The organism is Pseudomonas sp. FG6, from assembly GCF_057809015.1.
On the sequence record NZ_JBMDJD010000002.1, the window covers coordinates 1 to 226,888 of the forward strand.

202 protein-coding genes, 2 tRNA genes and 3 pseudogenes (1 of these 207 cut by a window edge) are annotated in these 226,888 nt (G+C 61.7%); 110 read left to right on the forward strand and 97 right to left on the reverse strand.

Annotated features, from left to right (window positions below; translation table 11 throughout):
- Positions 1-139 precede the first annotated feature (139 nt).
- From hemE to ACODSJ_RS01330, 11 genes are all read right to left on the reverse strand, one after another.
- Positions 140-1,207: a uroporphyrinogen decarboxylase gene (gene hemE, locus ACODSJ_RS01280; protein ID WP_489100006.1), complete on the reverse strand. Its 1,068-nt coding sequence runs from the start codon at positions 1,205-1,207 to the stop codon at positions 140-142.
- Between the two features lie 268 nt (positions 1,208-1,475).
- Positions 1,476-2,894 (reverse strand): FAD-dependent oxidoreductase, encoded by a 1,419-nt coding sequence (locus ACODSJ_RS01285; RefSeq protein ID WP_260959555.1) that lies wholly within the window; start codon positions 2,892-2,894, stop codon positions 1,476-1,478.
- A gap of 33 nt (positions 2,895-2,927) precedes the next feature.
- On the reverse strand, positions 2,928-7,376 hold the full coding sequence (gene gltB / locus ACODSJ_RS01290) for a glutamate synthase large subunit (protein ID WP_489100007.1): 4,449 nt from the start codon (positions 7,374-7,376) through the stop codon (positions 2,928-2,930).
- A 349-nt stretch (positions 7,377-7,725) separates the two neighbouring features.
- A complete protein-coding gene (locus ACODSJ_RS01295; protein WP_489100008.1) occupies positions 7,726-9,330 on the reverse strand; it encodes an AAA family ATPase in 1,605 nt (534 codons plus the stop codon).
- Between the two features lie 10 nt (positions 9,331-9,340).
- Complete coding sequence (gene aroB / locus ACODSJ_RS01300; protein ID WP_489100009.1) at positions 9,341-10,441, reverse strand: 3-dehydroquinate synthase; 1,101 nt, start codon at positions 10,439-10,441, stop codon at positions 9,341-9,343.
- A gap of 148 nt (positions 10,442-10,589) precedes the next feature.
- Positions 10,590-11,108 carry a shikimate kinase AroK gene (gene aroK / locus ACODSJ_RS01305; RefSeq protein WP_489100010.1) on the reverse strand — a complete coding sequence of 173 codons (519 nt, stop codon included), beginning with the start codon at positions 11,106-11,108 and terminating at the stop codon, positions 10,590-10,592.
- Between the two features lie 4 nt (positions 11,109-11,112).
- On the reverse strand, positions 11,113-13,191 hold the full coding sequence (locus ACODSJ_RS01310) for a type IV pilus secretin PilQ (RefSeq protein WP_489100011.1): 2,079 nt from the start codon (positions 13,189-13,191) through the stop codon (positions 11,113-11,115).
- Between the two features lie 13 nt (positions 13,192-13,204).
- Positions 13,205-13,732 (reverse strand): pilus assembly protein PilP, encoded by a 528-nt coding sequence (locus ACODSJ_RS01315; protein ID WP_489100012.1) that lies wholly within the window; start codon positions 13,730-13,732, stop codon positions 13,205-13,207.
- A complete protein-coding gene (gene pilO / locus ACODSJ_RS01320) occupies positions 13,729-14,352 on the reverse strand; it encodes a type 4a pilus biogenesis protein PilO (RefSeq protein WP_489100013.1) in 624 nt (207 codons plus the stop codon). Before pilO ends, ACODSJ_RS01315 begins: the two co-directional genes overlap by 4 nt.
- Positions 14,349-14,915: a PilN domain-containing protein gene (locus ACODSJ_RS01325; protein ID WP_489100014.1), complete on the reverse strand. Its 567-nt coding sequence runs from the start codon at positions 14,913-14,915 to the stop codon at positions 14,349-14,351. The genes pilO and ACODSJ_RS01325 overlap by 4 nt, the downstream gene beginning before the upstream one ends.
- A complete protein-coding gene (locus ACODSJ_RS01330; protein WP_489100015.1) occupies positions 14,915-15,979 on the reverse strand; it encodes a pilus assembly protein PilM in 1,065 nt (354 codons plus the stop codon). The genes ACODSJ_RS01325 and ACODSJ_RS01330 overlap by 1 nt, the downstream gene beginning before the upstream one ends.
- A gap of 204 nt (positions 15,980-16,183) precedes the next feature.
- Here ACODSJ_RS01330 and ACODSJ_RS01335 point away from each other — a divergent pair, with 204 nt between their 5' ends.
- Positions 16,184-18,628, forward strand: a complete 2,445-nt coding sequence (locus ACODSJ_RS01335; protein WP_489100216.1) for a penicillin-binding protein 1A — start codon at positions 16,184-16,186, stop codon at positions 18,626-18,628.
- A gap of 196 nt (positions 18,629-18,824) precedes the next feature.
- Here the strand turns inward: ACODSJ_RS01335 and ACODSJ_RS01340 are convergent, their stop codons facing one another.
- The 3 genes from ACODSJ_RS01340 to rpmE all read right to left on the reverse strand — a co-directional run bounded on the left by ACODSJ_RS01340 (position 18,825) and on the right by rpmE (position 21,318).
- Positions 18,825-20,093 (reverse strand): malic enzyme-like NAD(P)-binding protein, encoded by a 1,269-nt coding sequence (locus ACODSJ_RS01340; protein WP_489100016.1) that lies wholly within the window; start codon positions 20,091-20,093, stop codon positions 18,825-18,827.
- A 179-nt stretch (positions 20,094-20,272) separates the two neighbouring features.
- Positions 20,273-21,025, reverse strand: a complete 753-nt coding sequence (locus ACODSJ_RS01345) for a thermonuclease family protein (protein ID WP_489100017.1) — start codon at positions 21,023-21,025, stop codon at positions 20,273-20,275.
- Between the two features lie 74 nt (positions 21,026-21,099).
- Positions 21,100-21,318: a 50S ribosomal protein L31 gene (gene rpmE / locus ACODSJ_RS01350; protein WP_489100018.1), complete on the reverse strand. Its 219-nt coding sequence runs from the start codon at positions 21,316-21,318 to the stop codon at positions 21,100-21,102.
- Positions 21,319-21,517: 199 nt separating this feature from the next.
- On the opposite strand from rpmE, the gene ACODSJ_RS01355 reads away from it, so the two are divergent.
- The 10 genes from ACODSJ_RS01355 to ACODSJ_RS01400 all read left to right on the forward strand — a co-directional run bounded on the left by ACODSJ_RS01355 (position 21,518) and on the right by ACODSJ_RS01400 (position 34,455).
- Complete coding sequence (locus tag ACODSJ_RS01355; protein WP_489100019.1) at positions 21,518-23,737, forward strand: primosomal protein N'; 2,220 nt, start codon at positions 21,518-21,520, stop codon at positions 23,735-23,737.
- Positions 23,738-23,889: 152 nt separating this feature from the next.
- Positions 23,890-25,626 carry an arginine--tRNA ligase gene (argS, locus tag ACODSJ_RS01360; RefSeq protein ID WP_489100020.1) on the forward strand — a complete coding sequence of 579 codons (1,737 nt, stop codon included), beginning with the start codon at positions 23,890-23,892 and terminating at the stop codon, positions 25,624-25,626.
- Position 25,627: 1 nt separating this feature from the next.
- A complete protein-coding gene (locus tag ACODSJ_RS01365) occupies positions 25,628-26,323 on the forward strand; it encodes an SPOR domain-containing protein (protein ID WP_489100021.1) in 696 nt (231 codons plus the stop codon).
- A 262-nt stretch (positions 26,324-26,585) separates the two neighbouring features.
- Positions 26,586-27,116 (forward strand): ATP-dependent protease subunit HslV, encoded by a 531-nt coding sequence (gene hslV, locus ACODSJ_RS01370; RefSeq protein WP_003196958.1) that lies wholly within the window; start codon positions 26,586-26,588, stop codon positions 27,114-27,116.
- A gap of 50 nt (positions 27,117-27,166) precedes the next feature.
- Positions 27,167-28,504: an ATP-dependent protease ATPase subunit HslU gene (gene hslU / locus ACODSJ_RS01375; protein WP_489100022.1), complete on the forward strand. Its 1,338-nt coding sequence runs from the start codon at positions 27,167-27,169 to the stop codon at positions 28,502-28,504.
- A gap of 195 nt (positions 28,505-28,699) precedes the next feature.
- Complete coding sequence (locus ACODSJ_RS01380) at positions 28,700-29,077, forward strand: gamma-butyrobetaine hydroxylase family protein (RefSeq protein ID WP_489100023.1); 378 nt, start codon at positions 28,700-28,702, stop codon at positions 29,075-29,077.
- A 273-nt stretch (positions 29,078-29,350) separates the two neighbouring features.
- Positions 29,351-31,030, forward strand: a complete 1,680-nt coding sequence (gene phaC / locus ACODSJ_RS01385) for a class II poly(R)-hydroxyalkanoic acid synthase (RefSeq protein WP_489100024.1) — start codon at positions 29,351-29,353, stop codon at positions 31,028-31,030.
- Positions 31,031-31,122: 92 nt separating this feature from the next.
- Positions 31,123-31,980: a poly(3-hydroxyalkanoate) depolymerase gene (phaZ, locus tag ACODSJ_RS01390; RefSeq protein ID WP_489100025.1), complete on the forward strand. Its 858-nt coding sequence runs from the start codon at positions 31,123-31,125 to the stop codon at positions 31,978-31,980.
- Between the two features lie 111 nt (positions 31,981-32,091).
- Positions 32,092-33,774: a class II poly(R)-hydroxyalkanoic acid synthase gene (gene phaC / locus ACODSJ_RS01395; protein ID WP_489100026.1), complete on the forward strand. Its 1,683-nt coding sequence runs from the start codon at positions 32,092-32,094 to the stop codon at positions 33,772-33,774.
- Positions 33,775-33,834: 60 nt separating this feature from the next.
- Positions 33,835-34,455: a TetR/AcrR family transcriptional regulator gene (locus ACODSJ_RS01400; protein ID WP_489100027.1), complete on the forward strand. Its 621-nt coding sequence runs from the start codon at positions 33,835-33,837 to the stop codon at positions 34,453-34,455.
- Between the two features lie 150 nt (positions 34,456-34,605).
- Here ACODSJ_RS01400 and ACODSJ_RS01405 read toward each other — a convergent pair whose 3' ends face one another.
- The 3 genes from ACODSJ_RS01405 to ACODSJ_RS01415 all read right to left on the reverse strand — a co-directional run bounded on the left by ACODSJ_RS01405 (position 34,606) and on the right by ACODSJ_RS01415 (position 36,376).
- Positions 34,606-35,472: a phasin family protein gene (locus ACODSJ_RS01405; RefSeq protein WP_489100028.1), complete on the reverse strand. Its 867-nt coding sequence runs from the start codon at positions 35,470-35,472 to the stop codon at positions 34,606-34,608.
- Positions 35,473-35,482: 10 nt separating this feature from the next.
- Positions 35,483-35,905 (reverse strand): phasin family protein, encoded by a 423-nt coding sequence (locus tag ACODSJ_RS01410; RefSeq protein ID WP_489100029.1) that lies wholly within the window; start codon positions 35,903-35,905, stop codon positions 35,483-35,485.
- 195 nt (positions 35,906-36,100) lie between these two features.
- On the reverse strand, positions 36,101-36,376 hold the full coding sequence (locus tag ACODSJ_RS01415) for a polyhydroxyalkanoic acid system family protein (RefSeq protein ID WP_489100030.1): 276 nt from the start codon (positions 36,374-36,376) through the stop codon (positions 36,101-36,103).
- Between the two features lie 155 nt (positions 36,377-36,531).
- On the opposite strand from ACODSJ_RS01415, the gene ubiE reads away from it, so the two are divergent.
- The 12 genes and pseudogenes from ubiE to ACODSJ_RS01475 all read left to right on the forward strand — a co-directional run bounded on the left by ubiE (position 36,532) and on the right by ACODSJ_RS01475 (position 46,684).
- Positions 36,532-37,302, forward strand: a complete 771-nt coding sequence (ubiE, locus tag ACODSJ_RS01420) for a bifunctional demethylmenaquinone methyltransferase/2-methoxy-6-polyprenyl-1,4-benzoquinol methylase UbiE (RefSeq protein WP_260959636.1) — start codon at positions 36,532-36,534, stop codon at positions 37,300-37,302.
- Positions 37,302-37,926 (forward strand): annotated as a pseudogene (locus ACODSJ_RS01425) (ubiquinone biosynthesis accessory factor UbiJ). Before ubiE ends, ACODSJ_RS01425 begins: the two are co-directional and overlap by 1 nt.
- Entirely contained in the window at positions 37,923-39,527 is a 1,605-nt protein-coding gene (gene ubiB / locus ACODSJ_RS01430) for a ubiquinone biosynthesis regulatory protein kinase UbiB (RefSeq protein WP_489100031.1), read from the forward strand. Before ACODSJ_RS01425 ends, ubiB begins: the two are co-directional and overlap by 4 nt.
- 104 nt (positions 39,528-39,631) lie before the next feature.
- A complete protein-coding gene (gene hisI / locus ACODSJ_RS01435; protein WP_063323322.1) occupies positions 39,632-40,030 on the forward strand; it encodes a phosphoribosyl-AMP cyclohydrolase in 399 nt (132 codons plus the stop codon).
- A complete protein-coding gene (locus tag ACODSJ_RS01440; protein WP_260959650.1) occupies positions 40,023-40,355 on the forward strand; it encodes a phosphoribosyl-ATP diphosphatase in 333 nt (110 codons plus the stop codon). Before hisI ends, ACODSJ_RS01440 begins: the two co-directional genes overlap by 8 nt.
- 24 nt (positions 40,356-40,379) lie before the next feature.
- Complete coding sequence (locus ACODSJ_RS01445) at positions 40,380-40,649, forward strand: twin-arginine translocase TatA/TatE family subunit (protein ID WP_489100032.1); 270 nt, start codon at positions 40,380-40,382, stop codon at positions 40,647-40,649.
- A 10-nt stretch (positions 40,650-40,659) separates the two neighbouring features.
- On the forward strand, positions 40,660-41,076 hold the full coding sequence (gene tatB / locus ACODSJ_RS01450; RefSeq protein ID WP_489100033.1) for a Sec-independent protein translocase protein TatB: 417 nt from the start codon (positions 40,660-40,662) through the stop codon (positions 41,074-41,076).
- Positions 41,073-41,867 carry a twin-arginine translocase subunit TatC gene (gene tatC / locus ACODSJ_RS01455; protein WP_489100034.1) on the forward strand — a complete coding sequence of 265 codons (795 nt, stop codon included), beginning with the start codon at positions 41,073-41,075 and terminating at the stop codon, positions 41,865-41,867. Before tatB ends, tatC begins: the two co-directional genes overlap by 4 nt.
- A complete protein-coding gene (locus ACODSJ_RS01460) occupies positions 41,864-42,571 on the forward strand; it encodes a 16S rRNA (uracil(1498)-N(3))-methyltransferase (protein ID WP_489100035.1) in 708 nt (235 codons plus the stop codon). The genes tatC and ACODSJ_RS01460 overlap by 4 nt, the downstream gene beginning before the upstream one ends.
- A gap of 155 nt (positions 42,572-42,726) precedes the next feature.
- A complete protein-coding gene (locus tag ACODSJ_RS01465; RefSeq protein ID WP_489100036.1) occupies positions 42,727-44,643 on the forward strand; it encodes a methyl-accepting chemotaxis protein in 1,917 nt (638 codons plus the stop codon).
- Positions 44,644-44,848: 205 nt separating this feature from the next.
- Positions 44,849-45,829: pseudogene (locus ACODSJ_RS01470) on the forward strand (methyl-accepting chemotaxis protein); the annotation flags it as partial.
- Between the two features lie 141 nt (positions 45,830-45,970).
- Positions 45,971-46,684, forward strand: coding sequence for a methyl-accepting chemotaxis protein (locus ACODSJ_RS01475; RefSeq protein WP_489100217.1), 714 nt, complete (start codon positions 45,971-45,973; stop codon positions 46,682-46,684).
- Between the two features lie 269 nt (positions 46,685-46,953).
- Here the strand turns inward: ACODSJ_RS01475 and mdoH are convergent, their stop codons facing one another.
- The 15 genes from mdoH to hutC form a co-directional block, all read right to left on the reverse strand.
- On the reverse strand, positions 46,954-49,524 hold the full coding sequence (mdoH, locus tag ACODSJ_RS01480; protein WP_489100037.1) for a glucans biosynthesis glucosyltransferase MdoH: 2,571 nt from the start codon (positions 49,522-49,524) through the stop codon (positions 46,954-46,956).
- On the reverse strand, positions 49,517-51,253 hold the full coding sequence (locus ACODSJ_RS01485) for a glucan biosynthesis protein G (RefSeq protein WP_489100038.1): 1,737 nt from the start codon (positions 51,251-51,253) through the stop codon (positions 49,517-49,519). Before ACODSJ_RS01485 ends, mdoH begins: the two co-directional genes overlap by 8 nt.
- 350 nt (positions 51,254-51,603) lie before the next feature.
- Positions 51,604-52,041 carry a D-aminoacyl-tRNA deacylase gene (dtd, locus tag ACODSJ_RS01490; RefSeq protein ID WP_489100039.1) on the reverse strand — a complete coding sequence of 146 codons (438 nt, stop codon included), beginning with the start codon at positions 52,039-52,041 and terminating at the stop codon, positions 51,604-51,606.
- Positions 52,038-53,009, reverse strand: coding sequence for a prolyl aminopeptidase (pip, locus tag ACODSJ_RS01495; RefSeq protein WP_489100040.1), 972 nt, complete (start codon positions 53,007-53,009; stop codon positions 52,038-52,040). Before pip ends, dtd begins: the two co-directional genes overlap by 4 nt.
- Before the next feature lie 268 nt (positions 53,010-53,277).
- Complete coding sequence (gene hutG / locus ACODSJ_RS01500; RefSeq protein ID WP_489100041.1) at positions 53,278-54,081, reverse strand: N-formylglutamate deformylase; 804 nt, start codon at positions 54,079-54,081, stop codon at positions 53,278-53,280.
- Positions 54,082-54,092: 11 nt separating this feature from the next.
- Complete coding sequence (hutI, locus tag ACODSJ_RS01505; protein WP_489100042.1) at positions 54,093-55,295, reverse strand: imidazolonepropionase; 1,203 nt, start codon at positions 55,293-55,295, stop codon at positions 54,093-54,095.
- A 99-nt stretch (positions 55,296-55,394) separates the two neighbouring features.
- On the reverse strand, positions 55,395-56,927 hold the full coding sequence (hutH, locus tag ACODSJ_RS01510) for a histidine ammonia-lyase (protein ID WP_489100043.1): 1,533 nt from the start codon (positions 56,925-56,927) through the stop codon (positions 55,395-55,397).
- Between the two features lie 115 nt (positions 56,928-57,042).
- On the reverse strand, positions 57,043-58,566 hold the full coding sequence (gene hutH, locus ACODSJ_RS01515) for a histidine ammonia-lyase (RefSeq protein WP_489100044.1): 1,524 nt from the start codon (positions 58,564-58,566) through the stop codon (positions 57,043-57,045).
- Between the two features lie 164 nt (positions 58,567-58,730).
- Positions 58,731-59,561, reverse strand: a complete 831-nt coding sequence (locus ACODSJ_RS01520) for a quaternary amine ABC transporter ATP-binding protein (protein ID WP_489100045.1) — start codon at positions 59,559-59,561, stop codon at positions 58,731-58,733.
- Positions 59,558-60,409, reverse strand: coding sequence for an ABC transporter permease (locus tag ACODSJ_RS01525; protein WP_489100046.1), 852 nt, complete (start codon positions 60,407-60,409; stop codon positions 59,558-59,560). The genes ACODSJ_RS01520 and ACODSJ_RS01525 overlap by 4 nt, the downstream gene beginning before the upstream one ends.
- A 71-nt stretch (positions 60,410-60,480) precedes the next feature.
- Positions 60,481-61,449, reverse strand: a complete 969-nt coding sequence (locus ACODSJ_RS01530; protein ID WP_489100047.1) for an ABC transporter substrate-binding protein — start codon at positions 61,447-61,449, stop codon at positions 60,481-60,483.
- Between the two features lie 70 nt (positions 61,450-61,519).
- The gene (locus tag ACODSJ_RS01535; RefSeq protein ID WP_489100048.1) at positions 61,520-62,992 is read right to left on the reverse strand and encodes a purine-cytosine permease family protein; all 1,473 of its coding nucleotides are present in this window, start codon (positions 62,990-62,992) and stop codon (positions 61,520-61,522) included.
- Between the two features lie 150 nt (positions 62,993-63,142).
- Positions 63,143-64,831: a urocanate hydratase gene (gene hutU, locus ACODSJ_RS01540; protein ID WP_489100049.1), complete on the reverse strand. Its 1,689-nt coding sequence runs from the start codon at positions 64,829-64,831 to the stop codon at positions 63,143-63,145.
- A gap of 460 nt (positions 64,832-65,291) precedes the next feature.
- The gene (locus ACODSJ_RS01545) at positions 65,292-65,861 is read right to left on the reverse strand and encodes a HutD/Ves family protein (RefSeq protein WP_489100050.1); all 570 of its coding nucleotides are present in this window, start codon (positions 65,859-65,861) and stop codon (positions 65,292-65,294) included.
- Complete coding sequence (hutC, locus tag ACODSJ_RS01550; protein ID WP_489100051.1) at positions 65,858-66,607, reverse strand: histidine utilization transcriptional repressor HutC; 750 nt, start codon at positions 66,605-66,607, stop codon at positions 65,858-65,860. The genes ACODSJ_RS01545 and hutC overlap by 4 nt, the downstream gene beginning before the upstream one ends.
- Before the next feature lie 104 nt (positions 66,608-66,711).
- Here hutC and ACODSJ_RS01555 point away from each other — a divergent pair, with 104 nt between their 5' ends.
- The gene (locus ACODSJ_RS01555; protein WP_489100052.1) at positions 66,712-68,076 is read left to right on the forward strand and encodes a formimidoylglutamate deiminase; all 1,365 of its coding nucleotides are present in this window, start codon (positions 66,712-66,714) and stop codon (positions 68,074-68,076) included.
- Between the two features lie 132 nt (positions 68,077-68,208).
- Here ACODSJ_RS01555 and ACODSJ_RS01560 read toward each other — a convergent pair whose 3' ends face one another.
- Both ACODSJ_RS01560 and ACODSJ_RS01565 read right to left on the reverse strand, forming a co-directional pair.
- Positions 68,209-68,778 (reverse strand): lipocalin family protein, encoded by a 570-nt coding sequence (locus ACODSJ_RS01560; protein WP_489100053.1) that lies wholly within the window; start codon positions 68,776-68,778, stop codon positions 68,209-68,211.
- A gap of 31 nt (positions 68,779-68,809) precedes the next feature.
- On the reverse strand, positions 68,810-69,064 hold the full coding sequence (locus ACODSJ_RS01565) for a hypothetical protein (protein ID WP_489100054.1): 255 nt from the start codon (positions 69,062-69,064) through the stop codon (positions 68,810-68,812).
- 283 nt (positions 69,065-69,347) lie between these two features.
- On the opposite strand from ACODSJ_RS01565, the gene ACODSJ_RS01570 reads away from it, so the two are divergent.
- Positions 69,348-71,240: a methyl-accepting chemotaxis protein gene (locus tag ACODSJ_RS01570; protein WP_489100055.1), complete on the forward strand. Its 1,893-nt coding sequence runs from the start codon at positions 69,348-69,350 to the stop codon at positions 71,238-71,240.
- A 224-nt stretch (positions 71,241-71,464) separates the two neighbouring features.
- On the opposite strand, the gene ACODSJ_RS01575 is transcribed toward ACODSJ_RS01570, so the two are convergent.
- The 5 genes from ACODSJ_RS01575 to ACODSJ_RS01595 form a co-directional block, all read right to left on the reverse strand.
- Positions 71,465-72,061, reverse strand: a complete 597-nt coding sequence (locus tag ACODSJ_RS01575; RefSeq protein WP_489100056.1) for a DUF924 family protein — start codon at positions 72,059-72,061, stop codon at positions 71,465-71,467.
- A gap of 3 nt (positions 72,062-72,064) precedes the next feature.
- A complete protein-coding gene (locus tag ACODSJ_RS01580) occupies positions 72,065-73,075 on the reverse strand; it encodes a class 1 fructose-bisphosphatase (RefSeq protein WP_489100057.1) in 1,011 nt (336 codons plus the stop codon).
- Between the two features lie 257 nt (positions 73,076-73,332).
- Positions 73,333-74,709, reverse strand: a complete 1,377-nt coding sequence (locus tag ACODSJ_RS01585; protein WP_489100058.1) for a DUF3999 domain-containing protein — start codon at positions 74,707-74,709, stop codon at positions 73,333-73,335.
- Positions 74,706-78,311, reverse strand: a complete 3,606-nt coding sequence (locus ACODSJ_RS01590; protein ID WP_489100059.1) for a DUF2339 domain-containing protein — start codon at positions 78,309-78,311, stop codon at positions 74,706-74,708. The genes ACODSJ_RS01585 and ACODSJ_RS01590 overlap by 4 nt, the downstream gene beginning before the upstream one ends.
- 342 nt (positions 78,312-78,653) lie before the next feature.
- A complete protein-coding gene (locus ACODSJ_RS01595) occupies positions 78,654-81,104 on the reverse strand; it encodes a glycogen/starch/alpha-glucan phosphorylase (protein ID WP_489100060.1) in 2,451 nt (816 codons plus the stop codon).
- Positions 81,105-81,359: 255 nt separating this feature from the next.
- On the opposite strand from ACODSJ_RS01595, the gene ACODSJ_RS01600 reads away from it, so the two are divergent.
- Entirely contained in the window at positions 81,360-81,797 is a 438-nt protein-coding gene (locus ACODSJ_RS01600; RefSeq protein WP_489100061.1) for a YkgJ family cysteine cluster protein, read from the forward strand.
- Between the two features lie 194 nt (positions 81,798-81,991).
- On the opposite strand, the gene typA is transcribed toward ACODSJ_RS01600, so the two are convergent.
- Together typA and thiI are read right to left on the reverse strand one after the other, a co-directional pair.
- Positions 81,992-83,812 (reverse strand): translational GTPase TypA, encoded by a 1,821-nt coding sequence (typA, locus tag ACODSJ_RS01605; RefSeq protein ID WP_489100062.1) that lies wholly within the window; start codon positions 83,810-83,812, stop codon positions 81,992-81,994.
- 137 nt (positions 83,813-83,949) lie between these two features.
- Positions 83,950-85,404, reverse strand: coding sequence for a tRNA uracil 4-sulfurtransferase ThiI (thiI, locus tag ACODSJ_RS01610; RefSeq protein WP_489100063.1), 1,455 nt, complete (start codon positions 85,402-85,404; stop codon positions 83,950-83,952).
- A 327-nt stretch (positions 85,405-85,731) separates the two neighbouring features.
- Here thiI and glnA point away from each other — a divergent pair, with 327 nt between their 5' ends.
- From glnA to ntrC, 6 genes are all read left to right on the forward strand, one after another.
- A complete protein-coding gene (gene glnA / locus ACODSJ_RS01615) occupies positions 85,732-87,138 on the forward strand; it encodes a type I glutamate--ammonia ligase (protein WP_489100064.1) in 1,407 nt (468 codons plus the stop codon).
- A 119-nt stretch (positions 87,139-87,257) separates the two neighbouring features.
- Positions 87,258-87,812, forward strand: coding sequence for a chorismate mutase (locus ACODSJ_RS01620; RefSeq protein WP_489100065.1), 555 nt, complete (start codon positions 87,258-87,260; stop codon positions 87,810-87,812).
- A 127-nt stretch (positions 87,813-87,939) separates the two neighbouring features.
- On the forward strand, positions 87,940-88,458 hold the full coding sequence (locus tag ACODSJ_RS01625; protein ID WP_489100066.1) for a DUF4124 domain-containing protein: 519 nt from the start codon (positions 87,940-87,942) through the stop codon (positions 88,456-88,458).
- A complete protein-coding gene (locus tag ACODSJ_RS01630) occupies positions 88,455-89,078 on the forward strand; it encodes a DUF4124 domain-containing protein (RefSeq protein WP_489100067.1) in 624 nt (207 codons plus the stop codon). Before ACODSJ_RS01625 ends, ACODSJ_RS01630 begins: the two co-directional genes overlap by 4 nt.
- A gap of 231 nt (positions 89,079-89,309) precedes the next feature.
- Complete coding sequence (gene glnL, locus ACODSJ_RS01635) at positions 89,310-90,395, forward strand: nitrogen regulation protein NR(II) (RefSeq protein WP_489100068.1); 1,086 nt, start codon at positions 89,310-89,312, stop codon at positions 90,393-90,395.
- Positions 90,392-91,828, forward strand: a complete 1,437-nt coding sequence (gene ntrC / locus ACODSJ_RS01640; RefSeq protein ID WP_489100069.1) for a nitrogen regulation protein NR(I) — start codon at positions 90,392-90,394, stop codon at positions 91,826-91,828. Before glnL ends, ntrC begins: the two co-directional genes overlap by 4 nt.
- A gap of 468 nt (positions 91,829-92,296) precedes the next feature.
- Here ntrC and ACODSJ_RS01645 read toward each other — a convergent pair whose 3' ends face one another.
- Positions 92,297-92,737: a hypothetical protein gene (locus ACODSJ_RS01645; protein WP_489100070.1), complete on the reverse strand. Its 441-nt coding sequence runs from the start codon at positions 92,735-92,737 to the stop codon at positions 92,297-92,299.
- Between ACODSJ_RS01645 and trmL the strand changes: the two genes are divergently transcribed.
- On the forward strand, positions 92,736-93,191 hold the full coding sequence (trmL, locus tag ACODSJ_RS01650) for a tRNA (uridine(34)/cytosine(34)/5-carboxymethylaminomethyluridine(34)-2'-O)-methyltransferase TrmL (RefSeq protein WP_046064092.1): 456 nt from the start codon (positions 92,736-92,738) through the stop codon (positions 93,189-93,191). The genes ACODSJ_RS01645 and trmL overlap by 2 nt on opposite strands.
- A gap of 201 nt (positions 93,192-93,392) precedes the next feature.
- Here trmL and secB read toward each other — a convergent pair whose 3' ends face one another.
- Genes secB through ACODSJ_RS01665 form a run of 3 tightly spaced genes read right to left on the reverse strand, consistent with a single transcriptional unit; the run spans position 93,393 to position 94,585 of the window.
- On the reverse strand, positions 93,393-93,875 hold the full coding sequence (gene secB, locus ACODSJ_RS01655; protein WP_489100071.1) for a protein-export chaperone SecB: 483 nt from the start codon (positions 93,873-93,875) through the stop codon (positions 93,393-93,395).
- A gap of 40 nt (positions 93,876-93,915) precedes the next feature.
- The gene (gene grxC, locus ACODSJ_RS01660) at positions 93,916-94,170 is read right to left on the reverse strand and encodes a glutaredoxin 3 (protein WP_489100072.1); all 255 of its coding nucleotides are present in this window, start codon (positions 94,168-94,170) and stop codon (positions 93,916-93,918) included.
- Position 94,171: 1 nt separating this feature from the next.
- The gene (locus ACODSJ_RS01665) at positions 94,172-94,585 is read right to left on the reverse strand and encodes a rhodanese-like domain-containing protein (protein WP_489100073.1); all 414 of its coding nucleotides are present in this window, start codon (positions 94,583-94,585) and stop codon (positions 94,172-94,174) included.
- Positions 94,586-94,739: 154 nt separating this feature from the next.
- Between ACODSJ_RS01665 and gpmI the strand changes: the two genes are divergently transcribed.
- From gpmI to ACODSJ_RS01685, 4 genes are all read left to right on the forward strand, one after another.
- Positions 94,740-96,269, forward strand: a complete 1,530-nt coding sequence (gene gpmI / locus ACODSJ_RS01670; RefSeq protein WP_489100074.1) for a 2,3-bisphosphoglycerate-independent phosphoglycerate mutase — start codon at positions 94,740-94,742, stop codon at positions 96,267-96,269.
- A 272-nt stretch (positions 96,270-96,541) separates the two neighbouring features.
- Positions 96,542-97,834, forward strand: a complete 1,293-nt coding sequence (locus ACODSJ_RS01675) for a murein hydrolase activator EnvC family protein (protein ID WP_489100075.1) — start codon at positions 96,542-96,544, stop codon at positions 97,832-97,834.
- 32 nt (positions 97,835-97,866) lie between these two features.
- Positions 97,867-99,183, forward strand: a complete 1,317-nt coding sequence (locus ACODSJ_RS01680; protein WP_489100076.1) for a S41 family peptidase — start codon at positions 97,867-97,869, stop codon at positions 99,181-99,183.
- Position 99,184: 1 nt separating this feature from the next.
- Complete coding sequence (locus tag ACODSJ_RS01685) at positions 99,185-99,967, forward strand: divergent polysaccharide deacetylase family protein (protein WP_489100077.1); 783 nt, start codon at positions 99,185-99,187, stop codon at positions 99,965-99,967.
- A 49-nt stretch (positions 99,968-100,016) separates the two neighbouring features.
- Here the strand turns inward: ACODSJ_RS01685 and ACODSJ_RS01690 are convergent, their stop codons facing one another.
- From ACODSJ_RS01690 to ACODSJ_RS01720, 7 genes are all read right to left on the reverse strand, one after another.
- Positions 100,017-100,763, reverse strand: a complete 747-nt coding sequence (locus ACODSJ_RS01690) for a substrate-binding periplasmic protein (RefSeq protein WP_489100078.1) — start codon at positions 100,761-100,763, stop codon at positions 100,017-100,019.
- A 63-nt stretch (positions 100,764-100,826) separates the two neighbouring features.
- A complete protein-coding gene (hisF, locus tag ACODSJ_RS01695) occupies positions 100,827-101,597 on the reverse strand; it encodes an imidazole glycerol phosphate synthase subunit HisF (protein WP_489100079.1) in 771 nt (256 codons plus the stop codon).
- 9 nt (positions 101,598-101,606) lie between these two features.
- A complete protein-coding gene (gene hisA, locus ACODSJ_RS01700; RefSeq protein ID WP_128323312.1) occupies positions 101,607-102,344 on the reverse strand; it encodes a 1-(5-phosphoribosyl)-5-[(5-phosphoribosylamino)methylideneamino]imidazole-4-carboxamide isomerase in 738 nt (245 codons plus the stop codon).
- A 42-nt stretch (positions 102,345-102,386) separates the two neighbouring features.
- Positions 102,387-102,641 carry a DUF2164 domain-containing protein gene (locus ACODSJ_RS01705; protein ID WP_042728153.1) on the reverse strand — a complete coding sequence of 85 codons (255 nt, stop codon included), beginning with the start codon at positions 102,639-102,641 and terminating at the stop codon, positions 102,387-102,389.
- Positions 102,641-103,279, reverse strand: coding sequence for an imidazole glycerol phosphate synthase subunit HisH (hisH, locus tag ACODSJ_RS01710; protein WP_489100080.1), 639 nt, complete (start codon positions 103,277-103,279; stop codon positions 102,641-102,643). The genes ACODSJ_RS01705 and hisH overlap by 1 nt, the downstream gene beginning before the upstream one ends.
- Positions 103,279-103,872 carry an imidazoleglycerol-phosphate dehydratase HisB gene (hisB, locus tag ACODSJ_RS01715; RefSeq protein ID WP_024778052.1) on the reverse strand — a complete coding sequence of 198 codons (594 nt, stop codon included), beginning with the start codon at positions 103,870-103,872 and terminating at the stop codon, positions 103,279-103,281. Before hisB ends, hisH begins: the two co-directional genes overlap by 1 nt.
- Before the next feature lie 302 nt (positions 103,873-104,174).
- Complete coding sequence (locus tag ACODSJ_RS01720) at positions 104,175-105,836, reverse strand: OFA family MFS transporter (protein WP_489100081.1); 1,662 nt, start codon at positions 105,834-105,836, stop codon at positions 104,175-104,177.
- A 395-nt stretch (positions 105,837-106,231) separates the two neighbouring features.
- Between ACODSJ_RS01720 and ACODSJ_RS01725 the strand changes: the two genes are divergently transcribed.
- From ACODSJ_RS01725 to ACODSJ_RS01765, 9 genes and pseudogenes are all read left to right on the forward strand, one after another.
- Positions 106,232-108,457 carry an AsmA family protein gene (locus ACODSJ_RS01725; protein WP_489100082.1) on the forward strand — a complete coding sequence of 742 codons (2,226 nt, stop codon included), beginning with the start codon at positions 106,232-106,234 and terminating at the stop codon, positions 108,455-108,457.
- Positions 108,454-109,521, forward strand: a complete 1,068-nt coding sequence (mutY, locus tag ACODSJ_RS01730) for an A/G-specific adenine glycosylase (protein WP_489100083.1) — start codon at positions 108,454-108,456, stop codon at positions 109,519-109,521. The genes ACODSJ_RS01725 and mutY overlap by 4 nt, the downstream gene beginning before the upstream one ends.
- Positions 109,518-109,790, forward strand: a complete 273-nt coding sequence (locus tag ACODSJ_RS01735; RefSeq protein ID WP_260962072.1) for an oxidative damage protection protein — start codon at positions 109,518-109,520, stop codon at positions 109,788-109,790. The genes mutY and ACODSJ_RS01735 overlap by 4 nt, the downstream gene beginning before the upstream one ends.
- A gap of 102 nt (positions 109,791-109,892) precedes the next feature.
- Positions 109,893-109,968 (forward strand) — tRNA-Phe (locus ACODSJ_RS01740).
- A 337-nt stretch (positions 109,969-110,305) separates the two neighbouring features.
- Positions 110,306-111,253, forward strand: coding sequence for an antitoxin Xre/MbcA/ParS toxin-binding domain-containing protein (locus ACODSJ_RS01745; protein ID WP_489100084.1), 948 nt, complete (start codon positions 110,306-110,308; stop codon positions 111,251-111,253).
- Positions 111,254-111,333: 80 nt separating this feature from the next.
- Positions 111,334-111,663, forward strand: a complete 330-nt coding sequence (locus ACODSJ_RS01750) for a DHCW motif cupin fold protein (RefSeq protein ID WP_489100085.1) — start codon at positions 111,334-111,336, stop codon at positions 111,661-111,663.
- A 64-nt stretch (positions 111,664-111,727) separates the two neighbouring features.
- Positions 111,728-112,135: a hypothetical protein gene (locus ACODSJ_RS01755; protein WP_489100086.1), complete on the forward strand. Its 408-nt coding sequence runs from the start codon at positions 111,728-111,730 to the stop codon at positions 112,133-112,135.
- Positions 112,136-112,355: 220 nt separating this feature from the next.
- Positions 112,356-112,973, forward strand: a pseudogene (locus ACODSJ_RS01760) (DUF1016 N-terminal domain-containing protein); the annotation flags it as partial.
- A gap of 62 nt (positions 112,974-113,035) precedes the next feature.
- Positions 113,036-113,482 carry a hypothetical protein gene (locus ACODSJ_RS01765; RefSeq protein ID WP_489100087.1) on the forward strand — a complete coding sequence of 149 codons (447 nt, stop codon included), beginning with the start codon at positions 113,036-113,038 and terminating at the stop codon, positions 113,480-113,482.
- Between the two features lie 9 nt (positions 113,483-113,491).
- Here ACODSJ_RS01765 and ACODSJ_RS01770 read toward each other — a convergent pair whose 3' ends face one another.
- A complete protein-coding gene (locus tag ACODSJ_RS01770) occupies positions 113,492-113,947 on the reverse strand; it encodes a carboxypeptidase-like regulatory domain-containing protein (RefSeq protein WP_489100088.1) in 456 nt (151 codons plus the stop codon).
- Positions 113,948-114,553: 606 nt separating this feature from the next.
- On the opposite strand from ACODSJ_RS01770, the gene ACODSJ_RS01775 reads away from it, so the two are divergent.
- From ACODSJ_RS01775 to ACODSJ_RS01810, 8 genes are all read left to right on the forward strand, one after another.
- Positions 114,554-115,327 carry an ABC transporter ATP-binding protein gene (locus ACODSJ_RS01775; RefSeq protein WP_489100089.1) on the forward strand — a complete coding sequence of 258 codons (774 nt, stop codon included), beginning with the start codon at positions 114,554-114,556 and terminating at the stop codon, positions 115,325-115,327.
- Positions 115,328-115,340: 13 nt separating this feature from the next.
- A complete protein-coding gene (locus tag ACODSJ_RS01780; RefSeq protein ID WP_489100090.1) occupies positions 115,341-116,093 on the forward strand; it encodes an ABC transporter substrate-binding protein in 753 nt (250 codons plus the stop codon).
- Positions 116,094-116,165: 72 nt separating this feature from the next.
- Positions 116,166-116,861, forward strand: a complete 696-nt coding sequence (locus tag ACODSJ_RS01785) for an ABC transporter permease (protein WP_489100091.1) — start codon at positions 116,166-116,168, stop codon at positions 116,859-116,861.
- The gene (locus ACODSJ_RS01790; RefSeq protein ID WP_489100092.1) at positions 116,858-117,547 is read left to right on the forward strand and encodes an ABC transporter permease; all 690 of its coding nucleotides are present in this window, start codon (positions 116,858-116,860) and stop codon (positions 117,545-117,547) included. The genes ACODSJ_RS01785 and ACODSJ_RS01790 overlap by 4 nt, the downstream gene beginning before the upstream one ends.
- Complete coding sequence (locus tag ACODSJ_RS01795; RefSeq protein WP_489100093.1) at positions 117,528-118,781, forward strand: methyltransferase; 1,254 nt, start codon at positions 117,528-117,530, stop codon at positions 118,779-118,781. Before ACODSJ_RS01790 ends, ACODSJ_RS01795 begins: the two co-directional genes overlap by 20 nt.
- 365 nt (positions 118,782-119,146) lie before the next feature.
- Positions 119,147-119,222 (forward strand) — tRNA-Thr (locus tag ACODSJ_RS01800).
- 804 nt (positions 119,223-120,026) lie between these two features.
- Complete coding sequence (locus ACODSJ_RS01805) at positions 120,027-121,058, forward strand: hypothetical protein (protein WP_489100094.1); 1,032 nt, start codon at positions 120,027-120,029, stop codon at positions 121,056-121,058.
- A gap of 335 nt (positions 121,059-121,393) precedes the next feature.
- Positions 121,394-122,290 (forward strand): alpha/beta fold hydrolase, encoded by an 897-nt coding sequence (locus ACODSJ_RS01810; RefSeq protein WP_489100095.1) that lies wholly within the window; start codon positions 121,394-121,396, stop codon positions 122,288-122,290.
- Positions 122,291-123,019: 729 nt separating this feature from the next.
- Here ACODSJ_RS01810 and ACODSJ_RS01815 read toward each other — a convergent pair.
- Both ACODSJ_RS01815 and ACODSJ_RS01820 read right to left on the reverse strand, forming a co-directional pair.
- A complete protein-coding gene (locus tag ACODSJ_RS01815) occupies positions 123,020-123,304 on the reverse strand; it encodes a type II toxin-antitoxin system RelE/ParE family toxin (protein ID WP_489100096.1) in 285 nt (94 codons plus the stop codon).
- Entirely contained in the window at positions 123,294-123,536 is a 243-nt protein-coding gene (locus tag ACODSJ_RS01820) for a CopG family ribbon-helix-helix protein (protein ID WP_489100097.1), read from the reverse strand. Before ACODSJ_RS01820 ends, ACODSJ_RS01815 begins: the two co-directional genes overlap by 11 nt.
- Positions 123,537-124,212: 676 nt before the next feature.
- Here ACODSJ_RS01820 and ACODSJ_RS01825 point away from each other — a divergent pair.
- A complete protein-coding gene (locus tag ACODSJ_RS01825; RefSeq protein ID WP_489100098.1) occupies positions 124,213-124,491 on the forward strand; it encodes a DUF3077 domain-containing protein in 279 nt (92 codons plus the stop codon).
- Positions 124,492-124,642: 151 nt separating this feature from the next.
- On the opposite strand, the gene ACODSJ_RS01830 is transcribed toward ACODSJ_RS01825, so the two are convergent.
- Positions 124,643-127,033, reverse strand: coding sequence for a penicillin acylase family protein (locus ACODSJ_RS01830; protein WP_489100218.1), 2,391 nt, complete (start codon positions 127,031-127,033; stop codon positions 124,643-124,645).
- Between the two features lie 4 nt (positions 127,034-127,037).
- Complete coding sequence (locus ACODSJ_RS01835) at positions 127,038-128,291, reverse strand: cation:proton antiporter domain-containing protein (RefSeq protein WP_489100099.1); 1,254 nt, start codon at positions 128,289-128,291, stop codon at positions 127,038-127,040.
- A 199-nt stretch (positions 128,292-128,490) separates the two neighbouring features.
- Here ACODSJ_RS01835 and ACODSJ_RS01840 point away from each other — a divergent pair, with 199 nt between their 5' ends.
- The 10 genes from ACODSJ_RS01840 to ACODSJ_RS01885 are packed head-to-tail and all read left to right on the forward strand — an operon-like array spanning position 128,491 to position 137,206.
- Positions 128,491-128,799, forward strand: a complete 309-nt coding sequence (locus tag ACODSJ_RS01840; protein ID WP_489100100.1) for a hypothetical protein — start codon at positions 128,491-128,493, stop codon at positions 128,797-128,799.
- Positions 128,800-128,825: 26 nt separating this feature from the next.
- Positions 128,826-129,713: a GNAT family N-acetyltransferase gene (locus ACODSJ_RS01845; protein WP_489100101.1), complete on the forward strand. Its 888-nt coding sequence runs from the start codon at positions 128,826-128,828 to the stop codon at positions 129,711-129,713.
- Position 129,714: 1 nt separating this feature from the next.
- Positions 129,715-130,410 (forward strand): SDR family NAD(P)-dependent oxidoreductase, encoded by a 696-nt coding sequence (locus ACODSJ_RS01850; protein WP_489100102.1) that lies wholly within the window; start codon positions 129,715-129,717, stop codon positions 130,408-130,410.
- On the forward strand, positions 130,407-131,768 hold the full coding sequence (locus ACODSJ_RS01855) for an ANL family adenylate-forming protein (protein WP_489100103.1): 1,362 nt from the start codon (positions 130,407-130,409) through the stop codon (positions 131,766-131,768). Before ACODSJ_RS01850 ends, ACODSJ_RS01855 begins: the two co-directional genes overlap by 4 nt.
- Complete coding sequence (locus tag ACODSJ_RS01860; protein ID WP_489100104.1) at positions 131,768-132,361, forward strand: LbetaH domain-containing protein; 594 nt, start codon at positions 131,768-131,770, stop codon at positions 132,359-132,361. Before ACODSJ_RS01855 ends, ACODSJ_RS01860 begins: the two co-directional genes overlap by 1 nt.
- Before the next feature lie 15 nt (positions 132,362-132,376).
- Positions 132,377-134,089 carry a chloramphenicol-biosynthetic FADH2-dependent halogenase CmlS gene (gene cmlS / locus ACODSJ_RS01865; protein ID WP_489100105.1) on the forward strand — a complete coding sequence of 571 codons (1,713 nt, stop codon included), beginning with the start codon at positions 132,377-132,379 and terminating at the stop codon, positions 134,087-134,089.
- Entirely contained in the window at positions 134,079-134,636 is a 558-nt protein-coding gene (locus ACODSJ_RS01870; protein WP_489100106.1) for an RBBP9/YdeN family alpha/beta hydrolase, read from the forward strand. Before cmlS ends, ACODSJ_RS01870 begins: the two co-directional genes overlap by 11 nt.
- A gap of 59 nt (positions 134,637-134,695) precedes the next feature.
- Positions 134,696-136,102 carry a GNAT family N-acetyltransferase gene (locus ACODSJ_RS01875; RefSeq protein WP_489100107.1) on the forward strand — a complete coding sequence of 469 codons (1,407 nt, stop codon included), beginning with the start codon at positions 134,696-134,698 and terminating at the stop codon, positions 136,100-136,102.
- Complete coding sequence (locus tag ACODSJ_RS01880; protein WP_489100108.1) at positions 136,077-136,484, forward strand: hypothetical protein; 408 nt, start codon at positions 136,077-136,079, stop codon at positions 136,482-136,484. The genes ACODSJ_RS01875 and ACODSJ_RS01880 overlap by 26 nt, the downstream gene beginning before the upstream one ends.
- Before the next feature lie 41 nt (positions 136,485-136,525).
- On the forward strand, positions 136,526-137,206 hold the full coding sequence (locus ACODSJ_RS01885; RefSeq protein ID WP_489100109.1) for a 4'-phosphopantetheinyl transferase family protein: 681 nt from the start codon (positions 136,526-136,528) through the stop codon (positions 137,204-137,206).
- On the opposite strand, the gene ACODSJ_RS01890 is transcribed toward ACODSJ_RS01885, so the two are convergent.
- The 3 genes from ACODSJ_RS01890 to ACODSJ_RS01900 are packed head-to-tail and all read right to left on the reverse strand — an operon-like array spanning position 137,197 to position 139,338.
- The gene (locus tag ACODSJ_RS01890) at positions 137,197-137,925 is read right to left on the reverse strand and encodes a helix-turn-helix transcriptional regulator (RefSeq protein ID WP_489100110.1); all 729 of its coding nucleotides are present in this window, start codon (positions 137,923-137,925) and stop codon (positions 137,197-137,199) included. The two genes, ACODSJ_RS01885 and ACODSJ_RS01890, sit on opposite strands and share 10 nt — an antisense overlap.
- A 46-nt stretch (positions 137,926-137,971) precedes the next feature.
- Positions 137,972-138,886 carry a DMT family transporter gene (locus tag ACODSJ_RS01895; RefSeq protein ID WP_489100111.1) on the reverse strand — a complete coding sequence of 305 codons (915 nt, stop codon included), beginning with the start codon at positions 138,884-138,886 and terminating at the stop codon, positions 137,972-137,974.
- A gap of 47 nt (positions 138,887-138,933) precedes the next feature.
- Positions 138,934-139,338: a hypothetical protein gene (locus tag ACODSJ_RS01900; RefSeq protein WP_489100112.1), complete on the reverse strand. Its 405-nt coding sequence runs from the start codon at positions 139,336-139,338 to the stop codon at positions 138,934-138,936.
- 81 nt (positions 139,339-139,419) lie between these two features.
- Here ACODSJ_RS01900 and ACODSJ_RS01905 point away from each other — a divergent pair, with 81 nt between their 5' ends.
- Complete coding sequence (locus ACODSJ_RS01905) at positions 139,420-140,328, forward strand: LysR substrate-binding domain-containing protein (RefSeq protein ID WP_489100113.1); 909 nt, start codon at positions 139,420-139,422, stop codon at positions 140,326-140,328.
- Between the two features lie 43 nt (positions 140,329-140,371).
- Here ACODSJ_RS01905 and ACODSJ_RS01910 read toward each other — a convergent pair whose 3' ends face one another.
- The 4 genes from ACODSJ_RS01910 to ACODSJ_RS01925 all read right to left on the reverse strand — a co-directional run bounded on the left by ACODSJ_RS01910 (position 140,372) and on the right by ACODSJ_RS01925 (position 142,125).
- Positions 140,372-141,049: an RES family NAD+ phosphorylase gene (locus ACODSJ_RS01910; RefSeq protein ID WP_489100114.1), complete on the reverse strand. Its 678-nt coding sequence runs from the start codon at positions 141,047-141,049 to the stop codon at positions 140,372-140,374.
- Positions 141,049-141,459, reverse strand: a complete 411-nt coding sequence (locus ACODSJ_RS01915; protein WP_489100115.1) for an MbcA/ParS/Xre antitoxin family protein — start codon at positions 141,457-141,459, stop codon at positions 141,049-141,051. The genes ACODSJ_RS01910 and ACODSJ_RS01915 overlap by 1 nt, the downstream gene beginning before the upstream one ends.
- 95 nt (positions 141,460-141,554) lie before the next feature.
- Entirely contained in the window at positions 141,555-141,869 is a 315-nt protein-coding gene (locus tag ACODSJ_RS01920; RefSeq protein WP_489100116.1) for a type II toxin-antitoxin system YafQ family toxin, read from the reverse strand.
- Positions 141,835-142,125: a type II toxin-antitoxin system RelB/DinJ family antitoxin gene (locus tag ACODSJ_RS01925; RefSeq protein WP_489100117.1), complete on the reverse strand. Its 291-nt coding sequence runs from the start codon at positions 142,123-142,125 to the stop codon at positions 141,835-141,837. The genes ACODSJ_RS01920 and ACODSJ_RS01925 overlap by 35 nt, the downstream gene beginning before the upstream one ends.
- A gap of 445 nt (positions 142,126-142,570) precedes the next feature.
- Between ACODSJ_RS01925 and ACODSJ_RS01930 the strand changes: the two genes are divergently transcribed.
- Positions 142,571-143,497, forward strand: coding sequence for a LysR family transcriptional regulator (locus ACODSJ_RS01930; protein ID WP_489100118.1), 927 nt, complete (start codon positions 142,571-142,573; stop codon positions 143,495-143,497).
- Here the strand turns inward: ACODSJ_RS01930 and ACODSJ_RS01935 are convergent.
- From ACODSJ_RS01935 to ACODSJ_RS01975, 9 genes are all read right to left on the reverse strand, one after another.
- Positions 143,414-143,731, reverse strand: a complete 318-nt coding sequence (locus ACODSJ_RS01935) for an AzlD domain-containing protein (protein WP_489100119.1) — start codon at positions 143,729-143,731, stop codon at positions 143,414-143,416. The genes ACODSJ_RS01930 and ACODSJ_RS01935 overlap by 84 nt on opposite strands.
- Positions 143,710-144,423 carry an AzlC family ABC transporter permease gene (locus ACODSJ_RS01940; RefSeq protein ID WP_489100120.1) on the reverse strand — a complete coding sequence of 238 codons (714 nt, stop codon included), beginning with the start codon at positions 144,421-144,423 and terminating at the stop codon, positions 143,710-143,712. Before ACODSJ_RS01940 ends, ACODSJ_RS01935 begins: the two co-directional genes overlap by 22 nt.
- Positions 144,420-144,857 carry a GNAT family N-acetyltransferase gene (locus tag ACODSJ_RS01945; RefSeq protein ID WP_489100219.1) on the reverse strand — a complete coding sequence of 146 codons (438 nt, stop codon included), beginning with the start codon at positions 144,855-144,857 and terminating at the stop codon, positions 144,420-144,422. The genes ACODSJ_RS01940 and ACODSJ_RS01945 overlap by 4 nt, the downstream gene beginning before the upstream one ends.
- Before the next feature lie 13 nt (positions 144,858-144,870).
- Positions 144,871-145,617: a 2OG-Fe dioxygenase family protein gene (locus tag ACODSJ_RS01950; protein ID WP_489100121.1), complete on the reverse strand. Its 747-nt coding sequence runs from the start codon at positions 145,615-145,617 to the stop codon at positions 144,871-144,873.
- A gap of 342 nt (positions 145,618-145,959) precedes the next feature.
- Positions 145,960-147,246, reverse strand: coding sequence for an OprD family porin (locus tag ACODSJ_RS01955; RefSeq protein ID WP_489100122.1), 1,287 nt, complete (start codon positions 147,244-147,246; stop codon positions 145,960-145,962).
- Between the two features lie 255 nt (positions 147,247-147,501).
- On the reverse strand, positions 147,502-148,167 hold the full coding sequence (locus ACODSJ_RS01960) for a DsbA family protein (RefSeq protein WP_489100123.1): 666 nt from the start codon (positions 148,165-148,167) through the stop codon (positions 147,502-147,504).
- Positions 148,168-148,425: 258 nt separating this feature from the next.
- Positions 148,426-148,620 carry a hypothetical protein gene (locus ACODSJ_RS01965; RefSeq protein ID WP_489100124.1) on the reverse strand — a complete coding sequence of 65 codons (195 nt, stop codon included), beginning with the start codon at positions 148,618-148,620 and terminating at the stop codon, positions 148,426-148,428.
- Positions 148,621-148,866: 246 nt separating this feature from the next.
- Positions 148,867-149,973 carry an agmatine deiminase gene (aguA, locus tag ACODSJ_RS01970; protein ID WP_489100125.1) on the reverse strand — a complete coding sequence of 369 codons (1,107 nt, stop codon included), beginning with the start codon at positions 149,971-149,973 and terminating at the stop codon, positions 148,867-148,869.
- Positions 149,974-150,162: 189 nt separating this feature from the next.
- On the reverse strand, positions 150,163-153,075 hold the full coding sequence (locus ACODSJ_RS01975) for an aminotransferase (protein WP_489100126.1): 2,913 nt from the start codon (positions 153,073-153,075) through the stop codon (positions 150,163-150,165).
- 172 nt (positions 153,076-153,247) lie between these two features.
- On the opposite strand from ACODSJ_RS01975, the gene rfbB reads away from it, so the two are divergent.
- From rfbB to ACODSJ_RS02010, 7 genes are all read left to right on the forward strand, one after another.
- Entirely contained in the window at positions 153,248-154,330 is a 1,083-nt protein-coding gene (gene rfbB, locus ACODSJ_RS01980; protein ID WP_489100127.1) for a dTDP-glucose 4,6-dehydratase, read from the forward strand.
- Complete coding sequence (gene rfbA, locus ACODSJ_RS01985) at positions 154,327-155,202, forward strand: glucose-1-phosphate thymidylyltransferase RfbA (protein WP_489100128.1); 876 nt, start codon at positions 154,327-154,329, stop codon at positions 155,200-155,202. The genes rfbB and rfbA overlap by 4 nt, the downstream gene beginning before the upstream one ends.
- Positions 155,199-155,744, forward strand: coding sequence for a dTDP-4-dehydrorhamnose 3,5-epimerase (rfbC, locus tag ACODSJ_RS01990; RefSeq protein ID WP_489100129.1), 546 nt, complete (start codon positions 155,199-155,201; stop codon positions 155,742-155,744). The genes rfbA and rfbC overlap by 4 nt, the downstream gene beginning before the upstream one ends.
- Entirely contained in the window at positions 155,741-156,622 is an 882-nt protein-coding gene (gene rfbD, locus ACODSJ_RS01995) for a dTDP-4-dehydrorhamnose reductase (protein WP_489100130.1), read from the forward strand. The genes rfbC and rfbD overlap by 4 nt, the downstream gene beginning before the upstream one ends.
- A 77-nt stretch (positions 156,623-156,699) precedes the next feature.
- Positions 156,700-158,508, forward strand: coding sequence for a sensor histidine kinase (locus ACODSJ_RS02000; protein WP_489100131.1), 1,809 nt, complete (start codon positions 156,700-156,702; stop codon positions 158,506-158,508).
- Positions 158,505-159,896 carry a sigma-54-dependent transcriptional regulator gene (locus ACODSJ_RS02005; protein WP_489100132.1) on the forward strand — a complete coding sequence of 464 codons (1,392 nt, stop codon included), beginning with the start codon at positions 158,505-158,507 and terminating at the stop codon, positions 159,894-159,896. Before ACODSJ_RS02000 ends, ACODSJ_RS02005 begins: the two co-directional genes overlap by 4 nt.
- 35 nt (positions 159,897-159,931) lie before the next feature.
- Positions 159,932-160,387 (forward strand): YiiD C-terminal domain-containing protein, encoded by a 456-nt coding sequence (locus ACODSJ_RS02010; RefSeq protein WP_489100133.1) that lies wholly within the window; start codon positions 159,932-159,934, stop codon positions 160,385-160,387.
- 133 nt (positions 160,388-160,520) lie between these two features.
- Here the strand turns inward: ACODSJ_RS02010 and cysQ are convergent, their stop codons facing one another.
- Together cysQ and nudE are read right to left on the reverse strand one after the other, a co-directional pair.
- A complete protein-coding gene (gene cysQ, locus ACODSJ_RS02015; protein ID WP_489100134.1) occupies positions 160,521-161,348 on the reverse strand; it encodes a 3'(2'),5'-bisphosphate nucleotidase CysQ in 828 nt (275 codons plus the stop codon).
- Positions 161,345-161,911, reverse strand: coding sequence for an ADP compounds hydrolase NudE (gene nudE, locus ACODSJ_RS02020; protein WP_489100135.1), 567 nt, complete (start codon positions 161,909-161,911; stop codon positions 161,345-161,347). Before nudE ends, cysQ begins: the two co-directional genes overlap by 4 nt.
- Positions 161,912-161,999: 88 nt before the next feature.
- Here nudE and yrfG point away from each other — a divergent pair, with 88 nt between their 5' ends.
- Positions 162,000-162,662 (forward strand): GMP/IMP nucleotidase, encoded by a 663-nt coding sequence (yrfG, locus tag ACODSJ_RS02025; protein WP_489100136.1) that lies wholly within the window; start codon positions 162,000-162,002, stop codon positions 162,660-162,662.
- Positions 162,663-162,708: 46 nt separating this feature from the next.
- Here yrfG and lysM read toward each other — a convergent pair whose 3' ends face one another.
- Entirely contained in the window at positions 162,709-163,149 is a 441-nt protein-coding gene (gene lysM, locus ACODSJ_RS02030; protein WP_489100137.1) for a peptidoglycan-binding protein LysM, read from the reverse strand.
- A 132-nt stretch (positions 163,150-163,281) separates the two neighbouring features.
- On the opposite strand from lysM, the gene ACODSJ_RS02035 reads away from it, so the two are divergent.
- The 5 genes from ACODSJ_RS02035 (at position 163,282) to ACODSJ_RS02055 (ending at position 168,808) form a co-directional block, all read left to right on the forward strand.
- Positions 163,282-164,169, forward strand: coding sequence for a LysR family transcriptional regulator (locus ACODSJ_RS02035; RefSeq protein ID WP_489100138.1), 888 nt, complete (start codon positions 163,282-163,284; stop codon positions 164,167-164,169).
- Positions 164,170-164,262: 93 nt separating this feature from the next.
- On the forward strand, positions 164,263-165,102 hold the full coding sequence (gene fdhD, locus ACODSJ_RS02040) for a formate dehydrogenase accessory sulfurtransferase FdhD (protein WP_489100139.1): 840 nt from the start codon (positions 164,263-164,265) through the stop codon (positions 165,100-165,102).
- Between the two features lie 29 nt (positions 165,103-165,131).
- Positions 165,132-167,447, forward strand: coding sequence for an FdhF/YdeP family oxidoreductase (locus tag ACODSJ_RS02045; RefSeq protein WP_489100220.1), 2,316 nt, complete (start codon positions 165,132-165,134; stop codon positions 167,445-167,447).
- Between the two features lie 246 nt (positions 167,448-167,693).
- Positions 167,694-168,173, forward strand: a complete 480-nt coding sequence (locus ACODSJ_RS02050; protein WP_489100140.1) for a glycine zipper domain-containing protein — start codon at positions 167,694-167,696, stop codon at positions 168,171-168,173.
- Between the two features lie 368 nt (positions 168,174-168,541).
- Positions 168,542-168,808, forward strand: coding sequence for a hypothetical protein (locus ACODSJ_RS02055; protein WP_489100141.1), 267 nt, complete (start codon positions 168,542-168,544; stop codon positions 168,806-168,808).
- Positions 168,809-168,830: 22 nt separating this feature from the next.
- Here ACODSJ_RS02055 and ACODSJ_RS02060 read toward each other — a convergent pair whose 3' ends face one another.
- The 6 genes from ACODSJ_RS02060 to ACODSJ_RS02085 form a co-directional block, all read right to left on the reverse strand.
- Complete coding sequence (locus tag ACODSJ_RS02060) at positions 168,831-169,058, reverse strand: hypothetical protein (protein WP_489100142.1); 228 nt, start codon at positions 169,056-169,058, stop codon at positions 168,831-168,833.
- A 111-nt stretch (positions 169,059-169,169) separates the two neighbouring features.
- The gene (locus ACODSJ_RS02065; protein WP_489100143.1) at positions 169,170-169,406 is read right to left on the reverse strand and encodes a DUF7683 domain-containing protein; all 237 of its coding nucleotides are present in this window, start codon (positions 169,404-169,406) and stop codon (positions 169,170-169,172) included.
- Entirely contained in the window at positions 169,403-170,617 is a 1,215-nt protein-coding gene (locus tag ACODSJ_RS02070; protein ID WP_489100144.1) for a colicin E3/pyocin S6 family cytotoxin, read from the reverse strand. The genes ACODSJ_RS02065 and ACODSJ_RS02070 overlap by 4 nt, the downstream gene beginning before the upstream one ends.
- Before the next feature lie 188 nt (positions 170,618-170,805).
- Complete coding sequence (locus ACODSJ_RS02075) at positions 170,806-172,347, reverse strand: phosphoenolpyruvate carboxykinase (RefSeq protein WP_489100145.1); 1,542 nt, start codon at positions 172,345-172,347, stop codon at positions 170,806-170,808.
- A 178-nt stretch (positions 172,348-172,525) separates the two neighbouring features.
- Positions 172,526-173,428 carry an Hsp33 family molecular chaperone HslO gene (hslO, locus tag ACODSJ_RS02080; protein ID WP_489100146.1) on the reverse strand — a complete coding sequence of 301 codons (903 nt, stop codon included), beginning with the start codon at positions 173,426-173,428 and terminating at the stop codon, positions 172,526-172,528.
- 293 nt (positions 173,429-173,721) lie between these two features.
- Positions 173,722-174,126, reverse strand: coding sequence for an RNA-binding S4 domain-containing protein (locus ACODSJ_RS02085; protein WP_489100147.1), 405 nt, complete (start codon positions 174,124-174,126; stop codon positions 173,722-173,724).
- A gap of 235 nt (positions 174,127-174,361) precedes the next feature.
- Here ACODSJ_RS02085 and rimB point away from each other — a divergent pair, with 235 nt between their 5' ends.
- A complete protein-coding gene (gene rimB, locus ACODSJ_RS02090) occupies positions 174,362-174,844 on the forward strand; it encodes a retropepsin-like aspartic endopeptidase RimB (protein ID WP_489100148.1) in 483 nt (160 codons plus the stop codon).
- Entirely contained in the window at positions 174,841-175,746 is a 906-nt protein-coding gene (gene rimK / locus ACODSJ_RS02095) for a 30S ribosomal protein S6--L-glutamate ligase (RefSeq protein ID WP_260961481.1), read from the forward strand. The genes rimB and rimK overlap by 4 nt, the downstream gene beginning before the upstream one ends.
- Before the next feature lie 83 nt (positions 175,747-175,829).
- On the opposite strand, the gene ACODSJ_RS02100 is transcribed toward rimK, so the two are convergent.
- Together ACODSJ_RS02100 and ompR are read right to left on the reverse strand one after the other, a co-directional pair.
- Entirely contained in the window at positions 175,830-177,143 is a 1,314-nt protein-coding gene (locus ACODSJ_RS02100) for an ATP-binding protein (protein WP_489100149.1), read from the reverse strand.
- A 113-nt stretch (positions 177,144-177,256) separates the two neighbouring features.
- On the reverse strand, positions 177,257-177,997 hold the full coding sequence (ompR, locus tag ACODSJ_RS02105; RefSeq protein ID WP_260961483.1) for an osmolarity response regulator transcription factor OmpR: 741 nt from the start codon (positions 177,995-177,997) through the stop codon (positions 177,257-177,259).
- Between the two features lie 358 nt (positions 177,998-178,355).
- Here ompR and ACODSJ_RS02110 point away from each other — a divergent pair, with 358 nt between their 5' ends.
- The 3 genes from ACODSJ_RS02110 (at position 178,356) to gshA (ending at position 182,834) form a co-directional block, all read left to right on the forward strand.
- Positions 178,356-180,680, forward strand: coding sequence for a Tex family protein (locus ACODSJ_RS02110; protein WP_489100150.1), 2,325 nt, complete (start codon positions 178,356-178,358; stop codon positions 180,678-180,680).
- The gene (locus ACODSJ_RS02115) at positions 180,680-181,063 is read left to right on the forward strand and encodes a PaaI family thioesterase (RefSeq protein WP_489100151.1); all 384 of its coding nucleotides are present in this window, start codon (positions 180,680-180,682) and stop codon (positions 181,061-181,063) included. The genes ACODSJ_RS02110 and ACODSJ_RS02115 overlap by 1 nt, the downstream gene beginning before the upstream one ends.
- Before the next feature lie 187 nt (positions 181,064-181,250).
- Positions 181,251-182,834: a glutamate--cysteine ligase gene (gene gshA / locus ACODSJ_RS02120; protein WP_489100152.1), complete on the forward strand. Its 1,584-nt coding sequence runs from the start codon at positions 181,251-181,253 to the stop codon at positions 182,832-182,834.
- A 266-nt stretch (positions 182,835-183,100) separates the two neighbouring features.
- Here the strand turns inward: gshA and betT are convergent, their stop codons facing one another.
- Positions 183,101-185,062 carry a choline transporter BetT gene (betT, locus tag ACODSJ_RS02125; RefSeq protein ID WP_489100221.1) on the reverse strand — a complete coding sequence of 654 codons (1,962 nt, stop codon included), beginning with the start codon at positions 185,060-185,062 and terminating at the stop codon, positions 183,101-183,103.
- 383 nt (positions 185,063-185,445) lie between these two features.
- Between betT and ACODSJ_RS02130 the strand changes: the two genes are divergently transcribed.
- From ACODSJ_RS02130 to ACODSJ_RS02185, 12 genes are all read left to right on the forward strand, one after another.
- Positions 185,446-186,438, forward strand: coding sequence for a D-cysteine desulfhydrase (locus ACODSJ_RS02130; protein WP_489100153.1), 993 nt, complete (start codon positions 185,446-185,448; stop codon positions 186,436-186,438).
- 256 nt (positions 186,439-186,694) lie between these two features.
- A complete protein-coding gene (tcyJ, locus tag ACODSJ_RS02135) occupies positions 186,695-187,489 on the forward strand; it encodes a cystine ABC transporter substrate-binding protein (RefSeq protein WP_489100154.1) in 795 nt (264 codons plus the stop codon).
- Positions 187,489-188,154: a cystine ABC transporter permease gene (gene tcyL, locus ACODSJ_RS02140; RefSeq protein WP_489100155.1), complete on the forward strand. Its 666-nt coding sequence runs from the start codon at positions 187,489-187,491 to the stop codon at positions 188,152-188,154. Before tcyJ ends, tcyL begins: the two co-directional genes overlap by 1 nt.
- A gap of 3 nt (positions 188,155-188,157) precedes the next feature.
- Positions 188,158-188,904: an L-cystine ABC transporter ATP-binding protein TcyN gene (tcyN, locus tag ACODSJ_RS02145; RefSeq protein WP_489100156.1), complete on the forward strand. Its 747-nt coding sequence runs from the start codon at positions 188,158-188,160 to the stop codon at positions 188,902-188,904.
- A gap of 499 nt (positions 188,905-189,403) precedes the next feature.
- Positions 189,404-190,174, forward strand: coding sequence for a hypothetical protein (locus tag ACODSJ_RS02150; protein ID WP_489100157.1), 771 nt, complete (start codon positions 189,404-189,406; stop codon positions 190,172-190,174).
- 394 nt (positions 190,175-190,568) lie between these two features.
- Positions 190,569-191,810: an SfnB family sulfur acquisition oxidoreductase gene (locus ACODSJ_RS02155; RefSeq protein ID WP_489100158.1), complete on the forward strand. Its 1,242-nt coding sequence runs from the start codon at positions 190,569-190,571 to the stop codon at positions 191,808-191,810.
- Between the two features lie 23 nt (positions 191,811-191,833).
- Positions 191,834-193,027 (forward strand): SfnB family sulfur acquisition oxidoreductase, encoded by a 1,194-nt coding sequence (locus ACODSJ_RS02160; RefSeq protein WP_489100159.1) that lies wholly within the window; start codon positions 191,834-191,836, stop codon positions 193,025-193,027.
- Complete coding sequence (locus ACODSJ_RS02165) at positions 193,027-194,385, forward strand: LLM class flavin-dependent oxidoreductase (protein ID WP_489100160.1); 1,359 nt, start codon at positions 193,027-193,029, stop codon at positions 194,383-194,385. Before ACODSJ_RS02160 ends, ACODSJ_RS02165 begins: the two co-directional genes overlap by 1 nt.
- Before the next feature lie 149 nt (positions 194,386-194,534).
- A complete protein-coding gene (locus tag ACODSJ_RS02170) occupies positions 194,535-195,344 on the forward strand; it encodes a MetQ/NlpA family ABC transporter substrate-binding protein (protein ID WP_489100161.1) in 810 nt (269 codons plus the stop codon).
- Between the two features lie 2 nt (positions 195,345-195,346).
- Positions 195,347-196,465, forward strand: coding sequence for a methionine ABC transporter ATP-binding protein (locus ACODSJ_RS02175; RefSeq protein WP_489100162.1), 1,119 nt, complete (start codon positions 195,347-195,349; stop codon positions 196,463-196,465).
- Complete coding sequence (locus ACODSJ_RS02180) at positions 196,455-197,099, forward strand: methionine ABC transporter permease (RefSeq protein WP_489100163.1); 645 nt, start codon at positions 196,455-196,457, stop codon at positions 197,097-197,099. The genes ACODSJ_RS02175 and ACODSJ_RS02180 overlap by 11 nt, the downstream gene beginning before the upstream one ends.
- 107 nt (positions 197,100-197,206) lie before the next feature.
- A complete protein-coding gene (locus tag ACODSJ_RS02185; protein WP_489100164.1) occupies positions 197,207-197,833 on the forward strand; it encodes a class I SAM-dependent methyltransferase in 627 nt (208 codons plus the stop codon).
- Between the two features lie 66 nt (positions 197,834-197,899).
- Here the strand turns inward: ACODSJ_RS02185 and ACODSJ_RS02190 are convergent, their stop codons facing one another.
- Positions 197,900-198,466 (reverse strand): transporter substrate-binding domain-containing protein, encoded by a 567-nt coding sequence (locus tag ACODSJ_RS02190; protein WP_489100165.1) that lies wholly within the window; start codon positions 198,464-198,466, stop codon positions 197,900-197,902.
- A gap of 134 nt (positions 198,467-198,600) precedes the next feature.
- Between ACODSJ_RS02190 and ACODSJ_RS02195 the strand changes: the two genes are divergently transcribed.
- Positions 198,601-199,026 carry a DUF4399 domain-containing protein gene (locus ACODSJ_RS02195; RefSeq protein ID WP_489100166.1) on the forward strand — a complete coding sequence of 142 codons (426 nt, stop codon included), beginning with the start codon at positions 198,601-198,603 and terminating at the stop codon, positions 199,024-199,026.
- 196 nt (positions 199,027-199,222) lie between these two features.
- Here the strand turns inward: ACODSJ_RS02195 and serA are convergent, their stop codons facing one another.
- The gene (serA, locus tag ACODSJ_RS02200) at positions 199,223-200,452 is read right to left on the reverse strand and encodes a phosphoglycerate dehydrogenase (protein WP_489100167.1); all 1,230 of its coding nucleotides are present in this window, start codon (positions 200,450-200,452) and stop codon (positions 199,223-199,225) included.
- A gap of 202 nt (positions 200,453-200,654) precedes the next feature.
- On the opposite strand from serA, the gene ACODSJ_RS02205 reads away from it, so the two are divergent.
- The 4 genes from ACODSJ_RS02205 (at position 200,655) to ACODSJ_RS02220 (ending at position 204,956) form a co-directional block, all read left to right on the forward strand.
- A complete protein-coding gene (locus ACODSJ_RS02205) occupies positions 200,655-202,049 on the forward strand; it encodes an FAD-binding oxidoreductase (protein WP_489100168.1) in 1,395 nt (464 codons plus the stop codon).
- A 41-nt stretch (positions 202,050-202,090) separates the two neighbouring features.
- Complete coding sequence (locus tag ACODSJ_RS02210; protein WP_489100169.1) at positions 202,091-202,756, forward strand: fumarylacetoacetate hydrolase family protein; 666 nt, start codon at positions 202,091-202,093, stop codon at positions 202,754-202,756.
- A gap of 233 nt (positions 202,757-202,989) precedes the next feature.
- The gene (locus tag ACODSJ_RS02215; RefSeq protein WP_489100170.1) at positions 202,990-203,922 is read left to right on the forward strand and encodes an SdiA-regulated domain-containing protein; all 933 of its coding nucleotides are present in this window, start codon (positions 202,990-202,992) and stop codon (positions 203,920-203,922) included.
- Between the two features lie 119 nt (positions 203,923-204,041).
- Positions 204,042-204,956 carry an SdiA-regulated domain-containing protein gene (locus ACODSJ_RS02220; RefSeq protein ID WP_489100171.1) on the forward strand — a complete coding sequence of 305 codons (915 nt, stop codon included), beginning with the start codon at positions 204,042-204,044 and terminating at the stop codon, positions 204,954-204,956.
- Positions 204,957-205,031: 75 nt separating this feature from the next.
- Here ACODSJ_RS02220 and rpiA read toward each other — a convergent pair whose 3' ends face one another.
- Positions 205,032-205,706 carry a ribose-5-phosphate isomerase RpiA gene (gene rpiA / locus ACODSJ_RS02225; protein WP_047226818.1) on the reverse strand — a complete coding sequence of 225 codons (675 nt, stop codon included), beginning with the start codon at positions 205,704-205,706 and terminating at the stop codon, positions 205,032-205,034.
- Between the two features lie 302 nt (positions 205,707-206,008).
- Between rpiA and ilvA the strand changes: the two genes are divergently transcribed.
- Positions 206,009-207,523 carry a threonine ammonia-lyase, biosynthetic gene (gene ilvA / locus ACODSJ_RS02230; RefSeq protein WP_489100172.1) on the forward strand — a complete coding sequence of 505 codons (1,515 nt, stop codon included), beginning with the start codon at positions 206,009-206,011 and terminating at the stop codon, positions 207,521-207,523.
- A 45-nt stretch (positions 207,524-207,568) separates the two neighbouring features.
- Complete coding sequence (locus ACODSJ_RS02235; RefSeq protein ID WP_489100173.1) at positions 207,569-207,994, forward strand: DUF2269 family protein; 426 nt, start codon at positions 207,569-207,571, stop codon at positions 207,992-207,994.
- 121 nt (positions 207,995-208,115) lie between these two features.
- Here the strand turns inward: ACODSJ_RS02235 and ACODSJ_RS02240 are convergent, their stop codons facing one another.
- Positions 208,116-208,772: a histidinol-phosphatase gene (locus ACODSJ_RS02240; protein ID WP_489100174.1), complete on the reverse strand. Its 657-nt coding sequence runs from the start codon at positions 208,770-208,772 to the stop codon at positions 208,116-208,118.
- 143 nt (positions 208,773-208,915) lie between these two features.
- On the opposite strand from ACODSJ_RS02240, the gene ACODSJ_RS02245 reads away from it, so the two are divergent.
- Both ACODSJ_RS02245 and ptsP read left to right on the forward strand, forming a co-directional pair.
- Complete coding sequence (locus ACODSJ_RS02245; RefSeq protein WP_003186867.1) at positions 208,916-209,395, forward strand: RNA pyrophosphohydrolase; 480 nt, start codon at positions 208,916-208,918, stop codon at positions 209,393-209,395.
- Between the two features lie 22 nt (positions 209,396-209,417).
- Positions 209,418-211,697 carry a phosphoenolpyruvate--protein phosphotransferase gene (ptsP, locus tag ACODSJ_RS02250; protein ID WP_489100175.1) on the forward strand — a complete coding sequence of 760 codons (2,280 nt, stop codon included), beginning with the start codon at positions 209,418-209,420 and terminating at the stop codon, positions 211,695-211,697.
- A gap of 115 nt (positions 211,698-211,812) precedes the next feature.
- On the opposite strand, the gene ACODSJ_RS02255 is transcribed toward ptsP, so the two are convergent.
- The gene (locus ACODSJ_RS02255; protein WP_489100176.1) at positions 211,813-212,559 is read right to left on the reverse strand and encodes an NRDE family protein; all 747 of its coding nucleotides are present in this window, start codon (positions 212,557-212,559) and stop codon (positions 211,813-211,815) included.
- Positions 212,560-212,884: 325 nt separating this feature from the next.
- Here ACODSJ_RS02255 and ACODSJ_RS02260 point away from each other — a divergent pair, with 325 nt between their 5' ends.
- The 3 genes from ACODSJ_RS02260 (at position 212,885) to ACODSJ_RS02270 (ending at position 215,565) form a co-directional block, all read left to right on the forward strand.
- Positions 212,885-213,667, forward strand: coding sequence for a sulfite exporter TauE/SafE family protein (locus ACODSJ_RS02260; RefSeq protein ID WP_489100177.1), 783 nt, complete (start codon positions 212,885-212,887; stop codon positions 213,665-213,667).
- 68 nt (positions 213,668-213,735) lie between these two features.
- Positions 213,736-214,545 (forward strand): prolipoprotein diacylglyceryl transferase, encoded by an 810-nt coding sequence (gene lgt, locus ACODSJ_RS02265; protein WP_489100178.1) that lies wholly within the window; start codon positions 213,736-213,738, stop codon positions 214,543-214,545.
- A gap of 48 nt (positions 214,546-214,593) precedes the next feature.
- Positions 214,594-215,565, forward strand: a complete 972-nt coding sequence (locus tag ACODSJ_RS02270; protein ID WP_489100179.1) for a thymidylate synthase — start codon at positions 214,594-214,596, stop codon at positions 215,563-215,565.
- A gap of 168 nt (positions 215,566-215,733) precedes the next feature.
- Here ACODSJ_RS02270 and cadR read toward each other — a convergent pair whose 3' ends face one another.
- Positions 215,734-216,180, reverse strand: a complete 447-nt coding sequence (gene cadR / locus ACODSJ_RS02275; protein ID WP_489100180.1) for a Cd(II)/Pb(II)-responsive transcriptional regulator — start codon at positions 216,178-216,180, stop codon at positions 215,734-215,736.
- An 85-nt stretch (positions 216,181-216,265) separates the two neighbouring features.
- Between cadR and ACODSJ_RS02280 the strand changes: the two genes are divergently transcribed.
- The gene (locus ACODSJ_RS02280; RefSeq protein ID WP_489100181.1) at positions 216,266-218,515 is read left to right on the forward strand and encodes a heavy metal translocating P-type ATPase; all 2,250 of its coding nucleotides are present in this window, start codon (positions 216,266-216,268) and stop codon (positions 218,513-218,515) included.
- A gap of 248 nt (positions 218,516-218,763) precedes the next feature.
- On the opposite strand, the gene ACODSJ_RS02285 is transcribed toward ACODSJ_RS02280, so the two are convergent.
- From ACODSJ_RS02285 to ACODSJ_RS02310, 6 genes are all read right to left on the reverse strand, one after another.
- Positions 218,764-221,811: an efflux RND transporter permease subunit gene (locus tag ACODSJ_RS02285; protein WP_489100182.1), complete on the reverse strand. Its 3,048-nt coding sequence runs from the start codon at positions 221,809-221,811 to the stop codon at positions 218,764-218,766.
- Positions 221,808-222,872: an efflux RND transporter periplasmic adaptor subunit gene (locus ACODSJ_RS02290; RefSeq protein ID WP_489100183.1), complete on the reverse strand. Its 1,065-nt coding sequence runs from the start codon at positions 222,870-222,872 to the stop codon at positions 221,808-221,810. Before ACODSJ_RS02290 ends, ACODSJ_RS02285 begins: the two co-directional genes overlap by 4 nt.
- Entirely contained in the window at positions 222,869-223,972 is a 1,104-nt protein-coding gene (locus ACODSJ_RS02295) for an efflux RND transporter periplasmic adaptor subunit (protein ID WP_489100184.1), read from the reverse strand. Before ACODSJ_RS02295 ends, ACODSJ_RS02290 begins: the two co-directional genes overlap by 4 nt.
- A gap of 434 nt (positions 223,973-224,406) precedes the next feature.
- A complete protein-coding gene (locus tag ACODSJ_RS02300) occupies positions 224,407-225,189 on the reverse strand; it encodes a MetQ/NlpA family ABC transporter substrate-binding protein (protein ID WP_489100185.1) in 783 nt (260 codons plus the stop codon).
- 302 nt (positions 225,190-225,491) lie between these two features.
- Positions 225,492-226,427: a sigma 54-interacting transcriptional regulator gene (locus ACODSJ_RS02305; protein WP_489100186.1), complete on the reverse strand. Its 936-nt coding sequence runs from the start codon at positions 226,425-226,427 to the stop codon at positions 225,492-225,494.
- Between the two features lie 49 nt (positions 226,428-226,476).
- Positions 226,477-226,888 carry the 3' portion of an alpha/beta hydrolase gene (locus ACODSJ_RS02310; protein ID WP_489100187.1) on the reverse strand. It continues 170 nt past the right edge of the window, so 412 of the gene's 582 nt are visible here — the last part of the coding sequence; its start codon lies beyond the right edge, outside the window — the gene reads right to left on this strand; its stop codon occupies positions 226,477-226,479.

Sequence of the window (226,888 nt, forward strand, 5' to 3'; positions counted from 1 at the left end):
CCTATCCCTTATCGTAAGGGGGAAACGGTGTCCTGTCTTTCATGGGGCTCGTTCAGTTACACGCAGGAAGCCTTAATACTGCGGACATTAAAAAGCCTGTCCGGCGCGAGTCCGGACAGGCTGGGTGACAAGTCTGCAATCAGACGTGGTATTGCGCCGACAATTCATGCACCGCCCGCAGGAAGGCACCGGCGTGTTCGGGATCGACCTCCGGCGTGATACCGTGGCCGAGGTTGAACACGTGGCCGCTGCCGCTGCCGTAGCTGGCGAGAATACGGGCGACTTCCGCACGGATGGCCTCGGGCTTGGCGTAGAGCACGGTCGGGTCCATGTTGCCCTGCAGGGCGACTTTATGACCGACGCGCTCGCGGGCGTTGCCAATGTCGCAGGTCCAGTCCAGGCCCAGGGCGTCGGCGCCGGCATCGGCGATGCTTTCCAGCCACAGGCCACCATTCTTGGTGAACAGGATCACCGGGACCTGGCGACCTTCGTGCTCACGAATCAGACCGCTGACGATCTTGCGCATGTAGGCCAGGGAGAACTCCTGGTACGCCGCCGCCGACAGGTTGCCACCCCAGGTGTCGAAGATCTGCACCGCTTGCGCACCGGCCAGGATCTGGCCGTTGAGGTAGGAGGTGACCGACTGGGCGAGCTTGTCCAGCAACAGGTGCATGGCTTGCGGGTTGTCGTAGAGCATGGCCTTGGTCTTGCGGAAGTCCTTCGACGAACCGCCTTCGACCATGTAGGTGGCCAGGGTCCAGGGGCTACCGGAGAAGCCGATCAGCGGCACACGACCGTTGAGTTCACGGCGAATGGTGCTGACCGCGTCCATGACGTAGCCCAGGTCCTTTTGCGGATCGGGAATCGGCAGCGCCTCGATATCGGCGAGGGTGCTGACGACTTTCTTGAAGCGTGGGCCTTCGCCGGTCTCGAAATACAGGCCCTGGCCCATCGCATCGGGGATGGTCAGGATGTCGGAGAACAGGATCGCCGCGTCCAGTTGCGGGTAGCGGTCCAGCGGTTGCAGGGTGACTTCGCAGGCGAACTGGGGGTTCATGCACAGGCTCATGAAATCACCGGCCTTGGCGCGGCTGGCGCGGTACTCCGGCAGGTAGCGACCGGCCTGGCGCATCATCCACACGGGAGTGACGTCTACGGGTTGCTTGAGCAGGGCGCGAAGGAAACGATCGTTCTTCAGGGCAGTCATGTCGGCATCCGGAAAAAAAGTGCGGGCATTTTCTCAGAGCTCGACGCAAAAGGCACGGCAAGAGCCGTGCCTTTTATCTATCGGGGCAATTTGTCGCGGTGCCACACACTATCCAGCAACGCCACAAAGCAACTGTGGGAGCAGTTTTTGTGGGAGCAAGGCTTGCCCGCGATGAAAGCACTGCGGTCTCTTGAGTACCGCGGCGCCTGGATCGCGAGCAAGCTTTGCTCCCACTAAGCTCGCTCCCACAGGGTTTAGTGTCGTTCGGTCAGACCTGCAGGTAATCCAGAATCCCCTCGGCCGCATTGCGGCCTTCGAAGATCGCCGTCACCACCAGGTCGGAACCGCGGACCATGTCGCCACCGGCGAAGATCTTCGGGTTGCTGGTCTGGTGCTTGTACTGGCCCTTTTCCGGTGCCACGACGCGGCCCTGGCTGTCGGTCTGGATGCTGAACTGCTCGAACCACGGCGCCGGGCTTGGGCGGAAACCGAAAGCGATGACCACGGCGTCGGCCGGGATGATCTCCTCGGAACCAGGGATCGGCTCGGGGCTGCGGCGGCCGCGGGCGTCCGGCTCGCCGAGACGGGTCTCGACCACCTTCACGCCTTCGACCTTGTCTTCGCCGACAATGGCGATCGGCTGGCGGTTGTAGAGGAACTTCACGCCTTCTTCCTTGGCGTTCTTCACCTCTTTGCGCGAGCCCGGCATGTTGGCTTCGTCACGACGATAGGCACAGGTCACCGACTTGGCGCCCTGGCGGATCGAGGTGCGGTTGCAGTCCATCGCCGTGTCACCACCGCCGAGCACCACCACCTTCTTGCCTTTCATGTCGACGAAATCTTCCGGCGACTTTTCAAAGCCCAGGTTGCGGTTGACGTTGGCGATCAGGAAGTCCAGCGCGTCGTAGACGCCCGGCAGGTCCTCGCCGGCAAAGCCGCCCTTCATGTAGGTGTAGGTGCCCATGCCCATGAACACGGCATCGTATTCTTCGAGCAGTTGCTCCATGGTCACGTCCTTGCCCACCTCGGTGTTCAGGCGGAACTCGATACCCATGCCGGTGAAGACTTCGCGGCGATTGCTCAGCACGGTCTTTTCCAGCTTGAACTCAGGGATGCCAAAGGTTAGCAGCCCGCCGATTTCCGGGTTCTTGTCGAACACCACCGGCGTCACGCCGCCGCGCACCAGCACGTCGGCGCAACCCAGGCCCGCCGGGCCCGCACCGATGATGGCCACGCGCTTGCCGGTCGGCTTGACCTTGGACATGTCGGGGCGCCAGCCCATGGCGAACGCGGTATCGGTGATGTATTTCTCCACCGAACCGATGGTCACCGCGCCAAAACCGTCGTTCAAGGTGCACGCACCCTCGCACAGGCGATCCTGCGGGCACACCCGGCCGCAGACTTCCGGCAGGGTGTTGGTCTGGTGGGACAGCTCGGCGGCCTGGAGGATGTTGCCCTCGGCCACCAGCTTCAGCCAGTTGGGAATGAAGTTGTGCACCGGGCACTTCCATTCGCAATACGGGTTACCGCAACCCAGGCAGCGGTGGGCCTGGTCGGCCGACTGCTGGGGTTTGAAGGGCTCGTAGATCTCCACGAACTCTTTCTTGCGTTGACGCAACAGTTTCTTCTTCGGATCCTTGCGCCCGACATCGATGAACTGGAAGTCGTTATTCAGACGTTCAGCCATTGTTAAAACCTCATCAAACTCTTCAGGCGCATATCACTGCGGGTTGGCACGGGTGCTGGAAAGCAACGACTTCAGGTTGGCCGCCTTGGGCTTGACCAGCCAGAAACGCCGCACGTAGTCATCGAGGTTTTCCGCGAGTTCACGACCCCACTCGCTGTCGGTTTCCTCGACATACTCATCCAGTACGCGTTGCAGATGGCTACGGTAGGCTTCCATCGCCTCGCCGCTGATCCGCTGGATCTCCACCAGTTCGTGGTTGACCCGGTCAACGAAGGTGTTGTCCTGGTCGAGCACGTAGGCGAAACCGCCGGTCATGCCAGAGCCGAAGTTGTAACCGGTCTTGCCCAGTACACAGACAAAACCACCGGTCATGTACTCGCAGCAGTGATCGCCGGTGCCTTCCACCACAGTGTGGGCGCCGGAGTTACGCACGGCAAAACGCTCGCCCGCGGTGCCGGCGGCGAACAGCTTGCCGCCCGTGGCGCCGTACAGGCAAGTGTTGCCGATGATGGCACTGTCCTGGGTCCGGTAGACGCTGCCCTTGGGCGGAACGATGACCAGCTTGCCGCCGGTCATGCCCTTGCCCACGTAGTCGTTGGCATCGCCTTCAAGGTACATGTTCAGGCCACCGGCGTTCCAGACGCCGAAGCTCTGACCGGCAGTGCCCTTGAAGCGGAAGGTGATCGGCGCATGGGCCATGCCCTGGTTGCCGTGCTTGCGCGCGATTTCGCCGGAGATCCGTGCACCGATGGAACGGTCGCAGTTGCAGATGTCCAGGCTGAACTCGGCGCCGCTCAGGTCGTTGATCGCCGAAGCGGCCAGGTCGACCATCTTCTCGGCCAGCTCACCCTTGTCGAACGGCGGGTTGCGGTCGACTTCGCAGAACTGTGGCTTGTCCGCCGGAATCAGGTCACTGCCCAGCAACGGGGTCAGATCCAGGTGATGCTGCTTGGCGGTCTGGCCTTCGATCACTTCGAGCAGGTCGGTACGGCCGATCAGTTCGCCAAGCGAGCGCACGCCCAGCTTCGCCAGCCACTCACGGGTTTCCTCGGCCACGTAGGTGAAGAAATTCACCACCATGTCGACGGTCCCGATGTAGTGATCCTTGCGCAGCTTCTCGTTCTGGGTCGCCACGCCGGTGGCGCAGTTGTTCAGGTGGCAGATACGCAGGTATTTGCAGCCCAGGGCGATCATCGGCGCCGTGCCGAAGCCGAAGCTCTCGGCGCCGAGAATGGCTGCCTTGATCACGTCCAGGCCGGTTTTCAGGCCGCCGTCGGTCTGCACCCGGACCTTGCCGCGCAAGTCGTTGCCGCGCAGGGTCTGGTGGGTTTCGGCCAGGCCGAGCTCCCATGGAGCGCCGGCGTATTTGATCGAGGTCAGGGGTGAAGCACCCGTGCCGCCGTCGTAGCCGGAGATGGTGATCAGGTCGGCATAGGCCTTGGCGACGCCAGCGGCGATGGTGCCAACGCCGGCTTCCGCCACCAGTTTCACCGAGACCAGCGCCTGCGGGTTGACCTGCTTGAGGTCGAAGATCAACTGCGACAAGTCTTCGATCGAATAGATGTCGTGGTGCGGCGGTGGCGAGATCAGGGTCACGCCCGGTACCGCGTAGCGCAGCTTGGCGATCAGGCCGTTGACCTTGCCACCCGGTAACTGGCCGCCCTCGCCAGGCTTGGCGCCTTGGGCCACCTTGATCTGCAGCACTTCAGCATTGACCAGGTATTCCGGCGTCACGCCGAAACGGCCGGTGGCCACTTGCTTGATTTTCGAGCTCTTGATGGTGCCGTAGCGCGCCGGGTCTTCGCCGCCTTCACCGGAGTTGGAACGCGCACCGAGGCGGTTCATGGCTTCGGCCAGGGCTTCGTGGGCCTCTGGGGACAAGGCGCCCAGGGAGATACCGGCGGAGTCGAAGCGCTTGAGCACCGATTCCAGCGGTTCCACTTCACTGATGTCCAGCGGCGTGTCGAGGGTCTTGACCTTGAGCAAGTCGCGAATCATCGACACCGGACGGTTGTCCACCAGCGCGGTGTATTCCTTGAACTTGCTGTAGTCGCCCTGCTGCACAGCTGCTTGCAAGGTGTTGACCACGTCCGGGTTGTAGGCGTGGTATTCACCACCGTGGACGAACTTCAGCAAGCCGCCTTGCTGGATCGGCTTGCGCGGGCTCCAGGCTTCGGCCGCCAAGGCTTTCTGTTCGGCTTCGATGTCGACGAAGCGCGCCCCCTTGATGCGGCTCGGCACACCACGGAAGCTCAGCTCGCAGACTTCTTCGGACAGGCCGATGGCTTCGAACAGTTGCGCACCGCGATACGAGGCGATGGTCGAGATGCCCATCTTCGACAGGATCTTGAGCAGGCCCTTGGTGATGCCCCGGCGGTAGTTCTTGAACACCTCGTAGAGGTCACCCAGCACTTCACCGGTACGGATCAGGTCACCCAGCACTTCGTAGGCCAGGAACGGATAGACCGCCGAGGCACCGAAACCGATCAGCACCGCAAAGTGATGCGGATCGCGGGCGGTGGCAGTTTCCACCAGGATGTTGGAGTCGCAGCGCAGGCCTTTTTCGGTCAGGCGATGGTGCACCGCACCGGTGGCCAGCGAGGCGTGGATCGGCAGCTTGCCCGGAGCGATATGACGGTCGCTGAGCACGATCTGGGTGCGACCGGCGCGTGCGGCTTCTTCAGCCTGATCGGCGACGTTGCGGATCGCCGCTTCGAGGCCGACGCTCTCGTCGTAGTTCAGGTCGATGACCTGGCGTGCGAAGCCCGGACGGTCGAGGTTGGTCAGCGAGCGCCACTTGGCCGGGGAAATGACCGGCGAGCTGAGGATCACGCGCGAAGCATGTTCCGGCGATTCCTGGAAAATGTTGCGCTCGGCACCCAGGCAGATTTCCAGGGACATCACGATCGCTTCGCGCAGCGGGTCGATCGGCGGGTTGGTCACCTGGGCGAACTGCTGGCGGAAATAGTCGTATGGCGTGCGCACACGCTGCGACAGCACGGCCATCGGCGTGTCGTCACCCATGGAGCCGACCGCTTCGTAGCCCTGCTCGCCCAGCGGACGCAATACCTGGTCGCGCTCCTCGAACGTCACCTGGTACATCTTCATGTACTGCTTGAGCTGGTCGACGTCGTAGAAAGCCGAGCCATGGTCGTTGTCTTCCATGGTCGCCTGGATGCGCAGGGCGTTCTTGCGCAGCCATTGCTTGTACGGATGACGGGACTTGAGCCGGTTGTCGATGGCGTCGGTGTCGAGGATCTGGCCGGTCTCGGTGTCCACGGCGAAGATCTGGCCCGGGCCGACACGGCCCTTGGCGATGACGTCCTCGGGCTGGTAGTTCCAGACGCCGATTTCCGAAGCCAGGGTGATGAAACCGTTCTTGGTGGTGACCCAACGGGCCGGGCGCAGACCATTACGGTCGAGCAGGCACACGGCATAGCGACCGTCGGTCATGACGATACCGGCCGGACCGTCCCACGGCTCCATGTGCATGGAGTTGTATTCGTAGAAGGCCCGCAGGTCCGGGTCCATGGTCTCGACGTTCTGCCATGCTGGCGGCACCAGCATGCGCACGCCACGGAACAGGTCGATGCCGCCGGTTACCATCAGTTCGAGCATGTTGTCCATGCTCGAGGAGTCCGAACCCACGCGGTTGACCAGCGGCCCGAGCTCTTCGAGGTCCGGCATCAGGTCGTTGGCAAACTTGGTGCGACGGGCCAGGGCCCAGTTGCGGTTGCCCGTGATGGTGTTGATCTCGCCGTTGTGGGCGAGGAAACGGAACGGCTGGGCCAACGGCCATTTTGGCAGGGTGTTGGTCGAGAAACGCTGGTGGAACACGCAGACAGCGGTTTTCAAGCGTTCATCGTTCAGGTCTGGATAGAAGGCGGTGAGGTCCGCCGGCATCATCAGGCCTTTATAAATGATGGTTTTGTTGGAAAAGCTGCAGATGTAGTGGTCGGTGTCGGCGGCGTTGGCCACGGACGAGCGACGACGGGAGCTGAACAGCTTGATCGACATTTCCTGGTCGCTCAGACCTTCGCCGGCGATGAACACCTGTTCGATCTGCGGCAGGCGAGCCAGGGCCAGGCTACCGAGGACACTGGTGTCGATCGGCACTTGGCGCCAGCCGACCAGTTGCAGGCCAGCGGCGAGGATCTCGCGGTTCATGTTCTCGCGAGCGGCTTGTGCCTTCACCGGGTCCTGGTTGAAAAACACCATGCCCACAGCGTACTGCTTGGGCAGGGTCACGCCGAACGTTTCCTGGGCAATGGCTCGCAGGAACTCGTCAGGCTTTTGAATCAGCAAGCCGCAACCGTCACCGGTCTTGCCGTCGGCGTTGATCCCACCGCGGTGGGTCATGCAGGTCAGGGCCTCGATGGCCGTTTGCAAAAGGGTATGACTGGGCTCGCCCTGCATATGGGCAATCAGGCCGAAACCGCAGTTATCCTTGAATTCATCGGGTTGGTACAGACCTGCTTTCATAGACACTTTCTCACCAGGCTGCCTCTTATCGAGACAAATTTCTTTTCAATTCAACCCGTTGCATTCCGCGCCGAACGTACGCCAGCTTTGCGGGAGCAAAAGGGAGGTCATTGTACACACCGACACAAAGCCCCACAAATTTGACGACGAATAGTCGTAAATCCATGTCGCATTTATGAAAGGTTTAAAGCTATATGCTGTGCTAGTCAAAACTTTTTTGGGTTCGACCGCACGACTCAAACGCTACTGTGACGCAGACACCACAAGGCGCGCGGCCTGAAAGGTCGCCCGTCCCTGCGGAAATGTTGAGGTTGCCGGGAGAGGCGGCCTGGGTAAGGCCGCCGAATCTTCAGCGAGTTGCTGCCAGTTCCTGTTGGACGCTGGCGACAGTACGAGGCCAAGGTTTACCAGCCTGAACCTTCGCTGGCAAGGCCTTGATGGCGGAAACAGCTGCATCACGGTTGGCGAAGCTGCCGTAGGTGATGACATAGAGGGGCTTGCCGTTGAGCACTTTCTTGAAATAGCGGTACTCGCCGCCCTGCTCCTTGACGAAGTTCTGCGCAGCGGTTTCGGAGCTCGTGCCCAGGATCTGCACCACGTAGTTGCCCGGTGCCTGGCCGGCGTACCAGCTGCCGCCTGTGGCCTTGGCCGGTGCAGCCGGTTTCGCCGCCGGGGCTGGCGCAGGCTTGGCCGCAGGGGCAGGCGCCGGGGCTGGCTTGGCGGTTGCGACCTGGGTGGGCGCCGGAGTCGGCTTGGCAGGCGCTGCCGGGGTCGGCCTGGCGGCCGGAACAGGGACAGGTGTTGGCGCCGGACCGGCCGGCACACCGGCAGGCGGCGCCGTCGTGGTCACGGTCGGCGGCGTGTCGCTGCTGTCATCGATCGGTGGAGCGGTCCCGTCGTCGCCTTCGGTGATACCGCCGGCCGCTTCGGCCAGTGGCCCGCGCATGACCGGCTGGGATTGACCGACCAGCGGCAGCGGCATCGGCTGGGTGTTGCCGGCAAATTCCACCGCTGGCGCACCGCCGTTGGGTTTCGGCGAGCCCTGACCGAGGGGCAGCTGGGCCTGTTCGTTGGCAGGCGTACCTGTGGCAGGCGTCTTGTTGCGACCCGGCATCAGCCAGGCGGCGGCAACCGCGACCACGACCACGGCGGATATCGCCAATACGTGTTTCTTCGGCATGTTGAACCCCATACTTGGACGCTTCACCGCTGAGCGGCTGGCAATCATGACTTCGATCAGGGCATCGCGGGCGACCTGGTTGATATTGCCAGGCCAACCACCTGCGCCTTCGTGAATCTCAGAGATCTGATCGGCGGTAAAAAGTTCGATACCCCGGCCAGCACCTTCCAGGCGCTGGGCCAGGTATTCCCGGGTTTCTTCCTCGGTGTAGGGCGCCAGTTCGATGACGTGGAAGCGCTCTTCCTCAAGCTCCAGCTGGTCCAGGTCGGCGATCAGCGACGACTCGCCAAACAGGAACACATGGGGCCGACCTTCCGGCGCACCGGCTCCCAAAGCCAGCAGGGCTTCAAGCGCCGACTCGTCGAGCTGCTCGGCATCGTCCACCAGCAGGTAGACCTCCTGTCCGGTCAGCGCCAGTTGCACGATCTGATCGAGAATCGCACCGACTTCAGCCTGGGCAACGTTCAGTGCCTGGGCGACCTGGCGCAATATGCCGGCCGAATCGCCGGCACCACGGGCCGAGACCACCACGCTCTGCACCGATTGCTTGTTGGTGCTGGCCACCAGGGCCTGGCGCAGCAGGGTCTTGCCGCTGCCCTGGGGACCGGTGACCACCAGCAGCAACTGGCTGTAGCGGGCCAGGTGATGCAGCTGGCCCAGCACCGGCTTGCGCTGGGCGGGGAAGAATTTGAAGCCGGGGACCCGTGGAGCGAAAGGGTCGTGACTCAACTGGAAATGGCCGAGGAAAGCCTCGTCGGCATGCAAACTAGTCATCGGAATCTTATTAACCTTTAAGCTGAGCCAGGGCGTGGTAGTCCGCGCCCAGCGTGGCCTGTAGAACCTCTTTCGGATAATCGTCGGTCACCACCGCTTCGCCCATGTGGCGCAGCAGCACCAGGCGCAGGCGACCGTCGATCACTTTCTTGTCGATTGCCATGTGTTCGAGAAAGTCCGCCTCGCTCATTTCGGCCGGCGGAACCACCGGCAGCCCGGCGCGCAGGAACAGGCGAATGCCGCGGTCACGCTCCTGCTCGCTGATCCAGCCCAGGCGGGTGGACATTTCGAGGGCCATGACCGTGCCGGCTGCCACGGCCTCGCCGTGCAGCCAGACACCGTAGCCCATGTGGGTTTCGATGGCGTGGCCAAACGTGTGGCCCAGGTTGAGCGTGGCGCGTACGCCCGATTCGCGCTCGTCGGCACCGACCACGGCAGCCTTGGCGGCGCAGGAGCGCTCGATGGCGTAGGTCAATGCCACCGGATCCAGCGCACGCAGGCGGTCGACGTTCTCTTCGAGCCAACCCAGGAACGGCTCGTCGCAGATCAGCCCGTACTTGATGACTTCCGCCAGCCCCGCCGACAGTTCCCGCGCCGGCAACGTCTTGAGGGTCGCGGTGTCGATCAGCACCACGTTGGGCTGGTAGAAGGCGCCGACCATGTTCTTGCCCAGCGGATGGTTGATCCCGGTCTTGCCGCCCACCGACGAATCGACCTGCGACAGCAGCGTGGTGGGAATCTGGATGAAATCGACGCCGCGCTGGTAGCAGGCGGCTGCAAAACCGGCCATGTCGCCGATCACGCCCCCGCCCAAGGCGACCACCGTCGTGCGGCGATCATGCCGTGCGGTCAGCAGCCCGTCGAAAATAAGTTGCAGGGTTTCCCAGGTTTTGAAGGCTTCGCCGTCGGGTAACACCACGGAAATCACCGAGAAGGCCGACAGGCTGCGGGCCAGGCGTTCCAGATACAGAGGTGCGACGGTTTCATTGGAGATGATCGCCACTTGCCGCCCGGCAATATGCGGCGTCAGCAGTTCGGGCTGGTCCAGCAAGCCTTCGCCAATGTGAATCGGGTAGCTGCGCTCGCCCAGGTCGACCTTAAGTGTCTGCATGTGTCCCCACAGTGAAGATGGAATCAGGCGTCCTGCCTGCAATTAACGAAAATCCACGGTGCCTGCCCTGACGCCATTCAATGGCTATTCGCCACGACCCAAGCGGGCCATGACGGGACGTCGAGGATAGCGCATTTCGCCAGGCGCATTAACGGGGAGGCAATTGCTGCAACCGTTCGAGAATATCCAGCACGACCATCCGTGGCGGCCGCTCATCGGTTTCCACCACCAGGTCGGCTATCTCCCGGTACAGCGGATCACGCAGTGCCAGCAGGTCCCGCAGGGTCTTGGCCGGATCGGCGGTACGCAGCAGCGGTCGGTTGCGATCACGTGCGGTACGGCCGACCTGCTGCTCGACGGACGCATGCAGGTAGACCACTCGTCCGCCCGCATGCAGCGCCTGACGGTTGGCTTCGCGCATCACCGCGCCGCCCCCCGTGGCCAGCACCACGCCGTCGGACGCGCAAAGCTCGGCGATCATCGCCTGCTCTCGGTCCCGAAAGCCTGGCTCGCCTTCCTTGTCGAAGATCCATGGGATATTGGCGCCCGTGCGCAATTCAATTTCCTTGTCGGAATCTTTGAACGGCAGGCGCAGCTCTTTGGCCAGCAAACGGCCGATGGTGCTTTTTCCAGCGCCCATCGGCCCAACAAGAATCAAATTTCGCACAGAATCAACGACTCACAGCAATCGCCTGGTTATTCATGATACGCGGAGTGAGGAATACCAACAGCTCGGATTTTTTCTCCGAGACCACATCACGCCGGAAAAGGCGGCCAAGATACGGCACATCGCCAAGAAATGGCACCTTATCTACGACCTTGCTCTGAGTATTTGAGAAAACCCCGCCAATCACAATGGTCTCGCCGTCGTTGACCAGCACCTTCGCGTTGACTTCGTTCTTCTTGATCGGCGGCACTTCCTGGACTTTGTTCAGGTAGTCCGGCTCATCCTTGGTGACCTTGACCTCCATGATGATGCGGTTGTCCGGGGTGATTTGCGGCGTCACCTCCAGCGACAGCGAAGCCTCCTTGAACGACACCGACGTGGCACCGCTGGAACTGGCTTCCTGATAGGGAATTTCCGTACCCTTGAGGATCTTGGCGGTCTCCTTGTCGGAGGTCACCACCTTGGGCTGCGAGACGATTTCCCCGTTGCCGGTCTTCTCCATGGCCGTCAGCTCAAGGTCGAGCAACACGTTGTCGGTGATGAACGCGATGCCGATGCCCGAGGTGTTGCCTGCGGCGCCCATGTCGACGAAGGGCTGGTTGGTGCTGGTACTGCCCGGCGTGCCAATGGTGGTGGAGCTGCCCGTGGTGACCCCGGAAGAATTCCAGTTCCCCTTGTTCTGCACCGAACCGCCCCAGCGCACCCCCAGGCTCTTGTCGTAGTCGACGTTGGCCTCGACGATCCGCGCCTCGATCATCACCTGGCGCACGGGGATATCCAGTTGCGCGACGATTCGACGCAGCTCGTCGAGCCGATCCTGGGTCTGGTAGGCGATGATGTTGTTGGTGCGCTCATCGACAGTGATCGTGCCGCGTTCGTCCGCCTTCGCCTCGGCACTGGTGACCGACTGGAACAGCTTGGCGATGTCGGCGGCCTTCGCGTAGTTGACCTGCAACAGCTCGCGACGCAAGGGCGCCAGGTCGGCTATCTGCTTCTGGGACTCCAGCTCCTGGCGCTCGCGCGCCGCGATTTCATCGGCCGGGGCCACCAGCAGCACGTTGCCGACCTTGCGCTTGTCCAGCCCCTTGGTCTTGAGCACCAGGTCCAGCGCCTGGTCCCAGGGCACGTTCTGCAAGCGCAGGGTGATGCCGCCCTGCACGGTGTCACTGGCGACCAGGTTCAGGTTGGTGAAGTCGGCGATCAGTTGCAGGACCGAACGCACCTCGATGTCCTGGAAGTTCAGGGAGAGTTTTTCACCGCTGTAGGCAGCGCGATCGGTGTTGCGCTTTTGCAGGTCCTCGACGGTCATTGGCCGGACGCTGACGGTCAGTTTGTTGTCGGTCTGGAAGGTGGAGTAATCGTAGGTGCCGCTGGGTTCGATGCTGATGGTCGCCCGATCGGCGCCGGCGCTGGCATTGACGAATTGCACCGGGGTGGCGAAATCCTTGACGTCCAGCCGTACCCGCAGCGGTTCGGGCAACTGGGTCCGGGGGAAGTTGAGGATGATCTTGCCCTCATGCTCCTGGATATCCGGGGCAATGGCGGGGTCAGACAGGTCAATCACGACATTGCCTTCACCCTGCGTCCCACGCTGGAAATCCACGCCCCGGATCGCCTTGCCCACTGACGCGCCAGCCCTCGCAGGCGCAGCGCTGGCGACCGCCTGGCGTGGCGCCGGGGTCGGCGTCGCAGCCCTCGGCGCCGCCCCCTTGCCCACTACGACAAACAGGCTGTTGCCTTCGATTCGAGTGTTATACGGCGCCAGTTGCGTGAGACCGATGATCACGCGGGTACGGTCTCCCGCCTCGACCACGGTGGCGCTGCGCGCATTGCCGCCACCCAGGTCATGGCGCTTGCTGGCCAATTGACTGGTGACCCCGGGCAGGTCCAGGGCGATCCGCGCCGGCTGCTCGGTGGTATAGCCCTTGGGCGTGGGCGGCGGTCCGTCGAAGGTGAGCTTCAACTCGACACGGTCCCCCGGCAGCGCCGCGACATCCAACGTCTTCAAACTGGCCGCAAGAACCATCGGCGACACCAGCGCTATCCATAGCGAAATACCGAGGGCAGAAAAAATCCTGTTCATTGTTCGACTTCCACTATGAGTGCTCTTTCAAAGTAATGGTCCGTGGCCGCTCCAGCCAGGCGCCTTCGCCGTCGGGCACGATTTCGACCACATCGACCTGAGTGGCGCTGATCGCGACGATCCGCCCATCGTTGCGCCCCAGGTAGTCACCCACCTTGAGCCGATGCACCCCGCCAGCACCGCGCAGCAGCGCGAAGGAGCCACTGGCATTGGAGAGCGTACCGACCATTTCAAACTGCTCGATGTTGAAGCCTTCCAGGTACTGCTTGACCCGGTTGGGGTCAGGCCGGACATTGCGCGAACCCTGCTGGTGGCCAGCCTGGTCCACCCGGACTTGCCGGGAAAACGGGCTGCGCAGGTTGGCGGCGCTGTAGGTGAAGGTTTCCTGGGGCTTGAACGTCGGCGTCGGCTCGATCTTGCCGGGCGGTCGCAAGCGCACCTCGTTCATGTAGGCGTCCAGGTCGCTGAAACCGTTGTCGTTGTTGCACCCCGCCAACGCCACCAGCCCCGCCAACAGGCAAATACGGCAGGCCGGCTTCATGGCTGCACCTCCTGCTCGTTATAGCGGTAGGTCTTGGCCTGGATGCTCATGCGCAACTTCGCCCCGGCCTCCGGCTCCATCGGCCCGATCTCGAAATCGTGCAGCGTGACGATCCGGGGCAGCCCGGCCACACCGCTGACGAACGTCGCCAGGTCGTGGTAGCCGCCGGTCACGGTGATCTGGATCGGCAGCTCGATATAGAAGGGTTGGGTGACTTCCGGCAGCAGCTTGATCTCTTCGAACTCCAGGCCGCTCCCCAGGCCTGTGCGCGTGATGTCTTCCAACAGACCTGGCACTTCGGTGTCGCTGGGCAACTGCCGCAACAGCACACCGAAGGACGTTTCCATCTGCTTCATCTGCTCGGTGTAACGCTCCAGGTTCGCCGCCATGTGGGCCTTGCCCTCGAATTGCGCCTTGAGGGTGTTTTCCTCCTCACGCACCTGCTGCAACTGGTCTTCCAGGTCACTCAAGGCAAAGTTGTAGCCCAGCCCCAGCACCAGTATTACCAGCAGGACACCGGCCAGCCATTTGACCGGCGCCGGCCAGGAGCCCAGGTTGCCGGTGTCCAGGTCGCTGAAATTGATCTTGCGCAGCGCGTCGAACCACTCTCCTGGTTTCATTGCGCCTCCTGTGCATCGACCGGGTGGGTCTGGCGCACCGTCAGCTGGAAGACGTTGGCCTGGTCAGGCTGCCCGGCCGTGGCGGCCTTGACCTCCGTCAGGCTCGGGGCGTCGAACAGGTCCGATGCGTCGAGGTTGCGCATCAGGTCGGAAACCCGGTGGTTCGATTGCGCCACGCCCTTGATGGAGAGCATCCGGTCTTCCATTTTCACTTCGGTGAAATACACACCATCGGGCAGGGTTCTCGCCAATTGATCGAAAATGCGCCCGCTGATGGGCCGGTTGCCCTGCAGATCCTGGATGATACGCATGCGCTCCACCAGTTGCTGGCGACGGGCTTTCAACTCGCTGATCTGCTTGATGCGTTCGTCCAGCACGGCAATCTGCTCGGTGACATGAGCGTTGCGCGCCATTTGATGGTCGATGGCACTGTGGAGGGACTGGACTGCAATCAGCGTCACGCCGACGGCCGCGACCACCGCCCCCGTCAATGCCAGCAGAAAGCGCTTGCGCCGCTCTTCACGCAGTTCCTCGCGCCAGGGAAGAAGGTTGATCCGTGCCATCAGTCGAAACTCCTGAGGGCCAACCCACAGGCGATCATCAGCGCTGGCGCATCACTGGCCAGCGCCCCGGCATTGACTTTGCTGCTCAGGGCCATGTTGGTGAACGGGTTCGCCACCTGCGTCGGCGTATTCAGACGTTGCTCGATCAGCCGGTCCAGGCCGGTGACCGAGGCGGTGCCGCCCGCCAACAGGATGTGGTCGACCGCGCTGTATTGGCCCGACGCGAAGAAAAACTGCAACGAGCGCGACACCTGCTGGACCAGCGCTTCGCGAAACGGTTGCAGCACTTCGGCACCGTAGTCGTCCGGCAGCCCGCCCTGCTTCTTCGCCAGCCCCGCCTGCTCCGGCGTCAGGCCATAGCGGCGCTGGATTTCCTCGGTGAGCTGGCGACCGCCGAACAATTGTTCGCGGGTGTAGATGATGCGCCCGTTGTGCAGCACGCTGAGGGTGGTCATGGTGGCGCCGATGTCGATGACCGCTACGGTCAGGCGCTCCTGGGAGGCAGCCAGTTGCCGGGCGAGCAGGCCAAAGGCGCGTTCAAGTGCATAGGCTTCCACATCGACCACCCGGGCGGTCAGCCCGGCCAGGGCCAGCGCGGCCTCGCGCACCTCGACGTTTTCCTTGCGACAGGCAGCCAGCAGCACTTCGACCCGCTCGGCGCTGCGCGGCGACACCCCCTGGACTTCAAAATCGATGGCCACCTCATCCAACGGATAGGGGATGTACTGGTCGGCCTCGATCTTGAGCTGGTTTTCCATGTCGTCGTCGGATAACCCGGCATCCATCTCGATGGTCTTGGTGATCACCGCCGAACCCGCCACGGCCACGGCCACGGCGCGCACGGTCGTCCTGGCCTTGGCCAGCACGCGCGACAAGGCCTGGCCCACCCCTTCGAGCTCGGCGATGTTCTTTTCGACCACGGCGTTAGGCGGCAACGGTTCGACCGCGTAGGACTCGACGCGATAGCGGTCGCCCTGACGGCTCAACTCGAGCAGTTTCACCGACGTCGAACTGATGTCGATCCCCAAAAGCGCATGGGCTTTTTTATTGAAGAGTCGTAGCACTACCAATTCCCTATGACTATCCGTGAGTTACGGACTCTCTAATACGCATTGCGTTCAATCGCTCCGGTCCGACGGACGGCCGGAGGGCATGCCTGACGAAAAAAAATGCTTATAATGCCCAGCGTTTTTTTTCGCGTTGCAAGCATGGGCCCTTTCCAGCACCTGGCCCTTTTTCATTCTTTACCTGGATATCCAAAAACCTTGATTCGTCTGCTGAAATTTTTCGGATGGTCCATCGTCGCCGTTTTCTGTGGACTGCTCCTGGGTCTGAGCGGTGCTTTCCTTTACCTTAGTCCGGGATTGCCATCCGTGGAGGCGCTGAGAAGTATTCAGTTGCAGATTCCTCTGCGGGTGTACAGCAGCGACAACAAGTTGATCGCCGAATTTGGCGAAATGCGCCGCACACCGATCCGGTTCGCCGACATTCCCCCCAATTTCATCAATGCGTTACTAAGTGCTGAAGACGACAATTTCGCCAACCACTATGGCGTCGACCCCAGCAGCCTGATGCGCGCTGCCAGCCAACTGGTCAAGAGCGGGCATATCCAGTCCGGCGGCAGCACCATCACCATGCAGGTGGCCAAGAACTTCTTCCTGACCAGCGAACGCAGCTTCTCGCGAAAGACCACTGAAATCCTCCTGGCCCTGCAAATCGAACGGCAGCTGACCAAGGACGAGATCCTCGAGCTGTACGTGAACAAGATCTACCTGGGTAACCGCGCCTACGGCATCGAGGCGGCGGCGCAGGTCTACTACGGCAAGTCGATCCGCGATGTGAGCCTGGCGCAGATGGCGATGATCGCCGGCCTGCCCAAGGCACCGTCGCGCTTCAACCCACTGGCCAACCCGGCGCGCAGCAAAGAGCGACGCGACTGGATCCTGGGGCGCATGTACAAGCTGGGCAAGATCAGCGAGGCCGACTACACCGCAGCGATCAACGAGCCTTTGAACGCCAGCTATCACGTACCGACCCCGGAAGTGAACGCCCCTTACATTGCCGAGATGGCCCGTGCCGAGATGGTCGGGCGCTATGGCAGCGATGCCTACACCGAAGGTTTCCGCGTCACCACCACGGTGCCGAGCAACCTGCAGGAAATGGCCAATACCGCACTGCACGAAGGCTTGATGACCTACGACCAGCGTCACGGCTACCGCGGCCCCGAGTCACGCCTGCCAGGCAAGACCAAGGAAGCCTGGGCCCTGGAGCTGACCAAGCAGCGCGCCATCAGCGGCCTGGAGCCGGCGATCGTCACATCGGTGGACAAGGACGGCGTCAAGGTCCTGACCCGCAACGGCGAGTCGCAAGAGCACGTGAGCTGGGACAGCATGAAATGGGCCCGGCCATTCCTCAACACCAACAGCATGGGTGCCGCGCCCCGGCAGCCGTCGGACGTGGCCCAGGTCGGGGATCTGATCCGGGTGCAACGCCAGGCGGATAACAGCCTCAAGTTCAGCCAGATCCCGGCCGCCCAAGGCGCGCTGGTATCCCTCGACCCACAGAACGGCGCCATCCGCTCGCTGGTGGGTGGCTTCGCCTTCGAGCAGAGCAACTACAACCGCGCGCTGCAGGCCAAGCGGCAGCCGGGCTCGAGTTTCAAGCCCTTCGTCTACAGCGCCGCCCTGGACAACGGCTATACCGCCGCCAGCCTGGTGAACGACGCGCCGATCGTGTTCGTCGACGAGTACCTGGACAAGGTCTGGCGACCGAAGAACGACACCAACACCTTCCTGGGCCCGATCCGCCTGCGCGAAGCGCTGTACAAGTCGCGCAACCTGGTGTCGATCCGCCTGCTCCAGGCGCTGGGCGTGGACCGCACCATCGACTACATCGGCAAGTTCGGCTTCAACAAGCAGGACTTGCCGCGCAACCTGTCCCTGGCCCTGGGTACCGCAACCCTGACGCCGATGGAAATCGCCACGGGTTGGAGCACCTTCGCCAACGGCGGCTACAAGATCACCCCGTACATCATCGACAAGATCGAAAGCCGTAACGGCGAGACGCTGTTCGTCGCCAACCCGCCACGGGTTCCCGCGGGCGAGCAGGCCAGCGACGGCCTCGCCGCGCCGTCCGGGGCGACGTTCACGGTGAACCCGACACCGGGCGAAGCCGCAACCGCGCCAGGCCTGCCACAAGCGCCGGCCATCGCCGAACGCATCGTCGACGGTCGCACCACCTACATTCTCAACAGCATGCTTGAGGACGTGATCAAGCTCGGCACGGGCCGCCGTGCACTGGCCCTGGGCCGCAGCGACCTGGCGGGCAAGACTGGCACCACCAACGAATCCAAGGACGCCTGGTTCTCGGGTTACAACGCCGATTACGTCACCACCGTCTGGACCGGTTTCGACCAACCCGAAAGCCTGGGGCGTCGTGAGTTCGGCGGCACCGTGGCACTGCCGATCTGGATGAGCTACATGGGTGCCGCCCTCAAGGACAAGCCACCTCATACCCAGCCAGAGCCGGAAGGCATCCTCAGCTTGCGGGTCGACCCGGTCAGCGGTCGCGCCGCCACCCCAGGCACGCCAGGCGCGTATTTCGAGCTGTTCAAGAGCGAAGACACCCCGCCATCGGCCAATGAGCTGGGCAATGGCACGGCACCGGGCAGCCCGCTGCCGGCGGACGAAGCGGCGCCGATCGATTTGTTCTGACCGGGCACTCATCCCTGTGGGAGCCCAGCTTGCTCGCGATGGCGGCGGGTCAGCTTGCCTCGATGTTGAATGCCAGACTGCAATCGCGAGCAAGCTCGGCTCCCACAGGGATTTGTGGTGGCCATACAAAATCCGCAGGCACAAAAAAGCCCCGGCTCACAGGAACCGGGGCTTTTTGTTGAAGCGCTACAACGGCTTAGCCGTTGAAGACGTCATCCACGCTCTTGAGCGGGTAGTGCTTCGGATACGGCAGGGTGGCCACGCCGGTCTCGATAGCGGCCTTGGCCACGGCATCGGAGATCAGGGTGATCAGGCGGGCATCCATCGGCTTCGGAATGATGTACTCACGACCGAATTCCAGCTTGATGCCACCGTAGGCGTCGCACACTTCCTGAGGCACCGGCAGCTTGGCCAGCTCGCGCAGGGCGTTGGCGGCGGCAACCTTCATTTCTTCGTTGATGCGCTTGGCGCGAACGTCCAGGGCACCACGGAAGATGAACGGGAAGCCCAGTACGTTGTTGACCTGGTTCGGGTAGTCCGAACGGCCGGTGGCCATGATCACGTCGTTGCGGGTGGCGTGAGCCAGTTCCGGGGCGATTTCCGGATCCGGGTTCGAGCAAGCGAACACGATCGGGTTCGGCGCCATGCGCAGCAGGTTCTCCGCGCTCAGCAGGTTTGGACCCGACAGGCCGACGAATACGTCAGCACCGTCCAGGGCGTCCGCCAGGGTGCGCTTGTCGGTCGCGTGGGCGAAGACAGCCTTGTACTGGTTCAGGTCGTCACGGCCGGAGTGGATCACGCCAGTACGGTCAACCATGAAGATGTTTTCGATCTTGGCACCCATGCTCACCAGCAATTTCATGCAGGAGATGGCCGCAGCGCCGGCACCCAGGCAGACGATCTTGGCTTCCGGCAGGGTTTTGCCAGCGATTTCCAGGGCGTTGATCATGCCGGCGGCGGTCACGATCGCGGTGCCGTGCTGGTCATCGTGGAACACTGGAATGTCGCACTGTTCGATCAGGGCGCGCTCGATCTCGAAGCACTCAGGTGCCTTGATGTCTTCCAGGTTGATGCCACCGAAGGTGATGGAGATGCGCTTGACGGTGTCGATGAAGGCTTGCGGGCTTTCGGAGTCGACTTCGATGTCGAACACGTCGATACCGGCGAAACGCTTGAACAGTACACCCTTGCCTTCCATGACCGGCTTGGAAGCCAATGGACCGAGGTTACCCAGGCCGAGGATCGCGGTGCCATCGGAAATGACTGCAACCAGGTTGCCCTTGCCGGTGTACTTGTAGGCCAGTTCAGGGTCGCGAGCGATTTCGCGTACTGGCTCGGCTACGCCGGGGCTGTAGGCCAGCGACAGATCGCGGGCAGTAGCAGTGGCCTTGGTGAGCTCGACACTCAGCTTTCCTGGACGAGGATTAGCGTGATATTCGAGAGCGGCAGTTTTCAGATCAGACATGTGGGCATTCCGCTTTTACTGTGTTGGACAGACGGACCGCCGAGGATACGCGCCTCGCAAAGTCCCCACAAGACTGACCGGTCACCGCTGTCAAGCGCCCTACCCTACGACTTTGGGCCAAGAGCCGCGAAACATAAGGGTTACATGCATACAATCACAGCCGTTAATGTCTACAATTTTTATTGCGCAACCCGGCTCAGCATCGCCGCATCAGTCAACGGCAACATCCAGCGCGCCTGTCCGGGCTTCAAGCCACCTCGTCGCGAACGATCCACGACCCAGCCACGGGCCTGAATTTGCTGACCCTGTAGCCCTTCCAGCGCGGAAACGTCGAACTGCGACAGGACATTGGGCGCAACATGCAGCACAACCACGCCTTGCAATTCGATCCAAATACCGCCGCGATTGCGCTCAACCCGGCTCACGCGACCGCTGAGCAAGGCGAAGCCAGACGTGTTTATCTGCTCCGCTTTCAGTACAGGTGATTGGCGCCACACACCCAGTCCGGCCTGTCGGGCATGCCGCTCGGCGGCTTGCAGGCAATCGACCAAATCGACGTTCGGCGCAACCGCCACTTGAAATCCAAGCCCTTCGGCGAGCATCTGCGCTTCGAGGCTGGTACCGTCGATGGCGTAGACATGGGCCAACGTGCGCCCGTAGTGATCCTTGCTGTCTTTGCCGGGCGCCAGGCCGACCCGCCCATTGCTGGCATTCACCAGCGCTTGCAGGCGGTTACGCGCCACTACGGCAAACGGTTCGTCGGAACGGCCCTGCCGGCCCAATTCAGGCGTATTCAGGCCAATCAGTCGCACACTGCGACCATCGGCCAGGCGCAAGGTATCGCCATCCACCACGCGCTGCACCGCGACCGGCGCCAGGGCGCCCGGTGACGGACAGAACGCCTGGACGCCGGGCAGCCAAATCGCAGACATAAAAAAGGCGCCCGCAAGGGACGCCTTTTTCATCAGTCTGGAGCAGTCGTAACGACCATCCAAAATGATCAGCCTCAGGCCTTTTTCGCGCCGAAAGCACCGAAACGATCGGCGAACTTCTGAACGCGGCCGCCGGTATCCAGAGTCTTTTGCTTACCGGTGTAGAACGGGTGGCACTCGTTGCAAACGTCGATCGCCAGGGCTTTGCCGTAGGTCGAACGGGTTTCGAACTTGTTGCCGCAGCTGCAGGTTACTGCAACAACTGGGTATTCTGGATGGATATCGGTTTTCATGGTGTTTTCCTCAGGCTAGCGTGCCGCCACCCAACACTATTGTTGAATACCGCACGTAATTAGGCCGCGGATTCTACCAGACATCGCCATTCGCGCAAGCTATGCCTTGCACCAACCGTCTGCTAGGCTCCCGGCCTCAAGCCCGCTCCCACATTCAGCGCCAGCCTCACCCAATGCTTGTTTATTGAGATTGCCCCGCGTGCCCGACGCCATCCTGCGCCTCGCCTTGCCCTCGCCCCTGCGCCGCCTGTTCGACTACCGCGCCCCGGCCGGTGTCCCGCGTGCCCGGCTGCAACCCGGCATGCGCCTGCGCGTGCCATTCGGCCGGCGGGAAATGATCGGGATCCTGGTGGAAGTTACCGATCACAGCGAGGTGCCGGCCGACAAGCTCAAGCCAGCCCTGGCGCTGCTCGACGCCACCGCGCCGCTGCCCGCCTCGCTGTTCAAGCTGTGCCTGTGGACGTCCCAGTATTATCAGCACAGCCTGGGCGACACCCTGAGCTGGGCCTTGCCAGTGCTGCTGCGCCAAGGCGAACCGGCCGAGGCACGTCAGGAGCGGTTCTGGTCCGTGGCACCGGGCGCCTCGCTGGATGATCCGCGCATCGCCCGCGCCCCTCGCCAGCGCGAAGCACTGGCCACCCTCGCCCAGCATCCCCACGGCGTGGCTCATCAGTTGCTGAGCAAACTGATGCTCAGCAAGGACAGCCTCGATCTGCTGCTGGCCAAGGACTTGGTCCAGGTCGAAGTCCGCCGGCATGCCATCGGCGCCCATCACGAACATTGGCTGGCCCAACCGGAATTGCCGCTCAATGCCGAGCAGCGCGCCGCTTGCGAGGCGATTCGCGCCGGCTTTGACAGTTATCACGCCTTTCTCCTGGCCGGCGTCACGGGCAGCGGCAAGACCGAGGTCTACCTGCAACTGATCCGCCAGACCCTGGAAGCCGGCAAGCAAGCCCTGGTGCTGATCCCGGAAATCAATCTCGGCCCACAGACCCTGGCGCGCTTCGAACAGCGCTTCAACGCCCGGATCGCCCTGCTGCACTCGGCGGTCAACGACCGCGAGCGCCTGGATGCCTGGCTCGCCGCCCGGGACGGCGAGGCCGATATCATCATCGGCACCCGCTCGGCGCTGTTCACACCGATGAAGAATCCCGGCCTGATCATCATCGACGAAGAGCACGACGGCTCGTATAAGCAGCAGGAAGGCCTGCGCTACCACGCCCGCGACCTGGCGCTGGTACGCGCCCGCCAGGAAAACATTCCGATCGTCCTCGGCTCGGCCACCCCGTCCCTGGAAAGCCTGCACAACGCCCACACCGGCCGCTACGGCCTGCTACGCCTCAACGAACGGGCCGGCGGCGCCAAGCAACCGCGATTCCTGCGCCTGGACGTGAAAAGCCGCCCCCTGGACAGCGGTATTTCCGGGCCGATGCAACAGGCCATCGGCCAGACACTGGCGGCCGGGCAACAGGTGCTGGTGTTCCTCAACCGGCGCGGGTTCGCCCCGACCCTGCTGTGTCACGACTGTGGCTGGATGTCCGGTTGCGAACGCTGCGACGCACGGATGACCGTGCATCAACGCCACGGCGAACTGCGCTGCCACCATTGCGGCCACGTCGAACGCGTGCCCCGGCATTGCCCGCAGTGCGGCAAGGTGGACTTGCGTCCGGTCGGCGCTGGCACCGAACGCGCCGAAGAGCGATTGGGCATCCTGTTCCCCGATTACCCGGTGTTGCGGGTCGACCGCGACAGCACGTCGCGCAAGGACGCGATGAACCAGCTGTTCGCCACGATCCAGAAGGGCCAACCGTGCATCCTGGTGGGCACACAGATGCTCGCCAAGGGGCACCACTTCCCCCGCGTCACGCTGGTGGCGATCCTGGACGCCGACGGCGGGCTGTTCTCAGGTGATTTCCGCGCCAGCGAGCGCATGGCGCAACTGATTGTCCAAGTCGCCGGCCGCGCCGGACGGGCCGAAGAACCGGGCAAGGTGATCATCCAGACCCACCTGGCCGAGCACCCCCTGCTGATTCAACTGACCGAACAAGGCTATTTCGCCTTCGCCGAGCAGGCCTTGAGCGAACGCCGCAGCGCCGGCTTGCCACCGTTCGCGCACCTGGCGCTGTTGCGGGCCGAAGCCCACAAGCCGGGGCAGGCCGAAGGCTTTCTCGATGAAGCCTGCAGCGAAGCCGAACGCTTGCTGGCGCAGCAGAACCTCACCGGTGTCGAACTGCTGGGCCCGGTACCGGCACCGATGGAGCGCCGGGCCGGACGCTACCGCGCGCAGCTTTTATTGCAGGCCAATGCCCGGGCGCCTTTGCATCGTCTATTAAGTGCCTGGCTGCTGGCGCTCGAACAAATGCCCAGCGGCCGGGCCGTTCGCTGGTCGCTGGATGTCGACCCGGTGGATTTGTATTGACACCAGGGCCCCTGTGGCAGCGGGCCCTGTGGGTACGATAAAACCCCAACCGACCCGCTACAGTTGGCAAGCCCGCCTTCGCCACGGATAATGCCCAGTTTTTCCACCAGCGCATCGAAGCGCCGCCGCGCCTGCGGTTGAAAGAGAAGACCATGAAAGACACCATTCGCCAGCTCATCCAGCAAGCCATCACCCAACTCGTCGCTGAAGGTGTGTTGCCAGAAGGCCTGTCGCCGGCGATTCAGGTCGAAAACACTCGCGACAAGACCCACGGCGACTTCGCCAGCAACATCGCGATGATGCTGGCCAAGCCGGCCGGCATGAAGCCACGTGACCTGGCCGAGAAAATCATCGCGGCGCTGCCTTCGGACGAAAACGTCAGCAAGGCCGACATTGCCGGCCCCGGCTTCATCAATTTCTTCCAGAACACCCAGGCCCTGGCTTCGCGCCTGGACGCGGCCCTGGCCGACGCACACATCGGCGTGCGCAAGGCCGGCCCGTTGCAGCGCACCGTGGTCGACCTCTCGGCCCCCAACCTCGCCAAGGAAATGCACGTCGGCCACCTGCGTTCGACCATCATCGGTGACGGCGTGGCCCGGGTGCTGGAGTTCCTCGGCGACACGGTGATCCGCCAGAACCACGTCGGCGACTGGGGCACCCAGTTCGGCATGCTGATGGCTTACCTGCAGGAAAACCCGATCACCAGCGATGAACTGTCGGACCTGGAGAACTTCTACCGCGCCGCCAAGCAGCGCTTCGACGAGTCGCCCGAGTTCGCCGACCGTGCCCGTGGCCTGGTGGTCAAGCTGCAGGCCGGCGATGCCGAGTGCCTGGCGCTGTGGACCAAGTTCAAGGACATTTCCCTGTCCCACTGCCAGAAGATCTACGAGCTGCTGAACGTCAAGTTGACCATGGCCGACGTGATGGGCGAGAGCGCCTATAACGACGACCTGATCAACGTGGTCAACGACCTCAAGGCCAAGGGCCTGCTGGTGGAAAGCAACGGCGCCCAGTGCGTGTTCCTCGACCAGTTCAAGACCGCCGACGGCGAGCCGCTGCCGGTGATCATCGTCAAGGCCGACGGCGGCTACCTCTACGCCACCACCGACCTGGCGGCCGTGCGCTACCGCAACGGCGTGCTCAAGGCCGATCGGGTCCTGTACTTCGTCGACCAGCGCCAGGCGCTGCACTTCCAGCAGGTCTTCGAAGTGGCGCGCCAGGCGGGCTTCGTGACCCGTCCGATGGACATGGAGCACATGGGCTTCGGCACCATGAACGGCGCCGACGGCCGTCCGTTCAAGACCCGCGACGGCGGCACGGTGAAGCTGATCGACCTGCTGACCGAAGCCCAGGAACGCGCCTACGCACTGGTCAAGGGCAAGAACCCCGACCTGGCCGAGGACGAACTGCGCCAGATCGCCAAGGTGGTGGGTATCGACGCGGTGAAGTACGCCGACCTGTCCAAGCACCGCACCAGCGACTACAGCTTCAACTTCGACCTGATGCTCAACTTCGAAGGCAACACCGCGCCGTACCTGCTGTACGCCTACACCCGCGTGGCGGGCGTGTTCCGCAAGCTCGGCAAGGGCCTGGACGAAGTGGACGGCCAGATCGTGCTTGAGGCCCCTCAAGAACAGGAGCTGGCCGCGAAGCTGGCGCAGTTCGGCGAAGTGCTGAACAACGTTGCCGACAAGGGCACGCCGCACACCCTGTGCGCGTACCTGTATGACGTGGCCGGCCTGTTCTCCAGTTTCTACGAGAACTGCCCGATCCTCAGCGCCGATACCCCGCTGCAGACGCAAAGCCGCCTGCGCCTCGCGGCACTGACCGCGCGTACGCTCAAGCAGGGCCTGGAGCTGCTGGGCCTGGAAACCCTGGAGCGCATGTAAGTTGGCCGCCAAGAAAAAACCTGCACCCAAACGCGGCGCCAGTCGTTACCAGCCCCCGGCCAAGAAGCCGGTTCCGGGCTGGTTGTGGATGGCCATCGGCTTGTCCGTCGGCGCTTTCATCGTGTTTCTGATGAAGCTGGAGCCGGGCCAGGGCGACGACGTCAAGCGCGTCAAGCAAGAGCAGCAGAAAGCCACGCGCATCGCCGAGGCCAACAAGACCCCGCCGAGCCCGACGCAACCGGTGAAGCCGAAATACGACTTCTATACCCTGTTGCCGGAATCGGAAGTCATCGTGCCGCCCGAAGCCGTGCCGGAGAAAACCCTGCCGACCCCGCAAGTGCCCACGGCCCCCGTGACCCCGGCCGAAGCAGCGAAAATCGACACTGCCCGGGCCCAGGCGGCACTGGCCGGCATCACGCCGCCACCGGCCCCGCCGGTGCAGAAGGCCGCGCCGGTGACCAAGTTCTTCCTGCAAGCCGGCTCGTTCCGCAAGGAAGCCGATGCCGACAAGGTGCGCGCGCAGATCATCCTGCTGGGCCAGTCCGTGTCGGTGGAGTCCGGGACGGTGAAGGACGAGACCTGGTACCGGGTACTGGTCGGCCCGTTCAGCAACCGCGAGGAGCTGACCAAGGCCCAGAAACAACTGGCGGGCAGTGGTTTTAGCAACTTGTTGTTACAACAACGCCAGAGCCGCTGATTTCCGCATCCTGCGGTACCGATGGATGGCAATAACCTACTGTGGCGAGGGAGCTTGCTCCCGCTGGAGCGCGCAGCGCTCCCAAGCTTTTTGGGGCTGCTACGCAACCCAGCGGGAGCAAGCTCCCTCGCCACAACAGCGCTGCACCAGAAAATGCCGAATGCCGCTCGTCCCCTCCCCCACCCCGCAGTTGAAAATCCCCGCACCACCCCCATATGAGTTCCATCCGGGCATTTTCGCCCCGCTGCGTGGAGACTCTCCCTTGACCACCATCGTTTCAGTCCGCCGTCATGGCAAAGTCGTCATGGGCGGCGACGGCCAGGTTTCACTGGGCAACACCGTGATGAAAGGCAACGCGAAGAAAGTCCGTCGCCTGTATCACGGCGAGGTCATCGCCGGCTTCGCCGGGGCCACTGCCGACGCCTTCACCTTGTTCGAGCGTTTCGAAGGCCAGCTGGAGAAACACCAGGGTCATCTGGTCCGCGCCGCCGTGGAGCTGGCCAAGGAATGGCGTACCGACCGCTCCCTGAGCCGCCTCGAAGCCATGCTCGCGGTCGCCAACAAGGATGCGTCCCTGATCATCACCGGCAACGGCGACGTCGTTGAGCCCGAGGATGGCCTGATTGCCATGGGTTCCGGTGGCGCCTACGCCCAGGCCGCCGCGAGCGCCCTGTTGAAAAAGACCGACCTGTCGGCCCGGGAAATCGTCGAGACTGCCCTGGGCATCGCCGGCGACATCTGCGTCTTCACCAACCACACCCAGACCATTGAGGAGCAGGACCTCGCGGAATAAGCCTGCCATTCGTGCAACGGCTCATTCTTGCTTGAGGACCGCCAATTACTATGTCCATGACTCCCCGCGAAATCGTCCACGAACTCAACCGCCATATCATCGGCCAGGACGATGCCAAGCGCGCCGTCGCCATTGCCCTGCGTAATCGCTGGCGCCGGATGCAATTGCCTGAAGAACTGCGCGTCGAAGTGACCCCCAAGAACATCCTGATGATCGGCCCGACCGGTGTCGGTAAAACCGAGATCGCCCGTCGCCTGGCCAAGCTCGCCAACGCGCCGTTCATCAAGGTCGAAGCCACCAAGTTCACCGAGGTCGGTTACGTCGGCCGCGACGTCGAGTCGATCATCCGCGATCTGGCCGACGCCGCCATCAAGCTGCTGCGCGAACAGGAAATCACCAAGGTTCGCCACCGCGCCGAAGACGCCGCCGAAGAGCGCATCCTCGACGCCCTGCTGCCACCGGCGCGCATGGGCTTCAACGCCGACGCCGCCGCGACCCAGGATTCCAACACCCGCCAGCTGTTCCGCAAGCGCCTGCGCGAAGGCCAGTTGGACGACAAGGAAATCGAGATCGAAGTGGCCGAAATGGCCGGCGTCGACATTTCCGCGCCGCCGGGCATGGAAGAAATGACCAACCAGTTGCAAAGCCTGTTCGCCAACATGGGCAAGGGCAAGAAGAAGAGCCGCAAGCTCAAGGTCAAGGAAGCGCTGAAGCTGGTGCGCGATGAAGAAGCCAGCCGCCTGGTTAACGAAGAAGAGTTGAAGGCCAAGGCCCTGGAAGCGGTCGAGCAGCACGGCATCGTGTTCATCGACGAAATCGACAAGGTGGCCAAGCGCGGCAACGTCGGTGGCGCCGATGTGTCCCGCGAAGGCGTGCAACGCGACCTGCTGCCGCTGATCGAAGGCTGCACCGTCAACACCAAGCTGGGCATGGTCAAGACCGACCACATCCTGTTCATCGCGTCCGGTGCGTTCCACCTGAGCAAACCGAGCGACCTGGTGCCGGAACTGCAAGGCCGGCTGCCGATCCGTGTCGAGCTCAAGGCGTTGTCGCCGGAAGACTTCGAACGCATCCTGAGCGAACCTCACGCCTCCCTGACCGAACAGTATTGCGCGCTGCTCAAGACCGAAGGCCTGAACATCGAGTTCGCGCCCGACGGTATCAAGCGCCTGGCGCAGATCGCCTGGCAGGTCAACGAGAAGACCGAGAACATCGGTGCGCGCCGCCTGCACACCCTGCTCGAACGCCTGCTCGAGGAAGTGTCCTTCAGCGCCGGCGACCTGGCGAGCAAACACGACGAAGCGCCGATCCGCATCGATGCCGACTACGTCAACGGGCACCTGGGTGAGTTGGCGCAGAACGAGGACCTGTCGCGGTATATCCTGTAAGCCACGCGACGTGTGAGCAGGCTCCTGTGGCGAGGGAGCTTGCTCCCGCTGGGCTGCGAAGCGGCCCCCAAAAAAACGAGGTCGCCGCTTATCATGCGGATTGTCGCGTTTTTTTTTGGGGGGCTTCGCCCCCAGCGGGAGCAAGCTCCCTCGCCACATTCCGTTCACGCAAGGCTTCTCGAGACCGACGATCCCATGACCAAACTCCCCACCGCCATCAACCTGCACAAAGCCTCCAAGACCCTGACGCTGAAATACGCGCCGGACGAGGAGTACCACCTTCGCGCCGAGTTCCTGCGGGTGCACTCGCCTTCCGCCGAGGTCCAGGGCCACGGCAAACCCATCCTGCAGTACGGCAAGCTCAACGTCGGCCTGAGCAAGATCGAACCGGCCGGCCAGTACGCACTGAAACTGACCTTCGACGACGGCCACGACAGCGGACTGTTCACCTGGGACTACCTGTACCAGTTGGCGGTGCGCCAGGAAGACTTGTGGAACGATTATCTGGCCGAGCTCAAGGCAGCCGGGAAAACCCGCGACCCAGACCAATCCGTCGTCAAGCTGATGCTCTAATTCAAGGGCTGGCGCTTTAGGGCGAATTTTCTAGACTCATCTGCTTGAATGCCCGCGCGGCAACGTCAATGACTGGCCTGCTTGCGAAAAAAATTAAACTCGGGTAACCAATGGAACTGGCAAGTTACCTGCAATGGAACCGGGAGTTCCTTGCAAACATTTCCTCATTGATCACGATGCGGAATTAACGGTCACCCGAGCAGCGTACCTGGGATTGGGTTGTGTGGCTCCATGGCACGGTCCGGGTACTCGTCTGACAATGGAGCGTCGTAGATGAGCAACAAGAACCACGATGACCTGAAATACCAGGCCTCGGAGAATACCCTGGGGTTGAATCCTGTCGTCGGCTTGCGCCGCAAAGACCTGCTGGCCTCCGCCCGAATGGTGCTGGCCCAGACCATCAAGCAACCGCTGCACAGCGTCAAGCATGTCGCCCAGTTCGGTGCCGAACTCAGGAAGGTCCTGTTCGGCAAGTCCGAGCTGCAACCTGCTGGCGATGACCGTCGCTTCAACGATCCGGCCTGGAGCCAGAACCCGCTCTACAAGCGCTACATGCAAACCTACCTGGCGTGGCGCAAGGAACTGCACGACTGGGTCGGCGACAGCAACCTGTCTCCCCAGGACATCAGCCGCGGGCACTTCGTGATCAACCTGATGACCGAGGCCTTGGCGCCGACCAACTCGATGGCCAACCCGGCGGCGGTCAAGCGCTTCTTCGAAACCGGTGGCAAGAGTCTGCTGGACGGCCTGTCCCACCTGGCGAAAGACTTGGTGAACAACGGCGGGATGCCCAGCCAGGTAGACATGGGCGCGTTCGAGGTCGGCAAGAGCCTGGGCGTGACCGAAGGTGCCGTGGTGTTTCGCAACGACGTGCTGGAGCTGATCCAGTACCGCCCGATCACCGAACAGGTCCACGAGCGTCCCCTGCTGGTGGTCCCGCCGCAGATCAACAAGTTCTACGTATTCGACCTGAGCCCGGACAAGAGCCTGGCGCGCTTCTGCCTGCGCAGCAATGTGCAGACCTTCATCATCAGCTGGCGCAACCCCACCAAGGAACAGCGCGAATGGGGCTTGTCGACCTACATCGAAGCGCTCAAGGAAGCGGTGGACGTGGTCACCGCCATCACCGGCAGCAAGGACGTGAACATGCTCGGCGCCTGCTCGGGCGGTATCACCTGCACCGCGTTGCTGGGGCATTACGCCGCCCTGGGCGAGAAAAAGGTCAACGCCCTGACCTTGCTGGTCAGCGTGCTCGACACCACCCTGGACACCGACGTGGCCTTGTTCGTCGATGAACAGACCCTGGAGGCCGCCAAGCGCCACTCCTACCAGGCCGGCGTGCTCGAAGGCCGCGACATGGCCAAGGTCTTCGCCTGGATGCGCCCCAACGACCTGATCTGGAACTACTGGGTCAACAACTACCTGCTGGGCAACGAACCACCGGTGTTCGACATCCTGTTCTGGAACAACGACACCACCCGGCTGCCGGCGGCGTTCCATGGCGATCTCATCGAGATGTTCAAGAACAACCCGCTGACACGGCCCAACGCACTGGAAGTGTGCGGCACGCCGATCGACCTCAAGCAAGTCACCGCCGATATCTTTGCGCTGGCCGGGACCAACGACCACATCACCCCGTGGAAGTCCTGCTACAAGTCCGCGCAACTGTTTGGCGGCAAGGTAGAGTTCGTGCTGTCGAGCAGCGGTCATATCCAGAGCATCCTCAATCCGCCGGGCAACCCCAAGTCACGCTACATGACCAGCGACGACCTGCCGGCCAAGGCCGAGGACTGGCAGGAGAACTCCACCAAGCACACCGATTCCTGGTGGCTGCATTGGCAGGCCTGGCAGGCCGAGCGCTCGGGCAAACTGAAAAAAGCCCCCACCGTGCTGGGCAACAAGAGCCATCCAGCCGGCGAGGCATCGCCCGGCACGTATGTGCATGAAAGATAGCGGCAAGCTCAAAGCATCTAGCTTCAAGCTGTCCACTTGAAGCTTGAAGCTTGAAGCTGCCATTCTGCTCTTTTAACCCCAGGGCTTGAAGCATGCCGCAACCGTACATCTTCCGTACCGTCGATCTGGATGGCCAGACCTTGCGCACCGCGGTACGTCCCGGCAAGCCTCACCTGACGCCTCTGCTGATTTTCAACGGCATCGGCGCCAACCTCGAATTGGTGTTCCCGTTCATCGAAGCCCTGGACCCGGACCTGGAGGTCATCGCGTTCGATGTGCCCGGTGTCGGTGGCTCGTCGACACCCAGCCGGCCGTATCGGTTTCCCGGCCTGGCCAAGCTCACCGCGCGGATGCTCGATTACCTCGATTACGGACAGGTGAACGTGATCGGCGTGTCCTGGGGCGGCGCCCTGGCCCAACAGTTCGCCTACGACTACCCGGAACGCTGCAAGAAACTGGTCCTGGCGGCCACTGCCGCCGGGGCCGTGATGGTGCCAGGCAAACCGAAAGTCCTGTGGATGATGGCAAGCCCCAGGCGCTACATTCAGCCTTCCCACGTCATGCGCATCGCGCCACTGATCTACGGCGGCTCGTTTCGCCGCAACCCAGGGCTGGCGGCGAGCCACGCGGCCAAGGTCCGTTCGGCCGGCAAGCTCGGCTATTACTGGCAACTGTTCGCAGGCCTGGGCTGGACCAGCATCCATTGGCTGCACAAGATCCACCAGCCGACGCTGATACTGGCCGGCGATGACGACCCACTGATCCCATTGATCAACATGCGCATGCTGGCCTGGCGCATCCCCAATGCCCAGTTGCACATCATCGATGACGGCCACCTGTTCCTCATCACCCGGGCCGAGGCCGTGGCGCCGATCATCATGAAATTCCTGGAGGAAGAACGCCAGCGCGCCGTGATGCATCCGCATCCTTCGCCGCTGAAGGGCGGCTGACACCGCCGATTGCGCCTGGCAGGACGCCGGATCGCGCAACGACCCGAAACAGCGACTATGTTGTCTGGTTCGGTGTGTTTGTTTTTAGCCTGATGATGAAGGAGTTGACTCATGCGCGACAAACCGGCGAAGGCTTCCATGGCCGTCCCCGCCAGCTTCATCAATGCACAGAGCGCGGTCACCGGCCTGCGGGGCCGCGACCTGTTGGCCACCTTGCGCAACGTAGCCGTCCACGGCTTGCGCAACCCGGTGCACACGGCCCGGCATGCGTTGAAGCTCGGCAGTCAGTTGGGGCGCGTGCTGCTGGGGGAAACCCTGCACCCCGCCAACCCCAACGACAAGCGCTTCGCCGACCCCACCTGGGAACTCAACCCCTTCTATCGCCGCAGCCTGCAGGCCTACCTGAGCTGGCAAAACCAGGTGAGGAGCTGGATCGACGAGTGCGGCATGAGTCCGGATGACCAGGCCCGCGCTCACTTCGCCTTCGCCTTGCTCAACGACGCCGTGTCGCCGTCCAACACCCTGCTCAACCCGCTGGCGGTCAAGGAGCTGTTCAACTCCGGCGGCACCAGCCTGATTCGCGGCATCAGCCACTTGATGGACGACCTGCTGCACAACGACGGCTTGCCGCGACAAGTGACGCCCCACGCCTTTGAAGTGGGCAAGACCCTGGCAACCACACCTGGCGCGGTGGTGTTTCGCAACGAACTGCTGGAGCTGATCCAGTACAAGCCCATGAGCGAGAAACAGTACGCCAAGCCCTTGTTGATCGTGCCGCCACAAATCAACAAGTTCTACATCTTCGACCTGAGCCCTTCCAACAGCTTCGTCCAGTACGCCCTGAAGAATGGCTTGCAGGTTTTCATCATCAGTTGGCGCAACCCCGACGTGCGCCATCGTGAGTGGGGCCTGTCCAGCTACGTCGAGGCGACCGAAGCGGCCATGAACGTCTGCCGGGCGATCACCGGCGCCCGAGAAGTCAGCCTGATGGGCGCCTGCGCCGGCGGCATCACCATCGCCGCGCTGCAGGGCCATTTGCAGGCCAAGCGCCAACAGCGCAGGGTCGCCAGCGCCACGTATCTGGTCAGCCTGCTGGACAGCCAGATCGACAGCCCGGCCACGCTGTTCATCGACGAACAAACCCTGGAAGCCGCCAAGCGCCGCTCCTACCAGAAAGGCATCCTCGACGGTCGCGACATGGCCCGGGTGTTCGCCTGGATGCGGCCGAACGACCTGATCTGGACCTACTTCATCAATAACTACCTGCTCGGCAAGGAGCCGCCGGCCTTCGACATCCTCTACTGGAACAACGACTGCACACGGCTACCGGCGGCCTACCACGGCGACCTGCTGGAGTTCTTCAAGCACAACCCCCTCGCCCATCCTGGTGGCCTGGAAGTGTGCGGCACCCCGATCGACCTGCAAAAAGTCACGGTGGACAGCTTCAGCGTGGCGGGTATCAACGACCACATCACGCCGTGGGATGCGGTGTATCGCTCGACGCTGTTGCTGGGAGGTGAACGACGCTTCGTACTGTCCAACAGTGGCCATGTACAAAGTATCCTCAACCCACCGGGCAACCCGAAAGCCAACCACATCGAAAGTCCGAAACTGAGCAGCGACCCACGCGCCTGGTACTACGACGCCAAGCACGTCGATGGCAGCTGGTGGCCACAGTGGCTGGGCTGGATCCAGGAACGCTCCGGCGCCCAGCGCGAAACCCAGATGAGCTTGGGCAACGCGAATTATCCACCCTTGGAAGCGGCACCGGGGACCTATGTCCACGTGCGCTGAGTACCCGGCCCTGCGCCCGAATTGTCGGTCGAGGCACGACTCCATCATTAAGAAGACCGGATGAAAACCCGCGACCGCATCCTTGAATGTGCCCTGCAGTTATTCAACGAGAAGGGCGAGCCGAACGTTTCCACCCTGGAAGTTGCCAACGAAATGGGCATCAGCCCGGGCAATCTCTATTACCACTTCCATGGCAAGGAACCCCTGGTCCTCGGTCTTTTCGAGCGATTCCAGGCCGAGCTGGCGCCGTTGCTGGACCCGCCCGCCGACGCGCAACTGGCCCCGGAGGACTACTGGCTCTTCCTGCACCTGATCGTCGAGCGCCTGGCCCAGTACCGGTTTCTGTTCCAGGATCTGTCGAACCTGGCCGGGCGCCTGCCGAAACTGGCCAAGGGCATCCGCCAATTGCTCAACGCCCTGAAACGAACCCTGGCTTCATTACTGGCGCAGCTCAAGGCCCAGGAACTGCTGGTCAGCGACACCCAGGCATTGGGGCAATTGGTGGAGCAGATCACCATGACGTTGCTGTTCTCGCTGGACTACCAGCGGATCCTGGACCGCGAGGGCGACGTTCGGCTGGTGGTCTACCAGGTCATGATGCTGGTGGCGCCGCACCTGCCCCCGTCGATCAAGAGCGCAACCGAGCGGTTGGCTCTGCGATACCTGGAAGAGCCCGACTGACTGTGGGAGCGGGCTTGCTCGCGATCAGGGCAGGCCAATCACATCGATGCGGCTGATCCACAGCCATCGCGAGCAGGCTCCCACATTGGATGTGTGTTGCATAAAAAAGCCCGGCCTCCACAGGCCGGGCGTTTTGGTGTGCCCTGACGATCAGGACTGGGTGGAAGGCGTCGATGGAGCCGGCACTGGCGTCGGTGTGACAACCGGGGTCGGAGCCGAGGCGGAGTTCGCCGTGCTCGTCACCGGGGTCGCCGGTTTGGCGGCTGCGGTTGGCGCCTTCGGTGCAGCGGCTTTGGGCGCGGCTGGTTTTTTCACGGCCGGTTTTTTCGCCGCAGCAGGCTTGGCGGCCGGTTTCGCCGCAGCCTTGGCGGCCGCTGGTTTGGCTGCTGCAGTCTTGGCCGCAGGTTTGGCTGCCGATTTGGCAGCTGGCTTGGCTGCTGCTTTCGCCGCGACCGGTTTGACGGCCGCCTTGGCAGCAGGTTTGGCCGCCGCGGTTTTAGCCGCGGGCTTGGCGACGGTTTTTGCCGCTGCCTTGACCAGTGGCTTGGCCACAGTCTTGGCGGCCGGCTTGGCCGCCGCGGTCTTGGTCGCCACCGGTGCAACCTTGGCCCCGGTGAGTTTTTCGATCTGTTTGGTCAGGGTGTCGACCTTGCTGTGCAGTGCCTTGACTTCATTGCGGCTCGGCACACCCAAGCGCGAGATCGCACTGTTCAGGCGCTTGTCAAAAGCCCCTTCCAGCTCATCCCATTTACCCAGCGCCCGCTCCTTCACGCCACTGATGCGCGACTTGGCGGACTCGGCAGAACCCTTGGCTGCATCGACTTGTTTGCCAACCGCCGTCTTGGTGAGTTTTTCGGCCTTCTCGCCGTCCTTAACCAGGGACTCGAAGAGCTTGCTGCCGTCAGTATCGATCTTCGAGTACACGCCTAAACCAGCCAGCCAGATTTTGCGGGAATATTTTTCAATCTTCCCGGCCCACGAGCTGCCTTCTTTTTCGGTGATTTTTTTGCCAGCCATCCCGTTCTCCTTAATGTTTACGCGCGACACGTTCAAGCAATGCTGTCAGCTCATCGAGCTTAGCAGAGAGTGCCTCAACGTCATGTTTAGACGGAATGCCGATACGATTCAAGGCACTGGCAACACGCGCATCGAATACTTTCTCGACTTTATCGAGTTGTACTTCAACCCGCGCCTTGAAAGTACTGACGTCACTCTTGGCTTCAATCAATTCACTGTTGGCCGCTTCAAGTTTCCCGGCAATCTTCTTTTTGCCTTTGGTTTCAATAACTTCGCCAGCCTTGACCAACTCCTGGAAGTACTCGCTGCCTTCCTGGCCCACCTTGGTGTAGGCGCCCAGGCCCGCCAGCCAGATCTTGCGCGCGTACGTTTTCACGTCGCTGAGCGTGGAAGATTCAACGTCGGTTTTTTTCTTCAGAATAACTTTGGCCATGGTGCACCTCACGGAAAAACAGGTTGGAGGAACTGCCCGCACAGGGACGGGCTCAGGCACAAAGTAGTGACAATAATTAGAAAGGGCACCCTAACAACGAACAAGACATTGAGAACAGTGATCCTCCTGTGGGAGCAGCCCGCTCCCACAGGGGATAGTGGGGAACTTGAGTTTTGTATTCCCCTTTCCAATCAATCAAGCCAACGCTTTATCCAGCGCCTTTTCGATTTCCGCCTTGATCGTGCCGCTCATGGCCGACATCAACATGCCCAGTTCCACATCCACGCGAATCGAGTCCTCGCCCACATGCACTTCGCCCTTGACCCCGGAACGCTTGAGTTTCAGGGTGTCACCCGACCACTGCGGCTCCAGGCCATAGCTGTCGGACAACTTCTGCGCCAACTTGTCGGCCTTCGCGCGGGCCGCTTCCTTGCCCAGGCCATGGGCACGTTCAACAGTAATACGGGCCATCGGTTGACTCCTGTTTCATCGAGACTTGCCCGGACGTTTCAAACACAGGCTGCGTCAAAACGTCCCGGCGGTTGAGCATCTTACCTTCAGCCTTGCCAAGACAAAGCCCTTCACCGGGATTAGAATGTCCCGCATTCTTTTTTGGTGACCGCGATATGACTGACCAGCGCAAAGGCAGCGATGCCGAACCCACCACCCACTTCGGCTTCAAGAACGTGCCGGAAAGCCAGAAAGCGGAAAGAGTCGCTGAGGTTTTCCACTCGGTGGCCGCCAAGTATGACTTGATGAACGACTTGCTCTCAGGCGGGATGCATCGCCTGTGGAAACGTTTCGCGATCGAACTGTCGGGCGTGCGCAGCGGCAATCGCGTGCTGGACATCGCTGGCGGTACGGGCGACCTGACGAAGAAGTTCTCCCACATCGTCGGGCCAACCGGCCAGGTGGTGCTGGCCGACATCAACGAGTCCATGCTCAAGGTCGGTCGCGACCGCCTGCTGGACCTGGGCGTGGCCGGCAACGTCGAGTTCGTCCAGGCCGACGCCGAGAAGCTGCCATTCCCCGACAATCATTTCGATTGCGTCACCATCGCCTTCGGCCTGCGCAACGTCACCCACAAGGAAGACGCCCTGCGCTCGATGCTGCGCGTACTCAAGCCCGGTGGCCGCCTGTTGGTGCTGGAGTTCTCCAAGCCGACCAACGCACTGATGTCCAAGGCCTATGACGCCTATTCGTTCGCGTTCATGCCGTTGATGGGCAAGCTGATCACCAACGACGCGGAAAGCTATCGCTACCTGGCGGAATCGATCCGTATGCACCCCGACCAGGAAACCCTGAAGTCGATGATGGTCGAGGCCGGTTTCGACCGCGTGACCTACCACAACATGACGTCGGGCATCGTCGCTCTGCACCGCGGTATCAAGCCCTGATGCTGTTCACCGGCCTGCTTGCCAGTGTCGAACTCGGTATCAACCGGGTGCTGCGCCTGGACAGTACGGCGCTCGCGCGCCTGGCGCACTTGAGCGGCAAGGTGATCGCCGTGGACTGCCGCAGCCCGGCATTGCAGTTGTTCATCCTGCCCAGTGACGAAGGTCTGATGCTCGCCGCGCACTGGGAGGCCGAGGCCGATTGCACGCTGCGCGCTCCGTCGGCGAGCCTGCTGAGCCTGGCCTTGGGCAAGGACAAGACTGCGGTGCTGCACAGCCCCGAAGTGGAACTCGACGGTGACAGCGGCGTACTGCTGGAACTGGCGGCGATTCTCCAGGACCTGGAACTGGACTGGGAATATGAAGTGTCCCGCTGGATCGGTCCGGTGGCCACCCAACTGCTCAGCGGCCACGTGCGCAGTCGCAGCCGCTGGTATCGCCAAGGCTTCGCCAGCCTGGGTCAGAACCTGAGCGAATACCTGGCCGAGGAATCGCGTACCCTTGTAGGACAACGCGAAGCCCAGGCACGCTTTAATGAACTGGACCAGGTCAAACTTGACCTGGAACGACTCGAGGCGCGTTTCGAGCGCCTTTCCCGAACCCTTGAACCCAAGCGATAACGCATGAAGCTGCTTGCCGTCCGCCGTTTGTTGCGCATCCAGCGCGTCGTGATCCGCTACCGCCTCGATGACCTGCTGTTCGCCCTGCCGTTGCCTTGGTTCCTCTTGGCATTGCGCTTCGTGCTGCCGTGGCGCTGGTTTCCCCGTCGCACGCTGGACCTGAGCCGCGGCGCACGCCTGCGCCTGGCCTTGCAGGACCTGGGGCCGATCTTCATCAAGTTCGGGCAGATCCTCTCGACCCGTCGCGACCTGTTGCCCGAAGACATCGCCGATGAACTGATGCTGCTGCAGGACCGCGTGCCACCGTTCGACTCCAAGTTGTCGGTGGCCCTGATCGAAGAGCAGCTGGGCAAGAAAGTCAGCGAAGTCTTCAGCCGTTTCGACGTTGAGCCCCTGGCCTCGGCCTCCGTGGCCCAGGTGCACGCCGCCCAGCTCAAGAGCGGCGAAGAGGTCGTGGTCAAGGTCATTCGCCCGGGCCTCAAGCCAATCATTGCCCAGGACCTGGCGTGGCTGTTCATCCTTGCGCGCGCCGCCGAGCGGTTGTCGGCCGATGCGCGCCTGCTGCACCCGGTGGACGTGGTCCAGGACTACGAGAAAACCATCTACGACGAACTCGACCTGTTGCGCGAAGCCGCCAACGCCAGCCAGTTGCGCCGCAACTTCGAAGGCTCGCCGATGCTGTACGTGCCACAAGTCTACTGGGACTGGTGCCGCCCGAAAGTGCTGGTGATGGAGCGCATCTACGGCATCCAGGTGACCGACCTGGCGACCCTGGCCGACCAGCGCACCGACATGAAGATGCTCGCCGAGCGCGGCGTGGAGATCTTCTTCACCCAGGTGTTTCGCGACAGTTTCTTCCACGCCGACATGCACCCGGGCAACATCTTCGTCAGCACCGTGCAGCCGTGGAGCCCGCAGTACATTGCCATCGACTGCGGCATCGTCGGCAGCCTGACGCCTGAAGACCAGGATTACCTGGCCCGCAACCTCTTCGCCTTCTTCAAGCGTGATTACCGCCGCGTCGCCCAGTTGCACATCGACTCCGGCTGGGTGCCGGCCGAGACCAAGCTCAACGAGTTCGAAGCGGCGATCCGCACCGTGTGCGAGCCGATCTTCGAAAAACCGTTAAAGGACATTTCCTTCGGCCAGGTGCTGATGCGCCTGTTCCAGACCGCGCGGCGCTTCAACATGGAGGTCCAGCCACAACTGGTCCTGCTGCAGAAGACCCTGCTGAACATCGAAGGCCTCGGGCGCCAGCTGTACCCGGAACTGGACCTGTGGAACACCGCCCAGCCGTTCCTCGAACGCTGGATGCGCGAACGCGTCAGCCCCAAGGCCCTGCTGGGCAACGTGCAGAGCCAGTTCGAACAGATCCCGCACTTGGCCAACATGACCCGCGACCTGCTCGAGCGCATGTCCCATCCCCACGCCCATGACCCTGCGCCCCCATGGAAACGTCGTCGCGACGACTGGTTCCTGCGCCTGCTCGGCGCGGCCCACCTGGGCGGCGGCGCGGTACTGGCCACTGGCGGGCCGCTGAGCCAGGTGGGACATTGGCCGGCCGGCATCATGGTTGCGGTCGGTTTGTATCTGGTCGTTCGTCGATAGCAGGAAACCGCTGCAAGCGATAAGCTGCAAGCCTCAAGCACACCGCAGAACCGCTTTTACTCGCAGCGTGCAGCTTAAAGTTGCCGCTGGCGTCAGGACTAACGATGAAAAACTGGCAGGACGAGATCAAATGGGACGCTGACGGCCTGGTGCCGGCCATCGCCCAGGATCACAAGACCGGGCGCGTACTGATGATGGCCTGGATGAACCGCGAGGCGCTGGCCCTGACCGCCGCCGAGAACCGCGCCATTTATTGGTCACGTTCGCGTGGCAAGTTGTGGCGCAAAGGCGAGGAATCCGGGCATGTGCAGCACCTGCACGAGATGCGCCTGGACTGCGACGGCGACGTCATTATCCTGATGGTCGAACAGGTCGGCGAAATTGCCTGCCACACGGGCCGCCAAAGCTGTTTCTATCGCGTCTTCGAGAACGGCGACTGGAAAATCGTCGACCCGGTGCTCAAGGACCCGCACGCCATCTATTCGGGACATACCCATGAGTGACACCCTGACCCGCCTGGCCCAGGTGCTGGAAGAGCGCAAAGGCGCAGCGGCCGACACCTCGTATGTCGCCAGCCTGTACCACAAGGGCTTGAACAAGATTCTGGAAAAAGTCGGCGAAGAATCGGTCGAGACCATCATCGCCGCCAAGGACGCCGCCATCAGCGGTGACTGCAGCGACGTGATCTACGAGACCGCCGACCTGTGGTTCCACAGCCTGGTCATGCTGGCCCAACTGGGACAGCACCCGCAGGCCGTACTGGATGAACTGGACCGTCGCTTCGGTCTGTCCGGGCACGTCGAGAAAGCCTCGCGCCCGTCCGCCTGATCAACTCTTGAGAGGAATAGCCACATGGGTATTTTTGACTGGAAACACTGGATCGTCATTCTGGTAGTCGTGGTACTGGTGTTCGGGACCAAGAAGCTGAAGAACCTCGGCACTGACGTCGGCGAGTCCATCAAGGGCTTTCGCAAGGCCATGAACGACGACGAAAAACCGGCCGAGCCGACAGCGGCTCCGGTCCAACCGGTACAACCCCAGGCCAGCACGCCGGTGAATGCACCGCACACCATCGATGTGCAGGCCCAGAAAGTCGAAGAGCCGACCCGCAAAGACTCGTGAGCACTGACTAATGTTTGGGATCAGCTTCACTGAACTGCTGCTCGTCGGCCTCGTGGCCCTGCTGGTACTGGGCCCCGAGCGCCTGCCGGGCGCTGCGCGCACCGCCGGTCTGTGGATCGGACGCCTGAAGCGCAGCTTCAATGCGATCAAACAGGAAGTTGAACGCGAGATCGGTGCCGACGAAATTCGTCGGCAACTGCACAACGAGCACATCCTGTCCCTGGAGCAGGAAGCGCGCAAGATCCTCACACCGACCCAGCAGGAACCGACACCGCTGCAGCCTGAAACCGCGCCAACGGTTGCGCCGCCCACTCCAGTGGAAGGCGCCGCACCGGTGACGACGGAACCGGCCAAGGTGCAGGAGCCTGCCCCGACGGTGCCGACCTCCGCCCCCCACGACACCCCACAGCCGCCGCGAGCCCCATGAGCGATATCCCCGAAAACGACCAGCCGATGCCGCTGGTATCGCACCTCACCGAGTTGCGCACCCGCCTGCTGCGCTGCGTCGCGGCGGTTTTCATCATCTTCGCCGGGCTGTTCGCCTTCACCCAGCAGATCTACACCTTCGTCTCCACACCGCTGCGCCAGTACTTGCCGGCCGGCGCAACAATGATCGCCACCGACGTGTCGTCGCCGTTCCTGACGCCGCTGAAGCTGACGATGATGGTCTCGCTGTTCCTGGCCATCCCGGTGATCCTGCACCAGGTCTGGGGCTTCATTGCGCCTGGCCTGTACAAGCATGAGAAGCGCATCGCCGCGCCGTTGCTGGTGTCCAGCATCCTGCTGTTCTACACCGGCATGGCCTTCGCCTATTTCCTGGTGTTCCCGCTGATTTTCAAGTTCTTCGCCGCCGCCACCCCGGCCGGTGTCGAGATGATGACCGACATCACCAGCTACCTGGATTTCGTCATGACGCTGTTCTTCGCCTTCGGCGTGGCGTTCGAAATTCCGGTGGCGGTGGTGCTGCTGGTGTGGATTGGCGTGGTCGACGTCGCATACCTGAAGAAGGTCCGTCCCTACGTGATCATCGGCTGCTTCGTGGTCGGCATGATCCTGACCCCACCGGACATCTTCTCCCAGACCTTGCTGGCCGTGCCGATGTGGATGCTGTTCGAGATCGGCATCCTGTTCGGCGGCCTGGTGCGCAAGCGTCGCGAGCAACCGGAAGAAAAAACGAGCGACGACCACAACGACCAGCCACCAGCGACCCAAGCGTGAACCTGCTGTTGCTCGAAGAGGCCGACTTCATCGGGCCCGACCGGGTCGTGCTGAGCGATCGCCGCCTGACCCACATGCAGGAAGTCCACCGCAGCGCTGTCGGCGACAGCCTGCGGGTCGGGCGCATTGGCGGACTGATGGGCACGGCCCAGGTAGTGCGCCTGGAAGCCCGCGAGGCGGAACTGCAAGTGACCCTCGACCAACCGCCACCGGCCAAGTTGCCGCTGACATTGGTGCTGGCCCTGCCGCGTCCGAAAATGCTCCGGCGAGTGTTCCAGACCATCGCCACCATGGGCGTGCCGCGCGTGGTGCTGGTCAACAGCTACCGCGTGGAAAAGAGCTTCTGGCAGACGCCGTTCCTGGAGCCCGAGGCCATTCGCGAACAACTGATCCTGGGGCTGGAACAGGCTCGCGACAGCGTGCTGCCAGAGATCATCATCGAAAAACGCTTCAAGCCCTTCGTTGAAGACCGGCTGCCGGCCATGGTCGATGGCACCTTGGGCCTGGTCGGTCATCCTGGCCAATACCCACCCTGCCCCCGCGCCCTTACCGAGCCGGTGACACTGGCCATCGGCCCGGAAGGCGGCTGGATACCCTACGAGATCGACCTTCTCGCCAAGGCCGGCCTGCAACCGGTGCAACTGGGCGAGCGCATCCTGCGGGTCGAGACCGCCGTCACGGCCTTGCTTGCGCGGCTGTTCTGAGCCGCTGAGGCTGAATATTCGCTGTGGCGAGGGGATTTATCCCCGCGCCACAATGTAAGCAAGCTAAATATCTTCCGTTTATCTCCTATAGATCGCTCCCTAAAGGCCGATACAGCGCCGATAAAACAAAAATCAGCGCTGCAGGGAGTATCGGCATGTTCCAGTGGTTGGCCCAGAGTCTGGGAAATGTAAGCGTCAATCGCAAACTCGGCTTCGGCTTCGGTCTCGTGCTCTGCCTGACCTTGCTGATCGCCTTCACCGGCTGGACCAGCCTGGGTAACGTGATCAGCCGTGGCGACAAGCTGGGGTTCATTTCCGAACTCAACGGATTGACCAAGGACCTGCGCCTGGCGCGCATGGACTACTACAACTCGCGGGGCGAGAACGGTCCGCAGGATATCAACGATCTGACCGCCAAGCTCGAAGCCGGCCTCAAGACCGCCCGTCAATTGATCGAGCAACCGGACGATGCGGCGCTGATCGACAAACAACTGGCCGCCGTGGCCGAGTACAAAAGCGCCTTCGGCGCGATGACCCGCGCCACCGCCAGCCGTGAGGATGCACGCAGCAAACTCGGCGCCAGTGCCGACAACGCCGTGGCGCGTATCGATGACGTGGAAAAAACCTTGCTGCAAGGCGACAGCGTCGCCCAGTTCAACAGCGTGGTGACCCTGAGCAAAGCCGTCCAACAAGCGCGTTACCAGGTTCGCGGCTACACCTACAGCGGCAAGAACGAAGCCCAGCAACCCGCCCTCGACGCCATCGACAACGTGCTCAAACTGCTCGCTCGCTTGCCGGGCCAGTTGCCCGAGGAACATGCCGCCAACCTGCAGCAGGCCAACGACTCGATGAACGCCTACCGCACAGCGGTCAGCCAGTTCCGCGACTCCCAGCTCGACACCGCTGCGGCACTCAAGCGCATGGCAGAACAAGGTGGAGTGTTGCTTGAGGCCAGCCAGAAGCTGACCGTCTCCCAGACCGCCGTGCGTGATCGCGACGCCGCCGAGGCCAAGACCTTCCTGGTGATGGCTGCCGCCCTGGCGCTCCTGTTCGGCATCATCTCTGCCCTGACCATCACCCGGCAGATCGTCGGCCCATTGAGCCAGACCCTCAAGATCGCCGAAGGCGTGGCCGCAGGTGACCTGACCCACAACCTCACCTCCTCGCGCCGCGACGAATTGGGCCAGTTGCAACGGGCCATGCAAAGCATGACCGTGGGCCTGCGCCAATTGATCGGTGGCATCAGCCAAGGCGTCACGCAGATTGCCAGTGCCGCCGACCAGCTCTCGTCCGTCACCGAGCAGACCAGCGCCGGGGTCAACAGTCAAAAAGTGGAAACCGACCAGGTCGCCACGGCCATGCATGAAATGACCGCCACCGTGCAGGAAGTGGCGCGCAACGCCGAGGAAGCCTCCGAGGCCGCCGTCGCCGCCGACCAACAGGCTCGCGAAGGCGAAAAAGTGGTCGGTGAAGCCATCGCCCAGATCGAGCGTCTGGCGCTGGAAGTCGGCAACTCCACCTCGGCGATGGGCGACCTGAAGCGCGAAAGCGACAAGATCGGCAGCGTGCTGGATGTGATCAAGTCCGTCGCCGAGCAAACCAACCTGCTGGCGCTCAACGCCGCCATCGAAGCCGCCCGCGCCGGTGAAGCCGGGCGGGGTTTCGCGGTGGTGGCCGACGAGGTCCGAAGCCTGGCCCAACGCACCCAGAAATCCACCGAGGAGATCGAAGAGCTGATCGTCGGTCTGCAATCGGGCACCGAGCAGGTCGCGGCCATTATGGACAACAGCCGCAGCCTGACCGACAACAGCGTCGAGCTGACCCGCCGCGCCGGTGGCTCGCTGGAAAACATCACCCGCACCGTCTCGGCGATCCAGTCGATGAACCAACAGATCGCCGCCGCTGCCGAGCAACAAAGTTCCGTGGCCGAGGAGATCAACCGCAGCGTGCTGAACGTGCGCGACGTCTCCGAGCAAACGGCCGCCTCCAGCGAAGAAACAGCCAGCTCCAGCGCCGAACTGGCACGACTGGGCATTCACTTGCAAACGCTGGTAGGCCGGTTCAAGGTCTGAAGCGCCCGGGCGAGAGCCTCTGCGCCTTCGCCCGGCAAATATCGCGACCTGTTGGCTACAGATCCCTACCACATGGTCGATACTCTTCTCATAAAGCCTACAAAAGGCTCGAGGGAGTATCAGCATGTTCAGTTGGTTAACCGAAAAGCTGGGAAACGTAAGCGTCAACCGCAAACTGGGCGCAGGCTTTGGCCTGGTGCTGCTGATGACCCTCCTGAGCACCTTCGCAGGCTGGGACAGCCTGAGCAGTGTGATCAGCCGCGCCGACAAACAGGCCGCCATCGCCAACCTCAACGAAACCGCCAAGGATCTGCGAGTCGCCCGTCTCGACTATGAGATGCGTCGCGGCGAACAGGGGCCAACCGCCGTAAGCGAGCTGCTGGGCAAACTTCAAGAGAGCGTACAAGCCGCCCTCAAAAGGTTTGTACGACCGGCAGACCAGGAGTTGCTCAACCAGCAACTGGCGATCCTGGACGAGTACAAACGCGCCTTTGCCGACATGACCCAGGCCACGCAGAACCGCGAATCGGCCCGCGCCAAGCTCGGCGCCAACGCCGACAACGCGGTGGCCAAGGTGACGGAAGTCGAGAATGCCCTGCGCCAGGGCGACAGTGTCCCCTCATTCAACAGCGTGGTTGAGCTGAGCAAACTGATCCAGCAAGCGCGCTATCAGGTTCGCGGCTACACCTACAGCGGCAAGGCCGAGGCCGAGCAACCGGCACTGGATGCCATCGAAAGCGTCTTGAAGAACCTTGAAGGCTTGCCGGGTAAACTGCCGGAACAGTACAGCGCCAACCTGCTGCAAGCCGGCGAGTCGATGAAGGGCTATCGCGCCGCAGTCAGTCAGTTTCGCGACTCCCAGGTGGCCAGCGCCTCTGCCCTCAAAAGAATGGTCGACCAAGACACCCGCCTGAATGATCTGAACAATCAACTCACAGCCTCGCAGGTTGAGAAGCGCGACCAGGAGACGGCGCAAGCGAAAGAAACGCTGATCATCGTCACCGTCCTGGCATTGGCGTTTGGCCTGCTGGCGGCGTGGATCATCACCCGGCAAATCGTGGCCCCCCTGCAGCAAACGCTGGTGGCCGTCGAACGTGTCGCCTCGGGCGACCTGAGCGAGAACCTGGTGGTCAGCCGCCGTGACGAAATGGGCCAACTGCAAAACAGCCTGCAACGCATGGTCATCAGCCTGCGGCAGCTGATCGGCGGCATCAGCGAAGGCGTCACACAAATCGCCAGCGCCGCCGAACAACTCTCGGCGGTGACCGAACAGACCAGCGCCGGGGTCAATAGCCAGAAAGTGGAGACCGACCAGGTCGCCACGGCCATGAACGAAATGACCGCCACCGTGCAAGAAGTGGCGCGCAACGCCGAGGAAGCCTCCGAAGCCGCGGTCGCCGCCGACCAGCAGGCCCGCGAAGGTGACCGGGTCGTCGGCGAAGCCATCGCCCAGATCGAGCGACTGGCCAAGGAAGTCGGCAACTCCACCGAAGCCATGAGCCATCTCAAGCGTGAAAGCGACAAGATCGGCAGCGTGCTGGACGTGATCAAGTCCGTGGCCCAGCAAACCAACCTGCTGGCCCTCAACGCCGCCATCGAAGCCGCCCGCGCCGGTGAGGCCGGGCGTGGTTTTGCGGTGGTGGCCGATGAAGTCCGCAGCCTGGCCCAACGCACTCAGAAATCCACCGAGGAAATCGAAGAACTGATCGTCGGCCTGCAAAGCGGCACCGAACAGGTGGCAACCATCATGGACAACAGCCGCGGCCTGACTGACAGCAGCGTCGAGCTGACCCGCCGTGCCGGTGGCTCGCTGGAGAACATCACCCGCACGGTCTCGGCGATCCAGTCGATGAACCAGCAGATCGCGGCAGCGGCCGAGCAGCAGAGCGCGGTGGCCGAGGAGATCAACCGTAGCGTGCTGAATGTGCGCGATGTGTCTGAACAGACGTCTGCGGCCAGTGAAGAGACGGCGGCGTCAAGTGCGGAGCTGGCGCGGTTAGGGGTGCATTTGCAGACGTTGGTCGGGCGGTTTCGGGTTTAACTGCGAAAGTGTGAGAGCGGGCTTGCTCGCGAAAAGGCATGCACATTCAATGTCTTCATTGGCTATGCCGACGCCATCGCGAGCAGGCTCGCTCCCACAATTGGATTGGGAACACCTGCGGAAATAGGTTGGCTGCCAGGCCGCCTCGCGAGCAAGCTTTGCTCCCACAGACCTGGGGGCCACAGGACTGACGGGGGTTACAACCGTCAGCAACAGGCCGATCATCAACAAAAAGCCCCGCTTCCTTCCAGAAGCGGGGCTTTTTGGTGTCAGGCCAGTTGAGGCTGTACACCTACCGGCTGTAGCGGCAGCAACGGCGCATGCGGATCGGCCTTGACCGATGCTCGCCAAGCCGCCAGCCACTGCGGATGCGCCTCGCTCCAGACCTGCTCATGCAGGCGGGACAAGGCGACCGGGTCGCTCAGCAATGCCAATCGCTCGGCGTTGCTCAAGCCTGCAGGACCGGCCTTCAGGGCGTGGCGAACGCGTTCGACCCGCAGCCACTCGATCGGCTCGGCCTCGCGGTGCCGCGAGGTGGCCAGGGCATAGGCCAAGGCGTTTTGTTGTGGATCGACCACCGCCCGGATGAAGCCGTCGTGCAGCGCGTGCCAACGGTTTTCATGGGTGTACTGGTCCGTCGACAACAGCGCCTGGGGCGGTGCGTATTCCTCGGGAATCAGGAACAGGCTTTCGTCGCGGGACTTCAAGCCCAGGCCCACGCGGCTGGAGATCACCGACACCGGGATCGACAGCATCAGCGAACCGACGATCGGCACCAGCCACCACAAGAAGCTCGGGTTCAGCCAGATCACCAGCAGGGCCCAGAAGAAGCCCAGCAAGGTTTGCGGACCGTGGCGCTTGACCGCCTCGCTCCACGGCGTGGAGTCGTCGTCACGTTGCGGCGAGTTCCAGGTCGCGGCCCAGCCCAGGAACGCGGCGAGCACGAAGCGGGTGTGGAAAATCATCCGCACCGGCGCCAGCAGCATGGAGAACAACATCTCCAGCAGCATCGACAAGGTCACCTTGAACTTGCCACCGAACTCCTTCGCACCCTTGGCCCAGATCAGCACGACACTCAGCAGCTTGGGCAGGAACAACAGCACGATAGTGGTGGAGAACAGCGCGATGGCCTTGTCCGGATGCCATTGCGGCCACAGCGGATAAAGCTGGCGCGGTTCGAGGAAGTATTGCGGCTCCATCAGGGTGTTCACCGCCAGCAACGCGGTGGACAGCACCAGGAAGAAGAACCACAACGGCGCCGACAGGTAGGACATCACGCCGGTGAGGAACACCGCACGGTGCACCGGGTGCATGCCCTTGACCAGGAACAGCCGGAAGTTCATCAGGTTGCCGTGGCACCAGCGCCGGTCACGCTTGAGCTCGTCGAGCAGGTTTGGCGGCAGCTCTTCGTAGCTGCCCGGCAGGTCATAGGCAATCCACACGCCCCAGCCGGCACGACGCATCAGTGCGGCTTCGACGAAGTCATGGGACAGGATGGCGCCTGCGAATGCGCCTTTACCTGGCAGCGGCGCCAGGGCGCAGTGCTCGATGAAAGGCTTCATGCGGATGATCGCGTTGTGGCCCCAGTAGTGGGACTCCCCCAACTGCCAGAAGTGCAGGCCGGCGGTAAACAGCGGGCCGTATACACGCGTGGCGAACTGCTGCATGCGCGCATACAGGGTGTCCATGCCCGAGGCTTTCGGCGCAGTCTGGATGATGCCGGCGTCCGGCGTGGCTTCCATCAGACGCACCAGGCTGGTCAGGCACTCACCACTCATTACACTGTCGGCATCGAGCACGACCATGTACTTGTAGTCGCTGCCCCAGCGACGGCAGAAGTCGTCGAGGTTACCGCTCTTGCGCTTCACGCGACGGCGACGGCGGCGATAGAAGATCCTGCCGAAGCCCCCGGCTTCACGGCAGACATCCAGCCAGGCCTGTTGCTCGGCGACACAGATATCGGTTTCGTTACTGTCGCTGAGCACAAAGAAGTCGAAACGATCGAGGTCACCGGTGGCTGCCACCGACTCGAAGGTCGCGCGCAAACCGGCGAATACCCGCGGTACGTCTTCGTTACAGATCGGCATCACCAACGCGGTGCGAGCGTCCTTGGGAATCGGCTCGTTGCCGGCACTGGCACCGGAGATACGGTACTTGTCGTGCCCGGTGAGCAATTCAAGGAACCCCATCAGCGCGGTCCAGAAACCTGCCGACACCCAGCAGAACAAGATGCCGAACATGATCAGGATGCTGGTTTGCAAGGCATACGGCAGCACCTGGGTGGCCGTCTGCATCAGCGGTTGATGCAGGACTTCGTCCAGATCCACCAGCGCCCAACCCTGGTACGGCATGATGCCCTTCATGTACCAGCCGGCGACAATGGTCTGGCCCAGCATCAGGGTCAACAGGATGTAACGGCGGATCGAACCCACGGTGCGCCAACGCGCATGCGGCAGCACGCGCTCGTCCTTGGGCGGCTTCGGCGGGTTGGTCCGGCCGGTCATGCGACGCCAGGCGCGCACCAGGATGTTGGTGCGCCATGGCTCCGGTACGACCTTGGTCCGACGAATCGGTGGGGTCGCTTTCAGGCAGACCCGACCGCTGGAGTCGAGCCCCAGCATCTCGGCGTCCTCGAGCTCCTCGGCGGTGCTCAAGGTCAGGCGCCGGCCGACCGAGGCCTGCGCCGCCTCGGCCGATGCGTCGAACGTCGGGGACGATAGACGCTGGTGCAGTTCGCTGAAGGACTTGCAGCCTGCCAGTTCGGCACGCTGCGCGTCGGTCATGGGCAAGTGGGCCAAATACTCGCTAAGTGTTTCTGGCTGTACGGGCGTATTACTCATCGGCAGGCAACTGATAGCTCCAGGTCTCGGTCAGCACTTGTTCAGTCGCTTCCGGTTCCTGCTGGGTTGGGGTTGCTTCAACAGCGGCGGATGCCGCCTTGACGGCCTTGGCTTCTTCTTTCGCTTTGTCTTTCGCTTGTTCTTTCACGCTCTGCTGCGCGACCTTGTCAGCCTTGGCCAGGGTCGTAGTGACGCTGTGGGCCGAGGCAGGCGCTTCGACAGGCACCAGCGGACGAATCAGTGCCGCGCGCATCTCAGTGGCTTGCTTGGCGTCCTTGATCTTGAGTCGCAGGGTCAGGCGCCAGCCCTTGGTTTCCGGGTTGTAGCGCACATTGTTCTCGACGATCTCGGCGTTTTCGCCGACGCTCACCTGGCTGCGCACGTCGGCGTCTTCTGGCAGGTCTTGCAGGGACGGGCCTTCGAAATCCACCAGGTAGGCGACGCTGCCGTCCGGCTGGCGAATCAGGTTGGACTGTTTCACGTCACCCGTGGAACGCAGGGTCTGCTTGACCCAGGCGCTGTCCGGCGAGTGCAGGCTGGCTTCGTCGATAGTCCAGTGCAGGCGATAGCTGAAATCCAGCGGCTGGCCTGGCTCAGGCAGTTTTTCCGGGCTCCAGAACGCAACGATGTTGTCGTTGGTTTCGTCGGCGGTCGGAATCTCCACCAGGTCTACGGTGCCCTTGCCCCAATCGCCTTTCGGCTCGATCCAGGCACTTGGACGTTTTTCGTAACGGTCGTCCAGGTCTTCGTAGTGGCTGAAGTCACGACCACGTTGCAACAGGCCGAAACCGCGCGGGTTTTCCACCGAGAAGTTGCTCACGGCCAGGTGTTTCGGGTTGTTCAGCGGACGCCAGATCCACTCGCCGTTGCCGGCATGGATCGACAGGCCACTGGAGTCGTGCAGCTCGCGACGGTAGTTCAGCACCTTGGAAGGCTGGTTGGCACCGAACAGGTACATGCTGGTCAGCGGCGCAACACCGAGCTTGGTCACGCGATCACGCAGGAACATGCGCGATTTCACGTCGACAACGGTGTCGGTGCCCGGACGCAGGGTCAGGCGATAAGCGCCGGTCGCCCGCGGCGAGTCCAGCAGCGCGAAGATCACCAGATGCTTGTCGGTGGGTTTCGGACGCTGGATCCAGAACTCGCGAAAACGCGGGAACTCTTCACCGGACGGCAACGCGGTGTCGATGGCCATGCCACGGGCGGACAAGCCGTAGACCTGACCCTTGCCGATGACGCGGAAGTAACTCGCGCCGAGCATGGTCATGATTTCGTCTTGCTTGTCGGCCTTGTTGATCGGGTACAACACGCGGAAACCCGCGTAGCCCAACTGCTCGGTCGCCTTCGGATCGAACTGGACGTCGCCGAAATCAAAGCGTTTCGGGTCGTATTTGATTTCTTCGACGGTGGTCGCGGTGACTTCGTTGATTTTCACCGGTGTGTCGAAGTGCATGCCCTGGTGATAGAACGACAGCCGGAACGGCGTCTTCTGGTCGGCCCATTCGGCTTTTTCGGTGCGGAAACGGATTTTCTGATAATCGGCGAATTTCATTTCGCGGAATTCGTTCGGCAGGTTGCTGCGCGGGGCTTCGTATTTTTGCCCGGCCAGCTCTTGCGCCTTCGCCGACACATCATCCAGGCTGAATGCCCACAGTTGGCCCGCGCCAAACAGGCACAACAGGGCCGAGCCCGCTACCAGAGCGTTTCTAAACCGTTTGGCAGACATTTTTGGTGCATTACAGGGACTAACAATCACGAGCAACCCTCGCCGAAAACTGATCAAAAAACCAACGGCCAGATAAAGGGTCTGCAAAGTATCGGCTTTGAAAAACCACCCTTGCGGACCACTCTTGCCAAGTTGGCGAGCATTGTTCCGACTCCGATGGGACAAAATGATTCCCCAAACGGTCCAGGACAAGTCTCTACCTAAGTCAAATGGACCAGCGAACGCTGATCCCCCGTAGCGCGCGATTATCTAGCAGGCCGCGTGACAACGCATCAGGCGCAGCAAAGTATTTATCGAGAAAATCCTCTGTTTTGCCTCGAAACAGGCTCGAAAAGATGTTTCAAGTACTTTCAGACCTGTAACAGGAAGGTTACCGGGCCATCATTGACCAGATGCACCTGCATGTCGGCGCCGAATCTACCTGATGCCACAGTGCCATGCACCTGTTTCGCCTGGTTTAGCAAATAGTCGAACAGTTCCTCCCCCAAAGCGGGCGGTGCGGCCGTCGAAAAGCTCGGGCGCAAACCGCTTTTGGTGTCGGCCGCCAGGGTGAACTGCGACACCAGCAGCAAGCCACCGCCCACGTCTGCCAGGGACAGGTTCATCTTGCCATCGGCATCACTGAACACCCGATAGTTAAGCAGCTTATGCAGGAGTTTGTCGGCGCTGCCCCGGGTATCCCCGGGCTCGACGGCCACCAGCACCAGCAAGCCCTGGTCGATGGACCCGACAATTTCACCGGCCACTTCGACCCGGGCGCCGCGAACCCGTTGCAACAGGCCCTTCATGCTTCTTCGGGCGGCAGGTTCAGCAGGCGCCGGGCCATTTGTCCGGCAGCACGCACCAGTGCATCGGTGATACCGGGTTCAGAGGCGGCGTGACCGGCGTCGCGAATCACTTGCAGTTCGCTGTTGGGCCAGTTCTGGTGCAGTTCCCAGGCGTTGTCCAGCGGGCAGATCACGTCATAGCGACCGTGCACGATAACGCCCGGCAGATGGGCGATCTTGCCCATGTCGCGAATCAGCTGGTTAGGCTCCAGGAAGGCGTTGTTGGTGAAGTAGTGGCATTCGATCCGGGCAATCGACAGCGCGCGCTGTGGCTCGGAGAAGCGATCCACCACCAGCGGGTTCGGGCGCAGGGTCGCAGTGCGCCCTTCCCAGATCGACCACGCCTTGGCCGCATGCATCTGGGCAATCTGGTCGTTACCGGTCAGGCGCTTGTGGAACGCGCCGAGCAGGTTGTCGCGTTCGTCCGGCGGGATCGGCGCGATGTAGTCCTGCCAGTAGTCGGGGAACAGGCGACTGGCGCCGGCCTGGTAGAACCACTCGATTTCCTGCGGCCGGCAAAGAAAGATCCCACGCAGGATAAGGCCGTGCACCCGCTCCGGATGGGTCTGGGCATAGGCCAGGGCCAGGGTCGAACCCCAGGAGCCGCCAAACAGCACCCACTTCTCGATGCCCAGGTGTTTGCGAATCCGCTCCAGGTCTTCGACCAAGTCCCAGGTGGTGTTGTTTTCGAGGCTGGCATGGGGGGTGGAGCGACCACAGCCACGCTGGTCGAAGGTGACAATGCGGTACAGGTTCGGATCGAAATAGCAGCGGCTTTGCGCATCGCAACCGGCACCCGGGCCGCCATGGATGAACACCACTGGCAAGCCTTCCGGGGAACCGCTTTCATCGACATAGAGCGTGTGGGTGTCATCGACAGCCAGATCGTGCCGGGCATAGGGTTTGATCTGCGGGTACAAAGTCTGCATTGCGCGCTCCGTAAGGGGTCGAGTCATCCCTGGGGGGACTTCTATTTAGTCTGCCGTTCGGCATCATAAACCCGAATGCCCTCGATGAGCATGTCCCCTGCGCAGTCAAAGCGTGTCCGCCATGTGCCTGCATCACCTGATAGCGAGGAGCATCCTTCTGTGGGAGCAAGGCTTGCCCGCGATACAGGCACCTCGGTTCCTGATAGACCGAGTTGTTTTTATCGCGAGCAAGCTTTGCTCCCACAGAGCAGTCACATCCCCACAAGTTCTACTTTTCGTAAGTTTGCCGTCCCCAGGCCAACAGTCCTTCCAGCAACTCCCTGAGCACCACTTGGGTCGGCGCCGCCAGATCGGGACGGTAGTTGAACGGTTCGAACTCTTCCATGTAAGTGCTCTGGCACAGCTCCAGTTGCACGGCATGGATATGCTCGGCCGGGTTGCCGTAGTGCCGTGTGATGTGTCCACCCTTGAAACGCCCGTTGAGCACGTGGGTGAATTGGCCGTGGCGGGCGCAGATGGCTTCGAGCTGGCGAGCCAGGATCGGATCGCAACTGGCGCCGTTGAAGGTACCGAGGTTGAAGTCCGGGAGCTTGCCGTCGAACAGGTGCGGGATCACCGAGCGAATCGAATGGGCGTCGAACAGCAAGGCATAGCCGAACTCGGCCTTGAGCCGCGCCAGTTCCTGTTGCAGGGTCTGGTGATACGGCATCCAGACCTGTTGCAGATACGTCGCCCGTTCCTCGGCCGACGGCTGCGCCCCTTCGCGAAACAACGGCACGCCATCGAACAGCGTCGCCGGGTACAAACCAGTGGTGGCGCCAACGTACATCGGCGCGTCATCGCTGGGACGGTTCAGGTCGATGACGAAGCGTGAGTACTCGGCGGCCAGGGTGCTGGCACCCAGCTGCGCGGCACATTCATAGAGCCTCGGGATGTGCCAGTCGGTGTCCGGCAGGCTTTGGGCCTCGGGGATCAACCCGGCCTGTACCGCCGGGGTCAGGCGCAGGCCGGCGTGGGGCATGCTGATCAACAGCGGCACGCGCCCTTGCTTGAAATTCAGGACCTTCTCCACAACCGTTCTCCTCAATCGATTTCCACGCCGTGACGCACGACGCGTTTTTCCAGTTCGCCACCAAGCCAGTAAGCAAGGTCAGCCGGGCGCTCGATGTGCCAGGCAACGAAATCCGCCACCTTGCCGACTTCCAGCGAGCCGTGGGTATTCGCCATGCCCAAGGCCTGGGCGGCATGAATCGTCACGCCGGCCAGGGCTTCTTCCGGGGTCATGCGCAAACAGGTGCAGGCCATGTTCAGCATCAAGCGCAGCGACAAGGCCGGCGAGGTGCCGGGGTTGAGGTCGCTGGCCACGGCGATCTTCACGCCGTGCTTGCGCAAGGCTTGCATGGGCGGCAGTTGGGTTTCGCGCAGGAAATAAAACGCTCCCGGCAACAGCACCGCCACGGTGCCGGACTCGGCCATGGCCCGGGCGTCGTCCTCGGTCATGAACTCCAGGTGATCGGCCGACAGCGCCTGGTAACGGGCCGCCAGGCTGGAACCGTGCAACGACGACAATTGTTCGGCGTGCAGCTTCACCGGCAGGCCCAGTCGTTGCGCGGTGACGAACACCCGCTCGACCTGCGCCGGGGAAAACGCCAGGTATTCGCAAAAGGCGTCCACCGCGTCCACCAGCCCTTCGGCCGCAAGCGCCGGGAGCATCTCGGTGCAGATGTGCTCGATGTAGTCATCGGCACGGTCTTTGTATTCGGGCGGCAGGGCGTGGGCGGCCAGGCAGGTGCTGCGCACACTGACCGGCAACTCGTTGCCGAGGCGACGAATGACCCGCAGCATCTTGCGTTCGCTGGCCAGGTCCAGGCCATAGCCGGATTTGATTTCAACGGTGGTCACACCGTCGCGTATCAGGCTTTTCAGGCGCTTGGCGGCGCTGGCGAACAGCTCGTCTTCGCTGGCCGCCCGAGTGGCGCGCACGGTGCTGGCGATGCCGCCACCGGCCGCAGCGATCTCGGCGTAGCTGACCCCTTGCAGGCGCTGCTCGAATTCGCCGCTGCGGTTGCCGCCGAACACGGTGTGAGTGTGGCAGTCGATCAGCCCTGGCGTGACCCAGGCCCCCTTGAGGTCGTTGACCGCCGGGTAATCACCCGCCGGCAGTTCGGCACGCGGGCCGATCCACCGAATGTGCTCGCCCTCGGTAACGATGGCCGCGTCTTCGACGATCGAGTAGACGCCCTGGGCCATGGTGGCGGCGTGGCAGTTTTGCCAGAGGGTTTTCATCTCGGTTTCCTCGAATTATTCAAGATCGAATCGCGAGCAGGCTCGCTCCCACAAGGACTGCTTAGACCCTGTGGGAGCGAGCCTGCTCGCGATGAGGCCTTACAGGCTCGGCAACAACTTGGCGGTCACCAGTTCATTCAGGCAACGGCTGGCCAACAACTCGCTGGCGGCATTGATGTCCGGCGCAAAGAAGCGGTCCTTTTCATAGAACGGCACTTCGGCACGCAATACGGCCCGGGCCTTTTCCAGCTTCGTGGACGTCTTCAAGCCACCGCGCAGGTCCAGCCCCTGGCACGCCGCGAGCCATTCCACCGCGAGGATTCCACGGGTGTTCTCGGCCATTTCCCACAGGCGCTTGCCAGCGGCCGGGGCCATGGAGACGTGGTCTTCCTGGTTGGCCGAGGTCGGCAGGCTGTCCACCGAATGGGGATGGGACAACGCCTTGTTTTCACTGGCCAGGGCCGCCGCAGTGACCTGGGCGATCATGAAGCCGGAGTTCACACCACCATTGCCCACCAGGAACGGCGGCAGCTGCGACATGTGCTTGTCCATCATCAGCGAGATGCGGCGCTCGCTCAGGGAGCCGATCTCGGCAATCGCCAGGGCCATGTTGTCGGCGGCCATTGCCACCGGTTCGGCGTGGAAGTTGCCACCGGAGATCACGTCGCCTTCGGCGGCAAACACCAATGGGTTGTCCGACACCGCGTTGGCCTCGATCACCAGCACCTCGGCGGCTTGGCGGAACTGGGTCAGGCAGGCGCCCATCACTTGCGGTTGGCAGCGCAGGGAATACGGGTCCTGGACCTTGTCGCAGTTCTGGTGCGACGCGGAGACTTCGCTGCTCTCACCCAACAGGTCACGGTAAGCGGCGGCGGTATCGATCTGGCCCTTCTGGCCTCGGGCCGCGTGGATGCGGGCATCGAATGGCGAGCGCGAGCCGAGCACCGCTTCCACGGTCAGGCTGCCCAGGGCCAGGGCACCGGCGAACAGGTCTTCGCCTTCGAACAGGCCACGCAGGGCAAACGCCGTGGACACCTGGGTGCCGTTGAGCAGCGCCAGGCCTTCCTTGGCAGCCAGGGTCAGCGGCGCCAGGCCGGCGACTTTCAGCGCCTCGACGGCCGGCAGCCATTCGCCTTTATAGCGAGCCTTGCCTTCGCCCAGCAGCACCAGGGACATGTGGGCCAGCGGCGCCAGGTCACCGGACGCACCGACCGAGCCCTTGAGCGGAATGTGCGGATAGACCTCGGCGTTGACCAACGCGATCAACGCATCGATCACTTGCCGACGAATGCCGGAGAAACCACGGCTCAGGCTGTTGACCTTGAGCACCATGATCAAGCGCACCAGCGCATCGCTGATCGGCTCGCCGACACCGGCGGCATGGGACAGCACCAGGGAGCGTTGCAGGTTTTCCAGGTCCTGGCTGGCGATGCGGGTCGAGGCCAGCAGGCCGAAACCGGTGTTGATGCCGTAGGCAGTGCGGTTCTCGGCGAGGATCTGTTCCACGCAGGCAACGCTGGCCTCGATCTGTGCCGACGCGCTGGCGTCGAGGGTCAGGGTCACGGGTTGCTGATAGATGTCACGCAATTGAGCCAGGCTCAATTGGCCAGGAATCAGGTTTAAGGCAGTCATGTATTGCTCCTTTTGAGAGTTTTGTTTTTACCCGCCAGTCGCTCCGGAATGTTCCGTTATCCGTCACCTTCGCTTTTTGGGCAAAAGGTGCCTTGGCACGCTGGCGTTTGTTCGATCAATCCAGATTCGGTAAAGCGTGGTGCAGCAGAGTCGGGTCTTTAAGCAGCGCCGCCGCGCTGGCAATGTCCGGCGCCAACCAGCGGTCCTGGTCATAGGCGGGTACATGCTGGCGCAGCAGCTTCCAGGCAACGTCGGTGCCGACACCGAAACGTTGCGTCTGGAGGAATTCAAAAGCCTGGGCCGCCAGCAGGTATTCGATGGCGAGGATCTGCGTGCAGTTTTCCAGGGCCCGATGCAGCTTCAGGGCCGCGTTGGTGCCCATGCTCAAGTGGTCCTCCTGCAAGCCGGAGGTGACAAAGTTGTCGAGCACCGCCGGTTGCGCCAGTTGTTTGTTCTCCGCGCACAGCGAGGCGGCAACATATTGCACGATCATCATCCCCGAGTTCACCCCGGGATTGGCCACCAGGAACGCCGGCAGCCCGCTGACGTGAGGGTTGATCAAGCGGTCGAGGCGACGTTCGGCGATGGAGCCGATCTCGGCCATGGCAATCGCCAGCAAGTCCGCCGCCAGCGCGACCGATTGGCCGTGGGGGTTGGCCTGGGACATGACCCGGAAGTGCTCCGGCGTGCCCAGCAGCAGCGGGTTGTCGGTGGCGGCGTTGAGTTCGGTCTCGATCTGTTGCCGGGCATGCGCCAACTGGTCGCGCGCCGCGCCATGCACCTGGGGAATCGAACGGATGCTCAACGCATCCTGGGTACGAATACCCTGGCTCGCGGCGATGACTTCACTGCCATCGAGCAGTGCGCGCAAGTTGGCGCCCACCTGCTGCATGCCCGGGTGCGGCTTGAGGGCGATGATCTCGGCATCGAACGCAGCGATCTGGCCGCGCTGGGCCTCGAAACTCATGGCACCGATTACATCGGCCCATTGCAGCAGGCGCGTCGCATCGGCCAGGGCCAGGCAACTGAGGCCGGTCATGCACGGGGTGCCGTTGACCAGACACAAACCGTCCTTGGCGCCCAGTTGCACCGGTTGCAGCCCTTCTGCGGCCAAAGCCTGCTGCGCCGACACGATCTGCCCGCGGTAGCTGACCTGGCCGACGCCCAACAGCGCAATGCTGATGTGGGCCATGTGGGTCAGGTAGCCCACCGATCCCTGGGACGGCACTTGTGGGGTGATGCCACGGTTGAGCAGTGCCAGCAGCGCTTCGACCACCCGACGATGAATACCGGACTTGCCCTGGCTGTAGTTGAGGATCGCAGCGCAGAGGATCGCCCGGGTCTGCTCATCGGACAGCGGCGCACCGACGCCGCAGGCATGGCTGAGCAGGGTGTTGCGCGACAGTTGGCTGAGTTGTTCGTCCTTGAGCGAGACATTGCACAAGGCCCCCAGGCCGGTGTTGACGCCATAGGCGCGTTCGCCGCTTTCGACGATGCGCTGGACGATGGCCTGGGCATTGTCGATCCGCGCCCAGGCCTGGGCCGACAGTTCGAGCACAGCGCCGAAACGAGCGACGGCGACCACGTCCTGCCAACGCAGGGGGGCCTCGGCGATGACGATTTTTTCAGCCTGGGACATCTTTAACCTCATGAAAAATTCATTTCAGCATCACATCTGGCTTAAGGCACAGTCTCTGTGGCGAGGGAGCTTGCTCCCGCTTGAGTGCGTAGCGCTCACTCGATTCCGGGGGCGGCTGCGCCACCCAGCGGGAGCAAGCTCCCTCGCCACAACTGCGCCCGGCCTTACACCACTGCCGCTCGTCGCTGCACGAACCGATCGACATATTCATCGGCCGGCGAATGTAAAATCTCCCGGGGCGTGCCGACCTGGATCAGCTTGCCGTCCTTGAGGATTGCAATGCGGTTGCCGATGCGCACGGCCTCGTCGAGGTCGTGGGTGATGAAGACGATGGTCTTGTGCAGGGTCTTTTGCAGCTCCAGCAACTGGTCCTGCATTTCGGCGCGGATCAGCGGGTCGAGGGCGCTGAAGGCTTCGTCCATCAGGATGATGTCGGTGTCCGCCGCCAAGGCACGGGCCAGGCCGACGCGCTGGCGCATGCCGCCGGAGAGCTGGTGCGGGTATTTGTTCTCGTAGCCTTTCAGGCCCACGGTGTTGATCCAGTGCAGCGCCCGCTCGGCGCACACCTGCTTGCTCTCGCCGCGCACTTTCAAGCCGTAGGCGACGTTGTCCAGCACGCTCTTGTGGGGCAGCAGGCCGAAGCTCTGGAACACCATGCTGATCTTGTGCCGGCGAAATTCGCGCAAAGCGTCCATGTCCAGTTGCAGGATGTCTTCGCCGTCCACCAGGATCGCGCCGCTGGTAGGGTCGATCAGCCGGTTGAAGTGGCGCACCAACGTGGATTTGCCGGAACCGGACAGGCCCATGATCACGAAGATCTCGCCGGTGCCGATGCTCAGCGACAGGTCGTTCACACCGACCACGCAACCGGTGGCGGCCAGTACTTGGTCCTTGGTTTTGTTCTGGCGGATCAGTTCCAGGGCTTCCTTGGGGCGATTGCCGAAAATCTTGAAGACGTTCTTGACTTCGATCTTGCTGACGGCTGCGTTGTTCATTTGCTCACCTCGTGCCGAGGACGACCATAGGCCTGGGTAATGCGGTCGATGACCACGGCGAGAATCACGATGGCCAGCCCGGCTTCGAGGCCGCGTCCGACGTTGAGGGTCTGGATGCCCACCAGCACGTCTTCACCCAAGCCACGGGCGCCGATCATCGAGGCGATGACGACCATCGACAGGGCCATCATGGTGGTCTGGTTGATCCCGGCCATGATGCTCGGCAGGGCCAGGGGCAGTTGCACGCCGAACAGCTGTTGCCAGCGGTTGGCGCCGAAGGCATTGATGGCTTCCATCACTTCGCCGTCGACCTGGCGGATGCCCAGGTCAGTGAGGCGAATCAACGGTGGCGCGGCGTAGATCACCGTGGCGAAGATCGCCGGGACCTTGCCCAGGCCGAACAGCATCAGCACCGGAATCAAGTACACGAAGCTCGGCATGGTCTGCATGATGTCCAGCAACGGCATCAGCACCGAACGCAGGCGATTGCTGCGGGCCGAGAGGATGCCCAGCGGAATGCCGATCAACACCGAGATCAGCGTCGCCACCAGCATCAGGGCGAGGGTCTGCATCAGTTTGTCCCACAGGCCCACCGCGCCCACCAGGAACAGCAGGCCGACGATCACCGCCGTCGTCACGACCTTGCGGGTGGCGTGCCAGGCGATGCCGCCGACGATGGCCAGCATCAACCACCAGGGGGCCAGGCGCAGCAGGCCTTCAAGGTTGACGATGGCCCACAGCAGGGTGTCGGAGATGTGCCGGAACACATCGCCATAGTTGGTCACCAGCGTATCGACCCAACCGTTGACCCAGTCGGCGATGGAGAAGGTAAAGCTTTCGGGAAACATAAGGGGCTCTCGATCAAAGGGATGCAGTGAATGTCCCGGCCAGCCCCGTGGGTTGGCCGGGGGTATTCGACCTACAGAGCCGCGTCGATTTTCTTGGCTGCGTCTTCACTCACCCAGGCGTGCCAGACTTCAGGATGTTCCTTCAGGAAAATCTTCGCCAGTTTCGGCGACTCGATGCGCTCCTTCGCCATGCGACCGAGGTTCTGGTTCAGGATATCGATAGGCAGGTTGACCTTTTCCAGCACCGTCACCAGCTCCGGGGCTTCGTCGTGGAAGGTCTTGGACAGGCCGACCTTGATGCTCACGCTTTTATCCACGCCCGGTTTTTCTTCCAGTTTCACCAGGTCCACCTGGCCCATCAGCGGCGTTGGCGACCAGTAGTAGAACAGGATCGGCTCGCCACGCTTGTAGCTCGACAGCACCGCCGCATCCAGCGCTGGGCCAGTGCCCGGACGGAAGTTGGTGTAGGTTTTTTCCAGGCCGTAGCTTTTCAGCATTTCGCTGTTGTCCAGCTCACAGGTCCAACCGGCGGGGCAGTTGTAGAAACGGCCCTTGGACGGTTCTTCCGGGTCCTTGAACACAGCGGCGTACTGGCCCAGGTCGGCGATGTTCTTCAGGCCTGGTGCCTTGGCTTCCAACTTGCGCTTGGCATCGCCTTCAACCACGTAGCGCGGTACGTACCAACCTTCGATGGCGCCCACCACCGGCGCGCCGACACCCACTACCTTGCCGGCCTTCTCGGCCTTGTTCCAGACCTCGCTGCGCCCGACCCACTCTTCGGCAAACACTTGGATATCGTTGCTGCTCAGGGCGTTCTCCATGGTGATGGAGTTGCCTGGCAAGCTGTCGGTCTTGCAGCCGTAGCCTTTTTCGAGCACCACTTGCAGGACGTCGGTCAGCAGCATGCCGCTTTCCCAGTTCAGGCCGGCGAACTTCACCGGTTTGCCCGACTCGCACCAACCCGCCGCTTGCGTGGCGCCGGCACTGGCCAGCAGGCCCATGGAAAGCAGGGTGGTCAGCAGGGTCTTGTTCGATTTCATTATGTGACGCTCCTAATCAGTTGGATTGGCTTACGGCAGTCAAGAGGCGTCCTGCCCTTTCCACGTCCCATCAGGCCTGCGCCGCAGCGCGACCCGCCCCGCTTGTTATAGGTTGTGCAACGTTGCTCTGCTCGACCGGCAGAATCAGGTGATCGGGCACCGCGCCGTGCCATTTCTTCGCGCACACGTAATACAGGGCGGCGGGAAGCACCAGGCCGATGATCCAGGAAATGTCCACGTCGCCCATGGCGGCCACCAGTGGACCGGTATAGAACTTGGTGGAGATGAACGGCAATTGAACCAGGACACCGAAGACATAAACGCTGATACCGAGGGCGTTCCAACGACCGTAGCGACCGTTCGGATCGGCCAGCGCCGGCACGTCATAGCGCTCGCGAGTGATGCAGTAGTAGTCCACCAGATTGATCGCACTCCAAGGCGTAAAGAACGCCAGCAGGAACAAAATGAAGGACTTGAACGCACCGAGGAACGAGTGCTGGCCGAGCAGCGCGATCAGGGTCGCGGTGCCGACGATGACCAGTACGAAGACCAGGCGCTGCAAGCGCGTTACGTTCAGGCGACCACGAAAACCGCTGATGATGGTCGCGATGCACATAAAGCTGCCGTAGGAGTTCAGCGTGGAGATGGTGACCTTGCCGAACGCGATGCTGAAGTACAGCAGCGCGGCGGTGGCACCGGTCCCGCCCAGGCCGACGATGTAGGCCACTTCGTGCCCCGCGAACTGCCCGTTGGCCGAGGCGGCGGCAAACACACCGAGGATCATTGCCACTTGCGCGCCAATGACTGAGCCTGCGCCTACGGCAAAAAAGGTTTTCACCGAAGAGGTTTTGCTCGGCAGGTAACGCGAATAGTCCGCCACGTAAGGGCCGAAGGCGATCTGCCAGGAGGCCGCGAGCGACACCGCGAGCAGGAAGCTGCTCCAGCTGAAATGGCGGATTTGCAGGAGTGCGCCAACGTCCGTCTGGCTGATCAGGCGAGCGAACAGGTAAACGAAGGCAATCACGCCAATCACGCTGGCGACACGGCCAATGAAGTGAATCACCCGATAACCGAGCACCGTGACCAGCACGATGACACTGGCGAACATGAGGATGCCGGCACTGTCGCTGATGCCGAACAACTGGCCCAGCGCCTGGCCGGAAAGCACGGTGCCGGTCGCGGTGAACCCCAGGTACATCAGGCACACCAAGACGATCGGGATGGCCGCGCCATAAATACCGAACTGCACCCGGCTGGAAATCATTTGCGGCAGGCCAAGCTTGGGCCCCTGCGCGGCATGCAGCGCCATGACGCCACCGCCGAGCAGTTGGCCGATCAGCAAACCGATCAACGACCAGAACACATCACCGCCCAGCACCACCGCCAATGCACCGGTGACAATGGCTGTGATTTGCAGGTTGGCCCCCATCCAGAGGGTGAACTGGCTCAACAATCGGCCGTGTCTCTCCGCTTCCGGGATGTAGTCGATCGAGCGTTTCTCGATCAACGGCGTGCTGCTTGCGCGCGTGCTGGTGACAGCCATGGTTCAACCTCTGTGGATTGTTTGGGTTCGGGCAGTGTCTTTTTGTGGGAGCGAGCCTGCTCGCGATAGCGGTCTGTCAGCCGATGCATGTGTCGGATGTGCCGACGCCATCGCGAGCAGGCTCGCTCCCACAGGGTTTGCGTTATTGCTTTATTTGCCGGTGATCATCGGCAGGTTAAGCCCCTGCTCCTTCGCGCAATCGATCGCGATCTGGTAGCCGGCGTCGGCATGGCGCATCACGCCAGTGCCCGGGTCGTTGTGCAGAACGCGGGCAATGCGCTCGGCGGCTTCGTCGGTACCGTCGCAGACAATCACCATGCCCGAGTGCTGGGAGAAGCCCATGCCGACGCCGCCACCGTGGTGCAGCGAGACCCAGGTCGCACCGCTGGCGGTGTTGAGCAAGGCATTGAGCAGCGGCCAGTCGGAGACGGCGTCGGAACCGTCCTGCATGGATTCGGTTTCACGGTTTGGGCTGGCTACGGAGCCGGAGTCCAGGTGGTCGCGGCCGATCACGATCGGGGCCGACAGCTCGCCGCTGCGCACCATTTCGTTGAACGCCAGGCCCAGCTTGGCGCGCTGGCCCAGGCCAACCCAGCAGATACGCGCCGGCAAGCCTTGGAAGCTGATGCGCTCGCGAGCCATGTCCAGCCAGTTGTGCAGGTGGGCGTCGTCAGGAATCAGCTCCTTGACCTTGGCGTCGGTCTTGTAGATGTCTTGCGGGTCGCCCGACAGCGCGGCCCAGCGGAACGGGCCGATGCCGCGGCAGAACAGCGGACGGATGTAGGCCGGGACGAAGCCTGGGAAATCGAAGGCATTTTCGACGCCCTCTTCCTGGGCCATCTGGCGGATGTTGTTGCCGTAGTCGAAGGTCGGCACGCCCATTTTCTGGAAGGCCAGCATGGCCTTGACGTGAACGGCCATCGATTGCTTGGCGGCTTTCACCACGGCGGCAGGTTCGGTCTTGGCGCGGGCACGGTATTCGTCCCAGGTCCAGCCGGCCGGCAGGTAGCCATTGAGCGGGTCATGGGCGCTGGTCTGGTCGGTGACCATGTCCGGGCGCACACCGCGACGGACCAGTTCCGGCAGGATTTCGGCAGCGTTGCCACACAAAGCAATGGAGATCGCCTTGCCTTCGGCGGTGTATTTCTCGATGCGGGCCAGGGCGTCGTCCAGGTCGGTGGCCTGCTCGTCGACGTAGCGGGTCTTGAGGCGGAAATCGATGCTGACCTGCTGGCATTCGATGTTCAGCGAGCAAGCACCGGCCAGGGTCGCGGCCAACGGTTGCGCACCGCCCATGCCGCCCAGGCCGGCGGTCAGGACCCAGCGGCCGGTGAGGTTGGAGTCGTAATGCTGGCGACCGGCCTCGACGAAGGTTTCATAAGTGCCCTGCACGATGCCCTGGCTGCCGATGTAGATCCAGCTGCCGGCGGTCATCTGGCCGTACATGGCCAAGCCCTTGGCATCGAGTTCGTTGAAGTGTTCCCAAGTGGCCCAGTGCGGCACCAGGTTGGAGTTGGCGATCAGCACGCGCGGAGCGTTGCTGTGCGTCTTGAACACGCCGACCGGCTTGCCGGACTGCACCAGCAGGGTTTCGTCGTCATTGAGGTTGGTCAGGCTTTCGACGATCTTGTCGTAGCACTCCCAGTTGCGCGCCGCGCGGCCGATGCCACCGTAGACCACCAGCTCCTTGGGGTTCTCGGCCACTTGCGGGTCGAGGTTGTTCATCAGCATCCGCAGCGGCGCTTCAGTCAGCCAGCTCTTGGCGGTCAGCGTGTTACCGCGAGGGGCGCGGATTTCAACGTCACGGTATTTTTCAGGTTTGCGGGTAGCGTCGGTCACAGCAAAAACTCCTCAGCGATCAATCCAGACCAGCCCGGGCAGCGGGCAGCGATTTAGTGAACGTTGCGTTGAGTACAGCGGACTCATACACATACGTCTTTACTTGTATGTACAAGCATATGCAATCAAGCGGCCAACTTGTTGCCACAGGTGTTGAGTGACGATTGGCGAATCCGCTGAGAAGCCCGTGATTCAAGGCCTGACGAGCCGCGTTAAATTTTTGCCGAGAATTTTTGAGGGAAGAATCGGAGGGACAAAAAAGCCCGGCATTGCGCCAGGCTGGGGCATTCGGTAACAAGTTGGTGCGCTGAAGAAACAGCAGGCAGGCACATTGTAGCGAGGGCGATTTATCTGTGGGAGCAAGGCTTGCCCGCGATGCAGGCGACTCGATTTTCTGGCAGACCGCATCGCCTTCATCGCGGGCAAGCCTTGCTCCCACAGGGTACTCAAGAAGCTGAAATCAGTGAGCCGTCAGCTCGATTACACAGCACTGGCCGTGGGCGGTGATGTCCACCAACCCAGTGTTACCGCTCAACTGCAAACAGTCGTAAAGGCCCAGGCCAACGGTGGATTCACCGACCTTGAGCCTCAGCCCCGGGGCCGCGCTGAACACCAGCACTATCTGCGCCTCACTGAAGAACCGCTGCTGCCCGCCCATCCACTGCAACCGTGCGCGGTAACGCTGTGGCGCGTAGATCAGGTTGAAGTCGCGAATCGGCCCGCCCAGCAGTGTGCAGTGCACATGGCTCTCGCCGCTGAACGCAAAGGGGTCCAGCGGATGCAGCGGCCGCGTGGCTTGGCCATCGACGCTCAGCGTCATGCCGTCACCCTGCAAGACGCTGATGATGCGCTCGTAACCGGTGAACGTGGAAAAACCGCCCGACTCGCCGATATCGGCAATCGACAGGCGCCAGCCAAAACCTTCCAGGCCGGTGCCGGCATCGCGGGTAATTTCCTCGGTGCTGCCACCGCCATTCTTCCACGGCATGCGCGGGTAATCGGCTGCGCGTAGTACTTTCAACTGGCTCATTTATGAAAACGCCCTTCCAGGCTGTGACGGGAACCGGGGTGGATCAGGCGTGCCGCGGTCACCGGTTGACGCCCGGACCAGGTGCGGCGGCGAATCAACAGGCACGGCTCGCCTCGCTCGATCTGCAACAGCTTGCACTCGCTGGGCTCGGCCAGGATCGCCTCGACCACATGCTCGCCTTCGGTCAGCGGTGCCACCTGGTTCAGGTAGGCGTAGGGCGTTTGCAGGGTGAAGTCTTGCTTGAGGTATTCGGGTGCCACCAAGGCGTTGACGAAACGGTCCTCGATCTGCACCGGGATATCGTTTTCGTAATGCACGATCAGCGAGTGGAAGACTTTCTGCCCTTCGCGCATGTCCAGGGCCAGGGCCCGTTCGGAACCGGCCGCTTCTTCTTCGAGGGTGACCACCTTGCAGGTGTGCCGATGGCCACGGGAGGCGATCTCGTCGGCGATGTTGTGCACTTCGAACAACGCGGACTGGCTCTTGGGCTCGGCCACGAAGGTACCGACGCCCTGCATGCGCACCAACAGGCCATCGGCGGTCATTTCCCGCAGGGCACGGTTGATGGTCATGCGGCTGAAGCCCAACTGACTGACCAACTCGCTTTCCGACGGAACGCGGTAGTGCGGCGGCCAGTTTCCACTGTCGATCTGCTGGGTAATCATTTGTTTGACGCGGGCATACAAGGGCGCCGGACTGTCACCCAGGTTGGCGGCCAGCGGCGGTTTGGCAGGCGGAGTCGGCACGGCAGTTCCCTGTTCTGCAAATAAGGTGGCTAGCTTGCCGCAGTTTACCGGCCAGGCAAACGTCTGTATATGTATATACAAATTACACAAAACGAGGTTGAACCATGTCCGCCTTCTTTGCCGAACGCGCGCTGCTGCCTAGTGGATGGGCCCATGATGTACGTCTTGAAGTCGATGCCCGGGGCGTGCTGACTCATATCCAGGCCAACGCCCAGGCAGAGGGCGCCGAACGGCTCAGCGGGCCGCTGTTGCCGGGCATGCCGAACCTGCACTCCCATGCCTTCCAGCGGGCCATGGCCGGGTTGGCGGAAGTGGCGGGCAATCCCAATGACAGCTTCTGGACCTGGCGCGACCTGATGTACCGTCTCGTCGGAAAAATCAGCCCGGAGCAACTTGGCATCATCGCCCGGCAGCTGTACATCGAAACGCTCAAGGCCGGTTACACCTCGGTCGCCGAATTCCATTATGTCCATCACGACGCCGACGGTGCGCCTTATGCCGATCCGGCCGAGCTGTCCCTGCGCATCAGCCACGCCGCCAGCGCCGCCGGCATCGGCCTGACCCTGCTGCCGGTGCTCTACAGCCATTCCGGTTTTGGCGGCCAGGCGCCCAATGACGGGCAGCGTCGGTTCATCAACAGCAGCGAGAATTACCTGAAGCTGCAGTCGCGCTTGCAGCCGATCCTGGCCGGACAACCGTCCCAGGCACTGGGCCTGTGTTTCCACTCTCTGCGCGCCGTGACACCTGGGCAGATCCAAGAAGTGCTGGCGGCGAGCGACCGCCATTGCCCGGTGCACATCCACATTGCCGAGCAGCAGAAGGAAGTCGACGACTGCCTGAGCTGGAGCGGCGCCCGCCCGCTGCAATGGCTGTATGAAAACGCCGATGTGGACCAGCGCTGGTGCCTGGTCCACGCCACCCACGCCAATGCACAGGAAGTCAGCCTGATGGCCAAGAGCCAAGCGATTGCCGGCCTGTGCCTGACCACCGAAGCCAACCTGGGGGACGGGATTTTCCCGGCCGTGGACTTCCTCGCCCAAGGCGGGCGCCTGGGCATCGGCTCCGACAGTCATGTGTCATTGAGCGTGGTGGAAGAACTGCGCTGGCTGGAATATGGCCAACGCCTGCGGGACCAACGGCGCAACCGCTTGTATCGGGCAGACCAGCCGATGGTCGGGCGCACCTTGTTCGATGCGGCGCTGGAAGGCGGCGCCCAGGCCCTGGGGCAACCGATCGGGGCCCTGGAAATCGGCAAGCGCGCCGACTGGCTGGTGCTCGACGGCAACGACCCGTACCTGGCCACGGCCCAAGGCGACGGGATCCTCAATCGCTGGCTGTTTGCCGGCGGGGACCGGCAGGTGCGGGATGTGATGGTCGGTGGACGCTGGGTGGTGCGTGATGGGCATCATGCCGGTGAAGAGGAAAGCGCCCGGGCGTTTACCCAGGTATTGCGCGAACTCTTGGGCTGACACCAAAACATCTGTGTGAAAAATACCCCCTGTGGGAACGAGCCTGCTCGCGATGACGGCCTACCAGTCAACTTAGGCGTTGACTGTGAAGCCCTCATCGCGAGCAGGCTCGCTCCCACAGGTTCTACGCAGTCAATCCGACGTCTTGGCCATCTGCCGATCCGACGCACGCCAGATCAAGCGTGTGGTGTCGTAGCCCTGCTGGCGTGCCTTGCTCAGCAGCTCTTCGCGCACGATGCTGTTGACCGTTGGCGTGCGGGACAGCAACCACATGTAGCGGCGGCTCGGGTCGCCGACGATGGCGGTCTTGTAGTCGTCGCTGACGTACAGCACCCAGTATTGCCCTTTCGACACGCCCGGCACGATCCGAGAGAACCAGGTGTCGAATTCGACCCAGAGCTTGTCGGTCTTGCCCGGTACCTGGGGCGTGGCGGTGCCCTTGGCTTCTTCCCACTTCCAGTCCGACGTCAGGCAGCGATTGAGCACGCCCATGTTGCCGTCAGGCTTGAGGGTGTAGTGGGCTTCGGATTGCGCACAGTTGCGCTGGAAGTACATGGGCAGGCGGGCCAACTCGTACCAGGTCCCCTGGTAACGCTTGAGATTGACACTGTGGACCGTCTTGGGTGCCAACGGATCTACACCGGACGAGGCACAACCGGCCAAAACCAGGCCAGCCAAAAGAACAAAAACTAACCGCATCATTATTTTTCTCCCGCGGGCCCCAGGCCCCGGTTTACTTCAGGCCTTGGCCGGAAAACATCAACACTTTATCACCGGCGTACTGCACGCTGATAAAGCTCTTCTGGTCACCCCAAGTGCAACTGGACATGCCAAGCGCGCCCGAACAATCGGCCGGTTTTCCCAGTAACGTTTCGACTTCGGCCTTGGACATGCCGGCCGACAGCTTCGAATAGTTTTCCTGGTTGACCTTGCTGCATGCCGTCAGCACGACGCACACAAACAACAAGGCGATAGATCGCAGCGACATGGTGTAACTCCTGGAACGGAAGGGTGGTGGCAGGGTGCCAACCAGAAGCTTAGAAGAGAAAACCCCTGTCTGGTTCCCCGACACCCCCAGTATTTATGGGGTGTTTTGTAGGCATTTCGTCGGCAAATCAATCAGTTTGTGACGCCGTCGCGCATTTCGTCGGATTTGACTTTCTGACGCCTGAACTCTGGCGCTTTGGGGCCGATAAAAATATGACGCGGAGCCTTGCCATATGGCAAATTGACACCCTTTCCTGACCAGCACCTGTGCGGTAGCGCTCTTAATGACCAGAAACATGAAATTCAGCCACAAAATCCTGCTGGCCGCCGCCCTCGTGGTCGCCGTCGCATTCGCCTGTTTCATCCTGTTCAACGACTATCGTCAGCGCCAGAGCCTGCACACCAGCACCGAGGCCTCCATGCAGGAGCTCGGCAGCCTGACCAGCCGTAACATCCAGACGTGGGTCGAAGGCCGCATCCAGTTGCTGCAATCGCTGGCCCAGCAGATCGCCGTGGACGGCAGCAGCGCCGACAGCCTGAAACGCGCCGTCGGCCTGCCGGCCTATACCGGCAACTTCCAGCTCAGTTATTTCGGCGGCACCGATGGCGTGATGTTCTCGGTCCCGGCCGGTAATCGCGCCGCCGACTACGACCCGCGCGCCCGTGGCTGGTACAAGGCCGCCAACAGCGCGCAGCAGACCATCGTCACCGAACCCTACATCGCCGCCTCGTCGGGCAAGCTGGTGATCACCGTCGCCACCCCTGTGCAGCATCAGAACCAGATGATCGGCGTGGCCGGTGCGGACATCGACCTGTCGAGCGTCAGCGCCATCATCAACTCGCTGAACTTCAGCGGCCACGGCCACGCGTTCATCGTCAGCGCCGACGGCAAGATCCTGATCCACCCCGACAGCAAGCGCGTGCTCAAGACCCTGGCCGAGGCCTACCCCAACGGCGCACCGACCATCAGTCCGGGCGTGAAGGAAGTCGACCTCGACGGCAAGCCCCAGTTCATCTCCTTCACCCACGTCAACGGCGTGCCGGGCGCCGACTGGTACGTGGCGCTGGTACTCGACAAGGACACTGCCCTGGCGATGCTCAGCGAATTCCGCACGTCGGCGCTGATCGCCATGGTCATCGCCGTGGTGTTCATCATCGCCCTGCTGGGCATGTTGATCCGCGTGCTGATGCAACCGCTGCTGACCATGGGCCGTGCCATGCATGACATCGCCGAAGGCGAAGGCGACCTGACCCGGCGCCTGACTATCCACGGCCAGGATGAGTTCGGCGCACTGGGTACTTCGTTCAACCGCTTTGTCGAGCGCATCCACACCTCGATCCGCGAAGTCGCCTCGGCCACCGGCCAAGTCAACGAAGTCGCCCTGCGGGTGGTCAGCGCGTCCAACTCGTCGATGTTCAACTCCGACCAGCAAGCGTCACGCACCAGCAGCGTGGCCGCCGCCATCAACCAGCTCGGCGCCGCCGCCGAGGAAATCGCCCAGAACGCCGCCCTCGCTTCGCAACATTCCAGCGAAGCCCGCAACCTGGCCGAAGACGGTCAGCAAGTGGTGGATAAGACCATCGCCGCCATGCAGCAGTTGTCGGCCAAGATCAGCGATTCGTGCGGCAACATCGAAACCCTGAACAGCAACACGGTGAACATCGGCCAGATCCTCGAAGTGATCACCAGCATTTCCCAGCAGACCAACCTGCTGGCCCTCAACGCCGCCATCGAAGCGGCCCGGGCCGGTGAAGCCGGGCGCGGCTTCGCTGTGGTCGCCGATGAAGTGCGCAACCTGGCTCACCGCACCCAGGATTCGGCGCAGCAAGTGCAGAAGATGATCGAAGAGCTGCAAGTTGGCGCACGCGAAGCGGTCCTGACCATGACCGACAGCCAACGTCAGAGCGAAGGCAGCGTCAGCATCGCCAACCAGGCCGGCGAACGACTGGGCAGTGTGACCCAACGTATTGGCGAGATCGACGGCATGAACCAGTCCGTGGCCACCGCCACCGAAGAACAGACCGCCGTGGTGGAGTCGATCAACGTCGATATCAATGAAATCAACACGCTGAACCAGGAAGGCGTGGAGAATCTGCAAGCCACGCTGCGCGCCTGCACCGACCTCGAACAGCAGGCGACGCGGCTGAAGCAGTTGGTGGGCAGTTTCCGGATCTAGCGCTTTCAACAGCCCTTTCGTCGGATCGCCGCCCGGAGCAGGCCCGCTCCCACAGGGTTTGGTGCTGTACGCAGATATTGCGTATATCTCAATCCACTGTGGGAGCGGGCTTGCTCCGGGCGGCAATCCGACGAAGGCGGTGTGTCTGTCACAGTGATATTGAATGTGCCGCCGCCATCGCGGGCAAGCCCAGCTCCCACAGGTTTGGTGCTGTGCAGCGCAATCTAGAACCTGGACCCAGGCCTGTTCAAGAACTCCACTTCCTCAGCCGTGGACTCGCGCCCCAACACCGCATTGCGATGGGGAAAGCGCCCAAACCGGGCAATGATCTTCTGGTGCCGTTCGGCATAGTCCAAATTGTCTTCGAACACCGCTCGATCCGCTTCTGGCTGCTCTCGAACCAGGTCGATGAACCGTGACACGGCTTCGTTCTGCACGACGAGGTTTTCGCAGTGCTCGAGCACCAGGTAGATGAATACGCGCTGAATCGGCTTGAGCTGTCGGTCGAAACCCGCCGCCAAACCTTGAGCCACCAGCGCACGGGCGCGCAGGTCACCGGAAAAAGCCTTGGGGGTGTCGCGAAAGATCATTCGCGGGAATTGATCGAGCAGCAGCACCAGGGCCAGCCAACCTTCGGGACGTTGCGCCCAGTCGGTCAATCCGCCGGCCAGTGCCTGCTCGACCCGATCGCCGAAGCGCTCGCGCGCCTGGCGATCATGGCCTTTGCCAAACCACAGCTTGCCCTTGTCAGCCGATATGTCGTCCGGGGTGTCGGCTGAACCGAACCACCAATCGAGCAACGGCTGCCAGGGCTCGGCCATGGTTTATTCCTTGTGGTAGGCCGTGACGCGCGCCACTTCTTCCTTCGAACCCAGGAACACCGCCACGCGCTGGTGCAGGCCTTCAGGCTTGATGTCGAGGATGCGCTGGTGGCCGTCGGTGCAAGCGCCGCCCGCCTGTTCCACCAGGAACGACATCGGGTTGGCTTCGTACATCAGGCGCAGCTTGCCTGGCTTGGAGGGTTCGCGGCTGTCGCGCGGGTACATGAACAAGCCACCACGGGTCAGGATGCGGTGCACGTCGGCAACCATCGCGGCGACCCAGCGCATGTTGTAGTTCTTCTTCAGCGGGCCTTCTTCGCCTGCCAGCAGTTCGTCGACGTAGCGCTTGACCGGAGCTTCCCAGTGACGCTGGTTGGACATGTTGATGGCGAATTCCTGGGTGGACTCAGGAATGGTGATGTCTTCGTGGGTGAGCACGAAGCTGCCCATTTCACGGTCCAGGGTGAAGCCTTTGACGCCGTCGCCCAGGGTCAGCACCAGCATGGTCTGCGGGCCGTAGATGGCGTAGCCGGCGGCGACCTGCTGGGTGCCTGGCTGCAAGAACGCCTTTTCATTCAAGGCTTCGTTCTGGCTCAGGTATTCGTTAGGGCAACGCAGCACGGAGAAGATCGTGCCGACAGGGGCGTTGATGTCGATGTTCGACGAACCGTCCAGCGGGTCGAACACCAGCAGGTAGGCGCCCTTGGGGTATTTGCCCGGGATCTGGTAGGCATTGTCCATTTCTTCGGACGCCATGCCGGCCAGGTGACCGCCCCACTCGTTGGCTTCGAGCAGGATCTCGTTGGACAGCACATCGAGCTTCTTCTGCACTTCGCCCTGCACGTTTTCAGTGCCCATGCTGCCCAGGACACCACCCAACGCGCCTTTGGAAACGGCGTGGCTGATCTCTTTGCACGCACGCGCCACCACTTCGATCAAAAAGCGCAGATCGGCAGGGGTATTGTTGCTGCGGGTCTGCTCAATCAAATAGCGACTCAAGGTAACGCGGGACATGGATGGCTCCGAAGAATAAGGGGCAGAAAACCCGCGCAGTTTAGCGCGAGTCTGGACTTAATGCCTCCTATGAGACGGGATATGGAGGATTGAGTTCACGAAGGTGGTGGTTGCTTCGACATTTCAGCTGGCCGGTTGACCGCTATCGCGAGCAGGCTCGCTCCCACACTTTGATCTTCGAAGTGATCAGGATTCGTGTCACAACACGATCCATTGTGGGAGCGAGCCTGCTCGCGATGGGTGCGCAGCACCCGCTTTCAGTTCTTGACCGGCGGCTTGCGCAACAAACTGAACGCCATCGCCCCGAGCGCCAGCACGCTGACCAGTAGCACCGCCCACAGGCCGATTTTTTTCCAGGGGGTGCCAGCCTCCGCTGCCGTGGAGGCCGTGCTGATCACTGCGCTTGAAGTAGCGCTGGCGTCCACCGTCGCCGTTCCCAACGTCGCCAGGCGCGAGGGCTTGTAGTCAGGCACCAGCGTGGTCAACGGCAGGCTCGCCGCCTTCACCGTTGCACTCCCCAGCGCCAGGCTGTAGGGGCCTTCACCCCGCGCCAGGAACACCACCTGGGTCGGGCGCACGGCAAAACGCAGGGCCGGTGCCTCGGCGCCCAGGCCGCCGCCACGCTCATCCACCGTCAGTTTCAATTGCTGCACCGTCTGGCCGGACAGTTGCAGTTGGTTCTGCAACACGTCCTGGCCATTCTGGGTCAGCCTGTAGAGCAAGCCACCGCCCAGCGGCTGCCACGGGTGACTGCTTTCGCGCCGCCCGGCCAAGGTCACCGGCGCCAGGCTATTGGCCTGGCTCAGTTCGACCTGCACCTGCTCGACGTTCAGCCCCATGGGCAACTGCCAGGTGTATTCGCCCGCCTTGGCCGAACTCCCGGCCAACGGCTGCGACCAGACCAGCGGCAACGGGACGCTTTCGCGGCTGGCGCTTTGCAGCTGGGCCGAGGTCAGCACGGGCGCGGAGGATGGGGAATCCCACAACAGGCGCAGATAACGCGCCGATTGCCCCGGCAGGTTCACCTCGTGTTGCTCGACCCGCTCATCGGCAAAGGTCAGCCGCGCCACCTGCCCTTCACCCCACGCCTGCCAATGCTGCAAGTCGTCGCTGGCTTCGATGCTGAACCGCTGGAAACCGTCGCGCTCGCTGGTCCAGTCGAGAATCAACTGCTGCAACGGCGCCTTGATCGCGCTGGCATCCAGCAGCCAGCCACGCAGCTCTTCCTCGCCCGCTTCGAGCCGGCTGGAGGGCTGGACTTCCACCAGGGTGCCGTTGGCATTCGACTGCACCCGCACGCTGGGCGCGCGCTCGTTATCGTCAGCGGCGTTGTACAGCGGAAACCACTTCACCTCGGTGAGGGTACGGTTTTCCCGGCTCTGGGCCGATTCACGCACCAACGCGTAGGCCTGGGCCTGGCCGGCGGCGTTGAAGACCCGCAGGTCGCTCAGGTCGGTCTGGCGCGCCTGCAACTGGACCTCCAGCGGCAATGGCAGGCGATACCACGGCCCGTCGCCATTCAAGACCAACGGCACCTGATGGGTGAAATCCGCCGGTTGCTCCTGGGCCACGGCCGACAATGCCGCCCACAACCCGATCACGCCCAACCCGATCCGACTCAACTTGCGACTCAAGATGACACTCCCTCACTGACAGGCACAGGCGGCTCATCTGGCGTGACCGACTCAGGGCGCTTGGGCGGCAGCGGCGCGAAATAGCCCACCACCAACAGCAATACGCCCACGCCGATGAACGACACGATCCGCGCCAGACCGCCACGGTTACTCAATTCGACAAAGAACAGTTTGGCGACGACCACGGCGATCAACACCGCACCGACCAGCCACACTTCCCGACGATGGCGCAGGTGGCCGCCGATCATCAGGCCCAGGGCAATCAGGGTCCAGACAAGGGACAACCCGGCCTGCACGAACATCGACTCGAGCAGCGCATCCAGCGCGAACGGCACGCCCATCCACTGGTGGGCACTGCGCATCACCAGGGCGGTGAAGAACGCGAACAGCGACACGCCGGCAATCAACTGGGCGACGTGGCCGGCGCGCACCCAACGGCTCGTCGACTGCGCCAGGGCGTTGCGCGCCCACACATAGATACCGAACAAGGCGAACAGCAGGCCCAGCTCCAAGGGGTTGAGCAACGGCACATACGGCAATGGGTCTGCGGTGCCGTCGCTGAAGGTGTTGGTCAGCCAGAACCAGCCGAGCATCAACAGGGCCATCGGCGCTGCCGCATAGAGACGATATTCCCGTGGTTGCGCCGAAACCGGCCACGGCCAGGTACGCGGCGTGGCCATCAGCACCAGGTACAGGCCCGGCAGGATCGCCCAGGCCAGCCAACGCCAGGCGTTGTACTGCTCGGACAACAACAGCAGGCCGTAACGCAACTCCAGCATCAACACCACCATCAGCAACCAGCACCCCAGCACGTGGGCCGTACTGCGCGCCTGGGCCGGCAGCATCGACGCCAAACGTTTGAGGGAGAGGAAGTGCACGGCAAAGACCGCCAGCCAGGCCAGCCAGCCGAAATCCGCAGCCGGGTGATAGCGGCTGTGCCCCGTGGCCACCAGCACGCAACCCGCCGCCGGCATCAGCAAGGTGCACAGCAACCCTAGCGCCGACCATTGCAAACGCAGCGCCAACACGCTCCACGCCGCCACACTGATCGCCGCAAGAGCCAGCAACAAGGCGCCTTGCAGGTTCGCCGGGGCAAAACGCAGCACTTCGCTGACCCACGCCAGCGCCCACCAGCCCGCGCCCCAAACCAACAGCAGCTCGGACAAGCGCCGCAAGCTCAAGGCTTCGAACACCGCCGCCACATGCGCCCGCTGCAATCGCCACGCCCCCACCAACGCGGCGAGCCCGAGCACCAGCGGTGTCCAGAACCCATTGTGCGCCAGCGGCCGCAGCCCCTCGCTGTCGAGCGCCCCCAACAGGCCAGGCCCGGCCGCCAGGAACGCGGCCCCACCCAGCAGTTGCAGGAGCAGGCCGAAGACAAAGCTCACACGCTGCTTCAGGTAAAGGCTCAGCCAGATGATCAACAGGCCACTGGCCGCCCACACCCCGCTCGCCGTTTGCCAAGGCAGGACGAACAACACCGCGAGGTTGATCAGCACCAGCCCCGCCAGCAACACCACCGACAAGCCGCGCAACAAGCGAGCGTCATTGCGCACCATGTCGTCGCGCGCCGCCAAGAGCATGCCGCCAATCAACGCCAGACCGATCAGCGAAGCACTGAGCAAACCGCTCCAGCCGGCACTGAGCACCGCCGTCGAATCACCCGCATTGCTTTGCAAGCGCAACAGGAACAACGCACCGCCCAATAACTGCACGGCGAACGCGGTGAACAGGAACGTGCGCGATTGCAGGCGCAGGCCGACAAACAGCGTCGCCAGCCCGGCCAGGGCCCAGGCGATCGCGGTACCGTGAGTGAAGAAAAACAGCGGCGCCAGCAGATACAGGAAGCCAAGCCCCAGGACCGCCAGCACCGGCAAACCCTGGCGCTCCCAGTTCGAGGCATGCTCCGCGGCCGCCCTGCGCAATTGGTCGAAGGTAAACAGCAAGGCGATGCCCAGCATCAGGGCGCCCAACGGCGCGCCGTCGAGCAGGCTGCCTTCGCCGGGCCGCAGCCCGCTGATAAAGGCCAGCGCCGAACCCAGTTGCAGCAGCAAGGCGAAAGCCCGGGCGAGAGGCCGCCGCTGACGCAGGCCCAGCCAGAAGATCCCCGCGCCTTCCACGGCCCAGGCCGCCGAAGTCCAACGGGCGTCCAGACCCAACGGAATGGCCAGGCTGGCGAAGATCACCCCCAGGGCGAGGCAGGTTTCAGCCAGCAGCAAGGCGCGACCGCCCATCAATACCCGCGCCAGGCCCATGTAGAGCACGCCCAGGGCCAAGGCACTGAACGCAGCGGCGAACTCGAAATGCTGCACCAGTGCGAACTGCAAGCCAAAACCCACCAGCGGTGGGCCGAACAGCATCGTGCCGTCCACGTAGTCGCCCTGGCGCGCCGACCAGCGCAACATCGCCTCACGGCTGGAGTCTTCAGGCGCGTCACTCATTTCCAGCAGTTTGCGGCGGGTGAACAGCAGGCCGATCGCCAGGTAGATCAGAAAGAACAGGATCAGGAACGGCTCGGTGCTCCAGAGCAGTTCTGGCCTGTAGGAGCGCAGGCCCCAGGCGAAACCGATGCCGAATGTGCCGACAAAGCCGATCAGATTGAGCAGGCGCCAGGCCTTGAACCAGGCGATGGCGAGAATGCCGGCGTTGAGCAGAATGAAGTAGCTGAACAGCGCGACGTGGTTGCCGCTGCCGGTGGAGGTCAGGATCGGCGCGGCAAACCCGCCCAGCGCCGCGGCGGCGGCCAGGCCCAGGGCGTTCTGGGTCACCGCCAGGATCGCCGAGAACACCGTGACCGCCACCAGCAGGCCCAGCGCCGCCTTGGCGTCGAGCAATGGATGCAGGCGCATGGCGGCGAACACGGTCAGGTACAGCACCGCGATCCCGGTGCCCTGGAGCATCAGCGCGAAATGACTGTTGCGTTGGCGCAACCACCAGCCCAGGCCCAGCAGGCCCAACGCACTGGCCGCGACACCGGCGTAACGCAACTCGATCGGCACCACCATGCCTTCGGTGGCATAGCGCAGCAAAAACGCCAGGCCGAGGAACAACAGCACCACGCCGACCCGCAACACCGTGTTGCCGCCGAACAGCCAGTCGCGCGCGCCGATCAGCGCACGGTCGAAGACATTCGGCCCCTTCGAGGCCCGTGGTTCCATCGGGGCCGGCTCATCGGCGAGCGGCCTGGAGACTGTAGGTTCCGCCCGCCAGACCGTCTCGGGCAGAGGCTGGCTCGCGCGTGCGGCCATCGCGGGAACGGGTTCGAGTTCCGGCGGCAACTCCCAGACCAGTTCGGGTTCCGGTTCGGCGCGAACCTCGGGCTCCGGCGCCTGGGCCACGACAGGCTCGGAGGCTGGCGGCCGCTCAGTCTCAGCGGGGACCCTGCCGCGTTCGAGCACGGCCAGCCGCGCCTGCAGCGTGATCAGGCTTTGCTGGGCCTCTTGCAACAGCGCCTGTTGCTTGACGGCCTGGGCGCCGAGACGACCCAACCGAAACGCCTGGGCGATGCCAAGCCCCACCAGTGCGCCTAGCAGCGCATCGGCGAACGACTCATCCACCACCCAGCCGAGTGCCAGGCCCAACAGCGTCAAGATCCATTGCATGGTCGATATCCCTAAGCAGCCCGTTGCGGGCAGAACCGGGGTGATTCGGTGCCTGGCTCAGTCTAGTGGAAACCCCCAAACCCTGTGGGAGCGGGCTGTGTGGGAGCAAAGCTTGCTCGCGATCCAGGCGCTGCGGTCCTCAAGAGACCGCGGCGTTTTCATCGCGGGCAAGCCTTGCTCCCACACAGCCCGCTCCCACATTGGATTGTCGGCGCTGCCAATAACTGAGCCCGGCCACACAGCCCGGCAAAACTGGCGCCTAGTATATCGACGAAGCCCAACCGCCGTTGGGCTTCGCTCACATTTCTAGCAGCCTCCTTACTTCAGGGCTTACTCCAAGGCTCACTCCAGCGCTTTCCAGATATCGGTGGCGTACTCGCGGATGGTCCGGTCCGAGGAGAACCAGCCCATGCGCGCCGTGTTCAACACCGCCGAGCGCCACCACTGCTTGGGATCATGCCAGCGCTCTTCGACCCTGGCCTGGGCGTGCCAGTACGAGTCAAAGTCGGCGCAGACCAGGAAGCGGTCGTAGTTCACCAGCGAATCCACCAGCCCGGTGTAGCGCATCGGATCGTCCGGCGAGAACACCCCGCCGCGAATGGCCTGCAACACATCGCTGAGGCGATGAGACGCGGCGATGTCCGGTGCGGCGCTGAATTCGCCGTTTTGTTTGCGCGCTTCCACCTGCTCCGCCGTCAGGCCAAAGATGAACATGTGCTCGCCGCCCACGCGCTCGTGCATCTCCACGTTGGCGCCGTCCATGGTGCCGATGGTCAGCGCGCCGTTGAGGCCGAACTTCATATTGCTGGTACCGGAGGCTTCGAAGCCGGCCGTGGAAATCTGCTCCGACAAGTCCGCCGCCGGGATGATGCTTTCGGCCAGGCTGACGTTGTAGTTGGGCAAGAACACCACTTTGAGCAGCCCGCGCACGGTCGGGTCGTTGTTCACCACCCGGGCGATGTCGTTGGTCAGCTTGATGATCAGCTTGGCCTGGTGATAGCTGGCGGCAGCCTTGCCGGCGAAGATCTTCACCCGCGGCACCCAGTCCACTTCCGGCTCGGCGCGGATCGCCTGGTACAGCGCCACGGTGTGCAACAGGTTGAGCAATTGGCGCTTGTATTCATGGATCCGCTTGACCTGCACGTCGAACATCGCCGCCGGGTTCACGGCGATGCCCAGTCGTTCGTGGATCAGGTAGGCCAGGGCCTTCTTGCTGTGCAGGCGCTGCTCGGCGAACTGCTTGCGGAACGCCGGCTTGTCGGCAAACGGCTCCAGCTCGATCAAGCGTTCCTCGGGATTGTCGAGCACGCTCGGACCCAGGGCATCGACCATCATCGACGTCAGTTCGGCGTTGGCCTGGAACAGCCAGCGGCGGAAGGTGATGCCGTTGGTCTTGTTGTTGATCCGCTCCGGATAGAGCTTATGCAGCTCGGCAAAGACCGTGCTGCGCATCAGTTGCGTGTGCAGGCCGGACACGCCGTTGACGCTGTGGGAGCCCAGGAACGCCAGGTTGCCCATGCGCACCCGGCGACCGTTGTCCTCTTCGATCAGCGACACCGAGCGCAACACGTCGAAATCATGCACGCCCTTGGCCCGCAGCGAGTCGATGTGCTGGGCGTTGATCAGGTAAATGATCTGCATGTGCCGCGGCAGCATGCGCTCCATCAGCCCCACCGGCCAGGTTTCCAGGGCCTCGGGCAGCAACGTGTGGTTGGTGTACGACAAGGTGTCCTGGGTGATCTGCCAGGCGGCGTCCCACGCCACGTCGTAGACGTCCACCAACTGGCGCATCAACTCGGCCACGGCGATGGACGGGTGGGTGTCGTTGAGCTGGATCGCCGCGTGATCGCCCAGGGTCAGCACCGAGGTGTGCATGTTGCGATGGCGACGCAGCAAATCCTGCAACGAAGCGGAGACGAAGAAATACTCCTGGCGCAGGCGCAGCTCCTGGCCGGCCTCGTTGCTGTCGGCCGGGTACAACACGCGGGAGATGCTTTCAGCCCGGGCCACCTCCGCTACCGCGCCCAGGTGGTCGCCGGCATTGAAGCGCTCCAGGTGCAACTCCTCCATGGCCCGGGCGCGCCACAGACGCAGGGTGTTGACGCTGGCCCCGCGCCAACCCACCACCGGGGTGTCGTAGGCAATGGCCCGCACGGTTTCCGCCGGGGACCAGACCTGGCGGGTCTTGCCGGCTTCGTCGGTGACGGTCTCGACGCTGCCACCAAAGCCGATCGGGTAGACCACTTCTGGCCGTTCGAACTCCCACGGGTTGCCGAAGTCCAGCCAGTGCTCGGTTTGTTCCTGCTGCCAGCCGTCGACGATTGCCTGGCGAAACAGACCGTGCTCATAACGAATGCCATAGCCATGGCCGGCAATGCCCAGGGTCGACATGCTTTCCATGAAGCACGCCGCCAGCCGGCCGAGGCCGCCGTTGCCCAACGCCGCGTCGGGTTCGAGCAGGCGGATACGCTCAAGGTCCACGCCCAGTTCGGTCAGGGCTTCGCGGGCGGTGTCAAGCAGGCCGAGATTGCTCAGGCTGTCGTAGAGCAAGCGCCCGATGAGGAATTCCAAGGAGAGGTAGTACACCCGCTTCTGGCCTTTGCGGTAGATCTGCCGCGTGTGGTCCATCCAGTGCTCGACCATGTGGTCGCGGGCGGCAAGGGCAATGGCTTCGAACCAATCGTGATCGAACGCGTGATCAGGGTCCTTGCCGACGGCGTAGGTGAGCTTGGTCAACACCGCATCGCGAAATGCAGCGACTTCAGCTTCGCGAACAAGTGGTTCTTGAGTCATTGATAAGACCTCGAACGAACATGAAATTGTCTGAGCCTAGACGGTCTGACAGACGGTACAGGCTCTTGGTTCGGTGGATTTGCCGTCAGCGTCGGAGAATCGGCGTCATGCAATGGCCGGATGGTCGAATGGATGCAGGGGCCGTGCCGATCCAGCCGAGGTTTTGCCCGAATGAAAAAAAACCGGCGGATGGTCGTTCAAAATTTCACCCGTCCCGGTATGATCGCGCGCCCTGAGGCATGCTGGTAAACACCGATGATGAAGCCCAACCTGATCGCCGCCGCGGAAATCGACCGACTCGATACCTGGGCCAAGTACTCCGCCCCGATGTGCGGTTCCTGCGTGTCGAGCTGCTGCACGCTGCCGGTGGAGGTCAAGATCAAGGACCTGATCCGGATCGGCATCGTCGATGAGTTCGAGCTGGGCGACCCGCCGAAGAACATCGCCAAGCGCCTGCAAAAGGAAGGGATCGTCGAGCGCTACAACCAGAAATCGGAAATCTTCACGCTCCAGCGCATGAGCAACAACGATTGCCTGTATCTGGACCGCAAGAGCCGTTTGTGCACCATTTACGAGAAGCGCCCCGACACCTGCCGCAACCACCCGCGCGTGGGCCCACGGCCTGGCTACTGCGCCTACAAGCCCAAGGAAGTGGAGCGCGAGCGTAATTCGCGAACGCTGGATCGGTTCTGATCGACTGCCGCCATCGCGAGCAGGCTCGCTCCCACAGAGGTCTTTGGTCGGTCGCAAATTTTGTGAACGGCATAAGCCCCTTGTGGGAGCGGGCCTGCTCGCGATAGGGCCCTGACAGACGCCGCATAATCTCCAGGCATAAAAAAACGCCCCCGATCTCACGACCGGGGGCGTTTTTCATTCAGCTAGAACAATCAGTTCTTGGCTTTCTTGGCAGCGCGGGTACGCTCGCCTTCGTCCAGGATCTTCTTGCGCAGGCGAATCGACTTCGGCGTCACTTCGCACAGTTCGTCGTCCTGGATGAATTCCAGGGCCTGTTCCAGGGTGAAGCGAACAGGTGGAACCAGGGCGATGGTTTCGTCTTTGCCCGAAGCACGCATGTTGTCGAGCTTCTTGCCCTTGGTAGGGTTGACGCCCAGGTCGTTGTCACGGCTGTTCAGACCTACGATCTGGCCGTTGTAGATTTCCTGGCCGTGCTCGACGAACAGCTTGCCACGCGCCTGGAGGGTTTCCAGGGAGTAGGTCAGCGCCTTGCCGGTTTCTACCGATACCAGAACACCGTTCTGACGGCCGGACATGTGGCCGGACTTCATGGTGTCGTAGCGATCGAAGATCGAGGTCAGGATGCCTGCACCGTTGGTCAGGGTCAGGAACTGGTTACGGAAACCGATCAGGCCACGAGCCGGGATGTTGTACTCCAGGCGCACACGGCCCTTGCCATCCGGCGACATGTTGGTCAGGTCGCCCTTACGCAGGCCCATCTCTTCCATGACCTTGCCCTGGGATTCTTCAGGGATGTCGATGGTGACGTTTTCGAACGGTTCCTGCTTGGTGCCGTTGACTTCGCGGATGATCACTTCAGGACGGCCCACGGCCATCTCGAAGCCTTCACGGCGCATGGTTTCGATCAGTACCGACAGGTGCAGCTCACCACGGCCGGAAACCTTGAACTTGTCAGCCGAGTCGCCTTCTTCAACGCGCAGTGCCACGTTGTACAGCAGCTCCTTGTCCAGACGTTCCTTGATGTTACGGCTGGTCACGAACTTGCCTTCTTTACCGCAGAATGGCGAGTCGTTGACCTGGAAGGTCATGGAAACGGTTGGCTCGTCGACGGTCAGCGGCTTCATCGCTTCGACAGCGGTCGGGTCGCACAGGGTGTCGGAGATGAACAGCTCTTCGAAACCGCTGATGCACACGATGTCGCCGGCAGCAGCTTCTTCAACGTCCACACGGTGCAGACCGTGGTGGCCCATCAGCTTCAGGATACGGCCGTTGCGCTTCTTGCCTTCGGTGTCGATGGCGACAACCGGGGTGTTCGGCTTGATGCGACCACGGGCGATACGGCCCACGCCGATCACACCCAGGAAGCTGTTGTAGTCCAGCGCCGAGATTTGCATCTGGAACGGACCGTCACGGTCAACGGCAGGGGCCGGTACGTTGTCGACGATCGACTGGTACAGCGGAGTCATGTCGGGAGCCATGTCGGTGTGGTCCAGACCGGCGATGCCGTTCAGGGCCGAGGCGTAGACGACTTGGAAGTCCAGCTGTTCGTCGGTGGCACCGAGGTTGTCGAACAGGTCGAAGATCTGGTCCAGAACCCAGTCAGGACGCGCGCCCGGACGGTCGACCTTGTTGATCACGACGATTGGCTTGAGGCCGGCTTCGAACGCTTTCTTGGTCACGAAGCGGGTTTGCGGCATAGGGCCGTCCTGGGCATCGACCAGCAGCAGCACGGAGTCGACCATCGACATAACGCGCTCTACTTCACCACCGAAGTCGGCGTGGCCGGGGGTGTCCACGATGTTGATGTGGTAGCCGTTCCAGTTGATGGCGGTGTTTTTTGCCAGGATGGTAATGCCGCGCTCTTTTTCCTGGTCGTTGGAGTCCATCACGCGCTCGTCGTTGAGCTCGTTGCGCTCCAGGGTGCCGGATTGACGCAAGAGTTTGTCTACCAGGGTGGTCTTACCATGGTCAACGTGGGCAATGATGGCGATGTTGCGTAGATTTTCGATCACTTGTGTATCTCGATCAGAGGATTCGGTGTGCTGACAGGTCGTGGCAGCGATTTACGTTGAGTCCGACAAGCCGTTACAGCCTGCCGGCGGCGTCGGGGGGCCGGTGACGCAGGCCACAGGCAAACAGCCCCGGGCACTTAGCTCGGTCGATAAACGCGCACATTGGCATGCCCCTCACTGAGCAAATGGTGGGCATGCAGGCGACTCATCACGCCTTTGTCGCAATACAGCAGGTACTGGCGAGTAGGGTCCAGTTCCTTGAAACGCGCGTTCACTGCATAGAACGGCATCGTTTTTACTTCGACACCGGCGACGCTCAGCGGGTCATCTTCAGCATCGTCCGGGTGACGGATATCGATGATGATCTGACCGGCGAGCGCTTCGCCGACTTCTTCAATCTGCAAATCCTGGCCCAATTCGTCGATCACGCGATCGATCGGCACCAGCCGGGCGTTCTCGAGCGCACGCTCGAGCACCGCCATGTCGAATTCTTTCTCTTCGTGTTCCACACGCCCACGCTTGGCCGCCGTCTTCGGATTGACCGAAATGACCCCGCAGTACTCCGGCATATGCCGGGCAAAATCACCGGTACCGATCTTGTCGGCGGTGTCGATGATGTCCTGCTTGTGGCTGGCGATCAGCGGGCGCAGCACCAGCTTGTCGGTGACGCAATCGATTACCGACAGGTTCGGCAGCGTCTGGCTCGATACCTGGGAAATCGCCTCGCCGGTCACCAGTGCATCGATGTGCAGGCGCTCGGCGATGCTGGACGCGGCACGCAACATCATACGCTTCAAGATGACGCCCATATGACTGTTATCGACTTTGCCGAGGATCTCGCCCAGAACTTCTTCGAACGGTACGCTCACAAATAACACGCGCTGGGAGCTGCCGTACTTCTTCCAGATGAAGTGCGCCACTTCCATCACGCCCAACTCATGGGCACGCCCCCCCAGGTTGAAGAAGCAGAAGTGGGCCATCAGGCCGCGCCGCATGATCTGGTAGGCAGCCACGGTGGAGTCGAAGCCCCCGGACATCAGCACCAGGGTCTGTTCCAGCGAGCCCAGCGGATAACCACCAATGCCGTTGTGTTGGCTATGGATCACGAACAGCCGCTGGTCGCGAACTTCGATGCGCACTTCGATTTCCGGTTCCTTCAGGGAAATACCGGCTGCACCGCACTGTCGGCGCAGCTGGCTGCCGACGTATTTCTCCACGTCCATCGAACTGAAAGGGTGCTTGCCGGCGCGCTTGCAACGCACCGAGAAAATCTTGCCGGCCAGGGCGTCGCCATAGTGAAGTTTGCATTTGGCGAGGATGTCGTCGAAATCCCCCAGCGGGTACTCATCGACCTGCAGGAAATGCGCGATGCCCGGCATGCAGGCCAGGCGCTCGGTCATTTCCTTCAGGATCCGGGGTTCGCTGACCCGGGTCTCCAGCTCGAGGTTGTCCCACACGCCGTTCACCACCACGACCGGGTCCAGATCACGGAGCACGGCACGGATGTTCTTGGCCAACTGGCGGATGAAACGCATCCGGACCGGGCGGCTCTTGATGGTGATCTCGGGGAAGACTTTTACGATTAGTTTCATGAAAAACAGCGCGCGAACGGCCAGCCGAAAAAGGGGGGCGCGGATTATAGCGGAAATTGCTCAAGGTTTGACCAATTAATGTGCAGATGGTTTTTAGTGCACCAAAACAGGTCATAACCTCGTTTTCGCGCCACATTGCGGTGCGCAATTGTTCGACAATCCGCTATACCTACCCTCCAAGAGCGTGGATTTGGTGCAAAACACCCATGCTGGGGCACTGGCATGCAAATTGCTCCCTTGTGAGGCAGGTTGCCTTGGCAGAGGATTCGCGCCGGCATCACTTATCGTAGGGCACACCATTACCGCCCGAAGCCACCCGGAGGACATATGTCGAAGTCGGTTCAACTCATCAAAGATCATGACGTCAAGTGGATTGATCTGCGCTTCACTGACACCAAAGGCACTCAACATCACGTGACCATGCCGGCCCGTGATGCACTGGATGACGATTTCTTCGAAATCGGCAAAATGTTCGACGGTTCCTCCATCTCTGGCTGGAAAGGCATCGAAGCCTCCGACATGATCCTGATGCCGGACGACGAAACCGCCGTCCTGGACCCGTTCACCGAAGAGCCGACCCTGATCCTGGTCTGCGACATCATCGAACCGTCCACCATGCAAGGCTATGACCGCGACCCACGCGCCATCGCCCACCGTGCCGAGGAATACCTGAAGTCCACCGGTATCGGCGACACCGCTTTCTTCGGTCCTGAGCCTGAGTTCTTCATCTTCGATTCGGTCAAATTCAAGTCCGATATCTCCGGCTCCATGTTCAAGATCTTCTCCGAACAAGGTTCGTGGATGTCCGACCAGGACGTAGAGGGCGGTAACAAAGGCCACCGTCCAGGTATCAAAGGCGGTTACTTCCCGGTTCCACCGTTCGACTTCGACCACGAAATCCGTACCTCCATGTGCAACGCACTGGAAGAAATGGGCCAGACCGTGGAAGTTCACCACCACGAAGTGGCGACTGCCGGCCAGAACGAAATCGGCGTGAAGTTCAACACGCTGGTCAAGAAGGCTGACGAAGTCCAGACCCTGAAGTATGTCGTGCACAACGTTGCCGATGCCTATGGCCGCACCGCGACCTTCATGCCGAAGCCACTGTACGGCGACAACGGTTCGGGCATGCACGTTCACGTGTCGATCTCCAAAGACGGCAAGAACACCTTCGCTGGCGAAGGTTATGCCGGCCTGTCGGACACCGCCCTGTACTTCATCGGCGGCATCATCAAGCACGGTAAGGCCCTGAACGGCTTCACCAACCCGTCGACCAACTCCTACAAGCGTCTGGTTCCAGGCTTCGAAGCTCCGGTAATGCTGGCCTACTCGGCTCGCAACCGTTCCGCCTCGATCCGTATCCCATACGTGAACAGCCCTAAAGCCCGCCGTATCGAAGCGCGCTTCCCGGATCCGGCTGCCAACCCATACCTGGCCTTCGCTGCACTGATGATGGCCGGCCTGGACGGTATCCAGAACAAGATCCACCCTGGCGATGCCGCTGACAAAAACCTGTATGACCTGCCGCCTGAAGAGGCCAAGGAAATCCCACAGGTTTGCGGCAGCCTGAAAGAAGCCCTGGAAGAGCTGGACAAGGGCCGTGCGTTCCTGACCAAGGGCGGCGTATTCAGCGATGACTTCATCGACGCTTACATCGCACTGAAAAGCGAAGAAGAAATCAAGGTTCGCACCTTCGTACACCCACTGGAATACGAGCTGTACTACAGCTGCTGATCCGGTAGCGCCGCCACGCACGGCGTGAAAAAAAGAGGCCTCCTTCGGGAGGCCTTTTTCATGGGCGCCCGTTGGGTGCATGATGCTCGCCGCCCCCACAAGGAAGACGAGACTTGCCCATGACCTTGCACTTGAAACTCTGCCTGGCCCTGTCTGCCACCCTGCTGGCCTGCGCCGCCGAGGCCGCCCCAGCACCCGCCGCCCTTGCCCCGTTACTGGCCAGCATGGAGGAACGCCTGGCCATCGCCGACCAGGTGGCCTTGAGCAAATGGGACAGCCACAAAGCAGTGGAAGACCGCCAGCGCGAACGCGAGGTGATCGCGGCCGCCGTCGCCCAGGCGCCCACCTACAAACTGAGCGGCGAAGCCGTGGAAGCATTCTTCGCCGCGCAGATTGAAGCCAACAAACTGGTGCAGTACGCCCATCTGTCCGACTGGCACCTGCAAGGCAAGGCCCCGGACGCCCCGCGCCCGGACCTGGTAGGCCAGATCCGTCCGCAACTGGACCAATTGCAAAAACGCCTGCTGAAACAACTGGCGGACTTCACCCCTTACCGCGCCGACCCGCAATGCCCGCAATGGCTGGCCCAAGCCACCCACGACGCCCGCAAGGAGCCGCTGCGCCAGCTGGCGCTGGTCCGGGCGACTGCTGAGCTGTGTGTGTTCAAAGGCTAAAGCAACACCTTTCCCACATTGGGATCCATGGCGCTCCAGGCATCCACTCCCAGTACAACAACTTGGGCCAACCGCCCCACCTGACCTATGCTGCAACCCATCACTTTTCGCTTTCGGTCGATTTTCCATGGGGCGCGGCTTTTCAATCATGCTGTTGTGGCTGCTGGCACTGCCTGCAGCCGCGCAGATCTATAAGTACACCGATGCCGAGGGCAACACCGCCTACAGCAACCAGCCGCCACAAGGCGTACCGGCCCAGACGATGGATTTGCCACCGCTCAACAGCATCGAACGCCAGCCCCCTGCCGGCCAGGAGACACCGACTGCGCCGGCGCAGCGGAACGCGCCGGGCAACGCCTACGAGACACTGGAATTGACGGACATCCCCACCGAAGAGGCCCTGCGCGCCAACAACGGCACGTTCACCGTCGGCGTCCGGGCGCAACCGCGCCTGCGCAGCCCCCAGCAGTTCCGGCTGTTGCTCGACGGCCAGCCCTACGGCCAGCCGAGCAACGTGCCGCGCCTGCAATTGGTGAACATCGATCGGGGCGAGCACAGCCTGGCCGTGCAAGTCATCGACGGGGACCGCCTTGTGCAACAGAGCGAAACCGTCATCTTCACCGTGCAACGGGTACACCAGCCATGAACCGCTGGTGGGTTGCACTGGCGCTGTCGATGACCACGCTACCGGGGCTGGCACAGGTCTATACCTACATCGACGCCCAAGGCAACCGCGTCTTCACCGACCAGCCGCGCCCTGGTAACGCGAAGAAAGTACAGCTGCCGCCCGGCAACCGAATGCCGACGCCACCGCCGGGCAACGCCTCGGCGCCGGCATCCGAAGAGGTCGCCACGCCGCGATTCCATTATGAAATGCTCCGGCTATTGATCCCCGAGCCGGACGCCACGATACGCAGCACCTCCGGCGAACTGATCGTCACCGCCACCAGCGAACCCGGACTGCTCAGGGGCCATCACTACCGCCTGCTGCTCGACGGCCAGCCAACGGGGGCACCCGGGCCGAGCCCGGTGTTTGCCCTGAGCAACATCGATCGTGGCACCCATCACCTGGCGGTGGAAATCCTCGATGAGCAGGGGCGCATCGTCGAACGCACCGCCAACCAACCCTTTCATATGCAGCGCGTGTCCCTGGCGCAGAAGCGTCGCATCAAGCCTTGCGCCATCGCCGATTACGGCCAACGCCCCGAATGCCCTCTCGCCGAAAAACCTGAAGAAGAAAAAAGCAGCATCCTGCCGTTCTTCTGACGCCGCCCAGATCGCGCACCATATTGGTGCGTAAATTTGCAACCCTTCCCAAATCCCAACCCATTTTGGTTCGAAAGTACCCGAAAAAAATGGCAGAACGCCACGCAAATGGGCGAATAGAGCCCCATTTGCCGCTCTAGACGCTTCTTTTCGGAGCCTTGGTTTGGTTTTTGCATTTTCCTCGTACCAGCGCGTCATACGCGTGCCTGCTACGCTCCAAAAGAGGTCCTGATGACCATTAGCGACGCACTACACCGCCTGTTGCTCGACAACCTCACCACGGCAACCATCCTGCTCGACGCCGAACTGCGCCTTGAGTACATGAACCCGGCGGCCGAGATGCTCCTGGCCGTCAGCGGCCAGCGCAGCCATGGGCAATTCATCAGCGAACTGTTCACCGAATCCGCCGAGGCGCTCAATTCCCTGCGCCAGGCGGTGGAACAAGCCCATCCGTTCACCAAGCGCGAAGCGATGCTGACCGCCCTGACCGGCCAGACCTTGACCGTGGACTACGCCGTCACGCCGATCCTGAACAACGGCGCCACCTTGCTGCTGCTGGAGGTCCACCCACGCGACCGCCTGTTGCGCATCACCAAGGAAGAGGCCCAGTTGTCCAAGCAGGAAACCAGCAAGATGCTGGTGCGCGGCCTGGCCCACGAGATCAAGAACCCACTCGGTGGGATTCGCGGCGCCGCGCAACTGCTGGCCCGGGAACTGCCGGATGAAAACCTCAAGGACTACACCAACGTCATCATCGAAGAAGCGGACCGCCTGAGAAACCTGGTGGACCGCATGCTCGGCTCGAACAAGCTGCCGTCCCTGGCGATGTGCAACATCCACGAAGTGCTGGAACGCGTCGGCAGCCTCGTGGAAGCCGAGAGCCAGGGCTGCATCACGCTGGTACGCGACTACGACCCGAGCATTCCCGATGTCCTGATCGATCGCGAACAGATGATCCAAGCGGTGCTCAACATCGTGCGCAACGCGATGCAGGCCATCAGCAGCCAGAACGAGCTGCGCCTGGGCCGCATCAGCCTGCGCACCCGCGCCATGCGCCAGTTCACCATCGGCCACGTGCGCCATCGCCTGGTGACCAAGATCGAGATCACCGACAACGGCCCCGGCATCCCGGCCGAGCTGCAGGAAACCATCTTCTTTCCCATGGTCAGCGGCCGCCCGGACGGTACCGGGCTGGGCCTGGCCATTACCCAAAACATCATCAGTCAGCATCAGGGCTTGATCGAGTGTGAGAGCCACCCAGGCCACACCACCTTCTCGATCTTCCTGCCACTGGAACAAGGAGCCACATCGACATGAGCCGTAGTGAAACCGTGTGGATCGTCGATGACGACCGTTCTATCCGCTGGGTCCTGGAAAAAGCCTTGCAACAGGAAGGCATGACCACCCAGAGCTTCGACAGCGCCGACGGGGTGATGAGCCGCCTGGCCCGTCAGCAGCCGGACGTCATCATCTCCGACATTCGCATGCCCGGCGCCAGCGGTCTGGACCTGCTGGCGCGGATTCGCGAACAGCACCCACGGTTGCCAGTGATCATCATGACGGCCCATTCGGACCTAGACAGCGCCGTGGCGTCCTACCAGGGCGGCGCCTTCGAATACCTGCCCAAGCCCTTCGACGTCGATGAAGCCGTGTCGCTGGTCAAGCGCGCCAACCAGCACGCCCAGGAGCAACAGGGCCTTGAAGAAATACCGGTCCTGGCCCGGACCCCGGAAATCATCGGCGAAGCGCCGGCGATGCAGGAAGTGTTTCGCGCCATCGGGCGCTTGAGCCATTCCAACATCACCGTGCTGATCAACGGCGAATCGGGCACCGGTAAAGAACTGGTAGCCCATGCGCTGCACCGCCACAGCCCGCGGGCGGCCTCGCCGTTCATCGCACTGAACATGGCGGCGATTCCCAAGGACCTGATGGAATCCGAGCTGTTCGGCCACGAAAAAGGTGCGTTCACCGGCGCGGCCAACCTGCGGCGCGGGCGCTTCGAACAAGCCGACGGCGGCACGTTGTTCCTCGATGAAATCGGCGACATGCCCGCCGACACCCAGACCCGTTTGCTGCGCGTATTGGCCGATGGCGAGTTCTATCGGGTGGGAGGCCATACGCCGGTCAAAGTGGACGTGCGCATCATCGCCGCGACCCACCAGAACCTGGAAACCCTGGTTCATGCCGGCAAGTTCCGCGAAGACTTGTTCCATCGCCTGAACGTGATCCGCATCCACATCCCGCGCCTGGCGGATCGTCGCGAAGACATCCCGACCCTGGCCCGGCACTTCCTCAGCCGCGCGGCGCAGGAACTGGCAGTGGAGCCCAAGCTGCTCAAGAACGAAACCGAGGAATACCTCAAGAACCTGCCGTGGCCAGGCAACGTGCGCCAGTTGGAGAACACGTGCCGCTGGATCACGGTAATGGCCTCCGGGCGGGAAGTGCACATCGGCGACCTGCCGCCGGAACTGTTGAGCCTGCCACAGGATTCAGCCCCGGTGACCAACTGGGAACAGGCCCTGCGCCAGTGGGCCGACCAGGCCCTGGCACGCGGCCAGTCGAACCTCTTGGACAGCGCCGTGCCGAGCTTCGAGCGGATCATGATCGAGACCGCCCTCAAGCACACCGCCGGTCGCCGCCGCGATGCCGCCGTGCTGCTGGGCTGGGGCCGCAACACCTTGACGCGCAAGATCAAGGAATTGGGGATGAAGGTCGACGGTGGGGATGATGATGAGGGGGATGAGGGCTGAGTCATAAGGTCTAGCGCTTTGCTGATCTTGAGGGCCAATCGCGAGCAGGCTCGCTCCCACATCTGGAGATCAATCTCTGTGGGAGCGAGCCTGCTCGCGATGCTTTATCAGGCCTGACGCACCAAAACTGCGCACAACCCGCGAGCCAGTATCATCGGGCCCGCATCGAAAAACCGCCCCCCTAAAACTGCGAAAGCCCCGTAATACGGGGCCTTCAGCACTTTCTTCAGCTCAACATCACAAACTGGCACGCCACCTGCAATAACCTAATCACTACCCAGTTTCGGGGACCTTGGTACAGGCAGGCCGGGGATTCCCCATTTTATACCGGGCTCAGCGAGCCCACCGTTTTGGGGGCCTTGATACAGGCAGGTCAAGGTTTCCCTTCTTTACACCAGGGCTTTGCGCTCGGCGCAGTCCCTCCCGTTTTTGGGGACCTTGGTACAGGCAGGCCGGGGATTCCCTCTTTTATTGCTCCTGGAGACGGACCTCCAGCCGCCAGCGGTCATCGACCTCGCTGCCGGTCCACGCCCCCCGCAACGGACGCGCCGCCACCAGCGTCAGCAACAAGCCCTTGTCACTCAAGCGCACCCGCCAATTCACATCCTTGCCGTCGAGCTTGAACTGGCCGTTCTGCGGTTTACCTTCTGCGTCGAACAACAGGGCCACCGAGCCATCGATCATTTCCCCGTGCAGCTTAGGTTCATTGTTGAACCAGGCCACCAGCATGCCGTCGCTCGTGTCGACCTGCTGCAGCACGCTCGGCTCAGGCGTGGTCAGGCGCCCGATCATCAGGCCGACCATCATGCCGAAGATCGCCAACGAGCCCATCACCGGCAGTATTAGCTTCGAACGCTCGTCGGTTTGCGGCGTAGAATGCTGCTCATCTTTATCTGCGGAGCCGTGCATGTTTCACGTCATCCTTTTTCAACCGGAAATTCCGCCGAATACCGGCAACGTCATCAGGTTGTGCGCCAACAGCGGCTGCCACCTGCATCTGATCGAGCCACTGGGCTTCGAGATGGACGACAAACGCTTGCGCCGCGCCGGTCTCGACTACCACGAGTATGCCACCTTGCAGCGTCACGCGGATCTCGCCAGCTGTCTGGAAAGCCTGGGGCATCCGCGCTTGTTCGCCTTCACCACCAAAGGTTCACGGCCGTTCCATGACGCCAGCTTCGTCGCCGGCGACGCGTTCCTGTTCGGTCCGGAAAGCCGTGGCCTGCCAGCCGACGTACTCGACGCCCTGCCCGCCGACCAGCGCCTGCGCCTGCCGATGCGCGAAGGCTGTCGCAGCCTGAACCTGTCCAACACCGTGGCGGTGGCTGTGTACGAAGCCTGGCGGCAGAACGGCTTTGCCTGAATCCTGGCTGTCAGCCAGAAACACCTGTGGGAGCGAGCCCTGTGGGAACTGAACCTGTGGGAGCGAGCTTGCTCGCGATGAGGACAACACGGTTTAACTGCAAAACCGAGTCATCGTTCATCGCGAGCAAGCTCAGCTCCCACAGGCTCGGCTCCCACAGGGCTCGCTCCCACAGGTTTTGTGCCTGGCTGGCAGCTCCGTTTACTGAACGGTCGCGCCGCCTTCCTGTTGCATGCGCTGAAGCTCTTGCGCATACAGGGCATCGAAGTTCACCGGGGCCAGCATCAGCGCCGGGAACGAGCCGCGGGTCACCAGGCTGTCCAGGGCTTCGCGGGCGTACGGGAACAGGATGTTCGGGCAGAAGGCGCCCAGGGTGTGGCTCATGGAAGCGGCATCCAGGTTCTTGATCAGGAAGATCCCGGCCTGCTGCACTTCGGCGATGAACGCCACTTCGTCACCGTTCTTCACGGTCACCGACAGGGTCAGCACCACTTCGTGGAAGTCTTCTTCCAGGGCTTTCTGGCGGGTGTTGAGGTCCAGGCCTACGCTCGGTTCCCACTGCTGGCGGAAGATCGCCGGGCTTTTCGGGGCTTCGAAGGACAGGTCACGGACATAAATGCGCTGCAAGGAGAATTGCGGTGCGGCTTCTTCTTCGTTGGCAGCTGTGTTCTGTTGGTCAGTCATCGCAGATCCTTCTTACTTTCAGGTTCTATTAGTAGGGAATTCAGGCCTGGAGCATCGCGTCGAGCTTGCCGGCGCGCTCCAGGGCGAACAGATCATCGCAACCGCCCACGTGGGTGTTGCCGATCCAGATCTGCGGTACGGACGTGCGTCCGGCCTTGCGGGTCATGTCGGCCCGCAACTGCGGCTGGCCGTCGACCTTGATCTCTTCGAAGGCCACGCCTTTGTTCTGGAGCAGGAACTTGGCTCTGGAGCAATAGGGGCAGTAATCGCTGGAATAGACAACGACGTGGGTCATCTCACTTCACCAGGGGCAGGTTGTCGGCTTTCCAGCTCGCAACGCCACCGGACAGCTTGGCGGCGGTGAAGCCGGCCTTCACCAGTTCCCGGGCATGGGTCCCGGAATGCTGGCCTTGGGCATCCACCAGGATCAGCGTCTTGGCCTTGTGCTTTTCCAGCTCGCCGATCCGGGCGGTCAGTTTGTCCTGGGGAATGTTCAGGGCACCGACGATGTGACCGGCGGCAAATTCCTTGCTCGGACGGATGTCGATCACCACGCCCGCTTCTTTGTTGACCAGTGCCGTCAGTTCACCGGTGCTCAGGCTGCGCCCGCCACCTTGCATCGTGTGGGCGACCAGCAGCGCCAACAGCACGACGAAGATACCGACGAGAATGTAGTGGTTAGTGGCGAATTCAATCAGGTGAGCAACCATCGTGGAAAGGTTCCGGGGCGTTAAAATGTCGGCCAGTATACACAGCACTCAGGGCCGGCCAAACCCCGCCCGGCGGTGACGACACCGGAACTTACCTTTAAACTGCTCGTCTTTTTTCCATCGTCTTCTTTTAACTTCGCCACGAGTGGATTCCATGACTACCCCGCCTAAACCTTTGGTCCTGATGATTCTCGACGGCTTCGGTCACAGTGACAGCCACGAGTCCAACGCTGTGTACGCGGCCAACAAGCCTGTGCTGGACCGTTTGTGGGCCACGGTGCCGAACGGCCTGATCTCCGGCAGCGGCATGGACGTCGGCCTGCCTGACGGACAGATGGGCAACTCCGAGGTCGGCCACATGAACCTCGGCGCAGGCCGCGTGGTGTATCAGGACTTCACCCGCGTGACCAAAGCGATCCGCGACGGTGAGTTCTTCGAAAACCCGACCATCTGCGCCGCCGTGGATAAAGCCGTGGCGGCCGGCAAGGCCGTGCATTTCATGGGCCTGCTGTCGGACGGCGGGGTGCACAGCCACCAGGACCACCTGATCGCCATGGCCGAACTGGCCTTCAAGCGCGGCGCCGAGAAGATCTACCTGCACGCGTTCCTCGATGGCCGCGACACCCCACCGAAAAGCGCCGCTTCGTCGATCGAATTGCTGGACGCGAGTTTCCAGGCGCTCGGCAAGGGCCGCATCGCCAGCCTCGTCGGCCGCTACTACGCCATGGACCGTGACAACCGTTGGGACCGCGTATCCCAGGCCTACAACCTGATCGTCGACGGCAACGCCGAATTCAGCGCCGCCACTGCCCAGCAAGGCCTGCAAGCGGCGTACGAGCGCGGCGAAAGCGACGAATTCGTCAAGGCCACCACCATTGGCGAGCCCGTCAAGGTCGAAGACGGCGATGCCGTAGTGTTCATGAACTTCCGCGCCGACCGTGCCCGCGAACTGACCCGCGTCTTCGTCGAAGCCGATTTCAAGGAGTTCGAACGCGCCCGCGTGCCGAAACTGGCCGGTTTCGTGATGCTGACCCAATACGCCGCCAGCATCCCCGCACCCTCGGCCTTCGCCGCCGGCAGCCTGGAAAACGTGCTGGGCGACTACCTGGCGAAGAACGGCAAGACGCAATTGCGTATCGCCGAGACCGAGAAATACGCCCACGTAACGTTCTTTTTCTCGGGCGGTCGAGAAGAACCCTTCCCAGGCGAAGAGCGCATCCTGATCCCGTCGCCGAAAGTCGCCACCTACGACCTGCAGCCGGAAATGAGCGCGCCGGAAGTGACCGACCGCATCGTCGACGCCATCGAGAACCAGCGTTACGACGTGATCGTGGTCAACTACGCCAACGGCGACATGGTCGGCCACAGCGGCGTGTTCGAGGCAGCGGTCAAGGCCGTGGAATGCCTGGACACTTGCGTCGGCCGCATCGTCGAGGCGCTGGAGAAAGTCGGCGGCGAAGCCCTGATCACCGCCGACCACGGCAACGTCGAGCAGATGTCCGACGAATCCACCGGCCAGGCCCACACCGCCCACACCACCGAGCCGGTGCCGTTCATCTACGTCGGCAAGCGTGACTTCAAGGTGCGCACCGGCGGTGTACTGGCCGACGTGGCACCGACCATGCTGATGCTGCTGGGCATGGAAAAACCGGTGGAAATGACCGGGACTTCGATTCTGGTCTGACGAGGCGCCGCAGCTTTGGGCACGGCTTGTGTGGCGAGGGAGCTTGCTCCCGCTCGATGGCGCAGCCATCGCAGAGGCTTCTGGCTTGATCCATTGTCGGGGGTCTGCTTCGCAGCCCAGCGGGAGCAAGCTCCCTCGCCACAACAAGCTCGCTCCCACATGGGTTTTTGGTGTTTTTTGGGCCAGTTATCACACAGCCCCAAATGGGCGTTTTTTTTGCAGCGTGGGGCGGGCATACTAGGCCGTCCCTTTCCCTGGTGCCGCCCGCCTCTATGCTTCGCGTCCTGATAGCCCTCGCACTGACCTGCCTGCTGCAACCGGCCTTTGCCGACGAGCGCGCGCAAACCCAACAGCAGTTGGAAGCCACGCGCCAGGACATTGCCGAGCTGAAAAAGCTGCTGGGCAAGTTGCAGGAAGAGAAATCCAGCGTGCAGAAAGACCTGCGCGGTACCGAGACCGAGATGGGCAAGCTGGAGAAACAGGTCGACGCCCTGCAAAAAGAACTGAAGAAAAGCGAATCCGAGCTGCAGCGGCTCGACGGCGAGAAAAAAAAACTCCAGAGCGCGCGCACTGAACAGCAAAAGCTGATCGCCATCCAGGCCCGGGCCGCCTACCAGAACGGTCGCCAGGAGTATCTCAAGCTGCTGCTCAACCAGCAGAACCCCGAGAAATTCGCCCGCACCCTCACCTATTACGATTACCTGAGCCAGGCACGCCTGGAGCAGCTCAAGAAATTCAACGAAATCCTGCGCCAACTGGCCAATGTCGAAAAAGACATCGAACTGCAGCAAGCCCAGTTGCTGGTGCAGAAAAGCAGCCTGGACACCCAGCGCGAAGCGTTGGACAAGGTCCGTAAGGAGCGCCAGGAGGCCCTGGCCAAGCTCAACGACGACGTGAAAGAGCGCGACAGCAAGCTCAAGGCGCGCGAACAGGACCAGGCCGAACTGGCCAATGTGCTGAAAACCATCGAGGAAACCCTGGCCCGCCAGGCCCGTGAGGCAGAAGAAGCGCGCCAGAAAGCGCTGATCGCCCAGCAGGAAGCGGAAAAAAAGCGCTTGCTTGAAGCCCAGGCCGAGGCCGACTCCAGCGATGCGCCGCGCAAGCCGGCCAAGCCAAGCCCAGGCGCACTGGTTTCCAGCGACGGCGAAACTTTCGGCGGCGCTTTTGCGTCGGCACGGGGCAAACTTCCCTGGCCGGTCAATGGTCGATTACTGGCACGCTTTGGTGAAACCCGTGGCGACGACACCCGCACCAAGTGGGACGGCGTGATGATCAGCGCTTCCGCCGGCAGCCAGGTGCATGCTGTCCACGGCGGACGCGTGGTGTTCGCCGACTGGCTGCGCGGCGCCGGGCTGCTGGTGATCCTGGATCACGGCAACGGTTACCTGAGCCTGTACGGACACAACCAGACACTGCTCAAGGCCGCAGGCGATGTGGTCAAGGCCGGCGAGTCCATCTCCACGGTCGGCAACAGTGGCGGGCAGGATACGCCTGCACTGTATTTCGCTATTCGTCAGCAGGGTCGCCCCAGTGACCCGGCCCAATGGTGTCGTGCGCAAGGATAAGCGCGCCCATCCTATTAAGGAGTTCGTTCGACATGCTGCACTTGTCCCGCTTCACCTCGTTGGCACTGGCGATCGCTCTGGTGATCGGCGCGCCCCTGGCTTTCGCCGCTGAACCGGCGCCGTCGGCACCAGCCGCCACCGCCGCGACCACCAAGGCCCCGCTGCCGCTGGACGAGCTGCGCACCTTTGCCGAAGTCATGGACCGGATCAAGGCCGCCTATGTCGAACCGGTGGATGACAAGACGCTGCTGGAGAACGCCATCAAGGGCATGCTCAGCAACCTCGACCCACACTCGGCCTACCTGGGACCGGACGACTTTGCCGAGCTGCAGGAAAGCACCAGCGGCGAGTTCGGCGGCCTGGGCATCGAAGTCGGCAGCGAAGACGGGTTCGTCAAGGTGGTCTCGCCAATCGACGACACGCCAGCCTCCAAGGCCGGCATCCAGGCCGGTGACTTCATCGTCAAGATCAATGGCCAGCCAACACGCGGCCAGAGCATGACCGAAGCCGTGGACAAGATGCGCGGCAAGATCGGCCAGAAGATCACCCTGACCCTGGTGCGCGATGGCGGCACACCGTTCGACGTGACCCTCACCCGCGCGGTCATCCAGGTCAAGAGCGTGAAGAGCCAACTGCTGGAATCGGGCTACGGCTACATCCGCATCACCCAGTTCCAGGTCAAGACCGGCGAAGAAGTCGCCAAGGCCCTGGCCAAGTTGCGCAAGGACAACGGCAAGAAGCTCAACGGCTTGGTCCTGGACCTGCGCAACAACCCCGGTGGCGTCTTGCAGTCGGCGGTAGAAGTGGTCGACCACTTCATCACCAAGGGCCTGATCGTCTACACCAAGGGCCGTATCGCCAATTCCGAGCTGCGCTTCTCGGCCACCGGCAACGACCTGAGCGAAGCCGTGCCCCTGGTGGTGCTGATCAACGGCGGCAGCGCCTCGGCGTCGGAAATCGTCGCCGGCGCCCTGCAGGACCAGAAGCGTGGCGTCGTCATGGGCACCACCAGTTTCGGCAAGGGCTCGGTGCAGACGGTCTTGCCGCTGAACAACGACCGCGCCCTGAAGATCACCACTGCGCTGTACTTCACGCCCAACGGCCGCTCCATCCAGGCCCAGGGCATCGTCCCGGACATCGAAGTGCGCAAGGCCAAGATCACCAACGAGCAGGACAGCGAGTACTTCAAGGAAGCCGACCTGCAAGGCCACCTGGGCAACGGCAACGGTGGCGCCGACAAGCCAAGCGGCGCGGGCACCAAGGCCAAGCCGATGCCACAAGATGACGACTATCAATTGGCCCAGGCCCTGAGCCTGCTCAAAGGACTGAACATCACCTCCGGCCGCTGAGATGCACCTGCGTTTCATCCTCGGCCTGTTGTGCTGCCTGGCCGGCGCTGCGTTTGCGGCACCGGCCACGCCATCCCCCTCGCCCCACAAAGCCTACCTGAGCCTGATCATCGACGACCTGGGACAAAACCTGCCCCGGGATCGCCGGGTGCTGGCCCTCCCCGGCCCGGTCGCCACCGCGATCATGCCCGACACGCCCCACGCCGCCGAATTCGCCCGCGAGGCCCACCGCGCCGGCAAGCTCGTCATGCTGCACATGCCCATGGACCCGGCCACCGGGCCGTTCGCCTGGCACCCGGAGTTGCCCATCGAAGAGCTGGGCAAACGCCTGGACGCAGCGTTTGCAGCCGTGCCCTACACCAGCGGGATCAACAACCACATGGGCAGCCGCATGACCGCCCAGCCCCAGGCCATGGCGTGGCTGATGGCGAATTTGCAGCAGCGCCACAAGTTTTTCGTCGACAGCCGCACCAGCGCCCAGACCGTCGCCGCCGCCGAAGCACAGAAGATTGGCCTGGCCAGTGTGTCGCGGGACGTCTTCCTCGACGATGAGCGCACCGAAGCCGCCATCGCCCACCAGCTCCAGACCGCCATCGACCTGGCCCGCCGGCAAGGCTCGGCGGTGATGATCGGCCATCCCTACCCGCAGACCCTGGCAGTACTCGAACGCGAACTACCCAAGCTCAAGGCCCAGGGCATCGAATGGATCGACATCAAGTCGATGATCAGCCTGCGCAGCAATCGGGCGATGGTTGGGCATGGGAAGGATGGGGTTTACCGATAGCGGCTGGCCAGGCGGATCTGTGAACACCGCTCCCACAGACATGCCGTTCTCAGAGATACCGCGCCATGATCGCGTCCACTCCGCCGTCCTTGCGCAGTTCATCCAGGGCGGCTTGCAGCCGGGCGACCACGTCGTCGGGTACGTTCTTGTTCAGCGCCAGGTACAGCTCGGCGCTGTTGAAGCGCAGCACGGTCTTGAGGTCGCTCACCCCTTCCTGGCGCGCCAGGTAACGCCCGGCCGGGTCACCGGTGGCCCACAGATCGATCTGGCCATTGAGCAGTCTTCTGGCGTTGTCCTGGTCGCGCAATACAACGCTCGGCTTCAACCCCTGCTTAGCCAGCGTCTCGGCAATCGCGTCGCCCTTGTAGGCACCAATCCGGTATTTGCGCGCCTGCTGCAACGACTCCAGGGTGATCTCGCTGTCGGCCTTGGCGAGCATGATCCAATCATCCGGACCGATGGGGCCAACCCATTTGAAAAGCTCTTCACGCTCTGGCAACCGTGCCATGACAAACACACCGTAGCCCGGGTTTTCCAAGGCGAGTTTGTAGATTCGCTCCCAGGGGAAACGCAGTGTCAGGCTGTAGGAGATGTCGGCGCGCTTGAAGATTTCACGGACGATGTCGGCGGCGATGCCTTCGATGTTCTCGTCCTGGGCGAAGTTCTTGCCGTTCCTGGCCATGTTGTACGGCGGGAAATTTTCCGTCAGCAACACCAGCGATGTCTCGGCGGCGCGGGCAGTGCCTGCGAGCAGCAGCGTAACACCGGCAAAGGCAAGAACGAGGCGTTTGAGCATGTCTGACTACCGCAATCCATGGTGTGCCCAAGAGTGCCTTGGGCCCGCCATGGTGTCCAGCTGTCAGCGAACGCAAATACCGCGATGAGCCATGTAGGCCTTGGCTTCCGGCACGGTGTATTCGCCGAAGTGGAAGATGCTCGCCGCCAGCACCGCGCTGGCGTGGCCTTCCAGGATGCCGTCGGCCAGGTGTTGCAGGTTGCCTACGCCGCCGGAGGCGATGACCGGAATGCCCAGGGCGTCGCTGATGGCGCGGGTCACCCCGAGGTCGAAGCCGTTCTTCATGCCGTCCTGGTCCATGCTGGTCAGCAGGATTTCACCCGCGCCCAGGCCTTCCATCTTCTTCGCCCACTCGACGGCATCCAGGCCCGTAGGCTTGCGACCACCGTGGGTGAAGATTTCCCAGCGCGGGGGTTCGCCCGGGCCGGAAACCTTCTTGGCGTCGATGGCCACGACGATGCACTGCGAACCGAAGTGCTGGGCCGCCTCGCCGACGAACTCGGGGTTGAACACCGCTGCGGTATTGATCGACACCTTGTCGGCACCGGCATTGAGCAGGTTGCGGATGTCCTGCACGGTACGCACGCCGCCCCCCACGGTCAGCGGGATGAACACCTGGCTGGCCATGCGCTCGACGGTATGCAACGTGGTGTCGCGACCGTCGACGCTGGCGGTGATGTCGAGAAAGGTAATCTCGTCCGCACCCTGCTCGTCATAGCGACGAGCGATTTCCACCGGGTCGCCGGCATCACGGATGTTCTCGAACTTGACCCCCTTGACCACCCGGCCGTTGTCCACGTCCAGGCAAGGGATGATGCGTTTGGCCAGCGCCATGGTGAGTCCTCAGCCTTTATAGGTGTCGCAGAAGGCCTGGGCCTCGGCGACGTCCAGGGTGCCTTCATAGATTGCGCGACCGGTGATCGCACCGATGATGCCCGGCGCCTTGGCATCGAGCAGCGCCTTGATGTCGCCCAGGTTGTGGATACCGCCGGAGGCGATCACCGGGATTTTCGTGGCGGCGGCCAGGGCGGCGGTGAACGGGACGTTGCAGCCCTGCATCATGCCGTCCTTGGCGATGTCGGTGTAGACAATGGCGGACACGCCGTCGGCTTCGAAACGCTTGGCCAGGTCGATCACCTGCACGCTGCTGACTTCAGCCCAGCCGTCGGTGGCGACGAAACCGTCCTTGGCGTCCAGACCCACGATGACCTTGCCCGGGAAGGCGCGGCAGGCCTCGGCGACGAACTCGGGTTCCTTCACGGCCTTGGTGCCGATGATCACGTAGCTCACGCCGGCCTTGACGTAGTGCTCGATGGTTTCCAGCGAGCGGATGCCGCCGCCGATCTGGATCGGCAGGTTCGGGTAGCGCTTGGCGATGGCCGTGACCACTTCGCCGTTGACCGGCTGGCCTTCGAAGGCGCCGTTGAGGTCAACCAGATGCAGGCGACGGCAGCCGCCCTCCACCCACTTGGCGGCCATGCTCACCGGGTCATCGGAGAACACCGTGGAATCTTCCATCCGGCCCTGGCGCAGACGTACGCATGCGCCGTCCTTGAGATCGATAGCGGGGATAATCAGCATCTGGCAAACCTTCAAATACGAATGTTCAGCTTGGCTCGGGAATCAGTTTTTCTCGAGCGCCCACAAGTCGCTTTCAATGCTTTCGAACCTTTCTTTAAGGTGCGCCTGCACATCGAAAATCGCCCTGTTGTAATAGTGCGGAGCAATTTCGCGGGTAAACAGCTCAAGAATTTCCGCCGCTTCGAACGAACCCAGGTCCAGCTCGAAACGCTCCTCCATGAACCGCTGGATCTTGCGGTTCGCCTCACTCTCCTGTTCGGGCGTGAGGGTGAGGATCGGCGGCTTCTTGCGTGCCATTACCAGCGGCCGTCCCACGCGGCGAAGTTCTGCAACAGTTGCAGGCCATGGGTATGGCTCTTCTCCGGGTGGAACTGCACGGCGAACCGCGAACCTTCGGCCAGGGCGGCGGCGAAATCGACGCCATAGTGACCGCTGCCCACCACCTGCCGCGCGTTGCCGGCGGCGATGTAGTAGCTGTGCACGAAATAGAAACGCGCCAGGTCCGGGATGTCGTGCCACAGCGGATGGTCCACCGTCTGTTTCACTTCGTTCCAGCCCATGTGCGGGACTTTCAGGTGCTCGCCGTCTTCATGCAGGCCCTTGCCAAAGAACTTCACCTGGCCCGGGAACAGCGAGATGCAATCGACACCGTCGTTCTCCTCGCTGTGTTCGAGCAAGGCTTGCATGCCCACGCAGATGCCGAGGAACGGCCGATCCTGGCTGACTTCATGCACCAGCTTGTCGAAGCCCAGGCGACGGATCTCGGCCATGCAATCGCGAATCGCACCGACGCCGGGGAATACCACCCGGTCGGCTTCGCGAATCACATCGGCATCGCTGGTGATCAGCACCTTGCCGGCGCCTACGTGTTCGAGGGCCTTGGCCACCGAGTGCAGGTTGCCCATGCCATAGTCGATAACCGCGACTGTCTGCATTACAGCACGCCCTTGGTAGAAGGCATCTGCCCGGCCATGCGGTCGTCGAGCTCCACGGCCATGCGCAGTGCGCGGCCGAAAGCCTTGAACACGGTTTCGATCTGGTGGTGGGTGTTGTGCCCACGCAGATTGTCGATGTGCAGGGTCACGTTGGCGTGGTTGACGAAGCCCTGGAAGAATTCCTGGAACAGGTCGACGTCGAAGCCGCCGACGGTGGCGCGGGTGTACGGCACGTGCATCTGCAGGCCTGGACGACCGGAGAAGTCGATGACCACGCGCGACAGCGCTTCATCGAGCGGCACGTAGGCGTGGCCGTAGCGACGGATGCCTTTCTTGTCGCCGATGGCTTGGGTGAACGCCTGCCCCAGGGTGATACCGACGTCTTCCACCGTGTGGTGGTCGTCGATGTGCAGGTCGCCCTTGCTGACGATATCCAGGTCGATCAGCCCGTGACGGGCGATCTGGTCCAGCATGTGCTCAAGAAAAGGCACGCCGATATCAAACCGGGCCTTTCCGGTGCCATCCAGGTTGATCGAGGCTTTGATCTGGGTTTCCAGAGTGTCGCGCTCGACAGACGCCTTACGTTCGGCCATCACCAGCTCCGCAAAATCATTGGGCGAAAAAGGCAGCCATTATAGGGGCGCGAGCGGCAAACAGAAACACGCCAGGCGATATCCCTGACGGGTTGTTGCCCGTCCTGTCGGGGTTAGACATGTCCATACAAGTGACGGATACAGCTTTTGCCATCACCCAAAAACCAATGTGGGAGCGAGCCTGCTCGCGATAGCGGTGGGTCAGTCAATGATGATTTGACTGACACGCCCCCATCGAGAGCAGGCTCGCTCCCACAGGGCTCACCCGAAACCGACGGTTCCGGGTGAGCCTTGATATTGGCTTAGTGGAACAACACCGCCGTCTTCTGCAGTGTCACCCACACGCCCCACGCCAACGGAATGCCCACCACCAGCCAGGCGGCGATCGCCAGGGGCTTGGTGCCCGGTGCGGCTTTCCACTCCAGCGAAGTGGTGCTGTCGGCGCCCTTGTCGTGGCCCAGCGCCTGTTCGGCGGCCAATTCGGCGTCGGTCATGAAGTACTTGTCGGCCACCGGGCGGACCAGCAGGTTGCACAGGAAACCCAGCACCAGCAGGCCAGCGAGGATGTACAAGGTGATGTCATAGGCCGCGGCACGTTCAACGCCGATGCTCAGTTGATATTCACGCAGGTAGTTCACCAGCACCGGACCCAGCACGCCCGCCGCCGCCCATGCAGTCAACAGGCGACCGTGGATCGCGCCGACCATTTGCGTACCGAACAGGTCCGCCAGGTAGGCCGGCACGGTGGCGAAGCCGCCGCCGTACATCGACAGGATGATGCAGAACGCCGCCACGAACAGCGCGATGCTGCCCAGGTGGCCCAGGTTCGGGATCAACGCGTACAGGGCAACGCCCAGGGCGAAGAACACGAAATAGGTGTTTTTACGGCCCAGGTAATCCGAGAAGGACGCCCAGAAGAACCGTCCACCGATGTTGAACAGGCTCAACAGGCCGGTGAAGCCGGCCGCGATGGCCGCGATCTGGCCCAGTTGCGCAGCGTCCAGCTGACCGAACGGCAAGTCATTGCCCAGCAGCTTGCCGCCGAACACTTCCTGCAGCAGTGGCGAAGCCATGCCCAGGATGCCGATACCCGCCGATACGTTCAGGCACAGCACCAGCCAGACCAGGCGGAACTGCGGGGTTTTCCAGGCCACGTTCACGTGAACGTGGCGATGGGTGATCATCGCGTTCGCGGTTTTCTTCGGTGCCGGGGTCCAGCCTTCAGGCTTCCAGCCGGTCGGCGGAACGCGGTACGACAAGGCGCCACCGATCATGAACACGAAGTAGATCGCCGCCATGACCAGGAAGCTCTGCCACACGCCCACGCTCGTCGGCGAAGCGAAATGGCTCATCAGCGCTGCAGCCAGTGGAGCACCGACCATCGCGCCGCCACCAAAGCCCATGATCGCCATGCCGGTGGCCATGCCGCGCTTGTCCGGGAACCACTTGATCAGGGTCGACACCGGGGAAATGTAGCCCAGGCCCAGGCCGATACCACCGATCACCCCGGAACCGACCCACATCAGCCAGATCTGGTGGGTGTAGATACCCAGCGCGGAAATCAGCAGGCCACCGCACCAGCACAATGCCGACACGACGCCAGCCTTGCGTGGCCCGGCGTGTTCCAGCCAGCCGCCCCAGATCGCGGCCGAGCAACCCAGGAAGATGAAGAACAGGGTGTAGATCCAGCCGAGCATCGAGATCGGCCAGTCACATTGGGACGAGAAGACTTGCGAGATGAAGCTCATGTCCGGCGCGCAGGCCACAGGCTTGCTGATACCCAAGGCCTTGGACAGTGGCAGCCAGAACACCGAGAAGCCATAGGCCATGCCGATGCACAGGTGAATGGCCAACGCGGCCGGTGGAACCAGCCAGCGGTTGAAACCGGGCTTGGCGATGATGCGTTCCTTGGAGAGGAACGCAGGCTGATCGGCGATGCCGTCCGCCGTGATGCTCGTGCTCATGGTGTATCCCCCAATTATTAGAATGGTTCGCCAGCCGCGCATCACCCTCAGCCTCATTGCACGCAAGCGCAGCTGTATTTTCCGGTGAAGCTCCATTTTAGTGCGACATCACGTCGCAGAAAGACGGGCGAACCAGCAAAGATTACCATTTGCGCGTGACAGAAAAACCAAAGTGATATCACCTTTTTTCTGTCATTCGTCTTATCGCGCCACGGCTCGCTTTGCGCAAAGGGCCAACCGTTTGCTTTCAGGATTGCCGGGGGATGGGGATAAATCCGCTCGCCACGGGTCTATGTGCGACAGGTCTGCCAGAAGCACGATCGCCCAACGCGTCACCAATTCAGGGCGTTATACTCGCAGGCAAAATCTTGAACTCAACCTACAAGGATTCGCCCATGAAAGCGTTCGGCAAAATCCTGGGTCTGGTACTTCTCGGGCTGTTGCTGATCATTGTGGCCCTGGGCTTCGCCCTGACCCACCTCTTCGATCCCAACGACTACAAGGAAGAGATCCGCCAGATAGCCCGCGACAAGGCCCACATTGAGCTGACCCTCAATGGCGACATCGGTTGGAGCCTGTTTCCCTGGCTGGGCCTGGAGTTGCACGAGGCCAGCGTCGCTACCCTGGCCAATCCGACACAGCCTTTCGCCGACTTGCAGATGCTCGGCCTTTCGGTTCGGGTAATGCCGCTGCTGCGCCGGGAAGTGCAGATGAGCGATGTGCGGGTCGAAGGCTTGAACCTGCGCCTTAGCCGCGACAAGAACGGCCACGGCAACTGGGAAGACATCGGCAAGGTTGCCGCCCCGGCGACCACCGCGAACGCACCGGCACCGGCCGGACAACCGGCACCGCCCAGCACCACTCCAACGGAAAAACCGGCCCAGCCGACCCGTCTGGATATCGACAGCCTGACCGTGAACAATGCCCGGGTCGAATACACCGACGAGCAGACCGGCAAGCTGCTGACCGCCGAAAGCATCCAGTTGAGCACCGGCCCGGTCCACGACTCCACCAATATCCCGGTCACCCTCACCGCATTTCTCTCCAGCAACCAACCGGCCGTGCGCATCCGCACCGAAGTCACCGGCGAACTGCGCTTCGAACGCGCCTTGCAACGCTACAAGTTCGAAGACCTGAAGTTGTCCGGTGAAGTCACCGGCGATCCATTGCAGGGCAAGGCCCTGAACTTCAACGCCCAGGGCCAGCTGTTCCTGGACAGGGCGGCGAACGTGGCCGAGTGGACCGGCATCAAGCTGTCCCTCAATCAGTTGCGCGCCTTGGGCGAGCTGAAGGTCAATGACCTCGACAAGACGCCGCAGTTGAACGGCGGCGTGTCGATTGCCCAGTTCGACCTGGCCAACTTTGTCGACAGCATCGGCCAGAAACTGCCGGCCATGGCCGAAGGCAGCCTGGGCAAGGTGGAACTGGTCAGCCGCATCGCCGCCACACCGACCAGCGTCGACTTCAACGACATCAACCTGAAGGTCGATGACAGCAGCTTCAGCGGGCGTATCGCCGTGGAGGACTTCGCCAAGCAGTCCCTGCGTGCGCAGCTCAAGGCCGACACCTTCAACGTCGATCGCTACCTGCCGCCCAAATCCGCCGAGACCAACAGCGCCAAGGCCGCCCGCGAGGCGGAAGTCAGCGATACCGAAGCCAGTGCCATGGCCGGCGCCGGCAGCACACCGCTGCCGAACGCGCCCACCCAGGGCGCATGGAGCAACGATCGGCTGTTTCCAGTGGAGCGCCTGGGCAAACTGGACCTGGATGCCGACCTGACCTTTGGCCAGCTAACCCTGGACAAACTGCCGATCCAGAACGCCGCGCTCAAGGCCACCGGCCAGGGCGGCCTGCTGACCCTGGAAAACCTGCGGGGCGACTTGTACGGCGGCAACTTCGAAGCCAAGGGCACGCTGGACGTGCGCCAAGCCACGCCGCAATTGAGCCTGCAAACCCGCATCAACCGGGTACCGGCCGACAAGATCCTCGAAAGCCAGGGCAAGACGCCGCCGGTCAAGGGCCTGGTGACGCTCAACAGCGCCATCACCGCCACCGGCAACAGTCAGAAGGCCCTGATCGACAGCCTCAACGGCAATGCCGGGTTCGTCATCAACGACGGCATGTTGCTAAACGCCAACCTCGAACAGCAACTGTGCAAAGGCATCGCCACCCTGAACCGCAAGGCCCTCAGCGGCGAACCGCGGGGCAAGGACACGCCGTTCCAGCAACTCAACGGCAACCTCACCTTCCACAATGGCGTGGCCAACAACCCGGACCTGAAAGTGCGCATCCCCGGCATGACCGTCAACGGCAACGGCGACATCGACCTGCGCGTGCTGGGCATGGACTACCGTGTCGGCGTCATCGTCGAAGGCGACAAGAGCGACATGCCCGACCCGGCCTGCCAGGTCAACGAGCGCTATGTCGACATCGAATGGCCGTTGCGCTGCCGTGGCCCGCTGGAGCTGGGAGCGAAGGCCTGTCGCCTGGACAACGACGGGATGGGCAAGGTTGCGGCGAAACTGGCCGGCGAACGCCTCAGTGACAAGATCGATGAGAAGCTCGGCGACAAGGTCAGTCCCGAACTCAAGGATGCGCTCAAGGGACTGTTCAAGCGATGAAAGCCGAGCAGTTCTCTACCGCCGTACTCGATTGGTTCGACCGTCACGGACGTCATGACCTGCCCTGGCAGCAAGGCATCACCCCGTACCGGGTGTGGGTGTCGGAAATCATGTTGCAGCAGACCCAGGTCAGCACCGTGCTCAATTACTTCGACAGGTTCATGGCCTCGCTGCCGACCGTGCAGGCCCTGGCCGCCGCGCCGGAGGACGAAGTGCTGCACTTGTGGACCGGGCTGGGCTACTACACCCGTGCGCGCAACCTGCAGAAAACCGCGAAGATCGTCGTCGAGCAGTACGGCGGCGAATTCCCCCGGGATGTGGAGAAGCTGACGGAGTTGCCGGGGATCGGCCTGTCCACCGCCGGCGCCATTGCCAGCATCAGCATGGGCCTGCGGGCACCGATCCTCGATGGCAACGTCAAGCGGGTACTGGCGCGCTTCACCGCCCAAGAGGGTTATCCGGGCGAACCGAAAGTGACGAAACAGCTGTGGGCCACTGCCGAGCGCTTCACGCCCCAGGACCGCGTCAACGCCTACACCCAGGCGATGATGGACCTGGGCGCCACGCTCTGCACGCGCAGCAAGCCCAGCTGCCTGCTGTGCCCGCTGGAAAAAGGCTGCGAAGCCCACATGCTGGGCCTGGAGACCCGCTACCCGATCCCCAAGCCGCGCAAAGAAACGCCCAAGAAGCGCACCTTGATGCCGATGCTGGCCAACGGCGAAGGCGCGATCCTGCTTTATCGTCGCCCCTCCACCGGGCTGTGGGGCGGTTTGTGGAGCCTGCCGGAGCTCGACGACCTCGACGACCTCCAGCACCTGGCCGTGCAACATTCCCTGGAACTGGGCCGGCAACAGCAAATGCCAAGCCTGGTCCACACCTTCAGTCACTTCCAATTGGCAATCGAGCCCTGGCTGGTCCAGGTCCGGGAAACCGGCCATTTCGTGGCCGAGGCCGATTGGCTCTGGTATAACCTCGCCACCCCGCCGCGCCTGGGCCTCGCCGCCCCGGTCAAGACCTTGCTCGAACGCGCGGCCGCCGTATTGAACGCAGGAGAGTTGCAATGACCCGCACCGTGATGTGCCGCAAGTACAAAGAACAACTGGACGGCCTGGAACGCGCACCCTTCCCGGGCGCCAAGGGCCAGGACATCTACGACCACGTCTCGGCCAAGGCCTGGGGCGACTGGCAGAAACACCAGACCCTGCTGATCAACGAAAAACGCCTGAACATGATGAACGCCGAGGACCGCAAATACATCCAGGGCGAGATGGACAAGTTCTTTTCCGGCGAGGAATACGCCAAGGCCGAAGGCTACGTGCCGCCGTCCGAATAAGCCTTCAAAAGCGGGGGCGAATCGTAAGCGACGGTAATAATTAAATTTTTTTTGAAAACTTGCTTGACGCCCCCCTGAAAAACCCGTTTAATGCGCCCCGTTGCCCAGATAGCTCAGTCGGTAGAGCAGGGGATTGAAAATCCCCGTGTCGGCGGTTCGATTCCGTCTCTGGGCACCAAATACCGAAAACCCCGATCAAGCGATTGATCGGGGTTTTTTATTGCCTGTGATTTCCCTCTCTTCTTGCCAGCCCTTCTGGCGAACATCAAAACCTTAGCCTTGCATATGTGTTGCGACCCATTGCCGGCTTCGGTCCCTCTCGCCATGAGCGACTACGCTCTACCTCAGCGCGGATCAGATGGCCCCACCCATCCATGATCAAATTTGCGTCCTACGCAGAATCTGCGTAATACTGCCCCCAACAACTAACCCTCGCGACCGGTGTGGCCTGACCATCTGGTTGGAGGGGGAAAAAGCCGGCGCAAGCCGGTTTTTTCGTTTCTGGAGCATGAGATATGCAGGGATCGCCTGAGCCTGGACCTCTGCGCACCCGTGTCTACATCGACGGCTACAATTTCTACTACGGCTGCCTGAAGGGAACCGCCTACAAATGGCTCGACCTGCTGTCACTTTTTGAAAAACACGTCTTGCCATCGGTACTGGTCAGGGACAGCAATAACCTCGTCAGACAATCAGCCCTGCTTGCCCGCCCCTCGATAAAATTCTTTACAGCCAAAATCATCGAAACCGTGGCGCGGGCACCGGATTCTGTCTCATCTCAAGCCCGTTATCACACGGCCCTGCGCAAGCTGTACAACGATCGCATCGATTTGGTGGAGGGCTACTATGCAGTCAACCGGATGAAGGTGAAAGTGGTCGACGCTCACCACCCTGATCGCGCCCCACGTGAATGCGAAGAAATCCTGGCCTGGAAAATCGAGGAAAAGCAGAGCGACGTGAACATGTCCCTACAGGCGTATCACGACGCAATTACAGGGGCGATTGATCACGCTGTTTTCGTCACGAACGACACTGACATCGCCCCAGCCTTGCAGATGATTCGTCAATACACTCCCGTCAGGATTGGCGTCGTTATCCCCACGACCAACCACGAGCGAATTCCCAATACCGAGCTAGCCGAAACGGCCCATTGGGTGCGCACGCACATAACCCACAAGGAGCTGGCAGCCTGCCAACTACCCAGGGTAATTCCCGGACGAAAGGCAACGGTGAAACCAGAATCCTGGTACGCGCGCCCCGATCTATTGCAACAGGTTCTCGACCGGGCTATCCCCGTCCGAGGGGATCGCGGCAAGGCATTCAAATGGATGGAGCAACCGAATATTCACCTGGATGGCCTACGCCCCATTGATCTGGTCGAAACAGAGAACGGTACTCAACAGGTACTGGACTACATACATGACTGGCTTACCCACCAAGCCAAACACCAAGGTGGGACGTAGGCCGTGCAAGGATCAGGAAGACAGCTGGCACCGTCTCAGCTACATTCGCCACTCCCAACAGCCCCAACAAGCGAGTCGACATGGACATCACCGGCATCCCCTTCGGCACCACTGACTGGTCCAGCATCGAGCCCACCGAGCACAAAGGTGTCACCGGAACCGCTTATTGGCGCACCCGGCAGTTCGGGAACATCCGCGTGCGGATGGTGGAATACACGGCGGGGTACCTGGCCGATCACTGGTGCACCAAGGGCCACATCCTGCTTTGCCTGGCGGGTGAGTTGCACACCGAGCTGGAGGATGGGCGGCAGTTCGTGCTCAAGCCCGGCATGAGCTATCAAGTCGCCGACCAGGCTGAACCTCATCGCTCCTCCACCGCACAAGGCGCAACCTTGTTCGTGGTGGATTGAGATTCGAAGCGTTCGCTTCGAGGCTGTAGGATAGGCAGCCTTATTCACATCAGGAATCCGAGCCATGTCATCGGCCAACAAGCAGCACAAGCGCAGCCAGCGCGCCAAGGTGAAAGCCAAGAAGAATCGGATTCAACGGGCCGCCGCGCCGGATCACTTCCTCGACCCGAACGATGAACGCATTGACCTGGAAACCGTCGATCTGTCGGAACTGTTCAACCTCATGGAAGCGGCTGAAAAAATCAGCCAACAGGCCATGTGCGCAGCCTTCCTGGGGCATCCGCTGTTGGAACTGGTGCTGGAACAGGAAGGTGAAGAAGAAGCCACGGACTTCATCATCACCGCCCTGATCGAGTACCGCCAGCTGACCAAGGGTGTCGATGAGCAGACGGCGCTGGACTGGGTCGAAAGCCCGCAATTCCAAACCGATTACGTCGCTGCATCCAAGCTACTGACACAAGGTCCGGCCTGACCCTTGCCCCGCCAAGCACCGGGGTGCGAGGGTGCTCGCAATGGATGACACCCTCCTGAGATAACTCCTACAAGCCACGGACAACCAAGATGGGGCGTCCTTCAACCCCGTCCTGCGCCAATCGGTGGGGTTTCCCTCCCCACAATCAGCCCCGTCCTGCATCATCACAGCGTCGCCTGGAACATCCTTTTCATCCGCCCCTTCCATGGCTGGATACTCGATGCTTCCAACCTTGCCTCAAGACGACCCACGACTCTCGCCCTTGACCAATGAATTCGGCGAACTGATCCGCCAGGCACGCCAGAAGGCGCTGCGCGCCGTCGATACGCTCCAGGTACAGACCTGCTGGCAGATCGGGCGACATATCATCGAGCTCGAAAAGGGAAGCGCCAAACGGGCGGTTTACGGGACGCGGCTGTTGCCATCGCTGGCGAAAGTACTGACCGCGAGATTTGGGAAGGGGTTTGACGAGCACAACCTGCGACACATGCGCGACTTTTATCAGAAATTCCCAATTTGGGGCGCACTGCGTACAGAATTGAGCTGGGCCCATTACCGCACGCTTTTGCGTGTAGAACACGACAAGGCCCGTCGTTGGTACATGAACGAAGTGGCCAGCCAAAACTGGTCCACCCGCGCCCTCGAACGCCAGATCGGCACCTTCTACTACGAACGCCTGCTGGCCAGCCGAGACCGACCGGCCGTGCAGCAGGAGGCCGTTGCCATGCTAAGGGAAATGGAGCCCGGCCCAAGGGATCTCAACTGGGACCCAATGGTTTTGGAGTTCCTTGGACTACCCAGCGCCGATACTTTGCTGGCGGTCGACCGGGAACAGGCACAGCCAGCCCCACGGCGTTAAACTGCGAGCTGTCTCTCTAACAAACCGGAAACCGAAGCCCAATGGCCTCACTGAACAAACAGCAGAAACGCGCCAAGCGCGCCAAAGACAAAGCCAAGCAAATCCGCATGCACGGTCGCAAAGACCTGCCCATGTATGGCGACCCGGCCTACGCCACCGCCCAGCCGCCGGTCTACGTGCTGGAGCTTTTCGCCAAGCTGCGTGAGGCCGAGGCCGTTGGCCGCAACGAGTTGCTCGACACGCTGCTGTCTTCCATGAGCGTGATGATCAGCGAACGTCCAGGGCTGCTCGACCTGAAGAATGCTGACAACGAAAGCATGGCCGCCACCAACCTCGCGGCGGACATGCTGGTGGATTACCGCATGTGGGCCGACAACATGGACCGCGAGACGGCGCAGCGCTGGCTCAGTACCCCGGAATTTATCGAGGACTTCAGCGCAGCACTGGACCGTTATCGCCAAGCCACCGAAGAATCTGCCGGCGAGTAAGCGGATCGGCTATTCGCCGCCGTTCCAATGAAACACCAGGTTGCGCGCGGCGCCGCTGCCCACATCGGCGTTGTCACGGCGCTCTTCGCCGTTGCGCGTAGCTCGTACGGTGTATTTGCCGGGTGGCAGCTGCACATAAACCAGCGGCCCGGCTTCATCCAGCGTCAACACCGTTTGCCCCGACGCGCTCTGGACAGTGACATTCACATCCGGGATGAATTTGTTGTCCACCCCGACCGAGAACATCATGTGCAGGTTATAGCCCTTTGACTGCTCGATGGCCTGGGCTTCATCCACCCCGATACCGCCGGAAAGATAGGTAATGCCGTTCTGTTGGACCGGCTGGACCTGGACTCCGGCACTGTCTATCGGGGCCGGGGCGACGCTGGTGGCGTTGAGCATGACGGGAAACAACAGAACGCCGACGGCGATGAAGGGCAACACAAAATAACGAATGAGTTTCATGGCGAGGACTCCCACGTCTGGCAAACAACTGCGCAATGGGTACTCTTTTGATCACGATTTGACCTCTACGTTTAGATCAATTTGGCGCACAAAGACCTCGAAACCGCACGAGCCCCTTCAAGCCGGCACGGATAATCGGGGCTAGACGGTTACAGTGATTGAACCGACAGACTTTGCTTACGGCAACGCTCATCCGGTTAACCCTTCCAACCCCCGCCCAAAGCTGGCACCATCGCGCCTTTTTTTACGCGGCTCCCCGGGCTTTTCATCGGTAGACAGGGTTCAAACGGCCGTTCGGTTGTTGATGGCGCGACAGACTGCTGTGCCGATGCGACAACTTGTCACACATCGCGGGCTTGCCGCCTGTAGCGCTGTTGGCTGCCATTGGGACGCATGCTAGCTTGGCCGCCCTCGCGTAGGGTTTGTACAAAAAGTCGCCGAGCGGCGATCAGGCAAGGCGAAAACAGGCGAGGAAGCGGAGTTGACTGATTGTCAATGAGCATTCCGAGCCTGTTTTCAACGCAGCATGATCGTCGCGCAGGCACTTTTCGTACAAAGCCTAGGAAGGCAGCCAACAGCAAGGGAGCACACACATGAGGACCACACATGGCCCAGGCCACGCCCGCGCTTGAAATCCGCAACCTGCACAAACGCTACGGACAGCTGGAGGTGCTCAAGGGCGTCTCGCTGACCGCCCGTGACGGCGATGTGATCTCGATCCTGGGCTCCTCCGGTTCCGGCAAATCGACATTCCTGCGCTGCATCAACCTGCTGGAAAACCCCAACCAGGGCCAGATCCTGGTGGCCGGCGAAGAGCTCAAGCTCAAGGCCGCGAAAAACGGTGAACTGGTGGCCGCCGACGGCAAGCAGATCAACCGCATGCGCAGCGAAATCGGTTTTGTGTTTCAAAACTTCAACCTTTGGCCGCACATGAGCGTGCTCGATAACGTCATCGAAGCCCCGCGTCGGGTGCTCGGCCAGAGCAAGGCCGAAGCCATCGAAGTGGCCGAAGCCCTGCTGGCCAAGGTTGGCATCGCCGACAAGCGCCACGCCTACCCAAGCGAACTCTCTGGCGGCCAGCAGCAACGCGCGGCAATCGCCCGCACGCTGGCGATGCAACCCAAAGTGATTCTCTTCGACGAGCCCACCTCGGCCCTTGACCCGGAAATGGTCCAGGAAGTACTTAGTGTGATCCGCGCCCTGGCCGAAGAAGGCCGCACCATGTTGCTGGTGACCCACGAGATGGGCTTTGCCCGCCAGGTTTCCAGCGAGGTGGTGTTCCTTCATCAAGGCCTGGTCGAGGAGCAAGGATCGCCACAGCAGGTCTTCGAGAACCCGCTTTCGGCGCGCTGCAAACAATTCATGTCCAGCAACCGCTAACGGAGCAGTACACATGCACAGCTACAAGAAATTCCTCCTGGCCGCAGCCGCCAGCCTGGTCTTCTCGGCGAGCGCCATGGCGGCCGATAAACTGAAGATGGGCATCGAAGCGGCTTACCCACCGTTCAACAACAAAGACGCCAGCGGCAACGTGGTCGGCTTCGACAAAGACATCGGCGACGCCCTGTGCGCCAAGATGAAGGTCGAATGCGAAGTGGTCACCTCCGACTGGGACGGCATCATCCCGGCGTTGAACGCCAAGAAGTTCGACTTCCTGATCTCCTCGCTGTCGATCACCGACGAACGCAAACAGGCGGTGGACTTCACCGACCCGTACTACTCCAACAAACTGCAATTCATCGCCGCGAAGAACGTCGAGTTCAAAACCGATAAAGACTCGCTCAAGGGCAAGGTCATCGGCGCCCAACGCGCAACCCTGGCCGGCACCTGGCTGGAAGACGAACTGGGCAGCGACGTCACCGCCAAGCTCTACGACACCCAGGAAAACGCCTACCTGGACCTGACCTCCGGTCGCGTCGACGCGATCCTGGCGGACAAGTACGTGAACTACGACTGGCTGAAAACCGATGCCGGCCGCGCTTACGAATTCAAGGGCGACCCCGTGGTGGAAAGCGACAAGATCGGCATCGCCGTGCGCAAGGGTGACCCGCTGCGCGACAAGCTGAATGCCGCACTGAAAGAAATCGTTGCCGACGGCACCTATAAAAAGATCAACGACAAGTACTTCCCGTTCAACATCTATTGATGCTGACGTGCCTGGCCGACGCCGCTCCACACGGCGTCGGCCCTTAGCAAAGCCTGCCATGAACCCACACCCATGATGATCGATCTCTACGGATTCGGCCCGGCGCTCGCCGCCGGCGCGCTGATGACCGTCAAACTCGCCCTGCTGGCGCTGTGCCTGGGGCTGCTGCTCGGCCTGCTCGGTGCCTTGGCCAAGACCTCGCCATACAAGCCCCTGCAATGGCTGGGTGGCACCTATTCGACACTGGTACGCGGCGTCCCGGAACTGCTCTGGGTGCTGCTGATCTACTTCGGCAGCGTCAACCTGATGCGTGCCCTGGGCGAATACTTCGGCAACCCCGACCTGGCCCTCAGCGCCTTCGCCGCCGGCGTCATCGCCCTGGGCTTGTGCTTCGGCGCCTACGCCACGGAAGTGTTTCGGGGCGCGATCCTGGCGATCCCCAAGGGCCACCGTGAAGCCGGCGTCGCCCTGGGCCTGTCCAAAGGGCGGATCTTCACCCGCTTGATCCTGCCGCAGATGTGGCGAATCGCCCTGCCCGGCCTGGGCAACCTGTTCATGATCCTGATGAAGGACACGGCGCTGGTCTCGGTGATCGGCCTGGAAGAAATCATGCGCCACGCGCAAATCGGCGTGACCGTGTCCAAACAACCGTTCACCTTCTACATGGTCGCAGCGTTCATGTACCTGGGCCTGACCGTGCTCGCCATGACCGGCATGCACCTGCTGGAACGACGCGCCGCCCGCGGCTTTGCCAGGAGCACCCAATGAACTGGGACGTCATCATCAAGTGGCTGCCGAAGCTGACCCAAGGCGCGAGCCTGACCCTGGAGCTCGTCGCCATCGCCGTGCTCGCCGGCCTGCTGCTGGCGATTCCACTGGGCATCGCCCGCTCGTCACGCCTGTGGTACGTGCGGGCCCTGCCCTACGCCTACATCTTCTTTTTCCGTGGCACGCCGCTGCTGGTGCAACTGTTCCTGGTCTACTACGGCCTGGCGCAGTTCGATGCCGTGCGCGGCAGCGCGTTGTGGCCGTACCTGCGGGACCCGTTCTGGTGCGCCACCGCCACCATGACCCTGCACACCGCGGCGTACATTGCCGAGATCCTGCGCGGCGCCATCCAGGCCATCCCACGGGGCGAGATCGAAGCCGCGCGGGCCCTGGGCATGTCGCGGCCCAAGGCGCTGTTCTACATCATCTTGCCGCGCGCCGCGCGCATCGGCCTGCCGGCCTACAGCAACGAAGTGATCCTGATGCTCAAGGCCAGCGCCCTGGCGAGCACCGTGACCCTGCTGGAACTGACCGGCATGGCCCGCACCATCATTGCCCGGACCTACCTGCCGGTGGAGATCTTCTTCGCGGCCGGCCTGTTCTACCTGCTGATGGCCTTCGTGCTGGTGCAAGGCTTCAAGCAGTTGGAGCGCTGGTTGCGCGTCGATGCCTGCCAAGGGCGCTGACAGCGGCGTGCTGACGGGCGAAGCATTGCTCGCCCGCTTCACGGCGCTGGATGCCTTTCTCACGGCCCACCAAGCGCTTTGGCGACCGCGGCCGTTCACCCATCTGCAACTGCCATGGGAAACGTCCTACCCGGAATTGGCCCAATGGCTACGCGGGCGTTCACTGGCGGACGCGGAAAACGACCACCATCAACCTGGGTTGATTGAGGACGCACCAGCCCCCTTCCCTGAACTGGCCGCTTTTTCCCGCCGGTTGAGTGCTGTCGCAGAGCTGCCGACAAGCATGCTCGAAGCACCCGCCCACCGCCTCAACGTCGACGTGCCCGGCCGTAAATGGCAACAAATAGAAGCCTTCGCCAGCCGCCTGCACTTCAACACCGAACCGGCCCACTGGCTGGACTGGTGCGCCGGCAAAGGCCACCTCGGTCGACGCCTGCTGCACGGCGAGCAACAACTGACCTGCCTGGAATACGACCCGACCCTGGTCGCCAGCGGCCAGCAACTGAGCCAGCGCCATCACCTGCCCGCCACGCACCTGCGCCAAGACGTGCTGGCGCAAGACGCAGCCCAGGCAATCCGCGCCGAACACACACCGGTCGCCCTGCACGCCTGCGGCGACCTGCATGTACAGTTGATCCAACTGGCGAGCGCCGCCGGCTGCGGGCAAATGGCAATTGCGCCCTGCTGCTACAACCGCATCAGGGCTGAACACTACCAACCGCTGTCCGACGCCGCCAAAGGCTCCGCCCTACAGCTTTCGCTCGACGACCTGAGCCTGCCCCTGACCGAAACCGTCACCGCCGGCGCGCGCGTCAGAAAGCAACGGGACCAGTCCATGGCTCGCCGCCTGGGCTTCGATCTGCTGCAACGGCAACTCCGAGGGTGCGACGACTACCTGCCCACCCCTTCGTTGCCCAGCGCCTGGCTGGAAAAAACCTTCGCCCAGTACTGCACCGACCTGGCAGCCCTGAAAGACTTATCCACAGTCGGAACGCCCGATTGGACCGCACTGGAAGCCGCCGGCCAGCAACGCCTGGCCGAAGTGCGCAACCTGGAACTGGTGCGCGGCCTCTTCCGCCGCCCGCTGGAGCTTTGGCTGGTGCTGGACCGCGCACTCCTCCTCAGCCAGAAAGGCTACGCCGTGCGCCTCGGCACCTTCTGCGAAACACCCCTGACCCCACGCAACCTGATGCTGCTGGCAGAACGCGACCCAGCACAAAAAACCTGTGGATAACTCTGTTGATGAAATAAAGCTGGATCCAATAAAACCGTGTTTTTCTGGCCGATCGCAGCCTGGTCATTTTTTGTTCACATGGATAAAAAACCATGAAAACAGGCAGTTGCAACGAAACGATACGGCGGTCACAAAATCGCAGGATCTGAGCCAAGGTGGCCTTCCCGTTGTGCATAAGCGCTCAAGCAAAACGACATAACCAGCGAGTCCAGCGCGGCCAAACTCCTCTCATCCAAACAACCGCATCCGCCATCCCCAGGACAACGCATAACCCGCCGCACCACGCCCGAGCCGGACACGCGCAAAAATAGTCAGAATTCAGGGGTTTACAGAACCCACCCAATCGCTATAATCGTCGCCCACACGCCGGTATAGCTCAGATGGTAGAGCAACTGACTTGTAATCAGTAGGTCCCGGGTTCGATTCCTGGTGCCGGCACCATACAAGACGAAGCCCTCGCAGAAATGCGGGGGCTTTGTTGTTTATGGGCTTCAGAAATCCGGCTATGACTGAGCAACCTCCATGGATCTCGTCTTAGCTCCTCACCTGCCCCACAGTCCGGCTACAGACCTACCCGTTACAATTTCACCTCAGCGTGACGTTGACGAATTGCTCCAGCGACTTAGACTGCCCCTAATACACCCGCCAAGCCTAGGTTGACCTCGTCAGCAAGCTCAAATCGTGCGGGTTTTTCTTTGCCTCCAGAAGTGCCTGGGGGCCTTCAACAAACCGGTCCTTAACGCAGAACAACAATTTGAGTCGCTGAGGTTTGCACGTCTGAAAATAAGTCTGTCCCCGTTTTCCCCTTGTTTCTGGGGTGTTCATTTGGCCGTGGTGATCATTCTGAAACTCCACAGGAAGGCTTGATCGGATCAGGCGTGGGTTTTGGGATGGCTCACGGCTTCTTCCCCGCCTTTCTTCGATGGAACAGCTTTCTCGATCTGGCTTCTCATGGTTACTGAGGGGGCATTCGGCCTTTGAATATAGATTCGTCCCCATTGTTTAAAAACCGCCCTAAGACCAATGGACACCATTGCGCCTAGAGGCCGCTAGACTTCATAGTCTCCCCCCCCCGAAAATTCGGAGCACACATCAAGTGCGGTGTTGTGTTTATCGCGCCGCATGAGCCAAAATGACATCATCCAGCGACGGAGCGCTGTCAGCACCTTGAGGCTCAACCTCGACAGTTGCAGCTTCAATCTCCGGACGATATCCCCTTGAGATCTGTACAGCAGGAGAGCGTACGTGCTGAGCGACGAAGACAAGCAGTTGTCAATTGTGATTTTTGAACTGATCAAAAAATCAGCAAATCAACAGGTCGTCCGTGATTTCCTAAAAACCAAGGGTGTCGCAACATCCGGCAATTGGGATGAGCTTTATGCCAAACGTATTGAACCAGGATTAACCCAGCAAAGATTTTCTGTCGCTGATTTAAGGGGGCTACTCCAAACTGTAGAAGAGTTTGGTCGGCAACATACTTTCCTTTTTAACTGCACACCAGATCGCGCCCAAGGACTAATGAACCCCAATAGGGTTAGAACTATCGCGCAGGAGGAAGGACTACAAGATTTGCTTGATACGCCTCTCGACATCGATCTGCCCGGCAGCCCCACTATAGTAGATATTCGTTTATACCAGCCAGACCCTAAGCTGACTCCTGCAAGCCTCACAATTAAAGTCGTGGAAAAACGTATAACAAAAACTTTCGAATCTGAGTCGGTGGACCACGCAGCAGGAACCATTACCAAGAAATACAATTTTACAGAAAAACGCGCGGTTAATATTGCCACTTTGAATCACGAAGGTTTGTTGGAGCTTCGGATCGCATCCCAGGACAACTCTACCAAATATAATGAACTTGTACGCGACCTGTTCCTAAAAATCAGAAAGTTTATTCCTGTTGACGGCTTTGCCGGTGTATCTCTCAGCTCTGCGAAAGATAAAATCCTCAAAGATCGAAAAAATCTTTCGACAGATTTTCGATATAGCACATCCACTGCGGTAAACGACCTTGGCGCAGTGATGCAGATCTCATCATCGTCCCAAGACGACAACCTTTCGTCTGATGACGGCTCAATGGCCGCTATCGACAGCTTCCTCGCTAGTGACGGTCATGTGACGGGGGCTAATGTTTACGCTAAAATCCACGGATCGGACCCTGTGCGCGAGGTTCACTTGCTGCTCAGTGGCGATATTAATGAATTCGCAGTTCCAGTAGCATGCTCCGCAGAGGATTATTCTTATGTACGCGGAAAAGTTATCTCCCTTAATACGTAAATTCCCGCAGGACGCGGAAGCCTTGCGTAGAATGGAAAGATATTTGAGTGACTTTGAAATTCGGCGTGCTAATCAGGTGGCCTCAATCCGGCTAAATCCAAATAGAATGTTTGACATTCTTCAAGCTGGAAGCAACTCTCGGCTAGCGCGAGTAATCTCCATACTGATCGAGGGAAAAGTATTCCGCCGTCAGTTATTAGTACGTTTGCCTGGAGGTAACGGCGTGACATTCCCCTCCTACTCAGACTTGCCAAAAATCGTAAGAGACCCCGCGAGAGATATTGAGGTCGAGGTATCACAAGAAAATATTGAGGCAACTTATATTTTGGTGACCAATGAACCAAGCTAAAATATTTGAACACTTCAACAAAGCTTGGGACAGCAGCAAACCGGAAAGAAGGATTGAACACCTTCAATCAATCCGAGAAATGATTCCCGACGAATTTAAAGAGTACTTTGACGGGTTACTGGATGCAAAGCTCCATGGTGTTCAAGACAACCCACTGGCAACCGTTGTTCTTCTCGTTCATGGCATTCAAACTGATGGTGCTTGGCAGAATCTCGTTGAGCGGGAACTTAGCAGTCTGCCTAACACTAATATTCACGGCCTTGGATACCACTTTGTTTCGGGCCTACAATTATTTTCTCCAGTTCGTGGAACTCCGATCAACAAAGTAACCCAAGATATTCGAGACGCTAAATCACTCGAGCCAAATGCGCAATTAATGATCATTGCACATAGTTTCGGAAGCTATATACTAAGCCAAATATTATCCAAATGCTCTGACATACGTTTCTCTCGGATAATCTTGTGCGGCTGTATTATTCCTACCACGTTCCCGTGGGGCTTATACACAAAAGAAATGTCAAAAAAATCCATAATTAATGATGTTGGAACAAGAGATTTTTATCCTGTCTTGGCAACCTTTACATCATTTGGATATGGAAGCTCAGGAAGAAAAGGATTTCAAACCCCACTTATCAAAGATCGCTATTTCAACTATGGACATAGCGACTTCTTTGAACCACAGAACAATCACATTTCAAAATACTGGAAACCTTTTATTGAGAAAGGTGAAATAGTTGAGTCGGAGTGGGATGTCAGAAAACCGAAACTACCGATAAAAATAAATATGTTCACGCACCCATGGATTGGACGGTCGCTTTTCTATGGAAGCCTAATGTTAGCTGTAGCAATTTCTTACGCAGGAATAAAGCTCTTTCTAGGTTAGATTAACCAGGCATTTAAAATGTCTGGACGACCAAACTCATTCTCGCTCAGGAGGTGACGCCCGGAACGCTAGAGCGGGCTATTTAATGGTGGGCAGGAAACTTATTCTATTGGTAGACAGCGCAAGTAATCCGTCCTACCTTTGCGCATAGTCAGATTGGTAGCGGTTACCCGCTACCCCCTTCTAATTGTGACTCAGTATTTCCGCGCAAAATTTGATTTAACTACGCTTGAGATATAGCTGTTTAATCCGCGCCCTGCAACAGCAAGTCGCTGCAATTCTCTAACCATTACTGGGCCGGGTCGAATGGAGTCGTATACGTAATTCCTATAACTTCCTGAGCCAAATTGCACCGTAATCGCCCCTTGGCTCAACTCATATGCCACAACATTTGACTGACCACTGAGATTTCTATAACGCTCCATGTTTCTCACCTGCAGTATGCTAGCAAGTCGCCAGCACAACTATCTTAGACTTCAATTGAATTCCATGCAAGGCGCTTGCAATAACTATCTAAATCTCCAGCTTTAGATAACAAACCATGTCATCACCAAGAGAAATTACAGGTTTACAGCACGCGTGAGTTCAAGCTCTTAGTTCTTGGCTGCTCTGAAGACCTGAGAGGACTCATCCACCACCCTCAATGCTGTTTCGAAAGAACATCGGCAGCCTCATTTCCTATGAACATGAGAGACATGTGGCTTTTCCAAAAATAAACCGCACACTCCGTTACCACTTTGTTCGAGGCTGTTGCCTGGTATGGAACACGCCGAGGATTTGAAGACGGTCACCGCGTATCTGATAAGGAATGAGGTAAGACCAGTTTGGTACTGCCCATTCACGCGTATTTTTGACTCGACCTTCACGGCCCATGGTTGGAAATTGAGCCAGTTTGTCTACGCTGGCAAAAATCGCTTCGGAAAAGTCATCAGCAGCCTTGGGATTTTCCAAAGCTATGTAGCTAGCTTCGTCCTCTAGATTCTTGAGTGCCTTTGCCAGCCACTCAACCCGCATTCCTGCTCCAGCGCCGAGCGCGCATTGCCGCTACTTGATCATCGGAGGCGAATTTACCTTGATTGGCCTCCTCTACTGCCAGCTCGATCTGTGTGGTCAGGGTCTTTTCGTGCTCGATATAGTCACGAAGAACGTCCATCGCTAGATAGCTCGCGCTCTGGCCGCTCGTCTTAGCCAGGTCGGTGAGAGAGTTCGAAAGGTCTTCCGGCAGAGTCAGGGATATCCCAGTCATGACAGCCTCGATGGTGAGCGATTTTCAGGCATCTTACACCGCAAGACGCTCACTTGAATTGGCAACTCGTCGCAAGGTACTTCACGACGTTTTTCGTTTCAGGCTCATCTGCTTCGCATCGCTTGCTTGCTTGCTTGCTTGCTTGAGAAACATGGGATGAAATTCACCCAATCAGGTGAGCCGCTTTTCGACTGTCAGATTACGTATGGACGCGAGCAAGCCCCTATTGATAGTTTTTCACTCGCGTGTGCTCGCATCCATCGTCGGAGCAAATTCCTACCCAAGCAGACCTAAACCTCACCAGCCACCATCACGCCACGATTGCCTCTCGCCCCATCGCCCGCTACTCTCCGACTGTCGCTGCCAATTCAGCGACCGGGCCTGAGAACCCGAGTAAGATGCAGGCGCTACAGCGCCCGAACCACGTTTTGCGGCGTTTTTTTATGTCCGCATTCCGTGTAATGGCGGCTGTGCGTGGGAGACCTTCGGGTCTGCCGGGTTCCTGTATCTCCGGTTTCTCAGCCTGCGCACAGCTGCCACCCATTCGCCTGAGAACGAACGTGGCAGTTCTCAATTGATATGGGAGTTCATCGATGCACGCCATGGATCTGCTGTTGTCTCGCTTCACTGCTTCGCTAGCCGCCACCCGTCGCCAATTGGCCGAAGGAGGTGCGCAATGACCCATCTCAACGATCTCAAAACCCCAGGCCTAACCCCCTTCTCCTACCACTCCGACCGCCCCCTGTTCCGCGTCAACAGCGGCATCCCCATCAGCGAAGCCCTTTCCCACGCCTCCGACCTGCTCCACGTTGCCAAGCTTTTGGCCGAGGATGCGGCGATGATTCGTGGTACGGATCGGTATGCGTGGGCGTCGTGTTATTTGCAGGATATGAGCAAGGCCGTCATCGATGATGTGGTGAAGGTGTTGGAGGCGCCGAGGGAGCATTGGGTTTAGGTGGCGTTGCGTTTATTCCGTGGCGATGGCGGGGCAGGTTGGAGGAAGAGGGGCTGCTTTGCAGCCCAGCGGGAGCAAGCTCCCTCGCCACGGGTAGGCGTCGCTCGCCATCGACCTGCGCTTGGGCGAGCGGTTTGTGCCTGGCGCGGAATCAGCGATTTTGCGTCGCCGGCACCAGTTCCAAGGTGCTGCGGGTGTGGCGGGCGATGTCGCCCTCGGCCAGATGCATCGGTTGGTATTGCCCTTGGGTGAAGGGCAGCGCCTGGTCCTTGTAGTGCCGGTCGAGCAGCACGCCGCTTTGCCCGACGGGGAGCATGCCGAGCGCTTGTTCGGGGGCGTTGAGGTCGATCAGGCGGCGCACCGAAGGGCCGTAGGTGACGGTCCAGGGCGCCGGGCCGAGGGGGGAGGAGAAGTTGTCCGGCACTTCGTGGTTGCCGGGAACGTCCATCGGCCCGACGTTGAACAGCATGCCCAACCATTTTTGCGTACCCAGCGGGTGCATTTGCGTCAGCCGATGAGCCTTGCCCCATTGCCATTGGTTGGGGTCGTTGCCCAGGGTGGCTTGCAGGTGGGCGATGCCGGCGGACCAGGCGCGGGCGACGATGTCGCTGCGGGTTTCACGGGCGGCGGTGGTGCGGTCGTCCCACCACGGCGATTCGGGGTCCGCGGCGAGTCGCGGTAAAGCGGCGTCCAGTACGCGGGTGCTCAGCAGGTTGTCGAAACGCCCGTCGCCGAGTTCATCGTGCAGGGCCTGGTAGGCCAGTTGATAGAGGAACTGGTTGAACACCGTGGCGCTGACGGAATCCAGCGGGTAGTCGCCCTGCCATTGGGCCAGTTCGTCCAGCCATCGCCGCTGCTGGGGGTCGGTGACCTGCGCGCGCAACGTTGGCAGCAAGGGTTGCAGCACGCGCTGGGCATAGAGCGTGCGGGTGTCGAGTTGCACTTGCCGGCTCTTTTCAACGTCCCACTTTTCGCCCTCGCCCAGCAGTTGGTTCAGGCGCTGGCCGCGGTCCGGCAGGTTGTAATAGCCCGGTATCGGCACACCGCTGGCCGAGGGGGGCTGGGTGTTGGCCGAGACGATGTAGCCACGGGCCGGGTTCTCTTCGTGGGGGTTGTCGCTGACCGGGTAATAACCCGATTTCTCCGCTTCGCCGCCGCTGCCGTCGAGGATGAAGCCAGGGTCGGCTTTTGGTGGCCGTATCGGCAGCGCGGCGCAGGCCCACCAGGCGATGTCGCCGCTGGCGTTGGCGTAGACGACGTTAAGGCCCGGCGCCTGGATTTTCGCTGCCGCAGTGCGGGCCTTGTCCAGGGTGTCGGCGCGGTTGAGGCCATAGAACGCTTCGACGATCGGGTTATCCGTATTGAGGTAGGCCCACCACAGGGCAATGGGCTTGCTGCCGGCGTTGTCCCCCAGGGCATCGTTGATGATCGGGCCATGAGGCGAGCGGCGCAGGCGCAGGTACACCGGCGGCGCATCCTTGACGTCGATACGCGCCTGCTCTTCTTCCAAATGCACCCACTGGCCCTGGTACCAGATCTGCTCCGGGTCGTCGGGGTTGGTTTTTTCGGCGATCAGGTCGATGTCGTCGTTCTGGAACATCGTCAGCGTCCAGGCGAATTGGCTGTTGTGGCCCAGTAATGCGAAAGGCACCAGGCTCTGGTAATCGCCATACAGCTCGAAACCGGGGGCCGACAGGTGCGCTTCGTACCACACCGAAGGCACCGAAAAGCGGATGTGCGGGTCGCCAGCCAACAAGGGTTTGCCGCCCGCCGTGCGCTTGCCGGAAATCGCCCAGGCATTGCTGCCTTCCAGTTGCGGCAGGCCGGCGGCGCTGACGGCCTGTTGGCTCAACTGGGCCAGGCTGTCCAGGCTCTTCCAGTCTGCCGCGCTGAAGGCCGGGGCTTGCAGGGCGCCGTCGGGGCGCCATTGGCGATCGAATATTTCCAGGTAGGGCGCCCCGAGATCGTCGCGCACGTAGGTCAGCAACGGCTCGGTACGAAAGGCGGCGGCAAAGCTGTAGGCCATGTAGCCGACAATGCTGTAGACGTCCTCCGGCGTGAACGAGCGCTTGGGAATGCCCAGCAGATCGAATTCCATGGGGCTTGGATTTTGCCGCTGGTATTCGTTGATCCCTTCAAGATAGGCCTGCAAGGCCTGCCAGGCCGGGCTGTTGTGATCGGCTTGGGCCGCCTGCCGGTCGGCCTGGTCGCGAATGCGCAGGGTGCGAAACAGTTTGTCGGTGGGCACCAGTTTGCTGCCCAGCACCTGGGCCAGTTCGCCCCGGGCCAGGCGCCGCAGCATCTCCATCTGGAACAGGCGCTCCTGGGCCTGGGCATACCCCAGTGCCCGGTACAGGTCATGCTGGTTGCTGGCGTTGATGTGGGGAATGCCGCGTTCGTCATAGCGCAGGGTGACCGGCGCTTGCAGCCCGGCGAGCGGCTTCACGCCCTGGCGCTGGGGTTGTTTGCTGTAGACGTACCCGGTGCCGCCGGCCACAGCGACCAACAACAGGGCCGAAAGGCCTTGGGCGATGCGCTTGATCATGTCAAAGACCTTGTTCACGTTGATGGGGCGGCAGCCGTCGCGCGGCCACGAGACGCCGGCTGGCCTGGAACCGATTCAGGCCATGCAGCAGCGGCCCGGTCATCATCGTGGTCACCACGGTCATGATGACGAACAGCGTGAACAGCTCCGGGCCGATGATGCCCAGGTCCAGGCCGATCTTCAGCACCACCAGTTCCATCAGCCCACGGGCATTCATCAGCACGCCGACCGTCGCGGCCACCGCAGGCGAATAGCCGGCCATGCGCGCGCCCAGCACGCCGCCCAGCAGCTTGCCCGCGACCGCCACCGCCAGGACCAGCGCCAGCAGGGTGACGCCTACCCCGGAGAACGCCGCCGGCGAGGTATTGAGGCCCGCCAGGGCGAAGAAGATCGGCATCAGGACGATCACCGCGACGTACTCCACGCGCTCGACGATCATGTTCAGCAAGCGCTGGTCTCGCGGCAGGCAGGCGCCGAACAGGAACGCGCCAAACACCGCATGCACCTGCAGCCATTCCGTGAGGCTGCCGTAGATCAACGCACCACTGAGCAGCATCACCAGCAGCCGAGGGTCGCCCGCCTCGCCGATACGGTCGATCCAGGCCTTGATCAACGGGCGCACGCACCAAAATGAGACCGCGCACAACAGCAAGAGCCCCGCCAGCCGCCAGGCCAGGCCTTGCCAGTGACTGTCGATCTTCAGGCTCATGACAGCGATGGCCAGCAGGATCCAGGCGCCGACGTCACTCAGGGCGGCCGACATCAACGCCAGGGAGCCCGCCTCGCTGCGCAGCATCTGGCGTTCCTTGAGGATGCGCGCCAGCACGGGGAACGCGGTGACCGAGAACACCGTGCCGATGAACAGCACGAAGCTCAGGCGCGGGATGCCGGGAGGCGCGAAGGCGTCGTAGAGCAGCGGTGCGATGGCGGCGCCCAGCACGAAAGGTACGATGATGCTGCAGCCACCGATCAACAACACTTTGCCGTTCAGGCCCGGGCCCGTCCGTTCCGGAAAGCGGAACTCGGCACCGACGACGAACATAAAGAGAAGAATACCCAGTTCACTGAGGGTTTTAAGTTGAATCGCCGCGTCGCCCTTAAATAGTGCATGATGAAACTGCGGAAAGAAGTAACCCAGCACTATTGGCCCCAAAATGAAGCCCGCCATCATTTCCCCTACAACTTCCGGCTGACCGGTTTTCTTCAATAGCCCGCCCACGACCTTGGCCGCCAGCAATATGAATACGATCTGCATGAATAGCATCCGGGCCACCCTTATTTGTGCGTTGCCAATTACAAATAGCGCTCGATCCTAACGGAGTGCCGAACATTCAAAAACCTATCGAAACAGGTAGGTTTTTTAACGAGCGGAAGCTGCTAGATTTCGCCTGCCTTGCCAATTTGCGTCCTTTGGCGGCACTACGTTGAACGCCGTTACCCTCACGAGGCCGATAATGAGAGATCAAATATTCACGATTATCCAAGCGGCACTGACCGAAGTTAATGCCACTCGCAAAGAGAAGATCGACCTGAGTAACATTGATCGCCTGGCGCTGTATGGAACGACCGGCGTCTTTGATTCCATGCAACTGGTCAGCTTTTTAGCGGCGGTTGAAGAAGGCTTGGACGATGAACTTGGTATCGAAATTACCCTGACTTCGGAAAAAGCCGTCTCGCAAACCATCAGCCCCTTCAGCAGCGTTCAATGCCTGATTGATTTCATTCTCGCCGAAACCCAGGAACCGCTGATGGCCTCCGCCTGAGGTCACTCTCGCTCGAGGAATCTGAAGTGAACGTGATCGTGCGAAAGGCCTTGGGCAACGACATGTATCCGGTCTGCAAGCTGCTGCGCGAGTCGACCCTGAACTCCCGGTGGATCGGCGTGAACATACGCAAGCGCATGTTCCAGGACCCGTGGGCCGGGGGCGAAGACTACTTTGGCTATGTGATGCAGGACGGCGACGAAGTGGTGGGTTTTCTCGGCTTGCTGTTCACCCGCCAGCCGATCAATGGCCCGCAAGAGCGCTTCTGCGAGCTGCACAGCTGGTACGTCAAGGAGGCCTATCGCAAGGAAAGCCTCAAGCTGCTGTTGCCGGCGCTGTCCATGCGCAAGGTGACCTTGCTCAACTACACGCCGACCCCGGACGTGTACGAAATCAGCAAGAAGTTTGGTTTCACCGACTTGGAAACCGAACTGTTATTGATTTATCCCGTGGGCAATCCGTTGGCGATGCGCTGGCGTTATCGATTGGAAACCGATGCCTGTGCCGTGCAGGGTTGGTTGAATGATCGGGACAAAGTTATTTTTCATGACCATGCCACGCTGGAATGCCGACATTTAATCGTGGTGGATGAAAGAACCCAACGCAGTTGTTATTTGATCGTCAAGAAAATGAGCCGTCGCTGGTTTGAACCGTTTGCCCGCATCTTGTATATCAGCGACCCGCAGTTATTCGTCGAAAGTATCGACAGTTGGCGCCTGAAATTATGTTTGATGCTCGGCGTTCAATGTTTGGTAGCCAACGCGGCCGAGTTCAACGGCGCATCTATTTCCTTGTCGCGTCGAATCAAGCGGGCCGTGCCTTCATTGATCAAGACCAAGTCCGAACAATTGACACCAGAAAGTGTTAAACCGGTTTATAGCCTTCCCCTGCTCATCGGTTATAAGTTGCATTGAGATGATTATATTGCTGACCGGTACACGCAAAGGCGTGGGCAAGGATGTGGCCTTGCACTTTTTAAATCGCGGCGACCATGTCGTGGGTTGCAGTCGTGGTGAAAGCAGTATCGAACATGAACGCTATGAACACTTTTGCCTGGACCTGAACGATGCCCGGGCGGTTCGGCAGATGATCAAGCAGATCCGCCTGACCCACGGGCGGCTCGACGCCCTGGTCAACAACGCGGGCGAAGCCAGCATGGCGCCGTTCCTGTTGAGCCCGGAGGAAACCGTCCAGGGCCTGTTTGCCAGCAATGTGTTCGGGCTGATCAACGTCACCCGCGAAGCCGTCAAGCTGATGCAGAAAACCGAAGGGCCGAGCGCCATCGTCAATCTCTCGACCGTGGCCACTCGATGGGCCATTGCCGGCCAGTCGATCTATGCCGCCAGCAAGGCCGCGGTGGAACAGCTGACACGCACGCTGAGCAAGGAACTGATCGCTTTCGATGTTCGTATCAACACCCTGGCGCTGCCGCTGTACCGCAGCTCCATGACCCGTACGCTGCCTCAGGAGATCAAACAGAAAATGATCGAGCGCCAGGCCATTGCCCGACAGTGCGTGTTCAACGATGTGATCGGGCCCCTCGAATTCCTGCTCGGCGAGCAGTCTGCCTTTGTGACCGGCGAAACCCTGAGCCTGGGAGGTGTGCAATGAGTCGTTCGCAATTGCTCGACACGCTGGCGGAACCGGCCGACCGGATCGCGTTGCTGCACGGCGACCAGAGCCATAGCTATGCCCATTTGTGCGAGCAGATCCAGCACGCCCGGGAGGCGCTGCTGACACAGGGCGTGAAGCCCGGCGAGGCGGTGATTCTGCATGGCGACTACAGCGTGCGTGCCATCGCCACCCTGTTGGCGTTGTACTTGAACCGCAACATCGTCGCACCGCTGGTGGACCTGAACGAGCGCGCCGTCGCCACCTTGCAGGACGCCGCCCAATGCGGCTGCCGGATCGAAGTCGGCGAGCAGGGCCTGCGCGTTCATTCCCTGCCCAAATCCGAAGGCGCGACACCGCCCCATTACCAACGCTTGCGGGACCAGCAACACGCCGGGCTGGTGTTGCTCAGCAGCGGCAGCACCGGGGCGCCAAAGGCCATCCTGCATGACTTTGACGAGCTGATCGAACCCAAGCTGGACAAGGGCCAGAAGAAGCCGACGACGATCCTGATGTTCCTGTTGTTCGACCACATCGGCGGCCTGAACTCGCTGCTCAATACCTTGTTGGTGGGCGGCTGCGCGGTACTGCCAGGCGAGCGCACGCCCCAGGCGATCTGCCGGTTGATCGAACGTCATCGCATCAAGGTGCTGCCGGTCAGCCCGACGTTTCTCAATCTGATCCTCATGGGTCGCCATCAGGAACAGCACGACCTGTCGTCGGTGCGCTTGATCACCTATGGCACCGAAACCATGCAACAGAGCCTGCTGAACCGCATCCAGCAAGTGTTCCCCAAGGCCAAGATGTTGCAGACCTTCGGCACCAGCGAAACGGGGATCAGTGCCACGGTCAGCCAGTCCTCGGCCAGCACGTTTTTCAAGCTGGCGGACAAAAACACCGAGTACCGCATCGTCGACGGCGAGTTGCAGCTCAAGACGCAAAGCCAGTTCATAGGCTACCTGAACCAGGACACCGACAACGTGACCGCCGATGGCTGGTTCCGTACCGGCGACCTGGTGGAGCAGAACGACGCCGGCTACCTGCGCATCCAGGGCCGGCAGAAGGAGTTGATCAACGTCGGCGGTTTGAAAGTGCTGCCCATGGAGGTCGAGAACATTCTGCTCACCAATCCCCTGATCGAGGATTGCCTGGTCTACGGGATGCCCAACGCGATCACCGGCCAGGCCGTGCACATGGACGTGAAGGCCACGACGATCACCTGCAAGAAAGCACTCAAGCGCTACGTGCTGGAGCACCTGAGCGATCGCCTGGAAACGTACAAGTTGCCGGTCAAGATCAACAAAGTGGACGAGATCGCGTTTTCCAACCGCTTCAAGAAAAGCCGGGTGGTGATCTGATGAGCGATATCGTCATTCTCGGCAACGAACGCTTCGCCCTGGAATTGGCCAGCTACCTGCGAGACATCGAGCCCGGCACCTGCGTGCGCCACCTCGTCATCCCGCCCGCTAGCGAACCGTCGCTGGTGCTGGACGCCGGCCACCGGTATGTCCTGGGCACCTCAGACATCGCCCAGCGCCAGCGACTGATCGACGCCTATTTCAGCGATGGCCGGCTCTCGGCACCCAACTTCATCCACCCCAGCGTGCGCCATCACCTGAACCTGGCAGGCAGCCGGGGGAACGTCATCGCGGCCGACGCGTACCTGGGCGTCAACGTGCAGTTGGGCTCATGGAACATGATCAATTACCACTGTTGCGTGGGGCATCACACGACGCTCGGCGACAACAATTTCCTCTCGCCGATGTTCAACGGCGGCAACAGCGTCACGTTCGGCAGCCGGATTTTCTGTGGCCTGAGCGTCGTGGTGAGCCCGCTCACCGTGGTGGCGGACGACGTCACGGTGCAGGCCGGTGTCACCCTCAGCGAGTCCATTCCCGAAGGCGCCCACTGCACGTCATCGGCGCGGCAAAAAATCATTCAACTGGTCTAAAGGAGTAGTTCGCGCATGAGCAAGAAAGCAAACGTCATCGTCATGGGTGGTGGTCCTGCAGGCAGCATTGCGGCGCTCACCCTGCAAAAACTCGGGCATCAGGTGACGGTGTTCGAGAAGGAAAAATTTCCGCGCTACCGGGTGGGCGAATCCTTTTTGCCGGGCACCTTGTCGATCCTGCACCGCTTGGGGCTGAGCGATAAAATTGCCGAGGCCGGCTATGTGCTCAAGCCTTCCGCCACGTTCCTGTGGGGCAAGACCGAGGCACCGTGGACGTTTTCCTTCAGCACGCCCAAAACCGAAGACTGGGTGTTCGACCACGCCATCCAGGTGCTGCGCTCGGAGTTCGACCAGATGCTGCTGGACACCTGCCGCGAACGCGGGGTGAAGGTGTTCGAAGAAGCCGCGGTGATCGATGTCGACGTCGAGCACGATGACTTCGTCAGCGTGCAGGTGCGCCACAAGAATGAAACCAGCGAGTTCAAGGCCGATTACCTGATCGACGCCTCCGGCAGCAACAGCCCGCTGGTACGCAAGCTGGATTTGCGCGAATACGACGAGTTCTACAAGAGCGTGGCGCTGTGGTCGTACTTCAAGACCCCCGACCCGTTCAAGAACGACCTCAACGGCACCACGTTCTCCATCACGTTCGAAGACGGCTGGATCTGGATGATCCCGCTCAAGGACGGCATCTACAGCGTCGGCACCATCGTCGACCAGAGCAAACTGCCGGACATCAAGGCCCAGGGACTGGAAGCCTTCTACGACGCGACACTGGCCAAGAGCGAGCGCGCGCTGGGCATTCTCAACGGCGTGCAGCGCTGCGAGGAGGTCAAGCTGGTTCGCGACTGGTCCTACGAGACCAAGTACTTCTCCAACAAGCGCTTCTTCCTGTGCGGCGACTCGGCGTGCTTCACCGACCCGCTGTTTTCCCAAGGCGTGCACCTGGCCTCGCAATCGGCCGTGAGCGCGGCGAGCAGCATCGATTACCTGATGAGCAACCCCGAGCAGCAGGCGCAGGTGCACGCCTGGTACAACCGCAGCTACAAGGAAACCTACAACCAGTACCACGAGTTCCTCGCGTCGTTTTACACCTTTGCGTCCTTCACCGAGCCGGAGTCCGAGTTCTGGACCAAGCGACGCATCAGCGAGTCGGCCGACGAGCGCCTCAAGCGCAAGGAATGGTTCGAGCAACTGGTCAACGGTGAAAAACAGAACCGTCCACAGATCGGCGATTTCAAGGACCGCGCCTCGACCATGATCGCCATCGGTCGGCACCAGCGCCCGACGCTGACGGACGAGTTCATGGACGCGGAGCTCAACCCGGCGCGGGTCCGCTGGATCTCCGACCTGACCAAACAACTGAACCGCATCACTCGCTTCGAATGGAAAGGCGAACACGTCGAGACCACCGATTACTTCAAGATCGAGCCCCAGAGCTTCAAGTTGCAGCTCAAGCAGATCCTCTCCAACGGCGCCGGCAAGGACATGAGCAAATACTCGGTCAACGACCCGCTGGTGCAGCTGATGCAGGCGCTCAAGCAGGAAGGCTTCGGCTACAAGGAACTGATGGTGCGCCTGAACGATGTGGGCGAAGTGAACTCCTCGCAATTCGTGATTCGCCTGATGGAGTCCGGTTTGCTGGACGGCTACGACAAGACGGGCGAGCGCGTGCGGGTACAGGATCGCCTGCGGTTTGACGGCGTGGGAGTGGAATATGAAGTCTGAGCCCGCCTACGACTGGCTGTTCCTGGCGGGCGTTGGCAACTCGGGGGCCAATCATTGGCAACGGCAATGGGAGATCGAGCACCCCAACACGTTGTGGCTGGAGCATCGCGACTGGGACAACCCGACGCGCAACGAATGGGTGGCTGACCTCCAGCAACGGGTGCGGGAGCATCCGCGGCCGATGATCGCGGTCGCCCACAGCCTGGGTTGCCTGCTGTTGCTCGAATGGGCCGCCGAGCACGCCCCGGACAAGGTGCTGGGCGCGTTTCTCGTAGCGGTTCCCGACCCCAACGGCGCGAGCTTCCCCGCCGAGGCGGTGGGTTTTCGCCCCGCTCATACGCTGCCTGCCGCCCTGCCCATGATGATCGTTGCCAGTGAGAACGATCCTTATGGGACGCTGGGATACGCCCAGCTCAGCGCGCGTCAGTTGGGTTGCGAATGCGTGAACGTCGGTGCGCAAGGGCACATCAATGGCAAATCCGAACTGGGCTACTGGCACCCGGGCTACAACTTGCTGCAAGACTTTACCCGGTCGCTGACTGCTTGATCCACCTTGCGCAGGCGCCTTGGAGGCGCCTGCGCAACCTTATCGATCAGGACGATGATATGTCTGCAAGCTCTGCACTTTTGCAAACACCCAGTGTGTTCGCTTCATCGCTGTCGCCCCGGATCCTGGGCGTCGCGTTTGGTCAGTCGCACCGGATCGCGGTCCGGGTCCATATCGATGGATCCGACGTGCCGGCCACGCTCCAGGTATTGAACGAAACACACGGTCTGGTGGAACTCAAGCCGGGCAGCTGCCCGCAGGGATCGGGCAAGACCAACCTGGCGCTGACCTTTGCCCAGGTCTTGCAGCGCCCGGCCGTGCCGGTTCGTCTGTCGGCTTCGTGGTTGCCCAACGCACCCGCCAGCCTGATCGTCGAGCTGCTGGGCGAGCGCCCCGAGTGCCTGGCCCAGCAGCCACGGCAGGCTGGCCGAGCACTGCCGGCCAGCGCGTGCAGCCCGGTGTTTTTCAACCGTCGCTTGATGGTGCAAGTCGGCCACTTGAGCCCGCTGGCCGGTGAACTGCGCATCGTCCAGCAGGACCCTGGCGTGATGCCGGGCATGGATCTGCAATTGCAATTCAATTGCCGCTGGAGCGGCCCGTGCACGGTGAAGGTCCAGGTGCTTGAGGTCTACCCATGGCAGGGCCGGCGCACCTGTTATTTCCGCGTGCTGGACAGCGCGTCGAGCAAGGCCGTGGCCTTGATGTTGCTGTGTCAGCGCGAGGACTTCACCTTCGATAGCTTGCCCGCCGGGCTGCGCAAAGGCTCGGCAATCGATCGGCTGATTTCAGTGAGCATCGTCGAGAACGCCCGCGAGCTGGAACAGGTGCTCGACTGCCGACTGGCCGCCAATCGTCATTACGGACGCCTGGGCGAAGTGGCGCATGCGCAAAGCCTGTGGGATGACTTCGATCCGTTCGCGATTCAGGTCAGCGCCCGGCTGGGGCGCAAGTGCGTGGGCGCAGGCCGGGTGGTCATCAATGAAGGGCACCGCGAACGCTGCGAGATCGAGGTCTCGACGCCTTTGCCGCCGTGGCTGTGGGACGGCGGGTTCGTCGAGATGTCGCGAGTGGCCATCAAGCCCGAATACTCGGGGCACCGGGTGATGTTGGCGCTGTTGCGCGAGCTGGGCCGGATCACGCTGTTCCTGCGCTGTCGCTACATCGTGCTGGACGCCATCGAAGTGCTGGTGCCCATCTACACCCGCCTGGGCGCGCAATGCCTGCCGATCACCAAGCAACATCCCTACAGCGGCGAGCGGGTGCACATCATGTACTTCGATGTCGGCCAACTGCTCGCGAGCCTGGATCGCGGGCTGCCCCATTGGCTGTACGTGTTCGGTCCGACCATCGAGCACAGCATCACCGCGCAGACTGTCCGGGACGTGGCCGCGACGTACCAGGTACCCGCCGCCCGCCTGCATGTGAAAAGGAGCCTGGCCCATGCGCTCAAGAAAATCCTTGGCTGACCCGGCGCGGGTGAAGGTGTTCAGCTCATTGATCTCGGCGTCGCTGTACGGCGGCTGGGTCGCCTATTGCGCCCGTCAGCAGCCGATGTTGCAGGTGGTTGAATCGGCCCTGGCGCAATGGTTGCTCAGCTTTGTCGCGACCTTTGCCTTTTCGGCGCTGATCAGCCGCCTGGTGGGCAGCAGTCAACGCTACAACGCCGCCGCCCTGGCGGCCGGATTGGCGATTGCGCTGTATGCCGGCGTGCTGTTTGGCATTCATGCCATGGTGGGCACACCGCATCCGTTGAGCACGCTGCTGCCGGTGCTGGTCCTGGCGGGCGCCTACGCGTGTTTCTTCGCCAGCCTGCAAGTACGCCACAACCTGCGCCCGGCGTTGCCGTGACGGGCTCTGGCATAGCCCATCGAATAGCCCCTCGACTGGTGGTGTTCACGCTCGCTCGACTGGCCCGCGCCCGCGGATGGGCGTTGCTCAGCGAAGCAGAACGCAACCACAGCCAGAGCCTGGAAGGCCGCCACAAGATCCGCTTCATCAATGCCCGCATCGCCCTGCGCGTCAACGCGGCGGATGCACTGGGTTGTACCCACGCACAACTGAGTGTCGAGCGCGATGCGCTGGGGCAGTTGTCTGTCACCGCACCTGCCAGGCTGTTTGTCAGCCTCAGCTACGGCGAGCACATCGGTGTGTTGATGTTGGCCGCCACCCGCGTGGGCATCGATTACGAGACCGGCCCGGCCCCGGTGTTCTGGCAGAGCGCGATGCGGCGCTACTTGTGTGACTGCGAACGGCGTTGGCTTGAAGGGCTGCCAAGGCATGCCCAGCCGCGCGGGTTCATCTGGCTGTGGACGCGCCGCGAAGCTTTGCTGAAATACCTCGGCACCGGCATTCGTGGCCAGCGCCAATGCCTGTGCGACTGGCCTGTGGACAGCCGCCCGGTCCAGCGCCGTTTCAGCCTGGCCAGCGGCATCGGCACGCTGTTCAGCGAACACTGCCTGAGCGGCGTGCAGATTCGTCACCACGCCTTTGACACCCCCGATGACGACGCCGATTGCCCGCTGACCTGGTTGGAAACACCGGAGATCGACCTGCCCGGGCCTCAGATCTGAATGATCCGCATCGACAGCGCCTGCACCGCCGCCGCGCTTCGGGTGGACACGCCAAACTTGCGGCGGATGTTCTTGAAGTGGAAGTCCACGCTGGCTTCCGAACAGTTGCAGATGTTGGAAATTTCCCAACTGGTCTTGCCGATCGCACTCCATTGCAGCACTTCTTTTTCGCGCTTGGTGAGTTTGATCCCCGTGGCGCTCTTGGGCGGTGCGTCGAGAAACTTCATGGCGCTTTGCAACGCGACATCCTTGAGCAGCGCCAGCTCGCCCCAGCTTGCCTGGATGACGCGCTTGGCCACCGGCTCGCTCACCCCATCGACGCTCAGGTCGAACGTGCCGAATTGCCCTTGGGGGCCGTGCAGCGCCACGGTCACGCCATTGACCAACCCATGGCCGGCCGCTTCTTCGCGCAACGCCCGCTGGTTGCTGCTGGTGTACAGGCGCTCTGTCCATATCAGCGGCAACACGCTGTGCATGCAATGCAGCGCCACCGGATCGATCTGGGCGTAGCCGGCTCGCTCGTAGGCTTGCAGCCAGCCCTTGGGGAAATCGCCGATCACCAGCGCACTGTGCGGGTCGGCCTTGACGCTGGTCTTCAAGCAGAACAGGAACCGGCTGAACCCCAGATCCTGCACCCGTTGCTTCATGCACCTGCGCCATTCATCAACCGTGTCGATACGGCTGAAAACCGAGAACGATTCAATGGTGTCCTGATCCATCCTTAAGTCCTCCTGAACTCAATTGTTCACCCGCGTCCGACGGGCCTTACCTGTTCACCCTCCAAATGGAGAGCGCGATCAATAACCCGCCCATGCCTTGCAACCAGGACAGTTGCGTGTTCAAGACGACAAACGACAGCAACACGGCGAACAACGGCGCGAAGAACAGATAGCCGCTGACGCGGCTCGCGTTGCCCTGCTTCAACGCCACGAACCACAGCCCGAAAGAACCAGTGGACGCCGGTATGGCCAGCCACAGGAACCAGCCCCATTGACTGGCGGAGGTGTGCGCAGGCCAGCGCTCGCCCACCAGGCCGGCCAACACCAGCACCACCAGCGAACCGATGAACATTTGCCAGAAACTCAAGGCCCAGACGCCCATGGGCAAGTGGCTGCGCTTGTTGATCAATGTGGCGGCTGCCCAGCAGATAGCCGAGCCCACCCCGTAGGCAAAACCTTGCAGCGTCTGCGGATCCGCAGAGAGCGAGACATCCGTGCCGATGGCCAGCACGATCCCGACCACGCCCGCCACCAGCCCCAGCCAGCGGCCGGCCGTGAGCGGCTCGGCGAAGAACAACCGGGCTCCCAGCGCGACCCACACCGGGTTGGTGAACAACAGGATGGCGGCGGTGGAGGCCGGTATCGTGCGCATGGCCATGAACAGCAGGCTCATCACGGCCGCGGTCTGCGCCAGGCCTATCAGCGCGACGATGCCGGCCTGCCTGGCGTTCAGGTGTCGGGGGAACAGCGCCTGAAACAACGAGTCGCCTTGCAGCCATAACAAGGGCAGCGTCGCGATCGCGGCGACGAAAAAACGCCAGCCCACCAGCAGGAACGGTGGAAAGCCCTCGTTAAGCAAAATCTTGCCGGAGACAAAACTGGAACCCATCAGAAAAGTCGAGGCCAGGACAACGACACCCAGTGTCAGCCGACCTTCTGCCGCACGAATGAGCAAAGGCATGTTTCACTGTCCTTCCATGGCGTCATGACGCAAGGCCGCACAGGCCACTATCCGTTGATGTCGATGCGCAGTGCCAACGCACGCGGCGCCATGAAATCCCATCCCAGCCACTTGCGCAGCGCCGCCAGGTTATCGCCCTGCCCGGCGCTTTCGGCCACCGCGACCTGCATCACCCCTTCGCCATCGATCAGCGCCACGCCAGCCGTCAACTTGATGACCTGTCCTTGCTCAAGCAGCACATCGCGACCATTCCAGCTGATCCAGTGAGTGCCCATCAGGGAGCGGGTATAGATGGACCGGTCGAACCGAAGCGAGAGCAACTGCGCCCTGCCCAGGGAGATCTGCACCCACTCGGGTTCGTCGCGTTGCAAACCAGGGTCCGAGGCGGACGTAAAGACGCTGTGGAAATGGCCCATGTTGATACCCAGTGGTACGTTGATCCGGACGTTCATACACCTTGACTTACATTACGGCCCCGGCAATCTTTGTAAAATCAGTCATTTTTTGCGTTTTCCGTTAGCAGGGCTTACCTATTGAACATCCCACCCTTGAGTTGCCTGCGCAGTTTCGAAGCCGTCGCGCGACTGGGCAGCGTGACCCGCGCAGCCGAGGAGCTGCACGTCACCCATTCGGCCATCAGCCAGCAGCTCAAAGTGCTGGAGGACATCGTTGGCGTCAGCCTGTTCATCCGCGAGGGTCGGGGCCTGCGGGTGAGCGAGGACGGACGGTTGTATGCCCTGCAAATCCGCGAATCGCTGAACGCCATCGCCGATGCCACCCGACAGGTGCAGGCGCGGCCCCAGGCGTGTGAACTGGTGGTGGCGGTGATGCCGTCCTTCGGTCGCTCGTGGCTGTTGCCCCGGATCGAACGTTTTCAACAACGTCATCCGCACATCACCGTGCGCCTGCAAGCCAGCCTGGCGGTGTCGAACCTGCTCCAGGAGTCGGTGGATGTGGGCGTGCGCATGGGGCGGGGCGATTGGGAAGGGTTGGAAAAGAGCCTGATGTTCCACGACGAAATGGTGGTCGTCGCGGCTCCCGGCTTCAACGGCGGGCAGCTTCCCAGGACCCCGGCCGAGATTGTCGCCAGCACGATCATCTTCACCATGGATTCCTGGCAACCCTGGTGCCAGGCCGCCGGGCTGGACACGGACGTGCCACGCTCAGGCTTGTGCAGCAACGACTCCAACCTGGTGCTGGAAGCCGTTCGACTGGGCCAGGGCATCGCGTTGGTTCGCCGCAGCCTGGTGCACGACGCGATCATGCGTGGCGAGCTGGTCCAACTGACCGGGTACACCGCTCCCTACGCCTATCCGTACTGGCTGGTATTGCCCGGCCAGGAACGTCCCGAGGCACGGCGCCGGCAGTTTGCGGCGTGGCTGTTCGAAGAGGTCAAGCGCTACCTGGGGGAGGTCGAGCGGTTCAAAGGGGTGAGGGGTTGATCGGGGCAGGCCTGCCGCCATAAAACACTCTAGAAGCCCTGATTCACACCTGACTCACCTCGAACACAAAAGAAATCTCCCGCCTCTGGGCGCTCCAGACATACCGAATGTGCTTGCCCTGCACGGGAATCGACACCGCCGGCGGGCGGAACGCGGCCACGCATTCGTGACCGGGCAGGCGCACGCTGTTGTAGAGCAACCCCCAGGACAGGCTTTCGCGCAATTGCCGGGCGAAGACCTGGGACGGGCCGTAGGCGCCGGGATCCGGGTCGTGCAGGTGAAGATAGTCAGCGCGGATATCGTGCAGCGGTTTGACGACCTGGTTGACGTAGGTGCGCATGGTCAATTCCAGGTCCGGCTCGTTGGTGGCTCCGAGGAAGCGCGCCTGGTGATAACAGGTTTCGGCAATGGCGGCTTCCTGGCTGCTGGCCGCGTAATAGACGCCAAAGGTGCCGTCGCTGAAGCGGCTGCTCTTGCCGATGTGGGTAAACGCCGCCATCACGGGCGAGGAGCCGGGCCCGGAAACGCGGTCCTCGGGGCGTACGCGGGACAGCACGCCCGCCTGCTCCATCAGCCGGTCGTTGGTCAGCGCTTCCAGCGCGTAGGCCGTGGGCAAGTCTTCTGGATCGAGTACATCTTCAAACAGCGAAATCGGCGGGAAGCTGCTGTTGACGATCCGATACGCCCGTTTCCATTGCGGGTCCGCCAGGGGAGGAAGCATCAACCGCGCACCCCGTCGAGGTATCGGCGCACGTCGGCGATGTCCACCACCCGCCCGGTCAACATGTAGGACAGCGCCGACTGGCCGTTGAACGGTGCCGCCGCGTTAGGGCTGCTGACCCACTGGTACGCCCGGTTCCGGCTATTGCTGAAGATGATGCTCAACGCCTTGTGAATGCCCATGAGGTAGGAAATGCGTTCCAGCGTATCGCGCGGCAGCCGTACGTTTCCCGACAACTGTTTGTACTTGTAGAAAGTCGTGTTGCCCACCCTGCCCAACAAGGTGCGCTGTTGCTCGACGCTGCAACCCCAGAGCGCCATGAGATTGAAGAAAAATTTCAACGCGACTCGACCCGCGTCCGGGGAGTCCAACTGTTGTTGTGCGTTGAGGGTGAAGGAGGAAGTCGCCATGGGTTGGGCTCCTTTGTAGCGGGGTGGTGCTTAAAGGATAGTACAGATGTGGATTATTTTTTATTTTTTATTCGCAACTGTATTTAATCGATTCCTTATCTGAACAATTCGGCATGACTTCCCAGGTCAACAAACGTGACCAGGTTCGGGCGCGAATGCTCATAAATCAGAAGGAAATCACCGCCAATATGGCACTCTCGAAATCCCTCCCAGCTACCCGTCAAGGCATGATCCATGTATTCGCTCGGTAACTGCTCCCCCAAAAACAGCAGCACCATCACATGACGCACTTCATTCATATCCCGTCGTCCTGCCCGCTTGTAACGCTCCCAGGACTTTTTGAATTCTGACGTATAGGCGCATTGCTTCGGTAGTTCAGCGCGTTTTTGCTGTTCTCTCGGTTTCGTCATCAGCCTCTCTCAGCAGGTCGTCTATCGAGTCGAACCGTTGACGGATATCTCGTGCCTCCATCATGGCTCGCGCCGTCTTGTCCGAGGGCACACGCACCTCGAATGGCAGCCCCTGAACCTCGACAACCTGGCGCAGGAAAAGACGCATCGCGTCGCTAACACTCAATCCACAGGCGTTCAAAACCTCTGTCGCACGGGCCTTCAAGTCCTCATCAATGCGGCAACGCACGTCAGTGGTTTTCAATATTGCACCCATAAAAAACCTCATCATTAATTTTGTAGCTACATTAGCGCTACCTCAAAACATTGTGGTGGGCCTGCCGTCACGGGTCAATGTCAGGTGGATAAGCGGGCTGACATCAATAAGGCAGGTTTGGCGTCGACTACATCAAGGGGTGTATTTCAGCCTGAGTCTTCAAAGACGGCTATCAGAGCGATCAGCCATGAGATTGGGAGGGCTCCGAGATTCATGCAGGATTTTTCGCAAGACCTCCACATAGGATCCTGTCGGCTGAATGCAGTCAGCATCGACTGGGCAAACTCCCCAAATCCCACATAAGCTCCAACCATCGCCTCCCACAGCTTTTCGCGACAAAATCGCGACAACCGTGGCGAGGTGCATGATGATAGCCGCATGCACCGCCTGACCCGGGCCAAGTGCACAACAATAGCGAGCCCACTTAAGCAGAGGGCATTACCTCATGGATAGCAGAACCCTACGCAATCTCATGCGCATCGTGCAGACCGGCTCCTTGTCGGCGGCGGCGGAACATTCCTGCCTGACGGTGCAGGCATTGGCAGCGCAGTTGAACAAGGTCGAGGAGCAGTTTGGCTTCCGCTTGTTCCAACGTTCGAACAAGGGCCTGACCCTGACGAGCCAAGGCTCGGAATTGACCCCTTTCATGGATCAGGTGCTGGTGGCCACGCGCCAATTGGAGGAAAAGGTCAAGGCGCTCAGGACGCCAGGACAATGCACTTTGAAGGTTGCGCTCAATACCACCCTGCCAGCGGAATTCAACCGGCGAATGGTCGACCGACTGATCGCGGTTTTCCCCCAGCACCAGCTGGAGTTCAGCTACGCCGAGTCGATGGAGAACCTGAGCAAACTCAAGAACGAAGCCTTCGACCTGGCGATCCTGATCGGGCCGCAACAAAATGGGTTTTCCAGCATCACCATGCCGGATGTGCAAGTGCGAGTGGTGGGCGCCCACTGTGGCGACGAGGACGACACCCTGTGTTCGCTCGGCGACAAGTTTCAGGTACGTCCCGCACAGGAATGCCCCTATTCCCACAGCTTCCTTCGCCTGCTCGATGCCGGACTGGGCGAATATGGTTCGAGCCAGCGGGTCGTGTATTCCTGCAGCGAAACCCTCACCTTATCGTTGATTGCCCAGCTCGATGGCCTCGGCCTGGTGTCCCGGGACGCGGCACTGCGCAATGGCCTGGCGATCGTCCCGGATTTCGAGGATTTTCTCGACGTCCGCCTGGCGGTGAACAATCCACAATTGTCAGGCCAGGCGTTGCACGACGTGGTGGACCTGCGGCTACAGGAACGCACCGAGCGCGATGTACGCCGCCGTACCCACCGCCACACTGAGAAACAGGTTACGGCTGAAATACGCACATAACAGCGTCGGAATCGCGGCATAGAATTCCGGGCGGTCGAGTTGTATCTGCTGATCCTTGATCAACAACGGGGAAAGGCTGATGGCGGCGACGATCGCCACCGGCAGGTACTCCAGGGCACGGGCGACGAAGGGCGGCCAGTGCTCGGTGTTGACCTGCAATGGCAGGGCACGGGGCAAGAAGGTCACGGCCATCATCAGGACCACGACCAGGATCAGGAACGTTTGGTCAGGCATACACCCACCCCGCAGCCCACGAACGTGGCAATGAAGACATTGAAGGGCGAACTGCCCAGCAGGCTCAGGCCGCCCATGCAGACGACAGCTGCCAGGGCGGCGATCAGTTTGTTGCGGGTGTTGCACAACGAAACCAGCACGTAGAGCATCATCGCGGTCAGGGCGTAGTCGAGCTGGTACTTGATCAGGTGCGCCGCGTACTGCGCGCACACCGCGCCCAGCAAGCCACCGAGCACCCAGGAGGTGTGGCAGAACAGGTTGAAACCAACCAGGTAACGCACGCTCACCGGGGCCCCGCTGCCGAGCTTGACGCTGTGGAAAGCGAAGGATTCATCCGTGAGCCCCGCCGCATAGCACCAGCGCTCGAAACGACTGAGCCCCAGCGCACGCAGGGCCTTGGCCATATAGACCGACATCAGCATGTGCCGCGCATTGATCAGGAACGTGGTGAGCACGATGGTGGTCAGCGACGCGCCGCTGGAAATCAGCGCCAAGGCTGCAAACTGCGAGGCGCCCGCGTAGACGAACAGGCACATCGCCACGGGCAGCCACAGGGGCAACCCGGCGTTGACCGCCATCAGACCGAACACAAACGAAACCGTGAAATATCCCGCTACCACCGGACTGGCTTCAGCGAAGGTACGCGAGGCTTGTGGTTCGACCACCAGCGGCTGGCTGGAAGTCTTGTTCATAGATCCCTCTCGAAAGTGATTTCACCCCGGGGCTCACAGAAGCCCTGGGCCGCCCAGAAGCGCTTGCCGGCCAGATTAGCATCGTCGACGAAAAGGAACATGCGCAACACGCCGACCCGCTTCATGTCGGCGCAAGCCGCTCCCACCAGGCGTTGGCCCAACCCTCGGGTGCGATGCCGTGGGCTGACCGCCAAGTGGTTGATCGTGCCACGGGTGCCGAGCATGCCGCCAATGACCGCGCCCACCACCCGGTCATTGGCATCGATCGCCAGATAAGCGGTGGTGGTGCTTTGCAACAATATCCCTCGCAAGAACCGGGCATCCTGCCATTCGCAGAACGACACTTCGTCGAAGCCGCGAAAAAAATGTTCCATCCGTTCGGCGTCCCTGACCATGGCCCGGCGCAGCAGAACTTCCTGCACCGGGTCGCCCATGGCTTCAAGCCGTTCAGCGAACAATGTCGAAAGCGGTCCCGGGCCGCGAGAAAGAAATGGCCAGGATCTGTCTGAACGCCATTTCATGACTGTGGGTGTTACGCGCCGGGGTGACGTAGTGGCGCATGTCCCGGTCAAGGAAGAACGTGGTGTCGAGGATGTCCTCGTAGGTCAACGCCGCCAGTTGCTCTTGCTCGGCGGTGTACAAACGGCTTTCTGCCCCCGCCACATTGTGGCGACCCCAGAAGTGCACGCCGCTGAACGGGTAGCCGTCGCAATGAATGCCTTCGGGGGTGATCTCCAGTTGCTTGCCCGGCTTGATCTCGATGCGGATCTGATGGATCTGGCACTGCCAGACTTCATCGTGCAGTTCCTGCGGCAGGACGTGCTTGTACACCTCGAAGTCGGTGTCGATCAGGCTGCGCATCACGGGCGAGTTGATCACTTCGTTGGAGAAGTCCTGGAAGTGCCGCTCCAGGCCGCCGACATAGCGGTTGTTGGCCTTGGACTGGATGTAGGCCCGGTGCTCAAGCTGCTTGAGCTCGCGAGTCGAGGGGTTGTATTCGAAGTCGCTGTAGCGGCGAAAACGCATGCCTGACTCGGCTTGGCCGTAATAGCTGTCGGGCTCCATGTTTTCCCAGCTTTTGGTCAGCCGGACAAAGTCGCCGAAATGACCGTAGAGGTTGAAGTCCCCACCGCGGACGTTGACGTATTTGTCACGGCGTAGCGCTTCGCCCACTTCCCTGTTCAAAACGATCATTGTTATCAGGTCTCCGCTGCATTGAGCGGCCTAATCTAGTAGGTGCAGGATTTACGTCCATGAGAAAGAATTTGAGGCATTTCAAAGCGCATTTGAAACGCAGGATGAAGTGCTTTCAGTACGACTTTTTCTCGGGTAAAAAGCGGCTTTTACAGGTGTTTTTTGACTGATCGCGCCGAAAAACACCCGAACGCGAAGGCGGACGTCATATGAACGTGGCGAGGGAGCTTGCTCCCGCTGGAGTGCGCAGCGCTCCCCCAATGGGGGTTGCTACGCAACCCAGCGGGAGCAAGCTCCCTCGCCACGTTACAGACCCTCGGGTATCAGGGTCTCGTCACACCATCAGAAGACGCTGATCGGATAATCCACGAACACCCGCAGCTCATTGCCGCTGACGTTGTACTCGCTGGATTTCTGCGACACACGCAAGACCGAGCTGCGCAACCTCACGCTCAAGTCCTTGGCCGGACCGCCCTGGACCACGTACTTGAACTGGTTGAAGATCTCGCGCTCGGTACCGCCTTCGCTGGTGGACGTGGTGATGTTATCGCCACGCACATAGGCGACGTTATAGGTCAGCCCCGGTACGCCGAAGGTGGTGAAGTCCAGGCCATAGCCCAACTGCCAGCTGCGCTCATCCTCGGCGTTGAAGTCCGACCAGTAGGAGTTGGCCAGGTAGATGGTGTTGCCGCCGTCGCCCACGCGATTCTGCCCGCGCTGGTAACCGCCGTAGGCGTAGCCCAGGTTGCTGTCGCCGGTGCTGCGCTGGTGGGCGAGTGTGAAGCTGTGCGGCCCGGTGGCGAAAGTAGCGGCCAGGCTCCAGATCTTGTTGTCGTCGCCCGTGACGCTGTTTTCGCGAACGTAGCGGTTGTCCAACTGGGTGCGATAACCGTTGAAGTCCAGGGTCAGGGATTGATCCTTGGCCAGCGGGAACACGTAGTTGGCGTTCACGTACTGTTTCTTCAAGACATCCTCGACGTCCGAGGCGTAGAGCGAAGCCTTGAACTGCTCGGTGAACTGATAGCTGCCGCCCAGCACGTTGATCGACTTCAGGCCACCGCTGTCACGGCCTTCGGCGCTCTTGCGCGATTCGGCGGTGAAACGACCGGCGTTCAGCTCCAGCCCCTTGATCTCCCTGGAGGTGATCAGCGTGCCGGTGTAGCTTTCCGGCAGCAGGCGCGAGTTGTCGTAGTTGAGCACCGGAAGCGCCGGCATCTGGTCACCGTAGGCCAGCACGGTGTTGGAGATGCGGAACTTGACCGCTGCACCGAACTTGGACAAATCATCGGCGGCGTTATCGCTGTCACCCTGCTTGAAGAAGTCGATGCCGCCCGCACCGCTGCGCCCCTTGCCACCGTCCAGGCGCAGCGCGTAGAGGCCGAATGCATCGACCCCCACACCCACGGTGCCCTGGGTGAAACCGGACGAGAAGGTACCGATGGCCGCCTGGCCCCACTCGGCCTTGTCCTCCCTGCCGTCCTTGTAGTCGCGGTTGATGTAGGCGTTGCGCAACAGCACTTTCAAGCTGCTGTCTTCAACAAAGCCCTTGGACCCTGCCTGGTCGTTGGCCATGGCGTGTGTCGTGCTCAAGATCCCCATTGCGATCAAACTGATGCGCTTGTTCAACATGTTTATTTTCCTTGTATGGGTTGATGCGCACTGTGACGGGCAGCCGAAATGGCGCTTTTCGCGCTCTTTTTCGGACTCTTGCTCCTGAAATAATGAAAAGGCCCGCCCACGAGTGATCGTGTCGGGCCCTTTTATTATTTAAGAGTCATGGCTGTTAGCCACAGGCGTGGGCGAATCCTAGTCGCGCCGCCAATGACGTGTCAATTTCGGCAATCTTCTGTAATCAGGCAAAAAACGTCCAAGAACCGATCAAAATTAACAACCATCCAGACCGCAGGCCGCTGCCGGCGTAGCGGCCTGTTCCGGCACCGCGCTTTTCAACCATTGGGCGAATGCCTCGGGTTTGCCGAGCCAGGGCCCCATGTCGATCAGCGTGAACCGGCCGTCCTGCTCCAAGGCGAACGTCGGAAAGCCTTGGCCGCCGACCTGGCTCAGCAACGTGCGACTGGCCTTGATGTGCGCCTGCACATCGACCGCCTCGAACACTGATCGAAACGCCTGGGCCTGCAAGCCAATGGATTGTGCGAGTTCCAATAACACAGCCTCGTCGGCAATGCGCCGACCTTCGACATAGTGCGCAGTTTGCAAGCGCCCCAGCAGCTCCAGGCCGCGGCCTTCGAGCTGTTCGGCAGCGAGGACCGCGGCCGTCGGCGGCGCTGAATCGAACACGGCGTTGCTGTCGCGCAGCAAACCTTCGAAATAGGCTTCGCCAAACGGCTGCCCGGTGTGTTCGGCAATACGCCGGTCATGGGGCATCACGTAATTGCGCAATTGCGGTGTGACCTGCTGGCGATTGGCGCCGGTCATCATGCCGCCACCGTGGGCGAGGACCGGCAATACTTCCCGGGCGGCCTGAACCAGCGGCTTGGCGCCGTAGCACCAGCCACACAGCGGGTCGTAGATGTAATGAAGGAGAGTCATGGGGGCTCCACTAGCCATGAGGATTCGATGGCTGCAGATTAGTCTGCACAACGCTGCGGAAAAATGCTGGAACGGGTTTCAGTTTGTTTCGTGAATCGGTCGAATGCCCCACTGACATAAACACCTACCCTGTGGGAGTGGGCTTTGGGGGATTTCAGGACCTGCCTGCACCACCGGGCTTTGTGCGCACTTGAAATCCAGCGGGCACAAAAAAAGCGCTGCCATGCTGGCCAGCGCTTTTTATCGATCCGTCGAATTCTATCCTTGCATCACATCCCACAACGCTTCGAGCTCAGCCTCGCTGAACAGGCCAACAGGGTAGCGTTCAACGATCATCTGGCGCGGATCAGGTTCCCTGATCTGACGCGTCCCGTTGGACTTCAACCACTGCACCAAGGCTTGAAGCGCCTCACCATTAACGGCCAAGGGATGGCACATGCGCTCGCCTATCATATTCACTCCAGCGCCCTCACCTGGTCGACGAACGGCCAATTTATCCAAGATTTATGACAATACAACTCAGCTGCGCTCGCGCAAGCCGGGATGCAGATACAAGAGCTATGCCAAAGTGCCTGCAATGCCACCCGACAGGCATAAAAAAACCCGCGTCCCAATGGGGCCGCGGGCTTGCCTGGATGGATCCAAAAGCACCGGCGCAGAGCCTGCGGCGCCAATGTCACCAAGTTGTTACATCGCCACTCATTTTGTGTGCGGTGCGGGTTGTTGTTGGGTAAGGCAATGGATATTTCCGCCGCCCAGTAACAACTCCCGACCTGGCACCATGACCACTTCATGCTGGGGGAACAGGTCCTGCAGGATCTTCCTGGCCGGGGCATCCATCGGGTCGTCGAAACTCGGCGCGATGATGCCGCCGTTGACGATCAGGAAGTTCACGTAGGAACCGGCCAGCCGCACGCTGGGATTGCGCTCTTGGGAACCGTGCGCCGCATCCACGCCGGCACACTCCTCTTCGGTGGCGTACAACGGCCCCGGGATGGGCATCTTGTGCACAATGAACGGGCGCCCCTTGGCATCGGTGCTGTTTTGCAGCACGTTCATCGCCGCGTGGCAGCGGGCGAAGTTCGGGTCCTGTGGATCGTCGGTCCAGGCGAGCAGTACCTCGCCAGGCCGCACGTAGCAGCAGAAGTTATCCACATGGCCGTCGGTTTCGTCGTTGAACAAGCCGTCCGGCAACCAGATGATCTTGTCCACGGCCAGTTGGGCACTCAGCACCGCTTCGATCTCTTCACGGCGCAGGTGCGGGTTGCGATTGCGATTGAGCAGGCACTCTTCGGTGGTGATCAGCGTGCCTTCGCCATCGACATGGATCGAGCCCCCTTCCAGCACGAAACCTTCGGTGCGGTAACGCGGGCTGCGCTCAAGTTCGAGAATCTTGCCCGCCACTTGCGAATCGTGGTTCCACGGCGCATACAGGCCGCCATCGAAACCACCCCAGGCATTGAAATCCCAATCGACGCCGCGCACTTCGCCGCTGTCATTGATCACGAATGTCGGGCCGGTATCACGGACCCAGGCGTCATCGCTGGACATTTCCACCAAGCGAATATTCGGCACATCGAGGCGTGCCCGGGCGTTTTCGTACTGGGCCGCCGACACCGCCACGGTCACCGGTTCGAAACGGGCAATGGCCTTGGCCACCGCCACATGGGCAGCTTGCGCGGGCTTGCCGCCCAGGCGCCAGTTGTCCGGGCGCTCGGGCCAGATCATCCAGGCCTGGGTCTGGGTCGCCCATTCGGCGGGCATGTAGAAACCGTCTGCGCGGGGCGTGCTGTGCAGCGTTGTCATGGATCGTCTCCTGGGCGATGGGCGGCGGGAGCTTTATAGACGATAAATATCGACCAATAAAGTCAAAAATCTCATAAAGAAAAATTAACAAGGGAAAAATACCGACAAAAATCGATATTAAGGTCACACCAAACCCTGTAGGAGCGAGCAGGCTCGCCCCCACAACAGCAGACTGGCGTTCCAGACCGGTTAAAGCCCCTCGTCCAAGACCTTCTCCAACATATCGACGAAGAAATCCACGCTCTGGCGCGAGGTCACCATCGGTGGCTTGATCTTGAGGATGTTCAGGTAATCACCGGTCGGTTGCATGAAGATCCCCAGCTCGCGCAGGCGCTCGCACAGGGCCATGGTTTCTTCGGTGGCCGGCTCCAGGGTGTCGCGGTTGCGGATCAGTTCCACGCCCAGGTAGAACCCGGAGCCATGCACCGCGCCAACCAAGGGGTATCGGTCGATCAGGGCTTGCAGCCGCGCCTTGAAATGCCCGCCTACCACCTTGGCGTTTTCCCAGAGGTTTTCTTCCTCCATCACATCCAGTACCGCCATGCCGATCTGGCAACTGACCGGACTGCCACCGGCCGACGAGAAGAAATAGCCTTCGGCCTCCAGCGCCTCGGCAATCTCCCGGCGGGTGATGACCGCGCCCAGTGGCTGGCCGTTGCCCATGCCTTTGGCCATGGTGATGATGTCCGGCACCACGCCTTGTTCTTCGAAACCCCAGAAAAATTCGCCCATGCGCCCGTAACCGACCTGCACTTCATCGGCGATGCAGACGCCGCCACGCTCGCGCACCAACCCGTAGACCTGCTTCAGGTAACCGGGCGGCAACGCGATACCACCGGCATTGCCGTACACCGGTTCGCAGATGAAGCCGGCAAGCTGACGCTTGTTCGCCGCGATTTTCGCCAAATTGTGCTCGACGCTGCGCACGTAGTCCGGCGTGCTGTCGGCCCCGCGGAATTCACCGCGATAGGTGTTCGGCGCGGTGACCGGGTGCACCCAGTCCGGGCGACTGCTCAGGGCCTGGGGGTTGTCGGCGATGGACGTCGACACCGCATCGGCGGCCACCGACCAGCCGTGATAGGCCTCCAGCACGCTGAGCATGTCGCGCCCACCGCTGTAGGCCCAGGCCAGGCGAATGGCCAGGTCATTGGCCTCGGTACCGCTGTTGACCAGGAACACCCGGTCCATGCCGGGCGGCGCGAGTGACAGCAGGCGCTCGGAAAATTCAGCGATGGCCGCATAGTGAAAGCGCGAGTTGGTATTGAGCAGCGACCATTGCCGGGCAGCCACGGCGGCCATGCGCGGGTGGCCGTGGCCCAGCACCGCGACGTTGTTGAGCATGTCGAGGTAGGAACGCCCCTGCATGTCGATCAGATGGTTGCGCCAGCCCCGCTCGATCCGTGGCGGGTCAACGTAATAATGCTTCTGGGAACGGGCGAAGCTCGCATCACGCCGAGCCAGCAGCGCCTTGGGGTCCACCTCTGGCTCGGCATCGCAAGCCAGCCCCAGCAGGACCGCCGGCGACGGGCAGAGCTGGTGCCAGGCCGAGGCCCTGGAGGGAGCGCAGAACAACGGTGGATTCAACTGCCCGCCGCGACACAGTTGCACTCGCAACGGACCGACCACCTCGCCCAGCACTTGCCCCTTGACCAGTGCCGCGCCGGAATGCAGCGGCGACATGACGCCCCACAGGCGCACACTCAGCTGTGCACTGTCGAGCTGCAACACGCCGTCGGCGGACTTGTGCACCACCCCGGCGAAAGGCGACTCAAGCGGGGTACCTTGAGGAACATGCAACTCCACGTGCAGCGGATAAGTATCCGGTTCAACGGCGCTGTCCGGCCGGGTACGGGACAACCGATACTGCCCGTAGCGACTCGCCGCCAACCCATGGACAGCCGCCGCTTCGCCCAGCAGGCGCTGGTCGGTCCCGGGTTGCTCCCAATTGCCGGCTTCGAAATGCGGGCTCAGCACCCCAAGGTCGATCAAGGCGAATTCGCGTCCCACCAGGGTCGGCAACAGCGGCGCAAAGCCTTCGTCGGCTATCGGCGGCAGACTTTGGCCCACGGCGCTGAGGATCGCCGCTTCCATCAGTTCGAGGGGCACCGAGTGGGCGACGTGGAAAATCTCCCACTCATGTTTCAGGTTGTCGCGGCTGTATTGATTATCCGGATCGATGGAAACCTGCTGCTCACCGCTGAGCACCAGCACGGCGGCGCGCGCGACGATCAACGGCCACAGCGCCAACAGCTCCTGGCGCTGCAAGGGATTGACCGCGTGGTAGGCCTTGATCGCCGGCAAGATGAAGAACGGATCGCCGTCGGCGTGGTGCAGCAGGGCTGCGCAGGTCACGGAGAGATCGGTGATGCGCCAGGTGCGGACCAGATCGCCGAAATCAATCACACCCTGCAATTGCCATTGGCGCTGGGCATCTCGCTGCCAGACCACATTGTCATCGGTGATGTCCATGTGGATCGCCTGCACGGGCAGGCTGGCCTTGAGCGGTTGCAAGCGCCGCTCGGCCTGTTGCGCGACCTCGGCGATCAGTTTGCGCCGTTGATCGTCCTCGATGACGGGCAACAGGTGATCGACCAGGGCGGGGGCGTGACGCGCGTCCCATTGCAGGGTGCGCTCCAGGCCCGGATGGTCGAAAGCCGCCAGGGCCAGGTCCATTTCCGCGCACAGCTGGCCCAGGCCGGTCACCAGCTCGGGCGTGAGGTGCTTGAGCGCCGTGAGGGACTGCCCCTCGATGTATTCAAGCAGTCGCACATGAACCGCTTGCCCGTCGACTTCCAGGGTCAGCAGGTCCTCGCCGTTGCCCGCCACGATCACCCGCGGCACTTTCACCGCGCCGTGCCCGGCCAACTGCTTGAGCGCAGCATGTTGAGCCTGGAGTTCCTGGAGGGCGTAGTCGCCGTGGCAAATCTTCAGCACGAATCGCCCGCGCTCGCTGTCGACGCGGTAGTTGAGGTCCTGGTGGCTGCCAAGGGGTCGCAGGTCACCGCTGAGTCCATAATTCGAGCGCAGCAGCGCCACCGCCTGAGCGGCGCTGACCTGTGGGCTTGGCAAACTGGCACGGTGAACCAACGTAGCGAGTGGCATACGACGACCCCTGGGGTGGTTTTTATCGGATGTCTATCTCGCCACTGAGTCGGAGGATAAGCAACCCCCTCCTGCGGGACGCTCACAGAGATGTAATCTCTTGCGCCACCCCCATCGCGCCGACAAGCTATGCTCCAGTGCTTTGTCGTCCAACGGAAAAAGGCTTAACCGGATGCGCATCCTCATCACTGGCGGGGCTGGGTTCATAGGCTCGGCCCTTATACGGCACTTGATCGCCGACACCGGCCACCACGTCCTGAACCTCGACAAGCTGACGTACGCCGGCAATCTTGAATCATTGCGCAGCATCGACCACGACAGCCGCTACGAATTCGTCCAGGCCGACATCGTCGACCAACCGACGGTCAGTGCGATATTGGCGCGATTCAAGCCCGACGCCATCATGCATCTGGCCGCCGAGTCCCATGTAGATCGCTCCATCGACGGCCCGGCGGATTTCATCCAGACCAACATCGTCGGCACCTACAGCCTGCTGGAAGCCACCCGTGCCTATTGGCAGACCTTGGCCGAGCCGCAGCAGAACACGTTTCGCTTCCATCACATTTCCACCGACGAAGTGTATGGCGACCTGCACGGTGCGGACGATCTGTTCACCGAAACCACGGCCTATGCCCCCAGCTCGCCCTATTCGGCCAGCAAGGCTGCGTCCGACCACCTGGTTCGCGCCTGGCAGCGCACCTACGGCTTGCCCGTGCTGGTGACCAATTGCTCGAACAACTACGGGCCATTCCATTTCCCCGAAAAACTGATTCCACTGGTGATCCTCAACGCACTGGCCGGCAAGCCCTTACCGGTCTATGGCGACGGCCAGCAAGTGCGCGATTGGCTGTATGTCGAGGATCACGCCCGGGCATTGCTCAAGGTGGTCACCGAGGGCGTGGTCGGCGAGACCTACAACATCGGCGGCCACAATGAGCAACGGAACATCGACGTGGTCCGCGGCATCTGCGCGCTGCTCGAAGCGCTGGCGCCGCACAAGCCGGAGGGGGTCGAGCGCTATGCCGACCTGATCACCTTCGTCAAGGATCGCCCCGGTCATGACCTGCGCTATGCGATCGACGCCGGCAAGATCGAACGGGAACTGGGCTGGACACCTCGGGAAACCTTCGAGACCGGCCTGCGCAAGACCGTGCAGTGGTACCTTGAGAACCTGCCATGGTGTCGACGTGTCCAGGACGGCAGTTATCAGGGCGAGCGCCTGGGTTCGCTGGACAATAAGGATGCAACTGCATGATGAAGGGTATCGTTCTGGCCGGCGGCTCCGGCACACGCCTGCACCCCATCACACTCGGGGTTTCCAAGCAGTTGCTGCCAATTTACGACAAGCCGATGATCTATTACCCGATCTCGGTGCTGATGCTTGCCGGCATCCGGGAGATCCTGGTGATCTCCACACCGCAGGATCTGCCGCATTATCGCAACCTGCTCGGCGATGGCAGTCAATTTGGCGTGCATTTGAGCTACGCCGAACAACCGTCGCCTGATGGCCTGGCCCAGGCATTCCTGATCGGCGAACAGTTCATTGGCAGCGACCCGGTGTGCCTGATCCTGGGCGACAACATTTTCCACGGCCAACACTTCGGCGAACAACTACAGATTGCGGCCAGCCGGCAGCGCGGTGCGACGGTGTTCGGTTATTGGGTCAAGGACCCCGAGCGTTTTGGCGTGATCGAGTTCGATCCTGAAGGGCGCGCCATCTCCATCGAAGAAAAACCCGTCAAGCCCAAGTCCAGCTATGCCGTGACCGGCCTGTACTTCTACGATAACGATGTGATCCAGATCGCCAAGGCCATCAAGCCTTCCAAGCGTGGCGAGCTGGAAATCACCGACGTTAACAATGCCTACCTGCAACGTGGCGATCTGCACGTCGAGCGGTTCGGCCGTGGTTTTGCCTGGCTGGACACCGGCACCCACGACAGCCTGCTGGAAGCCTCGCAATACGTGCAGACCATCGAACATCGCCAGGGCCTGAAGGTCGCGTGCCTGGAAGAAATCGCCTACCAACAGGGCTGGGTCAGCCGCGAACACATGCTCGAACGCGCCGAATATTTCGGCAAGACCGGCTATGGCCAGTACCTGTTCACGGTTGTTGGAGAAACGCGTTGAACGTCATCGCCACCCGCTTGCCGGACGTCCTGATCATCGAACCGCAAGTCTTCGGCGATGATCGCGGTTTCTTCTACGAGAGTTTCAATGCACGGGCGTTTACCGAAGCCACGGGCTGCGCATTACCGTTCGTCCAGGACAACCACTCGCGCTCGGCTAAAGGCGTGTTGCGCGGCCTGCATTACCAGATCGAACAGGCCCAGGGGAAACTCGTGCGCGTTACGTCCGGGGAAGTGCTGGATGTGGCCGTGGACATTCGCCGCAGCTCGCCCACGTTCGGCCAATGGGTCAGCGTCAACCTGTCGACACAGAACCGCCGGCAACTGTGGGTACCACCGGGCTTTGCCCACGGTTTCGTGGTGCTGAGCGAGTCGGCGGACTTTCTCTACAAGACCACCGATTACTACGCCCCGTCGGCCGAACGCTGCATTCGCTGGGACGACCCGCAGCTGGCCATCGATTGGCAACTGCAAGGCCCACCAACCCTGTCGTCCAAGGACCAGGTCGGCAAGGCCCTGCGCGACGCGGACCTGTTTCCATGAAGACCTCCCTGCGGATCTTGATCGTCGGCCAGAACGGCCAAGTGTCCCGGGCGCTTCAGAAGCGCCTGGCGGGCGTGGGCGAGCTCATCGTGCTCGGCAGCCACCAGCTCGACCTGGCACAGCCGGACCTCATCCGCGCGCCCATCGAGGCGCTGCTTCCTGACCTGATCATCAATGCCGCCGCCCATACGGCTGTCGACCAGGCCGAGCGCGAACCGCAGCGGGCGTTCGCCATCAACGCCACGGCACCCGGCGTCTTGGCCCAGGTGGCGGTTGACCTGGGTGCGACACTGATTCATTACTCCACCGACTACGTGTTCGATGGTCGCAAACCCGGGCCCTATACCGAAGACGACACGCCCAACCCGCTGAGTGTCTATGGACGCAGCAAGCTGGCCGGCGAAGACGCCATTCGCCAGGCCGGCGGTCAGCACCTGATTCTGCGCACCAGCTGGGTGTACTCCACCGAGGGCCGCAATTTCCTGCTGACCATGCAACGCCTGTTGCAGGAAAAACCGCAGTTGCGGGTGGTGGCCGACCAGATCGGCGCACCGACCTGGGCTGACACTATTGCCCACAGCACGGCCCTGCTCATCGAGCGCTGGCAGGGCGGTCAGCCTGGTGCCTGGGGCACCTACCACCTCACCGCCCAGGGTGAGACCTCATGGTTCGGCTTCGCCCAGGCCATCGGCGAAAGCCTGGCCCGGCAGCACAAACCTTGCGCGCTGCTCGAAGCCATCCCGTCCAGTGCCTACCCGACACCCGCCCCGCGCCCGCTCAACTCGCGCCTGGATTGCACCCGCCTGCGCCGGGAATGGGGGGTGAGCCAGCCCGACTGGCGAAGTGCGTTGCAGGAGTGCCTGGCCGGACAGGCTTAATCTCCGGTCTCACAAAGTGTATTGGTAAGGCGGGACACTGGGCATAATACGTCTGTCACCACAGGCGCCTGATGCTCATGAATTCCACCCTCCCCCGCAGACCCCGTTGGCGCAGCCTGGCCTTGCTTGCGTTGTGCCTGGCGCCGTTGTTGTGGCCTCTGGAGCACTTGGCCGAACGCTACTATCGCAGTGAACTGGCCGGGCAAAATCGCCAGACCCTGGATCTCTACGTCGCCAACTTGCTGGGCACGCTGCACCGCTATGAAGTGCTGCCGCAGATTCTCGGCGACCTGCCAGCCTTGCGTGCGGTGCTGTCGACCCCGAACGACAGCGCCATCCAGGACAACGCCAACCAACTGCTCAAGAGCATCAGCAATCAGACCGGCGCGGAAGTCATGTACTTGATGGACAGCACCGGCAAGACGCTTGCCGCGTCGAACTGGGACAAACACGACAGCTTCGTTGGCCGCAATTTCGCCTTCCGGCCGTACTACATCGAAGCCATGGCCGGTCGCCTGGGGCGCTTTTTCGGCCTGGGCACCACGTCGGCCAAGCGCGGGTATTTCTTCGCCGCCGCCGTGCGCGACCAGGGAGAAGTCATCGGCGTGCTGGTGGTCAAGGTCGACCTGGACCACACCGAAAGCCTGTGGGGCAAGACCCCGGAACAACTGCTGGTCACCGACCACAATGGTGTGGTGATCCTCACTTCGCGACAGGAATGGCGCTTTCGCTCGACCCGCCCCCTGAGCGATGACGAACGCAAGGCCATCAGCGCGGTACAACCTTACCCGACCCGCGATCCCAAGCCGCTGAACCTGGATGCCAGCGCCTGGCTGACACAGACCCAGACCATCGAAGAAACCGGCTGGAGCGTGAGCATTCTTGCTCCGCGCACGCTGATCGACCGTCCTGTGCGCACCGTAGTCGCCATCGGTGGCGCGGCGTTGCTGGTCTTGATGCTGTTGCTCGGTTTGATGATGCAGCGCAGGCGCCATTACCTGGCCCGGATCGCCTTCGAAGCCAAGACCCGCCATGAACTGGAAGGCCGGGTAGCCGAGCGCACCAGCGACCTGGAAGGCCTGAACCGGCGGCTGAGGCAAGAAGTGCTGGAGCGTGAGCAGGCCCAGCAGGAACTGGTCCGCGCCCAGGATGACCTGGTGCAGGCCGGCAAGCTGTCGGCCCTGGGCACCATGTCGGCCAGCATCAGCCACGAACTCAACCAGCCATTGGCGGCGATCCGCAGTTACGCGGAAAACGCCGAGATATTGCTCGACCACCAGCGCACCGAGGACGCCAGGGGCAACCTCAAGCTGATCAATGAACTGACCGGGCGCATGGCCTCGATCATCGCCCACCTGCGCGCCTTCGCCCGCCGCGACCGCCACGCCCCGGAAAGCGTCGCCTTGCAGCCAGCCCTGGACGACGCGCTGGCGTTGCTCGCCAAGCGTCGGCGCGGCATGGAAGTGGAGCTGATTCGCGACTTGCCGGCGGCCACCCTGTGGGTCGAGGCCGGGGAAACCCGCTTGCGCCAGGTACTGGGCAACTTGTTGGCCAATGCCCTCGACGCCCTGACCGAGAAAGGCCCGCCGCGCAAACTCTGGCTCAGTGCCCAGGCCACCGATACCGGCGTCATTCTGTACATTCGCGACAACGGCCCGGGGTTTTGCATGGAAGCCCTGGGCCGCGCCGGCGAGCCCTTCTACACCACCAAGACCCGGACCCAAGGCCTTGGCCTGGGACTGGCAATCTGCGACACCCTGATGCGCGCCTTCGGCGGTGAGTTGTCCTTCGCTAACCACAAGGAAGGCGGCGCCCTGATCACCCTGAAACTTCGCGCCGGCGCACCCGGGGTAAGCTTGCAACCGTCCGAGGACCGTAGCGTATGACCATCGATAACCGGATTGAGGTGGTGCTGATCGACGACGACCCCCACTTGCGTCAGGCCCTGAGCCAGACCCTCGACCTCGCCGGCCTGAAAATCCTCTCGCTGGCCGAGGCCAAGGACGTCGCCGGGCAATTGCCGCGCGACTGGCCAGGCGTGGTGGTCAGTGACATCCGCATGCCGGGCATCGACGGCCTGGAACTGCTGCGCCAATTGCATGCCCAGGACCCGGAGTTGCCGGTGCTGCTGATCACCGGCCATGGCGACGTGCCGCTGGCGGTGCAAGCGATGCGGGCCGGCGCCTACGATTTCCTGGAAAAACCCTTCGCCAGCGATCATCTGCTCGACAGCGTGCGTCGCGCCCTGGCCTTGCGCCGCCTGGTGCTGGAAAACCGCAGCCTGCGCCTGGCCTTGAGCGATCGGCATGAACTCAGCGCCCGGCTGGTGGGCCAGTCGACGCCGATGTTGCGCTTGCGCGAGCAGATCGGCGCACTGGCAGCCACTCGCGCCGACGTGCTGATCCTCGGTGAAACCGGCGCCGGCAAAGAAGTGGTCGCCCGGGCATTGCACGACCTCTCGGGGCGGCGCAACGGCCCCTTCGTGGCGATCAACGCCGGCGCCCTCGCCGAATCGGTGGTGGAAAGCGAGCTGTTTGGCCACGAGCCTGGCGCCTTCACTGGCGCGCAGAAACGCCGTATCGGCAAGTTCGAGTTCGCCAACGGCGGCACGCTGTTCCTCGACGAAATCGAGAGCATGAGCCTGGACGTCCAAGTCAAGCTGCTACGTCTGCTGCAAGAGCGCGCGGTGGAGCGCTTGGGCGGTAACCAGCTCATCCCGCTGGACATCCGCATCATCGCCGCCACCAAGGAAGACCTGCGCCAGGCCGCCGACCAGGGGCGTTTTCGCGCCGACCTGTATTACCGCCTCAACGTTGCGCCGCTGCGCATACCGCCCTTGCGCGAACGGGGCGAGGACGCCCTGGTGCTGTTCCAGCACTTCGCCAACGAAGCCAGTGCTCGCCATGGCCTGCCCCCCCATGAGTTGCAGCCGGCACACCGGGCACTGCTGCTGCGCCATAGCTGGCCGGGCAACGTGCGTGAATTGCAGAACGCCGCCGAGCGCTTCGCCCTGGGCCTGGAACTGGCCCTGGACAACAGCGCGCCGGACGGCAGCCCTGGTGCAACGACGCAGATGGTCAGCGGCGGCTTGAGCGAGCAAGTGGAAAACTTCGAGAAAACCTTGATCGCCGCCGAACTGACCCGCCCCCACAGCTCGGTACGCAGCCTCGCCGAAGCCCTGGGCATTCCGCGCAAGACCTTGCACGACAAGCTGCGCAAGCACGGGCTGAACTTCAGCGACAGCAGCCACCCTGCCGCCGATGAGCCCGATTGAGTTATCGTCATCCTTTTCAAGCAAGAGATCTCTGCATGAGCCGCGACAGCCGTTACCTGGAATCGATCCTGCACCACGACATCCCACTGACGCGCGAGATGGGCCTCAAGGTGCTTGATTGGCAGGCCCGGCAACTGCGTCTGTCGCTGCCATTGGCGGCCAACGTCAACCACAAGAGCACCATGTTCGGCGGCAGCCTGTATTGCGGCGCCGTGCTGGGCGGTTGGGGCTGGCTGCACCTGGCCCTGCGCGAAGAAGGCATCGAGGACGGGCACATCGTGATCCAGGAGGGGCAGATCAGCTATCCGTTGCCGGTCACTGGCGACGCTACCGTTCTGTGCGACGCGCCTGAGGAAAAGGTCTGGAAGCGCTTCCTTTCGACTTATCGGCGTTATGGACGGGCACGGCTGGCCCTGCAGACCCAGGTGCGGAACACCGGAAGCGAGGACGTGGCGGTGCAGTTCGAGGGGCAGTACGTCTTGCACCGCTGACTCTTTGGAAACAAGAAACCTTGTGGCGAGGGGATTTATCCCCGCTGGGCTGCGCAGCAGCCCCCCAAAAAAACAGGGCCGCTTCGCGCCCCAGCGGGGATAAATCCCCTCGCCACAGAAGACCCCACAGGATTTAAGAGCGGGCCAACTCCAACAGCTTCCCTCGCCATGCCGCCTTCGCCGGCAACGCCAGGAACGACGCGTTCAACAGCGACTCGCGCGGTGGATAACAGAACACTTCGCCGCTCAGGTCCAACACCTCGCCACCCGCGCCCTCCAGGACGCCTTGCGCGGCAGCGGTGTCCCACTGGGAGGTCGGTGCCAGCCGTGGATAGCAATCGGCCGCGCCTTCGGCCACCAGGCAAAACTTCAATGAACTGCCGATATTGGCCAATTGCAACTTGCCCAGGCTGTCGCTCAGGCCAGCCAGGAGACGTTCCTGCTCCGGGCTGGTATGGCGACGGCTGGCGACCACGGTGAAGGCCTCGCCAGGCGCAAGCTCGTGGCGAACCGCAATGGGCGAAGGCTCGCCGCCCTGCTCGCCACGCCAGGCACCCAGCCCCGCGCCACCGACGTAAAAGCGTCCACTGGTGGGCATCGACACCACGCCGAACACCACCCGGCCCTGCTCGATGAGTGCGATGTTGACGGTGAACTCTTCGCTGCCGGAGATGAACTCCTTGGTCCCGTCCAGCGGGTCGACCAACCACCAGCGTTGCCAGCCGGCACGCACGCTTCGGGCAATGTTGGCGTCTTCTTCGGAGAGGATCGGAATATCCGGGGCCAGTGCCGTCAGCCCGGCCACGATCACGTCGTGGGCGGCCATGTCTGCGGCGGTCACCGGCGACGCGTCAGCCTTCTGGACAACCTGCACATCAGCCCGCCAGAACGGCAGGATCGCCTCACCGGCCTTGAGCGCCAATTCGACCACGGGAGCCATCAGAGAGTGGGGAAAATTCATGACAGCAACGCTCCACGCTGGGTCAGCAGGTCACGGGCCAGGTACAGCGCCGCCAAGGCTCGCCCCTCCGTGAACTGGGGGTTCTGTGCCAGGGCCAACAACTCATGCAGGTTGACCTTGTCCACGCGCATCGGCTCGGGCTCATCGCCCTCCAGCCGTTCTTCATACAGGTCGGTGGCCAACACCACCTGGATTTTCTGGCTCATGTAGCCAGGGGACAGCGACAATTCGGTCAAATGCTCCAACTGACGCGCACCGAAACCGGCCTCTTCCTTGAGTTCACGCTCGGCCGCCGCCAACACATCCTCACCCGGCTCGATCAGGCCCTTGGGCAAGGACAGTTCGTAAGCGTCGGTACCACCGCAGTATTCCTCCACCAGCACGGCATGCTCGGCATCGAGCATCGCCACGATCATCACCGCGCCGTAACCGGTGCTCTGCCCCGCCAACCGCTCATAGGTGCGCTCCACACCGTTGGAAAAACGCAATTTGAGTTCTTCCACGCAAAACAGGCGGCTGGTGGCGACGATCCGACGATCGAGTATGGTGGGTTTCTGGCGCATAAACGGCTCCCTGGGCGATAGCGGGCTACTATACCCGGCCTATTCTGATTGTTTGTGTCGGATATCCGATTACCGCTGGAGAAGTTTTATGGCCTTGTTGCCCTGGCATGAGATCGACACGGTTCTGCTGGACATGGACGGCACCTTGCTCGACCTGCATTACGACAACCATTTCTGGATGGAACACCTGCCCCAGCGCTACGCCGAGCTGCACGGTGTAAGCCGCGCCATGGCCGAGCTGGAATTGCAGCCGCTGTTCGAGCGCCACGCGGGCCAGTTGCAATGGTATTGCCTGGATTTCTGGAGCACCGAGTTGAAACTGCCGGTGCGGGAACTGAAGCTGGAAACCGCCCACCTGATCGCCTTGCGCCCGGATGCGGACACATTCCTGGCGGCGCTCCAGCAGGCCGGTAAACGGGTGGTGATGATCACCAACGCCCACCGCGATTCGTTGTCCCTGAAACTGGAACGCATTGAGCTGGCACCTTACTTCGAGCGCTTGATCAGCTCCCACGACTACGGTTTCCCCAAGGAAAACCCGCAATTCTGGGACGCGCTGCAAGCCGACCTGAATTTCGACCCGGCCCGCAGCCTGTTCATCGACGACACCCTGCCGGTGTTGCGCAGCGCCCGGGCGTTCGGCGTCGCGCACCTGCTGGCCGTCAGCGAGCCGGACAGCCGCAAGGGGCCGAAGGATACGGGGGAGTTCGACGCGCTGGGGGACTATCGGGACCTGATCGAAGGGCTATAACGCGAACCCTGTGGCGAGGGAGCTTGCTCTCTCGCCACAGGGGGTGTTAATCGGGAATACGCAACACCTGCCCCGGATAGATCTTGTCCGGGTGCTTCAACATCGGCTTGTTGGCTTCGAAAATCTTCTGGTACTTGTTCGCATCGCCGTACTCGGCCTTGGAGATAGCGCTGAGCGTGTCGCCCTTCTTCACGGTCACGAAGCGCGCTTCTTTCGCCACCGGCCCGGTCACGGTGATCCGGTCGTCGACACTGCCGACACCCGCGATGTTGCCCACGGCCAACAGGATCTTTTCCTTCTCTTCCTGGCTCGCGACCTCCCCGGTGATGATGACTTTGTCCCCTTCGAGGGTCGCCTGGACATTCGGATTACCCAGGCCGATCTCCCTGATGTGGGTTTTCAACTGCTCGCCAGCGTTGGCATTCCCGGGGGTCAGCAGGTCGATCAGTTTTTCACCGGCCTCCTTCACAAAACTGAAAATACTCATGACGTGCTCCTTGGTTTTGGATCCAGACCTTTAATCCTAGACCAAGCCAGACGGACCCGTGCCCTGCCCGACCAATGACCACACCCTGGGCAAAGCGCTAGAATTCATTACTTCCCGCGCCCCGGAGCGAAGATGGACATCAAGCAGCTGAAATTTCTCATCGCGCTGGACGAAACCCGTCACTTCGGCCAGGCCGCCGCCCGCTGCCATATCACCCAGCCAACCTTGTCGATGCGCCTGCGCAGCCTTGAGGAAGAGCTCGATCTGCCGCTGGTCAACCGTGGCCAGCGCTTCGAAGGCTTCACCGCACCCGGGGAACGGGTGTTGGCGTGGGCACGCACGGTGCTGGCCGCCTATGACGGCTTGCAAGCCGAAGCCGCCGCCTGCCGTGGCAACCTGGCGGGCACCCTGCGCCTGGGCGTGGTGCCCATGTCGGACTTCGACCCGTTGTCGATGATGCAGCGCCTGCACGCTGAGCACCCGAACCTGCGCTTCGAATTGTCCTCCTTGAGTTCCGAGCACATCCTTGAACACCTGGCGAACAACCGCATCGACCTGGGTATTTCTTACCTGGAGCGCCTGGACAACGAGCGTTTCGAGGCCCTGCCCTTCAGCCCCACCCGCATGGGCCTGCTGTACGACCAGCGGTTTTTCTTCTTTGGCGAACAACCGCTGAGCTGGGAGGCACTGATTGAACTGCCGCTCGGTATGCTCACCAGCGGTATGCATTTTCGCCAGTCCATCGACCACAATTTCCACAGTCGCGGCCTGGCACCCCAGCCCTTGTTGCAAACCGACGCCGTGCATCAGTTGTTACAAGCTGTGCACGGTGGCCTGTGTTGCGCGGTGATCCCCATGGACAGCGGCCTGAACTTCCTCGCCGAAGACTTGCGCATCCAACCTATCGAAAGCGCACAGACATTGGTGTCGCTGGGCTTGATCATGCGACGTGGCGCACCGCGATCAGCCTTGGCCGAGGCGTGTTTTGCGCTCTACCAGCAATCAACAACGACATCTTGATCGACGTCATCTATTGAAGGATCAGTAATAGCGATTAGACGTGGCAGATTGCCGCATTTAGTCTTAACACTATTCCTTCTTTCAGTGCTGCCCATGAACGACAAACCTCCGGTCTGTCCCACGCCCACACCGCAAGGTCCCACGCCGGACGCCAGCCATCGCTATCACTACAGCAATCTGAACCACTCCCGGTCGGACAGTACCGATCTGGCCGAGGAAGTGGCGTTGGCGATCGCCTATAACGGCATCAGCCAGGCCGTCATGCTGGTGACCCCCACCGACCTTGAAGACTTCATCGTCGGCTTCAGCCTCGGCAGCGGCATCATCGAAGACCTCTCGGACATTTATGACCTGCAGTTGAGCGGCACCGGTTCTGCGCAAAACGCCCAGGTGACCATCGCCAGCCGTGCCTTCTGGCGGCTCAAGCAACAGCGTCGGCAACTGGCCGGCACCAGTGGTTGCGGGCTCTGCGGCGTGGAAGCCCTTGAGCAGGCGCTGCCAGACCTCAAGGCGCTGCCAGGCGCACCGCTGCCACCCGCGCAGTGGCTCGACGGTTTGCGCCAGGACATCGGCCAATTCCAACCCCTGGGCCAGCACTGCGGGGCCGTGCACGCGGCACTGTTCATGGACGCCCAAGGCCAATTGCTGCTGGGCCGCGAAGACATCGGTCGGCACAACGCCCTCGACAAGCTGATCGGCGCGCTGCTCCGGCAACAGATCCCGGTGGCCGGTGGCGTAGCGATCGTCACCAGTCGCTGCAGCCTCGAATTGATCCAGAAAGTCCTGCGCGCCGGTATCCAGACCCTGGTCAGCCTGTCGTCACCCACCGGCCTCGCCGTGCAATGGGCGCGCCGTCACAACCTCAATCTCATTCACCTGCCGCAAAAAAGTGCGCCGCGGGTCTACAGCCCTGCGATGGAGAACCAAGCGTGAGCAAGCATCAACAAGCCGACCAGAAACCCATGCCGCGCTACAAGCCCTACAAGGGCCCGGCCGGGGGGTGGGGCGCGTTGATCAGCGTCGCCCAGGCCTGGCTGACCAGCGACAACGCGCTGAAAAACATCCGGATGATGCTCAAGACCAACCAGAACGGCGGCTTCGACTGCCCTGGCTGCGCCTGGGGTGACTCACCGGAAAGCGGCATGGTGAAGTTCTGTGAGAACGGCGCCAAGGCGGTGAACTGGGAAGCGACCAAACGCCGCGTCGACGCGGCATTCTTTGCCAGGCACAGCGTGACCGCGCTGCTGGCGCAGAGCGACTATTGGCTCGAATACCAAGGCCGCCTGACCGAGCCGATGAGTTACGACGCCGAGACCGACCGCTATAAACCCATCAGCTGGGACGCAGCTTTCGCCCTCATCGGCAAGCACCTGCAAGGGCTGTCCAGCCCGAACCAGGCCGAGTTCTATACCTCGGGCCGGGCCAGCAACGAGGCAGCCTACCTGTATCAGCTGTTCGTGCGCGCCTACGGCACCAACAACTTTCCCGACTGCTCGAACATGTGCCACGAGGCCAGCGGCGTGGCGCTGGCCCAGAGTGTGGGCGTGGGCAAGGGCACGGTGACCTTCGACGATTTCGAGCACGCCGACGCGATTTTCGTCTGGGGCCAGAACCCCGGCACCAACCACCCGCGCATGCTCGAACCACTGCGCGAAGCGGTGAAGCGCGGCGCCCAGGTGGTCTGCATCAACCCGCTCAAAGAGCGAGGCCTGGAGCGTTTCCAGCATCCGCAGAACCCGCTCGAAATGCTCACCAACGGCAACAAGCCCACCAACACCGCCTATTTCCGTCCAGCCTTGGGTGGCGACATGGCGATATTGCGCGGCATGGCCAAGTTCCTGCTGCAATGGGAACGAGATGCGCAAAAAACCGGCGCGCCGGCGGTGTTCGACCACGCGTTCCTCAATGAACACAGCGCCAACGTGCTGGATTACCTGGCCGCCGTCGACGACACGCCTTGGGAACAGATCGTCGGGCAGTCGGGCTTGACCCTGGTGGAAATCGAGCAAGCGGCGCGCATGTACGCCAACAGCAAGAGCGTGGTCATGTGCTGGGCGATGGGGATCACCCAACACCGACATTCGGTGGCGACCATCCAGGAAATCGCCAACGTGATGATGCTGCGCGGCAACATCGGCCGGCCAGGCGCCGGGCTGTGCCCGGTTCGCGGCCACAGCAACGTGCAGGGCGACCGGACCATGGGCATCAACGAGTGCCCGCCAGCGGCGTTCCTCGACGCGCTGGAGCGGCGTTTCCAGTTCAAGACCCCGCGCGCAAACGGCCACAACGTGGTCGAGGCGATCCACGCCATGGCCGACGGCCAGGCCAAGGTGTTCATCGCCCTGGGCGGCAACTTCGCCCAAGCCACGCCGGACAGCCATCGGACGTTCCAGGCCTTGAGCAATTGCGACCTGACGGTGCAGATCAGCACCAAGCTCAACCGCAGCCACCTGGCCCACGGCAAGGAAGCGCTGATCCTGCCTTGCCTGGGACGCACCGACATCGACCTGCAAACCGAAGGTTCGCAAGCGGTGACCGTTGAAGACTCTTTCAGCATGGTCCACGCCTCCAAAGGCCAGTTGCAGCCGCTGTCGAACCAGATGCGCTCCGAACCGTGGATCATCGCCGGCATGGCTGCCGCCACGCTGGGTAGCCGCCCGGTGGACTGGAACTGGCTGGTGGCCGACTATGATCGCATCCGCGACCTGATCGCCGACACCGTGCCGGGCTTCAAGCATTTCAACGAAAAGCTCAAGCATCCCGGGGGGTTCTACCTGGGTAACAGCGCCGCTGAACGTCGCTGGAACACCGCCTCGGGCCGCGCCAACTTCAAGCCCAACCTGTTGCCGACCGACCTGGTGCATGAACGCACTCGTGCCACCGGCCAATTGCCGGACCTGATCATGCAGTCGATGCGCTCCCACGATCAGTACAACACCACCGTCTACGGCCTGGACGATCGTTATCGCGGCGTGAAGGGCCAGCGGGACGTATTGTTCGTCAACGAAGCGGACATCATCCGCCTGGGCTTCAAGCCAGGTCAGAAGGCCGACATCGTCTCGCTCTGGGATGATGGACGTGAACGGCGGGTGAAGGGTTTTACCTTGCTGGCATTCGACATTCCTGCCGGGCAGGCCGCAGCCTACTACCCTGAAGTGAACCCGCTGGTGCCGCTGGAGAGCACGGGCGACGACAGCCACACGCCGACGTCGAAATTCGTGGCGATCCGCCTGGAAAGGCCAAGCGAGAACGGGTTGATCCTGGCCAAGTCGGCCTGAGACACCTTTGGAGGGATCATGGATGTCCCTTCGCCAAAAAGCACTTTCCAGCGCCCACAAAAAAGGCCGTTTTCCATAGAAAACGGCCTGTCCAAGTAGCTAAAGACCGGCGAAAAGACGTTAAGTTCCGGCCAAAAAACAATAACTTATAGAGTTGTGCACAAGTCGTGTTATTCGTCGGATTTCGATTGTAACCAAGCGAAGCCAGCCTCAGGATCGCGCCCGTCATCCCTTTGAGGCTCCTCTATGAAGTTCTCCTCCATTCTCTTGTTGTCCCTTGGCCTGATCAGTGGCGTCGCGTCTGCCGGCGGCACCGCCGAAGCAGGTGTCGGCGGCGCATTGGGCGGGGTTCTGGGTTCGGTCGTCGGCCAGTCCCTGGGCGGTAACACCGGCTCCACCATCGGCGCAGCGCTGGGCGGCGCGGGTGGTAGTGCGGTTGGCGCCGACAGGCACAGCCGCGGCGAAGCGGCAATCGGCGGCGCGCTGGGCGCAGCTGGCGGTAACGTGGTCGGCCGCAGTGTGGGCGGCACCACCGGTAGCCTGATCGGCGCCGCAGCGGGCGGTGGCGCCGGTGGCGCGCTGGGTAACTACATGGGCAAGGACGATGACGACGATCGTCGCTATGAGGGTCGCCGCGGTGACCGCCGCTACTACCGTGATGACCATCCCGGTCGCGGTCATGCCTATGGGCATCGCAAACATCATCATCGCTACTACCGCGACTAACAGCTGACGTCCATCGCAGCTGTTAAGGATCGCAGCCTCCAGCAGCCACGGCTGAGCGGAGGCTGCGATTTTTCGTTTCAGACCACCTCATCGCGAACTCCACCACCTCTGAGCGGATATGGCTACGACAGGCTTTTCGGAAGCGGACTACCGCTTCTGAAGCACGTCTTACAGAAGGCTTGTAGGATCCGCCTGATAATCGAGCGGAAAGTGATGACAGGCTGCTAACTCCGAAACAGCCCCCTGACCCAAGCGTCAGACACCGGTAAACGCCCTACACAACCTGTCCCTTCAGGCCATATTGCGGCGTCCGGACAGTGCTCTCTATAGTCCGCGATTCGATTAGGAAATCGGACTGAGAGGCCCGAATGCACACAGACAACCCGACCGCCAACCGTTACCAGCGACTCAACGGCACACCGATTCTGGCCATCGACACCGAAGCTGACATCCAAGACCTCTGCGACGCCGCCGCCCAACGCATCCGCGCCTCCAGCGACCTGCTCGAAACCCTGCACTGCCTATGCTTCAAACACGCCGATGTGAGGGATATCCCGAGCATCGTGCATGCGTTGTATCTGTTGGTTCAGGATGGCAGCGAGTTGCTGGAGGTTGTGCGGCAGCGGTTGCGTTGAGGGTTGGGCTTAAGTTCGATAATCAGTCGTGGGACGTTAGATAAAAATCCAATCCTTCAGGAAAAACCACCGACGCCAACTGCTCAATTTCATGCACCTGTTCTGCAGAAAGCTTGAAATCTGCCCCGATGTGGTCTTGGTTGCTCATCCACCGCATCACAGGCTTCAAGTCTTCTACGGACAAGTTAATGCTTTGCTTAAATACCGACTCATCCTTACCTGGGCAAAAACCTAGCATACCGAAAAGCATAAATCTCTTTCTCTCGCTTTATCAGAATTTTCTCTGCGTTGCTTTGCATATAACCGAGCCTTTCACTTACTACACACGCCGAGCATCACCGAAAATTTCCTGCCTATTTCGCTATGCATAGTCGTTGCAGCTAATTTGAAAAATGTATGCAGGATCGTAAAGTCTTTTCCCCAAGAGTTTTTCCAACTCATTCAGCTGTGAGCTTGTCAGATCATAACCCTCCCATCCCTGCTGCTCACTTGTCCAGCACATAATATTTTTCAATTTTTCGTCACAACCATCAGGTAATTTTTCCTCAAAAGCGAGGAATCCTGTTTTCTTATCGAAGGCTTCCACAATATAGATCATGGCTCGACGCTCCTGGTTTTATCTGCGGATTTTGTTTGTTCACCGGTTATCGGATCATACTCGCCTAGATGTAACCCTCGCTTGTTATACACTTCTACTGTCCCGTGCTGAGAGTCCCACTCATAAATATGTCCTTTTGGAGTTTTCCAACGTTTCCTAAGAGCTCCTCCACCTTTAACACGGGTTTTACGATCGGTGCGCACTGCATCTGGAAAAGCAATCAACTTCTCTGGTGCTTTATAGTACTTGTGATCGCCTGGAATGTTGAAAACTATGTATAACGGCGAAACCCCAGACCCCACCGGAAACACAAGAATGAAGTCCCTGTACTCCGGCGGATAAATCGGATTGACAATGATGCTGTCTGCCGCAGGCGTCGGTGGGAAAATCCAGATGTGCGGAGCCTGGGGTGCGGCCTCCAAGGCCGGGATGCCCAGCGTGGCGGAAGGATCGACCGCTGGCGTCCAGATCAACTCGATCCCGTTGCCGAAATCCGCGACCTGCTGCTCGCCGCGTGCCTGAAAGGTCACCACCGGGATCATTTCCCAGTCCCGTCGCGCCTGGGTGTTATAGCGGTATCCCTTGAGCGTGCCATCGGCCCGGGTTTCGATACGCAGTCGAACCCGGGTGCGGGCCTGCTCCAGCGAGCGCAGTTGCTCTTCGGTGTACAACGAACCGTCACCCAAGTTCGCGGGTGCGAGCAACCCCACCAGGCCAATCAAGGTGCCCGCCGCCACGGGTGCGGTGATTGCGCCTGCTATTGCACCAGCACCCACTTCGCCGGCAGACAGAGCAGCGCCGCCCAAGGCGAATGTGCCGACGCTTGCCGGCAACGCCCCGCTGATTTTTTTCAGCGGTATATGCCCTGACTCGCTTACCTCGCGCCCACCCAGCAAGGTAAGTGCCCCGTACTCTTTAACGAGTTCCGTCGGGATATAACCGCGAGGGTGCTGGTAATCAATCAGTGACTCAGGCAACTGGCACGACTTGGCGAACACGCAACCTTTCATAACCGGACGCGGTTCTTCCCGAAGTCGACCCAGGCGTTCCTTCATGTAGGCCAGTTGCCTGCCCAGCATGTCCTCATAGGCATGTTGATCGGCGTCTCTCTTCGCCAACTCGCTGGGGGTCATGTCCCGCAAGACCTTGATCCGCCAATCGCCGCCCTGGTACTCCCAGACCTGAGGCGGGGCGTTTTTTCCTTTCGTCATGCGTCGTCCTTACTCGGTCGCTTTACCCCTGGTGAAGGGCATGGCAAACCTTACCGAGCAACCGGAGGCACGCTTACCAGACGATTCCTAGACTGTCGTGGGACCTTTCCCCTTTCCCCGACGAAGACAAATAGCAGCGCAAAAAAAACCGCCCTCGAAAGGGCGGTTTCTTATTCGCTGGTGGAGCCTTACAACTGCGGCCCAGCAGCCTTGATCGCGTCGCTCACGTCGAACTTCTTGAAGTTCTCGGTGAACAAGCCGGCCAGCGCCTTGGCAGCTTCGTCGTACGCGGCCTTGTCAGTCCAGGTGTTGCGTGGGTTCAGCAGGCCAGTCTCAACGCCAGGAACAGCCAGCGGCACGTCCAGGTTGATGATGTCCAGGTGCTCGGTTTGCGCACCGATCAGCGCGCCGCTCTGGATGGCCGCGATCACCGCACGGGTGGTCGGGATGTTGAAGCGCTTGCCGACGCCGTAGCCACCGCCGGTCCAGCCGGTGTTGACCAGGTAGACCTTGGAGCCGAAGCCACGGATACGCTTGATCAGCAGCTCAGCGTATTCACCGGCAGGACGCGGGAAGAACGGAGCGCCGAAGCAAGTGGAGAACGTCGACTTGATGCCGCTGCCCGAGCCCATTTCGGTCGAGCCCACCAGTGCGGTGTAGCCGGACAAGAAGTGGTAGGCGGCTTGTTCTTCGCTGAGGATCGACACAGGCGGCAGTACGCCGGTCAGGTCGCAGGTCAGGAAGATCACGGCGTTGGGCTCGCCACCGAGGTTCTGCGCGGAACGCTTCTCGACGTGTTCCAGCGGGTAGGCGGCACGGCTGTTCTGGGTCAGGCTGCCGTCGGCGTAGTCGGCCTTCTTGGCGGCGTCCAGCACAACGTTTTCCAGCACCGCGCCATGCTTGATGGCTTTCCAGATGACTGGCTCGTTCTTCTCGGACAGGTCGATGCACTTGGCATAGCAACCGCCTTCGATGTTGAACACCACGCCCTCGCCCCAACCGTGCTCGTCGTCACCGATCAGGTAACGGCTTTCATCGGCGGACAGGGTGGTCTTGCCGGTGCCCGACAAACCGAAGAACAGGGTGACATCACCTTCTTCGCCGATGTTGGCAGCGCAGTGCATCGGCAGCACGTCGGCGGCCGGCAGCAGGAAGTTCTGCACGGAGAACATGGCTTTCTTCATTTCACCGGCGTAACGCATGCCAGCGATCAGCACCTTCTTCTGGGCGAAGTTGAGGATCACGCAACCATCGGAGTTGGTGCCATCACGCTCTGGAACGCATTCGAAGTTGGCAACGTTGAGAACCTGCCACTCTTCGCGGCCCGCCGGGTTGTACTGGGCCGGGTTGATGAACAGGCAACGACCGAACAGGTTCTGCCAGGCAGTCTGGGTGGTCATTTTCACGGCCAGGTAGTGCTCTTGGGCAGCACCTACATGCACATGGGAAACGAAATGCTCTTGCGCGTTGTTGAACGCCTCGACGCGAGCCCACAGGGCATCGAACTTGTCGGCCGGGAACTTGCGGTTGATCGGGCCCCAAGCGATGGCGTCCTGGGTGGTTGGCTCTTCCACGATGAAACGGTCGACTGGCGAGCGACCGGTACGGTGACCGGTACGGACAACCAGCGCGCCAGTATCGGCAAGCTCGCCTTCACCGCGATTCAGGGCTTCTTTGACCAGTTCATCGACACTCAGATCGGTGTACACGGCGTTATTGGCTTGCGTCATGAGATTCCCCGTCGGCCCTTGGCCGAGTGCTCCAAACGTTTTGTAGTAGGAAGTCGCGCACTACTACCCGAAAAAAGTGGGCCGGATTATGCCAGAAACGCCCAAAAAAAGTAGGGCCCTCCCGTCAGTACGGCGTAAATCCGGCGTTTGACAGGAGATTTACCTGCGCTGAACCGTTTTAGTGACGAGTATCTGACGGTGCGTCGACACCCGCACCGGCGAACAATTGAGCCACGTCCGCCGCGTCGAACAGATAGCGCTCGTTGCAAAACTGGCAATCGATCTCGACGGCGCCGCCGTGCTCGATCACCAGTTGCTGCGCATCTTCCTGCCCCAGACTGACCAGCGCATTGCCGGAACGTTCACGAGAGCAACTGCATTGGAAGCGCAACGGCTGCCCATCGAACAGGCGTACGGCTTCCTGGTGGTAGAGGCGATGCAGCACCGTTTCGTTGTCCAGGCCCAATAGTTCATCGGCGCTCAGGGTGCTGGCCAGAGCGGTAACGTGCTGCCAACTGGCCTCACGCTCCTCTGGATCGCGCAGGCGTTCAGCCGGCAACTGTTGCAGCAGCAGGCCACGGGCGCGCCGCCCGTCGGCGTAGAGCCAGAAGCCGGTGTTGGTCTGCTGGGACATGACGAAGTAATTGGTGAAGCATTCAGCGAGGGAGGCGCCGTCGAGGTCGACGATGCCCTGGTAGCGCTTGCCGTGGGTCGGGTCGACGGTCAGGGCCAACACGCCATTGGGCATCAGGTCGGCCAGGGTCGCGTCAGGTGCGATCTGCTCGCCGTGGTACCGGGCCAGGCCACGGATTTCACGTTCGCTGGAGCATTCGATCATCAAGAGCGGTACCGGACCTTCGGAACGCGCCTGGAGAATCAGCAAGCCATCGAACTTCAGGGTGCCGACCAACAGCGCCGCAGCGGCCATCAGTTCACCGAGCAGCTGCGCAACCGGCTCCGGGTACGGGTGCTTGGCAAGGACCTCGGCGTAGCTACGCTCCAACGCCACCAGCTCGCCGCGCACGTCGCTGTCATCGAAGATGAAACGCTGGGTGTAGTCGGTATCCGAAAAATCAGTCATAGGGTCTGGTATCTGAGGGGATGGCAAAGGATGGCGGGCATTTTATGGGCATTCCCGGTGGGTTCCAAGCAAGGTGTGGGCTTGCCTGACGAGGAGGCGTCGACAACTCCGATTTGTGGCTGGATACATTGTGGCGAGGGAACTTGCTCCCGCTGGGCTGCGCAGCAGCCCCATAACCACGCAACGCGGTGTGCCAGGAAAATATGGCCGGCAGGTTTTACGGCCGCTGCGCAGCCGAGCGGGAGCAAGCTCCCTCGCCACAACGACCGTCACGGGCTTCCAGCAACAACGCGTTACTCGCTGTTGCTGCCATGAAACTTGAACAGGTCCCGACGCTGCTTCTTGCTCGGCTTGCCATCGGTGCTGACACCCAGGGCACCGGCCTTGCGTTGCGCGGCGGCGGCTTCGCGCTTGGCAACGCTGGCCTCGGTTTCGCGGTACAGGGCCTGCGCCTCAGGCGCGCCGCGACGCACGATCGACAGTGCTTCGACCACCACGGTCTTTTCATCGAAACCGGTACGGATGACAAACTCATCGCCCACACGCGGCTCTTTGCCCGGCTTGCATCGCTCGCCCCGATGATGGACCTTGCCGCTTTCGATAGCGGCCTTGGCGAGGGCACGCGTCTTGTAGAACCGCGCCGCCCACAACCATTTATCAAGACGGACCTTGTCGTCTTCTTCCTTTTTTTGTGCCACTGCACATCCTCTTTCTGCCGATCGTCAGAACTGTACTACCGTTTTTGTCGAGCGCACGAATACGGTCCGACAGATAGAATGCCCATCGAGCCACCTTCGCCGGTACGGGTCGGCGCACGAAAGGTTACAAGTGCAAACAGACGAGTAGATAACTGTCGCCATTTTGTGATTATTCTGCGTGAATACCGCGACTCACGAAGTCCACGATCCGACGTACCGATCGCAGGTTTTTTCATTGAAGACTTTTGACCATCTGACCGTTGTCGGCCTACGCGAATGGGTGGCGCTCCCGGATCTGGGAGTCGCCGGCCTACGGGCGAAGATCGACACCGGGGCCAGTACCTCCAGCCTGCACGCCACCGATATCGAGCCGTTCGAGCGCGATGGGGAGAAGTGGGTGCGTTTCACGGCGCACCTCGGCACGGTGGTGCAATTGCGCCATCGCCGTTGCGAAGCCCCGTTGGTGACGCGCAAGACCATAAAGAGCTCCAATGGTCATGCCCAGGTCCGCTACGTGATCAGTACCACACTGGCACTGGGTGACAGGATCTGGCGGGTCGAGTTTACCCTGGCCTGTCGCAAATCCATGCGTTACCGCCTGTTACTGGGCTCCAAAGCCTTGATCGATGGCCAATTGGTGGTCAATCCAGGCGTCAAATATGTTCAAGACAAGCCGGTATTCCCGGTGTCCACTACCTCTGCCACAGGTGTTGCATGAAGATCGCTGTGCTGTCGCGTAATCCGCGTCTGTATTCCACTCGTCGCCTGGTTGAAGCCGGGACCGAACGTGGCCATGAAATGGTGGTGATCGACACCCTGCGCGCCTACATGAACATTGCCAGCCACAAGCCGCAGATCCACTACCGTGGCAAGCCGCTCGAGGGGTTCGACGCGGTGATCCCGCGCATTGGCGCATCGGTCACGTTCTATGGCTGCGCGGTACTGCGTCAGTTCGAGATGATGGGGGTTTTTCCCCTCAACGAATCCGTGGCCATCGCTCGCGCCCGGGACAAGCTGCGTTCGCTGCAACTGCTGTCACGGCGCGGTATCGGCTTGCCGGTAACCGGCTTTGCCCACTCGCCCGACGACATCCCCGACCTGATCGCCATGGTCAATGGCGCGCCGCTGGTGATCAAGGTGCTGGAAGGCACCCAGGGTATCGGCGTGGTCCTGTGTGAAACCGCGACGGCAGCGGAGTCGGTGATCGAGGCGTTCATGGGCCTGAAGCAGAACATCATGGTCCAGGAGTACATCAAGGAAGCCGGCGGTGCGGACATCCGCTGCTTTGTGGTCGGCGACAAGGTGATTGCCTCGATGAAGCGCCAGGCCAGGCCCGGGGAGTTTCGCTCCAACCTGCATCGCGGCGGCAGCGCCAGCCTGATCAAGATCACGCCGGAAGAGCGCATGACCGCCCTGCGGGCTGCCAAAGTCATGGGGCTGACCGTGGCAGGCGTGGACATCCTGCGTTCCAACCATGGGCCACTGGTGATGGAAGTCAATTCCTCGCCAGGCCTGGAAGGCATCGAGACCACCACGGGCAAGAACGTGGCGGGAATCATCATCGAGCACCTGGAAAAGAATGGCGGACCGAACATGACCCGGACCAAGGGCAAGGGCTGAGAAGCAGCTGCGAGCCACAAGCCTCAAGCTGCAAGCCGAACCGCTCTAGCTTGCAGCTTGCAGCTCATAACTCGTAGCTGCCTCTACACCGCATCCCTCGGCAGCATCAACCCCAACGGCAACCGCACCCGCGCTTCCAGGCCGCCACCTGCCCGATTACGCAATTCGACGTTGCCGCCGTGCATCGAGGCGATGCGCTTGACGATGGCCAGCCCCAGCCCCGTCCCCTTTCCGCCCCGGGCCCGATCACCCCGGGTGAACGGGTTGAAAATGGCTTCCAGCTCCGACGAATCGATGCCGGCACCCCGGTCCATGACGCTCAGCACCACATAGGGCGCATTGGTATCGCCAGACACATAGGCCGCCACTTCGACACCCGTACCGGCATGATTCAAGGCGTTGCCAATCAGGTTGTTCAACAACCGCTTCATCGACACCCGGCGCAGTGGGAACGGCTGGATCGGCTCCAGGCGCAGGTGGACCTTTTCATCGTTCTGGTTGTACGGCGCGACCACTTCCCGTACCAGTTCGCTAAGGTCCACCTCCTCGACGGACTCGTCACGACCGTCGCGAATGAACGCCAGGAACTGGTCGAGAATCGCGTCCATGTCTTCAATGTCGCGGACCATGTCATCGGTCAGGTCGGTGTGCTCACCCATCAGCTCCAGTGACAACCTCAGGCGGGTCAACGGCGTGCGCAGGTCATGGGAAACGCCGGCCAGCATCAGCTCGCGCTCGCGGCCGGCCTGTTCGACGTCCTCGGCCATCTGGTTGAACGCGCGATAGACCTCGGTCATTTCGCTGGGCGTGTCGCTGATGGGCAGCCTCACGCTACGGCCCTGGCCGAGTTGGCGGGCGGCGTAGACCAGGCGTTTCAAGGGTTGGTTGAGCTGGCTGACGAAGATCCATGCCGACGCCGTCGACAACAGGCCGATGGCCAGGAACCAGCCGAGGACGTTCCAGATTTTCTGGCCGCGCAGCGGATGCGGATACAACGGCACCTTCAGCCAGCCATCCCCCAGGCTCGGCGCACGAACCCACAGTGCCGGAGGCGAATGCATACGCAACCTTACCTCGGTATCGGCACCGAGTTCGGCCTGCATTTGCCGCTGGTAAATCTCGCTGTAGGGCCAGTGTTGCTCACCCTCCGGCACACCGGCACCGACCACCCGGATCAGGGTCGCCGCTTCGGCGATCTTCGCCCGATTGTTTTCATCGGCAGCCCAATAGGCCCGCAGGGTCAAGGCGACACCGTGGCTGTATTGGCGGTCCACCAGCACGTCTTCGTTCATGAGCAGGTAGACGAGCGTCAGCGCCTTGGAGAAGAGCACGACGATCAGCACCAGCCAGAGGGTGCGAGAGAAAAAACTCTGGGGGAACCAAACCGGGGTTTTCATGAATAACCGCTACACACTTGCAGGAACGAGCGATGCTCGCACAATGACGGACTGCGAGTCGCCTGGAAGAAGGTTTTCACCCCGCCAGGCCACTCGCTCCTACAAATCGCCGATCATTTGCTGGCGGCGCCGTCCGGAACGAACACATAACCCACGCCCCAGACCGTCTGGATATAACGCGGCTTGGAAGGATCGGGCTCGATCATCCGACGCAGACGGGAGATCTGCACGTCGATGGAGCGCTCCAGCGCATCCCATTCACGACCGCGGGCCAGGTTCATCAGCTTGTCGCGGGTCAACGGTTGGCGGGCGTTCATCACCAAGGCCTTGAGCACCGCGAATTCACCGGTGGTGAGCATGTGGACTTCGTTGCCGCGCTTGAGCTCGCGGGTGGCCAGGGACAATTCATAGTCACCGAAGGTCACGCTTTCATCCTCACTGCCCGGCGCGCCCGGCACGGGAGCCGACTGGCGACGCAGGACTGCCTTGACCCGGGCCATCAACTCGTCGGGGTTGAACGGCTTGGCCAGGTAATCGTCGGCGCCCAGTTCAAGACCCTTGATACGGCTCAGCTCGTCGCCCTTGGCGGTGAGCATGATGATCGGGATCTGGTTGTTGGCGCCACGCAGACGACGGCAGGCAGTGAGACCGTCTTCACCGGGCAGCATCAGGTCGAGCACCACCAGGTTGAAGACTTCCCGGGCCAGCAGCCGATCCATCTGTTCGGTGTTCGGGACAGTACGGGCGCGGTAGCCCTTGCTGACGAAAAAGCGCTCCAGCAGGCTGCTCAGCCCGGGATCGTCGTCAACGATAAGAATTTTTTCGCCTTCAGCAGTTTGTGCAGTGCTGCTCATAGGAAGCTCCTTTGATCTCGGCGCGCATTATGGCCTAGCTGCCGTTATACGCACCGTGTGCATTGTTAGCAGATTTTTCCTCTATCTCCACAAATCCAGGGATCCAGCCTACAGACCCCGTCCCCCCCTCAAGACGGAACGCTGGTTATAATGCGCGGCCCTTTGTGCCTGGGATGACCGCTTCGTGCCCTCCCAGGCGTGCCAGTTCCTGGCGTTGGCCAGGCAGCACTTTTTGAATTTCGCAGGTCAAGGCAGCCTTTTGACCCAGGCAGCGGCGCGTGCCAGGCCGCTCAACCAGTCTCGCCGAGCCCCGCTCCTGCGGTGGCGAGCCTGATTTCACAATTTGTCAGGTGGTTTTATGGACAGCATCAACAGCCGCATTGCCGAAGAACTCGGCGTACGCCCACAACAGGTCGAAGCGGCCGTCGCGCTACTCGATGAAGGCTCTACGGTGCCTTTCATCGCCCGTTACCGAAAAGAAGTGACCGGCAGCCTCGATGACACTCAATTGCGTCATCTGGAAGAGCGCCTGCGCTACCTGCGAGAACTCGACGAACGGCGCATCAGCATCCTGGCCAGCATCCAGGAACAGGGCAAGCTGACCCCCGCGCTCGAGCGCGACATCAAGCAGGCCGACACCAAGACCCGCCTCGAAGACTTGTACCTCCCCTACAAGCAAAAGCGCCGCACCAAGGGTCAGATCGCCCTGGAAGCCGGCCTTGGCGAGCTGGCCGACGGCCTGTTCAACGACCCGAACCTGGCGCCGGAAACCGAAGCGGCGCGCTTCGTCGATGCCGAAAAAGGCGTCGCGGACGTCAAGGCTGCGCTGGAAGGCGCCAAGTACATCCTCATGGAGCGTTTTGCCGAAGACGCGAACCTGCTGGAAAAATTGCGCAACTTCCTCAAGCAGGAAGCCATCCTCAGCGCCCGGGTGATCGCCGGCAAAGAAGAGGAAGGCGCCAAGTTCCGCGACTACTTCGAGCATGACGAACCGCTCAAGAGCGTACCGTCACACCGCGCCCTGGCGATTTTCCGCGGTCGCAACGAAGGCATCCTCAGCTCCGCACTGAAAGTCGGTGACGAACTGCCCGGCACCATGCATCCGTGCGAAGGCATGATCGGCCAGCAGTTCGGCATCCAGAACCAGAACCGCGCCGCCGACAAATGGCTGGGCGAAGTGGTGCGCTGGACCTGGAAAGTCAAGCTCTACACCCACCTGGAAACCGACCTGCTGGGTGAGTTGCGCGACAGCGCCGAAACCGAGGCGATCAACGTATTCGCCCATAACCTGCACGATCTGCTGCTCGCTGCCCCGGCCGGTCCGCGCGCGACCCTGGGCCTGGACCCGGGCCTGCGCACCGGCTGCAAGGTGGCGGTGGTGGACTCCACGGGCAAGTTGCTGGACCACGCCACGGTCTACCCGCATGTGCCGCACAACAAGTGGGACCAGACCCTCGCCGTGCTCGCCGCCCTGTGCGCCAAGCACTCGGTGGACCTGATCGCCATCGGCAACGGCACAGCCAGTCGTGAGACCGACAAGCTGGCCGCCGAACTGATCAAGAAATACCCAGCGATGAAAATGACCAAGGTCATGGTCTCCGAGGCCGGCGCTTCGGTTTATTCCGCATCGGAACTCGCCGCCCGGGAATTCCCCGACCTGGACGTGTCGATCCGTGGCGCGGTGTCCATCGCCCGGCGTCTGCAGGATCCGTTGGCGGAGCTGGTGAAGATCGATCCGAAATCCATCGGCGTCGGCCAATACCAGCACGACGTTTCCCAATTGAAGCTGGCCCGTGGGCTGGATGCCGTGGTGGAAGACTGTGTGAACGCCGTGGGCGTGGACGTGAACACCGCTTCGGTGGCCCTGTTGGCGCGTATTTCCGGCCTCAATGCGACACTGGCGCAGAACATCGTCACCCACCGCGACGAGCACGGCGCCTTCAAGACCCGCGCCGCGTTGAAAAAAGTCCCGCGCCTGGGTGAAAAAACCTTCGAACAGGCCGCCGGTTTCCTGCGCGTCATGAACGGCGACAATCCGCTGGACTCGTCCGCGGTTCACCCCGAGGCCTACCCGCTGGTGCAACGTATCGCTGCGCAGACCGACCGCGACATCCGCTCGCTGATCGGCGACGCCGGGTTCCTCAAGCGCCTGGATCCGAAGAAATTCACCGACGAAACCTTCGGCTTGCCCACCGTGACCGACATTCTCCAGGAACTGGAGAAGCCGGGCCGCGACCCGCGTCCGGAGTTCAAGACAGCCGAATTCCAGGAAGGCGTCGAAGACCTCAAGGACCTGCAACTGGGCATGATCCTCGAAGGTGTGGTGACCAACGTCACCAACTTCGGCGCATTCGTCGACATCGGCGTGCATCAGGACGGTCTGGTACACATTTCGGCCTTGTCGGAGAAGTTCATCAAGGACCCGCGCGAAGCGGTGAAAGCTGGTGATGTGGTGAAAGTGAAGGTCATGGAAGTCGACATCCCGCGCAAACGCGTCGGCCTGTCGATGCGCATGAGCGACACGCCGGGGGAGAAAATCGACGGTGCCCGGGGTGCGCGTCCCGGCTCGACGCCCCGTCAGTCGCAGAACACCGCGCCACGCAAGGAAACCGCCACCGCAGCCCCGACCAACAACGCCATGGCCTCGCTGTTCGCCAACGCCAAGCAGTTGAAGAAACGCTGATGGACACGCCGGACGGATGGGTAAAGAGCGCGTTTTTCGAGCTGCTCGGATGCCGTCTGGACAGTTTGGGGGACGGGGTGGCGCAAGTCACCCTGGCCCTTGAGCCGACGCTGCGCAACCGTGGCGGCAAGCTGCACGGCGGCGCATTGTTCAGCCTGGTGGACATTGCCATGGGACTGGCCTGCTCCAGCGTCCATGGCTTCGACCAGCAGAGCGCGACCATCGAGTGCAAGATCAACTACATCCGCGCCGTGTCCGACGGCGAAGTGCTGTGCACCGCCCGGGTGATCCATCCGGGCCGGCGCACGCTGGTGGTCGAGGCCGAGGTGATGCAGGGCGACAAACTGGTCGCAAAAGCGCAAGGCACGTTCGCTGTCCTATAGCTGCCTGTCATCGATTTGGGGTAATTTCAACACCATGTGGGAGCGGGCTCGCTCGCTCCCACAAGGGACTGCGGCGACTAGCCTTAGGCCGCACAAAACCAGGCGAAAACGCCAGTTTCAACTTCACCCTTGTAGACCGTCCTGCCCACCCCCATATTGGGGCGACTGACGCGTGAAGGAATTTAACTTGAGCGACCTTTTAAACCGCCGCCTGGCCCTGCTCGGCGAGCGCGCCAACCTCTCCCTGCTCGAACAATGCCTGCACGGCATCGAGCGTGAATGCCTGCGCGTCACGGCCACTGGGCACCTGGCCCAGACTCCGCACCCACAGGCCCTGGGTTCGGCGCTGACCAACGAACAAATCACCACGGACTATTCCGAGTCGCTGCTGGAGTTCATCACCCCGGCCCTCGCCAATCCGGCCGACACCCTGCACAGCCTCGACAAAATCCACCGCTTTGCCTACAGCAAGCTGGACGACGAGTACCTGTGGAGCCCTTCGATGCCGTGTCCGCTGCCGGCCGAAGAGGACATCCCGATCGCGTATTACGGCACGTCGAACATCGGTCGCCTCAAGTACGTCTATCGCAAGGGCCTGGCCCTGCGCTACGGCAAGACCATGCAATGCATCGCCGGGATCCATTACAACTTTTCCCTGCCGGAAAAACTCTGGCCGCTGCTGCGGCAGAACGAAGCCGCCGAGATGAGCGACCGCGATTTCCAGTCGTCGGCGTACATCGCGCTGATCCGTAACTTCCGGCGCTACAGTTGGCTGCTGATGTACCTGTTCGGTGCCTCGCCCGCCCTGGACGCCGGCTTCCTGCGGGGGCGCCCGAATCAGTTGGAACAACTGGACCCGGACACCCTGTACCTGCCCTACGCCACCAGCCTGCGCATGAGTGACCTGGGTTACCAGAGCAATGCCCAGGCCGGCCTCACGCCTTGCTACAACGACCTGACCAGCTACACCGACAGCCTGCGCAAAGCGGTGGCAACGCCTTATGCGCCATACGTCGAAGTCGGCACGCATCAGGACGGTGAATGGGTGCAGCTCAACACCAACATCCTGCAGATCGAAAACGAGTACTACTCCAACATCCGACCCAAACGCGTGACCTACACCGGCGAGCGTCCGATCCAGGCGTTGATGGCCCGGGGCATCCAGTACATCGAAGTGCGCTGCCTGGACATCAACCCGTTTCTGCCGATGGGCATCGACCTCACCGAAGCGCGGTTCCTCGATGCGTTCCTGCTGTATTGCGGCCTGAACGACAGCCCGCAGCTTGAAAACAACGAGTGTGGCAACGCCACGAGCAACTTCCTGAGCGTGGTCAAGGAAGGCCGCAAGCCGGGCTTGCAGTTGCAGCGTCAGGGCCAATCGGTGGACATGCAGGCCTGGGCCATGGAACTGCTGGAAAAAATCGCACCGCTGGCCGCGTTGCTCGACCAGAGCCAGGGCGGCGACAACCACCGCCAGGCACTGGACGCGCAACTGGCGAAAGTCCGCGATCCCGCCCTGACACCGTCCGCCCAGGTACTGGCCGCCATGGCCGAGCACGGCGAAAGTTTCGCCCAGTTCTCCCTGCGCCAGAGCAAGGTCCACGCCGAATCCTTCCGAGCCGAGCCTTTGCCCGCCGAGGAACAAACGGCGTTCGAAGCAACCGCCCGTGAATCACTGGCCCAGCAAGCCGAGCTGGAGCAGAACGAGGTGGGGGATTTCGACGTGTTCGTGGGTTCGTATCAGGCGAGCATCCTGGCGATCAGCAACTGACTCTTCGACTGACTCTTTGACGAGCACGCTTTTGTGGCGAGGGAGCTTGCTCCCGCTGGACTGCGCAGCAGGCCCGATTTTTACGGCTGCTGCGCAACCGAGCGGGAGCAAGCGCCCTCGCCACGGTACTACTCAGCCGACGAAGGCTTTTCCCAAAGATTGATCCCGCCTTCCTGGGCAAATCCCTTGTGGGAAAGCCCGCTCCGGGCGGCGATCCGACGATGGCGCCTGCCCGGTGCAAATGGGCGGCGGTGTCGAAGCCTCGATCAACGCACCAAATGCAGGAACTGCATGTGCCGTTCGTACTGGTCGAGGATGTCATTGATGACCTGCTCGCGGCTGTAGCCCACCAAGTCATAATCCTGGCTGCCCTCGCTCAAGTACACTTCGGCACGGTAATAACGACGGTTGTTCAGCTCCTTGGAACCCATGCCACCCCGGGCGAAGGACGGCGTGAAATAGCCGCGCATCTGCACCTGGTAGATGAACGGATGCTGCTCGCCGTGGCCGATTTCCAGGCTGACGCTGTCGTTGGCCGGGTCTGGCTGGGTGATCACCGTCAGGCCTTTCTCGGCGAACACCGCCCTCACTTCCTCGATAGCGGGGCGCACTGTGGTATCGAGGAAACGATACACCTCGTCACGGGACGGAAAATGCACCGCCTGGCTCAAGCGTTGGCGCCAGCCGCCCTTGCCCCGTCGCGATGCGGACACCGGTGCCAGGGAATGCATCTGCGCGATCCGCTTCTGGGATTCCAGATAAAACGCCTTGTGCAGGCCCCACATCATCAACAGCAGAATCAGCGAGAACGGCAGGGACGTCAGCACCACCGCCGACTTCAGGGCATCGATGCTGCCGGAGAACAGCAAGGCGCTGGTCACCAGGGCCGTCATTGCCCCCCAGAACACCCGCAGCCACTTCGGCCCGTCTTCATCGGGGTTGCCGCCCTTGGCCGACAGGGTCGAAAGCACCACGGTGCCGGAGTCGGCAGACGTAACGAAGAACACGAAGCTGATGAACACCGTGACGGCGATGACCGTCTTGCTCCACGGGTAGGTTTCCAGCAGCAGGTAAAGGCTCATCGACGGATTATCCAGGGCCGACATGCCCAGGGCGCTCATGCCGTGGTTCAGCACTTGGTCGATGGCGCTGTTGCCGAAAATCGACATCCACGCCAGGGTGAACCCCAGGGGAATCAGCAATACGCCAAAGACGAATTCACGGATGGTGCGACCGCGGGATATCCGCGCGATGAACAGCCCCACGAACGGCGACCAGGCGATCCACCAGGCCCAGTAGAACACCGTCCAGCCGCCCAGCCAGTCGCTGGGTTCGTTGTAGGCGTACAGGTCGAAACTTTTCATCGGCAAGGCGCCGAGATAATCCCCGACGTTCTGGATCAAGGTATTGAGCAAATGCTGGGTGGGACCTGCGAACAGCACAAACAGCAGCAACGCGCAGGCCAGCAGCATGTTGATGTCGGACATCACCCGCACGCCTTTGTCGACCCCGGCCACCGCGACGATGATCGCCGCCCCCATCATCAGCACGATCAGGCCCACCTGGACCCATTGGGTGTGGGCGATGCCGAACAGATAATCGAGCCCGGAGTTGAGGTGCAGCACACCAAAACCCATGTCCGCGCCGAGGCCGAACACCGTCGCGATGATGCCGAAGCCGTCCACCGCGTAGCCGATGGGGCCATTGATGCGTTTGCCGATCAATGGGTACAGCGCCGAACGCAGGGCCAGCGGCAAATTGTGCCGATAGGCGAAATAAGCCAAGGCCATGCCGACGAAAGCAAACACGCCCCAGCCGTGCAGGCCCCAGTGCAAGAACAGGATCTGCATGGCCTGGCGCGCCGCCTGCGCCGTACCGGCCTCGCCTTGGGGCGGCTGCACCATGTGGGTCAACGGCTCGGAGACACAGAAGAAAAACAGCGTGATGCTGATCCCGGCGGCGAACAGCATGCCGGCCCAGGACAGGTAACTGAATTCGGGCTCGTCGTGGTCGGCACCGAGCTTGATCTTGCCGTAGCCGGACAAGGCGGTGACCACCACGAAGACCAGGTACAGCGTCATCGCCAGCATGTAGTACCAGCCGACCGTATTGGCCGCCCAGTTCTGCGCCGCCAGCAACCAGGCGCCGGCTTGCGCGGGCAGCATGATCACCACCAGGCCGAACAGCAGAATGAACGTCGCCGCGAAGTAAAACACTGGCCGGTTCATGCGGACCAGGCCGCTGGGAGGAAGGGACGAGGCACTCATGGACGAAGCACCTCGCAAAGCAACATCGGGACAATCGAAAACGGACTCGGCAAAGGCAAGCCTCCTGTTGTGAGCGGGCAGCAAACCAATGGTTTAACTTGAATGAACGTTCAAGTTAAACATAGATAGGTGGCTAAGGACTAATTCCAGGGCCAAACGGTCGACTTCCTACATCGGCCTACGGGAAGGTATGACGGTGCTGGGTGCGTATTCGTTCATAGCCATGTCCAGCCGAGCTCCCACCATGGTTTCCATCGGTTTACCTCCTGTGTAAGCCACTGCCGGTTGCCCATGAATACCCACGTGCCTATAGTCCAGACATTTCCTGCAACCAGTACGGACCCATGATCAAACAACAGCTGGCGCGTTTTAACCGTCTCGACCTGCTCGGCCACCCGACTCCCCTGGAAAAACTCGATCGTCTCTCCGCCTGGCTCGGGCGCGACCTCTACATCAAGCGCGACGACCTGACCCCGCTGGCGCTGGGCGGCAACAAGCTGCGCAAGCTCGAATACCTCGCCGCCGACGCCCTGGCCCAGGGTGCGGACACGCTGATCACCGCGGGTGCGATCCAATCCAACCATGTGCGCCAGACCGCTGCCCTCGCGGCCAAACTGGGCCTGGGTTGCGTGGCCCTGCTGGAAAACCCCATCGGTACCGAGGACAGCAACTACCTGGGCAACGGCAATCGGCTGCTGCTGGAGCTGTTCGACGCCAAGGTCGAGTTGGTGGAAAACCTCGACAACGCCGACGACCAATTGCAGGCCCTGGCCAGCCGCCTGCGCAGCAATGGGAAAAAACCCTACCTGGTGCCGATTGGCGGATCGAATGCCTTGGGCGCGCTGGGGTACGTGCGCGCCGGCCTGGAGCTGGCCGAACAGATCAAGGACACCGGGCTCGAATTCGCCGCCGTGGTCTTGGCCTCGGGCAGCGCCGGCACCCACAGCGGCCTGGCGCTGGCCTTGAGCGAGGCGCTGCCGCAGCTTCCGGTGATTGGCGTCACGGTTTCGCGCAGCGAGGAAGACCAGTTCCCGAAGGTCCAGGGCCTGGCCGAACGCACCGCCCAATTGCTGGATGTGGCGCTACCGGCCGCGTTCAAGGTGAACCTGTGGGACGAGTATTTCGCGCCCCGCTACGGCGAGCCGAACGCCGGGACCTTGGCAGCGGTCAAGCTGCTCGCCAGCCAGGAAGGCCTGCTGCTGGATCCGGTCTACACCGGCAAGGCCATGGCCGGCCTGCTCGATGGCATCGGCCGCGACCGCATCGACGACGGCCCGATCCTGTTCCTGCACACCGGTGGCGCGCCGGCGCTGTTTGCCTACAACGCGGCGTTCTGAAAGGTGTGTTTGACTCCTGTGGCGAGGTCGACTGACTTAAGTGAACAGCGTTGCGTTCCCACAGGGAGCATCAATTACCTATTGGAATATCCGAGTGATTTAATATTATTTTCCAATCTATAGCGACCACTCTATAGTCTCGCCACAGGCACATTTGCTGCGAGACGCACGACCTGCTTTAAGGCAGGATGTGGCAATCTTTTCGAATCGCGGCTACGCCTTTCTCATCCATATCAAGAAAACACAGGGGCTTGTCATGAATTTTTCCGCATTACGTCGCAACCTGTTGGTAGGTTCGCTGGGCCTGGCATTGGGTGTCGGCCTGCTGGGGCAAGCGGTTGCCGGTGAGCAGTTGCAAACGATCAAAGACAAAGGCGTGATCAATATCGGCCTGGAAGGCACTTACCCACCCTTCAGCTTCGTCGACGCCGACGGCAAGCTGACCGGTTTCGAAGTGGAGTTTTCCGAAGCCCTGGCCAAGGAGCTGGGCGTGAAGGTCAAGCTGCAACCGACCAAATGGGACGGCATCCTCGCGGCACTGGAATCCAAGCGCCTAGATGCAGTGGTCAACCAGGTGACCATCTCCGAAGAGCGCAAGAAGAAGTACGACTTCTCCCAGCCGTACACCGTTTCCGGGATCCAGGCGCTGACCCTGACCAAGAATAAAGACACCATCAAGACCGCCGCCGACCTGGCTGGCAAGAAAGTCGGCGTCGGCCTGGGCACCAACTATGAACAGTGGGTCAAAGCCAACGTGCCCGGCGCTGACGTACGTACCTACGAAGATGACCCGACCAAGTTCCAGGACCTTCGTGTGGGCCGCATCGACGCCATCCTGATCGACCGTCTTGCTGCGCTGGAATACGCCAAGAAAGCCAAGGACACTGCCGCCGCCGGCGAAGCGTTCTCCCGTCAGGAATCCGGTGTTGCGCTGCGTAAAAACGAGCCCGAACTGCTGGGTGCGGTGAACAAGGCCATCGACAAGCTTCGCGCCGACGGCACGCTGAAAAAGCTTTCGGAGAAATACTTCAGCGCTGACGTCACGAAATAATGGAAGACGCTTTTCAACTTGCGCTGGACTCCGCGCCCTTCCTGCTCAAGGGCGCGTACTACACGGTCATCCTCAGCCTGGGCGGCATGTTCTTCGGCTTGCTGCTCGGGTTCGGCCTGGCGTTGATGCGTTTGTCGCGCTTCAAACTGGTGAACTGGATCGCCCGCATCTACGTGTCGTTCTTTCGCGGCACACCGTTGCTGGTGCAGTTGTTCGTGATCTATTACGGGTTGCCGCAACTGGGCGTCGAACTCGACCCGCTACCGGCGGCCCTGATCGGCTTCTCGCTGAACATGGCGGCCTATGCATGCGAAATCCTGCGAGCGGCGATCGGTTCCATCGAGCGCGGCCAGTGGGAGGCGGCGGCGAGTATCGGCATGACCCGTGCCCAGACCCTGCGCCGGGCCATCCTGCCGCAGGCGGCGCGCACAGCCTTGCCACCGCTGGGCAACAGCTTCATCTCCCTGGTCAAGGACACCGCGCTGGCGGCGACCATCCAGGTGCCTGAACTGTTCCGCCAGGCGCAGCTGATCACCGCCCGCACCTTCGAAATCTTCACCATGTATCTTGCCGCCGCGCTGATCTACTGGGTTCTGGCGAGCGTGCTCGCGCATCTGCAGAACATCCTGGAAGCCCGGGTCAATCGGCATGACCAGGAGTCCTGACCCATGATTGTCGTGGAAAAACTGACAAAGCAGTTCAAGGGTCAGGTGGTGCTCAATGGCATCGACCTGAAGATCGAAGAAGGCGAAGTGGTCGCGATAATCGGCCCCAGTGGCTCAGGCAAGACCACGTTCCTGCGCTGCCTGAACTTCCTCGAAGAACCCAGCAGCGGCCGGATCAAGGTCGGCGACATCGAAATCGATGGCAGCCGCCCACTGAACCAGCAACAGGGGCTGGTGCGGCGCTTGCGCCAGCAAGTGGGCTTCGTGTTTCAGAACTTCAACCTGTTCCCCCACCGCACCGCGTTGGAGAACGTCATCGAAGGCCCGCTGGTGGTGAAGAAGACGCCCCGTGCCGACGCCGAGAGCCTGGGCCGCAAGCTGTTGGCCAAGGTCGGCCTGGCCGGCAAGGAAGACGCCTACCCACGGCGCCTTTCCGGCGGCCAGCAACAGCGCGTGGCGATTGCCCGGGCGCTGGCGATGGAGCCTGCGGTGATCCTGTTCGATGAACCGACCTCGGCCCTCGATCCAGAACTGGTGGGTGAAGTATTGGCGACCATTCGTGGGCTGGCGCAAGAGAAACGCACCATGGTCATCGTGACCCACGAAATGGGCTTTGCCCGGGACGTGGCCAACCGCGTGGTGTTTTTCGACAAGGGCGTGATCGTCGAACAAGGCGAAGCCAAGGCGTTGTTCGCATCGCCCAAGGAAGAGCGCACCCGCCAATTCCTCAGCAAGTTTCTCTCCGCCTGATACGGCATCGAACAGGTTATTGAACGCGCTATCCCTTCCAGGAAAGGAAGTGATAGCGCGTTCATTGCTGATTTATCCCCCGCGAAATAACTCGCAACTTTCAAAGCCACCCACTTGCTTCGCTCTTAGGCGTGACAAGCGCCTGCCTGTAACAATTTCGCTTTATCGGCGCTCAATCCAACGGCGTCGACAGTCTTTCGCCAGGACGCTTCACGCGGGGGCAAGTCGAGGAAAAAGACGTTTGACGCCGAGCTTAATTAACGTCAGCACGTAGGACATTTCTGAAGACTTGCACAATGTTTTATCCAGCAAGTGCCTCTATTGACACTGAAACTGCTGAGCCCTTATCTAAGGGCAACAGGCGACGCACATTATTTTTTGTTCCGCACGGCGAGTCCTGTCGTCGGGATTGATAACTGCATAACTAAAAATATGTCGAGATTGAACGCCGTTGCTCTTCCCGAAATGGATTTCGCTTTCAAGCATCAAGGAGAACTGCATGACATGTACGTCGAAGATAACCGCCCTGGCCGCGCCCATCCTGGCCAATGCTCACCGCACCGGCGTCAACATCACCAGCGCCGCCCGCCTGGAAGTCGCCATCGCCGCCTATCCCGGCATGGACACGGGCGATTTGATCGAGCTGTTCTGGGACGACTGCTACGTCGGCTCGCACCTGGTGACGCCGCAGGATATGCAGGACAGCATCACGCTACGCATACCGGAGAGCTTCATCACCCACGGAACCTCGTGCATTCACTACCGCGTGATGCAGGTCGGACGCGGCCCGGTGCTTTCGGCCAAACGACGGGTCCAGGTCAAGCTCGATTGCCCGGGCGGCCAGCCATCGGCCTTGAGCGGCGACGAAAACCAAGGGCTGGCACCCGTGCGGATTCCGGACGCCATCCGGCGCCATGGCGTAAACCCCAATCAGGTCAAGCGCGGCGTACCGTTGACCATCGACCCCTACCTGAACATGGCGGTTGGCGATGCCGTGACGCTGCGCTGGGGTGACGTGCGCATGGACCTGCCGGCGGTCACGGCCGGCGAGGTCGGGCAGCCGATCAACATCTGGGTGCCGCCGGAGATCATCCTTGAAGCGGGAGAAGACCTGCGCCTGGAGGTGACCTACTGCATCCTCGACCGCGTGGGCAACAATTCCCAATGGGCGCCGCCGCGGACGTTGAAGATCGGTTGCGCCAATCCGTACCTCAAGAGCCCGCCGAAAGAGGCGCTCATGGTCGCCGAACCGCGTCGCACAAAAGCTTGATCGGCCCCATGCTGTTCACTCAAGAAAAACGATGACCCTGTGGCGAGGGAGCTTGCTCCCGCTGGGCTGCGTAGCAGCCCCACTCTTTGTGAACGCTTCGCACCCATTGGCAAAAAGCAAGGGTTGCTGCGCAACCCAGCGGGAGCAAGCTCCCTCGCCACAAAAAGCCTGTTCACCCTGTGAGCGCACAAAACCAACCTATCCATATTCCTAAAAGGTAGTTCTAAAACTTTTTACAAGTGAATAAGGTATATACACCGGACCACCGGACATTCCTGATTTTGTTCGTCGCAAACGCGGCGTTTTAGAAGAGATGTGAGGTGGGTATGGTACGGAACACAAACACCCCAGTGCAGGGCGCCAGGGCGCTGCCAGCAGCCACGGAGCGGCGGTGATGTCGGATCTGGCGCAAGCAAAGGTCCAGAGCGACCTGGACATCGCTCCCCTGTTGTTGCCAGCGCAGGTACTGCGCAACGACGCCGAGGCCATCAAGGCCGCTCGCGAACTGGCGCAAGTGGCCCGTCAGCAAGCCGCCCGGCGCGACCAACAACGCAAACTGCCCTGGTCGGAAATCGAACAATTCACCCGCAGCGGATTGGGCAGCATCGCCATTCCCCGGGCATACGGTGGCCCGCAGGTCTCGTTCGTCACGATCGCCGATGTGTTCGCGATCATTTCCGCCGCCGACCCGGCCCTGGGACAGATCCCGCAAAACCAGTTTGGCATTCTCCAACTGATCCTCGGCACCGGCACCGAGCGGCAGAAGAAATTCCTCCTGCAAAGCGTGCTGGAAGGCTGGCGTATCGGCAACGCCGGGCCGGAACGTGGCGTTCGCAATACCCTTGAACTCAAGACCCGGATCACTGCCGACGGCGACAGCTTTGTCATCGATGGCCAGAAGTTCTATTCCACGGGTGCGCTGTTCGCCCATTGGGTGGCGGTCAAGGCGCTCAACGACGAGGGTCGGCAAGTGCTGGCATTCGTCCGTCGTGGCACACCGGGCCTGCGCATCGTCGACGACTGGTCGGGGTTCGGCCAGCGCACCACGGCCAGCGGCACCGTGCTGCTCAACCATGTGCGGGTCGACGCCGACCTGGTCCTGGATAACTGGCGCATCAACGAAGCGCCGAATGTGCAAGGCGCGATCTCACAGCTGATCCAGGCCGCCATCGACGCAGGCATTGCCCGGGGAGCCATTGACGACGCCATCGCCTTCGTTCGCGAACGCGCCCGGCCGTGGATAGACGCCAAGGTCGAGCGGGCCAGCGACGACCTCTACGTGATCGCCGACATCGGCAAGCTGAAGATTGAACTGCACGCGGCCGAAGCGCTGCTGCGCAAGGCCGGTCAGGTACTGGACGAGGTCAGCGCCGCGCCCATCACTGCGCAGTCGGCCGCCCGCGCCTCGATTGCCGTGGCCGAAGCCAAGGTGCTGACCACCGAGATCGCTCTGCACGCCAGCGAAAAACTCTTCGAGCTGGCCGGCAGCCGCGCCACCCTCGCCGAATTCAACCTCGATCGCCATTGGCGCAACGCACGGGTCCACACCCTGCACGACCCGGTGCGCTGGAAGTATCACGCGGTAGGCGCCTACCACCTGAACGGCACCTTGCCGGCCCGGCATTCCTGGATCTGACGACCCGACCTCTGGAGCAGCACATGACGCTTTCCCAACACGTCGCGGTGATCACCAGCGATGAACAAGCCCTGATCGTGGCCAACGACCTGGCCGATGACTTCAAGCGCGACAGCGCCCTGCGCGACCGCGAGCGTCGCCTGCCGCACCCGGAGTTGGAGGCCTTCTCCCGCTCGGGCCTGTGGGGCATCAGCGTACCCAAGGCCTATGGCGGCGCCGGCGTGTCCAACGTCACCCTGGCCAAGGTTATCGCACTGATCGCCCAGGCCGACGGTTCCCTCGGACAGATTCCACAAAACCACTACTACGCGCTGGAAGTGCTGCGGGTGAATGGCAGCGAAGCGCAAAAGCAGCGCCTGTACGCCGAGGTGCTGGCCGGCCAACGTTTTGGCAATGCCCTGGCGGAATTGGGAACCAAGACCGCCCACGACCGCACCACCCAACTGCGCCGAGACGGCGCGGGTTATCGCATCAACGGTCGCAAGTTCTACGCCACGGGCGCGATCTACGCCCAGCGCATCCCCACCTCAGTGGTGGACGAGCACGGCGTGCAGCAACTGGCGTTCGTCCCCAGCAACAGCAAGGGCCTGACGGTGATCGACGACTGGAGCGGCTTTGGCCAGCGCACCACCGGCAGCGGCTCGGTGGTATTCGAAGATGTCCACGTTGCCGCCGAAGACATCGTGCCGTTCCAGCGCGCCTTCGAACGCCCCACGCCAGTCGGGCCGCTGGCGCAGATTCTGCACGCGGCCATCGACACCGGCATCGCCCGCGCGGCCTATGAAGACGCCTTGCATTTTGTCCGGACCAAAACCCGGCCGTGGATCGACGCCACCAGCGACATCGCCACTGAAGATCCGCTCACCCTCAAGAGTTTCGGCCAGTTGAGCATCCGCCTGCACGCCGCCGAAGCCCTGCTGGAGCGCGCCGGCGAGTTTCTCGACCAGGCCCAGGCCGCCCCTGATGCCGAGACGGTCGCCGCCGCCTCGATCGCCGTGGCCGAAGCCCGCGCCATCAGCACCGAAATTTCTCTGGCCGCCGGCACCACATTGTTCGAACTGGCCGGTAGCCAGGCGACCCTGGCCGAACATGGTCTCGATCGTCACTGGCGCAATGCCCGGGTGCACACGCTGCACGACCCGGTGCGCTGGAAATACCACGCGGTGGGCAACTTCTACCTCAACGATGAAAAGCCGCCGCTGCGGGGGACGATCTGATGGCGGCCGACAAGAAAAAGATCCTGCTCAACGCGTTCAACATGAACTGCATCGGCCACATCAATCACGGCCTGTGGACCCATCCACAGGATACGTCGACGCAGTACAACACCCTCGAATATTGGACGAGCCTGGCCCAGTTGCTCGAACGCGGGCTGTTCGACGGGCTGTTCCTCGCTGATATCGTCGGGGTGTATGACGTGTATCAGCAGTCGGTGGACGTCACGCTCAAAGAGTCGATCCAGCTGCCGGTCAACGACCCGTTGCTGCTGGTCTCCGCGATGGCCGCCGTGACGAAGAACCTCGGTTTCGGCCTCACCGCCAACCTCACCTACGAGCCGCCCTACCTGTTCGCCCGCCGCATGAGCACCCTCGATCACCTGAGTCGTGGTCGGGTCGGCTGGAACATCGTCACCGGTTACCTGGACAGCGCGGCCAAGGCCATGGGCCTGACCGCGCAAGTCGAGCACGACCGTCGTTACGACCAGGCCGACGAGTACCTGAAAGTGCTCTACAAACTCTGGGAAGGCAGCTGGGAAAACGACGCCGTACTCAACGATCGCGAACGGCGGATTTATGCCCTGCCCGAGAAGGTGCACAAGGTTCGGCACCAAGGCGAGTTCTACCAGGTCGAGGGGTATCACCTTTGCGAACCCTCGCCCCAGCGCACGCCGGTGCTGTTCCAGGCCGGCAGTTCGGAGCGCGGCTTGCTGTTCGCCGGGCAGCACGCCGAGTGCGTGTTCATCAGCGGCCAGAACAAACCGGCGACCAAGGTGCAGGTGGACAAGGTTCGCGCCAGCGCCGCCCATGCCGGGCGCAACCCCGGTGACATCAAGGTGTTCATGGGCCTGAACGTGATCGTCGGCGCGACCGAAACGGCCGCCCGGGCCAAGCATGCCGAGTACCTGGGCCATGCCAGCGCCGAGGCCGGGGTGGCGCATTTTTCCGCCTCCACGGGCATCGACTTTTCCGCGTATGAACTGGACGAGCCGATCCAGTACGTGAAGAGCAACGCCATCCAGTCCGCCACCAAGACCCTGCAAAACAACGACTGGACCCGACGCAAACTGCTGGAGCAGCACGCCTTGGGCGGTCGCTACATCACGGTGGTGGGTTCACCCGCACAGGTGGCCGATGAGCTGGAGTCGTGGATCGCCGAAACCGGCCTCGACGGCTTCAACCTGACCCGCCTCGTCACGCCGCAAAGCTACGTGGACTTCATCGACCTGGTGATCCCCGAGCTGCAGCGACGCGGCTCGTACAAGACCGAATACGACAGCGGCACTCTGCGCGAAAAGTTGTTTCACGCCGGGCGCCACTTGCCCGAACAGCACACCGGATCGAGCTACCGATACTGAACCCTGTGGGAGCAAAGCTTGCTCGCGATGCAGACACCTCGTTTTTTTGAGAGACCGCATCAACTTCATCGCGGGCAAGCCTTGCTCCCACATAGCTCTGCTCGCCACAAAAAATATGCACCGCACCTAAAATGACGGGAATAACTGACATGACCAAACGCGCGCTCTCCCTGCCAGTCAAAACCCTGGCCCTGGCCCTCGGCCTGTTCAGCTCGGCGCTGTTTGCCGCCGATGCGCCCTTGAAAATCGGCACCACTGCTGCGTTTGCCATCCCGCTGGAAGCGGCGGTGCAGGAGGCCGACAAGCAAGGCCTGAAAGTCGAGCTGGTGGAGTTCAGCGACTGGATCGCGCCCAACGTCAGCCTCGCCTCCGGTGACATCGACGTGAACTACTTCCAGCACATTCCGTTCCTGGAAAACGCCAAGGCCGCCGCCGGGTTCGACCTGGTGCCGTTCGCGCCGGGGATCATCAACAACGTCGGCCTGTATTCGAAGCAATACAAAAGCTTCGACGAACTGCCCGAAGGCGCCAGCGTCGCCATCGCCAACGACCCCATCAACAGCGGCCGCGGCTTGCAGCTGCTGGCCAAGGCCGGCCTGATCACCCTCAAGCCGGGAGTAGGCTACAAAGCCACCGAAGAAGACATCGTCGCCAACCCCAAGAAACTCAAGATCCTGCAAGTAGAAGCCGTGCAACTGGTGCGCGCCTATGATGACGCCGACCTGGTGCAGGGCTATCCCGCCTATATCCGCCTGGCCAAGACCTTCGATGCAACCTCAGCGTTGCTGTTCGACGGCCTCGATCACAAGGAGTACGTCATCCAGTTCGTGATCCAGCCCAAGAGCAAGAACGACCCGCGGTTGATCAAGTTCGTCGACATCTATCAGCACTCGCCCGCCGTGCGTGCTGCCCTGGACAAGGCCCACGGCAAGCTCTACCAGGCCGGTTGGGAAGGTTGACCATGAGCGCTGTCAACGTTCGACTCCGACATGAAACACCCACACGCCAGAGCGCCGACCAGACCGAACTGCACCCGGAATTGAACCGCGCCCACGTGCGCTTCATCGGCTTGGGCAAAACCTACGAAGGCGCCCAGGTGCCGGCGTTGCAGGGCATCGACCTGGCGATCCAGCGCGGCGAGGTGTTCGGCATCATCGGCCGCAGCGGCGCTGGCAAGTCGTCGCTGATCCGCACCATCAACCGGCTCGAACAGCCCAGCAGCGGGCGGGTGTTGATCGATCAGGTGAACATCGCCGACTACGATGAAGACCGCCTGGTGGAGCTGCGCCGGCGCGTCGGCATGATCTTCCAGCATTTCAACCTGATGTCGGCCAAGACGGTGTGGCAGAACGTCGAGCTGCCGCTGAAAGTGGCCGGCGTGCCCAAGGACCTGCGCCAGCGCAAAGTTCGCGAGCTGCTGGAGCTGGTCGGCCTGCAAGGCAAGCACAAGGCGTATCCGGCGCAACTCTCCGGCGGGCAGAAGCAGCGGGTCGGGATTGCCCGGGCGCTGGTCCATGACCCGCAGATCCTGTTGTGCGACGAGGCCACCTCGGCCCTGGACCCGGAGACCACCCAATCGATCCTCGCCCTGCTGCGTGAGATCAACCAGCGGCTGGGCCTGACCATCGTGTTGATCACCCATGAAATGGCGGTGATCCGCGAAGTCTGCGACCGGGTGGTGGTGCTCGAACAAGGACGGATCGTCGAGCAGGGTCCGGTCTGGGAAGTGTTCGGCAACCCGCAGCACGAGGTCAGTCGAACGCTGCTCGCGCCGTTGCAACACGCCCTACCGCAAGAACTGCAAGACCGTCTGCAGGGACAGCCGACATCGGCGGATGCCGCCACCGTGCTGCGCCTTCAATTCACCGGAATCGGGCGGGATGAACCCGATCTCGCCGCATTGTTCAGCGCCCTCGGTGGGCGAGTGCGGCTGTTGCACGGAGGCATCGAGCGTATCCAGGGCCACGGGTTGGGGCAACTGCTGTTGGCGGTGAGCGGCTCGTCATGGGGTGCCGAGGAACTGCGGCAACGTGCGGGTAATTGGGCACAACGGGTGGAGGTGCTGGGTTATGTGGTTTGATCGGTTGTTGCAGGGTTTCATCGACACCTTCCTGATGGTGGGCGTGTCGTCGCTGATTGCATTGCTGGCAGGCATTCCGCTGGCGGTGATCCTGGTCACCAGCGGCAAGGGCGGGATCTATGAAGCGCCGGCCTTGAACCGGGCCCTGGGGGCGTTCGTGAACCTGTTCCGTTCGATCCCGTTCCTGATCCTGATGGTGGCGCTGATCCCGTTCACTCGGCTGATCGTCGGCACCACCTACGGTGTATGGGCTGCGGTGGTGCCGCTGACCATCGCCGCCACGCCATTCTTCGCCCGCATTGCCGAAGTCAGCCTGCGGGAGGTCGACCATGGCCTGATCGAAGCCGCCCAGGCCATGGGCTGCCGGCGCTGGCACATCGTTTGGCATGTGCTGCTGCCCGAAGCCCTGCCAGGTATCGTCGGCGGCTTCACTATCACCTTGGTGACCATGATCAACTCCTCGGCCATGGCCGGGGCGATCGGTGCCGGTGGCCTGGGGGACATCGCCTACCGCTATGGCTACCAACGTTTTGACAGCCAGATCATGCTCACGGTGATCGTGTTGCTGGTGGCGTTGGTAGCGTTGATCCAACTGGGTGGGGACCGCTTGGCGCGCGGTTTGAACAAACGCTGATCAGTGGGAGCAAAGCTTGCTCCCACTGATCAGCCACAGGCAGACCACAGGCAGACCAAGGATCTTGCGGTATAGTCGGCGGACGCTCCCTACCCCAGCCAATGCCCATGAAACACAGAGCCGACGACCTGCACACCATCACTGCCACGACCCTGGGTCACTACAATTCAGTAGCCGAAAGCTTTCGCGAAGGCACCCGCGATCACGATGTCAGCCAGAACATCGACGCCTTGCTGCGACATATCCAGGGCCAGGCACCGTTGCACATTCTCGATTTCGGCTGCGGTCCCGGGCGTGACTTGCGCACCTTTACCGGGATGGGGCATGTGGCGGTCGGCCTGGACGGCTCGGCGGAATTTGCCCGGATGGCTCGCCAGGACAGCGGCTGCGAGGTCTGGCTCCAGGACTTCCTCAACCTCGACCTGCCAGCCGGACGCTTTGACGGAATCTTTGCCAACGCAGTGCTGTTCCATATCCCACTCCAGGAATTGCCCCGGGTGCTCAAACAACTGCACGCCACGCTCAAGCCGGGCGGCGTGCTGTTCAGCTCAAATCCGCGGGGCGAAAACCAGGAGGGCTGGAACGGCCAGCGCTTCGGCGCCTACCACGACCTGACGGCCTGGCGCACGCTGCTCACCGAAGCGGGGTTTATGGAGCTGGAGCACTACTACCGGCCAGCGGGGCTGCCGCGCGAGCAACAGCCTTGGCTGGCGAGTGTCTGGCGTAAACTCTGAAGACTGGCCCGCCTGGACCGGGCGGATGCTAAACCCTGTGGCGAGGGCGCTTGTTTCCAGGCCTCGTCACTCCTGCTTACCCAACCACTTGCGCGACAACTGCTCCAACCGCCCATCCTCCTTGATACGCGTCAGTGCGTTGTCCAGGCTCGCCTTGAAGGCCGGGTTGCCCTTCTGGAACGGAATCACCAGGCTCGGCGCCGGGATGCTTTTCTCTTCCGGCTGGAAAGACTGAGCCAGGACCAGCGGACGCGGCTCCGGCTCCTTGCTCGCCAGCAGTTGCGCATCCGGGTGGCTGTAAACGGCGCTGGTGTCGAAACGTTCCGCCAGTTCCGGGGTCATTGCTATGTGATTGATGGCGACGTCGTACTTGCCGCTCTCCACACCGGTCAGCAGGTCCCCGGCCTCGGTGACCACGAAATCGGCGCGCACATCGAGTTCAGCGGCCAGCATTTCACCCAGTTCCACTTCGAACCCGGTGAGCTTGCCGTCCTCCTTGAAGTTGAAGGGAGCCGTATTGCCCTCAAGGGCGATGCGCAGTTCGCCACGGTCGTTGATGTCATCGATCAGTTCGGCATGGGCCAAGGGGCTAAAAAGGGGTAGCAGGCAGATCAGGCCAGGCAGAAAACGCATGGTCACTCCTTTGTATTTGTACAAGCGGCGCTCGTTTCGGGCTCGCTTTGCTATGGTTATTGCAGGCTTCGACAACGATTGGTCATGAAGTTGTCATGGCCTCGCGGATTTCACGGAAAAAACTGGAGAAAAAAATGAAAAGTTTTATGTCTCGTGCTGCGTTGGCCAGCCTGATGTTGGGCGCTTCGATGCTGGCGTCAGCCGCGACCCCGGCACCCAAAGGTGCAGAAGTGTTCATTGTAGCGCCGCAGGACGGCGCCACCGTCAGCCAGGAATTCACCGTCAAGTTCGGCGTCAAGGAAATCGCCCTGGCTCCGGCCGGCGATATGACCAAGAACACAGGGCATCATCACCTGCTGATCGATGTCGACAAACTGCCGGCCGCCGGCGCACCGATTCCGAATGACCCCAACCACATGCACTTTGGCAAAGCGCAAACCCAGGCCGAGATCAAGCTGGCCCCAGGCAAGCACACTTTGCAACTGGAACTGGGCGACAGCGGCCACATGCCGTTCGATCCGCCGATCGTATCCCAGAAGATCACTGTCATCGTGAAGTAACCCGGCCCCGCCTGGAAAACCGCAGCCTCTTGTAGGAGAGGGCTTGCTCGCGAAGGCGGTGTATCAGTCAGTGATATATCGGCTGAAAAAACCGCCTTCGCGAGCAAGCCCGCTCCCACAGGTTGGGTTTTGTGCCAGGCAGAAAAAACGGGAGCCCCCTGCGGGGCTCCCGTTTTTCATTACAAGCCAGGCCTGCTTAGAACAGCACGCGGCAACGGATGGTGCCTTTGATGTGTTGCAGCTTCTCTTGCGCCAGGTCCGAGTATTCGGCGTCGACGTCGATCACGACGTAACCGACTTTCTCGTTGGTCTGCAGGAACTGACCGGAGATGTTGATGCCGTTTTCGGCGAAGACCTTGTTGATCTCGCTCATCACGCCCGGAATGTTCTCGTGGACGTGCAGCAGGCGGTGCTTGCCAGGGTGCGCCGGCAGGGCCACTTCCGGGAAGTTCACCGACGATACCGACGTACCGTTGTCGCTGTACTTGACCAGTTTTTCCGCCACTTCCAGGCCGATGTTGGCCTGGGCTTCAGCGGTGGAACCGCCGATGTGGGGGGTCAGGATCACGTTGTCCAGGCCACGCAGCGGGCTTTCGAAGATGTCGTCGTTGGAGCGTGGCTCCACCGGGAACACGTCGATGGCCGCGCCGATCAGGTGCTTGTCCTTGATCGCTTCGGCCAGGGCGTCGAGCTTGACCACGGTGCCACGAGCGGCGTTGATCAGGATCCCGCCCTTCTTGATGGCACGGATTTCCTTCTCGCCGATCATCCATTGGGTAGCGGCGGTTTCCGGCACGTGCAGGGTCACGATGTCGGACATGCCCAGCAACTCGTGCAAGTTGTTGACCTGGGTGGCGTTGCCCAGCGGCAGCTTGGTCACGGTGTCGTAGAAGTACACCTGCATGCCAAGGCCTTCGGCCAGTACCGACAACTGGGTACCGATCGAACCGTAGCCAACGATACCCAGCTTCTTGCCGCGGATCTCGAAGGAGTTCGCCGCGCTCTTGATCCAGCCACCGCGGTGGCAGGAAGCATTTTTCTCAGGGATGCCACGCAGCAGCAGGATCGCTTCGGCCAGCACCAGTTCGGCAACGGAACGGGTGTTGGAGTACGGCGCGTTGAACACCGCGATACCGCGCTCGCGCGCCGCGTTGAGGTTCACCTGGTTGGTGCCGATGCAGAAACAGCCGACTGCGACCAGTTTCTTGGCGTGGTCGAAGATCTCTTCGGTCAGTTGGGTGCGGGAGCGAATGCCGATGAAGTGAGCATCGGAGATCTTTTCCTTGAGCTGGGCTTCCGGCAGAGAACTGGTGATGTACTCGATGCTGGTGTAGCCCGCCGACTTGAGGACGTCGACAGCCGATTGGTGGACGCCTTCGAGAAGAAGGAACTTGATCTTGCTCTTATCGAGAGAAGTCTTGCTCATCTGCGTAACCTGTATCCCAGAGAAAAATGGCAGGGAAGTGGGCAACGTCAGGCTGCCCGCGCGGCGGATTCGCCGCGCCCGCAGCTCGGCCTGTTAGCACGCCTCTGCGGGGGGCGTATGCTAGCATATGCGACCTCCAAACACTCATTCTGCGACGTGAAGCGTCTTCAGGGTGACCATGAATTGTGCGAGAGTTCTGTCGATGACCCACCCTGTCCTGATAGAAGAGCTGAAATCCCTGGTCGAACCTGGCAAGGTCCTGACCGATGCGGACTCCCTGAACGCTTATGGCAAGGATTGGACCAAGCACTTCGCCCCGGCACCGACAGCCATCGTCTTTCCAAAAACCATCGAGCAAGTCCAGGCCATCGTGCGCTGGGCCAACGCGCACAAGGTTGCGCTGGTGCCGTCGGGCGGGCGCACCGGCCTTTCCGCCGCTGCCGTGGCGGCCAACGGCGAAGTGGTCGTGTCGTTCGACTACATGAACCAGATCCTCGATGTGAACCTCACCGACCGTACGGCGGTGTGCCAGCCCGGCGTGGTCACCGAACAACTGCAAAACAAGGCCGAGGAACATGGCCTGTACTACCCGGTCGACTTCGCCTCGGCAGGTTCCAGCCAGATTGGTGGCAATATCGGCACCAATGCCGGCGGGATCAAGGTCATTCGCTATGGCATGACCCGTAACTGGGTGGCTGGCATGAAGGTCGTCACCGGCAAGGGCGACCTGCTGGAACTGAACAAGGACCTGATCAAGAACGCCACCGGCTACGACCTGCGCCAGTTGTTCATCGGCGCCGAAGGCACCCTGGGCTTCGTGGTCGAGGCCACCATGCGCCTGGACCGCGCCCCGAAAAACCTCACCGCGATGGTGCTCGGCACGCCGGACTTCGACTCGATCATGCCGGTATTGCACGCTTTCCAGGGCAAGCTGGACCTGACCGCCTTCGAATTCTTCTCCGACAAGGCCCTGGCCAAGGTCCTGGGACGCGGTGACGTACCTGCACCGTTCGACACCGAGTGCCCGTTCTACGCACTGCTGGAATTCGAAGCCACCACCGAGGAAGTCGCCAACCACGCCCTGGAAACCTTCGAACACTGCGTGGAGCAAGGCTGGGTGCTCGACGGCGTGATGAGCCAGAGCGAAACCCAGTTGCACAACCTCTGGAAGCTGCGCGAGTACATCTCCGAAACCATTTCCCACTGGACGCCGTACAAGAACGACATCTCGGTCACGGTGTCGAAGGTGCCGGCCTTCTTGCGGGAAATCGACGCGATCGTCGGCGAACACTATCCGGATTTCGAAATTGTCTGGTTCGGCCATATCGGCGACGGCAACCTGCACCTGAACATCCTCAAGCCGGAAAACCTGAGCAAGGATGAGTTCTTCGCCAAGTGCGCTACCGTGAACAAATGGGTCTTTGAAACCGTCGAGAAGTACAACGGTTCGATTTCCGCCGAACACGGCGTGGGCATGACCAAGCGCGACTATCTGACTTATAGTCGCTCGCCAGTGGAGATCGAATACATGAAAGCGGTGAAGGCCGTGTTCGATCCGAACGGCATCATGAACCCGGGCAAGATTTTCGCGGCTTGACGCAAAAAAATGCCTGATGAACCCAGAAGCAGGAGTCGGTAATGAGCTATCAGCACCAATATGTCGACGGTACCCGTATTCATTTCCCGGTAGGGAAATTGGTGTGCATTGGCCGTAACTACGCCGAACATGCAAAGGAACTGGATAACCCGGTGCCCACCGAGCCACTGTTGTTCATCAAGCCGGGCAGTTGCGTGGTGCCACTGGAAGGTGGCTTCAGCATCCCGACCGAACGAGGCTCGGTGCACTACGAGGCAGAAATCGCCGTGCTGATCGGCAAACCCTTGTCGACCCGGCCGAGCGCCGAAGAAGTCCTGGACGCCATTTCCGGCTTCGCCCCGGCCCTGGACCTGACCCTGCGGGACAAGCAAGCCGAGCTCAAGGCCAAGGGCCTGCCTTGGGAAATCGCCAAGTCGTTCGACGGCGCAGCGGTACTCGCACCGTTCGTCTCCAGCAGCACTTTTGCCGACCTGACCGACATTCCCGTACGCCTGACCATCAACGGTGAAGTGCGCCAGGACGGCAACAGCAGCCTGATGCTCAACCCCATCGTCCCGATGATCCAGCACATGGCCGGCTGCTTTTCGCTGCAGGCCGGCGACGTGATCCTCACCGGCACCCCGGCAGGCGTGGGGCCGTTGAACGTGGGCGACGAGCTGGTGCTGGAACTGCCTGGGGCAAGCAGCTTCAAGAGCAGCGTTCGTTAACTGCAGAGTCCACACCCTCCCTTGTGGGAGCGAGCCTGCTCGCGATTGCGGTCTATCCGACTCATTAGGGTTGGCTGACACACCGCCATCGCGAGCAGGCTCGCTCCCACAGTGGATTCATGGTGCCCGCCCCACCATTTACTGTTTTTTCACACGCCATCCGGATAATTCCGGGCTTTGCGGTATCTGAACCTGCCAGTCCCCTAGCCGAATTTCCTGGAACGCATCGCCCAATGGACAAAACCCAGACCCTATCGCCTGCCAAACCCACCCGCCGCCCGCGCTTCGCCCTGCCCTGGTACACCTGGTTACTGCTGGTGGCGGCTGCGGCCTACGGCCTGGCATTTGCGATGCATTGGGATAACCGGGGCGCGCTCTGGGTATCGGAACAATTCGAAACCCCGGCCCAGCGCCAGGCAAGCGTCTGGCTGCCGGATTACCACGCCGTGATCGACGCCAAGCCGCTGCCCGGCATGGAGAAGGACGAAGCGTCCGACGTGACCTACAACCCGCAGACCAAGACGCTGTTCGCCGTCATGGGCAAGAACCCGTTCCTGACCGAACTGACCCTGCAGGGTGACGTGCTGCGCAAGATGCCGCTGGTGGGCTGGAGCAACCCCGAAGGCGTGGCCTCCATGAACAACGGCCTGCTGGCGATTACCGACGAACGTGATCACACACTGTCGATCGTCCAGGTAGATGCCAACACCCGCGAACTGAATCGCGCGGACTTCCCCCTCTACGATCTCGGACCCTCGAAGAACCAGAACAAGGGCTTCGAAGCCATCGCCTGGGACCCGCGCAATCAGCAACTGATACTTGGCGAGGAACGCCCGCCAGCCCTGTTCACTTGGAAAAGCGACGGCAGCCAGTCGCTCACGGGCAACAAACAGCCCCACACCAGCGATGAGCTCCAGATGCGCAACCTCTCGGCCGCGGCGATCGACCCGCGCACCGGTCATACGCTGGCCCTTTCAGCCGACTCGCACCTGTTGCTGGAGCTGGACGAAAAAGGCAAACAGGTCAGTTTCATGGCGTTGCTGGGGGGCTTCAACGGTCTCAAGGACACGATTCCCCGCGCCGAAGGCATCGCCGCCGACGAGGCCGGCAACCTCTACATGGTCAGCGAGCCAAACCTGTTCTATCGTTTCGAAAAACAACGCTAACGGCATTACCCTGTAGGATTATTCTCCCTTCGTTGTAGGGTGTGGCACACAGCCATTAAGCTTCAGTTCAGGCGGTCGTGGTATTTCCCACCGCCTGATCCTATCCGAGCCCACCCCACATGCGTCGACTCGCCCACCTCAAACCCTTGATCCTCTTGTTGACCACAACCGCGTTGATCGCCCTGATCGCCGCGGGACAGCACCTGCGCTTGTTCGAACGCGCCTGGTTCAACCTCGGCACCCTGTGGAAACCCACCCACGAACAAGCCATCGCCCTGGACCAATTCCGGGTCGCGGTCGAGGCACAGGTGATCGACGGCCTGGACGACGACGTGTCGGCGCTGACGTTCGATCCGGTACGCCAGAGCCTGTTCACCGTCACCAACAAGAATGCCGAATTGATCGAGCTGTCGCTGGACGGCAAAGTCCTGCGGCGTATCGCGCTGATTGGCTTCGGCGATCCCGAGGCGGTGGAATTCATCAGCGAAGACATTTATGTCATCTCCGACGAAAGCCAGCAGCGGCTGATCAAGGTTCGCCTGGAAGACGACACCCGCTTCCTCGACGCGGCCGATGCCGAGCAGATGTCCCTCGGCGTGCACATGACCCGCAACAAGGGTTTCGAAGGGTTGGCCTACGATTCGGTGGGCAAGCGGCTGTTCGTGGCCAAGGAGCGCGACCCGATGCTGATCTATGAAGTGCATGGGTTTCCCCACCACAACCCAGAAAAGTCCTACGCGGTCCATGTCATCAACAATCCCCAGCGTGACGCCGGGCTGTTCGTGCGCGATCTCTCAAGCCTGCAATACGACGAGCGCAGCGGCCATTTGCTGGCGCTGTCCGAGGAGTCGCGGTTGATTATCGAGCTGGATATCGACGGCCGGCCGTTGAGCACCTTGTCACTGAGCAAGGGCCGTCACGGCCTGCAGCAAACCGTGCCCCAGGCTGAAGGCCTGGCCATGGACGATGACGGCAACCTGTATCTGGTGAGCGAGCCGAATCTGTTCTACGTCTTCAAGAAGCCGCAGCCTTGATCGGCTGATCCTGCCCCATCACACCCCAATGTGGGAGCGGGCTTGAGTCCAGCTCAATAATCACTTGGCTTCGGCTTACTCCGCCCGCAGGGTCTTGACCCCTTCAGGCGTCCCGAGCAGAAGCACGTCCGCCGGGCGGGCTGCGAACAGGCCGTTGGTGACCACGCCGACGATGGCGTTGATCTGGCTTTCCAGCTCCACCGGGTTGGTGATCTGCAGGTTGTGCACATCGAGGATGATGTTGCCGTTATCGGTCAGCACGCCTTCGCGATACACCGGATCGCCGCCCAGCTTCACCAACTGGCGGGCCACGTGGCTGCGCGCCATCGGGATGACCTCTACCGGCAACGGGAATGCGCCGAGCACCGGCACCAGTTTGCTGGCGTCGGCGATGCAGATGAAGGTCTTGGCCACGGCCGCGACGATTTTCTCGCGGGTCAGGGCCGCGCCACCGCCCTTGATCAGGTTCAGGTGGGCGTCGCTTTCGTCGGCGCCGTCGATGTAGAACTCCAGATCGCTCACGGTGTTGAGTTCATACACCGGAATCCCGTGGCCCTTGAGGCGCGCGGCGGTGGCTTCGGAGCTGGCGACCGCACCGTCGAACGCGCCCTTGTGCTGTGCCAGCGCGTCGATGAAGCAATTGGCCGTGGAGCCAGTGCCCACCCCGACAATGCTCTTGTCATCCAGTTTCGGGAGGATGAGGTCGACAGCAGCCTGGGCCACGGCCTGTTTGAGTTGATCCTGGGTCATGCGGGCTCCGAAGGTGCCGAGTGGGAACGAAAAGCCGGCATTATAGGCGCCGAAAGGGTCTTGGTCATTGCCTGATTGGCACCGATCCAGCGTGGCGAGGGAGCTTGCTCCCGCTGGACCGCGAAGCGGTCCCCCATTGATATACAGCAGCGATCAATCGCGCCTGCTTCGCAGTCGAGCGGGAGCAAGCGCCCTCGCCACGGGGATTTCTGCGCTCGAAGTGCCTTAATTCGTGTGGTCGCCCGGCCAAAAGCCGGGTTAGACTCCTTGGCCCTGCCCAACCCGCTCAGTGATGCTTTCCGATGCTCGAACAGTACGTCAAGAAGATCCTCACCTCGCGCGTCTACGACGTTGCCGTAGAAACCCCACTGCAGAGGGCTCGCCAGCTCTCCGAACGGCTGGGCAACAGCATTTGGCTCAAGCGCGAGGACCTGCAACCGGTGTTCTCGTTCAAGATTCGCGGGGCCTACAACAAGCTGACCCAGCTCAGCGACGAAGAGCGCGCACGCGGCGTGGTCACGGCTTCAGCGGGCAATCACGCCCAGGGCCTGGCCCTGGCGGCCAAGGTGCTGGGCGTCAAGGCCACCATCGTGATGCCCAAGACCACCCCGGAAATCAAGGTCGAAGGCGTGCGCTCGCGAGGCGGCAAAGTGGTGCTGCACGGCGATTCGTTCCCCGAAGCCCTGGCCTATTCGCTCAAACTGGTCGACGAAAAGGGCTACGTCTACATCCACCCTTATGACGATCCCCACACCATTGCCGGGCAGGGCACGGTGGCGATGGAGATCCTGCGCCAGCACCCGGGTCGCCTGGATGCGATCTTCGTCCCGGTGGGCGGTGGCGGATTGATCGCAGGGATCGCGGCCTACGTGAAATACCTGCGCCCGGACATCAAGGTCATCGGCGTCGAGCCGGATGACTCCAATTGCCTGCAAGCGGCCATGGCCGCCGGCGAGCGTGTGGTGCTGCCAACCGTGGGGCTGTTCGCCGACGGCGTCGCCGTGGCCCAGATCGGCCAGCACACCTTCGATATCTGCAAGCACCATGTGGATGAAGTGATCACCGTCAGCACCGACGAGATCTGCGCCGCCATCAAGGATATCTACGACGATACCCGCTCGATCACCGAACCTGCCGGCGCATTGGGCGTAGCGGGAATCAAGAAGTACGTCGAGTCGCGCGGCGTCAGCGGCCAGACCCTGGTGGCCATCGACTCCGGCGCCAACGTCAACTTCGACCGCCTGCGCCATGTCGCCGAACGCGCCGAGCTGGGCGAGGGTCGCGAAGCGATCATCGCGGTGACCATTCCCGAGAAGCCGGGCAGCTTCAAGGCGTTCTGCGAAGCCATCGGCAAGCGCCAGATCACCGAATTCAACTATCGCTACAACACCGGCAGCGAAGCGCACATTTTCGTCGGCGTGCAGACGCACCCGGAAAACGACCCGCGCGGCAAGCTGATCGCCAGCCTGACGGAACAAGGTTTCCCAGTACTCGACCTCACCGACAACGAACTGGCCAAGCTGCACATCCGTCACATGGTCGGCGGGCATGCGGCCCACGTCATCGACGAAGTGGTGCTGCGCTTCGAATTCCCGGAGCGCCCGGGCGCGTTGTTCAACTTCCTCAACAAGCTGGGCGGACGCTGGAATATCTCGATGTTCCACTACCGCAACCACGGTGCGGCGGATGGCCGTGTGGTCGCCGGCCTGCAAGTGCCCCACGAGGAACGTCACCTGGTGCCGGCCGCCCTGGAGCAAATCGGCTATCCGTACTGGGACGAGAGCGACAACCCGGCGTATCAGCTGTTCCTGGGTTGAGAAAGCCGGGCTAGGCTGTGAGCAGGACTTGAGGAAAATCCAACAATGGAAACATTGACTGCATTGAAGATCGCTCACGTCATCGCCACCGTACTGCTGCTGGCGGGTGCCCTGGGGCTGGCCATCTGGGTCTGGCGCACGCGCCGCAACGGCGATGCCACGGCGGCCGCACGCACGCTGCAACGTCCGCGACTGTTCATCTGGCTGGCGATGATCCTGGCACTGGCGAGCCTGCCCTTCACGGGCTGGTGGATGGTGCATCAGGTTGGCTGGCCGCTGGGGCAGACCTGGCTGCTGGCTTCCAGCGTGCTCTACACCCTGGCGGCGCTGACGGGGTTCTGGCTGGTGGTGCGATTGAACAAATTGCGCAAGACGCCGGGAGGCAGCGGGAAATTCAGCTTTGCCCTGGCCCTGTTCAGTGTTGTCTGCTTTATCGCCATTGCGGGGTTGATGGGGGCCAAGCCGGTTTAAAACACAGTCTGTGGGAGCAAGGCTTGCCCGCGATTGGCTTTACGCGATGCGAAGGTACGTATGCCAATCGCGAGCAAGCTTTGCTCCCACAGCCAATCGCGGGCAAGCCTTGCTCCCACAGTCAATTGCGCAACGAAATCACCGGCCAACCCCGCTTCTGGGCCTCGGCTTTAAGATTCGGATCCGGATCCACCGCCACCGGATGCGTCACCACTTCCAACAACGCCAGATCGTTCATCGAGTCGCTATAGAAATAGCTGCCGTCGAGGGAATGGCCGGTCTCTTCCAACCAGCGATTCAACCGGTGCACCTTGCCCTCACGGAAACACGGGATGTCGGTGCTGCGCCCACTGTAGCGCCCATCGATCATTTCGCATTCGGTGGCGATCAGGGTCTCGACCCCCAGGCGCTCGGCAATCGGCCCGGTGACGAAGCGGTTGGTGGCGGTGATGATCACCAGTTTGTCCCCGGCATCGCGGTGCTTTTCCAGCAGCTCGATGGCCTGGGGCAGCACGATCGGTTCGATGCAATCGCGCATGTAGTCCAGATGCCACTGTGCCAGCACTTCCATCTCGGTACGGCCGAGGATTTCCAGGCAGAAATTCAGATACTCGGCGTTGTCGAGCTTGCCGGCCAGGTAATCCTGGTAGAACTCGTCGTTGCGCGCCTTGTAGGTCACCGCGTCGAGGAACCCGCGCTCGCACAAGTAATCGCCCCACGCGTGGTCGCTGTCGCCGCCCAGCAAGGTGTTGTCCAAGTCGAATAAAGCCAGCCGCATTGCAGTTACTCGCTGAAATTTCTGAAGAAAGGCGTCCAGAATACGGACTTTTCACAAGAGTGCACATAAGCTAGGCGGGCGCGTTGCTGCTTTCACAACCTTTGTGGAACAATGCGGCGACATGCGTTTGCGAGGTTGTTGCCGTGATCGACCCCGATGGTTTCCGCCCCAATGTGGGGATCATTCTCACGAATGATGCAGGGCAGGTGCTATGGGCTCGCCGTATCAATCAAGACGCCTGGCAGTTTCCTCAAGGCGGGATCAACCCCCAGGAGACGCCGGAAGAGGCCTTGTACCGCGAGTTGAACGAAGAAGTGGGGCTGGAGCGAGAAGATGTCGAAATACTCGCCTGCACCCGCGGCTGGTTGCGCTATCGTTTGCCGCAACGCCTGGTCAGGACGCACAGCCAGCCGCTGTGCATCGGCCAGAAGCAGAAATGGTTTCTCCTGCGCCTGATCTCCAACGAGCAGCGGGTGCGGATGGATTTGACCGGTAAACCGGAGTTCGATGGCTGGCGCTGGGTCAGCTATTGGTATCCGTTGGGCCAGGTGGTGACATTCAAGCGCGAGGTGTACCGGCGCGCCCTCAAAGAGCTTGCCCCGCGCCTGCTGACGCGCGACTGACGACGGAGTTCGACCCCGAGCCATGCTCAATACGCTGCGCAAGATCGTCCAGGAAGTTAACTCCGCCAAGGATCTCAAGGCGGCGTTGGGGATTATTGTATTGCGCGTCAAAGAGGCCATGGGCAGCCAGGTCTGCTCGGTCTACCTGCTGGACCCCGAGACCAACCGTTTCGTGCTGATGGCCACCGAGGGCTTGAACAAGCGCTCGATCGGCAAGGTCAGCATGGCCCCCAATGAAGGTCTGGTCGGCCTGGTCGGCACGCGCGAAGAACCCCTGAACCTCGAAAACGCCGCGGATCACCCGCGCTATCGCTACTTCGCCGAAACCGGGGAAGAACGCTACGCCTCGTTCCTCGGCGCACCGATCATCCACCACCGCCGCGTCGTCGGCGTGTTGGTCATCCAGCAAAAAGAACGCCGCCAGTTCGACGAAGGTGAAGAAGCCTTCCTTGTGACCATGAGCGCGCAACTGGCCGGGGTTATCGCCCATGCCGAGGCCACTGGCTCGATCAGCGGCCTGGGGCGCCAGGGCAAGGGCATCCAGGAAGCCAAGTTCGTTGGCGTGCCGGGTTCGCCGGGCGCGGCCGTGGGCACGGCGGTGGTCATGTTGCCACCCGCCGACCTCGACGTCGTGCCGGACAAGACCATCACCGACATCGATGCCGAGCTGGGCCTGTTCAAGACCGCCATCGAAGGCGTGCGGGCCGACATGCGCGCCCTGTCGGCCAAGCTGGCGACGCAACTGCGCCCTGAAGAGCGCGCGCTGTTCGACGTCTACCTGATGATGCTCGACGACGCCTCCCTCGGCAGCGAAGTGACCACGGTCATCAAGACCGGCCAATGGGCCCAGGGCGCACTGCGCCAAGTGGTGAGCGACCACGTCAACCGTTTCGAACTGATGGACGACGCCTACCTGCGCGAACGCGCATCCGACGTCAAGGACCTCGGTCGCCGGCTGCTGGCCTACTTGCAGCAGGAACGCCAGCAGACCCTGGTCTATCCCGACAACACCATCCTGGTCAGCGAAGAGCTGACCCCGGCCATGCTCGGCGAAGTGCCCGAAGGCAAGCTGGCGGGGCTGGTCTCGGTACTGGGTTCGGGCAACTCCCACGTTGCGATCCTGGCCCGGGCCATGGGCATCCCGACGGTGATGGGCCTGGTGGACCTGCCGTACTCCAAGGTCGATGGCATCGAGATGATCGTCGACGGCTATCACGGCGAGGTCTACACCAACCCCAGCGACGTGCTGCGCAAGCAGTTTGCCGATGTGGTCGAGGAAGAAAAGCAACTGTCCCTGGGCCTGGATGCGCTGCGCGACCTGCCGTGCGTCACGCTCGACGGCCACCGCATGCCGCTGTGGGTCAACACCGGCCTGCTGGCCGACGTGGCCCGGGCGCAGAAGCGCGGCGCCGAGGGCGTCGGGCTGTACCGCACCGAAGTGCCGTTCATGATCAACCAGCGCTTCCCCAGCGAGAAGGAACAGCTGGCGATCTACCGCGAGCAACTGGCCGCGTTCCATCCGCAACCGGTGACCATGCGCAGCCTGGACATCGGCGGCGACAAAGCCTTGTCCTACTTCCCGATCAAGGAAGAAAACCCGTTCCTGGGTTGGCGCGGCATTCGTGTAACGCTCGATCACCCGGAGATCTTCCTGGTCCAGGCCCGCGCCATGCTCAAGGCCAGCGAAGGCCTGAACAACCTGCGCATCCTGTTGCCGATGATTTCCGGCACCCATGAGCTGGAAGAAGCCCTGCACCTGATCCACCGCGCCTGGGGCGAAGTGCGCGACGAAGGCACCGACGTGCCGATGCCGCCAGTGGGCGTGATGATCGAGATTCCGGCGGCGGTGTACCAGACCAAGGAACTGGCGCGGCAGGTGGACTTCCTGTCGGTCGGCTCCAACGACCTGACCCAGTACCTGCTGGCCGTGGACCGCAACAACCCACGGGTGGCCGACCTGTACGACTACCTGCACCCAGCCGTGCTGCAAGCCCTGCAAACCGTGGTCCGCGACGCCCATGCCGAAGGCAAGCCGGTGAGCATCTGCGGCGAAATGGCCGGCGACCCGGCAGCGGCGGTGCTGTTGATGGCGATGGGCTTCGACAGCCTGTCGATGAACGCCACCAACCTGCCGAAAGTGAAGTGGATGCTGCGCCAGATCAACCTCAGCAAGGCCCAGGAGCTGCTGGCCGAAGTGATGACCATCGACAACCCGCAGGTGATCCACAGCTCTTTGCAACTGGCGCTGAAGAACCTTGGGTTGGCGCGGATGATCAATCCGGCTTCGAGCAAGACCCTCTAGGCATTTGTGGCGAGGGAGCTTGCTCCCGCTGGCGGGCCAAGCCCGCCCAAAAGCTTTGGGGCTACTTCGTAGCCCAGCGGGAGCAAGCTCCCTCGCCACAAGTTATCCCCAACATTCAAATGTGTAGCTCCACCTCCCCCAAATGCCCCCCATGGGGCCCGAAACTGCGCTCGACCATGTGTCGCGTCCCATCGGCATGGACAATCAGCGCGGTGCTGGCCCGCGTTCCATAGGCGGGGCTGGCAATGAACACACTCGACAACAACGTCTCGGTCGCGAGCCCTACCCCTGTGTCGGGCAATTCGGCCACCGGTGCGGGTTGCGGGTCGTTCAGCAGTGCCAGCAACGCCTCGGGGCGGGGATCGTCCAGCACCGCGCCGAGCGCCGCCCGCGCCCTGAGCAACTTGGGCCAGGGCGTGTTCAACCCTGCGTTCGACACCCCATAGAGCCCCTCGGCCAGCCGTTGCGGCCGGGCATCGCGGGCGTTGTGGTGCCACAGCTCGGTGCCGTCGCCCAGCAGCAGATTGAACCCGCCGTACTCGCCGGCACGCGGGACCACCTCGCTCAAGTAGTCGGCAATGGAAAGATTCCCGGCCAAGAACCGCGCCACCAGTTCGCCTCGCGACTTGAACGCCGGCAACTGGCCCGGGTCACGAATGTTGGTCAGCGCCGCGAAGCGCCCCTCGGCGCCGATGCCGAGCCAGCTGCCACCGGCCTCCAGGTCGCGTCCGGCATGGACATGGGGCGCGTCAGGCCACTGCGCCAAGGGCAAGGTCGGCCGGGCGTAGAACTCGTCGCGGTTGGCCGCCACGATCAGCGGCTGGGCATGGCCGGGGCGCCAGGCGAATACGATCAGGCACATCAGGTTGTCCTGTTAAAAGAATTAAGCCGGACGCAGCCTTTGTGGCGAGGGAGCTTGCTCCCGCTGGGCTACGCAGTAGCCCCAAATCCAAGGACACGACTCATCAGCCCGGTCATCCGGACTTTTTTTGGGAGCGCTTCGCGCTCCAGCGGGAGCAAGCTCCCTCGCCACAACAGTGATTCGCCACAAAATGGCGGGATGCAACGGGTTGTATCCCGCCACTCTACCCAGACATCCCCCCGACATCCATCGCCTTCAGTAGAGCCCAAGGCCATGGATCCGTTACCATGCCGCTCTTGTTTCGGGGATGGGTGGGGAGACGCTGGTGGAATTTGTGCTCTATCTGCTGCTGGGCGCCTGCGCCGGGGTACTGGCCGGGTTGTTTGGCGTGGGTGGCGGGATGATCATCGTCCCGGTGCTGGTGTTCAGCTTCACCTTGCAAGGTTTCGACCCGCAGGTGCTGACGCACCTGGCCGTGGGCACGTCCCTGGCTTCGATCATCTTCACCTCGGTCAATGCCGTGCGCGAACACCAGCGCAAAGGCGCGGTGCGCTGGCCGATTTTCGCCTGGATGACCGTCGGGATCCTGCTCGGTGCCGGTTTCGGCGCCATCACCGCCGAGGCGATTTCCGGCCCGCACCTGCAAAAGATCATCGGCGTGTTCGCCATGGTCGTTGCCACGCAACTGGCCCTGGACCTCAAGCCCAAGGCCAGTCGCACCGTGCCAGGCAAGGCCGGGCTGACCCTGGCCGGCAGCGTGGTCGGCTGGGCGTCGGCGATCTTCGGGATCGGCGGCGGTTCGCTGACCGTGCCGTTCCTGACCTGGCGCAGCGTGCCGATGCAGCAGGCCGTGGCGACTTCATCCGCCTGCGGGCTGCCCATCGCCGTGGTCAGTGCAATAAGTTTCATGATTCTGGGCTGGCACGATCCGTTGCTCCCGGCCCATAGTCTCGGTTTTGTGTATTTGCCGGCGCTGCTGGGCATCGCCCTGACCAGCATGGTCTTCGCCCGCTTCGGCGCGCGCCTGGCCCATCGCTTGTCACCGCGCTTGCTCAAACGGCTCTTCGCCGCTTTGCTGTTCTGCGTCGGCTTGAGTTTTCTGCTCTGACGCAATCCTGGCTTAATCCCGAGGTGCCAGCGTCGCCCGGGTATTTTTGACGTTTACGAGGAATACCAATGCTGCCTTACCCGCAGATCGATCCGGTGGCCCTGGCCATCGGTCCGCTGAAAATCCACTGGTACGGCCTGATGTACCTGGTCGGCATCGGCGGCGCCTGGCTGCTGGCGTCGCGCCGGCTCAACCGCTTCGACCCGACCTGGAACAAGGAAAAACTCTCCGACCTGGTGTTCTGGTTGTCCATGGGGGTGATCGTCGGCGGACGCCTGGGCTACGTGCTGTTCTACGATTTGAGCGCCTATCTGGCCAATCCGACACTGATCTTCGAAGTCTGGAAGGGCGGCATGTCGTTCCATGGCGGCTTCATCGGCGTGATGCTGGCCGCGTTATGGTTTGGCAAGAAAAACAACAAGTCGTTTTTCCAGCTGATGGACTTCGTCGCGCCGATGGTGCCGATTGGCCTGGGCGCCGGGCGCATCGGCAACTTCATCAACGCCGAGTTGTGGGGCAAGCCAACCGACGCGCCGTGGGCAATGATCTTCCCGCCGTTCAGCGATCCGGCACAACTGCCGCGCCATCCGTCGCAGCTGTACCAGTTCGCCCTCGAAGGTGTGGCATTGTTCCTGATTCTCTGGCTGTTCTCGCGCAAGCCACGGCCCACCATGGCGGTGTCGGGCATGTTCGCGCTGTTCTACGGGATCTTCCGGTTCATCGTGGAATTCGTCCGCGTACCGGACGCCCAGCTCGGCTACCTGGCGTGGAACTGGCTGACCATGGGCCAGGTATTGTGCCTGCCTATGATCGTCGGCGGCCTGGTGCTGATCTGGCTGGCTTATCATCGCGCCCCGGCTGCGGCGGCCAAGGCTTAAAATTCGAACCCCGGGCGCTGGCCCCGGGTTCAAGGACACAGGTAACCCATGAAGCAATATCTCGATCTGGTGGCACACGTCATCGAGAACGGCACCAAGCAAGCCAACCGCACCGGCGTGAACACCATCAGCTTCCCCGGCGCCATGCTGCGCTATGACTTGAAGGACGGCTTCCCGGCCATCACCACCCGCAAGCTGGCCTTCAAATCCGCCATCGGCGAGATGTGCGGTTTTCTGCGTGGCGTGAACAACGCCGCCGAGTTCCGCGACCTGGGCTGCAAGGTCTGGGATCAGAACGCCAACGAAAACGCCCAATGGCTGGCCAACCCGTTCCGCCAGGGCACAGACGATTTGGGCGAAATCTACGGCGTGCAGTGGCGCCAGTGGCCGGCCTACAAGCAGATCGCGCTGAGCAATCCGGCGGCCATCGAGCAAACCCTGGCCCAGGGCTACCGGCAGATCGCCGAAGGCGAAGAAAACAGCCAGGCCTACGTGGTGCTGTACAAGGCCATCGACCAGGTGCGCCAGTGCGTCGACACCATCATCAACGACCCGGGCAGCCGGCGCATCCTGTTCCACGGCTGGAACTGCGCCCAGCTCGATGAAATGGCCCTGCCGCCGTGCCATCTGCTGTACCAGTTCCACCCGAATGTCGAGACCAAGGAAATTTCCCTGACCCTCTACATCCGCTCCAACGACCTGGGCCTGGGCACGCCGTTCAACCTCACCGAAGGCGCCGCGCTGCTGAGCCTGATCGGCCGCCTGACCGGCTACACGCCGCGTTGGTTCACCTATTTCATCGGCGACGCCCACGTCTACGAAAACCACCTGGACATGCTCAAGGAACAGCTCAAGCGCGAGCCGTTCCCGCAGCCCAAGCTGGTGATTTCCGAGCGCGTGCCGGAGTTTGCCAAGACCGGTGTGTACCAGCCTGAATGGCTGGAGCGGGTCGAGCCGGGTGACTTCTCCCTGGAAGGCTATCAGCACCATGCGCCGATGACGGCGCCGATGGCGGTCTAAAAGAATCCCGCCACGTCCCCTGGGTGCGGGCCTGTGGGAGCAAAGCTTGCTCGCGACGAACGAAAACGCGATCTACTGACGGATCGAGGTGTTTCCATCGCGAGCAAGCTTTGCTCCCACAGACTCAGCTCATAGGCCTCCGTGCATTCAAGATGGGCAGCAGGGCCTTCAATGCCCGTGACTGCGTCCCACATGGGAATGCTCCACCTCCGGCGCCACCGCCCCGCTCACTTCCAAGCGCTGCAAAATCCCGCATTGATCCGGGTCCGGCCCTTCGCCACAGCGACGGCGCAGGTCGATCAGTTGTGCCTGCAAGGCCAGCAGGCCGTCGATACGAGCCTTGACATGGAGGATGTGTTCGTCGACCAGCGCGTTGACGTTTTCGCACTGATCCTGCGGGCTGTCGCGCAGGGCCAGCAGGCTGCGGATTTCGTCCAGGGTCATGTCCAGGGTGCGGCAGTTGCGGATGAACGTCAGCCGTTCGGCATGGGCCTGGGTGTAGACCCGGTAATTGCCGTCGCTGCGGGCCGGCTCCGGCAGCAGCCCCTCGCGTTCGTAGTAACGGATGGTTTCGACCTGGCAGTCGGTGATTTTTGCCAGCTCTCCGATTTTCATAGCGTGACCTCCCTAACAGGTGCTTGACCCTATAGTGGCTACAGGGTCTTTACTGTGCAACAAGCACTTTTCACGGACGTAACCGATGAGCGACTCCCTCCACATCCACAAGCCCAACCACGATCACGATCACGATCACGATCACGATCATGGTCATGGTCATGACCACGGCTGCTGCGCCTCCAAAGCGGCGCCGTCCGTGGTCGACCTGGGTAAAGCCCCGACCGACGGCGCGCGGCTGAGCAGTTTTCGCATCGAAGCCATGGACTGTCCCACCGAACAGACGCTGATCCAGAACAAGCTGGGCAAGCTCGACGGCGTCCAGCGTCTGGAATTCAACCTGATCAACCGCGTGCTCGGCGTGACCCACGACTTGCCCGACGACGCGCCGATCATCAAGGCCATCGAGTCCCTGGGGATGCAGGCCGATCCGCTGACGCCTGGCCATACCAAGGCAAGCAACAACCTGCCTCCAGCAGCCAAGCCCTGGTGGCCACTCGCGCTGTCCGGCGTGACCGCGTTCGCTGCCGAGGTCATCCACTTCACCAATGCCGCGCCGAACTGGGTGGTCGCACTGGTGGCGCTGGTGTCGATCCTCAGCGGTGGCCTGGGCACCTACAAGAAGGGCTGGATCGCCCTGAAAAACCTCAATCTGAACATCAATGCGCTGATGAGCATCGCCGTGACCGGTGCCGTGCTGATCGGCCAGTGGCCGGAAGCGGCGATGGTGATGTTCCTGTTCACCGTGGCCGAATTGATCGAAGCCAAATCCCTCGACCGGGCGCGCAACGCCATCAGCGGCCTGATGCAGATGGCCCCGGAACAGGCCACCGTGCAACAGGCTGACGGCACCTGGCAGGTGCAGGAGGTCAAGGCCATCGCCCTCGGCGCTCGGGTACGGGTCCGTCCCGGCGAGCGCGTAGGCCTGGACGGTGAAGTGGTTGCCGGTCGTTCGACCATCGACCAGGCGCCGATCACCGGCGAGAGCCTGCCAGTGGAAAAAACCGTGGGTGACAAGGTCTTCGCCGGCACCATCAACCAGGCCGGCGAACTGGAATACCGGGTGACCGCAGCAGCCGACCACTCCACCCTGGCACGGATCATCCATGCCGTGGAACAGGCCCAGGGGGCCCGGGCGCCGACCCAGCGCTTCGTCGACCGCTTCTCGGCCATCTACACCCCGGCGGTGTTTGTCCTGGCCCTGGCGGTGGCCGTCATCGCGCCGCTGTTCATGGGCGCAGCGTGGTTCGACTGGATCTACCGCGCATTGGTCCTGCTGGTGGTGGCCTGCCCTTGCGCCTTGGTGATTTCAACGCCGGTGACCATCGTCAGCGGTCTCGCCGCCGCTGCGCGCAAAGGCATCCTGGTCAAGGGCGGCGTGTACCTGGAAGGCGGCTACAAGCTCGACTACCTGGCCTTGGACAAGACCGGCACGATTACCCACGGCAAGCCGGTGCAGACCGATTACCTGGCGCTGGACCCAAGCGTGGAAACCAGCGCCCCGGCTCTGGCCGCGAGCCTTGCTGCCCGCTCCGACCATCCAGTGTCGAAGGCGATTGCCAACGCGGCTGTGGATAAGCAACTGCCCCTGCAGGTTGTGGATAACTTCACGGCGCTGGCCGGGCGCGGCGTGCGCGCAGACATCGACGGCCAGACTTATCACCTGGGCAATCACCGCCTGGTGGAAGAGTTGGGCCTGTGTTCTCCCGAAATGGAAGAAAAACTCTTCGCCCTGGAAAAACAAGGCAAGTCCGTGGTGCTGCTGCTCGACGGCACCGGCCCCTTGGCGCTGTTTGCCGTGGCCGACACGGTGAAGGACTCCAGCCGCGACGCCATCCAGCAGTTGCATGAGCTGGGCATCAAGACCCTGATGCTCACCGGCGACAATGCCCACACCGCCGACGCGATTGCCGCGCAGGTGGGCATGGACCAGGCCCGCGGCGATCTGTTGCCGGAAGACAAGCTGCAAGCCATCGAAGACCTGTACGCCCAAGGGCATCGGGTCGGTATGGTGGGCGACGGCATCAACGACGCCCCGGCCCTGGCCCGCGCCCAGATCGGCTTCGCCATGGCGGCGGCCGGCACCGACACGGCCATCGAGACCGCCGATGTCGCCCTGATGGACGATGACCTGCGCAAGATCCCGGCCTTCATCCGCCTGTCGCGCCAGGCGTCGAGCATCCTCAAGCAGAACATCGCCCTGGCCCTGGTGATCAAGGCGATCTTCCTGGGGGTGACCTTTACCGGGTTCGCCACCCTGTGGATGGCGGTGTTTGCCGACATGGGGGTGAGTTTGCTGGTGGTGTTCAATGGGTTGCGGTTGTTGCGCAAGTAAAGATCTGCGGTGACTGGGCGGGCCTCATCGCGAGCAAGCTTTGCTCCCACAGAGGACCCAGGGGGAATTCAAATTCTGTATTCACAACGATCTGCTGTGGGAGCAAAGCTTGCTCGCGATGGGCTGCGCAGCAGCCCCAAAAAGGGCAACCTCACTCCGCCTGACACACCGAGTTGGCAGCCTTTTGGGGCCGCTTCGCAGCCCAGCGGGAGCAAGCTCCCTCGCCACGGTGAAAAGCACTCGCCCCTTCAATCACGCTTGGGTTCGCGGATCTTGTACCAGGCCACATACAGCGCCGGCAGGAACAGCAACGTCAGCAGGGTGGCGATGATGATCCCGCCGATCATCGCGTAGGCCATTGGCCCCCAGAACACTTCCCGGGCGATGGGGATCATCCCCAGGCTCGCCGCGGCTGCCGTCAGCAGGATTGGCCGGCGCCGGTGTTCGGTGGCTTCGACCACCGCATCCCAGGGCTCGTACCCGTCACGCTCGTACTCGTCGATCTGGGTCACGAGGATCACCGAGTTGCGGATGATGATACCGATCAGCGCCAGGATCCCGAGGATCGCCACGAAGCCCATGGGCGTGCCTGTCGGCACCAGCGCCAGCACCACGCCGATCAACCCGAGGGGCGCAACGCTGGCCACCAGGAACAGTTTCTGCACGCTGTGCAGCTGGATCATCAGGAAAGTCGCCATCAAGAACAGCATCAACGGCACGACACTGGCGATCGGCCCCTGGGCCTTGCTGCTCTCTTCCACAGTGCCGCCCGTGGCGACCTTGTAGCCCGCCGGCAGGCCTGCGGCGAACTTGTCGATTTCAGGTTGCAGCTGCCTGACCAGGTCCGTGGGCTGGATCTCGTCGCGCACGGCGGCCTTGATGGTGATGGTCGGCTTGCGGTCGCGGCGCCATACCAGCGGTTGCTCCAGTTCGTAACGTACCGTGGCGAATGCCAGCAGCGGAATCGAGATGCCGCCCGGGCTGACGATCTGCAGGTTCTGCAGGGTCTGCGGCGAACCGCGCTCGGCATCTTCGGCACGGCCGACCACGTCGATCAGGTAAATGTCGTCGTTGACCTGGGTCACGGTCGAGCCGCTGACAATGCTGTTCATCAGCCTGGCCACGTCATCGGAAGAAAGGCCCAACTGCCGCGCCTTGTCCTGGGCGATGTCGATACGCAGCACCTTGCCCGGCTCGTTCCAGTCATAAATGATCTCGCCGATGTGCGAGTTCTTGTCCAGTTCGGTGGCCAGGTCGATCGCATGCTTGCGCACCTGGTCGATGTCCTTGCCGCTGACCCGGTACTGCATCGGCCGACCGACCGGCGGGCCCATTTCCAAGGCCTGGACGAAGCTGCCGATGCCAATGAAGTCCTCGCGCAGACGTTTTTGCAGACGCTCGGTGAGGACCGCGCGCGACGCCAGGCCTTTGCTGACGATCACCAGTTGTGCGTAATACGGGTTCTGCAATTGCTGGTCCAGCGGCAGGTAGAAACGGATCGCGCCTTCGCCGATATAGCTGCTCCAACGCTCGATGTCCGGGTCGCCCTTGAACGTGGCTTCCAGGCGATCGACCGCCTTGCGGGTTTCGTCCATCGAAGCGTTTTGCGGCAGGTTGAGGTCCACCAGGATCTCCGGGCGATCCGAGGACGGGAAGAACTGGTTCTGCACGAAACGCATGCAGAACACCGAGAGGGCGAACAGCAGCACCGTGATCCCGATGGCCCACCAGCGATTGCGCATCGCCCACAGCAGGCCACCATTGAACACCCGGCCGATCCGTCCCGGTTCGGCGCTGTGGGGTTTGATGTTGCTGCTCAGGATGTGCACGCCAATCACCGGGGCGAACAACACGGCCACGATCCACGACACCAGCATCGCCACCGCGATCACCGCGAACAGGGTAAAGGTGTACTCGCCGGCGGAACTGGCGTTCAGGCCGATGGGCACGAAACCGGCCACGGTCACCAGGGTCCCGGTGAGCATCGGGAACGCCGTCGAGGTATAGGCGAATGTCGCGGCCTGATCCTTGCTGTCGCCTTTTTCCAGGCGCGTGACCATCATCTCGACGGTGATCATCGCATCGTCCACCAACAGGCCGAGGGCGATGATCAACGCACCGAGGGAAATCCGCTGCATGGTGATGCCGCTGTATTCCATGAACAGGAAGACCATCGCCAGCACCAGCGGAATCGAGCAGGCCACCACCAACCCGGCCCGCATGCCGAGGCTGACAAAACTGACCACCAGCACAATGACCACCGCCTCGAACAAGGCGCTGGTGAAGCCCCCGACCGCTTCCTTCACCACCTCAGCCTGATCCGACACGGTGTGCACGCCCACGCCCACCGGCAGGTCGGCAGTCAGTTCGGTCATGCGCGCATGCAACACCTTGCCAAAGTCCTGGATATTGCCCCCCTTCTTCATCGCGATGGCGAGCCCGATGGCCGGCGTGCCGTTGAAGCGGAACATCGGCGTGGCGGGGTCGACGTAGCCGCGGCGGATGTCGGCGATGTCAGCCAGTCGATAGAAGCGGTCATTGAGCCGCAGGTTGACGTTGGCCAGGTCTTTTTCCGACTGGAACTGCCCGGAGGTGCGCACGGAAATCCGCTCGGGCCCGGCATCGATCACCCCCGCCGGGGTCACGGCGTTCTGGGTTTGCAGGCTCTGCACCACCTGGCGCTGGTCGATCCCCAGCGCAGCGAGTTTGCGCGTGGAGAAATTCAGGTACAGCACTTCGTCCTGTTCGCCGATCATCTCCACCTTGCCCAGGCCGGGCACATCGCGGACCTCGGCGCGGACCTGTTCCACGTAGTCGCGCAACTGGCGCATCGACAGGCCATCGCCCGTGAAGGCGTACACCGAACCGTAGACATCGCCGAACTCGTCGTTGAACCCGGGCCCTTGCAAGCCGTCCGGGAAATCGCCGCGAATGTCGTTGATCTTCTTGCGTACCTGGTACCAGATCTCGGGGATTTCCTTGGCCCCGGTGGTATCGCGCAGGTACACGAACACCGTCGATTCCCCCGGCCGGGTGTAGCTTTTGACGTAGTCGAGGGAGTCGAGCTCTTCGAGTTTCTTCTCGATGCGGTCGGTGACCTGCTTGAGGGTTTCCTCCTGGGTCGCACCGGGCCAACGGGTCTGGATGACCATGGTCTTGATGGTGAACGAGGGGTCTTCTTCGCGCCCCAGGTTCATGTACGAAAACACACCCATCAGCAACGCGACGAACATCAGGTACCAGACGAACGACTGATGCCGCAGGGCCCATTCGGATAGATTGAAAGGCTCCTTCATCGTGCGTCCTCGTCAAGTTTCACTTTCTGCCCCGGCTGGAGGCTGTTCACCCCGGCGCTGACCACTCGATCACCGGCCTTGATGCCATTGGCCACCAACACCGAGTTGGCCGAACGCTCGATAATCCGCACGTCACGGGGCGAGACCGTCTGGCTCTGCGGGTCGATCAGCCAGATCCGCGCCTTGCCATCGACTTCTTGCAGCGCACTGAGGGGCAACTCGATGCGCGGTTCGATGGCCGAGCTCAGGGTGACGCTGATGGCCGTGCCCAAATGAAAGCCAGGCGGGGTATCGGTCAATGTCAGGCGAGCGCGGCGGGTGCGGGTGGCGCTTTGGGCCAGGGGCTCGATCTCGCGCACAATGGCGGTGGTGTGCAGGGTCGGGTCCAGTTGCGCGGCGACCTCGAACACCACGTCGTCGGGCAGGCGCTCGACCAGGCCGGCCGGCAGGTCGATCACGGCTTCCTTGATGTCCGGCCGGGCCAGCGTCACCACCTGCTGGCCGGCGCTGACCACTTGCCCGGCCTCGGCATTCCAGGCGGTCACGACGGCGTCATGGTCGGTGCGCAATTCGCTGTAGTTGAGTTGGTCCCGGGCCCGCGCCACCGCCGCCCTGGCCTGTTCAAGCGCGGCGGCGGTGGTTTGCAGGTCGGTGTGGGCGATGTCCAGTTGCGCCTGGGCACCGACCCCGCGATCGAACAGTTCCTGCTGGCGCCGGGCATTGGCCTGGGCATTGATGTACTGCGCCTCGACCCGCGCCTGATCACCCTGGGCTGCGCGCAGCTGGTTCTGTTGATCGGTCGGATCGAGGGTGGCGAGCAAATCGCCCTTCTTCACCTGCGCGCCGACATTGACGTTGCGGCTGGCGATCCGCCCCGGTACGCGAAAACCGACGTTGCTTTCGAAGCGCGCCTGGATATTGCCAGCGAACCGCCCGAGCGCCTGCTGGTCGAGCGCCCGCACTTCAACCGACAACACCGGACGCACCGGTTCGGGCGCCGCTTCTTCCTTGGAGCACGCAACCAGCAAAAGGCCGATCGAGGCCATCCATAAACGCTTCATGGCTGGGCCCCTGGCGCGGATTTTTCGGAGCTGTTGCCAGCGATCTCGACACGTACGCCGGGGTGCAGCAACTGCCCGCCAGCGGTGACGATCTTCTCCCCGCCCTGGAGGCCTTCACTGATGACCACCTTGCCCGTCAGGTATCGGCCGATGGTGACTGTGCGCAACTGCGCCCTGCCCTCGCCGTCCACCAGCCACACGGCCGGGTCGCTGAGGTTCTTGGTCAATGCCGACCACGGCAGTTCGACGGCGGTCTTGCCCGCGGATTTGGCGGTGGCGCTGACCACCGAGCCCAGGCGCATGCCTTCGGGCAGATCGTTGAGGCTGACCTTGACCTGCACGGTCCCGGTCTGGGCAGACACCGCCGGGGTGATCTCGCGCACTTTGCCGGTGGTCCGGACGCTGGGGTCGTCCAGCAAGCTGATGGTGATCGCCGGGGCCGAGGGCGGTTCGCGCAACAACGATTCGTAGATGTTGAACACCGCATCACGCTCACCGTCGCGAGCCAGGCTGAAGATCGGCTCGGTGGCCTGCACCACCTGGCCGACCTCGGCCTGGCGCGCCGTGATAATCCCCGGCGCCTCGGCAATCAGCGCGGTGTAGCTCAGTTGTTCACGGGCGTTGGCCAACTGGGCCTGGGCCGCGCTCAGCGCACTCTGGCTGCTGCGCAACTGGGCCTGGGCGGTGTCGTATTCACTTTGGCTGGTGTAGCCCTTGGGCAGGAGTTTCTGCTGGCGCACGAACGCCGCCGCGCTCTGCTTGACCCGCGCCTGCTCGGCGGCCACCTGCGCTTCGGCGGAATCGACATCGGTCTGCAAGTCCCGAGGATCGAGCCGGGCCAGCACCTGCCGGGCCGAAACCCGGTCACCGACATCCACCTTGCGCTCAATGATCTTGCCGCCCACGCGAAACGACAGATCGGCCTGCACCCGCGCCTGGACATCACCGGTCAAGGTCACCGAGGCGGCGTATTCGCTGGGCACGGCTGACTGAACGAAAACCCGTGGCAAGGCTTTCTCCCCGGGCTTGTGCTCACCGCACCCGGCCACCGCCACACACAACCCCAGGCCAACGAGCAGTTTGATTGGAAAAACAGCCATGCCGACTCCTTCGCGCCATACGTACCTGTGACGATACGAATGTGAGCTTAGAACAGCGATTCAGCACACGCGCAGGATTACCACGGGCCACCGTCATTCGGACTCAGGGGTACAGGCGGCTGGATAGACGGTATTTGCAGAGGGTGAATAAGCAGGCTACTTTGCACTGGAGCTGCAGGGCGAGTTTTGTGTTTCCACGGACCGCACCAAGGAACGGCAGCCGATGGCCGATACCCGGCCACCCCTCACAAGGACGAGAACATGACCGACGAAAAAGCACCGCAGCGACTGGAACCGCAGGAAGTGTTGAAGTTGCTGGTAGCGTTGAGCAGGGCGTTGAAGACCCGGGTGGTCTGAGGGCTTTTGTGGCGAGGGGATTGAACGTTCGTTGATGTGTGGGAGTAAAGCTTGCCCCCACACATCACCTGAGCGAATCAGAACGCCGGCAGGACCGCGCCGCTGTATTTCTTCTCGATGAACGCCTTCACTTCAGGGCTGGTCAGGGCCTTGGCCAGTTTCTGGATGGCCGGGCTGTCCTTGTTGTCAGGACGGGCCACCAGGAAGTTGACGTAAGGCGAATCGGAACCTTCGATCACCAGTGCGTCCTTGGCCGGGTTCAGACCCGCTTCCAGGGCATAGTTGGTGTTGATCAGGTCCAAGTCGACCTGGTCCAGAACGCGCGGCAGCATGGCCGATTCCAGTTCCTTGAACTTGAAGTCATGGGGGTTCTTGGCGATGTCCTTCGGGGTCGCCAACGCGTTTTTCGGGTCTTTCAATTCGATCAGCCCGGCCTTTTGCAGCAGCAACAAGGCGCGGCCGCTGTTGCTGCCTTCGTTGGGCAGGGCGATGGTCGCGCCGTTTGGCAGATCAGCCAGCTTCTTGTACTTCTTCGAGTAGCCCCCGAACGGTTCGACGTGGACACCGACCACGGTCTCCAGATGAGTGCCTTTGCCTTCGTTGAAGTTTTTCAGGTACGGCAGGGTCTGGAAGTAGTTGGCGTCCAGGCGCTTCTGGTCCACTTGCACGTTGGGCTGAACGTAGTCGGTGAAAACCTTGATCTGCAGGTCCACGCCTTCTTTGGCGAGGGTTGGCTTGATCAGCTCGAGGATTTCCGCGTGGGGTACCGGGGTGGCCGCCACCACCAGTTTTTCCGCGGCCTGGGCCAGGCCAGAGGTCAGGGCTGCCGCCAATGCGGTGAACAACAGAACCTTTTTCATGCAGTGTCCTTATCGAAAATCACTGTCGTCATGGACGACGGCCTAAGAGAGAGTGCCAGCGAAGTGCTATCGGTGGCGTGAGGGGGACGATACCGGGATTTTTTATTCCTTAACAATATCTTTTATTCAAGTTCATATTCATTTTGCTCATATAGAAAATTGCTTTGCCACAGGGAATGTATCTGTGGGAGCAAGGCTTGCCCGCGATGGCAACGATGAGGACTTTCAGAAATCGAGGCGCCTGTTTCGCGAGCAAGCTTTGCTCCCACCAGTGAATCCCTCGCCACAAGTTCCGATATCAGCTAAAGCGTTTGGCTCAATTGATCGAGCAGTGCCTTGAGGGCGGTGCGCTCGGCCTCCGTGCCTTGTGCAACGACTTGCGCCACTTGGTGGTCGATCAGTTCCAGGGCCGACGGCCGGGGTGGCAGGTTCAGGTGCTCCGGCAAAATCTCGTCTCCCGTGCTCACTAGCAATGCAAAATGAATCACGTTCTCCAGCTCGCGGGTATTGCCCGGCCAGTCGTGTCGTTCAAGCGCGTGTTGCGCCGCTTCGCTGATCAACGGCACCGCCAGGCCAAGGCGCTGGGTGTAGATGCCCAGGAAATATTCGGCCAGCGAGAGAATATCGCCCACCCGCTCACGCAAGGCCGGCAATTCAAGCCGACCTTCGCTGAGGTAATGGAAGAGTCGCTCGTGGAATTTTCCCACGGCCACCGCTTGCGCCAGGTCGATGCTGGTGGCCGCGACCAGGCGCACATCCACCGGGCTGGGCTGGTGGGCACCGACGCGGGTGACCTCGTGATTCTCCAGGGCCGCCAGCAATTTGACCTGGATCGGCAGCGGTAAATCGCCAATCTCATCCAGGTACAGCGTGCCGCCGTTGGCCGATCCGAACCAGCCGGCCCGGCTGCTGGCCGAACCGCTGTAGCTGCCGGCGGCGTAGCCGAACAATTCGGCGTCGGCGTAGGTCGGGCTGATGGCGCCGCAATTGACCGAGACGAACAACCCGCTACGATCACTTTCGCGGTGGATATGCCGGGCCAGCAACTCCTTGCCGGTTCCGGTTTCACCGCGTATCAGCACCGGGATCCCACGCGGCGCCAATTGTTCCAGTTCCTGGCGCAACTGCCGCGAACGCGGGTCGACGAACACCAGCGCCTTGGCGCGAATGCTCAGGGGACTTTTTTCCGCATCGGGAAAGGTCAACAAAGGCTGACCGAAGGTTTCATGCAAGCTCATGGCAGACTCCCCGCCCCCGACCGCCGGGAGACGGGAGGGCGCAAAAAATTCAGGCGCGACGCAGGGCGTGATGCTCCATGCGGTTTTGCAGACGATAGAGATAAGCGAAACCCTGCTCCCAGCGCCGGTGGCCGGATTTCACATTGATGTGCCCGGCACCGGCCAGGACCCCGGCCTCGGCCCCCCAGTCACGTGCCATTTCCAGCGCACGCGGAGCGCTCACGGCGGCATCGTTGTCGGAGCTGACCACCTGGCTTGGGAATGGCAACAGGTTGCGGGGGATCGGCGCGAAATTGCGCAGCGCCGGGGCACAGGCCGGGCGCTCGACATCCGCCGGCGCCACCAGCAACGCCCCACGAACCTGCCGCAAAAGGTGCACCGGGGCGGTGGCGGCCCAATGGGCAACCGTGATGCAACCCAGGCTATGGGCAATCAGGATCACCGGTGTGCTGTCGGCCACA

What these genes read in the sequence shown, in the direction of transcription:
- ACODSJ_RS02195 (WP_489100166.1), top strand. Translation starts at nt 198,601, where the DNA reads ATGAAAAGTTTTATGTCTCGTGCTGCGTTGGCCAGCCTGATGTTGGGC.
- thiI (WP_489100063.1), bottom strand. Translation starts at nt 85,404, where the DNA reads ATGAAACTAATCGTAAAAGTCTTCCCCGAGATCACCATCAAGAGCCGC.
- ACODSJ_RS02005 (WP_489100132.1), top strand. Translation starts at nt 158,505, where the DNA reads ATGACCATCGATAACCGGATTGAGGTGGTGCTGATCGACGACGACCCC.
- phaZ (WP_489100025.1), top strand. Translation starts at nt 31,123, where the DNA reads ATGCCGCAACCGTACATCTTCCGTACCGTCGATCTGGATGGCCAGACC.
- ACODSJ_RS01690 (WP_489100078.1), bottom strand. Translation starts at nt 100,763, where the DNA reads ATGCTCAAACGCCTCGTTCTTGCCTTTGCCGGTGTTACGCTGCTGCTC.
- aroB (WP_489100009.1), bottom strand. Translation starts at nt 10,441, where the DNA reads ATGCAGACACTTAAGGTCGACCTGGGCGAGCGCAGCTACCCGATTCAC.
- lysM (WP_489100137.1), bottom strand. Translation starts at nt 163,149, where the DNA reads ATGAGTATTTTCAGTTTTGTGAAGGAGGCCGGTGAAAAACTGATCGAC.
- ACODSJ_RS01340 (WP_489100016.1), bottom strand. Translation starts at nt 20,093, where the DNA reads ATGTCTGATCTGAAAACTGCCGCTCTCGAATATCACGCTAATCCTCGT.
- ACODSJ_RS01840 (WP_489100100.1), top strand. Translation starts at nt 128,491, where the DNA reads ATGAGAGATCAAATATTCACGATTATCCAAGCGGCACTGACCGAAGTT.
- ACODSJ_RS02100 (WP_489100149.1), bottom strand. Translation starts at nt 177,143, where the DNA reads ATGAAAACCCCGGTTTGGTTCCCCCAGAGTTTTTTCTCTCGCACCCTC.
- serA (WP_489100167.1), bottom strand. Translation starts at nt 200,452, where the DNA reads ATGAGCAAGACTTCTCTCGATAAGAGCAAGATCAAGTTCCTTCTTCTC.
- ACODSJ_RS01415 (WP_489100030.1), bottom strand. Translation starts at nt 36,376, where the DNA reads ATGGCCCGTATTACTGTTGAACGTGCCCATGGCCTGGGCAAGGAAGCG.
- ACODSJ_RS01825 (WP_489100098.1), top strand. Translation starts at nt 124,213, where the DNA reads ATGACCCATCTCAACGATCTCAAAACCCCAGGCCTAACCCCCTTCTCC.
- ACODSJ_RS01645 (WP_489100070.1), bottom strand. Translation starts at nt 92,737, where the DNA reads ATGCACGGCTCCGCAGATAAAGATGAGCAGCATTCTACGCCGCAAACC.
- ACODSJ_RS01580 (WP_489100057.1), bottom strand. Translation starts at nt 73,075, where the DNA reads ATGTCCCGCGTTACCTTGAGTCGCTATTTGATTGAGCAGACCCGCAGC.
- ACODSJ_RS02065 (WP_489100143.1), bottom strand. Translation starts at nt 169,406, where the DNA reads ATGATCTATATTGTGGAAGCCTTCGATAAGAAAACAGGATTCCTCGCT.
- ACODSJ_RS01685 (WP_489100077.1), top strand. Translation starts at nt 99,185, where the DNA reads ATGCACCTGCGTTTCATCCTCGGCCTGTTGTGCTGCCTGGCCGGCGCT.
- ACODSJ_RS01325 (WP_489100014.1), bottom strand. Translation starts at nt 14,915, where the DNA reads ATGGCACGGATCAACCTTCTTCCCTGGCGCGAGGAACTGCGTGAAGAG.
- ACODSJ_RS01815 (WP_489100096.1), bottom strand. Translation starts at nt 123,304, where the DNA reads ATGCGGGTTGAGTGGCTGGCAAAGGCACTCAAGAATCTAGAGGACGAA.
- ACODSJ_RS02170 (WP_489100161.1), top strand. Translation starts at nt 194,535, where the DNA reads ATGACCAAACGCGCGCTCTCCCTGCCAGTCAAAACCCTGGCCCTGGCC.
- ACODSJ_RS01890 (WP_489100110.1), bottom strand. Translation starts at nt 137,925, where the DNA reads ATGGATCAGGACACCATTGAATCGTTCTCGGTTTTCAGCCGTATCGAC.
- ACODSJ_RS01625 (WP_489100066.1), top strand. Translation starts at nt 87,940, where the DNA reads ATGGGGCGCGGCTTTTCAATCATGCTGTTGTGGCTGCTGGCACTGCCT.
- ACODSJ_RS02010 (WP_489100133.1), top strand. Translation starts at nt 159,932, where the DNA reads ATGAGCCGCGACAGCCGTTACCTGGAATCGATCCTGCACCACGACATC.
- glnL (WP_489100068.1), top strand. Translation starts at nt 89,310, where the DNA reads ATGACCATTAGCGACGCACTACACCGCCTGTTGCTCGACAACCTCACC.
- ACODSJ_RS01745 (WP_489100084.1), top strand. Translation starts at nt 110,306, where the DNA reads ATGCAGGGATCGCCTGAGCCTGGACCTCTGCGCACCCGTGTCTACATC.
- ACODSJ_RS01525 (WP_489100046.1), bottom strand. Translation starts at nt 60,409, where the DNA reads ATGTTTCCCGAAAGCTTTACCTTCTCCATCGCCGACTGGGTCAACGGT.
- ACODSJ_RS01925 (WP_489100117.1), bottom strand. Translation starts at nt 142,125, where the DNA reads ATGGGTGCAATATTGAAAACCACTGACGTGCGTTGCCGCATTGATGAG.
- ACODSJ_RS02285 (WP_489100182.1), bottom strand. Translation starts at nt 221,811, where the DNA reads ATGAAGGAGCCTTTCAATCTATCCGAATGGGCCCTGCGGCATCAGTCG.
- ACODSJ_RS01910 (WP_489100114.1), bottom strand. Translation starts at nt 141,049, where the DNA reads ATGCTTCCTCCCCTGGCGGACCCGCAATGGAAACGGGCGTATCGGATC.
- ACODSJ_RS02000 (WP_489100131.1), top strand. Translation starts at nt 156,700, where the DNA reads ATGAATTCCACCCTCCCCCGCAGACCCCGTTGGCGCAGCCTGGCCTTG.
- trmL (WP_046064092.1), top strand. Translation starts at nt 92,736, where the DNA reads ATGTTTCACGTCATCCTTTTTCAACCGGAAATTCCGCCGAATACCGGC.
- ACODSJ_RS01345 (WP_489100017.1), bottom strand. Translation starts at nt 21,025, where the DNA reads ATGTCTGCGATTTGGCTGCCCGGCGTCCAGGCGTTCTGTCCGTCACCG.
- ompR (WP_260961483.1), bottom strand. Translation starts at nt 177,997, where the DNA reads ATGAGCAGCACTGCACAAACTGCTGAAGGCGAAAAAATTCTTATCGTT.
- ACODSJ_RS01285 (WP_260959555.1), bottom strand. Translation starts at nt 2,894, where the DNA reads ATGGCTGAACGTCTGAATAACGACTTCCAGTTCATCGATGTCGGGCGC.
- ACODSJ_RS01750 (WP_489100085.1), top strand. Translation starts at nt 111,334, where the DNA reads ATGGACATCACCGGCATCCCCTTCGGCACCACTGACTGGTCCAGCATC.
- ACODSJ_RS01465 (WP_489100036.1), top strand. Translation starts at nt 42,727, where the DNA reads ATGTTCCAGTGGTTGGCCCAGAGTCTGGGAAATGTAAGCGTCAATCGC.
- ACODSJ_RS01870 (WP_489100106.1), top strand. Translation starts at nt 134,079, where the DNA reads ATGAAGTCTGAGCCCGCCTACGACTGGCTGTTCCTGGCGGGCGTTGGC.
- ACODSJ_RS01850 (WP_489100102.1), top strand. Translation starts at nt 129,715, where the DNA reads ATGATTATATTGCTGACCGGTACACGCAAAGGCGTGGGCAAGGATGTG.
- rfbB (WP_489100127.1), top strand. Translation starts at nt 153,248, where the DNA reads ATGCGCATCCTCATCACTGGCGGGGCTGGGTTCATAGGCTCGGCCCTT.
- pip (WP_489100040.1), bottom strand. Translation starts at nt 53,009, where the DNA reads ATGCAGACTTTGTACCCGCAGATCAAACCCTATGCCCGGCACGATCTG.
- hisF (WP_489100079.1), bottom strand. Translation starts at nt 101,597, where the DNA reads ATGGCGCTGGCCAAACGCATCATCCCTTGCCTGGACGTGGACAACGGC.
- ACODSJ_RS02160 (WP_489100159.1), top strand. Translation starts at nt 191,834, where the DNA reads ATGACGCTTTCCCAACACGTCGCGGTGATCACCAGCGATGAACAAGCC.
- hemE (WP_489100006.1), bottom strand. Translation starts at nt 1,207, where the DNA reads ATGACTGCCCTGAAGAACGATCGTTTCCTTCGCGCCCTGCTCAAGCAA.
- ubiB (WP_489100031.1), top strand. Translation starts at nt 37,923, where the DNA reads ATGAAGCTGCTTGCCGTCCGCCGTTTGTTGCGCATCCAGCGCGTCGTG.
- ACODSJ_RS02190 (WP_489100165.1), bottom strand. Translation starts at nt 198,466, where the DNA reads ATGCGTTTTCTGCCTGGCCTGATCTGCCTGCTACCCCTTTTTAGCCCC.
- hisB (WP_024778052.1), bottom strand. Translation starts at nt 103,872, where the DNA reads ATGGCCGAACGTAAGGCGTCTGTCGAGCGCGACACTCTGGAAACCCAG.
- ACODSJ_RS01955 (WP_489100122.1), bottom strand. Translation starts at nt 147,246, where the DNA reads ATGTTGAACAAGCGCATCAGTTTGATCGCAATGGGGATCTTGAGCACG.
- ACODSJ_RS02185 (WP_489100164.1), top strand. Translation starts at nt 197,207, where the DNA reads ATGAAACACAGAGCCGACGACCTGCACACCATCACTGCCACGACCCTG.
- ACODSJ_RS01560 (WP_489100053.1), bottom strand. Translation starts at nt 68,778, where the DNA reads ATGATGCGGTTAGTTTTTGTTCTTTTGGCTGGCCTGGTTTTGGCCGGT.
- ACODSJ_RS01705 (WP_042728153.1), bottom strand. Translation starts at nt 102,641, where the DNA reads ATGGCACGCAAGAAGCCGCCGATCCTCACCCTCACGCCCGAACAGGAG.
- tcyN (WP_489100156.1), top strand. Translation starts at nt 188,158, where the DNA reads ATGATTGTCGTGGAAAAACTGACAAAGCAGTTCAAGGGTCAGGTGGTG.
- ACODSJ_RS01475 (WP_489100217.1), top strand. Translation starts at nt 45,971, where the DNA reads ATGAACGAAATGACCGCCACCGTGCAAGAAGTGGCGCGCAACGCCGAG.
- ACODSJ_RS01575 (WP_489100056.1), bottom strand. Translation starts at nt 72,061, where the DNA reads ATGGCCGAGCCCTGGCAGCCGTTGCTCGATTGGTGGTTCGGTTCAGCC.
- ACODSJ_RS02235 (WP_489100173.1), top strand. Translation starts at nt 207,569, where the DNA reads ATGGAAACATTGACTGCATTGAAGATCGCTCACGTCATCGCCACCGTA.
- ACODSJ_RS01675 (WP_489100075.1), top strand. Translation starts at nt 96,542, where the DNA reads ATGCTTCGCGTCCTGATAGCCCTCGCACTGACCTGCCTGCTGCAACCG.
- ACODSJ_RS01665 (WP_489100073.1), bottom strand. Translation starts at nt 94,585, where the DNA reads ATGGTTGCTCACCTGATTGAATTCGCCACTAACCACTACATTCTCGTC.
- ACODSJ_RS01590 (WP_489100059.1), bottom strand. Translation starts at nt 78,311, where the DNA reads ATGCAATGGATCTTGACGCTGTTGGGCCTGGCACTCGGCTGGGTGGTG.
- ACODSJ_RS01445 (WP_489100032.1), top strand. Translation starts at nt 40,380, where the DNA reads ATGGGTATTTTTGACTGGAAACACTGGATCGTCATTCTGGTAGTCGTG.
- ACODSJ_RS01930 (WP_489100118.1), top strand. Translation starts at nt 142,571, where the DNA reads ATGGATAGCAGAACCCTACGCAATCTCATGCGCATCGTGCAGACCGGC.
- lgt (WP_489100178.1), top strand. Translation starts at nt 213,736, where the DNA reads ATGCTGCCTTACCCGCAGATCGATCCGGTGGCCCTGGCCATCGGTCCG.
- hisI (WP_063323322.1), top strand. Translation starts at nt 39,632, where the DNA reads ATGAAAAACTGGCAGGACGAGATCAAATGGGACGCTGACGGCCTGGTG.
- pilO (WP_489100013.1), bottom strand. Translation starts at nt 14,352, where the DNA reads ATGAAACCAGGAGAGTGGTTCGACGCGCTGCGCAAGATCAATTTCAGC.
- ACODSJ_RS02130 (WP_489100153.1), top strand. Translation starts at nt 185,446, where the DNA reads ATGATCAAACAACAGCTGGCGCGTTTTAACCGTCTCGACCTGCTCGGC.
- rpmE (WP_489100018.1), bottom strand. Translation starts at nt 21,318, where the DNA reads ATGAAAACCGATATCCATCCAGAATACCCAGTTGTTGCAGTAACCTGC.
- dtd (WP_489100039.1), bottom strand. Translation starts at nt 52,041, where the DNA reads ATGAAGGGCCTGTTGCAACGGGTTCGCGGCGCCCGGGTCGAAGTGGCC.
- fdhD (WP_489100139.1), top strand. Translation starts at nt 164,263, where the DNA reads ATGAACGACAAACCTCCGGTCTGTCCCACGCCCACACCGCAAGGTCCC.
- ACODSJ_RS01520 (WP_489100045.1), bottom strand. Translation starts at nt 59,561, where the DNA reads ATGAACAACGCAGCCGTCAGCAAGATCGAAGTCAAGAACGTCTTCAAG.
- ACODSJ_RS01835 (WP_489100099.1), bottom strand. Translation starts at nt 128,291, where the DNA reads ATGCAGATCGTATTCATATTGCTGGCGGCCAAGGTCGTGGGCGGGCTA.
- ACODSJ_RS02180 (WP_489100163.1), top strand. Translation starts at nt 196,455, where the DNA reads ATGTGGTTTGATCGGTTGTTGCAGGGTTTCATCGACACCTTCCTGATG.
- ACODSJ_RS01790 (WP_489100092.1), top strand. Translation starts at nt 116,858, where the DNA reads ATGAACTGGGACGTCATCATCAAGTGGCTGCCGAAGCTGACCCAAGGC.
- ACODSJ_RS01965 (WP_489100124.1), bottom strand. Translation starts at nt 148,620, where the DNA reads ATGATAGGCGAGCGCATGTGCCATCCCTTGGCCGTTAATGGTGAGGCG.
- ACODSJ_RS02150 (WP_489100157.1), top strand. Translation starts at nt 189,404, where the DNA reads ATGACATGTACGTCGAAGATAACCGCCCTGGCCGCGCCCATCCTGGCC.
- ACODSJ_RS02220 (WP_489100171.1), top strand. Translation starts at nt 204,042, where the DNA reads ATGCGTCGACTCGCCCACCTCAAACCCTTGATCCTCTTGTTGACCACA.
- ACODSJ_RS01630 (WP_489100067.1), top strand. Translation starts at nt 88,455, where the DNA reads ATGAACCGCTGGTGGGTTGCACTGGCGCTGTCGATGACCACGCTACCG.
- ACODSJ_RS01620 (WP_489100065.1), top strand. Translation starts at nt 87,258, where the DNA reads ATGACCTTGCACTTGAAACTCTGCCTGGCCCTGTCTGCCACCCTGCTG.
- ACODSJ_RS01940 (WP_489100120.1), bottom strand. Translation starts at nt 144,423, where the DNA reads ATGAACAAGACTTCCAGCCAGCCGCTGGTGGTCGAACCACAAGCCTCG.
- hisH (WP_489100080.1), bottom strand. Translation starts at nt 103,279, where the DNA reads ATGCAGACAGTCGCGGTTATCGACTATGGCATGGGCAACCTGCACTCG.
- ACODSJ_RS02280 (WP_489100181.1), top strand. Translation starts at nt 216,266, where the DNA reads ATGAGCGACTCCCTCCACATCCACAAGCCCAACCACGATCACGATCAC.
- ACODSJ_RS01600 (WP_489100061.1), top strand. Translation starts at nt 81,360, where the DNA reads ATGATGAAGCCCAACCTGATCGCCGCCGCGGAAATCGACCGACTCGAT.
- ACODSJ_RS01960 (WP_489100123.1), bottom strand. Translation starts at nt 148,167, where the DNA reads ATGACTCTCCTTCATTACATCTACGACCCGCTGTGTGGCTGGTGCTAC.
- ACODSJ_RS02270 (WP_489100179.1), top strand. Translation starts at nt 214,594, where the DNA reads ATGAAGCAATATCTCGATCTGGTGGCACACGTCATCGAGAACGGCACC.
- ACODSJ_RS02055 (WP_489100141.1), top strand. Translation starts at nt 168,542, where the DNA reads ATGCACACAGACAACCCGACCGCCAACCGTTACCAGCGACTCAACGGC.
- ACODSJ_RS02070 (WP_489100144.1), bottom strand. Translation starts at nt 170,617, where the DNA reads ATGACGAAAGGAAAAAACGCCCCGCCTCAGGTCTGGGAGTACCAGGGC.
- ACODSJ_RS01565 (WP_489100054.1), bottom strand. Translation starts at nt 69,064, where the DNA reads ATGTCGCTGCGATCTATCGCCTTGTTGTTTGTGTGCGTCGTGCTGACG.
- grxC (WP_489100072.1), bottom strand. Translation starts at nt 94,170, where the DNA reads ATGACCCACGTCGTTGTCTATTCCAGCGATTACTGCCCCTATTGCTCC.
- ACODSJ_RS01810 (WP_489100095.1), top strand. Translation starts at nt 121,394, where the DNA reads ATGAACCAAGCTAAAATATTTGAACACTTCAACAAAGCTTGGGACAGC.
- ACODSJ_RS01440 (WP_260959650.1), top strand. Translation starts at nt 40,023, where the DNA reads ATGAGTGACACCCTGACCCGCCTGGCCCAGGTGCTGGAAGAGCGCAAA.
- ACODSJ_RS01780 (WP_489100090.1), top strand. Translation starts at nt 115,341, where the DNA reads ATGCACAGCTACAAGAAATTCCTCCTGGCCGCAGCCGCCAGCCTGGTC.
- ntrC (WP_489100069.1), top strand. Translation starts at nt 90,392, where the DNA reads ATGAGCCGTAGTGAAACCGTGTGGATCGTCGATGACGACCGTTCTATC.
- nudE (WP_489100135.1), bottom strand. Translation starts at nt 161,911, where the DNA reads ATGCGCCAGAAACCCACCATACTCGATCGTCGGATCGTCGCCACCAGC.
- ACODSJ_RS01920 (WP_489100116.1), bottom strand. Translation starts at nt 141,869, where the DNA reads ATGACGAAACCGAGAGAACAGCAAAAACGCGCTGAACTACCGAAGCAA.
- ACODSJ_RS02075 (WP_489100145.1), bottom strand. Translation starts at nt 172,347, where the DNA reads ATGACGCAAGCCAATAACGCCGTGTACACCGATCTGAGTGTCGATGAA.
- ACODSJ_RS01775 (WP_489100089.1), top strand. Translation starts at nt 114,554, where the DNA reads ATGGCCCAGGCCACGCCCGCGCTTGAAATCCGCAACCTGCACAAACGC.
- ACODSJ_RS01680 (WP_489100076.1), top strand. Translation starts at nt 97,867, where the DNA reads ATGCTGCACTTGTCCCGCTTCACCTCGTTGGCACTGGCGATCGCTCTG.
- ACODSJ_RS01950 (WP_489100121.1), bottom strand. Translation starts at nt 145,617, where the DNA reads ATGATCGTTTTGAACAGGGAAGTGGGCGAAGCGCTACGCCGTGACAAA.
- mutY (WP_489100083.1), top strand. Translation starts at nt 108,454, where the DNA reads ATGAAAGCCGAGCAGTTCTCTACCGCCGTACTCGATTGGTTCGACCGT.
- ACODSJ_RS01855 (WP_489100103.1), top strand. Translation starts at nt 130,407, where the DNA reads ATGAGTCGTTCGCAATTGCTCGACACGCTGGCGGAACCGGCCGACCGG.
- ACODSJ_RS02240 (WP_489100174.1), bottom strand. Translation starts at nt 208,772, where the DNA reads ATGCGGCTGGCTTTATTCGACTTGGACAACACCTTGCTGGGCGGCGAC.
- ACODSJ_RS02305 (WP_489100186.1), bottom strand. Translation starts at nt 226,427, where the DNA reads ATGAGCTTGCATGAAACCTTCGGTCAGCCTTTGTTGACCTTTCCCGAT.
- ACODSJ_RS01860 (WP_489100104.1), top strand. Translation starts at nt 131,768, where the DNA reads ATGAGCGATATCGTCATTCTCGGCAACGAACGCTTCGCCCTGGAATTG.
- ACODSJ_RS01900 (WP_489100112.1), bottom strand. Translation starts at nt 139,338, where the DNA reads ATGAACGTCCGGATCAACGTACCACTGGGTATCAACATGGGCCATTTC.
- ACODSJ_RS01485 (WP_489100038.1), bottom strand. Translation starts at nt 51,253, where the DNA reads ATGTCTGCCAAACGGTTTAGAAACGCTCTGGTAGCGGGCTCGGCCCTG.
- ACODSJ_RS02215 (WP_489100170.1), top strand. Translation starts at nt 202,990, where the DNA reads ATGGACAAAACCCAGACCCTATCGCCTGCCAAACCCACCCGCCGCCCG.
- ACODSJ_RS02115 (WP_489100151.1), top strand. Translation starts at nt 180,680, where the DNA reads ATGGACACGCCGGACGGATGGGTAAAGAGCGCGTTTTTCGAGCTGCTC.
- tatB (WP_489100033.1), top strand. Translation starts at nt 40,660, where the DNA reads ATGTTTGGGATCAGCTTCACTGAACTGCTGCTCGTCGGCCTCGTGGCC.
- ilvA (WP_489100172.1), top strand. Translation starts at nt 206,009, where the DNA reads ATGCTCGAACAGTACGTCAAGAAGATCCTCACCTCGCGCGTCTACGAC.
- ACODSJ_RS01915 (WP_489100115.1), bottom strand. Translation starts at nt 141,459, where the DNA reads ATGGCGACTTCCTCCTTCACCCTCAACGCACAACAACAGTTGGACTCC.
- ACODSJ_RS02205 (WP_489100168.1), top strand. Translation starts at nt 200,655, where the DNA reads ATGACCCACCCTGTCCTGATAGAAGAGCTGAAATCCCTGGTCGAACCT.
- rfbD (WP_489100130.1), top strand. Translation starts at nt 155,741, where the DNA reads ATGAAGACCTCCCTGCGGATCTTGATCGTCGGCCAGAACGGCCAAGTG.
- ACODSJ_RS01310 (WP_489100011.1), bottom strand. Translation starts at nt 13,191, where the DNA reads ATGAACAGGATTTTTTCTGCCCTCGGTATTTCGCTATGGATAGCGCTG.
- tatC (WP_489100034.1), top strand. Translation starts at nt 41,073, where the DNA reads ATGAGCGATATCCCCGAAAACGACCAGCCGATGCCGCTGGTATCGCAC.
- yrfG (WP_489100136.1), top strand. Translation starts at nt 162,000, where the DNA reads ATGGCCTTGTTGCCCTGGCATGAGATCGACACGGTTCTGCTGGACATG.
- ACODSJ_RS01720 (WP_489100081.1), bottom strand. Translation starts at nt 105,836, where the DNA reads ATGAGCACGAGCATCACGGCGGACGGCATCGCCGATCAGCCTGCGTTC.
- phaC (WP_489100024.1), top strand. Translation starts at nt 29,351, where the DNA reads ATGAGCAACAAGAACCACGATGACCTGAAATACCAGGCCTCGGAGAAT.
- secB (WP_489100071.1), bottom strand. Translation starts at nt 93,875, where the DNA reads ATGACTGACCAACAGAACACAGCTGCCAACGAAGAAGAAGCCGCACCG.
- ACODSJ_RS01725 (WP_489100082.1), top strand. Translation starts at nt 106,232, where the DNA reads ATGAAAGCGTTCGGCAAAATCCTGGGTCTGGTACTTCTCGGGCTGTTG.
- phaC (WP_489100026.1), top strand. Translation starts at nt 32,092, where the DNA reads ATGCGCGACAAACCGGCGAAGGCTTCCATGGCCGTCCCCGCCAGCTTC.
- ACODSJ_RS01945 (WP_489100219.1), bottom strand. Translation starts at nt 144,857, where the DNA reads ATGGGCGACCCGGTGCAGGAAGTTCTGCTGCGCCGGGCCATGGTCAGG.
- ACODSJ_RS01535 (WP_489100048.1), bottom strand. Translation starts at nt 62,992, where the DNA reads ATGGCTGTCACCAGCACGCGCGCAAGCAGCACGCCGTTGATCGAGAAA.
- ACODSJ_RS01880 (WP_489100108.1), top strand. Translation starts at nt 136,077, where the DNA reads ATGCGCTCAAGAAAATCCTTGGCTGACCCGGCGCGGGTGAAGGTGTTC.
- ACODSJ_RS01765 (WP_489100087.1), top strand. Translation starts at nt 113,036, where the DNA reads ATGGCCTCACTGAACAAACAGCAGAAACGCGCCAAGCGCGCCAAAGAC.
- ACODSJ_RS01410 (WP_489100029.1), bottom strand. Translation starts at nt 35,905, where the DNA reads ATGGCCAAAGTTATTCTGAAGAAAAAAACCGACGTTGAATCTTCCACG.
- ptsP (WP_489100175.1), top strand. Translation starts at nt 209,418, where the DNA reads ATGCTCAATACGCTGCGCAAGATCGTCCAGGAAGTTAACTCCGCCAAG.
- ACODSJ_RS01380 (WP_489100023.1), top strand. Translation starts at nt 28,700, where the DNA reads ATGACCAAACTCCCCACCGCCATCAACCTGCACAAAGCCTCCAAGACC.
- ACODSJ_RS01820 (WP_489100097.1), bottom strand. Translation starts at nt 123,536, where the DNA reads ATGACTGGGATATCCCTGACTCTGCCGGAAGACCTTTCGAACTCTCTC.
- ACODSJ_RS01295 (WP_489100008.1), bottom strand. Translation starts at nt 9,330, where the DNA reads ATGACTAGTTTGCATGCCGACGAGGCTTTCCTCGGCCATTTCCAGTTG.
- ACODSJ_RS02050 (WP_489100140.1), top strand. Translation starts at nt 167,694, where the DNA reads ATGAAGTTCTCCTCCATTCTCTTGTTGTCCCTTGGCCTGATCAGTGGC.
- ACODSJ_RS01570 (WP_489100055.1), top strand. Translation starts at nt 69,348, where the DNA reads ATGACCAGAAACATGAAATTCAGCCACAAAATCCTGCTGGCCGCCGCC.
- rpiA (WP_047226818.1), bottom strand. Translation starts at nt 205,706, where the DNA reads ATGACCCAGGATCAACTCAAACAGGCCGTGGCCCAGGCTGCTGTCGAC.
- cmlS (WP_489100105.1), top strand. Translation starts at nt 132,377, where the DNA reads ATGAGCAAGAAAGCAAACGTCATCGTCATGGGTGGTGGTCCTGCAGGC.
- ACODSJ_RS02210 (WP_489100169.1), top strand. Translation starts at nt 202,091, where the DNA reads ATGAGCTATCAGCACCAATATGTCGACGGTACCCGTATTCATTTCCCG.
- ACODSJ_RS01975 (WP_489100126.1), bottom strand. Translation starts at nt 153,075, where the DNA reads ATGCCACTCGCTACGTTGGTTCACCGTGCCAGTTTGCCAAGCCCACAG.
- ACODSJ_RS02155 (WP_489100158.1), top strand. Translation starts at nt 190,569, where the DNA reads ATGTCGGATCTGGCGCAAGCAAAGGTCCAGAGCGACCTGGACATCGCT.
- argS (WP_489100020.1), top strand. Translation starts at nt 23,890, where the DNA reads ATGAAAGACACCATTCGCCAGCTCATCCAGCAAGCCATCACCCAACTC.
- rfbA (WP_489100128.1), top strand. Translation starts at nt 154,327, where the DNA reads ATGATGAAGGGTATCGTTCTGGCCGGCGGCTCCGGCACACGCCTGCAC.
- ACODSJ_RS01405 (WP_489100028.1), bottom strand. Translation starts at nt 35,472, where the DNA reads ATGGCTGGCAAAAAAATCACCGAAAAAGAAGGCAGCTCGTGGGCCGGG.
- ACODSJ_RS02165 (WP_489100160.1), top strand. Translation starts at nt 193,027, where the DNA reads ATGGCGGCCGACAAGAAAAAGATCCTGCTCAACGCGTTCAACATGAAC.
- gpmI (WP_489100074.1), top strand. Translation starts at nt 94,740, where the DNA reads ATGACTACCCCGCCTAAACCTTTGGTCCTGATGATTCTCGACGGCTTC.
- ACODSJ_RS01315 (WP_489100012.1), bottom strand. Translation starts at nt 13,732, where the DNA reads ATGAAGCCGGCCTGCCGTATTTGCCTGTTGGCGGGGCTGGTGGCGTTG.
- ACODSJ_RS01875 (WP_489100107.1), top strand. Translation starts at nt 134,696, where the DNA reads ATGTCTGCAAGCTCTGCACTTTTGCAAACACCCAGTGTGTTCGCTTCA.
- ACODSJ_RS01785 (WP_489100091.1), top strand. Translation starts at nt 116,166, where the DNA reads ATGATGATCGATCTCTACGGATTCGGCCCGGCGCTCGCCGCCGGCGCG.
- rimK (WP_260961481.1), top strand. Translation starts at nt 174,841, where the DNA reads ATGAAGATCGCTGTGCTGTCGCGTAATCCGCGTCTGTATTCCACTCGT.
- ACODSJ_RS02300 (WP_489100185.1), bottom strand. Translation starts at nt 225,189, where the DNA reads ATGAAAAAGGTTCTGTTGTTCACCGCATTGGCGGCAGCCCTGACCTCT.
- ACODSJ_RS02175 (WP_489100162.1), top strand. Translation starts at nt 195,347, where the DNA reads ATGAGCGCTGTCAACGTTCGACTCCGACATGAAACACCCACACGCCAG.
- tcyL (WP_489100155.1), top strand. Translation starts at nt 187,489, where the DNA reads ATGGAAGACGCTTTTCAACTTGCGCTGGACTCCGCGCCCTTCCTGCTC.
- ACODSJ_RS01530 (WP_489100047.1), bottom strand. Translation starts at nt 61,449, where the DNA reads ATGAAATCGAACAAGACCCTGCTGACCACCCTGCTTTCCATGGGCCTG.
- ACODSJ_RS01935 (WP_489100119.1), bottom strand. Translation starts at nt 143,731, where the DNA reads ATGCCTGACCAAACGTTCCTGATCCTGGTCGTGGTCCTGATGATGGCC.
- ACODSJ_RS02295 (WP_489100184.1), bottom strand. Translation starts at nt 223,972, where the DNA reads ATGGCTGTTTTTCCAATCAAACTGCTCGTTGGCCTGGGGTTGTGTGTG.
- ACODSJ_RS01735 (WP_260962072.1), top strand. Translation starts at nt 109,518, where the DNA reads ATGACCCGCACCGTGATGTGCCGCAAGTACAAAGAACAACTGGACGGC.
- cysQ (WP_489100134.1), bottom strand. Translation starts at nt 161,348, where the DNA reads ATGAATTTTCCCCACTCTCTGATGGCTCCCGTGGTCGAATTGGCGCTC.
- ACODSJ_RS02110 (WP_489100150.1), top strand. Translation starts at nt 178,356, where the DNA reads ATGGACAGCATCAACAGCCGCATTGCCGAAGAACTCGGCGTACGCCCA.
- ACODSJ_RS02035 (WP_489100138.1), top strand. Translation starts at nt 163,282, where the DNA reads ATGGACATCAAGCAGCTGAAATTTCTCATCGCGCTGGACGAAACCCGT.
- gltB (WP_489100007.1), bottom strand. Translation starts at nt 7,376, where the DNA reads ATGAAAGCAGGTCTGTACCAACCCGATGAATTCAAGGATAACTGCGGT.
- ACODSJ_RS02255 (WP_489100176.1), bottom strand. Translation starts at nt 212,559, where the DNA reads ATGTGCCTGATCGTATTCGCCTGGCGCCCCGGCCATGCCCAGCCGCTG.
- hslU (WP_489100022.1), top strand. Translation starts at nt 27,167, where the DNA reads ATGTCCATGACTCCCCGCGAAATCGTCCACGAACTCAACCGCCATATC.
- betT (WP_489100221.1), bottom strand. Translation starts at nt 185,062, where the DNA reads ATGAACCGGCCAGTGTTTTACTTCGCGGCGACGTTCATTCTGCTGTTC.
- ACODSJ_RS02045 (WP_489100220.1), top strand. Translation starts at nt 165,132, where the DNA reads ATGCCGCGCTACAAGCCCTACAAGGGCCCGGCCGGGGGGTGGGGCGCG.
- ACODSJ_RS01555 (WP_489100052.1), top strand. Translation starts at nt 66,712, where the DNA reads ATGTCCGCCTTCTTTGCCGAACGCGCGCTGCTGCCTAGTGGATGGGCC.
- aguA (WP_489100125.1), bottom strand. Translation starts at nt 149,973, where the DNA reads ATGACAACGCTGCACAGCACGCCCCGCGCAGACGGTTTCTACATGCCC.
- hslO (WP_489100146.1), bottom strand. Translation starts at nt 173,428, where the DNA reads ATGACTGATTTTTCGGATACCGACTACACCCAGCGTTTCATCTTCGAT.
- mdoH (WP_489100037.1), bottom strand. Translation starts at nt 49,524, where the DNA reads ATGAGTAATACGCCCGTACAGCCAGAAACACTTAGCGAGTATTTGGCC.
- cadR (WP_489100180.1), bottom strand. Translation starts at nt 216,180, where the DNA reads ATGAAAATCGGAGAGCTGGCAAAAATCACCGACTGCCAGGTCGAAACC.
- ACODSJ_RS02290 (WP_489100183.1), bottom strand. Translation starts at nt 222,872, where the DNA reads ATGAAGCGTTTATGGATGGCCTCGATCGGCCTTTTGCTGGTTGCGTGC.
- ACODSJ_RS01895 (WP_489100111.1), bottom strand. Translation starts at nt 138,886, where the DNA reads ATGCCTTTGCTCATTCGTGCGGCAGAAGGTCGGCTGACACTGGGTGTC.
- glnA (WP_489100064.1), top strand. Translation starts at nt 85,732, where the DNA reads ATGTCGAAGTCGGTTCAACTCATCAAAGATCATGACGTCAAGTGGATT.
- hutH (WP_489100043.1), bottom strand. Translation starts at nt 56,927, where the DNA reads ATGACTGCCTTAAACCTGATTCCTGGCCAATTGAGCCTGGCTCAATTG.
- ACODSJ_RS01795 (WP_489100093.1), top strand. Translation starts at nt 117,528, where the DNA reads ATGCCTGCCAAGGGCGCTGACAGCGGCGTGCTGACGGGCGAAGCATTG.
- ubiE (WP_260959636.1), top strand. Translation starts at nt 36,532, where the DNA reads ATGACTGACCAGCGCAAAGGCAGCGATGCCGAACCCACCACCCACTTC.
- tcyJ (WP_489100154.1), top strand. Translation starts at nt 186,695, where the DNA reads ATGAATTTTTCCGCATTACGTCGCAACCTGTTGGTAGGTTCGCTGGGC.
- ACODSJ_RS01755 (WP_489100086.1), top strand. Translation starts at nt 111,728, where the DNA reads ATGTCATCGGCCAACAAGCAGCACAAGCGCAGCCAGCGCGCCAAGGTG.
- ACODSJ_RS01770 (WP_489100088.1), bottom strand. Translation starts at nt 113,947, where the DNA reads ATGAAACTCATTCGTTATTTTGTGTTGCCCTTCATCGCCGTCGGCGTT.
- hutH (WP_489100044.1), bottom strand. Translation starts at nt 58,566, where the DNA reads ATGTCCCAGGCTGAAAAAATCGTCATCGCCGAGGCCCCCCTGCGTTGG.
- hisA (WP_128323312.1), bottom strand. Translation starts at nt 102,344, where the DNA reads ATGCTGATTATCCCCGCTATCGATCTCAAGGACGGCGCATGCGTACGT.
- ACODSJ_RS01545 (WP_489100050.1), bottom strand. Translation starts at nt 65,861, where the DNA reads ATGAGCCAGTTGAAAGTACTACGCGCAGCCGATTACCCGCGCATGCCG.
- hutI (WP_489100042.1), bottom strand. Translation starts at nt 55,295, where the DNA reads ATGAAAACCCTCTGGCAAAACTGCCACGCCGCCACCATGGCCCAGGGC.
- ACODSJ_RS01400 (WP_489100027.1), top strand. Translation starts at nt 33,835, where the DNA reads ATGAAAACCCGCGACCGCATCCTTGAATGTGCCCTGCAGTTATTCAAC.
- ACODSJ_RS02060 (WP_489100142.1), bottom strand. Translation starts at nt 169,058, where the DNA reads ATGCTTTTCGGTATGCTAGGTTTTTGCCCAGGTAAGGATGAGTCGGTA.
- ACODSJ_RS01595 (WP_489100060.1), bottom strand. Translation starts at nt 81,104, where the DNA reads ATGACTCAAGAACCACTTGTTCGCGAAGCTGAAGTCGCTGCATTTCGC.